The sequence below is a fragment of the Mesorhizobium ventifaucium genome, assembly GCF_935822925.1.
Classification (GTDB): domain Bacteria; phylum Pseudomonadota; class Alphaproteobacteria; order Rhizobiales; family Rhizobiaceae; genus Mesorhizobium; species Mesorhizobium ventifaucium.
Genome location: NZ_CAKXZS010000078.1, coordinates 1 through 178,055 on the forward strand (window position 1 = coordinate 1; position 178,055 = coordinate 178,055).

General features: G+C 63.5%; 152 protein-coding genes, 1 other RNA gene and 2 pseudogenes. 111 read left to right on the forward strand and 44 right to left on the reverse strand.

All coding sequences use genetic code 11. The features are described 5' to 3' along the window. Nucleotides 1-125 precede the first annotated feature (125 nt). A complete protein-coding gene (locus tag NMG70_RS30915; RefSeq protein ID WP_254027985.1) occupies nucleotides 126-419 on the forward strand; it encodes a hypothetical protein in 294 nt (97 codons plus the stop codon). A 159-nt stretch (nucleotides 420-578) separates the two neighbouring features. Here NMG70_RS30915 and NMG70_RS33115 read toward each other — a convergent pair. Next, nucleotides 579-671, reverse strand: a pseudogene (locus NMG70_RS33115) (hypothetical protein); the annotation flags it as partial. A 907-nt stretch (nucleotides 672-1,578) separates the two neighbouring features. Between NMG70_RS33115 and NMG70_RS30920 the strand changes: the two are divergent. The 4 genes from NMG70_RS30920 (at nucleotide 1,579) to NMG70_RS30935 (ending at nucleotide 3,130) form a co-directional block, all read left to right on the forward strand. Continuing rightward, nucleotides 1,579-1,875: a hypothetical protein gene (locus tag NMG70_RS30920; protein ID WP_254027986.1), complete on the forward strand. Its 297-nt coding sequence runs from the start codon at nucleotides 1,579-1,581 to the stop codon at nucleotides 1,873-1,875. 316 nt (nucleotides 1,876-2,191) lie between these two features. After that, nucleotides 2,192-2,497 (forward strand): DUF1236 domain-containing protein, encoded by a 306-nt coding sequence (locus NMG70_RS30925; RefSeq protein WP_254027987.1) that lies wholly within the window; start codon nucleotides 2,192-2,194, stop codon nucleotides 2,495-2,497. A 105-nt stretch (nucleotides 2,498-2,602) separates the two neighbouring features. Then, nucleotides 2,603-2,872, forward strand: a complete 270-nt coding sequence (locus NMG70_RS30930; RefSeq protein WP_254027988.1) for a hypothetical protein — start codon at nucleotides 2,603-2,605, stop codon at nucleotides 2,870-2,872. A gap of 39 nt (nucleotides 2,873-2,911) precedes the next feature. Further along, complete coding sequence (locus tag NMG70_RS30935; protein WP_254027989.1) at nucleotides 2,912-3,130, forward strand: DUF2934 domain-containing protein; 219 nt, start codon at nucleotides 2,912-2,914, stop codon at nucleotides 3,128-3,130. Nucleotides 3,131-3,535: 405 nt separating this feature from the next. On the opposite strand, the gene NMG70_RS30940 is transcribed toward NMG70_RS30935, so the two are convergent. Beyond that, nucleotides 3,536-3,889: a hypothetical protein gene (locus tag NMG70_RS30940; protein WP_436798498.1), complete on the reverse strand. Its 354-nt coding sequence runs from the start codon at nucleotides 3,887-3,889 to the stop codon at nucleotides 3,536-3,538. Between the two features lie 228 nt (nucleotides 3,890-4,117). Here NMG70_RS30940 and NMG70_RS30945 point away from each other — a divergent pair, with 228 nt between their 5' ends. From NMG70_RS30945 to NMG70_RS30985, 9 genes are all read left to right on the forward strand, one after another. Continuing rightward, complete coding sequence (locus NMG70_RS30945) at nucleotides 4,118-4,843, forward strand: GntR family transcriptional regulator (RefSeq protein WP_254027991.1); 726 nt, start codon at nucleotides 4,118-4,120, stop codon at nucleotides 4,841-4,843. A 2-nt stretch (nucleotides 4,844-4,845) separates the two neighbouring features. Next, complete coding sequence (locus NMG70_RS30950) at nucleotides 4,846-5,910, forward strand: ADP-ribosylglycohydrolase family protein (RefSeq protein ID WP_254027992.1); 1,065 nt, start codon at nucleotides 4,846-4,848, stop codon at nucleotides 5,908-5,910. Then, a complete protein-coding gene (locus NMG70_RS30955; protein ID WP_254027993.1) occupies nucleotides 5,907-6,884 on the forward strand; it encodes a PfkB family carbohydrate kinase in 978 nt (325 codons plus the stop codon). Before NMG70_RS30950 ends, NMG70_RS30955 begins: the two co-directional genes overlap by 4 nt. A 47-nt stretch (nucleotides 6,885-6,931) precedes the next feature. Further along, nucleotides 6,932-7,993 carry an ABC transporter substrate-binding protein gene (locus tag NMG70_RS30960; RefSeq protein WP_254027994.1) on the forward strand — a complete coding sequence of 354 codons (1,062 nt, stop codon included), beginning with the start codon at nucleotides 6,932-6,934 and terminating at the stop codon, nucleotides 7,991-7,993. 73 nt (nucleotides 7,994-8,066) lie between these two features. Further along, entirely contained in the window at nucleotides 8,067-8,936 is an 870-nt protein-coding gene (locus tag NMG70_RS30965; RefSeq protein WP_254027995.1) for an ABC transporter permease, read from the forward strand. Beyond that, on the forward strand, nucleotides 8,936-9,724 hold the full coding sequence (locus NMG70_RS30970; protein WP_254027996.1) for an ABC transporter permease: 789 nt from the start codon (nucleotides 8,936-8,938) through the stop codon (nucleotides 9,722-9,724). The genes NMG70_RS30965 and NMG70_RS30970 overlap by 1 nt, the downstream gene beginning before the upstream one ends. Next, nucleotides 9,724-10,788: an ABC transporter ATP-binding protein gene (locus tag NMG70_RS30975; RefSeq protein ID WP_254027997.1), complete on the forward strand. Its 1,065-nt coding sequence runs from the start codon at nucleotides 9,724-9,726 to the stop codon at nucleotides 10,786-10,788. The genes NMG70_RS30970 and NMG70_RS30975 overlap by 1 nt, the downstream gene beginning before the upstream one ends. Nucleotides 10,789-10,888: 100 nt before the next feature. Beyond that, the gene (locus tag NMG70_RS30980; RefSeq protein WP_254027998.1) at nucleotides 10,889-12,136 is read left to right on the forward strand and encodes an aconitase X; all 1,248 of its coding nucleotides are present in this window, start codon (nucleotides 10,889-10,891) and stop codon (nucleotides 12,134-12,136) included. Then, nucleotides 12,133-12,585 carry an aconitase X swivel domain-containing protein gene (locus NMG70_RS30985; protein WP_254027999.1) on the forward strand — a complete coding sequence of 151 codons (453 nt, stop codon included), beginning with the start codon at nucleotides 12,133-12,135 and terminating at the stop codon, nucleotides 12,583-12,585. Before NMG70_RS30980 ends, NMG70_RS30985 begins: the two co-directional genes overlap by 4 nt. Nucleotides 12,586-12,648: 63 nt before the next feature. Here NMG70_RS30985 and NMG70_RS30990 read toward each other — a convergent pair whose 3' ends face one another. Next, nucleotides 12,649-13,680, reverse strand: coding sequence for a LacI family DNA-binding transcriptional regulator (locus tag NMG70_RS30990; RefSeq protein WP_254028000.1), 1,032 nt, complete (start codon nucleotides 13,678-13,680; stop codon nucleotides 12,649-12,651). Between the two features lie 369 nt (nucleotides 13,681-14,049). Here NMG70_RS30990 and NMG70_RS30995 point away from each other — a divergent pair, with 369 nt between their 5' ends. The 14 genes from NMG70_RS30995 to NMG70_RS31060 all read left to right on the forward strand — a co-directional run bounded on the left by NMG70_RS30995 (nucleotide 14,050) and on the right by NMG70_RS31060 (nucleotide 28,430). Further along, nucleotides 14,050-15,663: an extracellular solute-binding protein gene (locus NMG70_RS30995; protein WP_254028001.1), complete on the forward strand. Its 1,614-nt coding sequence runs from the start codon at nucleotides 14,050-14,052 to the stop codon at nucleotides 15,661-15,663. A 73-nt stretch (nucleotides 15,664-15,736) separates the two neighbouring features. Beyond that, nucleotides 15,737-16,600, forward strand: a complete 864-nt coding sequence (locus NMG70_RS31000) for a carbohydrate ABC transporter permease (RefSeq protein ID WP_254028002.1) — start codon at nucleotides 15,737-15,739, stop codon at nucleotides 16,598-16,600. Then, on the forward strand, nucleotides 16,597-17,574 hold the full coding sequence (locus tag NMG70_RS31005) for a carbohydrate ABC transporter permease (protein ID WP_254028003.1): 978 nt from the start codon (nucleotides 16,597-16,599) through the stop codon (nucleotides 17,572-17,574). The genes NMG70_RS31000 and NMG70_RS31005 overlap by 4 nt, the downstream gene beginning before the upstream one ends. Next, entirely contained in the window at nucleotides 17,571-18,665 is a 1,095-nt protein-coding gene (locus NMG70_RS31010; RefSeq protein ID WP_254028004.1) for an ABC transporter ATP-binding protein, read from the forward strand. The genes NMG70_RS31005 and NMG70_RS31010 overlap by 4 nt, the downstream gene beginning before the upstream one ends. A 200-nt stretch (nucleotides 18,666-18,865) precedes the next feature. Then, nucleotides 18,866-19,945, forward strand: a complete 1,080-nt coding sequence (locus NMG70_RS31015; protein WP_254028005.1) for an ABC transporter ATP-binding protein — start codon at nucleotides 18,866-18,868, stop codon at nucleotides 19,943-19,945. A 35-nt stretch (nucleotides 19,946-19,980) separates the two neighbouring features. Further along, complete coding sequence (locus NMG70_RS31020; RefSeq protein WP_254028006.1) at nucleotides 19,981-21,093, forward strand: Gfo/Idh/MocA family protein; 1,113 nt, start codon at nucleotides 19,981-19,983, stop codon at nucleotides 21,091-21,093. A gap of 26 nt (nucleotides 21,094-21,119) precedes the next feature. Continuing rightward, nucleotides 21,120-22,034: a sugar phosphate isomerase/epimerase family protein gene (locus NMG70_RS31025; RefSeq protein ID WP_254028007.1), complete on the forward strand. Its 915-nt coding sequence runs from the start codon at nucleotides 21,120-21,122 to the stop codon at nucleotides 22,032-22,034. Nucleotides 22,035-22,070: 36 nt separating this feature from the next. Beyond that, complete coding sequence (locus NMG70_RS31030; RefSeq protein ID WP_254028008.1) at nucleotides 22,071-23,012, forward strand: sugar ABC transporter substrate-binding protein; 942 nt, start codon at nucleotides 22,071-22,073, stop codon at nucleotides 23,010-23,012. 61 nt (nucleotides 23,013-23,073) lie between these two features. Next, the gene (locus NMG70_RS31035; RefSeq protein WP_254028009.1) at nucleotides 23,074-24,078 is read left to right on the forward strand and encodes an ABC transporter permease; all 1,005 of its coding nucleotides are present in this window, start codon (nucleotides 23,074-23,076) and stop codon (nucleotides 24,076-24,078) included. Next, nucleotides 24,075-24,857 carry an ATP-binding cassette domain-containing protein gene (locus NMG70_RS31040; protein ID WP_436798501.1) on the forward strand — a complete coding sequence of 261 codons (783 nt, stop codon included), beginning with the start codon at nucleotides 24,075-24,077 and terminating at the stop codon, nucleotides 24,855-24,857. Before NMG70_RS31035 ends, NMG70_RS31040 begins: the two co-directional genes overlap by 4 nt. A gap of 16 nt (nucleotides 24,858-24,873) precedes the next feature. Next, nucleotides 24,874-26,055, forward strand: coding sequence for an aldose 1-epimerase family protein (locus NMG70_RS31045; protein WP_254028011.1), 1,182 nt, complete (start codon nucleotides 24,874-24,876; stop codon nucleotides 26,053-26,055). A gap of 91 nt (nucleotides 26,056-26,146) precedes the next feature. Next, nucleotides 26,147-27,235: a fatty acid desaturase family protein gene (locus tag NMG70_RS31050; RefSeq protein ID WP_254028012.1), complete on the forward strand. Its 1,089-nt coding sequence runs from the start codon at nucleotides 26,147-26,149 to the stop codon at nucleotides 27,233-27,235. A 42-nt stretch (nucleotides 27,236-27,277) separates the two neighbouring features. Next, nucleotides 27,278-27,592, forward strand: coding sequence for a MocE family 2Fe-2S type ferredoxin (locus tag NMG70_RS31055; RefSeq protein WP_254028013.1), 315 nt, complete (start codon nucleotides 27,278-27,280; stop codon nucleotides 27,590-27,592). Nucleotides 27,593-27,629: 37 nt separating this feature from the next. After that, nucleotides 27,630-28,430, forward strand: a complete 801-nt coding sequence (locus NMG70_RS31060; RefSeq protein WP_254028014.1) for a 3-methyl-2-oxobutanoate hydroxymethyltransferase — start codon at nucleotides 27,630-27,632, stop codon at nucleotides 28,428-28,430. 258 nt (nucleotides 28,431-28,688) lie between these two features. On the opposite strand, the gene NMG70_RS31065 is transcribed toward NMG70_RS31060, so the two are convergent. From NMG70_RS31065 to NMG70_RS31115, 11 genes are all read right to left on the reverse strand, one after another. Next, on the reverse strand, nucleotides 28,689-29,576 hold the full coding sequence (locus NMG70_RS31065) for an amidohydrolase family protein (RefSeq protein WP_254028125.1): 888 nt from the start codon (nucleotides 29,574-29,576) through the stop codon (nucleotides 28,689-28,691). Continuing rightward, nucleotides 29,576-30,844: a vWA domain-containing protein gene (locus tag NMG70_RS31070; RefSeq protein ID WP_254028015.1), complete on the reverse strand. Its 1,269-nt coding sequence runs from the start codon at nucleotides 30,842-30,844 to the stop codon at nucleotides 29,576-29,578. The genes NMG70_RS31065 and NMG70_RS31070 overlap by 1 nt, the downstream gene beginning before the upstream one ends. After that, nucleotides 30,841-31,737, reverse strand: coding sequence for an AAA family ATPase (locus NMG70_RS31075; protein ID WP_254028016.1), 897 nt, complete (start codon nucleotides 31,735-31,737; stop codon nucleotides 30,841-30,843). Before NMG70_RS31075 ends, NMG70_RS31070 begins: the two co-directional genes overlap by 4 nt. Before the next feature lie 9 nt (nucleotides 31,738-31,746). Beyond that, nucleotides 31,747-32,751 (reverse strand): xanthine dehydrogenase family protein molybdopterin-binding subunit, encoded by a 1,005-nt coding sequence (locus tag NMG70_RS31080; RefSeq protein WP_254028017.1) that lies wholly within the window; start codon nucleotides 32,749-32,751, stop codon nucleotides 31,747-31,749. Nucleotide 32,752: 1 nt separating this feature from the next. Beyond that, entirely contained in the window at nucleotides 32,753-34,120 is a 1,368-nt protein-coding gene (locus NMG70_RS31085) for a xanthine dehydrogenase family protein molybdopterin-binding subunit (RefSeq protein WP_254028018.1), read from the reverse strand. A 14-nt stretch (nucleotides 34,121-34,134) separates the two neighbouring features. Further along, nucleotides 34,135-34,617 carry a (2Fe-2S)-binding protein gene (locus NMG70_RS31090; RefSeq protein ID WP_254028019.1) on the reverse strand — a complete coding sequence of 161 codons (483 nt, stop codon included), beginning with the start codon at nucleotides 34,615-34,617 and terminating at the stop codon, nucleotides 34,135-34,137. Between the two features lie 48 nt (nucleotides 34,618-34,665). Continuing rightward, nucleotides 34,666-35,457 (reverse strand): FAD binding domain-containing protein, encoded by a 792-nt coding sequence (locus NMG70_RS31095; RefSeq protein ID WP_254028020.1) that lies wholly within the window; start codon nucleotides 35,455-35,457, stop codon nucleotides 34,666-34,668. Between the two features lie 31 nt (nucleotides 35,458-35,488). Further along, nucleotides 35,489-35,932: an SRPBCC family protein gene (locus tag NMG70_RS31100; RefSeq protein WP_254028021.1), complete on the reverse strand. Its 444-nt coding sequence runs from the start codon at nucleotides 35,930-35,932 to the stop codon at nucleotides 35,489-35,491. Between the two features lie 102 nt (nucleotides 35,933-36,034). Next, entirely contained in the window at nucleotides 36,035-36,862 is an 828-nt protein-coding gene (locus NMG70_RS31105) for an AraC family transcriptional regulator (protein WP_254028022.1), read from the reverse strand. 174 nt (nucleotides 36,863-37,036) lie between these two features. Further along, nucleotides 37,037-38,035: an ABC transporter permease gene (locus tag NMG70_RS31110; protein ID WP_254028023.1), complete on the reverse strand. Its 999-nt coding sequence runs from the start codon at nucleotides 38,033-38,035 to the stop codon at nucleotides 37,037-37,039. Nucleotides 38,036-38,075: 40 nt separating this feature from the next. Beyond that, nucleotides 38,076-38,816, reverse strand: a complete 741-nt coding sequence (locus tag NMG70_RS31115) for an ATP-binding cassette domain-containing protein (protein ID WP_029351636.1) — start codon at nucleotides 38,814-38,816, stop codon at nucleotides 38,076-38,078. 429 nt (nucleotides 38,817-39,245) lie between these two features. Between NMG70_RS31115 and NMG70_RS31120 the strand changes: the two genes are divergently transcribed. The 4 genes from NMG70_RS31120 (at nucleotide 39,246) to NMG70_RS31135 (ending at nucleotide 45,198) form a co-directional block, all read left to right on the forward strand. Continuing rightward, nucleotides 39,246-40,235, forward strand: coding sequence for a sugar-binding protein (locus NMG70_RS31120; RefSeq protein ID WP_254028024.1), 990 nt, complete (start codon nucleotides 39,246-39,248; stop codon nucleotides 40,233-40,235). A gap of 135 nt (nucleotides 40,236-40,370) precedes the next feature. Continuing rightward, nucleotides 40,371-41,186: a FadR/GntR family transcriptional regulator gene (locus NMG70_RS31125; protein ID WP_254028025.1), complete on the forward strand. Its 816-nt coding sequence runs from the start codon at nucleotides 40,371-40,373 to the stop codon at nucleotides 41,184-41,186. Between the two features lie 367 nt (nucleotides 41,187-41,553). Then, nucleotides 41,554-42,651 carry a branched-chain amino acid ABC transporter substrate-binding protein gene (locus NMG70_RS31130; RefSeq protein ID WP_254028026.1) on the forward strand — a complete coding sequence of 366 codons (1,098 nt, stop codon included), beginning with the start codon at nucleotides 41,554-41,556 and terminating at the stop codon, nucleotides 42,649-42,651. 81 nt (nucleotides 42,652-42,732) lie between these two features. Further along, nucleotides 42,733-45,198, forward strand: a complete 2,466-nt coding sequence (locus NMG70_RS31135; RefSeq protein ID WP_254028027.1) for a PAS-domain containing protein — start codon at nucleotides 42,733-42,735, stop codon at nucleotides 45,196-45,198. A 354-nt stretch (nucleotides 45,199-45,552) separates the two neighbouring features. Here NMG70_RS31135 and NMG70_RS31140 read toward each other — a convergent pair whose 3' ends face one another. After that, the gene (locus tag NMG70_RS31140; RefSeq protein ID WP_254028028.1) at nucleotides 45,553-46,485 is read right to left on the reverse strand and encodes an NAD(P)-dependent oxidoreductase; all 933 of its coding nucleotides are present in this window, start codon (nucleotides 46,483-46,485) and stop codon (nucleotides 45,553-45,555) included. A 154-nt stretch (nucleotides 46,486-46,639) separates the two neighbouring features. Between NMG70_RS31140 and NMG70_RS31145 the strand changes: the two genes are divergently transcribed. Beyond that, complete coding sequence (locus NMG70_RS31145) at nucleotides 46,640-47,536, forward strand: NAD-dependent epimerase/dehydratase family protein (RefSeq protein WP_254028029.1); 897 nt, start codon at nucleotides 46,640-46,642, stop codon at nucleotides 47,534-47,536. Nucleotides 47,537-47,638: 102 nt separating this feature from the next. Further along, entirely contained in the window at nucleotides 47,639-48,415 is a 777-nt protein-coding gene (locus tag NMG70_RS31150; protein ID WP_254028030.1) for a FadR/GntR family transcriptional regulator, read from the forward strand. A gap of 9 nt (nucleotides 48,416-48,424) precedes the next feature. On the opposite strand, the gene NMG70_RS31155 is transcribed toward NMG70_RS31150, so the two are convergent. After that, nucleotides 48,425-48,712 (reverse strand): DUF3175 domain-containing protein, encoded by a 288-nt coding sequence (locus NMG70_RS31155; protein ID WP_254028031.1) that lies wholly within the window; start codon nucleotides 48,710-48,712, stop codon nucleotides 48,425-48,427. A 236-nt stretch (nucleotides 48,713-48,948) separates the two neighbouring features. Between NMG70_RS31155 and NMG70_RS31160 the strand changes: the two genes are divergently transcribed. The 10 genes from NMG70_RS31160 to NMG70_RS31205 all read left to right on the forward strand — a co-directional run bounded on the left by NMG70_RS31160 (nucleotide 48,949) and on the right by NMG70_RS31205 (nucleotide 58,236). After that, nucleotides 48,949-50,121, forward strand: coding sequence for an MFS transporter (locus tag NMG70_RS31160; RefSeq protein WP_436798502.1), 1,173 nt, complete (start codon nucleotides 48,949-48,951; stop codon nucleotides 50,119-50,121). Nucleotides 50,122-50,284: 163 nt separating this feature from the next. Then, on the forward strand, nucleotides 50,285-50,608 hold the full coding sequence (locus NMG70_RS31165; protein WP_254028033.1) for an ArsR/SmtB family transcription factor: 324 nt from the start codon (nucleotides 50,285-50,287) through the stop codon (nucleotides 50,606-50,608). Then, nucleotides 50,605-51,015 carry an SRPBCC family protein gene (locus NMG70_RS31170; RefSeq protein WP_254028034.1) on the forward strand — a complete coding sequence of 137 codons (411 nt, stop codon included), beginning with the start codon at nucleotides 50,605-50,607 and terminating at the stop codon, nucleotides 51,013-51,015. The genes NMG70_RS31165 and NMG70_RS31170 overlap by 4 nt, the downstream gene beginning before the upstream one ends. Nucleotides 51,016-51,142: 127 nt before the next feature. Further along, nucleotides 51,143-51,364 (forward strand): hypothetical protein, encoded by a 222-nt coding sequence (locus NMG70_RS31175; RefSeq protein ID WP_254028035.1) that lies wholly within the window; start codon nucleotides 51,143-51,145, stop codon nucleotides 51,362-51,364. A 253-nt stretch (nucleotides 51,365-51,617) separates the two neighbouring features. Continuing rightward, complete coding sequence (gene gntR, locus NMG70_RS31180; protein ID WP_254028036.1) at nucleotides 51,618-52,646, forward strand: HTH-type transcriptional regulator GntR; 1,029 nt, start codon at nucleotides 51,618-51,620, stop codon at nucleotides 52,644-52,646. A 298-nt stretch (nucleotides 52,647-52,944) separates the two neighbouring features. After that, complete coding sequence (locus NMG70_RS31185) at nucleotides 52,945-54,069, forward strand: sugar ABC transporter substrate-binding protein (RefSeq protein WP_254028037.1); 1,125 nt, start codon at nucleotides 52,945-52,947, stop codon at nucleotides 54,067-54,069. 69 nt (nucleotides 54,070-54,138) lie between these two features. Further along, entirely contained in the window at nucleotides 54,139-55,719 is a 1,581-nt protein-coding gene (locus NMG70_RS31190) for a sugar ABC transporter ATP-binding protein (protein ID WP_254028038.1), read from the forward strand. Beyond that, complete coding sequence (locus NMG70_RS31195; RefSeq protein ID WP_254028039.1) at nucleotides 55,716-56,696, forward strand: ABC transporter permease; 981 nt, start codon at nucleotides 55,716-55,718, stop codon at nucleotides 56,694-56,696. The genes NMG70_RS31190 and NMG70_RS31195 overlap by 4 nt, the downstream gene beginning before the upstream one ends. Next, on the forward strand, nucleotides 56,693-57,679 hold the full coding sequence (locus tag NMG70_RS31200; protein ID WP_254028040.1) for an ABC transporter permease: 987 nt from the start codon (nucleotides 56,693-56,695) through the stop codon (nucleotides 57,677-57,679). The genes NMG70_RS31195 and NMG70_RS31200 overlap by 4 nt, the downstream gene beginning before the upstream one ends. Nucleotides 57,680-57,687: 8 nt before the next feature. Continuing rightward, complete coding sequence (locus tag NMG70_RS31205; RefSeq protein ID WP_436798499.1) at nucleotides 57,688-58,236, forward strand: gluconokinase; 549 nt, start codon at nucleotides 57,688-57,690, stop codon at nucleotides 58,234-58,236. Nucleotides 58,237-58,271: 35 nt separating this feature from the next. Here NMG70_RS31205 and NMG70_RS31210 read toward each other — a convergent pair whose 3' ends face one another. Both NMG70_RS31210 and NMG70_RS31215 read right to left on the reverse strand, forming a co-directional pair. Beyond that, a complete protein-coding gene (locus NMG70_RS31210) occupies nucleotides 58,272-58,721 on the reverse strand; it encodes an RrF2 family transcriptional regulator (RefSeq protein WP_029351604.1) in 450 nt (149 codons plus the stop codon). A 252-nt stretch (nucleotides 58,722-58,973) separates the two neighbouring features. Continuing rightward, nucleotides 58,974-59,960, reverse strand: coding sequence for a sulfate ABC transporter substrate-binding protein (locus NMG70_RS31215; protein WP_254028041.1), 987 nt, complete (start codon nucleotides 59,958-59,960; stop codon nucleotides 58,974-58,976). Between the two features lie 254 nt (nucleotides 59,961-60,214). Here NMG70_RS31215 and NMG70_RS31220 point away from each other — a divergent pair, with 254 nt between their 5' ends. Together NMG70_RS31220 and NMG70_RS31225 are read left to right on the forward strand one after the other, a co-directional pair. After that, nucleotides 60,215-60,508 carry an antitoxin gene (locus NMG70_RS31220; RefSeq protein ID WP_254028042.1) on the forward strand — a complete coding sequence of 98 codons (294 nt, stop codon included), beginning with the start codon at nucleotides 60,215-60,217 and terminating at the stop codon, nucleotides 60,506-60,508. Continuing rightward, a complete protein-coding gene (locus NMG70_RS31225) occupies nucleotides 60,508-60,906 on the forward strand; it encodes a type II toxin-antitoxin system VapC family toxin (RefSeq protein ID WP_254028043.1) in 399 nt (132 codons plus the stop codon). The genes NMG70_RS31220 and NMG70_RS31225 overlap by 1 nt, the downstream gene beginning before the upstream one ends. 14 nt (nucleotides 60,907-60,920) lie before the next feature. On the opposite strand, the gene NMG70_RS31230 is transcribed toward NMG70_RS31225, so the two are convergent. From NMG70_RS31230 to NMG70_RS31255, 6 genes are all read right to left on the reverse strand, one after another. Further along, nucleotides 60,921-61,961 carry a sulfate/molybdate ABC transporter ATP-binding protein gene (locus NMG70_RS31230; protein ID WP_254028044.1) on the reverse strand — a complete coding sequence of 347 codons (1,041 nt, stop codon included), beginning with the start codon at nucleotides 61,959-61,961 and terminating at the stop codon, nucleotides 60,921-60,923. 69 nt (nucleotides 61,962-62,030) lie between these two features. Beyond that, on the reverse strand, nucleotides 62,031-62,915 hold the full coding sequence (cysW, locus tag NMG70_RS31235; RefSeq protein WP_254028045.1) for a sulfate ABC transporter permease subunit CysW: 885 nt from the start codon (nucleotides 62,913-62,915) through the stop codon (nucleotides 62,031-62,033). Further along, nucleotides 62,908-63,759 carry a sulfate ABC transporter permease subunit CysT gene (gene cysT, locus NMG70_RS31240; protein ID WP_254028046.1) on the reverse strand — a complete coding sequence of 284 codons (852 nt, stop codon included), beginning with the start codon at nucleotides 63,757-63,759 and terminating at the stop codon, nucleotides 62,908-62,910. The genes cysW and cysT overlap by 8 nt, the downstream gene beginning before the upstream one ends. A gap of 31 nt (nucleotides 63,760-63,790) precedes the next feature. Next, nucleotides 63,791-64,819 carry a sulfate ABC transporter substrate-binding protein gene (locus tag NMG70_RS31245; protein WP_254028047.1) on the reverse strand — a complete coding sequence of 343 codons (1,029 nt, stop codon included), beginning with the start codon at nucleotides 64,817-64,819 and terminating at the stop codon, nucleotides 63,791-63,793. A 351-nt stretch (nucleotides 64,820-65,170) separates the two neighbouring features. Continuing rightward, on the reverse strand, nucleotides 65,171-67,252 hold the full coding sequence (gene pbpC, locus NMG70_RS31250; protein WP_254028048.1) for a penicillin-binding protein 1C: 2,082 nt from the start codon (nucleotides 67,250-67,252) through the stop codon (nucleotides 65,171-65,173). A 180-nt stretch (nucleotides 67,253-67,432) separates the two neighbouring features. After that, the gene (locus NMG70_RS31255; protein ID WP_254028049.1) at nucleotides 67,433-72,913 is read right to left on the reverse strand and encodes an alpha-2-macroglobulin family protein; all 5,481 of its coding nucleotides are present in this window, start codon (nucleotides 72,911-72,913) and stop codon (nucleotides 67,433-67,435) included. A gap of 303 nt (nucleotides 72,914-73,216) precedes the next feature. On the opposite strand from NMG70_RS31255, the gene NMG70_RS31260 reads away from it, so the two are divergent. The 6 genes from NMG70_RS31260 (at nucleotide 73,217) to NMG70_RS31285 (ending at nucleotide 89,844) form a co-directional block, all read left to right on the forward strand. After that, nucleotides 73,217-75,145 carry an autotransporter assembly complex protein TamA gene (locus NMG70_RS31260; protein WP_254028050.1) on the forward strand — a complete coding sequence of 643 codons (1,929 nt, stop codon included), beginning with the start codon at nucleotides 73,217-73,219 and terminating at the stop codon, nucleotides 75,143-75,145. After that, complete coding sequence (locus tag NMG70_RS31265; protein ID WP_254028051.1) at nucleotides 75,145-83,061, forward strand: translocation/assembly module TamB domain-containing protein; 7,917 nt, start codon at nucleotides 75,145-75,147, stop codon at nucleotides 83,059-83,061. The genes NMG70_RS31260 and NMG70_RS31265 overlap by 1 nt, the downstream gene beginning before the upstream one ends. Nucleotides 83,062-83,487: 426 nt before the next feature. Then, the gene (locus NMG70_RS31270; protein WP_254028052.1) at nucleotides 83,488-85,143 is read left to right on the forward strand and encodes an ABC transporter substrate-binding protein; all 1,656 of its coding nucleotides are present in this window, start codon (nucleotides 83,488-83,490) and stop codon (nucleotides 85,141-85,143) included. A gap of 227 nt (nucleotides 85,144-85,370) precedes the next feature. Beyond that, nucleotides 85,371-86,405 carry an ABC transporter permease gene (locus tag NMG70_RS31275; protein WP_254028053.1) on the forward strand — a complete coding sequence of 345 codons (1,035 nt, stop codon included), beginning with the start codon at nucleotides 85,371-85,373 and terminating at the stop codon, nucleotides 86,403-86,405. A 12-nt stretch (nucleotides 86,406-86,417) separates the two neighbouring features. After that, nucleotides 86,418-87,575, forward strand: a complete 1,158-nt coding sequence (locus tag NMG70_RS31280) for an ABC transporter permease (protein WP_254028054.1) — start codon at nucleotides 86,418-86,420, stop codon at nucleotides 87,573-87,575. 52 nt (nucleotides 87,576-87,627) lie between these two features. Beyond that, nucleotides 87,628-89,844, forward strand: coding sequence for a dipeptide ABC transporter ATP-binding protein (locus tag NMG70_RS31285; protein ID WP_254028055.1), 2,217 nt, complete (start codon nucleotides 87,628-87,630; stop codon nucleotides 89,842-89,844). 13 nt (nucleotides 89,845-89,857) lie between these two features. On the opposite strand, the gene NMG70_RS31290 is transcribed toward NMG70_RS31285, so the two are convergent. Beyond that, complete coding sequence (locus tag NMG70_RS31290) at nucleotides 89,858-90,448, reverse strand: transglycosylase SLT domain-containing protein (protein WP_254028056.1); 591 nt, start codon at nucleotides 90,446-90,448, stop codon at nucleotides 89,858-89,860. 218 nt (nucleotides 90,449-90,666) lie between these two features. On the opposite strand from NMG70_RS31290, the gene NMG70_RS31295 reads away from it, so the two are divergent. Both NMG70_RS31295 and NMG70_RS31300 read left to right on the forward strand, forming a co-directional pair. Beyond that, on the forward strand, nucleotides 90,667-92,205 hold the full coding sequence (locus NMG70_RS31295; RefSeq protein ID WP_254028057.1) for a trimethylamine methyltransferase family protein: 1,539 nt from the start codon (nucleotides 90,667-90,669) through the stop codon (nucleotides 92,203-92,205). A gap of 90 nt (nucleotides 92,206-92,295) precedes the next feature. Then, nucleotides 92,296-94,737: a GcvT family protein gene (locus NMG70_RS31300; protein ID WP_254028058.1), complete on the forward strand. Its 2,442-nt coding sequence runs from the start codon at nucleotides 92,296-92,298 to the stop codon at nucleotides 94,735-94,737. Nucleotides 94,738-95,022: 285 nt separating this feature from the next. Here the strand turns inward: NMG70_RS31300 and NMG70_RS31305 are convergent, their stop codons facing one another. Beyond that, a complete protein-coding gene (locus NMG70_RS31305) occupies nucleotides 95,023-95,799 on the reverse strand; it encodes a VOC family protein (protein WP_254028059.1) in 777 nt (258 codons plus the stop codon). Between the two features lie 205 nt (nucleotides 95,800-96,004). On the opposite strand from NMG70_RS31305, the gene NMG70_RS31310 reads away from it, so the two are divergent. The 6 genes from NMG70_RS31310 (at nucleotide 96,005) to NMG70_RS31335 (ending at nucleotide 101,094) form a co-directional block, all read left to right on the forward strand. Next, the gene (locus NMG70_RS31310) at nucleotides 96,005-97,369 is read left to right on the forward strand and encodes an NAD(P)-dependent oxidoreductase (RefSeq protein ID WP_254028060.1); all 1,365 of its coding nucleotides are present in this window, start codon (nucleotides 96,005-96,007) and stop codon (nucleotides 97,367-97,369) included. 2 nt (nucleotides 97,370-97,371) lie between these two features. Continuing rightward, complete coding sequence (gene preA / locus NMG70_RS31315; RefSeq protein WP_254028061.1) at nucleotides 97,372-98,685, forward strand: NAD-dependent dihydropyrimidine dehydrogenase subunit PreA; 1,314 nt, start codon at nucleotides 97,372-97,374, stop codon at nucleotides 98,683-98,685. 382 nt (nucleotides 98,686-99,067) lie between these two features. Further along, entirely contained in the window at nucleotides 99,068-99,586 is a 519-nt protein-coding gene (locus NMG70_RS31320; protein ID WP_254028127.1) for an RrF2 family transcriptional regulator, read from the forward strand. Nucleotides 99,587-99,598: 12 nt separating this feature from the next. Then, nucleotides 99,599-100,057, forward strand: a complete 459-nt coding sequence (locus tag NMG70_RS31325; RefSeq protein ID WP_254028062.1) for a carboxymuconolactone decarboxylase family protein — start codon at nucleotides 99,599-99,601, stop codon at nucleotides 100,055-100,057. A 62-nt stretch (nucleotides 100,058-100,119) separates the two neighbouring features. Beyond that, on the forward strand, nucleotides 100,120-100,497 hold the full coding sequence (locus NMG70_RS31330; protein WP_254028063.1) for a DoxX family protein: 378 nt from the start codon (nucleotides 100,120-100,122) through the stop codon (nucleotides 100,495-100,497). Nucleotides 100,498-100,599: 102 nt separating this feature from the next. Beyond that, the gene (locus tag NMG70_RS31335; protein WP_254028064.1) at nucleotides 100,600-101,094 is read left to right on the forward strand and encodes a DUF3592 domain-containing protein; all 495 of its coding nucleotides are present in this window, start codon (nucleotides 100,600-100,602) and stop codon (nucleotides 101,092-101,094) included. Nucleotides 101,095-101,331: 237 nt separating this feature from the next. Here the strand turns inward: NMG70_RS31335 and NMG70_RS31340 are convergent, their stop codons facing one another. The 3 genes and pseudogenes from NMG70_RS31340 to NMG70_RS31350 form a co-directional block, all read right to left on the reverse strand. Then, the gene (locus NMG70_RS31340) at nucleotides 101,332-102,171 is read right to left on the reverse strand and encodes an SDR family NAD(P)-dependent oxidoreductase (RefSeq protein ID WP_254028065.1); all 840 of its coding nucleotides are present in this window, start codon (nucleotides 102,169-102,171) and stop codon (nucleotides 101,332-101,334) included. A 610-nt stretch (nucleotides 102,172-102,781) separates the two neighbouring features. Then, a complete protein-coding gene (locus tag NMG70_RS31345) occupies nucleotides 102,782-103,270 on the reverse strand; it encodes a cupin domain-containing protein (RefSeq protein ID WP_254028066.1) in 489 nt (162 codons plus the stop codon). Between the two features lie 1,168 nt (nucleotides 103,271-104,438). After that, a pseudogene (locus tag NMG70_RS31350) lies at nucleotides 104,439-104,713 on the reverse strand (transposase); the annotation flags it as partial. 112 nt (nucleotides 104,714-104,825) lie between these two features. Here NMG70_RS31350 and NMG70_RS31355 point away from each other — a divergent pair. Next, entirely contained in the window at nucleotides 104,826-105,821 is a 996-nt protein-coding gene (locus NMG70_RS31355; protein ID WP_254028067.1) for an NAD(P)H-dependent flavin oxidoreductase, read from the forward strand. A gap of 55 nt (nucleotides 105,822-105,876) precedes the next feature. Here the strand turns inward: NMG70_RS31355 and NMG70_RS31360 are convergent, their stop codons facing one another. Further along, nucleotides 105,877-106,506 (reverse strand): TetR family transcriptional regulator C-terminal domain-containing protein, encoded by a 630-nt coding sequence (locus NMG70_RS31360; protein WP_254028068.1) that lies wholly within the window; start codon nucleotides 106,504-106,506, stop codon nucleotides 105,877-105,879. Between the two features lie 255 nt (nucleotides 106,507-106,761). Here NMG70_RS31360 and aptA point away from each other — a divergent pair, with 255 nt between their 5' ends. The 3 genes from aptA to hydA all read left to right on the forward strand — a co-directional run bounded on the left by aptA (nucleotide 106,762) and on the right by hydA (nucleotide 110,919). Then, a complete protein-coding gene (gene aptA / locus NMG70_RS31365; RefSeq protein ID WP_254028069.1) occupies nucleotides 106,762-108,090 on the forward strand; it encodes an omega-aminotransferase AptA in 1,329 nt (442 codons plus the stop codon). Nucleotides 108,091-108,145: 55 nt separating this feature from the next. Beyond that, on the forward strand, nucleotides 108,146-109,396 hold the full coding sequence (locus tag NMG70_RS31370; protein WP_254028070.1) for a Zn-dependent hydrolase: 1,251 nt from the start codon (nucleotides 108,146-108,148) through the stop codon (nucleotides 109,394-109,396). A 71-nt stretch (nucleotides 109,397-109,467) separates the two neighbouring features. Continuing rightward, nucleotides 109,468-110,919 (forward strand): dihydropyrimidinase, encoded by a 1,452-nt coding sequence (gene hydA / locus NMG70_RS31375; protein WP_254028071.1) that lies wholly within the window; start codon nucleotides 109,468-109,470, stop codon nucleotides 110,917-110,919. Nucleotides 110,920-110,936: 17 nt separating this feature from the next. On the opposite strand, the gene NMG70_RS31380 is transcribed toward hydA, so the two are convergent. Further along, nucleotides 110,937-111,341 (reverse strand): cupin domain-containing protein, encoded by a 405-nt coding sequence (locus NMG70_RS31380; protein ID WP_077383060.1) that lies wholly within the window; start codon nucleotides 111,339-111,341, stop codon nucleotides 110,937-110,939. Between the two features lie 110 nt (nucleotides 111,342-111,451). On the opposite strand from NMG70_RS31380, the gene NMG70_RS31385 reads away from it, so the two are divergent. The 5 genes from NMG70_RS31385 to NMG70_RS31405 all read left to right on the forward strand — a co-directional run bounded on the left by NMG70_RS31385 (nucleotide 111,452) and on the right by NMG70_RS31405 (nucleotide 116,280). Continuing rightward, nucleotides 111,452-112,243 (forward strand): ABC transporter ATP-binding protein, encoded by a 792-nt coding sequence (locus NMG70_RS31385; protein ID WP_254028072.1) that lies wholly within the window; start codon nucleotides 111,452-111,454, stop codon nucleotides 112,241-112,243. Between the two features lie 330 nt (nucleotides 112,244-112,573). Next, on the forward strand, nucleotides 112,574-113,452 hold the full coding sequence (locus NMG70_RS31390) for an ABC transporter permease (RefSeq protein WP_254028073.1): 879 nt from the start codon (nucleotides 112,574-112,576) through the stop codon (nucleotides 113,450-113,452). Beyond that, nucleotides 113,449-114,585 carry an ABC transporter permease gene (locus tag NMG70_RS31395; RefSeq protein WP_254028074.1) on the forward strand — a complete coding sequence of 379 codons (1,137 nt, stop codon included), beginning with the start codon at nucleotides 113,449-113,451 and terminating at the stop codon, nucleotides 114,583-114,585. Before NMG70_RS31390 ends, NMG70_RS31395 begins: the two co-directional genes overlap by 4 nt. 82 nt (nucleotides 114,586-114,667) lie before the next feature. Continuing rightward, the gene (locus NMG70_RS31400; protein WP_254028075.1) at nucleotides 114,668-115,639 is read left to right on the forward strand and encodes an ABC transporter substrate-binding protein; all 972 of its coding nucleotides are present in this window, start codon (nucleotides 114,668-114,670) and stop codon (nucleotides 115,637-115,639) included. Between the two features lie 191 nt (nucleotides 115,640-115,830). Further along, complete coding sequence (locus NMG70_RS31405; protein ID WP_254028076.1) at nucleotides 115,831-116,280, forward strand: CHRD domain-containing protein; 450 nt, start codon at nucleotides 115,831-115,833, stop codon at nucleotides 116,278-116,280. Nucleotides 116,281-116,529: 249 nt separating this feature from the next. Here NMG70_RS31405 and NMG70_RS31410 read toward each other — a convergent pair whose 3' ends face one another. From NMG70_RS31410 to NMG70_RS31420, 3 genes are all read right to left on the reverse strand, one after another. Then, nucleotides 116,530-118,179: a thiamine pyrophosphate-binding protein gene (locus tag NMG70_RS31410; protein ID WP_254028077.1), complete on the reverse strand. Its 1,650-nt coding sequence runs from the start codon at nucleotides 118,177-118,179 to the stop codon at nucleotides 116,530-116,532. Next, the gene (locus NMG70_RS31415; protein WP_254028078.1) at nucleotides 118,176-119,351 is read right to left on the reverse strand and encodes a CaiB/BaiF CoA transferase family protein; all 1,176 of its coding nucleotides are present in this window, start codon (nucleotides 119,349-119,351) and stop codon (nucleotides 118,176-118,178) included. Before NMG70_RS31415 ends, NMG70_RS31410 begins: the two co-directional genes overlap by 4 nt. Before the next feature lie 97 nt (nucleotides 119,352-119,448). Then, entirely contained in the window at nucleotides 119,449-120,384 is a 936-nt protein-coding gene (locus tag NMG70_RS31420) for an alpha/beta fold hydrolase (protein WP_254028079.1), read from the reverse strand. A gap of 201 nt (nucleotides 120,385-120,585) precedes the next feature. Here NMG70_RS31420 and NMG70_RS31425 point away from each other — a divergent pair, with 201 nt between their 5' ends. The 7 genes from NMG70_RS31425 (at nucleotide 120,586) to NMG70_RS31455 (ending at nucleotide 127,174) form a co-directional block, all read left to right on the forward strand. Continuing rightward, nucleotides 120,586-121,608 (forward strand): ribonuclease T2 family protein, encoded by a 1,023-nt coding sequence (locus tag NMG70_RS31425; RefSeq protein WP_254028080.1) that lies wholly within the window; start codon nucleotides 120,586-120,588, stop codon nucleotides 121,606-121,608. Between the two features lie 368 nt (nucleotides 121,609-121,976). Then, nucleotides 121,977-123,626, forward strand: coding sequence for an energy-dependent translational throttle protein EttA (gene ettA, locus NMG70_RS31430; RefSeq protein ID WP_254028081.1), 1,650 nt, complete (start codon nucleotides 121,977-121,979; stop codon nucleotides 123,624-123,626). A 58-nt stretch (nucleotides 123,627-123,684) separates the two neighbouring features. Next, on the forward strand, nucleotides 123,685-123,933 hold the full coding sequence (locus tag NMG70_RS31435) for a DUF6290 family protein (protein ID WP_254028082.1): 249 nt from the start codon (nucleotides 123,685-123,687) through the stop codon (nucleotides 123,931-123,933). Beyond that, nucleotides 123,930-124,196 (forward strand): type II toxin-antitoxin system RelE family toxin, encoded by a 267-nt coding sequence (locus NMG70_RS31440; RefSeq protein WP_254028083.1) that lies wholly within the window; start codon nucleotides 123,930-123,932, stop codon nucleotides 124,194-124,196. The genes NMG70_RS31435 and NMG70_RS31440 overlap by 4 nt, the downstream gene beginning before the upstream one ends. Beyond that, the gene (tam, locus tag NMG70_RS31445; protein ID WP_254028084.1) at nucleotides 124,193-124,996 is read left to right on the forward strand and encodes a trans-aconitate 2-methyltransferase; all 804 of its coding nucleotides are present in this window, start codon (nucleotides 124,193-124,195) and stop codon (nucleotides 124,994-124,996) included. Before NMG70_RS31440 ends, tam begins: the two co-directional genes overlap by 4 nt. A 198-nt stretch (nucleotides 124,997-125,194) precedes the next feature. Beyond that, a complete protein-coding gene (locus tag NMG70_RS31450) occupies nucleotides 125,195-126,316 on the forward strand; it encodes a beta-ketoacyl-ACP synthase III (RefSeq protein ID WP_254028085.1) in 1,122 nt (373 codons plus the stop codon). A gap of 240 nt (nucleotides 126,317-126,556) precedes the next feature. Then, nucleotides 126,557-127,174, forward strand: a complete 618-nt coding sequence (locus NMG70_RS31455; protein WP_254028086.1) for an MOSC domain-containing protein — start codon at nucleotides 126,557-126,559, stop codon at nucleotides 127,172-127,174. A gap of 318 nt (nucleotides 127,175-127,492) precedes the next feature. On the opposite strand, the gene NMG70_RS31460 is transcribed toward NMG70_RS31455, so the two are convergent. Next, the gene (locus NMG70_RS31460) at nucleotides 127,493-127,804 is read right to left on the reverse strand and encodes a DUF2293 domain-containing protein (protein WP_254028087.1); all 312 of its coding nucleotides are present in this window, start codon (nucleotides 127,802-127,804) and stop codon (nucleotides 127,493-127,495) included. Beyond that, nucleotides 127,801-128,337 (reverse strand): tRNA (N6-threonylcarbamoyladenosine(37)-N6)-methyltransferase TrmO, encoded by a 537-nt coding sequence (gene tsaA, locus NMG70_RS31465; RefSeq protein ID WP_254028128.1) that lies wholly within the window; start codon nucleotides 128,335-128,337, stop codon nucleotides 127,801-127,803. Before tsaA ends, NMG70_RS31460 begins: the two co-directional genes overlap by 4 nt. A gap of 141 nt (nucleotides 128,338-128,478) precedes the next feature. On the opposite strand from tsaA, the gene NMG70_RS31470 reads away from it, so the two are divergent. Both NMG70_RS31470 and metF read left to right on the forward strand, forming a co-directional pair. Next, nucleotides 128,479-129,501: an ArsR/SmtB family transcription factor gene (locus NMG70_RS31470; RefSeq protein ID WP_254028088.1), complete on the forward strand. Its 1,023-nt coding sequence runs from the start codon at nucleotides 128,479-128,481 to the stop codon at nucleotides 129,499-129,501. Beyond that, entirely contained in the window at nucleotides 129,501-130,418 is a 918-nt protein-coding gene (gene metF / locus NMG70_RS31475; RefSeq protein WP_254028089.1) for a methylenetetrahydrofolate reductase [NAD(P)H], read from the forward strand. The genes NMG70_RS31470 and metF overlap by 1 nt, the downstream gene beginning before the upstream one ends. Nucleotides 130,419-131,019: 601 nt before the next feature. Here the strand turns inward: metF and NMG70_RS31480 are convergent. After that, the gene (locus NMG70_RS31480) at nucleotides 131,020-131,937 is read right to left on the reverse strand and encodes a DMT family transporter (protein ID WP_254028090.1); all 918 of its coding nucleotides are present in this window, start codon (nucleotides 131,935-131,937) and stop codon (nucleotides 131,020-131,022) included. A 217-nt stretch (nucleotides 131,938-132,154) separates the two neighbouring features. Between NMG70_RS31480 and NMG70_RS31485 the strand changes: the two genes are divergently transcribed. Next, nucleotides 132,155-133,375, forward strand: coding sequence for an alanine racemase (locus NMG70_RS31485; RefSeq protein ID WP_254028091.1), 1,221 nt, complete (start codon nucleotides 132,155-132,157; stop codon nucleotides 133,373-133,375). Nucleotides 133,376-133,509: 134 nt separating this feature from the next. Here NMG70_RS31485 and NMG70_RS31490 read toward each other — a convergent pair whose 3' ends face one another. Next, nucleotides 133,510-134,208 (reverse strand): SDR family oxidoreductase, encoded by a 699-nt coding sequence (locus NMG70_RS31490; RefSeq protein WP_254028092.1) that lies wholly within the window; start codon nucleotides 134,206-134,208, stop codon nucleotides 133,510-133,512. Nucleotides 134,209-134,368: 160 nt separating this feature from the next. Here NMG70_RS31490 and NMG70_RS31495 point away from each other — a divergent pair, with 160 nt between their 5' ends. Beyond that, the gene (locus NMG70_RS31495; RefSeq protein WP_254028093.1) at nucleotides 134,369-135,262 is read left to right on the forward strand and encodes a LysR family transcriptional regulator; all 894 of its coding nucleotides are present in this window, start codon (nucleotides 134,369-134,371) and stop codon (nucleotides 135,260-135,262) included. Nucleotides 135,263-135,389: 127 nt separating this feature from the next. Here NMG70_RS31495 and NMG70_RS31500 read toward each other — a convergent pair whose 3' ends face one another. Then, nucleotides 135,390-136,583, reverse strand: coding sequence for a lytic murein transglycosylase (locus NMG70_RS31500; protein ID WP_254028094.1), 1,194 nt, complete (start codon nucleotides 136,581-136,583; stop codon nucleotides 135,390-135,392). A gap of 80 nt (nucleotides 136,584-136,663) precedes the next feature. Continuing rightward, entirely contained in the window at nucleotides 136,664-137,455 is a 792-nt protein-coding gene (locus NMG70_RS31505) for a glycoside hydrolase family 25 protein (RefSeq protein ID WP_254028095.1), read from the reverse strand. 223 nt (nucleotides 137,456-137,678) lie between these two features. On the opposite strand from NMG70_RS31505, the gene NMG70_RS31510 reads away from it, so the two are divergent. After that, nucleotides 137,679-139,058, forward strand: a complete 1,380-nt coding sequence (locus tag NMG70_RS31510) for a serine hydrolase domain-containing protein (protein ID WP_254028096.1) — start codon at nucleotides 137,679-137,681, stop codon at nucleotides 139,056-139,058. A gap of 5 nt (nucleotides 139,059-139,063) precedes the next feature. On the opposite strand, the gene NMG70_RS31515 is transcribed toward NMG70_RS31510, so the two are convergent. The 3 genes from NMG70_RS31515 to NMG70_RS31525 all read right to left on the reverse strand — a co-directional run bounded on the left by NMG70_RS31515 (nucleotide 139,064) and on the right by NMG70_RS31525 (nucleotide 144,952). Continuing rightward, on the reverse strand, nucleotides 139,064-139,750 hold the full coding sequence (locus NMG70_RS31515) for a class I SAM-dependent methyltransferase (protein WP_254028097.1): 687 nt from the start codon (nucleotides 139,748-139,750) through the stop codon (nucleotides 139,064-139,066). After that, nucleotides 139,747-140,994, reverse strand: a complete 1,248-nt coding sequence (locus NMG70_RS31520; protein WP_254028098.1) for a BtaA family protein — start codon at nucleotides 140,992-140,994, stop codon at nucleotides 139,747-139,749. The genes NMG70_RS31515 and NMG70_RS31520 overlap by 4 nt, the downstream gene beginning before the upstream one ends. 82 nt (nucleotides 140,995-141,076) lie before the next feature. Further along, complete coding sequence (locus NMG70_RS31525) at nucleotides 141,077-144,952, reverse strand: hydantoinase B/oxoprolinase family protein (RefSeq protein WP_254028099.1); 3,876 nt, start codon at nucleotides 144,950-144,952, stop codon at nucleotides 141,077-141,079. Nucleotides 144,953-145,153: 201 nt separating this feature from the next. Between NMG70_RS31525 and NMG70_RS31530 the strand changes: the two genes are divergently transcribed. The 7 genes from NMG70_RS31530 (at nucleotide 145,154) to NMG70_RS31565 (ending at nucleotide 149,310) form a co-directional block, all read left to right on the forward strand. Beyond that, nucleotides 145,154-145,351, forward strand: coding sequence for a hypothetical protein (locus NMG70_RS31530; protein WP_202366999.1), 198 nt, complete (start codon nucleotides 145,154-145,156; stop codon nucleotides 145,349-145,351). A 292-nt stretch (nucleotides 145,352-145,643) separates the two neighbouring features. Then, on the forward strand, nucleotides 145,644-146,363 hold the full coding sequence (locus NMG70_RS31535) for a J domain-containing protein (protein WP_254028100.1): 720 nt from the start codon (nucleotides 145,644-145,646) through the stop codon (nucleotides 146,361-146,363). Continuing rightward, nucleotides 146,360-147,121 carry an N-acetylmuramoyl-L-alanine amidase gene (locus NMG70_RS31540; RefSeq protein WP_254028101.1) on the forward strand — a complete coding sequence of 254 codons (762 nt, stop codon included), beginning with the start codon at nucleotides 146,360-146,362 and terminating at the stop codon, nucleotides 147,119-147,121. The genes NMG70_RS31535 and NMG70_RS31540 overlap by 4 nt, the downstream gene beginning before the upstream one ends. A 182-nt stretch (nucleotides 147,122-147,303) precedes the next feature. Further along, nucleotides 147,304-148,095 (forward strand): lytic transglycosylase domain-containing protein, encoded by a 792-nt coding sequence (locus tag NMG70_RS33450; RefSeq protein ID WP_436798500.1) that lies wholly within the window; start codon nucleotides 147,304-147,306, stop codon nucleotides 148,093-148,095. Nucleotides 148,096-148,154: 59 nt separating this feature from the next. After that, nucleotides 148,155-148,551: RNase P RNA component class A (rnpB, locus tag NMG70_RS31555), an RNA gene on the forward strand. Nucleotides 148,552-148,735: 184 nt separating this feature from the next. Further along, on the forward strand, nucleotides 148,736-149,020 hold the full coding sequence (locus tag NMG70_RS31560; protein ID WP_095483322.1) for a type II toxin-antitoxin system ParD family antitoxin: 285 nt from the start codon (nucleotides 148,736-148,738) through the stop codon (nucleotides 149,018-149,020). Then, nucleotides 149,017-149,310, forward strand: coding sequence for a type II toxin-antitoxin system RelE/ParE family toxin (locus NMG70_RS31565; protein WP_254028102.1), 294 nt, complete (start codon nucleotides 149,017-149,019; stop codon nucleotides 149,308-149,310). The genes NMG70_RS31560 and NMG70_RS31565 overlap by 4 nt, the downstream gene beginning before the upstream one ends. A gap of 8 nt (nucleotides 149,311-149,318) precedes the next feature. On the opposite strand, the gene NMG70_RS31570 is transcribed toward NMG70_RS31565, so the two are convergent. Beyond that, nucleotides 149,319-150,434, reverse strand: coding sequence for a cystathionine gamma-lyase (locus NMG70_RS31570; RefSeq protein ID WP_254028103.1), 1,116 nt, complete (start codon nucleotides 150,432-150,434; stop codon nucleotides 149,319-149,321). 404 nt (nucleotides 150,435-150,838) lie between these two features. Here NMG70_RS31570 and mraZ point away from each other — a divergent pair, with 404 nt between their 5' ends. The 23 genes from mraZ (at nucleotide 150,839) to NMG70_RS31685 (ending at nucleotide 177,958) form a co-directional block, all read left to right on the forward strand. After that, nucleotides 150,839-151,297 (forward strand): division/cell wall cluster transcriptional repressor MraZ, encoded by a 459-nt coding sequence (gene mraZ / locus NMG70_RS31575; RefSeq protein WP_254028104.1) that lies wholly within the window; start codon nucleotides 150,839-150,841, stop codon nucleotides 151,295-151,297. After that, the gene (rsmH, locus tag NMG70_RS31580; protein ID WP_254028105.1) at nucleotides 151,294-152,325 is read left to right on the forward strand and encodes a 16S rRNA (cytosine(1402)-N(4))-methyltransferase RsmH; all 1,032 of its coding nucleotides are present in this window, start codon (nucleotides 151,294-151,296) and stop codon (nucleotides 152,323-152,325) included. The genes mraZ and rsmH overlap by 4 nt, the downstream gene beginning before the upstream one ends. A gap of 4 nt (nucleotides 152,326-152,329) precedes the next feature. Continuing rightward, the gene (gene ftsL, locus NMG70_RS31585; RefSeq protein ID WP_254028106.1) at nucleotides 152,330-152,722 is read left to right on the forward strand and encodes a cell division protein FtsL; all 393 of its coding nucleotides are present in this window, start codon (nucleotides 152,330-152,332) and stop codon (nucleotides 152,720-152,722) included. Beyond that, entirely contained in the window at nucleotides 152,719-154,446 is a 1,728-nt protein-coding gene (locus NMG70_RS31590) for a peptidoglycan D,D-transpeptidase FtsI family protein (protein WP_254028107.1), read from the forward strand. The genes ftsL and NMG70_RS31590 overlap by 4 nt, the downstream gene beginning before the upstream one ends. A gap of 54 nt (nucleotides 154,447-154,500) precedes the next feature. Beyond that, the gene (locus NMG70_RS31595) at nucleotides 154,501-155,955 is read left to right on the forward strand and encodes a UDP-N-acetylmuramoyl-L-alanyl-D-glutamate--2,6-diaminopimelate ligase (RefSeq protein ID WP_254028108.1); all 1,455 of its coding nucleotides are present in this window, start codon (nucleotides 154,501-154,503) and stop codon (nucleotides 155,953-155,955) included. After that, nucleotides 155,952-157,385 carry a UDP-N-acetylmuramoylalanyl-D-glutamyl-2,6-diaminopimelate--D-alanyl-D-alanine ligase gene (locus NMG70_RS31600; protein WP_254028109.1) on the forward strand — a complete coding sequence of 478 codons (1,434 nt, stop codon included), beginning with the start codon at nucleotides 155,952-155,954 and terminating at the stop codon, nucleotides 157,383-157,385. Before NMG70_RS31595 ends, NMG70_RS31600 begins: the two co-directional genes overlap by 4 nt. A gap of 24 nt (nucleotides 157,386-157,409) precedes the next feature. Next, nucleotides 157,410-158,492, forward strand: coding sequence for a phospho-N-acetylmuramoyl-pentapeptide-transferase (gene mraY / locus NMG70_RS31605; protein WP_023798736.1), 1,083 nt, complete (start codon nucleotides 157,410-157,412; stop codon nucleotides 158,490-158,492). An 8-nt stretch (nucleotides 158,493-158,500) separates the two neighbouring features. After that, nucleotides 158,501-159,904 (forward strand): UDP-N-acetylmuramoyl-L-alanine--D-glutamate ligase, encoded by a 1,404-nt coding sequence (gene murD, locus NMG70_RS31610; RefSeq protein WP_254028110.1) that lies wholly within the window; start codon nucleotides 158,501-158,503, stop codon nucleotides 159,902-159,904. Further along, nucleotides 159,904-161,055, forward strand: a complete 1,152-nt coding sequence (gene ftsW, locus NMG70_RS31615; protein ID WP_254028111.1) for a putative lipid II flippase FtsW — start codon at nucleotides 159,904-159,906, stop codon at nucleotides 161,053-161,055. The genes murD and ftsW overlap by 1 nt, the downstream gene beginning before the upstream one ends. 1 nt (nucleotide 161,056) lies before the next feature. Then, nucleotides 161,057-162,184, forward strand: coding sequence for an undecaprenyldiphospho-muramoylpentapeptide beta-N-acetylglucosaminyltransferase (gene murG / locus NMG70_RS31620; RefSeq protein ID WP_254028112.1), 1,128 nt, complete (start codon nucleotides 161,057-161,059; stop codon nucleotides 162,182-162,184). Further along, nucleotides 162,181-163,587: a UDP-N-acetylmuramate--L-alanine ligase gene (murC, locus tag NMG70_RS31625; RefSeq protein ID WP_254028113.1), complete on the forward strand. Its 1,407-nt coding sequence runs from the start codon at nucleotides 162,181-162,183 to the stop codon at nucleotides 163,585-163,587. The genes murG and murC overlap by 4 nt, the downstream gene beginning before the upstream one ends. Then, nucleotides 163,584-164,549, forward strand: a complete 966-nt coding sequence (gene murB, locus NMG70_RS31630; protein ID WP_254028114.1) for a UDP-N-acetylmuramate dehydrogenase — start codon at nucleotides 163,584-163,586, stop codon at nucleotides 164,547-164,549. The genes murC and murB overlap by 4 nt, the downstream gene beginning before the upstream one ends. 301 nt (nucleotides 164,550-164,850) lie before the next feature. Further along, nucleotides 164,851-165,777 (forward strand): D-alanine--D-alanine ligase, encoded by a 927-nt coding sequence (locus tag NMG70_RS31635; protein ID WP_254028115.1) that lies wholly within the window; start codon nucleotides 164,851-164,853, stop codon nucleotides 165,775-165,777. Continuing rightward, nucleotides 165,765-166,706, forward strand: coding sequence for a cell division protein FtsQ/DivIB (locus NMG70_RS31640; RefSeq protein WP_254028116.1), 942 nt, complete (start codon nucleotides 165,765-165,767; stop codon nucleotides 166,704-166,706). The genes NMG70_RS31635 and NMG70_RS31640 overlap by 13 nt, the downstream gene beginning before the upstream one ends. Further along, on the forward strand, nucleotides 166,703-168,010 hold the full coding sequence (gene ftsA / locus NMG70_RS31645) for a cell division protein FtsA (protein ID WP_254028117.1): 1,308 nt from the start codon (nucleotides 166,703-166,705) through the stop codon (nucleotides 168,008-168,010). The genes NMG70_RS31640 and ftsA overlap by 4 nt, the downstream gene beginning before the upstream one ends. 67 nt (nucleotides 168,011-168,077) lie before the next feature. Beyond that, nucleotides 168,078-169,736: a cell division protein FtsZ gene (gene ftsZ / locus NMG70_RS31650; protein ID WP_254028118.1), complete on the forward strand. Its 1,659-nt coding sequence runs from the start codon at nucleotides 168,078-168,080 to the stop codon at nucleotides 169,734-169,736. 273 nt (nucleotides 169,737-170,009) lie between these two features. Next, entirely contained in the window at nucleotides 170,010-170,957 is a 948-nt protein-coding gene (gene lpxC / locus NMG70_RS31655; RefSeq protein ID WP_254028119.1) for a UDP-3-O-acyl-N-acetylglucosamine deacetylase, read from the forward strand. Nucleotides 170,958-171,172: 215 nt separating this feature from the next. After that, a complete protein-coding gene (locus tag NMG70_RS31660) occupies nucleotides 171,173-172,042 on the forward strand; it encodes an outer membrane protein assembly factor BamD (RefSeq protein WP_023798747.1) in 870 nt (289 codons plus the stop codon). Nucleotides 172,043-172,055: 13 nt separating this feature from the next. Then, nucleotides 172,056-173,726, forward strand: coding sequence for a DNA repair protein RecN (gene recN / locus NMG70_RS31665; protein ID WP_254028120.1), 1,671 nt, complete (start codon nucleotides 172,056-172,058; stop codon nucleotides 173,724-173,726). A 181-nt stretch (nucleotides 173,727-173,907) separates the two neighbouring features. Further along, a complete protein-coding gene (ligA, locus tag NMG70_RS31670; protein ID WP_254028121.1) occupies nucleotides 173,908-176,016 on the forward strand; it encodes an NAD-dependent DNA ligase LigA in 2,109 nt (702 codons plus the stop codon). After that, the gene (locus NMG70_RS31675) at nucleotides 176,013-176,705 is read left to right on the forward strand and encodes a DUF2461 domain-containing protein (RefSeq protein WP_254028122.1); all 693 of its coding nucleotides are present in this window, start codon (nucleotides 176,013-176,015) and stop codon (nucleotides 176,703-176,705) included. Before ligA ends, NMG70_RS31675 begins: the two co-directional genes overlap by 4 nt. Before the next feature lie 231 nt (nucleotides 176,706-176,936). Beyond that, nucleotides 176,937-177,665, forward strand: a complete 729-nt coding sequence (locus tag NMG70_RS31680; RefSeq protein WP_254028123.1) for an AzlC family ABC transporter permease — start codon at nucleotides 176,937-176,939, stop codon at nucleotides 177,663-177,665. Then, nucleotides 177,662-177,958, forward strand: a complete 297-nt coding sequence (locus NMG70_RS31685) for an AzlD family protein (protein ID WP_254028124.1) — start codon at nucleotides 177,662-177,664, stop codon at nucleotides 177,956-177,958. Before NMG70_RS31680 ends, NMG70_RS31685 begins: the two co-directional genes overlap by 4 nt. Nucleotides 177,959-178,055: the final 97 nt, after the last annotated feature.

The window sequence follows — 178,055 nt, forward strand, 5'->3', positions numbered from 1 at the left end:
GGAGAAGGAGGAGTGAGATCGCGGCTGTTTTGTCGCGCCGCAACACAGCCTGAACCGCTTCGGGGAAGGCTGCGGAACCACGGGCAGAGATGCGCGTTTGGCACGACCCCTGGTGAGGATGCACCATGCCAGCTCGCCCAATCGTTTTGACAGCCGCAGCGATCCTCCTCGCCGCCACAGGCATGACTCACGCCCGCCCGGATGCGCGCACCATGACATGCGAACAGACGCAGTTTCTGATCCAGAGCCGGCGCGCGGTCGTCCTGACCACCGGCCGCAACACCTATGACCGCTATGTCCGCCAGTTCGGCAATGAATGCGACTGGCCCGAAGTGCCGGTCGCCTCCTATGTCAGGACGCTTGACGGTCAATGCCGGGTCCACCGATGCGAGGAGCCGGTTTTTGATTTCCCGGACTAGTGGGTCTGACGCCTTCGTTGTCCGAGGGCGGAGCAAGGAGCGAAGCGACGCGGCGTAGGCCAGGGGTCCACGCCGTTGCCGTGCGGCAGTGCCCGGCCGACCAGAACCGTAGCGGCTGGTAAAGCGCGAGCCGTTGCCGGATTTGTGCTCCGGCATGCGGCGGTCAAGATCGTTGGTGACGCCGATGTAGATCGTGCCGCGCTTCTGGTGGCATAGCCGGCGGAAGACTAACGAGCACCGTTGCGCATGCAAGCGTCGTTCTGAGCCGTTTCATTCTTCGGCTGGCGTAACGGCATGATGGGGTGGACGGCGCCCGACGGCATCGGATGTGCCAGAGTGGCGAGTCATACCGTTGCGGCCTGGCGGGCAGCGTGGCGCCTTCGTCGCCGCCGTCAAGGCCGCTTCGCGCCGCCTGCGGCGGTGACCTGCGGCCAGCCTTGACCGCCGGCTCAGCGCGGCGCCGACATGCCCGCATAGGCCGCAACGGAGAAACACCCAACACAAGCTCTTGCAACGGAAGGAAGATGGGCGTGATCGATCGATCTGTGGCGCGCGAAACTCCGAAGGATCCATTGGCCAACGGAAACCGCTGGCATGACTGGAACGGGCGTCGCGAACCCCACCTTGGCCAGCGGTCGCAAGGACCGCATTCAAAGGCCGGACATATGGACGCAAGCGATCGAAAATACCCCAGAACGACCGTTGCAGGCAGGGCGCCGTCCACATATGGATCCTAGGGTCTGCGCCGCGTCGCTTCGCTCCTTGCTTCGCCCTAGGATGACGAAGGTGTAGTAGTATGTGGCTACTCGCCAGCGCTGGAGATTGGCGGTTGCAGGCCAGGGATTCGCTCTAGAAGCCGAAGAACTGCCAGCCGACGAGATATCCAAGCGCGACGACCACCAGGGGAAACAAGGCTGGCGCCAGCCGGCTTAGAGCTGAGCTCCTTGCCGGCTCCTTTGGAGCGCTCCTTTCGGCGTTTCCGAGGTTCTTGGTCATTCCGCTATAGTAGCAATCGCTGATTAACGATTCCCCAACATACCGCGCCCACCCGCATGGAGCCGGGTGGCTTGCGGCAGGCGGGAACCAATCGCCGCCAACCTGCTTTGGCAAAGAGGCGATCGTTCGCGCGGAGGAGTTCGACATAAAACCTTTCGCATTCTTGCCAATCACGCTGCTCGGCGCACTGGCGTTGGCGGCGCCCGCTGCCGCCCAGACGGGTAACGAGACACAAGACCAGGCGCCTGCCCGCCACTGCCAGGCCCAGCCGCAAAACGGTCAGCAGCAGACGCCGCCCGTCAACAACGGTGACAGCCTGACCGACACGCTTGACCCCTGCAACGGCGTGCTGCTGCCGCCGCCGACCGGCGATCGGGGCATGGCCGCAACGCCGCCGGACCAAGGCAGGACACCGGTGCTCAAGCCCGGCGAGCTGCCGGCGCAGCCGCCAAAGCAATAATAGGGCATTTTTCGTCTCGGCACCTGACGGAAGCCTCGACGCCGGCAGGCTTTTTTGCTGGGGGGCGGAACATTAGTTCTCGCTAAATGTTCTTCCCGAAGCAGTCGATATCACCCCCCTCCGGTATCGCTGCTGATCGGGCAAACCGATCGGCCCGCGCCCCTTGCGACAGGAACGCGGGCCACTGCAACGTCAGCCGCGTAGCGATTGATTAGCCGCCGCTCACGGAACAAGAAGATTGTGTTAAGCGTTTGCAATTTGGGCGAGTCGTCCCGAATGTGGAAGGCGCAGCCCGCAAACCAGACAGGAGCAGACGATGAAAATCCACCTTGTTCCTGCCGCCGCCGGGCTGGCTTTGCTGGCCGGTGTCGGCGTCGCCACCGCAGACCAGGTGATTATCACGCCCGAGCAGCAGACGGTCGTCCGCGAATATGTGCAGAGGCACCCGCTGGCCTCGATCAGCATCCTGGGCGTGGAGCTCAACGTCGGTTCCACTGTGCCCGACACGGTTGAACTTCACCCGATCGAGGTTCCCGACGTCGAATACAGATACGTGGTCGTCGACGATCGCACCGTGCTGATCGATCCCGGCACCCGCAGGATCGTGCAGGTCATCGACTGACCTTCACCCGCCGCTCTCTCGGCAAGACGCGGGAAGAGCGGCGGCTCGCCGGCAGGCAGCCGGCTGTTGATCGTCTTTGTGGCGGGACGGAAAGGAGCCATTTCCATGTTGCCGCATGTCGAGTCACGCAATGTGGCCGCATCTGTCGACAAGCTGCTTGCCGAACGGGGCACTGCCCTGTTGTCGATGAAGGCGTTGATTGCAGCCGTGCGTGAGCAAACCGGAACGGAGCGCTCGGACGCCGATCTGGCGGGGCTGATCACCAAAAAGGCGGCACTCCTCGGGGTCGCGGTTCTGTCCGATTTGGGCCCACCTGACTCGGGCCGACCCGATTTGGGCCGAAGCCCTCAAGACGCCGGTCGAAAGTTCAGCTAAAAGTTGTCGCTCACCGATTTGAGCCGATGGAGGCAAACAGTGACGGACGACAGGCAGGAACGCATTCGCCGGCGGGCTCACGCGATCTGGGAACAGGCCGGCCGGCCCGAGGGCGCGCATCAGCAGCACTGGGACCAGGCCACGGCCGAGATCGACGGTGAGGAGAGCAGGCCCAAGGCGAAGATCGCTCGGCCGAAGGCGCCGGCGGCCGTCAAGGACAGTAAGCCAAAGGCTGCTGCCCGACCGCGGAAGGGCTAGCCTCTGACGCCGGCGATTGGCTCCACGACTTCGTCATCCCAAGCAAGGGGCGAAGCGACGCGGCGCAGGCCCGAAGAATGCAGCGGCTCAGGATAAATGCAGTGATCCTTGGCGCCCCCCTCTGTCCTGCCGGACATCTCCCCCACTTGGGGGAGATTGGTAGCTTTGGCGCACCGCTCGCTCCTGCGACAGCGGCGGTTCGCGAAGGCTCCGATAACGGCCGATCGAGGGGGCGCCTCGCTCCGCCATCAAAGGTTCTGCACCGTCGTGACGCTCTGATATCATGGCATGGTCTGCGCGGCGTCGCTTCGCTCCTTGCTCCGCTGAGCCTCGAGCGTACAACGCTTCGGCCGCGGCACCGTTGGTGCCGCGGCCGAAAGCGTGAACTCCCGAAATCGATCTCGGCTACTTGCCGCAGTGATTGTCGTTGACCGTCGGTGAAGCCGTGCCGGGAGACTTGTGCGTTGCATCAGGCATCGCTCCCTGCGGGCCTGCCGGGCAGTTCCGGTCGGCATTCGAGTTCAAGCCGTCAGGGCCCGCAATAATGCTACCGGTAATCCCGGTATCCACAGTACCCGGGTCAGCCAGGTTCGGATCGGTCGGGGCCGGGTCGATGACGACGCTTCTGTCGCTGCCGGTACCCGTGTCAGCGTTTGGGTCAGCGCCTGGGTCGCTGGCATTCTGGGCCATCGCAGAGGTGGCCAGACCGGCGGCGAGCACAGACGCTGCGAGAATTTTCGTAAGCATGGTCTTCTCCATTTGTCTCCATTATCTCGGTTGTCGCCGCATTTGCGACTATCAAAAAAACCGCTCGGGGCGGGCGAAGGTTCCCATAAAAATCCAGCCTGCGACGAACCGTCATGATTAGGACGGCAATCTTGCGCGGGATGCCGGGAACCCAAAAAACGTGCTGGCCGCGAGCCGTTGACATGACTGCCATGTCACGATATTGAACAGGACTATACAGGTTTACTGAACAGGTATTCCATGGCGCGTCGCACGACCCTGTCGTCTCCCGGAACCGGCAAGCCCGAACGGATCGCCACCGTCCTCGAGCAGGAGATCCGCTCCGGCGTGCTCGGCTTCGGCGACCGCCTGCAGAGCGAGAACGAGCTTGTCCAGCGCTTCTCCGTCAGCCGCAACACCATCCGCAAGGGGCTCGAGGAACTGTCGAGCCGCGGGCTGATCACCACCAAGGTCGGCATCGGCTCGTTCGTCACCTTCGACGGCATGCCGGTCGACGACGCCGTCGGCTGGTCGCGGGCGCTGGCCAATGCCGGCGCCAATGCTGATACGCGCACGCTCAGGCTCGAAGTCATGCAGGATGCCGAGCTTGCTGCCAGGCTTGGCGTCGAAAGTCCGTTCTTCATCGCCGTCGACCGGGTGCGCTCCAACGCCGATGACGGCCACGCCATCTCGATCGAGCGGAGCCGCCTGCCGCTGTCGCCCGAACTGGAGGACGTGCCGCTGCGCGGCCTGCGCGAAGGCTCGCTGCACCAGACGCTGCGCGGGGCGGGGCTTGTCCCCGATCACGGCGAGGAGTGGGTCGATATCGAGATGCTGAGCGCCGAGGACGCGGCCATTCTCGATTGCGCGCCCGGCGCGCCGTTCCTGCGCACGCGGCGCCTGACGCGGGACGCCGACGGCCGCGCCATCGAATTTGTCACCAGCCTGCTCAATCCGGCGCATTTCGCGCTTCACCTGGAGTTCTGAGGATGGAGACGCTGAGCATGGACACCGGCGAGGCGATTGACCGGGCGATGGGTGCGCTTGTCGGCGGTGCGCTGGGCGATGCGCTCGGCATGCCGACGCAGCTTTTGTCGCCGGCCCGCATCGCCGAGCTCTACGGTCCTGTCGAGGAGTTCGTCGCGCCCGCCGCCGACCATCCGGTGTCGAAGGGCCTGGCCGCGGGCACTGTCACCGACGACACCGAACAGGCGCTGCTGCTCGGCCGCATCCTGGTTGATTCAGGCGACGGCTTCGACCACACGCGCTGGGTCAAGGCGCTGCTCGACTGGGAGCGCGAGGTCAAGGCGCGCGGCAGCTACGATCTGCTCGGACCTTCGACCAAGCGCGCCATCGACGCCATCAATGACGGCGTGCCCGCCGAGGAGGCGGGGCGCAGCGGCGACACCAATGGCGCGGCGATGCGCATCGCGCCGGTCGGCATCATGATGCCGCCGGAGCCGCTCGGCGCGCTGGTCGCCAAGGTTGCGGAAACCTGCCGGGCGACGCACAACACCTCGATAGCGATTGCCTCGGCGGCTGCCGTTGCCGCCGCCATCAGCTGTGGTGTTGCCGGCGGCGATGTTGCTGGCGGCGATTGGCGCGCCGCCTCGGATCGCGCGGTCGTGGCGGCCAAGCAGGGCGCAGAACGCGGTCACTGGACCACCGGCGGCGACATCGCCGCGCGCATCGACTGGGCGAGGGGCCTGGTTCGCGGCAAGGCTGTCACTGACGGCATCCGGCTGATCGTCGACCTGGTCGGCACCGGCGTCGCCAGCCAGGAATCGGTTCCGGCGGCCTTTGCGGTGCTGGAAATAGCCGGTGGCGATCCCTGGCAGGCGGCCGTCATCAGCGCCAATCTCGGCGGCGACACCGACACGATCGGCGCCATTGCCGCCGGCATGGCAGGCGCTTGCGCCGGCTTTTCCCGATTGCCAAGGGAACACGTCGCCCGGCTCAAAGGGCTCGACATGGCGCAGGTGCGCGCGCTCGCCGCCGATCTGGTCGCGGTGCGGATGGCGAAACGCGGTTCAGGCAAGGATGCGGCGGCATGAGCGGGCGTCTTGTCCATATCGGCAGCGCGGTGGTCGACTATGTCTACCACATCGACGCCTTGCCTGAGCCCGGCACCGAAAAGACCGCATCGAGCCATGCCCAGGTCGCCGGCGGCGGCTTCAACATGATGGTCGCGGCCAGCCGCACCGGCATGAACGTCGTCTTCGGCGGCCAGCTCGGGAGTGGGCGCAACGGTGACTTCCTGCGCGCCGCCTTCGCCGCCGAAGGGATCGCAACGCTGACCCCGCCATCCCCGGTGATGGACAGCGGCAATTGCGTCGCCATGATCAGCGGTGACGCCGAGCGCACCTTCGTGTCATGGCCTGGCGCCGAGAGCGTGCTCAGCCTCGACATGATGGCGCCTGTCCGGGTTGCGCCGGGGGATTGGGTGTTCGCCTCCGGCTACACGCTGAGCTATGTCGGCAGCCGCGACGCGCTGGCCGACTGGATCGAGGCGCTGCCGGCGGAAATTCCCCTGGTCTTCGATCCGACGCCTGTCATCTCGGAGATTCCGCGCGCCATTCTCGACCGCGTGCTGGCGCACACGAGCTGGCTGAGCTGCAACACAACGGAAGCGGGCGAGATTGCCGGCCCCGGCGATGTCGAGGCCATTGCTGCCCGGCTTCTTTCCAATCACTGCCCGAGCGCCGAGGGGGTCATCATCCGCGCCGGGGCGAAGGGCTGCTTCGTACGGCTGGCTGAGGGCACCGCGCAGGCCGTGCCCGGTTTCAAGGTCGCCGCCGTCGATACCAACGGCGCCGGCGACACGCATATCGGCGCTTTCGTCAGCGCGCTGTCGCGCGGCGTGCCGCCCTTCGAAGCGGCAAGTTACGCCAATGCGGCGGCGGCGCTCTCGGTCACCCGCCATGGCGGATCGTCGGCGCCGACCGAGCAGGAGATCCAGACATTCCTCAGCCATGACGATCGATCCGTGCACCGGCCGGAAGCAGAAGGCCCATTTATGACAGCCTAAATGACGCAACAAGCCCGCCAACCGGGCAAACAATGAGAGGAACGAACATGCGCATGCCCAAAATGACTGCTTTTCTGACGGCAACGGCCGTCTTCGCTTCGGCACTTACGCTGGCCGCCAGGGCCGACGAGGTGCATGTGCTCAACTGGAAGGGCTACGGCGCCGACGAGCCCTGGGCCATTGCCGCCTTCGAGAAGGCGACCGGCAACAAGGTCGTCAACGACTTCTTCAATTCCGAACAGGAAATGCTGACCAAGCTGAGGACCAATCCCGGCCTCTACGACGTCGTCATGATCAACGCCGCCTTTAACGACCAGGCGATGGCGGAAAAACTGATCCAGCCGATCGATGTCTCGAAAATCCCCAACTATGCCGACATCAGCCCGGACAAGGCGGGTTCGCCGATGCTCAATCATGACGGCAAGGTCTATGGCGTGCCATGGGTATGGGGGCTGACCGCGCTCGCCATCAACGAGAAGGCCTTCGAGACGCCGCCGACCAGCATCGCCGAGATGTGGAACGAGGCGCACAAGGGCCGCGTCACCATTCGCGACGATGCTGTTGAAGCGGTCCAGTTCGGCGCCATCGCCACCGGCCAGAACATCAACGATATCAAGGATATGGAGGCGGTCAAGGCGAAGCTGACCTCGCTGATGCCGCAGATCAAGACGTTCTGGAGCTCGGAAAACGACTGGAACCAGATGGTCGCCTCCAACCAGATCGACATCGGCACCTATTGGAGCGGCTCGGCCGACCGCGCCAAGACGCATTTCAAGCTGCCGGTGTCGCTGGTCATCCCAAGCGAAGGCGCCGTCGCCTGGCTCGACGCCTTCTCCATCCCGGTCGGCGCCAAGAACGTCGCCGGCGCCGAGGCCTTCATCAACTACATGATCGATCCCGGCTTCTACGTCGAGTGGGTCACCAAGGTCGGCGCGCCGGTCTCGGCCAACACCAAGGCGGTTGCTGCGCTTCCCGAAGACGCCTTCAACCGCAGGGTGATGGGCGACCCTGATGTCGGCAAGCGCATCCAGTTCCAGGCGCCGATCACCGACGCGCAGCGCGAGGCCTATCTGTCGCTATGGCAGGAGCTGAAGGTCAACGTGAAATAGTGGCCGGGTGAAATACCGGCCGGGTGAAGTAACGGCCGGGTGAAATAGCGGGCCGATTTTCGGGGAGGAGCATATGGCAGGACAGGTCGCGACCGGTTCGAGGAGCGGATTGCGATCGGCTTTGCCCTTGCTTGTGCCGGCCTATCTCTGGCTGACGGTGGCGATCTTCCTGCCGCTGTCGGCCATGGTGTTCTTCTCCTTCATGACCGAGCTGCCGTTGCCGGGAAAGGCGTGGTCGTTCACGCTGGACAACTACGCCACCTTCTTCTCGCAGCCGCTGTATTTGACGCTGCTGGCGGCCTCGCTCAGGCTTGGGCTCGAGGTGACGCTGTGGTGCATCGTCATCGGCTATCCCGCGGCCTATGTGCTGGCCAAGGTGTTTAGGGGACGCAGCCGCGAGGCGATCTTCCTGCTCGTCATCCTGCCGTTCTGGTCGAACGGCCTGGTGCGCATCTTCTCCTGGGCGATGGTGCTGCGCGAAGGCGGCATTCTCGATTCGGCGCTCAACGCCGTGCTGCCGTTCAACATCAACATCGATCTGATGTATTCCTATCCAGCCGTCATCATCGGCCTGGTGCACTCCTATGTGCCCTACATGGTGCTGACCTGTTACCTCACGCTGCAGGCCATCGACGATTCGCTGATCGAGGCAGGACGCTCGCTTGGCGCCTCGCGGCTGCAGATGCTGAAAAGGGTGATCATTCCGCTGTCGATGCCGGGGCTGGTCGCGGGAGCGGCGCTGATCTTCGTTCCCGTCGTCGGTTCCTTCATGGAACCGCGCATCCTCGGTGGCCGCACCGGCACCTTCTACGGCACAGTCATCGAGGACCAGTTCGTCGCCGTGTTCAACTGGCCGCTTGGTGCAGCGCTGTCCTTCATCCTGCTGGCCGTCGTGCTGGTCATCCTGGCACTGGCGTCGCCGGTGCTGAAGAGGGCTGCGTGATGGCGACGACCCGTATCCTGGAATGGTGCGGGCGCCTTTATATCTGGCTGCTGCTCGCCTTTCTCTACCTGCCTGTTATCATCATGGCGCTGATGTCGTTCAACGTCTCGCCCTTCTACCAATTGCCGTTCGAATGGACGACTGAGTGGTACGCTTCGTTGTGGCAGAACGATCAACTGATATCGGCCACCTGGAACAGCATAGAGATCGCCATCATCAGTACCATCATCTCTACGGTGCTCGGCTCGGCGGCGTCGCTGGCGCTCTACCGCTATGAATTTCGCGGCAAGAAATTCCTGCAGGCGCTGCTGTTTCCACCGATCGCCATACCGTGGCTGATCACCGGCACGGCGATGCTGATCTTCTTCTTCGGCGTCGGCATCGGGCGTGGGCTGTTCGCGATCCTACTCGGCCATGTGGCGCTGGCGCTGCCCTATGTCATCGTCGTCGTCTCGGCCCGGCTGCAGACCTTTGCGCCGGAGCTGGAGGAAGCGGCGCGATCGCTCGGCGCCAACCAGTGGCAGGTGACGTCGCGCGTGACGCTGCCCTGGATCATGCCGGGCGTCATCGCCGGCGGGCTGTTCGCCTTTGCCGTGTCGTTCGACCAGTTCGTGGTCTCCTACTTCCTGTCGACGCCCGGGCAGACGACGCTGCCGGTCGAGATCTACGCCGCGATCCGCAAGGGTTTTACGCCGGAGATCAATGCCGTCTCGACGATCATCATCGTCGTCTCGATGGCGCTGATGCTGCTTACGGCACGGTTCTTCAAATTCGGCGGAGAGAAATAATGGCCGGTGTACAGGTAGCGAATTTGTCGCGCAGTTTTGGCGCGCACACGGCACTGGACGACGTCTCGATCGATTTCGCCGACGGTGGTTTTTATGCGCTGCTCGGGCCGTCGGGCAGCGGCAAGACCACGCTCTTGCGCCAGATCGCCGGCTTCGATTTCCCCGACTCCGGCCGCATAGCGATCGGCGGCGAGAGCGTCGAGCGGGTGCCGGTCGAGAAGCGGCGCATCGGCATGGTGTTCCAGAACTATGCGCTGTTTCCCAATATGAGCGTCGCCGACAATGTCGCCTTCGGCCTGTCGGTGCGTGGCGAAGCCAAGGCAACGATACAAAGCGAGGTGCAGCGGGCGCTCGACCTGGTGCAGCTCGGCAAGCTCGGCGCCCGCCGCCCGCACCAGCTGTCCGGCGGCCAGCGCCAGCGCGTCGCGCTGGCCCGCGCCATCGTCACCAAGCCGCGCGTGCTTTTGCTCGACGAGCCGTTGGGCGCGCTCGACAAGGCGCTGCGCGTCGACATGCAGATCGAGCTGAAACGCATCCAGCGCGAGATCGGCATCACCACCATCTTCGTCACCCACGACCAGGAAGAAGCGCTGACGATGAGCGACCGCATCGGCATCCTGCGCGACGGTCGGCTGGTGCAGGAGGGGCCGCCGGAAGAGATCTACGACAGGCCGAAGAGCGAGTTCGCCGCCACGTTCCTCGGCGACGCCAACATCTTGCGCGGCGAGACCACCGGCACCGGCATCCGCTTGCCCGACGGCACGGCGATCGCCGCCGGGGCAGGCGCGACGCTTGCCGGCGGCGCCACGGCCAGCTGCGCGGTGCGGCCCGAACGCATCCGCATTGGCACCGATTCAGGGACGTCTGATCCGAACGCCAATATGCTCCGGGGCCAGGTTTCCAAGCGCATCTTCGCCGGCAACAACAGCACCTATTTTGTCGATCGCAACGGGCAAACCATCAAAGTCACCGTGCAGAACACAGGTGTTGAAAAATTGGCGGAGGGGCAAAAAGTGGTGCTGCGCTGGTCGCCGGAGAGCACGGTGCTGATCGCGGCCAGTTAGGATATGGACAAGTCGAAAGCTGGCGATTCTTCCCACCCCCTCTGCCCGGTAGGTGCTGTTCCGCTATCTGTCGAGCAAAATGGGGCGCCGGAGCATGCCGATGACGCTTGAACTCAGTGCGGGCGACCAGTCCATGCTCGATGGCGAGCACGGCCCGGCCGTGGCCGCCGCGATGAAGATACTGGTCGCCTTTTCCAACGCGGTCGGCGCGCGCAGGCTGCTGGATATTGCCGGTGCCCATATCGACGGCTGCCTGTATCACGGCCAAGCCGGTCTCGATTTCGTCGAGAGGCTGGTCGAGGGCGGCGGTCGCGTGCATGTGCCGACGACGCTGAATGTCGGCTCGTTCGACCTCATCCATCCCGGACTGGTGAGGATGCCGCCGTCGCAAGAGGCACCGGCACGCCGTCTTATGAAGGCGCATCTTGAACTCGGCTGCCAGGCGACCTTCACCTGCGCGCCCTATCAGACGCGGTTCCGCCCGGCTTTCGGCGAGCAGATCGCCTGGGGCGAATCCAACGCCATAGTCTTCGCCAATTCAGTGATCGGCGCGCGGACCAACCGCTATGGCGATTTCATTGATTTGTGCTGCGCGATGACCGGGCGCGCGCCGGCCTGGGGGCTGCATTTAAGCGATAATCGACGCGGCCAGATCCTGTTTGAGCTGACCGGTTCTTTCGAGCCTACCGACGCCCTGTTCGTCGGCGTCGGGCTGATCATCGGGCAGGCGAGTGGCGACCGCATTCCGGTCATATCGGGCCTGCCGCAGCCGCGCGACGAGGACCAGCTGAAGGCGCTGGGTGCGGCGGCGGCAACGACGGGCGCGGTGGCGCTGTTTCATGTGGTCGGCATCACGCCGGAAGCAAAGACGCTCGACGAGGCATTTCGCGGCATGGCGCCGGAGGCGACGATCCGGATCTGTCGCGCCGACATCGACCAGGCACTGGCAGAACTGTCGAGCGTCCCCGACGGCGCGCCGCTTACAGCGGTGTCGCTCGGCACGCCGCATTTTTCCCATGACGAGTGGATGCGCCTGCTGCCGATGCTGCGCGAGATCGCGCCGGGCAGGGGCGTTCCGATCTATGTCAACACCGGACGCGCCACTTTGAAGAGATTGCAGGACGAGGGCGCACTGGCCGGCATGGGGGCGTTAGGCCTAATTCCGGTTGCGGATACCTGCACCTATGTCACCTCGATTATCGAGCGTCTCGACGGCGTGGTGATGACCAATTCCGGCAAATGGGCACATTACGCGCCCGGCAATATCGGCGTGTCGGTGGCGTTCGGCGATATGGAAGATTGCGTCCGCTCGGCAGCGGCCGGGCATGTCGTGCGGAGCGCGCCATGAGCGAACAGGAAAGTCGAGCCCTGAAACGTCGAGCCCTGAACAGAGTTGGCAGTTTCCAGCTTGCCGGCGAGGCGCAAGGCTCGGCGCTGGTGTTTTCGCACGCGCTCAGCTTCTGGGGCGGGATCGACGTCGAAACAGGCGAAATCATCGACCACTCGCATCCCGGTCTTGGCCAAAATGTCGCCGGCAAGATCCTGGTGATGGCATCCGCGCGGGGATCGTCGTCATCCTCGTCGGTTCTTGCCGAGGCGATCCGCAAGGGCACGGCGCCGGCCGGGATCATTCTGGAGCGGCCGGACCCGATCCTTGCCGTCGGCGCCATCGTCGCCGAGTTTCTCTACGAAATCAGCATGCCGCTGGTCGTCTGCGACATATCGGGCATTGTCTCCGGCGACCGGATCGCGATCAGCCTGGGCGAGGATGCGCAAGCGATGGTGAGGAAGATCTAGCCGTGTGGACAGTGCCACAGGCCGCACTTGCTGGCGCGGCCATTCCTGTTTCGAGCCGTAAGTTCAGATCTCCGGGATGCTTTCCCTGAAAATCACCTGCAGCCTCGGCTGGTGCAACTCGTAGGGCAAGCCCCTGATCGCGTGGGTCAAGGTGTTGAGCGCTTCGCGGGCCTCGACGCGCGGGTTCTGGTCGATGACCGCGTCGAGCGTGCCGTCGAGTAAAAGGTCCTTGGTGCCTTCCGTCACCTCATGGCCGAGAAACACAGTCGACAGCGCCCGGCCTCGCTCCTTGAGCGCCCGGGCGATGCCGGTGTTGCCGGCGCCGACATTGTAGATCGCGGCCAGGTCCGGGTGCCGGTCCAGCAGAGCGGAGGCCTCCAAATAGGCCTTTTCCCGGTCGTCGAGCATCTCGCGCATCTCAACGATCTGCAGATTGGGCGAGTCTTCCGTCAGGATGTGGCGGAAGCCCATCTCGCGCTCCTCATGGCCGCGATAGGAGAGCGAGCCGGCGAACAGCGCGACCTTGCCCGGACGATCGGCGGCCATGAAGCGGTTGAGCAGGTAGCCGGCGAGCCGGCCGGCGGCGCGGTTGTCGATGCCGATATAGGCGACCCTCGGCACGTGCAGGATATCGGATGCGATGGTGACGACCTTGACGCCGCTGGCCGATAGCGAGCGGATCGCCTCGCGGACCGTCGGATGGTCGAGCGCGATGACGCCGACGCCTTGCGTCTGGCCGCGCAATTCCTGCAGCAGGCGGGCAAGCCGGTCGGGATTGAAGCCTTCGATCGTGGCGACGCGCACATCGAGGTCCGGTCTTGACTGCGCCTGCGCCTCGATGTGCCGGTGCAGCATCTTGATGAAAGAATTGGTGCCGGCGGGCAGGGCGAAGTCGAGCCGTATGACATCGCCGCGCGGTGCATTGCGCGGGATCGGGCCGTTCGAATTTTCAGCGATGTAGCCTAGCCGCTGCGCCGTTTCCAGCACGACCTCGCGGGTGCGCGCCCTGACCCCGGCGCGGTTGTTGAGCACACGGTCGACCGTCGCGGCTGAAACGCCGGCTTCCCGGGCTATGTCTGTCAGGGTGGACCGCACAGTCGATCACCTCATTGCTGGTGCGCTACAGGCGCATCAAAATCGCGGATTAACGGATCGGATGGCGGACGACGATTTCATTGTCATCCGCGATTCTGATGGGAAATGATGTATACAGCCTTAGCCGATGCGCAAGCCGGCGCGCTACACCAAATCGTCGAGCCGACCCGAAAAGGATCGGCGCGGCTCGGTTCCCTCAAATTCAAGCACTAGGTGCCGTGGGCTGACCTCGCTGAACTGCATCCTCTGCCTCATTTGCGATGTTATGACGTGTTTTGATTATTTATGATGTTGACAGCCTTCCCATAGTGCCGTCAATATCCATCATGAGGGCCGTGGAGGAACAAGGCCCTCAAGGGAGGACTTCCAATGTCTGATATGATCCGCATGTCGCGGCGCCGTTTGCTGGCGTCCGGTGGAAAGGCGGCATTGCTTGTTGCCGCCGCAGGTATCGCACCGAAATTCATCCGTCCCAGCCGCGCCTATGCGGCCGACGCCCTGGCGCCGGGGATGATCGGCGGCCCCACGGGCTTTGATGGCTCTGAGCGCTATCAATATGGTCCCGACACGCCGGAAGGCCGCGCCATCGAGGCGGCCAAGGCGATGAAGGGTGCTGGCAAGGCGCCGGCCAAGATCGTGCTCGGCCTGTCCGACGGCTCGATCGGCCAGTTGACCCAGCCGTTTCCCGCCGGCGCGCCTTCGATAAAGGATCTGTGGGAAAAGGAAACCGGCATTCCGCTCGAGATCGTCGGTGTGCCGAACGGCCAGGAATTCACCAAGACGATGCAGGACATCTCCACCAAGGGTGGGGCCTATGACATCTACGCGGTCGAATGGAATCGTCTCGGCGACCTCGCTGAAACCGGCGGCATCCTGAAGCTCGACGACTTCGTCGCCCAGTACAAGCCGGAATGGGACGATCCCGATCGCGGCTATGTCAACGGCGCCAAGGGCGTCTCGCTGCTCAACCAGTATCGCGGCTCGACCTATGGCGTGTCGCTGGACGGCGATTTTCAGACTTGGGTCTACCGCACCGATCTGTTCGGCGATGCGGCCGAGAAGAAAGCCTTCTCCGACAAATATGGCTACGAACTGGTGCCGCCGAGGACATGGAAACAGCATGACGAGATCGCGGCCTTCTTCCAGCGCCCCGACAAGGGCCTGTTCGGCTCGACCGATCTGCGCAACCAGGGCTGGGGCTACACCAACTGGGATCAGCGTTATGTTTCAATGGCTTCGCCAAATCAGTTCCTGTTCGACGACACCGGCAAGCCGCTGATCAATTCCGAGCAAGGCATTGCTGCTACCAACGAGTATATCGCCTCGCTGGCCCATCATTCGCCGGATGCGATCTCGTGGGGCTGGCCCGAGCAGTACGGCAATTTCGCCAAGGGCGGCGCCGCCATGACTTGCGCCTTCTCCAATCTGCCGAAATTCCTCGACAATGCCGGCAACAAGGATTCAGCTGTCACCGGCAAGATCGGCTCGATGCTGCCGCCTGGCCGCGAGATCGACGGCAAGCTGATCAGCCGCTCTGTACTGTGGCTCAATCTGTCGGCTTCGGTCTCGTCGCAGGCCAAGAATCCGGAGGCCTGTTACCTGTTCCTGCAGTGGCTGGGATCGAGCCGCATCTATGCCTGGATGACCGCCAATCCCGGCGGCTATTTCGATCCGTTCCGGCTGTCGGATTTCTCCGATCCGCTGGTCCGCCAGACCTATCATGCCTACCACATGGATGTGGTGCGCGAGACGGTCGCTCGCACTGTGCCGACCATCAACTATCCCGGCGCCACCGCCTTCCACAATGCGCTGGACGAGAACCTCGTCGCCGCGTTGACCAAAGCCAAGACCGCCGAGCAGGCGATGGCCGACACCGAGGCCGAATGGAAGAAGATCGCCCGCCGCACCGGCGAGGAGAAGCTTCTCGAAGCCATCAAGACCAACAAGGAGGCCTGGCCCACCGTTCTCGATCCGATCAGCTGATCCTCCTCCCAGGATCCGAATGGAGGCGAGGAGTTTGCGCTTCGCCTCCGCAAACGATGGACCAGCAAGCTGCATGATGAAGCGTTCCGTTCCCTTCGAAATATCCCGCTATGCAGCGATCCTTGCCGCCATTGCGGTGACGCTGGTGCCGATCCTGTGGATGGTGTCGATGGCCTTCAAGCCGATCGCTGAATGGTCGGCGACGGGCGCCGAACTGACCTGGTGGCCGAAGGATCCGACGCTCAGCAATTTCCGCTTCGTCTTCGGTGAATCGACCAACAACCTGATCGTCGCGCTCGATCGCACCGCCCTGAAGCCGATCCTGTCGTCGCTGCTGTCAGCCACGTTCGGAACGGCGATCGCCATGTCGGCGGGCACCGCGGCGGCCTACGGGCTGTCGCGCTTCGGCTCGGGCCAGAACCTGCCGCTGGCGCTGATCCAGCTCCGCCTGTTTCCGCCAATGGCGGTGATGACGCCGGTGATGATCATGTGGGCCTTCCTCAACTTCACCGACAGCTGGTGGGGGCTGTCGCTGATCTACGGCATCGTCACGCTGCCCTTTGCGTTCTGGCTGATGAAGACCTTCTTCGACGACATGCCGCGCGAGATCGAAGAAGCGGCGCTGGTCGAGGGCTGCTCGCGGCTACGCGTCTTCACTCGCATCACGCTGCCGATGATGCGCGCGCCGCTCGCCAGTGCAGCGCTGTTCGTCTTCATCCTCAACTGGTCGGACTATCTGATCGCGCTGCTCCTGACGACGCGCGAATGGGTGACGGTCCCCGTCTACATGGCCTCGCTGTCCTCCTCGATGACCGGACAGCTCTATGGCGCCAAGGCAGCTCTCGGCCTGATCGCCGCGGTGCCGCCGGTCATCATGGGTATCGCCATCCAGCGTCATCTGGTGCGCGGGCTGACCTTCGGGGCGCTCAAGCAATGAGCCCGGTCAGCGCCACGATTTCGGGGGACGCCTCCATTTTGGAAGACAACAGCGACGCGGCCAGGGCAAGGCCGGTATTGCCGGACGAAGGCTCACGGCTCGGATTCAGGCTGACATTGCCGGCGCAGATCCTGGTGCTGTTCATCGCGGTCTTCCCGCTGCTGATGCAGCTCTATATCAGCCTGACCGACTGGTCGCCGCTGTCCGGCCACGGCTGGTGGAGCGCCTGGTCGCTGTGGAACAATTTTGCCAACTACACCGACCTTGCCGCCGACGCGCGCTTCTGGAGCGCGTTGAAGCGCACGGCCATCGTCATGATCGTCTGCGTGCCGGCGGAATTCCTGCTCGGCCTGGCGCTCGCCACGCTGTTTGCCGACGAGTTCCCGGGCAAGCGGATATTCTACTCGATCCTGCTGATGCCGATGATGGTGGTGCCGGCGGTGGCCGGCTACATGTTCTTCATGCTGTTCCAGTCGGGCGGACCGGTCAACGACATCCTGTCGGCGCTATCAGGCTTTCCCGTCACCATCGCCTGGCTGTCGGACCCGACGCTGGCGCTCATCGCCGTCATGGTCGCCGATATCTGGCAGTGGACGCCGCTGATGTTCCTCATCCTGCTTGCCGGCCTGGTCGGCGTGCCCGAAGACCAGATCAAGGCGGCGACGCTGCTCGGCGCCAATCCCTGGCAGCGCTTCGTCACCATCGTGCTGCCGAAGATGAAGACGATCATCATCATCGCCCTGGCGATCCGGGTGATCGAGAATTTCAAGATCTTCGACACGTTCTACATCATGACCGGCGGCGGTCCCGGCGTCGCCACCGAAACCATCTCCGTCTATATCTACAAGCTCACCACCCAGGACCTGATCTGGGGCTATGTCGCGGCGATCGCGCTGGCCATCCTGATCGTGCTGTCCATCGCCGCGGTGTTTGCCATGAAGCGCATGGCGCGGGCGCGCGAGGTGCCGGCATGAGCGCCATCCATCTGCAGAACCTGGTCAAGAAATTTGGCGATTTTACCGCCTTGAAGACGATGGATCTTGCCATCGCCGACGGCGAGTTCATGGCGCTGCTCGGGCCGTCGGGCTGCGGCAAGTCGACGACGATGAACATGATCGCCGGCATGGAAGAGCCGACCAGCGGCAAGATCCTGTTCGGCGAGCGCGACATGGCCGGCGTGCCGATGGGACGCCGCGGCGTCGGCTTCGTCTTCCAGAACTACGCGATCTTCACTCATATGAGCGTGCGGCAGAACCTCGCCTATGGCCCAAAAATGCGCGGCGCGCCAAAAGCCGAGATCGACCGCCGCGTCGGCGCCATTGCCGAGATGCTGCAGCTGACGCCGCTGCTCGACCGCAAAGCCGACAGGCTGTCGGTCAACATATTGCAGCGGGTGGCGATCGGCCGCTCGGCGATCATGGAGCCGGCGATCTTCCTGCTCGACGAGCCGCTGTCCAATGTCGATGCGGCCTTCCGGGCGGTGATGCGGACCGAATTGAAGCAGCTGCAGCGGCAGTTCCGGCAGACCATGGTCTACGTCACCCACGACCAGCTCGAAGCGATGACCATGGCCGACCGCATCGCGGTGATGGACCACGGCGTGCTGCAGCAAGTCGGCACGCCGCTCGAGGTCTACAACAATCCGGCCAATATCTTCGTCGCCCGCTTCATCGGTGCACCGGGGATGAACCTGCTGAGGGGCAGGCCGGCAGAAAGCGACCGGGGCCTGGTCATCGACCTGGGGGCGCTCGGTGTCACGCCGCCGCTGCCGGCCGAAATCGCTGACGCGGTGCGCGGCGCCCCGGGCGACGTGCTTTACGGCTTCCGACCGGAGCAGGTCACGCTGGCCGAAGGCGGCCGCGGGCTTTCGCTGCCGGTAACCTTCGTCGAGCGCATCGGCGCGCGCACCATCGTCCATCTCGGCCAGGGCGAGAGCGCGGTGAAGGCGGTGTTCGACAATGATGTCGGGCTGGCGATCGGGCAGACAGCGGTTGTCGCGCCGGCCCAGGCGTCCGTGCGTGTGTTCGACGCCGCCACCGGCCTTGCCATGAAGGCGGGAGGCTGAGATGCTCGTGCAAATATCTCTACGTCGGCGCCGCCCCTCACGCTTACCCTCTCCCCGTATAGTGACGGGGAGAGGGGGGCGCCGGCGTTGGAGTTTCACCCTTCTCCCCGTCTCTATACGGGGAGAAGGTCCCGGCGGGGGGATGAGGGGCAGCGCCAACGCCGACAATCTGTCCGCAACCAGTGGAGCGGGCTGAGACCATGGCCGATATCGTCTTCCGCAATGTGACGAAACGCTATGGCGACACGCTCGCCGTCGACGACGCCTCGTTCACTGTCAACGACAATGAGTTCTTCTGCTTCTTCGGGCCGCCGCTATCCGGCAAATCGACGATACTGCGCCTGGTGCTCGGACTGGAAACCCCCGACATCGGCGAGATCCTGATCGGCGGCAGGCCGGTGAATACGGTGTCGCCAGCCGAGCGCAATGTCGCCATGGTGTTCCAGAACCTGGCGCTGTTTCCGCATATGAGCGCGCGCGACAATGTCCGCTTTCCCCTGGTCGAACGCCGGATCGCCGAGGCCGAAATCGAAAAGCGTGTCGCCGACGTCGCGGCCAAGCTGCATATCGGCCACATCCTGCACAAGCCGCCGGCGCAGCTTTCGGGCGGCGAGCGGCAGCGCGTGGCGATTGCGCGTGCGCTGGTGCGCGACCCCAACGCCTATCTGATGGACGATCCGATCTCGGCGCTCGACGCCCGGCTGCGCGAGGAGACGCGCGTCGAGCTGAAGCGCATCCAGCGCGAGCTCGGCAAGACGCTGATCTATGTCACGCACGATCAGGAAGAGGCGATGTCGGTCGCCGACCGCATCGCTATTCTTGAGAACGGCAGCATCAGGCAGATCGGCGCGCCGGCCGAGATCTATGACCGGCCGGCCAGCACCTATGTGGCGCGGCTGCTCGGCTCGCCGATGATGAACATCTTGAAGTCGGTGCGCGGCGCGGAAGGCATGGAGGCGGCGGAAGGCACGATCCGCATCGCCGACAAGGCCGCGCCGGCCGATGCCGTCGAGATCGGGCTCAGGCCTGAAGACATCAAGGTCCGGCCCTGGCTGGATCGGGATGGAACATCGGATGGGCGCGCGGGCCGCCCGGCGCGAGTGTTCGAGGTCGAGCCGCTCGGCGGCTATACCGTCGTGACACTCGCCGCCGGGCAGGCGCGTCTGCGGGCACTGCTGCGCGGCCAGCCCGATATCAGGCCGGACGCGATGGTGGCGATATCCTGCGAGCCGGGCAGGGTGCATTATTTCGGGCAAAGCGGGGGAGCGCTGGCACGATGACAGCGGCCGCAAGCAAAGTGGTTCGGGAGGATCAGATGACAAGCGGAGTGATAGCGGGCAACGGCTTCGATCCGGATGTGAAGGTCCGTACCAGGGAATACAGGATCGGCTGCGTCGGCGCCGGCATGATCATGGCCGAATGTCACCTCGCCGCCTATAAGGAAGCAGGTTTTCCGGTGGTGGCGATTGCCTCGCGGACCAAGGCCAGCGCCGAGAAGGTCGCCAAGCGCTGGGAGATCCCGACTATCCACGACACGCCGGAACAATTGATCGAGGACCAAAACGTCGAGATCATCGACCTTGCCTTTCCGCCCGACCAGCAGCCGGCGCTCATCCGCCATGCGCTGAAGCAGAAGCACATCAAGGCGATACTGGCGCAGAAGCCGCTGGCGCTGTCGCTCAAGGATGCGATCGAATTGCGCGACGAGGCGGCCAGGGCCGGCAAGATCCTCTCTGTCAACCAGAACATGCGCTACGACCAGTCGATGCGCGTCTTAAAGCAGATCGTCGGCAGCGGCGCGCTCGGCGACATCGTCTTCGCCCAGATCGACATGCATGCGATCCCGCACTGGCAGACATTCCTCGAGGACTATGACCGGCTGACGCTTGCCAATATGAGCGTCCACCATCTCGACGTGCTGCGTTTCCTGTTCGGCGATCCCGACGAGATCACCACGCTGACCCGCAAGGATCCGCGCACGCGCTTCGACCATTCGGACGGCATCACCGTTTCGACGCTGCGGTTTCCGTCCGGCGTGCTCGCAGTGTCGCTGGAGGATGTCTGGTCCGGTCCGCGCCAAGACGGCTACAAGGACGACCAGCACATCAACTGGCGCGTCGACGGCACCAAGGGCGTCGCCAAGGGCACGATCGGCTGGCCGACGGGTTCTGCCTCGACGCTGACCTATGCCTCGACCGAGACCACCGGCGGCGAATGGCTCACTCCCAGCTGGAGCACGATGTGGTTCCCGCATGCCTTCATCGGCGTGATGGAGCAGCTCCAGCACGCAGTGAAGACGGGTGAGCCGCCGGCACTTTCCGTCGCCGACAACGTCAAGACCATGGCGTTGATCGAAGCCGGCTATCGCTCGATCGATGAGCGCCGCACGGTCAAGCTGTCCGAAATCTCGATAAACCCAATCAACTGAATCGCTTACAGGGAGGATTTCATATCATGATGCAGGCAGGTATCTTCACGGGCTATTTCCCGTACGGCCTCAAGGAAACCGCGCAGAAGATCCGCGCGCTCGATTTCAACACGGTGCAACTCGACCTGCATTTCAGGGATATCGACCTGTCGGCCGGGCAGATCACCAAGGAAAAGGCCAGGACGGTTCGCGACACCTTCCGCGACCACAACCTGCCGGTGTGCTGCGTGTCCGGCTACACCAACATCATCCATCCGGACATGGGCGAGCGCGAGAGGCGCGTCGGCTATCTCAAGGAGATCATCCGCAATGCGCGCGAATTCGGCACGCCTTACGTGATCTCGGAAACCGGCACCTACAACACCGAATCCGACTGGGTGCATCATCCCAGGAACAAGACCGAGGAAGGTTTTGAGGAATGCCGCAAGGTCATCGCCGACCTTGCCCAGACCGCCTATGACCACGGCGCGGTCTTCCTGCTCGAAACCTATGTCAACAATGTCGTCGGCTCGGTCGAGGAGACGGTGAAGATGTTCGCGCAGGTCGACCATCCCGGCCTCGGCCTGCTGATGGATCCGACCAACTATTTCGAGACCCATAACATCGACAGGATGGACCAGATCCTGAACCAGGTATTCGACACGCTGACCGACAAGATCAAAATAGCCCACGCCAAGGACGTCAAGCGCTCGGGCGGCGACAAGTCGGAGAAGCACGCCGATATCGGCGACGAGGACGCGCTGGAAAGCCACACCTTCCGCGGCGTCGGCGAGATCGAGCTGCCGGCGCCCGGCCTCGGCTCGCTCAACTACGACCTCTATCTCAAGCGGCTGTCCGAAAAGCACCCGAACATCCCGGTCATCATCGAGCACCTTTCGGAGGACGACGTGCCGCGCGCCAAGAAATTCCTCGACGAGAAATTCCGCGCCAACGGACTGTGACGGCACGGTTCGGCCACGAAAAAGGGAAGAAGAGAAATGTGGAGATTCGTATCGAAAGTCGCGGCTGCGGCGACCGTGTTCGCCGGTGTTGCACTGGCTGCACCGGCGCTGGCGCAGGATGCTCAGAAGATTTTCTACTTGCTGTCGCATGGCGGTCCGTCGGACGCCTTCTGGATCGACTGGAATGCCGGCGCGACCAAGGCCTGCGACCAGCTCAAGGTGACCTGCAAGATCTCGTTCAGCGGCGGCGACATGGCGGCGCAGAAGGAGGCCTTCAACTCCGCACTTGCCGCCAAGCCGGACGGCATCGCCACCACCTCGGCGCAGCCCGGCCTATGGACCGAGGAGGTCAAGGCAGCCAAATCGGCTGGCATCCCGATCGTGTTCTTCAACACCGACGATCCAGCGACCGGCCGGCAGGCCTATGTCGGCGCCGACCTCAGGCAAGCCGGCGTGATCTGGGCGAAATATCTCGTCGACCACAAGATGGTGAAGCAGGGCGACAAGGTGTTCCTGCCGGTCGAAGTGCCGGGCGCCAGCTATCAGCAGCTCGAGACCGAAGGCATCGCCAGCGTCTTCGATCCGCTCGGCATCAAATATGACGTGGTCGATTGCGGCACCGATCCGGCCGGCATCATCGCCAAGATGAGCGACTACATGGTCGCCAACAATCCGCCGGCAATCATCGCGCTCGGCGATTCCGTGGCGGCCAGCGTCAAGCGGGTGTTCGACGGCGCCGGCGTGCCGGCCGGCAAGATCCCGGTCGTCGGCTGGGGCAATTCCAGGGAAACCGCCGAAGCCGTCAAGGCCGGCTTCGTCAACGCGGCTGCCTGGCAGTTCCCGTCGGCGCAGGGCTTCATGCCGGTGGCGCTGCTCGGGCTTGCCGCCGCGGGCGAACCGATCGGCTACGATATCCACACTTTCAGCCTCTATGACGCATCGAGCGTCGAACCGATCCTGAAACTCTATGACAAGTGATTGAAACTGACGCCCGCTGCGTAGGCGGCGGGCGTCACCCTGAGATATGGTCCGAGCAGTCATGACTATCGCCGCAGAACAGGAAATGCCGCGCTCCAGACGCAGGTCGAGCCTGATCCGCTCGCCGCAATTCTCTTCGCTCGTCATCCTGATTGTCCTGCTGGCGGTGTTCGCGATCGCCGATGCGAACTTCCTGTCGCCGCTCAACATCTCCAACATGATGGCGTTCCTGCCCGAACTCGGCATCATAGCGCTCGGCATGACGCTGCTTCTGACGGCGGGCGAGTTCGACCTTTCGGTCGGCGCCGTGTTCGGCCTTGCGCCGGTCGTCGTCATGCTTTTGGTGCAGAACGGCGGGTTTGATATCGGCATCGCGCTGCTTGCCGGCCTGCTGCTCTGCATAGCGATCGGTGCGGTCAACGGGCTGATCGTCACCAAGATCGGCATCTCCTCCTTCCTGGTGACGCTGTCGATGCTGCTCGTGGTGCGAGGTGCTGCGCTCTACATCACACAAGGCTTTCCGCTGAAATCCTGGGACCAGCCTGGCTTTTTCGTGACACTGCTGGCCGGCAGCTTCAATATCGGAACGTTCCGTTTCTATACCTCGCTGTGGTGGTTCATCGGCCTGTCGCTGCTGGCGATCTACGTGCTGCACTATGCCAAGCTCGGCAACTGGATCAGCGCCATCGGTTCGAACCGCAACGCTGCGGTTGCGCGCGGCGTGCCGGCCGATGCGGTCAAGGTCTGGCTGTTCATCCTGACCTCGGTGCTGGCGGGCCTGGCCGGCATGATCAGCGCCTTCCGCATCTCGGCCGCCTCGCCGGTGGCCGGCACCGGATACGAGCTCGAAGTCATCGCCATGGTGGTGGTCGGCGGCACTGCGCTGACCGGCGGGCGCGGCACCATCCTGGGCACCATCGTCGGCGCGCTGATGCTGCGCAGCATCCGCAACGGCATCGTGCTGATCGGCGTGCCCGGCCTCGCCTACAACATCTTCGTCGGCGTCATCATCCTTGCCATGCTCATCCTGCACGCTTTGCTGCAGAAGAACGCCGCCAGGAGCTGACCATGGAAGTGCTCCGGCTGCACAATCTGCAAAAATCCTTCGGCAGCGTCCGCGCGCTGAAGAGCGCCTCCTTCACGCTCGACGAGGGCGAGGTGGTGGCCTTGCTCGGCGACAACGGCGCCGGAAAATCGACGCTGATCAAGGCGATCTCCGGCGTCTTTCCCGTCGACCGCGGCGACATCTATGTGCGCGGCCAGAAGGTCTCGATCCGCTCGACCCGCGACGCCATGGATCTCGGCATCGAGACGATCCACCAGGATACCTCGCTAGCCCCGGACCTGAGCATTGCGCGCAATCTCTTTCTCGGCCGCGAGCCGGTCAATCTGAGATGGCTGGGCGTGTTCGCGCCGCTCGACCTCGCCAAGCTACGCGATGCCGCCGCGGCGCTTTTGAAGCGCGTCGGCATCTCGAAAAAGCTCGACGCCGATGCGCTGGTCAGCACGCTGTCGGGCGGTGAGCGCCAGTCGATCGCCATTTCGCGGGCCATGCAGTTCGCCGCCAAGGTCATCATCCTCGACGAGCCGACCAACAATCTCGGCGTCGAGGAAACGCACGGCGTGCTGCGCTTCGTCAAGGAGGTGCGCGCCGCCGGCCATTCGGTGCTGCTGATCACCCACAACATCCATCACGTCTTCCAGGTCGCCGACCGCGTCATCGTCATGCGCCGCGGCGAGATCGTCGCCGAGCAGACGGTCGCCGATACCGATCTGCTGACGGTGGAGAGCATCATCACCGGCGCCGACATGTCGGCCCTGCTCAAGGAGACGAGAGCGAAGTGAAGGAACTGGCCGTCACATGGTAGAGCTTTACGGCAAGACGCTTTCGCGCCGGCAGATCTCGGAACGCTCCGGCATGCTGTCGCAATTCGCCGGCGTGCGGCTGATGACGCTCGGCGACGGCGTGGAGCGCGGCATCCGCATGCTCGAATTCCGCACCGGCTCCGGCCTGCGCTTCACCGCGCTGGTCGACCGGGCGCTCGACATCGCCGATTGCGATTTCAAGGGCCAGGCGATCGGCTGGCATTCGCCGAGCGGCTTTCGCCATCCCGGCCTGCACGAATATGAAGGCGAGGAGGGGCTGGCCTGGGCGCGGTCGTTTTCCGGCCTGCTGCTGACCTGCGGCCTCGACCATATATTGTTCATGAACGAGGTCCCCGCCGACAGCTACAACTATCCGCCGAAGAAGACGGTGCGCCATTCGCTGCATGGCCGCGTCAGCACCATCCCGGCGCGATTGACCGGCTATGGCGAGACTTGGGACGGCGACCGCTGCGTGCTGTGGGCCGAAGGCATCGTCCAGCAGTCGACGGTGTTCGGCGAGGATCTGCATCTGCTGCGGCGGATCGAGGCCGATGTCGGCGGCACCGAGATCCGGCTGTCGGACCGCGTCGTCAATCACGGCTTCAGCCGCACGCCGCATATGTACTTTTATCACATCAATGTCAGCCATCCTGTGCTCGACGAGGGCTCGCGCTACCTGGCGCCGATCCGCGACGTCGTCTGGGCGGGCCATGCCGGCGAGCGCTATGAGGCGCAGAAGGTCGGCTACCGCACGGCGCCGGCACCGCAACTGGGCTTCACGGAACAGGTCTGGCAGCACGAACTCGGCGCCGACGCCAACGGCGACGTGCCGGTGGCGGTGGTCAACGACCGTCTCGGCCTCGGTCTCGAAGTCGTCACGCGCAAGCACCAGTTGCCTTGCGCCTATGAGTGGCAGAATTTCCAGGCCGGGCATTATGCGCTCGGCATCGAGCCGTCGACGCATCATGTGCTGGGCAATCTGGCAGCGCGCGGACGCGGCGAGATGATCTGGCTGCAGCACGGCGAAAGCCGTTCGTACGAAGCGGAGTTTCGGGTTCTCGACGGCGCCGGCGAGATCGCCGGCGCCGAGAGCCGGATCGCAGCGATTGCCAGGCAGCCGCGGGAGGATTATCCGCGGCCATCGGGTCATTTTCCTGTTCTCGGAGGCAGGTCGTGACAATGGCGAAGGCGATGCGAAACACCAGTTGGAAGGCTGGCCTCGGCCGGAGTGGAGAGGGCTCGCGGCCGTTCGGAAATTGGAGGTCACAATGGCTGGCAAGGTAAAGCGCGATTACAGCCTGGTCGGTGAAAGCACGCGGATTGCGATCGAGACCGGTCTAGCCTCGGCGGAGTGGTACCACACCGATGTGCCGCGCAAGACGATGAAGGAACTGATGCAACGTTCCGACAGTCCGGCAATCCGCGACACGGCCATCTGGCTCGCCGCCATCCTAGGTTCCGCCGCCGGCGGCGTTTACTTCTGGGGCACCTGGTGGTGCGTGCCGTTCTTCTTAGCCTATGGCGTGCTCTATGCCTCGGCCAGCGACTCGCGCTGGCACGAATGCGGCCACGGCACCGCTTTCCGCACGCGCTGGATTAATGATGTCGTCTACCAGATCGCCAGCTTCATGCTGATGCGCAATCCGGTGACCTGGCGCTGGAGCCATGCCCGCCACCACACCGACACGATCATTGTCGGACGCGATGCCGAGATCGCCGTGATGCGCCCGCCGGACCTGCTGCGCACCGCACTCGCCTTCACCGGTATCCTCGACTTTCGCTATTCGCTTCCGGCGCTGGTGCGCCAGGCATTCGGCAAGCTGACGCCGGACGAGAAAAGCTACGTTCCCGAGATGGAACAGCACAAGGCCGTCATCGCCGCCCGCTGGCATATCGCCATCTACATCGCCACAATCGCGCTCGCGGTTTTCGTGCACTCGTGGATTCCGCTGGTGCTCGTCGGCGGGCCGCGCCTCTACGGCACCTGGCACATGGTGCTGACCGGCCTGCTGCAGCACATCGGTCTCGCCGACAACGTGGTCGATCATCGGCTCAACAGCCGGACCGTCTACATGAACCCGATCAGCCGGTTCATCTACTGGAACATGAACTACCACGTCGAGCATCACATGTTTCCGATGGTGCCCTATCACGCGCTGCCCAGGCTGCACGAATTGATCAAGCACGATCTGCCGGAGCCGAACCCATCGATGTGGCATGCCTATCGCGAGGTCTGGCCGGTCCTGCTCAGGCAGCTCAAATACGAGGACTATTTCCTCAAGCGCGAGCTGCCGCCGACGGCACGGCCCTATCGTGGCGAGTTCCACGAAGTGAACATGTCGGCAGCAGCGGAATAGGCGCTGCGCAGCAGCAAGGCGAAATTTCGGGAGAAAATAGAGATGGCCGATTGGGTCGAGGCGTGCGCGGTGGACGATGTCGACGAAGAGGATGTCATCCGCTTCGATCATGGCGGCCGCAGCTTCGCAATCTACCGTTCGCCGGATGACGAATTCTTCGCCACCGACGGCTTTTGCACACATGAAAAGGCGCATCTGGCCGATGGGCTTGTCATGGACGACATCATCGAATGCCCCAAGCACAATGGCCGCTTCAATTACAAGACCGGCCAGGCCAAGGGCGCGCCGGTCTGCGTCAATCTGCAGATCTATCCGGTGAAGGTCGAAGCTGGCAAGGTGATGATCCAGATCGCCTGACCGGCCTTCCATTCACGCAACCAAGGGGACCAAATCGATGAGCCGGAAAAGACCGACGGTGGCAGACCTGCGCGCCATGAAGGGCAAGCGGCAATTGACCATGCTGCGGGTGCTGACGATGGAGGAGGCCGAGGCCGCTGAACGAGCGGGGGTCGACATTGTCTCGGTGCCGCCGGAACTGGTGCTCAATCCGCAATACCGCGATGCCGCACCCAGCCTGTTCACCATGCCGGGCGACAATTTCTACGAGATCGGCACAGCCGACGATTTCGTCCGCTGGGCGTTCCGGCTCTACAAGGCGAGCGCCGACGCGGTTTATTGCAGCGCCGGCTTTGCCACTGTCAAACGGCTGGCCGATGACAATATCCCGGTGATCGGCCATGTCGGCCTGATCCCGTCGCGCGCCACCTGGACCGGCGGCTTCAAGGCTGTCGGCAAGACCGCCGACGGCGCCATGCAGATTTTCGAGGCAGTCAAGCAATACGAAGCGGCCGGCGCGATCGGCGCCGAGATCGAAGTGGTGCCGGTCGAGGTGGCCAAGGCGATTTCGGAGCGAACCTCGCTGATCATGCTGTCGATGGGGGCCGGCACCGGCTGCGACGCGCAATATCTGTTCGCCGACGACATCCTTGGCCAGAACCGTGGCCACATGCCGCGCCATTCCAAGGTCTATCGCAATTTCGCCGCCGAATATGACCGCCTGCAGGCGGAACGCATTGCTGCTTTTTCCGAATATGTCGCCGACGTGAACAGCCTGGCCTATCCCGAAGACAAGCATGTGGTGCATATGGACCCGGACCAGCTCGGCCAGTTCATGGAGAAGATCAACGCCGGATAAGACGCGCCGGCCAGGACGTGCTCGACAATATCAAGGGATTTAAAGCACTTACGGCCTGACCTTCTCCCCTTGTGGGAGAAGGTGGATCGGCGCGTAGCGCCGAGACGGATGAGGGATGCTGGAAGAAACGCGGCGTTAAAAGATCGAGGAATTTTGAGTGCTTAGTCCTTCGAGGGAGCGATCCTTCCAGCACCCCTCATCCGACCTCGCTTCGCGAGGGCACCTTCTCCCACAAGGGGAGAAGGAAAGGGCGCCACGCTACACCGGCCGATATACCTTCTCCGCCGTGCTCCAAAAGATGTCCGCCTCTGCCACCGCACCATGCTTCGCAACCGCCTCCCGGTGCGCCTTGATCAGTTCGGCATGGCTGGTCCATAGTTTCTCGATCGGGAAGTTCGAGCCGAACATCAGCCGGTCGCTGCCGAGAATGTCGATCGCGTTGTCGACGATGTAGGCGATCAGCGTCGGGTCGTTGCGGTGGACGAAGGTGCCGAGGCCGGAGAGCTTGGCATAAAGGTTGGGCGCGGCTGAAAGCGTGCCCAGCCCGGTCTTCCAGGCCTCGGTGGTTTCCGGCGAAACATCGGTGAGCATGCCGGCATGGGTGAGGATGAAATTGGTCTCAGGATTTTCGCCGACAAGCGTCAGCCCGTCCTTCATCTGGGCCGGGAAAAGCTGCAGGTCGAAGGACAGATCATAGTCCTTCAGCCGCGCCACATTGGCCCGCACCTTCGGGTCGACGACCTGATCGGGTGAGGTGGCGAAGCGGAAGGCCGGCGTTTCGTGCCAGTGCAGTTGCATGCGCACGCCGCGCAGCAGGGGGTATTTTTTCAGCCGGTCGATCTGGGGCCTGATATCATCCACCGTCATGTCGGCATAGCCGACGATCGCATGCGGCCAATCGGTTTCGCTAGCCGTCTTCTGCAGGAAGGCGACTTCGGTCTCGAAATCCTCCTTGGCCCAGTTGGTCTGGACATAGACCGCCTTCTCGACGCCGGAGCCTTGCTGGTCGGCGAGGAATTCCTCGATCGGATAGTCGCGGCGGATCGGCTCGTAAGGGCCGAAGATGCGCGGCACCATTGGCCCGCGCAGCCAGGGCTGGTGCTGCTGTCGCCAGATGTGGAAATGCGCGTCGATCGCCTTTTTCATCATGAAACCCTTTTCCAGATTGCTGCGGCCGCCGCAGCGGGGCGGGCGAGCGACAGGATGAAATCGGTGAGACCGGCGATCGACGAGCCGTCGACCAGATCGTCGAGCACCGGCAGGATGGCGCGAAGCGCTGCCGTCGCCGGCTGGAAACGCGGGTCGCCGGCCAGCGGCGTCGCCAGCGACAGCCGGAAGGCGCGGGCGCTCAGCCGGCCCATCGCCATTTCAAGATCGGCATGATCGCCGCGCTCCAGCGCGTCGGACAGGATGACGACCGCCGCGCCGCGCGCAAAGGCAGAGAAGCGCGGCACCGACAGGAAGGCGAGCAGCGTCGGTCCCATGCGGGTGCCGCCATCCCAGTCGTCGACCAATGCTGCCGCGCGGGCCAGCGCCTGGTCGCGGTCGCGAATGCGCAGCGCCGTGGTGATGCGGGTCAGCCGCGTGCCGAAGGTGAAAATTTCAGCCCGGTCCGCGCCTTGCACCGCTGCATGCGCCAGTTTGAGATAGTCCGATGTGTAGAGCTTCATCGAGCCGGACACGTCGATCAGCAACGAAACCTTGCGAGGCACGATCTGCCGGCGGCGCAGCAGCGGCGACGGTATATCGCCGTCGGCACTGACGATTTCGCGGAGCGAACGGCGCAGGTCGAGCTTGCCGCGCGCGTGCGTGCGCACGGTGCGGAAGGAGCGGCGGGCGGGCAAGGCGGTAGCGAGCTTGCGGCGGAAGGCGGCAAGCCCGTCGCCGTCGCGTTGAAAGTCGCGGGCGCTCAACCGTTCGGCGCCGGACGATAGCTCGCCGCCTTCCTCCCGGCGCGTCACCTCGATCTCTTCTTCGCTGGTGCCGCCATCGTCCTTGATGCGGGTTTCCTCGTCGACCTCGCCTTCGACCACGGCCGCGGTGCTGCCGCAAAAATAGCTTTGGAAATGCGCCTCGAATTCGGCGCGGCGGTCGGGCGCCGGCGCCAGCGTGGCAAGCGCCGCTTCGTGGATATCGGCCATCGACCGGGGCCCGAGCAGCGTCACCGCCTGCATGAACCCGGACACCTGCTCCGGCGCCACCGGAAAGCCATAGCGGCGCAGCAGCCGGCCAAAACCGAGCAAGGGCGCAGCCGCGCGGGGCAAGCTCTCCTCTACCCGTTCACGGGGAGAGGATGCCGGCAGGCAGGTGAGGGGCGGCGCCGTCTTCCGCCGTTCGCGCTGCCCCTCATCCGCCCCTTCGGGGCACCTTCTCCCCATGAACGGGGAGAAGGGGTCATTGACGTCGCGTGTCACGCCAATGCCTCCTCGACGATCCGGCCAAGCTCGGGGGCGATGTAGGACAGGTCCTCCTCGTCCTTGATCAGCACGCCGATGGCGCGGCGGAAGGCTTCCGGCCACGGGCTGCCGCCCTTTTCGAGGATCGTCGCGGCATTGGCCCATTCGACCGCCTCGGCAATGCCGGGCGGCTTGGCCAGCGGGCGGGCACGGATGTCGCGCACGGCGGTAGCCACGGCGCGGGCGGTGGCCTTAGCGACGTCACCGGCGCGAAGCATGATGATGGCGGCCTCGCGCTCGGCGTCGGGATAGGTGATCCAGTGGTAGACGCATCGCCGCCGCAACGCCTCCGCCAGTTCGCGGGTGCGGTTCGAGGTCAGGATGACGATCGGCTGCGCCGTCGCGCGGATGGTGCCACGCTCGGGAATGCTGATCTGGAAATCGGAAAGGAATTCCAGGAGCAGCGCTTCGAACTCATGGTCGGAACGGTCGATCTCGTCGACCAGCAGCACGCGCTTTTCCGGCGCCTTCAGCACCTGCAGCAGCGGCCGTGCGATCAAAAAACGGTCGTCATAGATGTCGACCTCATGCTCGCCGGCATGACGAATGGCGAGCAACTGGCGCTGATAGTTCCATTCGTAGAGCGCGTGTGCGGCGTCGATGCCTTCGTAGCATTGCAGCCGCACCAGATCGCGCCCGAGCAGTTCGGCTATCGCCTTGGCCGCCTCGGTCTTGCCGACGCCCGGCGCGCCTTCGAGCAGCAGCGGCTTGCCCAGCCGGATCGCCAGGAAAATGGCGGTGGCAAGGCTTTCATCGGCCAGATATCGCGAGGCGGCGAGGCGCGATGCCACCGCCTCCGGCGAGATCGCGACAGTCTCGGCGCTTGTAGTCCGGGCGCTTCTCTTGGGCATTCCCAGCACTCAGTTCGAGGCTTGCGCCTTCAGCGCCCGCAGGATGCGTTCCGGCGTGATCGGCAGCGTGTCAATGCGAACGCCGACGGCGTCGAAGACCGCGTTGGCGACCGCCGGGATTTGCGGGTTGGCACACATTTCGCCCGGCCCCTTGGCGCCAAAGGGTCCGTCGGCCGAGGGCCTCTCCAGCACGATGATCTCGGTTTGCGCAAGATCGCCTGGTCCCGGCATCAGATATTGGTTGAAGTCGGTGCCGCCATGATCGCGGTCGGGGTAATAGGGTTCTGTCGTCTCGTAGAGCGCGTGGCTGATGCCCATCCACGAGCCGCCGACGAGCTGCTGCTCGACCATTTTCGGGTTCAGCGCGCGGCCGATCTCAAAGACATTCTTGACAGTCAGCACGGTGACCTCGCCGGTCTCGTCGTCGACCTCGACCTCGGCGACGGTGCAGGCATGCGCGTAGCAGGTCGACGGTTTCATCGCGCCGGTTTCTTTATCGGGATATGAGCGCGGGATCAAAAACATGCCGCGGCCGGAAATCGAGCGGCCGCGCTTGAAATGCGCCGACAGCGCGACATCGAAGATCGAGATCGATCTTTGCGGCGCACCCTTGACCAGGATGTTGCCCTGGCCGTCGGTATCGAGGTCCGAGGCGTTCACTTCCAGTTCCTCGGCCGCCACTTCCAGCATCACCTGGCGGGCTTCCCTGGCCGCCTGGATGACGGCGTTGCCGGCGCGGTGGGTGCCGCGCGAGGCGAAGGTGCCCATGCAGTGCGGGCCGGTGTCGGTGTCGGCGGTGTCGACAACAACGCGGTCGGTTGGCACGCCGATCGTCTCGGCGCAGATCTGCGCCATGATTTGCTTCATGCCCTGGCCGAGATCGACACTCGACAGCGTCACCATGAAATTGCCGGTCGGCGTCGAATGGACCAGCGCCTGGGTCGGGTCGCCGCCGAGATTCATGCCGGTCGGATAATTGATTGCGGCGACGCCGCGTCCGCGCCTGATCGCCATTTCAAGCTCCCTTCGCGTGGGACGACATCGCCATGAACTTCTCCGCCACCGGCCAGTTGGCGGCGCGCGAGGCTTCCTGCATGCACTCGATCAGAGCCGCGCCCTCGGTCGGCTGGCGGTGCGCCTTCATGTCGCCGTCGCGGTAGGCGTTGATGAAGCGGAATTCGAGCGGGTCCATGCCGATGAGCCGGGCGAGCTTGTCCATCTGCACCTCCAGCGCGAAATCGCCGATGGTGACGCCGAAGCCGCGCATGGCGGAGGAGGGGGTCCGGTTGGTGTAGACGCAGTAGGTGTCGATCCAGACATTCGGGATGGTGTAAGGGCCGGGATAGTGGCCGGCGCCCTTCTGCGCGCCATAGGGCGAATGGCGCGAATAGGCGCCGGCATCGGTGTAGCCGGTGACTTTTCGGGCGACGATGCGGCCATCCTTCATGACGCCGTCCTTGATGACGACCTTTTCGGCGGCGCGCGGCGAGGAAATCTGCATCTCCTCCTCGCGGCTGTATATGAAGGAGACCGGCCGCCCGGTCAGCTTGGCGCCGAGGATGGCGATCGGCTCGACGATGACGTCGACCTTGCCGCCAAAGCCGCCGCCGACGGTGCCGCCGACGAAATGCAGTCTGTTGCCGGGCATCTGCAGGATGATCGAGGCGTTGTCGAGGGTGAAGAACATCGCTTGCGTGTTGGTGTAGCAGGTGAAGCGATCGTTGCCCTCCGGCGCGACGATGCAGCCGGTCGTCTCGGTCGGCGCGTGCTCGATCGGCGACGATTGATAGGTCTGTTCGAGCACGTGATCGGCGCCGGCGAAACCGGCCTCGACATCGCCGAAGCGCACCTTGCGGCATTCGCCGCTGTCATAGAGGTAATAATTCCGGCCGTGATATTCGTTGACAACAGGCGCGCCAGGCTTCAGCGCTTCTTCCATGTCGAAGACGGCTGGCAGCACCTCGTAGTCGATCTTGACCTTGGCCGCCGCTTCCTGGGCGGCACGCTCGGTCTCGGCCAGCACCGCCACCACGGCTTCGCCCTTCCAGCGCACCTTGCCGTCGGCCAGCACCGTCTCGTCCTCCGGGCCGATCTGGATCAGGATCAGGATGGTGTAGACATTGTGCGGCACATCCTTGGCGGTCAGGATTTTCACCACGCCCGGGTGCACCTGCGCCTCTGAGGTGTCGATGCTGCGGATGCGGGCGTGATGATGCGGGCTGCGCACCATCTTCAGATGCAGCATGCCTGGAAGATTGCGGTCGGCGAAATAGGCGGTCTTGCCGGTGACATGACCGGGCGAATCGGAGCGCGGCCGGGGCTGGCCGATCTCGTGCAGATCGTCCTTCCGCTGGTCGGCGAAGTAGCTCTTGCGGAGTTCCATCTTTTCGACTCCCCTCAAGCTGCGTTCTGCGAATTGGATCGCGCGGCGGTCAGCACCGCCTGAATGATCGGCTCGTAGCCGGTGCAGCGGCAGATATTGCCCGACAGCGCCTCGACCACATCGTCGCGGCTGGGGTCCGGCGTGTGATCGAGCAGCACCTTGGCGGCCATGATCATGCCCGGCGTGCAGAAGCCGCATTGCGTGGCGAAGGCGTCGAGGAAGGCGCGCTGCAAAGGATGCAGCACGCCGCCTTGCGACAGCCCCGATGTCGTGGTGATCGCCGCACCGTTGCAGGTTTCGGCCAGCGTCAGGCAGGACAGCCGCAACTCGCCGTCGATAATGACCGAGCAGGCGCCGCATGTGCCCTGATGGCAGCCCCCTTTCGGCGAGGTGTCGCCGATCTTGTCGCGCAGCGCATTGAGCAGCGTCGTGCCGCTGTCGAAGAATTCGGCCTTCTCCGCGCCGTTGAGCGTGAACTGAACCGGGATCTTTGCCATCTTTTACTCCTTGCGCCGCAGCCAGGCGGATATGGGCGCCATTGGCTTTCAGGCGAGCAAAAGCCGGCCGAGATGAACCGGCAGGACTTCATTGCGATACCAGGCACTTGCGATCGGATCGGTGACGGGCGAGGTGCCGTCGCTCGCGACGGCCAGCGCCGGCGCGATGCCGTCGCTGGTGAGTTTTTTGCCGAGCAGCGCCTTCTCCGCCGCCTTGGCGCGCATCGGTCGGTCGGCCATGCAGCCAAGCGCGATGTGCGCCGATGACACGGTTCCGTCCGGTGCTTGTTCCAGCACGGCGGCGATGCACAGCACCGAGACGCCCTTCGGCTTGACCCTCGACACTTTCAGGAAGCGAAGGCCTTCCGCCGGAAGCGTAAATCCAACTTCGGTGACAATGGCGTGGTTGCTTTCGCGTTTTGCCAGGAAGGTTTCGATCGGCTTCTCGCCGCCCTCGGTGCTAACAATTGCATCCAACGCCAGCAGCGCCACGGTGAAATCGCCATAGGGCGCCGGGGCGAAGAGATTGCCGCCGACCGTCGCCACGTTGCGGATCGCCGGGCCGCCGACGGCGCGCGCGGCGCGGGCAAGTGCCACGAGATCCGGATGACGGGCGATCGCCGCCATGGTCACCGAGGCGCCGATGCGAACCTTGTCGCCGGAAACGATGATGGCCGACAGCGCCGGTTCGGTCGACCCGATGAGGCTGGAGACCGAAACGTCGCCTTCATTGGCGGCGCGCACGACCAGCGTGCCGCCGCCGAGATAGCGGGTGCCGGCGGCTTTCAGCGCCGCATTGGCGTCCTTGACCGTCGAGAAAGTCTGCAATGCAAGCGCCATGGAACGCTCCTGTTTGTTAGCCCCATTCAGTTCAACCTTGGCCGGCGAAATGGGTCTTCAGGGCGTTAAAACCGCCCTGAAAGACGTTGGCGCCCATGCCTTCCGCCAATTTGTCAGCTTCCTCGGGGGCCGCGTCGAAGCTTGCGGTCCATTCGGCATAGGTGCGGTCGCCATCGGTCACCCGGCGCAACTGCAGCGTAGCCTTGTGATTGGTGAGCGGTTGCGGCGTCTCCAGGATGGAGTAGCTGACGAGGAAACTGTCGTCGGAGAAGTCGAGCAGCTTCTCGCGGATGCGGGCGCCGCTGGCGAGTTGGAAATTGCGCACGCAGCCGATCGCTCCGGCGTCTTTGCCGTCCTCGATATGGCTCTCGACCATGCGCGGGTGCCAACTCGGCAGCCCGTTGAAGTCGCGTATGCGCGCCCAGACCTTTTCGACCGGTGCGTCGATGACGCTGGAGACAGTGACTTTCGCCATATGATCGTTCCCTTGCAATAGCTGTGTCGCGAGGGTAGGGCGGCGGGCCCGGCAGCACTTATCAATGCGTCTTGAACGCCTATCAATAAGTCTGAAAATGGCTCAGGAAATGGCCCGCGCCGCCTCGCGATAGAGTGTCGGCGGAACGCCGACATGATCGCGGAAGAACCGCGAGAAATTACCCTGCGTGGTGAAGCCGAGATTGCAGGCGACCGAGATCAACGGCTCCTGCGACCATTGCAGCTGCCGCACCGCTTCCGCCATGCGCAGCGTGTTCCAGTAGACATTGGGCGTCAGATTGGTCTGCTCCTTGAACAGCGCGAAGAAATGCGGCCGCGACAGGCCGACGCTGCGCGCCACCTCGTCGAAGCAGATGCGTTCGCAGACATTGGCCTTCATCAGCTGGATCGCCTTGCGGACACGGAAATCCTGCACCGTGTGGACGCGGGCCCGCGCCACTTGTGGCGCCGAGGCGTCGGCGGCGTCGAGCACGCTGTCGATGAAGCGCTCGATCTCGTAATTGGCAATGTCGTCCATGCTCTCATTGTCGCTGAGATGGTCGAGAAGATTGGCTGCCGCCTTGTGCAGCCACGGCTCCAGCGTGATGGCCGGTGCCGAAAATAGCGGCGCGGTCGACGGCAGGTCGCGGCGCCGGCGCGCCCAGTCCGGATCGATGTAGAAGGCGAGGAACAGGCCGGGCCGGCCGTCGCGGGACAAAGCGTGGCTGTGCGGCTGGAAGGAATTGATGCCGGCGGCGGTACCGGGTCCAAGCCGCACCGTCTCGCGGCCGATGGTCATCTCGCCGGCCGTGCCTTCCAGCCAGATGATGATATGCGCCTCGACATGGGCATGGGTGACGAAGTCGCTGGCGACGTTCAGGACAGAAACATGTCCGAACCGGCCCCAGTAGAGCCTGATCGCTTCTGTCATGGGTACATCCTCCCGCAGGCGACTGGCCTCCCTTCGCCTGCAATCGGGATAGTGCGGCGCAGTCCGGGCCTGCGTCAAGGCGCATGCATAAGCTTGGCGCCCGTCATGAACCGTGCCGGCCGATTTTCAGACTGAGCGATAGGAAGCGAACGAACAGCGCGCGTGACCTGCGGTCTATTCGTTGCGCCTGAAATTGCGGAGCCGGTCGAACAGGACCGCCATCAGAATGGCGCCGCCGATGAACACCCCCTGCCAGAAGGCGTTGATGCCGAGCAGGCCAAGGCTGTTGCGGATCACTTCGATCAGCGCCGCGCCGACGACGGCGCCAAAGGCCGTGCCCATGCCGCCGGCCAGGTTGGCGCCGCCGATGACGGTGGCGGCGATGACCTGAAGCTCCATGCCGTTGCCGAGATTGGTGGTGACGGCGCCCAGCCAGCCGGTCTGGACAATCCCGGCAAGACCCGCCGCCAGCGCCGAGATCATGTAGACAGCGACCTTGATCTGGCGCACCGGAACGCCGGTCAGCGTCGCCGCATGCTCGTTGCCGCCGATGGCGAAGATGTGCCGGCCGAATTTCGTCCAGCGCAGGACGAAGCCGGTGATCAGCGCCAGCACGATCATGTAGAGCACCGGATTGGCGATGCCGAACACAAAGGCTCCGCCGCCCAGCGCCAGAAGCTTGTCGTGGTCGGGCCCGAACTGGAAGACGACGGTGTTGTTGGATGCGACCATGGCCAGGCTGCGCGCGATCGACAGCATGCCAAGCGTCACCACGAAGGGCGGAAAGCCAAGATAGGCGATCAGGATGCCGTTGAAGGCGCCGATGATCAGCGCCGTCGCGATCGCAGCGGCAATGCCGATCTCGATGCCGTAGCCGGCATGCATGGTCACCGCCAGCACCATCGAACACAGGCAAAGCACCGAGCCGACCGACAGGTCGATGCCGCCGGTGATGATGACGAAGGTCATGCCGAGCGCGACGATGGCGACGAAGGTGATGTTGCGGGTGATGTTGTAGAGGTTCTTCGTCGTGGCGAAGGAATCCGTGGCGACGGACAGGAACAGGCAGGCGAGGATGACCGCGATCACCACCCAGAAGGTCTGGCTGGCAAACACCCTGGTCAGCAAAGTGTGCTGTTTCTGCGCGATCGTCTGGTCAAGAGTTACTGCCATCGTCGACCTTTATTTGCTTGCGTGGTGAAACCGGCTGGCATCAAACCTGTTCGATGGCGCCGGTGATGAGCCCGGTGACTTCCTCGGGCGAACTCGACGCGATCGTCTTGTCGGCAACCTTGCGGCCGCGCCGCATGACGATGACGCGGTCGGCAACGTCAAAGACGTCGGGCATGCGGTGGCTGATCAGCACGACCGCTATGCCCTGGTCGCGCAGATGGCGGATCAGGTTCAGCACCTCGGCGACCTGCCGGACCGAGATCGCCGCCGTCGGCTCGTCCATCAGCACGATCTTGGCCTGCGAAAGCATGGTGCGGGCGATCGCCACCGCCTGGCGCTGGCCGCCCGACATCTGCTTGACCAGATCGCGCGGGCGGGTTTCGGATTTCAGCACGGCAAAAATCTGGCCGGCGCGCTTGTACATCGCGGCGTAGTCGAGGATGCGAAACGGCCCGACGCCGCGGCGCAGCTCGCGGCCGAGATAGACATTGGCGGCGGCCGTCAGATTGTTGCACAGCGCCAGATCCTGATGGACGATCTCGATGCCGTGCTGGCGCGCCTCCACCGGCTTGTGCAGGATAAGCTCCTTGCCGTCCATCTGCATCGTGCCGTGGCTCGGGCGGAAATTGCCGGCGATCATCTTGACCAGCGTCGACTTTCCGGCGCCGTTATCGCCCATCAGGCCGACCACCTGTCCGGCCTCGATCGACAGCGAAACGTCGTTGACGGCCTGGATCGCGCCGAAATGTTTCGAGATGTTGGCGAGTTCGAGAACCGACACCAGACTGCTTCCTCCCCGTGCTTTCCGGCTGCGGTTCTGCCGCGGCCTCGCTCGTCCCAGCTCCTCCCGGGAACAGCGCTTTCGCCCATTTACGCACATGCCCCCTTGCCGTCAACAGCGGCTTCTTTCGAAAAATCCGTTTTGTAGGACAAATAGCAATTGACGTTGGTCGCAAGCCGATATTAGCTAGGCGCCGGAGGAGATTATGCCGATCTCCTGTTCCGGTGCGCCGGGCGGAATTCGGCGGAGGTTTATCGGTCGAGGGATCTGGCAGCGTCCGTGTCGCGCTGGTCTGCGGCCGCATCTGGAAATACTTATCGGCCCGGCTTGGCGACACGAGCGCTCGCGAAACGAACCTCTGTCATCGCGCATCCGGGCCGGTCTGTGTGGCGGGCACGCCGTGTCCGTCTGTTTCAAGGGAGGACTGAAATGAGGAAATCACTATTGCTCGCTGCCGTCGCCATGCTGGCGTTGGGCGCCGGGCCGGCCATGGCCAAGAAACAGCTCGTCATCGTGGTGAAGGGGCTCGACAATCCGTTCTTCGAGGCCATCAACCAGGGTTGCCAGAAATGGAACTCGGAAAACGCCAACTCGGAATATGAATGCTTCTACACCGGTCCGGCGTCGACCTCGGACGAGGCCGGCGAAGCCCAGATCGTCCAGGACATGCTGAGCAAGCCGGACACGGTGGCGATGGCCATTTCGCCTTCCAACGCGCCGCTGATCGCGCAGACGATCAAAAGCGCCAATCCGTCGATCCCGATCATGACGCTCGACGCCGACCTCAGCAAGGAAGATGCGGCGCTGCGCAAGACCTATCTCGGCACCGACAACTACCTGATGGGCTACAAGATCGGCGAGTACATCAAGAAGGCCAAGCCGGAGGGTGGCAAGATCTGCACCATCCAAGGCAATCCGGCGGCCGACAACATCCTGCGCCGCGCTCAGGGCATGCGCGACGCGCTTACAGGCCAGAAGGATCTCCCGGCGCTCGCCGGCGAGGGCGGCTGGACCGAGGTCGCCGGCTGCCCGGTGTTCACCAATGACGACGGCGCCAAGGGCGTGCAGGCGATGACCGATATCCTCGCCGCCAATCCCGATCTCGACGCCTTCGGCATCATGGGTGGCTGGCCGCTGTTCGGCGCGCCGCAGCCCTATCGCGACCTGTTCAAGCCGATGGCCGACAAGATCGCCAAGAACGAGTTCGTCATCGGCGCCGCCGATACGATCGGTGAGGAAGTGGCCATTGCCAAGGAGGGTCTGGTGACCGCGCTGGTCGGCCAGCGTCCGTTCGAGATGGGCTACAAGGCGCCTTCGGTGATGATCGACCTGATCGAAGGCAAGGCGGTCGCCGATCCGGTCTTCACCGGTCTCGACGAGTGCACCAAGGATACGGCCGACACCTGCATCCAGAAGTAGGATCGCAGTTTTCGGGGCGTCCGCTCGACGGGCGCCCCGTCACACCGGTTCACGAAAACCTGCGAGGCGACAGTGCTGGGGCGATGCGCTCCTGCTTTGCCGTGCCTTGAGTTCAGCCTGTGCCGGGGAACATGGATGTCGGACGCAAGATCGAAAAAGCGACTTACCACGGTCAAGGCACGGGCCACGGTCAAGGCACGGGGCAAGGTCACGGCGCAGGCTGCCCGTCCGTCCGGCGCCCGCCGTGCCGACGCGGCGCTGATCCCCGGATCGAGCGTGCATGCGTCGCTGGCTAACGAGATCGGGCTCAGGATTGTGCGCGGCGACTATCCGCCGGGAACCATCCTGCCCAACGAGGCCAAATGGTCCGAGACTTTCGACGTCAGCCGCTCGGCGGTTCGCGAAGCGATCAAGATGCTGATGGCCAAGAGCCTGCTGGCCTCACGCCCCAAGATCGGCAGCTGGGTCGAGCCGAAAGAGCGCTGGAACCTGCTCGATCGCGACGTGCTGGCCTGGTACGCGACGGCGCCCGATCGCGAAATGTTCCTGCGCACCGTCCAGGAATTCCGTCACATCATCGAGCCGGAAGCCAGCGCCTTTGCGGCGATCCGGCGCAGCGACGAGCAGATGGCCGAGATCAGCCAGGCCTGCCGGGAGATGGGCGAGGCCGCGACGCTGCCGGAGCGCACCCGCGCCGATACACGTTTTCACCTGGCCATCCTGCGAGCGTCGGGCAACGACCTGCTGGTGCCGCTCGGCGTGCTGATCGAATCCGCGCTCGACCACCTCTTCGTCTTCGTCACGCGTGAAACCAGCGACCAGCCTCGGGCGCAGGCGCTGCATGAGGCGATCGAAAAGAACATCCGTCTCAGGCGTCCGGCGGCTGCAAGGAATGCCGTGCACAGGCTGCTCGCCAACACCGACGAGGTTATTGGGCGGTCGCGGCGGTAAGGTCAAACGCAATCGCTCTGGCCGGCCAAGTTCGGCTCTAAGCGGAAACTCGTTCGCGCTCGGCCGAACTCCCGCCCAAGACCCGAAAGCGACCTTCGTAGGTCGGGCCGGAACGTCTGCAAAGGAGGCAATCAACTTCGTAGCACGCGATGGCAACAACCGCTTAGGCCCGATTTTGTTGAGAACCTCGGCAAGCGCGAGCGCTTCAGCCGTCAACTAACCCGCGCAGGGATATGGCAAATCCAGGTAGAAGCCTAATCAACGACGAGACGAGTGCGCTGTAGGAACAGCCAAGATATTCACGCTCGCGGAAAGGACTGTCGGCGTTGACGGGATTGGCGTAAACTACATGCTTGGGGTGTCATCCATGCACCGTATCATCACAGTGGCTTTTGTGGCGCTCGCGGCGTTGTTCATCTGCCCCGCGCGGGCGGAGGTATTGGTCGGGGTTTCGGCCGCGATGACGGGACGGCTCGCCTGGATTGGCGAGCAGGGGCAGCGTGGGGCAGAGATGGCTGTTGCCGACTTCAATGCGGCGGGCGGCGTTCTCGGCCAGCAGGTGGGGTTAATCGCGGTCGACGATTTCTGCGATCCCGAGCAGGCGGTGGTGGCAGCCCGGAAGCTGGTCGCTGATGGCGTGGTGCTCGTCATCGGTCACTACTGCTCCGGAGCCTCGATCCCGGCATCGAAGGTGTACGAGGCGGCGGGAGTTTTGCAGATTTCGCCGGGATCGACCAATCCCCAACTGACCGAACAGGGTCGGGCCAACGTCTTCCGCGTCATTGGTCGCGACGATACGCAAGGAATCGTGGCCGGCAACCACCTAGCCGATCGCTGGGGCGACAAGAAGGTCGCGATCCTTCACGACACCACGATATATGGGAAAGGTCTCGCCGATGAGACCAGAAAGCGGCTGAACAAGCGGGGCGTGATCGAAGCTGTCTACGACGCGTACACGCCAGGCAAGGACGACTATTCGGCCGAGGTCGCTGCACTACAGGCCGCTGGCATCGCCGTGCTGTATGTCGGTGGGTATCATGCCGAAGTTGCGCTGATTGTTCGCGCCGCACGCGACCGCGGCTACGCGGTTCAGATCATCTCCGGCGATGCCCTGGCGACCGAGGAATTTGCCCTGATCGCCGGCCCCGCGGCCGAGGGGACCCTCTTCACGTTCTCCGCGGACCCACGGCGAAACCCCGAAGCGGCCCCGGTAGTGGAGCGATTCCGTGCCGAAAACTTCGAGCCCGCAGGCTACACGCTGCTGAGCTACGCTGCCGTCCAGGTCTGGGCGCAGGCGGTCGAGAAGGCAGGTTCGCTGGAGCTGGCGACGGTCATCGCGACCCTGCGCGGGCAGGAGTTCGACACTGTCCTGGGCTCGATCGATTTCGACGACAAGGGCGATCTCTCGACCCAGAACTGGGTATGGTACGTCTGGCGAAGTGGAGAGTACGTGCCGGTCGAGTAAGGGCCAATTCGACGGCGCGCCGCTTGAGATATCTGATGCAGACCACGTTAGCAGGTTCATTCGGATCAAAGCGTTGCAGCGATGCTTGAACGCCTCGGGATACGCGGCCGCCTGCTGCTGGCTTTTTTCGGGATCAGCGCTTTCGCAGTGCTGGCAACAGCGGCTGCCCTGTATGCCTTTCTCCAGGTCGGCGACGTCGTCGACCGCATCACCAGGGATCGGGTGCCGTCGGCGCTTGCCTCCCTCCAGCTGTCGCGCCAGGCCGAGCGGGTCGCGGCCATTGCGCCGGCCGTGCTGACGTCGACTAGCAAAGCCCGGCACAACGAAGTCTCGGCTGCGATCGGGGTCGAGATGACGCGCCTCGAGGAGCTGCTGGCCGCGCTCAAGGGTGCCGCGCTTGGAACGCCAGCGGTGGCTGAGATCGAGGCTGCGGTGCTCGGTCTCAGGCGCAACCTCGACGCTCTCGACGACCTTGTTGCCACGCGCCTCGCCGTGGTCGCGCGCAAGGAAGGGCTGTTGCGCCGCTTGTCGGCGACGACAATTGCAGGCCAGCGTCTCGTGGCCTCCGGCATCCTGGTGATGAATTCCAGGCTCGCGCAGTGGCGGGCGGCCGCGGCCGACGCATCGCTCGCGCCGGATCGAAGCGCGGCGGTCATGGCCGATCTCGTCCAGGCGATTGCAGCCTATATCCCCCAACAGAGGGCGCACCAGGAGATGTCGGCGGTTAACGACGCTCTGGTCAGGACGGCGGACGCGTCGACGCCGGGCGATCTGGCGTTGACCCTGTTTCCGCTGCGTCGGTCCCTTGCCGCTCTGGAAGCGATCTCCGCCGAGATCGACGTGAAGCTGCAGGTCCGCTTCCGACAACGGGTGGACGAGTTCAAGGCGCTGATCGATGGCGAAAAGAGCATCCCCAAGGCCCGCCAGGACGAGCTCGCCGTCCTGGCGCAGGGCGAAAAGCTTCTCGGCGAAAACAATCGGCTGTCGCGCAGCCTTACCGCTGCCGTAGATCGGCTAGTCGCCGCGGCGGACCGCGAGATCACCGCGTCCGGTCTGGAAGCCGCGGTCGTTCAGCGCTACGGCACCGGAGTTGTCCTTGGCTCCGCCTTCCTCAGCCTTCTGAGTTCGGTTCTGGTGGTCTGGCTCTATGTTGACCGAAGCCTTCTCGCCCGGCTGGGGGCGGTGAGCCAAGGCATGTTCGCGATCGCTGGCGGCAATTTTCGAGCGCCCCTACCTGCCGCCGGCCGAGACGAAATCGGCCGCATGGCCGAGGCGCTCAGGCTGTTCCGGGACACCGCGGTCGAGGTGGAGGAAAAGAACCTGCGCGAGGTCGCCGAGGCGCGCCAGCGGCTCGTCGATGCTATCGAGAGCATCTCCGAAGGATTCGCTCTCTACGACGGGCAGGACCGGCTCGTCCTCAGCAACAGCCGCTATCGCGAACTTCTCTACGCCGGCCTGGAGGAAATGACGCCCGGCACTATATTCGAGCACATCGTCCGCCGGTCCGCTGAGCGCGGCTACATCAAGGATGCCGAGGGGCGGGTCGAGGAATGGGTCGCCGAGCGGCTCTCCCGGCACCGCAACCCTGGCGACCCCTGGGTGCAGCGGCGCGGCGATGGACGATGGATCATGATAGGCGAGCGGCGGATCACCGGCGGCGGAACGGTCGCCGTCTACTCGGACATCACGGAGCTGAAGCAACGGGAGGAGAACCTCGCCGAGAAATCCGCGGCTCTCGAGGCGCTTTCCAACAAGCTGGCCAAGTATCTCGCGCCGCAGGTGTACAAATCGATATTTTCTGGCCGTCAGGACGTCAGGATCGCCAGCCAGCGCAAGAAGCTGACCATATGCTTCTCAGACATCGCTGGCTTTACCGAGACCACTGACAAGATGGAGTCCGAGGATCTCACCCAGCTCCTCAACCACTATCTGACGGAAATGTCGAAAATTGCTTCGGATCACGGCGCGACGATCGATAAGTATGTCGGTGACGCGATCTTGATGTTTTTCGGCGATCCGGAGACTCGCGGTGTCAAGGAGGACGCGCTCGCCTGCGTCGAGATGGCCCTCGCCATGCAGAAGCGGATGACCGACCTTGCCGAAATCTGGCGTGACATCGGCATCGAAACGCCGCTGCGCTGCCGCATCGGCATCCATACCGACTACTGCACCGTCGGCAACTTCGGCAGCGAAGACCGGATGGACTACACGATCATCGGCGGCGCCGTGAATCTCGCCTCACGCCTCGAGCAGGAGGCGCCGCCGGGCGCCGTGCTCATTTCCTATGAGACGTTTGCGCAAGTGAAGGACACTATCGCCTGCGTGGAACTGGGACACATCCAGGTCAGGGGCATCGCCTATCCCGTCGCCACCTATCGCGTCCTCGATCTGAAGGCCAATATGGTCGCCGCCCGCAGCGCCGTTCGAACCGTGCTGCCGCATCTCAGGGTGGAGGCTGAACCCGAGCTGATGTCTGCTGACGAGCGTGACCAAGCCGCTAATGCGCTTCGAGACGTGCTCGATCGACTTTGTCACAAGCTTGGGTAGTGGGGCTCGCGCCCGCACCCGGTTCGTCGCCTTCTACAGCGCTCACGTCGACCAACGCAGGGATGGTTCCTTCGCCAGCGCCTCCTTTGGGGGCGAGACCTTACCTTCCCGGCGTCGCTGGCAAGGTCGGCAATTGGCGCCACTTGCTCGTTCCCATCGACGAGACGAATGGCAACATTCCTCCCATCTTGGCCATTTGCGCTGGCTGATTGGGTTTGCCCCTAGATGATAGTCCTAAACGTTCGGTTCGGAAGATGATGATCAAACAGGGGCATAGCGCCTGGTTCTATTGCAATGAATCAGGCTGTGGCTCATGAAAATTCCATGTCGGCTCTGCAGCCTTCATTGCGCGTCCTATGGGACGCGTGGCGCTGTAGGCGGCGTCAGGTCGACGCCGTTGACCTTGCCGATATGCGTCGCCAGCATCGGCACATATTGATCGGCGGGCCCGGCGGCGAATGCGCCGGCGAAGGCGTTCTTGGTGGCGTTGCCGAGCGGGTTGGCGATGCCGGCGGCACCGGCCATCGATTCGAGGTAGGTGAGGTCCTTGAAGGCGTTGGCGATGGTGAATTTGTGCGCGTCGCGGTCGCCTTCCAGCGTCCAGCGCATGAAGGTCTGGTAGAAGCCGCAATCCATGCGGCCGTTGCGGATGACGCTGTCGAAGCGCGGCGGCGAGATGCCGACCTTCTGCGCCAGCGCGAGCGCCTCGGAATAGATCGCGGCATAGCCCAGCGAGATGAAATTATTGAGCAGCTTCATGCGGTGGCCGTCGCCGGTGTTGCCGATATGGACGATACGTCCGGCCCAGGTGTCAAGCACTGGCTTCAGCCGGGCAAAGACCGCGTCGGGTGCACCGACCATGGCATCGAGCGTGCCTTCCCAAGCCTCCTTCGGGGTGCGGCTGAGCGGGGCATCGACATAGTCGACGCCGAGCGCCTTGAGTTCGGCGGCAAGCGCCACCGTCGAGGTCGGATCGGAGGTCGAGCAATCGACGACCACCGCGCCCTGCTTCAGGCCCTCCTTGAGGCCGCCGGGCCCGCGGATGATGGCTTCTACCTCGCGCGAGCCGGTGACGCAGATGAAGACGATATCGGATGCCACTGCCACCTCGCGCGAAGTCGCGGCTTCCTTCGCACCCCGGCCGAGCAGGTCTTGCGCCGGAGCGCGGTTCTTGCGGCCGAGAAACGTCAGGGTATAGCCCTTGTCGACGATGTTCTTCGCGATCCCGTGACCCATCAGGCCAAGGCCGATGAAGCCGATCTTTTCGCTCGCGGCGGTGGTGTTCATGTCGTGTAATCCTGTGTTGCGGTCTCGATGACGGCGTCGCACTTTGGCAGACGACTTGTTGAAGCGGGTTTTTGCCGCAGGCCCGTGGCAGACGATTGCAGAGTTCGATATTGTCTGACAATACACATGAATTCCAGGAAATGTGGAGAGCAAAATGACGAAGCGGATCATGTTCACCGGCGGCAGCGGCAAGGCCGGGCGTCATGTCGTGCAGTACCTGGTCGAGCAGGGCTGCCAGGTGCTCAACATCGACACCAAGCCGCTCGACAACCCCAAGGTGCGCACCTTGATCACCGATATCACCGACAGCGGGCAGGTGTTCAATGCGCTGTCGAGCTATATGGGCCTGCATGAATTCGACCCGTCGCTGCGCGCGCAGCCAGTCGATGCCGTGGTGCATTTCGCGGCGATCCCGCGCATCATGATCACGCCCGACAACGAGGTGTTCCGCATCAACGCGCTCGGCACCTACAATGTGATCGAGGCGGCGGTGAAACTCGGCATCCGCAAGGTGGTGATCGCCTCCAGCGAGACAACCTATGGGCTGGTCTTCGCCAACGAGCCGCGCGACCCGACGCATTTCCCGCTCGACGAGGAGTACGATGTCGATCCGATGGATAGCTACGCGCTGTCGAAGATCGTCAACGAGAAGACGGCGCGCGCCTTCGCGCTGCGCAGCGGCTTCGACATCTACGCTTTGCGCATCGGCAACGTCATCGAGCCGCATGAATATTCGCTGTTTCCGAAATGGTTCGCTGATCCGGGTTTCCGCAAGCGGATCGCCTGGAGTTATGTCGACGCGCGCGACCTCGGCCAAATCACGTTGCGCGCCATCGAAAAGGACGGGCTCGGCTATCAGGTGTTCAACGCCGCCAATGACGACACCTCGTCCGACCTGCCGACGGCCGAATTGCTGAAGCGGTTTTATCCCGGCGTGCCGGTCAAGGGCGAACTTGGTGAATACGAAACGCTGCTCTCCAACCGCAAGGCGCGGGATATGCTCGGATTCCGCCCGGAACACAGCTGGCGGAAATACGTCAAGACGACTTGACGAGGTCGATGCATCCGGGCTGATCTGTGCACAGAAGCAGGCTTTGCAGCCCGAGGCTTTCCCCGCGCTTGACAGCTTTCGGAATCCGGACTTTGTGAGCAGATGCGGGACGGCAAGCCGAATAAGAGAAAAACACCGGCCAAGGCGGCCTCCGCCGAGCGCCCGGCTGTCGTTCGCCGTGCCGATGCGGCGCGTATGCCGGGGTCGAGTGTGCATGCATCGCTGGCCAACGAAATCGGTCTCAGGATCGTGCGCGGCGACTATCCGCCCGGCACCATCCTGCCCAATGAAGCCAAATGGTCGGAGACCTTCGACGTCAGCCGCTCGGCGGTGCGCGAAGCGATCAAGATGCTGATGGCCAAGAGCCTGCTGGCGTCGCGCCCGAAGATCGGCAGTTGGGTCGAGCCGAAAGAGCGCTGGAACCTGCTCGATCGCGACGTGCTCGGCTGGTACGCGACATCGCCCGACCGCGAGGTATTCCTGAAAACGGTGCAGGAATTCCGCCACATCATCGAGCCGGAAGCGACCGCCTTTGCCGCGATGCGGCGCACAGACGAGCAGATGGCCGAAATCAGCCAGGCCTGCCGGGAGATGGGCGAGGCGACGACGCTGCAGGAGCGCACCCGCGCCGATACGCGCTTTCACCTCGCCATCCTGCGGGCGTCGGGCAACGACCTCCTGGTGCCGCTCGGTGTGCTGATCGAATCGGCGTTCGATCATCTGTTCGCCTATACGACGCGGGAACTGGACGATTTGCAGCACGCACAGAAGCTGCACGAGGCGATCGAAAAGAACATCCGCCTGCAGCGGCCGTATGCGGCGCGCAACGCGGTGCGCAAGCTGTTGGCCAATACAGATAGCGTCATCAAGTCGAGGTAGGCCGACCCTCTAATCTTCTCTCGGGCGCCCAAACGCGGCGCGCAGTTCGTCCTTGGCATCCTCCAGCACTTTCTTCTGCTTGGCCGGCAGGTTCGTGCCGGCACGGTTGATGTAGAAATTCAGCGTCGACATGGCGGACTGGAACGGCTCGGCCTTGCGCCGCTCGCTGTGCTCGGCCGATCGCTTCAGCGAGGCTGCGATCTTCCTGGGATCGTGGGATTCGAAGATATGTTCCTCGAGGTCCAGCGCATAGCTGTGCTCGGTCACCTCGGCCGACCATTTCCTTTTCGCGGTCACGGCAAACTCCTTCCATTGGTGCGTTGATGAAAACTCCGGGACGGCGGCCACCGTTCCACTGCAGCTCAAGTTTCTGGAGCCACGGATTTGCGGGATGTGGCGCTGCACGGCGTCGCCAATTTGCCGATAGTGGTGTCGAACCGGTCGATTTCGCAGAACCGCGGACAGGAAACGCCTTGACCACAACCCTCTCCAGCCAGGCACGCAGCACCGGCATTGACAGCGCCTATGCCTGGATGCGGCTCGGCGTTTCTGTCCTTCTGGCGACGATCGGCGGTGTCGGCATGTGGGCGGTGGTCGTGGTGCTCCCCGCCGTGCAGGCCGAATTCGGCGTCGATCGGGCCGCCGCGTCGATGCCTTATACCGCGACCATGGTCGGTTTCGCAGCCGGCAATGTGCTGGTCGGCCGCGCCATCGACCGCATGGGCTACTGGATCCCGGCGCTCATTGCCTCGGTGGCGCTCGGCGCCGGTTTCCTGATGGCGTCGCTGACCAGTTCGATCCTGCAATTCACTCTTGTCCAGGGGCTTTTGATCGGCGTCGGCACGTCGGCGATTTTCGGGCCGCTGATCGCCGACATCTCGCACTGGTTCAACCGCCGCCGCGGCGTCGCGGTGACGGCTGCCGCCGCCGGCAGTTATCTCGCCGGGGCGATCTGGCCGTTGGCAATGCCCTACGTCATGCAGAGCGAGGGCTGGCGCTTCACCTATGCCGCGATCGGCGTCGTCTGCCTCGCCACCATGGTGCCGCTGATCCTGCTGCTCAGGCGCGGCGCACCACATGCCGCCGCTCCCGGTTCACCCGGCAGCCGGCCCGTCCAGCCGATCTCGCTGTCACCGGCAGCGCTGCAGGTGCTGCTCGTCGTCGCCGGCCTTGGCTGCTGCGTGGCGATGTCGATGCCGCAGGTCCATATCGTCGCCTATTGCATGGATCTCGGCTATGGCGTGGCGCGAGGCGCCGACATGCTGTCGATCATGCTGGCGGCGGGCGTCGTCAGCCGACTGGCGTCCGGCTTCCTTGCCGATCGCATCGGCGGCGTGAAGACCCTGCTGATCGGCTCGGTGCTGCAAGCCCTGTCGCTGTTGTTCTACATCCCCTTCGACGGGCTCGCGTCGCTTTACGTCGTCTCGCTGGTCTTCGGCCTGTCGCAGGGCGGCATCGTGCCTTGCTATGCCATCATCGTGCGCGAATACATGCCCGCCAAAGAGGCCGGCCAGCGCGTCGGCATCGTAATTATGGCAACGATCTTCGGCATGGCAATCGGCGGCTGGATGTCGGGCTGGATCTATGATCTGACCGGCTCCTACGCCGCCGCGTTCCTCAACGGCATTGCCTGGAACCTGCTGAACATAGCGGCCATGGTGCTGCTGCTGTGGAAGGCACGGCGCAGCGCCGCGGCGATGGCCTGAGCACTGACCCCGCTGGCCTGTCGCTGGCCAGAGCGACGGAAGAGACAGGGGGTAGCCCGGGGGGAAGCCCCCCGTGACGCGGAGTCCGGTCCACGCTCTTGCTTGACTTACACATATCTCGGTGGTTATTGATTTATAAATAGCCAGCGAGTTATCGATTACGATGCCACAGCCCCACGAGAGAATCTTTAAAGCGCTTGCCGATCCGACGCGACGGGCCATCTTCGAGCGGTTGTGTCGCGACGGCGACCAGACCGTCGCGGCCCTGACCGCTCGGGCCGGGGTCTCGCAACCGGCCGTGTCAAAGCACCTTGGGGTGCTGAAACAGGCCGGGTTGGTGCGCGACCGCCACGAAGGCCGAAACACGCACTACAGCGCGGAGCTCGGCGCCTTGGCGCCGCTGATCGACTGGACAAACCAAATGGCTGGGTTCTGGCAAAGCCGGTTCGACAACCTCGAAGATCTGCTCAAAAGGATGGATCGATGACCAATACTGAGACCGAAACGCGCGCCGTCGTTGTCGAACGGGAGGTCGCTTTTCCGCCGGAAAAGATCTGGCGCGCGCTTACGCAATCACACCTGATCGAGGAGTGGCTGATGAAGAACGATTTCAAGCCAGACGAGGGGCACCGTTTCAATCTTAGCGCGGACTGGGGGGCGGTCGACTGTCGGGTCCAGGCAGTCGAGCCCAACAAGACGCTGTCTTACACGTGGGACACCAAGGATCTCAAAAGTGTCGTCACGTGGACGCTCACCCCTACGAGCACGGGGACCCATCTGCGCATGGAGCAGTTGGGCTTCCGGCCGGATCAGCAGCAGTACTACCAGGGAGCCAAATACGGGTGGCAGCGGTTCTTTGCGAACCTGGAGCAGGTCCTGGCGCGGATAGAATAGCCGTGCCGGTGCCATAGGCAGCTGCGGGCGAAACGCAGTGCCCACAAGTCGCCCGTCAACGAAACAAGGTAGCAAAAAGGCTGCCGCCAAGCGGGTCGCGCGGCTCGTCTTCAGAGGAGGTCCCCAAATGAACTGGAGTACATGGATACGGCAATTCCACCGCTGGCTGTCGATCATTTTTACCGCGGTCGTCGCTGCCATCTTCATCACCTTGGGCGTAGGTGTCGAGCCTGCCTACTGGGTATACCTCATGCCGCTGATCCCGCTCGGCTTGCTCATGCTCAGCGGTCTTTACTTGTTCGCGTTGCCCTATGCCATGAGGTGGCGCAGCGGACGACGCACGGCGTAGAGGCGTGAACACGATGGACGACAAGACGCCCGCGAACCCGCCCAGAGCCGAAATTCAAACTGTGTCGCTACCCGAGTGCGGGTAGCTGTCCTGGCCGGTTCGCTTGACAATGGGGTAAGGCTGCGCGACGCCAGACGGGGTGCGGCAGCCATAATCTCTGGTAAGTATGGGTTGGCATGGCGACAGTGGCAACGACGCTGAATAGCATTTCGCGGCCGCGCTTCGGCGAGGGCGCCGCGTTCGGCACAAGGCTATGACCAAACCGCGCTCGCGCCGCGGCGGCGGCCGTCCGACGATCGCCGACGTCGCGCGCAAGGCCGGCGTCGGCGCCATCACCGTCTCCCGCGCCTTGCGCGAGCCGGAGCGTGTTTCGGAAGTTCTGCGCCGCCAGATCCAGGCGGCCGTCGATGAGCTCGGCTATCTGCCCGACCCAAATGCGCGGGCGCTGGCTTCGGCGCGCGCCGAGGTCTTTGGCGTGCTGGTGCCGTCGCTCACCAACAGCGTCTTTGCCGAAGTTCTGCGCGGCATTTATGACAGCCTCTTCGACAGCTCCTACCGCATCCAGCTCGGCAACACCCACTACTCCGGCCTCGAGGAGGAACGGCTGCTGCAGGTGTTCGGCCCGCAGCGCCCGGCGGCGCTGATCGTGGCGGGCGTCGACCAGACGCCAACGTCGCGAAGACTGCTCGAGACGGCCGGCTGCCCGGTGGTGCAAGTCATGGAAACCGGGCCCGATCCGGTCGACATGATGGTCGGCTTCTCGCATTTCGACGGCGGCAAGGTGGCCACGGAGCACATGATCGAAATGGGCTATCGCCGCATCGGCTTCATCGGCGCGCGCATGGACCCGCGCTCGCAGCGTCGCCTGGCCGGCTATCGAGCGGCGATGGAGGCGGCCGGTCTGTTCGACGCGCGACTGATCACCACCACGCCGGTGCCGTCCAGCGTGACGCTCGGGCGCGAATTGTTTCGCGACGCGCTGGCCAAGGTGCCGACGCTGGATGGAGTTTTCTGCAACAATGACGACATCGCGCTCGGCGCGTTGTTCGAATGCCACCGCGCCTCGATCGCCGTGCCGAAGACGATCGGCATCACAGGCTTCAACGATCTCGACATGATGGAAGTGGCTTTTCCATCGGTCACCAGCATCCGGACGCCTCGCTACGAGATCGGCCGGCGGTCGGTCGCCATGGCGCTCGCGGCGATTGCAGGCAAGCGGCCGCAAGAGCCGGTCGTCGATCTCGGCTTCGAACTCAAGCGCCGCGAGAGCACGGCCCGCTGACTTGCCTTCGACACGCAGTGAAATGACGCTTTACACAATGTGATGGTAGCGCTACCATCGCTCCTCTGGCAAAAAACTCACGGCAAAGGAGCTAGTTTGTTTATTATATATAATCGACAGCTAATGCTTGTTTATTATGTATAATATGATAGTTTTTACTGTGGTTGCCGAGCGGCAAGGGAGGAGATCGGGTCGGCATTCGGCCACCTGGTACAACGCGACGGGCAAGGCGGGAGGTGCCGGGCCGGACGCGCGAGACGCGTAAGACAATCAAAAACTGCAACTGGGAGGAATATCGATGTTCAAGTCACTCGTTGGTGGCATCGTTGCCGCCACTGCATTTGTCATGCTGAGTTCGTCGGCGCTTGCCGAACCCGAAATCGTCAACGGCCCGTCGGCCGAGCCGGAATGCTTCGCGCCATGGGCCGCCGACACGCAGTTCTTCAAGTTCCCCAAGAAGGAAGGCCCGTACCGCGTCGCGCTCGCCAACGGCTATATCGCCAACACCTGGCGCATCCAGATGGTGCAGACGGCGAAGGCCTATGCGGCGCAGCCGGCTGTCGCGGCGAAACTGAAGGAATTCAAGGTCGTGTCGACCGGCGAAGACGTGCCGGCGCAGATTTCGGCTATCAACAACTTCATCGATTCCGGTTATGACGCGATCGTCGTCAACGCGCAGAATCCAACGGCTTTCGGGCCGGTCATCAAACGCGCCAAGGAAGCGGGCGTCGTGCTGGTCGCCTTCGACAACATTCTCGACACCAAGGACGCCATCAACGTCAATGTCGACCAGAAAGGCCTTGGCGAGTTGTGGGCCAACTGGCTGATCAAGCATATTCCCAATGGCGGCAAGATCCTCGAAGTGCGTGGCGTCGCCGGTACGTCGGTCGACACCGACCGCCACAACGGCATTCATGAGACCCTCGATGCTTCCGGCAAGAAGTGGGAGGTCACCGAAGTCGTTGGCAAATGGGACGATGGCGTGGCGCAAAAGGCTACGGCCGACGCGATCGCCACCAACGGTCCCTTCGATGGCGTCACCGGGCAGGGCGGCGACACCGGCATCGTCCAGGCGATGATCGACGCCAAGCATCCGTTCGTGCCCTTCGGCGGCGAAACGGAAAATGGCTTCCGCAAATTCTGCGCCAAGTTTGCCGCAGAGGGGCTGAAGTGCTCGTCGGCCGGAACCGGTCCCGCCCAGGTGGCGGTCGCCATCAAGACGGCGATTGCCGCGCTCGAGGGCCAAGTCGTCCCGCAAGCGGTGAAGCTGCCGCTGGCAATCGTCGAGGATCCGAACTTTAAGGAAGGCGAGGACTATTTCCCCGACCAGTCCGATAATTTCTTCGTCGGCAACTCTTTCCCGACCTGCGGCATCAATTTCACCGCGCAGGAAATCATGGGCCAGAGCAAGGAAAACCAATAGACTGATTGACCGGCGCCGCGGGATATCCCGCGGCGCCGGTCCGAAGAACAAGCGCCTTGGGAGGGGCCGATGGACGGCGCGATTCCGCTCTTCCGCATGGAGGGCATATCCAAGCGCTATGGCGGTGTGCGGGCGCTGGAAAAGGCCGAGCTTTCGGTTACACCAGGCAGCATTCACGCCATCCTCGGCGAGAACGGCGCCGGTAAATCGACGCTGATCAAGGTCATGGCCGGCGTCGTCGCGCCTGACGAAGGCCGCATGATGCTGGACGGAAGCGAGGTGACTTTCTCGTCGCCGGCAGCGGCCAACCAGGCCGGCATCGTCTGCATTTTCCAGGAACTGTCGCTCGTCCCCGAACTCAGCGTTTCCGACAACATCGTCATTTCCGATCCGCCCAAACGCTTCGGCATGATCGACCGTAAGGCGCAGCGACGCATCGCGGAAGAAGCCCTGGCTCGCGCGGGCGCTGCCGATATCCACCCGCTGGCGCTGGTCAAAGACCTTCCTCTTTCAAGAAGGCAGATGGTCGAGATCGCCAAGGCACTTGCCAGGAAGCCGCGCATCCTGATCCTCGACGAGGCGACCTCGGCGCTGACCGCGGCCGACGTCGCCAAGATTTTCGGCGTCTTGAAGCGGCTGCGCTCGGAAGGGTTGGCGCTGCTCTACATCTCGCATCGGATGAACGAGATCGCCGAGCTTGCCGACCAGTGCACGGTGTTCCGCAACGGCCGCAATGTCGCCAGTTATGCTGCTGGATCGAAGAGCGACAATGAAGTCGTCGAGCTGATGATCGGCCGCGAATACAGCCATATTTTCCCGCCGAAGCCGGTGCGCGCGCCGGCCACCGCCGCTCCCGTGCTGGAGGCGCGCAAGCTTTCCTGGACCGACCGGCTGGACAATATCTCGCTTACGGTCGGGGCAGGCGAGGTCGTCGGCCTCGGCGGTCTTGACGGCCAGGGCCAGCGCGAATTGCTGCTCGCCTTCTTCGGCGTGCTGCGCGGCCTCAGCGGCCAGATATTGATCGACGGCAAACCGGTGGCGATCGCCAGCCCGGCCAAGGCGCGCCGTGACCGGATCGGCATGGCGCTGATCCCGGAAGACCGCAAGACGGAAGGCCTGATGCTGCCGATGACGGTGCGCGAAAACCTCTCCTTCGCAACACTCGACCGGCTGTCCAGGGCCGGCATCATCGACCGTGCCGCCGAGCAGCGGCTGATCGACGACATGGTAGCTCTGCTGGCGATCAAGACGGCCGGCCTCGACATTCCGGTCGGCGCACTGTCCGGCGGCAATCAGCAGAAGGTCGTCATCGCCAAATGGCTGATGCGGCAGCCGCGCATCATCCTGCTCAACGACCCCACGCGGGGTATCGATGTCGGCACCAAACAGGAACTGTATCAGCTAATGCGCAAGCTTGCCGACCAAGGCGCGGCGATACTGTTTTACTCCACCGACTATGACGAGCTGATCGGCTGCTGCGATCGGGTGCTGGTGCTCTATGACGGAGCGGTCAAGCGCGAGCTGGTCGGCGCCGAGATCACCGAGCGGGCGCTGATCGCCAGCGCGCTCAACATCCATGGCGAAGAGATGCCTGCCAGAGGCATGGCGAAGGGCATGGCGAAGACGCCAGCCCGAGGAGCGGACGCGTGAAGGATTGGCGCTACTGGCTTGCCGAACAACGCGGAACGCTGCTGGCGTTCGGCATCTTCATCGTGATGTTCACGATTTATACCTCGAACCATCCGGCCGGCTTTACCGCCAATGTCGTGCAGACGGCTTCCAACAAGGGCGTGCTGCTTGCCTTCGTCGCCATGGCGCAGACGCTGGTGGTGATCACCGCCGGCATCGACCTTTCCGTCGGCATGATCTTTCTGCTGACCAATTGCCTGGCCTCATGGCTGGTCATCGGCACCGGCATCGAAACCGCGTTCGGCGTCGTCGCGGTGCTCGGCACCGGGCTGCTGTGCGGGGCGATCAACGGCGCCATCGTCATCTACGGAAGGCTGCAGCCGATTGTCACCACCATCGCCACCGGCGCGGTCTATTTCGGCATCGCGCTGCTGCTTCGGCCGTTCCCGGGCGGCTCGGTCAACGAGGATCTGGCCGACGCCCTGACCGGGCGGCTGTTCGGCGTGGTGCCGGCGAGCCTGGTGGCGCTGCTAGCCGTCGTGCTCGTGGTCTGGATGCCGTTCAGCCGGTCGGTGCTCGGCCGCGCCGCTTACGCAGCCGGATCGTCGGAAATGGCGGCCTACATGTCCGGCGTGCCGATCCGCCGCGGCAAGTTCGCCGCCTATGCGCTGGCCGGCCTGTTGGCCGCGATCGGCGGGCTGTTCCTGACCTTCTTCACCTATACGGGCGAGGCGGCCTATGCCAGCGGCAATGCCTATACGCTGTTCTCGATCGCCGCCGTGGTGCTTGGCGGCGTCTCATTGTTCGGCGGCAAGGGCAGCGCTATCGGCGCGATCTTCGGCGCGCTCGCATTCCGCACCATCGGCGACCTGCTCTTCGTCTTCGATTTCGATCCGCTCTGGCAGCCGCTGTTCCAGGGCGTCATCCTGCTGATCGCCGTCAGCCTCGGCGCCTTCGCCCTGTTCAGGGTCCGCAACCGGCTGGAGTGGTTCCTGTGAGCGAAACGACCATCGGCGGCATCGCCGGCCGCATGCCGAAATTCGTCCGCCGCGCCGACCCGGCGGTGCTGACCGCCTTTGCCTGCATCGTGCTGCTGCTGTTTGTCGGCAGTCTCTATTCGCGCAGCTTCCTGTCGCCGGAATATCTGCTGCAGCAGCTTAAGGTGGCCTCGTTTCTCGGCGTCATCGCCACCGGCATGATGCTGGTCATCCTGCTCGGCCAGATCGACCTGTCGGTGCCGTGGTCGGTGGCGGCAGGCGCGATGATGGCCTGTGCGGCCGCCGCTTATGGCCCGGTCGGCGTGGCGCTGGCGATCCCGTTCGGCATCTTCTGCGGTGTCGCGATCGGCGTCGTAAACGGCATCGGCGTCGCTTATCTGCGCATTCCCTCGATGATCATCACGCTCGCCACCAATGCCGTCGCGCAAGGGCTGATGGTGGTCTATACCGGCGGGTTCTCGCCACAGGATTCGGCGACCCGGGCGATGCGCTATCTGGCGACCGGCTTCGCCATTCCGGGCGTGCCCAACGCGGTCGTCATCTGGGCGCTGATCGGTGCCGCGATGGTTTTCGTGCTGACCCGCACCGGCTTCGGCCGTACGGTCTACGGCATCGGCAACCGCGAGCGCGCCGCCTACCTCTCCGGCATCGACACGCGGCGCGTGGTGCTCATCGCCTTCGCGGTCTCCGGCGGGCTCTCCGCCTTCGGCGGCGTGCTTCTGGCCGGCTATGCCTCCAAGGCGGCGCAGTCGATGGGCGACGCCTATCTCCTGCCGTCGATCGCAGCGGTCGTGCTTGGCGGCACCTCGATCCTCGGCGGCCGCGGCTCCTATCTCGGCACGGTCGCTGGCGTCATCCTGATCACGCTTTTGCAATCCATTCTTTCGGTCATGCAGATGCCTGAGGCGGGGCGGCAGATCATCTACGGCGTCGTCATCGTCGCCATGCTCCTGCTTTACGGCCGCGCGCCGGCCAGCCGCTGACCCGAATCGTGGACGAAAAGGCAGCACAAACGCAGAGGCATCGCGTTCGGCCCGCACTGGCCGTCGTGGTGATGGGCGTCGCCGGTTGTGGCAAGTCGGCCGTCGGCGAAGCGCTGGCCGCTACGTTAGGCGCCATGTTCGTCGAGGGCGACAGGCTGCACCCGCCGGAAAACGTCGCGCGCATGGCAAGAGGCGAGCCGCTGACCGACGCATTGCGGGAAGGCTGGCTCGACGCGATGGGCCGGCGCATTGCGGGATCGGTCGGCGACGGGCAGGGCGTGGTGGCTGCCTGTTCGGCGCTGACGCGCAGCTACCGCGAGCGTCTGCGCGGCTTTTGCCAGGACATCGTTTTCCTCTATCTGGAAATCGATCCCGCGACCGCAAAGCAGCGCGTCGGCTCCCGCCGGGGCCATTTCATGCCGGCAAGCTTGGTTGACAGCCAGTTCGCCACGCTCGAAGCGCCAGCAGCGGACGAGAACGCATTGACGCTCGATGCGAAGCGCCCAATCGCCGACATTGTCGGCGATGTCGTGAGCCTGTTCGAGGCGAATTCATGAGGGGTACGCCGGCGCGGATCTGCTTCAGTGCCTGATCAGATCTGCGATGTCAGCTCGACAGGAAAATCGTCATTGTCGGCATCGCGCATGGCGGCGAGGCTGCGATTGTCCAGCACCTCGGCGATCGCCTGGCGCACCTCCAGCATCATGTTCCGGACTTGGCATGTCGCCTCGTCGCAATCCTCGCAGCGCTGATATTGGGTGCGGCTGGCGCAAGGGATCGGCGCCAACGGCCCATCGAGTACACGCACGACATGGCCGATCTTGATCTCGGAGGCCGGCCGGGCGAGACGGTAGCCGCCTTCCTTGCCCTTGCGGCTCTGGACGAAGCCGGCATTGCGCAATTCGCCCAGAATGGCATCCAGGAATTTCTTCGGGATGTTGTTGGCGACGGCAATGTCGTTGACGAATGCGAGCTGACCGACCGGCAAGCCTGACAGATGCACAAGGGCCTTGAGGCCGTATTTGCCTTTTTTGGTAAGCATGCCCGATTCAGTTCATGAAACCCCAACCGCCCGCATTTGGCGGTTGTTTGTGTGTAAATCATGACGTTTTGGTCACGCGATGCAGTTTCGCGAAACAAGCCGTCCGAGGCACAGTAGGCACAAACACGTTGATTCTTCGTGACGTTTTGGATGGTGCGCCCGGAAAGTGCAGGAAATCACCTTGCGGAGCGCGAAAACGACGAAAGCGGGTAAGCCGGCTTTCTTACTTATCAAGTTGGAAGATTGCTCGCGTCAGCGGCTGCCATAGGTCTGGTCGAGCAACCCGCCGGCGGCGAAATGCTCGGCCTGGACCTTGGCCCAGCCGCCGAAGACGTCCTCCACCGTCAGCAGGCGGATATCGGGGAATTCAGCCTTGTATTTGGCGGCGACCGACGCGTCGCGAGCCCGCAGGCCGTTGCGGGCGGCGATGTCCTGGCCCTGCGGCGTGTATAGGAAGTCGAGATAGGTCTTGGCGAGGTCACGCGTGCCATGCTCGTCGGCGACCGTGTCGACGATCGCCACCGGAAACTCCGCCAGCAGGCTGACCGAGGGCGTCACCTGCTCGAACTTGTCATCGCCATACTCCCTGCGGACGCCGCGCGTTTCCGACTCGAAGGTGATCAGCACGTCGCCGATCTCGCGCTGGACGAAGGTGGTGGTGGCGGCGCGCCCACCGCTGTCGAAAATCGGGACGTTGTTGAACAGCTTGGTCACGAATTCCTTCACCTTGGTGTCGTCGCCCTTGAAGGCCTCTTTGGCGTAGGCGGTGGCTGCGAGATAGGTGTAGCGCGCATTGCCCGACGTTTTCGGATTGGGGAAGATCACCTCGACGTCGTCGCGCACGAGATCGTTCCAATCCTTGATGTTCTTTGGATTCCCGGCGCGCACCAGGAAAGACGGCAGCGAATAGAAAGGCGAGGCGTTGTCGGGGAAATCCTTCTGCCAGTCGGCGGAGATGAGACCTTTCGAGACCAGGAAGTCGATGTCGATGACCTGATTGAAGGTGACGACATCCGCGCCAAGGCCCTCGGCGATGGCGCGCGCCTGTGCCGACGTTCCGGCATGCGACTGATCTATGGTCACGCCGGGGTGCTCGGCGACGAAGGCCTTGTTGACCTGCGCAAACAGTTCGCGGCCGACATCGTAAGACGCGTTCAGCAATTTGTCGGCCGACCAGGCTTGGGAGGATGCGAGGAACAGGCCGGCCAATATGGCGACGCCAAGCAAAAATCGCTTCATGAAATCAGAACTCCAATGCAGTGCGCTTATGGCCGAAACATAGCGGCAAGGCATGGGGGGCGACGAGACACGTAGAACGGTTTCGCCACGTCATCGCTAGAAAAATGTTCCCATTCCGGGCCGTCGTTAGGATTTTCTTTCAATCAGACACGATGCTTCCCGGCCGGCCAAGTGTTGCAGACGTGCGTTGGCAAGACGATTGCGTCACGGCGCGATCTGGCATATACAAACGGTATATACAAGGAGCCTTCGCTATGCCCCAGCGCCGCCATTCAACAATGCGACCGAAAGAGGCAACAACGCCACCGAAAGAGGCGAAGCTGTTTCGCAATAATCGCAGCCAGGCGGTGCGCATTCCTGTCGAGTTTGAGCTCCCCGGCGAAAAGGTCTTGATCAGCCGTGAAGGCGACCGCTTGGTCATCGAGCCGGTCCGCAAACCTGGCCTCTCGGCACTGCTCGCGCAATGGGCGAAAGAGCCGCCGCTCGGCCCCGAGGAAGACTTCCCCGAAATCGACGATGTGCCTGTCACATCCGAGGAATTTTTTTAATGCGGTTCATGCTGGACACGAACATTATCAGCGACATGATCCGGAACCCGGCAGGCAGAGCCGCCAGCGCCCTCCTGCGCATGGGGGACGCCGCCGTGTGTACCAGCATCGTGGTCGCCTCGGAACTTCGATATGGCTGCGTCAGGAAGGGATCGGCCAAGCTGCTCAAGAAGGTCGAGGAATTGCTGGCTGAGATTCCTGTCCTGCCGCTCGATGTGCCGGTAGATGCCGAGTACGGCGCCATTCGCGCGGAGCTGGAACGCATCGGCCGGACCATTCGCCAGAACGACCTTTTTATTGCTGCCCACGCCTACGCACTGGGCACTACCCTGGTGACGGCCAACACGGCAGAGTTCAACCGCATCAAAGGCCTGAAGGTCGAGAACTGGCTGGTGTAGGGCCGGATAGAGGATCAAGGAGCCGGAAAAAGCTTCCAGCGCCGCGGCCTGAACGCCACCCGGCTTTTCTGCGCCGCCGGATGGTCGACAGGCAGCTCGATCTCGACCCGCTGGCGCTCGCCGCCGATTTCGAGTTCCACCCGTCTGGTGCCGGCGACGCGGCGGCTGGCGGCGACCGTGCCGGCGATGCAGCCGTTGCATTCGTCCACCAAGTCGACATCGTGCGGGCGGAAGAACAGCGTTGCTTCGCCTTGCGGTGCGTGCGGCGCGGACAGCCCGATCGGGCGGTCGGCGATCCAGACCTGACCGTCCTCGACCTTGACGGGAAGCGCGCTGGATTCACCGATGAAGCCGTAGACGAAGGGCGAGTTCGGCGTGTCGTAGATTTCGTCGGCGGTGCCGACCTGCTCGATGCTGCCCTGGCTCATCACAACGACGCGGTCGGCAAGCTCGAGCGCTTCTTCCTGGTCATGGGTGACAAAGACCGTGGTGTGGCCGGTAGCGTCGTGGATGTCGCGCAGCCAGCGGCGTAACTCGCGGCGGACCTGGGCGTCAAGCGCGCCGAACGGCTCGTCGAGCAAAAGCACGGCCGGTTCGATCGCCATCGCGCGGGCAAGCGCTACGCGCTGGCGCTGGCCGCCCGAGAGCTGCGCCGGATAGCGCTTTTCCAAGCCGGAAAGCTGGACGAGGTCGAGAAGCTCGGAGGCACGGCGGCGGATTTCCTGCGCCGACGGACGTGACGGCCCGTGCCGGACCTTTAAGCCGAAGCCGATATTGTCGGCCACCGTCATATGGCGAAACAGGGCATAATGCTGGAAAACAAAGCCGACATTGCGCTCCTGGATCGACTTTTGCGACGCATCCTCCTCGCCGAAGAAGATCTTTCCTTTCGTCGGCCGCTCCAGCCCGGCTATCAGCCTGAGCAGCGTCGTCTTGCCGGAGCCCGAGGGCCCGAGCAGCGCGATCAGCTCGCCGGACTTGATGTCGAGCGAAACGTCGTGCAGCGCCGGAAACCGCTCAAACTCCTTGCGCACGTTGGCAACGCGAACTTCCATCAACCGTCCCTTTTTTGTCGATGCATGTCGTTGTCCCAAAACCGCTACACACTTTTGGGCGACATGCATTTAGTGTCCGCGCGTCGCGGCGAGCTCGGCGCCGTAGCGCATCTCGAGAAGTGTTTTCAAGACCAGCGTGACGAGCGCCAGGCCCGCAAGCAGTGAAGCGACGGTGAAGGCGGCTGCGGCATTATACTCGTTATAGAGGATTTCGACATGCAGCGGCATGGTGTTGGTCAGTCCGCGTATGTGGCCCGACACGACGGAGACCGCGCCGAACTCGCCCATGGCGCGGGCATTGCACAAAAGCACGCCGTAGAGCAGCCCCCATTTGACGTTGGGCAGCGTTACGTACCAGAAAGCCTGCCAGCCATTGGCGCCGAGCGACAGCGCTGCCTCCTCGTCACCATTGCCCTGTTCCTGCATCAAGGGGATCAATTCGCGGGCGACGAAGGGGAAGGTGACGAAGATGGTAGCGAGCACGATGCCCGGCACGGCAAACAGGATGACGATGCCATGCGCCTTCAGCCAGCCGCCGAGCAGGCCCTGCGCGCCGAACAAAAGCACATAGACCAGGCCGGAAATGACCGGTGAGACCGAAAACGGCAGGTCGATGAGCGTGGTCAGGAAGGCCTTGCCCTTGAACTCGAACTTGGCGATGGCCCAAGCGGCGGAGATGCCGAAGACGATGTTGAGTGGCACCGAGATCGCCGCCACCAGCAGTGTCAGGTGGATCGCCGAGCGCGTGTCTGGGTTGGTCAGCGCCTCGGTGTAAGCGCTGAGGCCCTTTGCGAAGGCTTCGTTGAAGACGACGATCAGCGGCAAGAGCAGGAAAATGCCGAGGAAGGCAAAGGTCACGATCATCAGCACGGCTTTCGCCGGGCGGCTTTCGGTCACTGCCGCCGACTGGCTTTCGTGGTGTGGTGCGTAGGATTTGATCTCCGGATCAGCCATAGCGCTTGCGGCTCCACGTCTGCACCAGATTGATGACCAGCAGCATCACGAACGACAAAGCGAGCATGATTGCCGCGATCGCGGTCGCCGCCGCGTAATTATATTCCTCCAGCCGGATGACGATCAGAAGCGGCGCGATCTCGGATTTGTAGGGCAGATTGCCGGCGATGAAAATGACGGAGCCGTACTCGCCGACACCGCGTGCGAAAGCCAACGCGAAACCGGTGACGATCGCGGGCGCCAGGCCCGGAAGCAGAACCCGGGCGATGGTCTGGAAGCGATTGGCGCCGAGCGTGGCGGCCACTTCCTCCACCTCCTTGTCGATCTCCTCCATGATCGGCTGGACAGTGCGCACGACGAAGGGCAGGCCGATGAAGATCAGCGCGATGACGATGCCGAGCGGCGTGTAGGCGACCTTGATGCCGAGCGGCGCCAGCAGGCTGCCGAGCCAGCCATTCGGCGCGTAGAGCGTGGTCAGCGCGATGCCGGCCACCGCCGTCGGCAGTGCGAAGGGCAGGTCGACCATGGCATCGACGATGCGGCGGCCCGGAAAGTTGTAGCGCACCAGCACCCAGGCGACGATCGTGCCGAAGACGACATTGACGGAAGCGGCAATAAAGGCCGTGCCGAAGCTGATTTCAAGCGCATTGATGGTGCGGCGGTCGGTGGCGATCGCCCAGAAATCGGTCCAGCCGAGCGCGGCCGATCGCCAGATCAGCCCCGACAGGGGAATAAGGATGATGAGCGTGAGGTAGGCAAGAGAGAAGCCGAGCGTCAATCCGAAACCCGGAATGACGCTCGGCTGTCTGAACCGCCACCCCGCTTTTGCGGGTGCTGTGGTCATATCGTCCTGATCTAGAGTCTGGCTTACTGCGCTATTGGGCCGGCTTATAGATCTGGTCGAATATACCACCGTCGCCGAAATGGTAAGGCTGCGCCTTCTTCCAACCGCCAAAAAGTGGATCGTCGATGGTGATCAGCTTGATCTCAGGCAGTTTGGCGAGGTCCTCCGCCGGTACCAAATCGGGCTTCGACGGGCGATAGTGGTTCTTGGCGATCAGCGTCTGGCCTTCTTTGGAATAGAGATAGCTCAGATAGGCTTCGGCGACTTTTCGCGTGCCCTTGGCATCGACATTGGCGTCGACCACGGCGACCGGCGGCTCGGCCAGGATCGAGGTCGGCGGGTAGACGATGTCGAAATTGTCGGCACCGAATTCGTCGAGCGCCAGATAGGCCTCGTTCTCCCAGGCCAGCAGCACGTCACCCAGGCCTTTTTGCGCGAAGGTCACGGTCGCACCGCGCGCACCGGTGTCGAGCACCGGAACATGAGCGTACAGATTGCCGACGAATTCCTTGGTCTTAGCGTCGTCGCCGCCATCCTTGGCGTTGGCATAGGCCCAGGCGGCGAGATAGTTCCAGCGTGCACCACCCGAGGTCTTGGGGTTCGGCGTGATCACCTGGACGTCGTCTTTGACCAGATCGCCCCAGTCCTTGATGCCTTTCGGATTGCCCTTGCGGACGAGGAAGACGATGGTCGAGGTGTAGGGCGCCGAATTGTTCTCGAATTTGGTCCGCCAGTCGGGATTGATCTTCTTCGATTTCTCGACGATGGCGTTGATGTCGCCTTCGAGCGCCAGCGTCACCACGTCGGCGTCGAGGCCGTCGATCACGGCGCGGGCCTGCGCGCCCGACCCGCCATGTGACTGCTGGACGGTTATCGTCTCACCGGTCTCGGCCTTCCAGTGGGCGGCAAAAGCCTCGTCGAATTGCTTGTAAAGCTCACGCGTCGGGTCATACGACACGTTGAGGATGGTGGTATCGGCAAACGCGAAACCGAGCGTGCCGAACTGGACAGATGTGGCGACCAGTGCGCCGAGCAGTTTCCTGAAATGAGGATTGGTCATTTCTGCCTCCGTTGAGATCACCTCAATCTACCGAATTAGTAGAAATTAGATGCATTCAAAGTTGCTTTTTTCGGCCTTTTGAAGCAATTTTGCGCCAGCTTTCGGCCTCACGAAGAAATTCTTTCCTCGCAACGCCGCTATGCGGAATCCGAGCACATGAAGCGATCTATCTAGAGGCAGGTCGCGCCTCGGCAATGGCTGGATGTGGTGCGAGCGGTGGCTGCCGAAAGAGTTGCAAGGAGACGGCGACCTTGCGGAAGACGCGCTTCGGTGCCTCGGAACAGGCATGGGCAAGTATCCTGCTAACCGCCGACCGCGTGGAAGCCAATTACCTGAATCGCTTGGCGCATTCTATTCAACGAACACTTTCACGCTAGCCGCACGCCCGGCCGCGTCAATGACGGTCAGGGTCGAATAGCCGGCGCCGTCCGGCTGCCAGGTCGCGGTGCGCCGCCGGTCGAGGCCGACCAGCGGCTTGCCGTTGGCCAGCCAGCGGAACGGGGCGCGGCCATCTTGCAGCTTCAGCACCAGTGGCGTGGCGTCGGCGGCGGTGGCGCCGAGATCGACGTGGGCGCCGTCGGGCGGAAAGACGATCGTCGGCGCGGGCTCGGTCGGCGTTGCCTGGACCAGGCCGTCGGCGCCAGAGCCGAAGCGCGCCAATGTCACCGGCAGATCGTCGCGCCTGGATCTGATGACGCCGGCCGGCTGGCTTGGCAGCGGCACGGCAGCCAGGCCGGAGCGGACAAAGCCCTCGAACAGGATCGGTGCGGCCGAGACATAGCCGGACAGGCCGGGCACCGCGCCGGCGTCGGGACGGCCGACCCAGACACCCAGTACGTAGCGCCCGTCGAAGCCGACCGACCAGGCATCGCGGTAGCCGTAGGAAGTGCCGGTCTTGTAGGCGATGCCGCGCTGGGCGGCGCCCTCGGGCGGCTTGACGCCAGACAATATGTCGGTGATCTGCCAGTTCGCCTGATCGTCGAGGATGGTAGCGGTGGAGCGCTCGGTATTTGCTGGCTCGGTGCCGTCATGCAGCGTGTGTGCCTTGCCGCCATTGGCGAGCCCGGCATAGAGCTGGACGAGGTCGCGCAGCGTCACGCCGACGCCGCCGAGGCCGATGGCGAGACCCGGCGCCTTGTTGGCGGGCAGGATCGGCGTGACGCCGGCCTGCCGGAAGCGCGCGAGCAGCCGCGCCGGCCCGACCGCGTCGAGCACACTAATCGCCGGCACGTTGAGCGACAGCTGCAGCGCCTGCCTAATGCTGACGTCGCCCTGATGGCCCATGTCGAAATTCGTCGGCCGATAGCCGGAGAAATCCGTCGGCCTGTCATCGATCAGCGTTTCCTGCGCCACCAATCCCTGCTCGAAGGCGAGCCCGTAGATGAACGGCTTCAGCGTCGAACCGGGCGAGCGGACGATCCTGGTCATATCGATCCAGCCGGAGCGGCTGGCGTCGAAATAGTCGGCAGAGCCCACTTCGCCGAGGATGTCGCCGGTGCGGGCGTCGGCCAGCACCATGGCGACGGACAAGCGGGGGCCGAGCTTGGTTGCGGCATCCCTGGCCACCTGTTCCAGCCCTTCCTGGACGCTTTTGCGGATCGTAAGCCGCAGCTTCTGGCCTGCGACGGCCCTGGGCAGCACTGCATAAGCGGCGTGGGCGGCAAGTGCCGGCAGCGGGCGGCGGATGGCGGGAACGTCGTCGAGCGCGGCACGTGCAGCCTCGCGCTCGCCGAGCAGGCCTGATGAGACCATGCGCGTCAGCACCCGGTCGCGGGCGGCGAGGGCGATTGCCAGGTTGCGGTCGGGCCGGCGCTTTTCCGGCAGTTGCGGCAGCGCGACGAGCAGAGCCGCCTCCGAGACGGTCAGCCGCTTCGGCTCCTTGCCGAAATAGGCCAGCGAGGCGGCGCGCACGCCTTCGAGATTGCCGCCATAGGGCGCCAGCGTCAAATAGCGTTCGAGGATCTCGCGCTTGCTGAGCCGCCGCTCGATCTGCAGGGAACGCAGCAGCTGCTTGAGCTTGGAGCCGAATCTGCGGCTGTCGCGCGGTTCGGTCAGCCGGGCGAACTGCATCGACAGCGTCGAGCCGCCGGAGACGATATGGCCATTGGTCACGAACTGGCCGGCGGCGCGGGCCAGCGCCAACACGTCGACGCCTTGATGGTCCCAGAAGCGCTTGTCCTCGTAAGTCACCAGCATCTCGACGAACTGTCTGTCGACCTGGTCGAGGCGGGTGGCGAGCCGCCAATAGCCGTCCGGCGTGGCGAAGGCCCGCAACAGCTGGCCGTCGCGGTCCTGCACTTCTGTCGATACCGTCAGCGCCGCCGGCAGCGGCGGCGGAAAGGCGCGGTCGAGCTGCCAGAGGATGGCAGCGGCGAGCGCGACGAAGCCGGCGCACCCTGCAACCCCAGTAGCGAATTTGCGAAGAATCCTCATCGAAAAAAAGATTCCCCCTCATCCGGCCGCTTCGCGGCCACCTTCTCCTCGTCCGGGAGAAGAGGCTGGCGCCGGCGCTTTCGATCTCCTCTCCCCTCGGGGAGAGGTCGACCGAGCGAAGCGGAGGTCGGGTGAGGGGGCAGCGCCATCGCCATGTTCCTGTTCGCCCCCATTGGCGCCTTACGGCGCCTTGACCTCCATCATGCCGGTGGCCGTGCGGGCCGAATATTGCGGCCGGTACATGTCCTCGACGGTTGCCGCCGGGTGGGCATAGGTGCCCGGCGTCACCGCACGCACGACATAGGCGAGCGTGATGTTGCGGTCGCCGTCGCCGTCGTTCGGATTGAAGGCGGCGACGAAACGGTCGTCGCGGAATTCGAGATGGGCGGCGTCGGTCTGGGCCAGCCAGGAGAAATTCGACAACTGGGCGCTGGAAACCAGGCCCGGATTGTCGATCTCGAAGCCGGCCGGCAGCAGATCGGTGATCACCAGCCGCGACGGCCATTTGTTCTGCTCGTAGATATTGAGCACCACGACATAGCGTTCGTTCTGGGTCGCCTGCGTGACATTGGCTTCGGTGCCGTCGAGCTTGTAGTAGGTGCGGTCGATGGTGAAGCCGTCGCCGCTGGCCGGCAGCGGCTGGATCGGTGAGGCCACCGTGGTGACGACCGCCTGCAACGGGTTGCTGCCGGTGTTGGCGACGGTCAGCGGACTGTCGGCAATGTCGCTGCCGGCGATCTGGTCCGAATAGGCGCCGGCATGCGGCGCGCCGTTGATGGTCAGCGCGATCGCATCATTGCCGGCCTTCAGGGCACGGGCCGCCAGCAGAATCCAGGACTCGTCCTGCGTGCTGGTCCATCTGACGGCGGCACGTTCCTGCGTCACCCCCTTGATCAGCGCCGGCACGATCGCCGGCACTGGCTTGGATTCGGCGGCAAGCGCCAGCATCGCCGCGCCGTCACGCAGCGGCGAGCCATAATCGGACCTGTAGTAGTCGTATGCGGAGGTCGAATTGGCCAGTTGCAGGGCGGCCTGGAAGGTGGCTTCCGAGCGCTGTGTGTCGCCATAGAGCGCTAGGCCCGCCGCCAATTGGGCGACGGCCATCGGGCTGGTAAAGGCTTCGAGCTGGGTGTCGGCGTAGTAGCGCAGATCGCCGATCGAGGCCTTCTTGTTGCGGGCCAGAACATAGAGCGCATAGGCGATCTCGCTGCCGCGATCCTTGACGTCCTGGTCATAGCCGATCGCGTTTTGCAGATTGCTCAGCGCCTGGTTCATCGCCAGGGCCGGCACGTCGTATTTCTGCTCGCGCGCCCGGGTCAGGAAGTCGGTGACATAGGCGTCGAGCCACAGGTCGCCTGAGCCCGGGCCCCACAGGCCGAAGCTGCCGGCCGAGGCCTGATAGCTCAGCACCTTGTAGATGGCGTCCTGGATGCGGCCGTGCAGGTCGGCGTCGCTGGCCATGCCGATGCCCGACGCCATCTCGTTGACATAGAGAAGCGGCATGGCGCGGCTGGTGGTCTGCTCGGCGCAGCCATAGGGGTAGCGGTCGAGCGTCATCAGCAGCGACGGCACGTCGAAGGCCGCCGCCTGTGAAACGCCGACGCTGACCGAAGCGCCGTCGAGCAGGCTTGCCGCCAGCAGCTCCTTGTCGACGCGCAGCGAGCCGCCATTGCCCTTGAGGTCGACCACCATGCGGGTGGTCACCGGCAATTGCGCCGGGCGCACCGGAACATAGAGCGTCTGCTCGACGGCGGTGCCGCCGGCATGGGCGAGCTTGATGGTGATCGAGGCGTTGCCCGGCGTCTCAGCGATCAGCGGCACGCTCAACGTTTGCCGCTTGCCCTTGGCCAGCGTCAGCTTTTCGGGCAGGGCGGCATTGCCGGTCGAAAGGTCGCCGGTGGTATCTATCGACAGCGCATAGTCGCCCTCCGGACCGTCGGCGTCGGTGACGTCAAGCCGCATGACGGCCGAATCGCCGGGCGCCAGGAAACGCGGCAGGCCGGCGGTGATCACCACCGGATCGCGCACGATCACGTCGGACTGGGCATGGCCGACCCCGTCCTTGGTCCAGGCGACGGCCATGACGCGCACGGTGCCGTTGAACTGCGGGATGTCGAAGTCGATCCGCGCCTTGGCGTCGGCGTCGAGCTGGACCGGACCGGAGAAGAAGGCGACCAGCTTTTCGGTCGGCGGGCTGCCTTGCGACTGGATGTTGGCACCGTCGCCGCCGCTGCGCAGCTTGCCGGTCGTGCCCAGCGAGCCGTCGATCAGGCGGCCGTAGAGGTCGCGTACTTCAAGGCCGAGCATGCGCTGGCCGAAGAACCAGGTCTCCGGATCCGGCACCTTGTAATTGGTCAGGTTGAGGATGCCGACATCGACGGCCGCGACCATGACATAGGCGTTGGCGCCCGGCTGCACGCCGGCCACCGAAACCGGGATCGACAGCGGCTGGCGCGGCATGGTCTTGTCCGGCGGCGTCAAGCTGACGGCGAGCTTCTTGGAGCCCGGATCGACCTTCAGCCATTTGACGCCGATGGCGCGCGCTGGCATGCGGGTTTCCTGCGCATCGCCCGGCCTGAACAGCGTTGCTGTGACATAGGCGCCGGCGCCCCAGTCGTCGCCGACCGGGATGTCGATGGTGCTGCCGCCGGCCGGCACGCTGGCGGTGACGGTCTTCAAGAGCTTGTCGGCGCCGATGGTGACGAGCAGCTCGCCGGCAAAATGCGGCGATACTTTGAGCTTGGCCACTTCGCTCGCCGCGTAATTGTCCTTGTCGAGGGCGATCTCGAGGCCATCGGGCGTTTCGGTGGTGGTGGAGCTGACATACCAGCCGGCGTCGAATTCGTAGCTGGTCGCCGGGCCTTCCGGGTCCGAGGTCTCGATCTCGAGCCGATAGCGGCCCCAGTCGACCGGCAGCGATACGGTGGCCTCGCCGTTAGCGGTCAGGTCGACCTGGCCGTTGGCCACCGACTTGGTGAAAGTGACCGGCTCATAATTCCAGGAATTGCTCGAGCGGTACCATTGGTAATTGCGTTCGACCTTGACCAGCGACCATTGCGCGCCCTGCAGCGCCTCGCGCTTGCCGTCGGGGTCGACGGCAATCAGGCCGAACTTCGCCGTGCCGCCTTGCGGCACCTCGTCGCCGTCGAAATCCGGGCGGATGCCGATCATGTGGCCCTGCGGCCGGATGGCGATGTTGAGCGAGCGTTCGACGGCGCGGCCGCCGGTCTCCCGCATCCTGACGGCAACCTTGGCGTCGACCAGCTTGGTGGTCGAGGGCAACTGGTCGACAGAAATCGGGAAGGCCGCCTTGCCGTCCTCGCCGACCACCGGCAGGCCGGTGAACGGCGTCACCGACGGTTCCGCCGACTGCTCGTCGGCGAGGCCGAAGGAATAGCCCTTGAAGCGATCCCAGTCGCGGGTGGTCGACAGCGTCAGCTCGCCCTCGAGCGCCAGCCCGGCGGCCGGCGCGCCATAAAGGAAACGGCCGTCGACGGTAACGTTGGCGGTTTCGCCCTGCGCGATCTCCTGCTTGTCGGAGGACAGGTCGAACTCGATGCGATCCGGCACGAAATCTTCGACCAGGAACATCTGGCTGGCGACCGCCGCCTGCTTGGGGTCGGTGTGGATCGCCACCGTCCAGGTGCCGCGCATGGCGTTGGGTTCGAGCGGCAGGTCGACGGCATGGCCGCCGGCCGATGCGCCGTCGCTGACGATGCGGCGGTTCTCGACGCCGTCGGGACGGGTGAAGATGAAGGTCAGCGGCAGGTTCTCGACCGCCTTGGCGGCGCCGTCGCGGGCAAGTGCTGCGACATGGACGTCCTCGCCGGCGCGGTAGATGCCGCGTTCGCTCCAGGCATAGACGTCGAGCGCGCCTGGCGCCGGACGCCCGGTGACGCCGCGATCGGAAAGATCGAAGCCGGCGCGGCCCATGTCGAGGAAGACGAAGTCGCTGTCACCCTGCTTGGCTGTCAGCACGGCCGGGACCATGCCGCCGTCGCCGCGCGTCAATCCGGGGTTGAAGACGGCGCGGCCTTCCGCGTCCGTGGTTGCGGTGCCGAGGATCTCGTTGTTCCTGGCCAGCAGCGTCAGTTCAGCGCCTGATATCGGCTTGGCGGTTCCGAGCGAACGGGCAAAGACGTGCAGCCCATCCTGCCCGGTATAGGTCGACAGGCCGATGTCGGAGACGACGAACCATTGTGTGGCGCGCGAATCATAGTCGTCGTCATTCTCGTCGACCGGTTGCGCGGTCAGCACATAGATGCCGGGCTTGCGCTGCGGCAGCGCTTCGTCGACCGGGAAGGAGGTTGTGACTTCCTTGTTCAGGTCGTTAACGATGTCGAGCTGGCCCTGCCAGACCGGTTCGCCCATCTGATTGGAAATGTTGGAGATGTCGTAGCCGTCAAGCTGGCGCAGGAACTGGTAGCCGGACAGAAGCTGGGTCAGCGAACGGTCGCCGATGCGGTAAAGCTTCATTTCAGCGGCGCTCATGTTGACGGTGACGACCGGGATGCCGCGGCGCGCGCCGGCCGGCAGCACGAAGCTGTCGCCGGTGAAACGGGCGGACGGGGCGCGGTCCTGCACATAGATCGACAGCACCACCGGGGTGGTGATCACCTCGCCGATGGCGGCTGGCAGGCCGGGGCGGAAGGTCACGTCGTAATGCTGGCCGTGCTCGAGCCCTTCGACGCAGATCTGCTTGTCTTTGGCCTCGACGCCCTTGGGGGCGGCGTTGTCGACGGTGACGAATTGCGCGTAGTCGACGCCGGTCTTGACCAGGTCTTCTGAAAACTGCGCGCAGATGCGTGGCGCGCTGGTGTCTGCGTCGACCGTGTGATCGACGACGCGGAAGCCCTTGCGCGCCTTGAGGTCCTGATAGGCGGCCGCGACCCAAGGCGAACTGACCAGCGCGAGGCTCGCTTCGTAGGCCTGCAGGGCCGGCCGAGCGAGGTCGCGGCGATCAAGCCCGTCGCCAAGCAGTGCCAGCGCTTCGGCGCGGGTTTTTGTGGTGCGCAGCAATTTGTAGGCGTTGAAGCCGGTGGAGGTGGCGTTCGCCGGCAGGGTCGACGCCTCCGGGCTGTTGGCGGTCGGCTGCACGGCAAGCGTTTCCCGCGCCAGTTCAAGCCAAAGTTGGCCATCGTCGGGCAATACCGAAACCAAAGCCTCGTATTTTTGAACGGCCAAGCGGTGGTCGCCGGCCTGCGACGCTTGCTTTGCCGCCTCCCGCAGCGTCGTCAGCCCTTCGGTGGGCTTGGTGTAGGCCGGGCCGGTGAGCCTGTTGCGGTATTGCTGGGCCTGGTCGGCGATCCAGGCGGGGAAGAAGGCGAGCTCCGGCGGCGCGCCGATATCTGGGTCGCCTTCGACGTTGACGACCTTGCCGGCGACGGCGCCCTTGAAGGGCTTCAGCGTGTTGTAGTCGGATTTGAGAAAACACCATTTGGCCTTGGGGTTGTAGGTGAAGGCGCGGCAGGCGGTATCGCCGAGACATGTCGTCGTGCACTGATTGAGGCTGACATTCTGGTCAGATCTGAGATCGAAGCCGAAATAATCGGAATTGTCCGATGTCACCACCCGGCGCGCTTCGGCCGCTTGCGCGACACTGCCCCAGGCGAAAAAGAGAAGGAAAAGAATCGACAGACCACGAGCCGCGCGCATTGCCATGACACCCCTCCGGACACTGCTTACGTTACGTCCAATTTACGTCCAGACATGTTCAAGCTTCAGTCCAGCTTGTCAACACGAGGACGCTGCAGGCTCCGCCTGCCAACGGTTTCCTTTCCGGCCGATGACCGGTAGTACCTGCATAGGACAGGGATCACGCTTTCTTGCGGCGACGCAGAAGGTGTGAATTCCAAGCCCTGTCCATTTCAGACAATTGGATTGTGGCAATTGGATTGTGGCCCGTTTACGAGCAATTCAGAACTTCATTCCAATTTTAGCTTTGGCCGCTAGTGTAGAGTTGTAATGTCGGCGTATGAAAGTCAGAAGTCGGGAGGAACCGCGCCACGGCGCGTGTTTTCGCTCGCCTTGCTTTCCGCCTTGCTATGCTCGACTGCACTGATTGGCGCGAGCGGAAATGCGGCCGCTTTCGAGATCTTCGGCATCAAGCTGTGGGGATCGTCCGAGGATGAAGATGCCGACATCGTCGATCCGCTGCGCTACGCAGTGACAATCCAGGCGCCCGACGCCGACGAGGATCTTGCCGAGAAACTCGAAAACGCCTCGGCGCTGAAGGACGACGAAGAACGTCCGGTCTCCGGTTCGCTGGGCCTGCTGGCCAAGGCGCGTGCCGACCGCGATCAGCTTGTCGCCGCCCTTTATGCGGACGCCCGCTACGAGGGCGTCGTCACCATTACTATCGAAGGCAAGCCGCTCGACGATTTGCCGCCCGACGCCGAATTCTCGGGTCCGCAGCCGATTCCAGTGGTGATCAACATTGCGACCGGGCCGAAGTTCACGCTTGGCGACATCAGTCTGGAGGGCGACGCGGCGGGGCTGGCTGGCGCCGATTTCGGCCTGCTCGCCGGCGGCGATGCCAGTTCCGGTGCCGTGCTCAAGGCCGAGGCGTCGATCGTGCGGGCGCTCAAGGAGGACGGCAGGCCGCTGGCCAAGGTGACGGCCCGCGAGATCGTTGCCGATCACGCCACCTCGACACTCGACGTGAAGCTGACCGTGGCCGCCGGGCCGGTTGCCGGCTACGGCGACACCACCGTCGAAGGCACCGAGAAGGTCGACCGCGATTTCACCGAATATATGACCGGCCTGAAGCGCGGCCGCCAATATTCGCCGGAAGAGGTCGACGAGGCGCGCGACCGGCTGCTCGGGCTGGAAGTCTTCAACAGCGTGACGCTGAAGGAGGCCGACAGTCTCGACGCTGACGGCAATATCCCGATCGGCGTCGAGGTGAGCGAGCGCAAGCCGCGCTATTTCGGCCTTGGCGGCACCTTCTCCAACACCGAGGGGCTCGGCCTCGAGGGCTATTGGGGTCACCGCAATCTGTTCGGCCGTGCCGAAAAGCTGCGCATCGAGGGCGCAATCAGCGGCATCGGCAGCAATGAGTTTACCGAGCTGAACTACAATGCCGGCATCATGTTCGAAAAGCCGGGCGTGGTCGGGCCGGCGTCTAAATTCTTCGTCGGCGTCAGCACCGTATTAGAGCATCCCGACGCCTACGACAATTTCTCTGTCAAGGGCAACACCGGCCTGTCTTATGAACTCGACAGGCAGCAGACGGTTTCCGCGGAAGTCGCGCTCGACTATTCGAAGATCCACGATTCTTTCGGCAAGCACACCTATCTGATCGCCAGCGTTCCGCTGCGATATGTCTACGACAACCGCGACAGCCGGCTCAACCCGACGACGGGATTCAGGGCGCTGGCCTATGCCGAGCCGAGCTACGACATTTTGAACGGTGCGGCCTTCGTCAAGCTGAGGGGCGAAGGATCGGCCTATCAGTCGCTCGACGCGGCTTCGAAATTCGTGCTTGCCGAACGAGTCGTCATCGGCTCGATCGTCGGCGCCGGCCTTCAGGATGTTCCGGCCAACCGGCGCTTCTATGCCGGCGGCGGCGGCTCGGTGCGCGGTTATGCCTATCAGGGCATCGGTCCGAAGGACGCCGACGGAGAGCCGATCGGCGGGCTTTCGCTCTTCGAGACCTCGGTCGAGATGCGCATCGCCATCACCGACACGATCGGCGTCGTGCCGTTCGTCGATGCCGGCACCGTCTCGACCAATCAATTCCCGGATTTTTCGGGCATGAACGTCGGCGCCGGCGTCGGCTTGCGCTATATTACGCCGTTCGGACCGCTGCGCATCGATGCGGCGGTGCCGCTCAACCGGGATCCCGATGACCCGCATTTCGGCATCTATGCCGGCATCGGCCAGGCGTTTTGATGACAATGTTCAAGCGCATCCTTCGCATTGCCCTTTATACGCTGCTCGCCGTGGTGGCGGCGGTGGTCGGTGCGCTCGTCGTGCTGACCAAGACCGAGCGCGGCCGCGCCAATCTCGCCGGCATCGTCTCCAACGTGGCGTCGACCGATGACCGGAAGGTCACGGTCAGCGGCATCGACGGCATCTGGTCCGGAGCCCTGACGGTCGACCATGTCGTGCTGGAGGATCGCCAGGGCGCCTGGCTGGTGGCGCGCAAGGTGGCCGTCGACTGGTCGCCGCTGGCGCTTCTGTCGAAAAACTTCAGCGCCGGCCGCGTCGCCGCCGATCGCATCGAGCTGGCGCGGCTGCCGGTGGCCGGCACGCAGCCGAGCCAAGGTGGCGCCACCACGCTGCCGGTGTCGCTCGACATCAAGCAGATCGACCTGCCGGAAATCGCGCTCGGGCAGGCGCTGGCCGGCAGCGATATCGCCGAGCTCGCGGCCAAGGGATCGTTCAAGGCCGACGCAGCGCCATTGGCGCTCGAAACCAGCCTCAACATCACCCGCCACGACGGCAGGCAAGGCAAGGTCGACGCCAACATCCATTTCGCGCCCGCCGACAACAAGCTGGATCTCGATCTGAAGGCATCGGAGCCGGCCGGCGGCATCATCGCCAATCTCCTCAAATTGCCCGATGCGCCGCCGGTCAACATCGTCGTCACCGGCACCGGGCCGGTCGCCAACTGGAGCGGCATCGGTACCTTCGTCGTCGACGGCCAGATCGTCACCCAGCTCACCGGTCGCCACCAGCTCACCGACAAGGGCAACTATGTCGAGGCCAAGGGCGACGGCGACTTCCAGCGCTTCTTGCCCGACAATCTGAAATCCTTGTTTACCGGCAAGACCAGCTTCGACTTCGCCGGAACCGCGATCGTGACGGGCGGCGTCGAGGTCGAGCGCGCCAGCATCGACAGCGATGCCGTGCATGGCACCGCTGCGGGCATCATCGACCCCAACGGCGCCAGCGACCTTTCGGTGGAGCTCGCCGCCAAGGGGCCGCCAATCGTGCTCAGCCTCGGCGCCGCGGCGCAGCCGGTGACGGTCGCGATCAACGGTGCCACGGCCCGCGCGTTCGGCGGCGGCAAGGCGCCGATAATCGACATCGGCGCGTCCCTGGTCTCGGTGGTGGCAGGCGGCACGCGGGTGGACGATCTCGTGGCCGAAATCCATTCCGACGGCTTCGACATCCAGGACCGCAGCGGACCGGTCACCATCAAGCTTATCGCCGGCGGCCTGAACACCGACGTGGCGACGCTGGCGCCGCTGGTGACCGGCAGGGTCACCGCGGACCTCGCCGGGTCGGTCAGCAAGGAGGAGATCGTCGTCGATCAAGGCACGCTGCGCAGCGATGCGCTCAATGCCTCGGTGACATCCAGGGTGACGCTGGCCGATCTGGCGATGACGCTCAAGATGAATGCCGATGCGGTCTCGACTGCGCTACCGCCGCAGATCCGCCCGGTTCTCGGCGAGCGTGTGACATTCTCGGCGACCGCGACCCGCGACCCGCAAGGCTTGTTTGCCGCCAATGCGCTGCAACTCACATCGGGCTCGCTCAGCGCCAGCGGCACCGCCAGCGCGACGGGCACCGACATCCAGGCCGACATCAGGGGCACGCTCGGCGACGTTTCGGTGCTGTCGCCGATGGTCGGCGTACCGGTCGGCGGGGCCGTCAATTTCGCGCTGACGGCGAGCGGCGCGCGCTCGGCGCCGGATTTCTCGGTCTCGGCCGACAGCGACAGCCTGACGGCGTCGGGCCGGACGGTCAAGACGATCAAGCTGACTGCGACGGGCAAGGCCGACATCGTCAATCCGGCTGCCGATGTCGCACTGACCGGGTCCGTCGACGACCAGCCGCTCGAACTCAGGGCATCGTTGGTGACGCGCGACGGAACGCGTTCCGTCAACGGGCTTAGCCTGGCGCTGGCCGACAACAAGATCTCGGGCGCTCTCGTGCTCGACGACAGCTTGCTGCCGCTCGGCACGCTGACACTCGAAGCGCCTGATATCGGCCCGATGGCGGCGCTTGCCGGGCAGACGGCGGCCGGCGACGTGCAGGGCAGCATCCGCCTCTCGAATGATGGTGGCGCGCCGACGGTAGCCATCGATATGACGAGCGGGTCTATTTCGCGCGGCGATCTGGCGGCGAAGACCATCGCCGTCAACGCGCTGGTCGCCAACTACCTCAAGTCACCGGCGATCTCCGGCACGATCAAGGCCGATACGGTCACATCGGGAACCACCGTGATCAGCGGCATCGGTGTCGATTTGAAGCGTGACGGCGACTGGACCGGCTTTTCCGGCGGCGCCACCGTCGCCGACATTCCGGCCAGGGCCGAAGGCAGGGTGAAGATCGCCGACGGCACGACAAGTGTCGAGATCGCCTCCGGCGAAGCGACCATTCGCGGCATCAAGGCGGCGATCGCGCAGCCGTCGAGCTTAAGCATCGCCAATGGCGTCGCCAGCATCGAAAAGCTGATGCTCGATGTCGGCGGCGGATCGGTGACTGTGTCCGGCACCGCCGGCCAGACGCTTGATCTTGCGGCAGAGTTTTCCGGGCTGCCGGCCGCCCTGGCCAATGATTTTTCACCCGGCCTCGACGCCGCGGGCAGGCTCGGTGGAACGGCGCAGGTGACCGGACCGTCGGCAGCCCCAGACATTCGTTTCGATGCGCAGCTCGGCGGCGCCGAGACCAGCCAGACCCGCCAGGCGGGGCTCGGGCCGCTCAACCTCGATGCGGCAGGCAGCTTCTCCTCCGCCGGTGGCGTCGCCATCAACCGCGCGATGCTTTCAGGAGACAAAATTTCCGGCAAGGCCGCCGGCACCATCAATCCGAACGGCGCCAGCGATTTTTCGCTCGACCTGGCTTCGACCGGCCCGAGCCTGCCGCTGGCGCTTGGCAGCACCGAGAGCCCGATCAAGCTCGAGTTGCAGGCGCTGTCGGTGGAGGTCGCGGGGCAGGGCATGCAATCGACGCTGAATATCTCCGCGACACTGCCGTCGGTCGCCACCAACCTCGCCAAGGCCGAAGGCATTGCGCTTGCGCTCCATTCCGACGCCTTCGATCTGAAGGGCCGGACAGGGCCGATCTCCGGCACGGTGACGGCGGACAAGATCGGCCTGGACAATCCGACCATCGCGCCGCTGCTCGCCGGAAAGATCACCGCCAAGGTCGCCGGCGATCTCGCTACCGATACCATCGTCATCGACAGCGGCTCGGTGACGAGCGAGGTGCTGGACAGCGGCTTTAATGGAAGGGTCTCGCTGGCCGATGGCGCCATCGATCTCAACCTCAGGGCGGTTGCGGCTTCCGCAGCACTGCCGGCGGCAGTGCGCGGCGTGCTCGCCGAGCGGACGCAGCTCAGCGCGGCACTGAAGCGCGACGCCAACGGCAATGTTACCGCCAACGCCATCAGGCTGGTATCAGGTGCATTCAGCGCCGACGGGCAGGCCAGCCTCGCCGACAACAAGGTCACCGCCGACGTCAGGGGCGCGCTGGCCGACATCTCGCTTCTGTCCGGGGATGCCAAAGGCGCCATAACGTTCGCACTGAACGCGCAGGGCGCTGGTACAGCGCCGGACCTGTCGCTGACGGTCCACAGCGACCGGCTTTCGGTGGCGGCGCGAGAGATCACCGGGCTAAAGCTCACCGCGACGGGGAAGGGCGACATCGCCAGCCCGGCGGCCGATATCTCGCTCACCGGATCCGTCAATGACGAGCCACTCGATTTCAAAGCGTCGCTGGTAACGCGCCAGGGAAAGCGGTCCATAAACGGACTGAGCCTGTCACTGGGCGACAACAAAGTTTCGGGCGACCTTGCTCTCGACGATCGATTCCTGCCGCTCGGCACGGTGGCGCTGGATCTACCCGATATCAGTCCGCTCGCAGCCCTGGCGCTGGAAAAAGCTAACGGCGACGTGCGTGGCACGATCGCTTTCTCGAAGACCGGCAATGCGCCTGATGTCGCCATCAAGGCGACCACAGATTCAATTTCGCGCGGCGATCTTTCGGCAAAGACGGTCACCATCGATGCGCTGATTGCCAACTATCTCGCCGCACCGGTGATCTCCGGAAAAATCCGTGCCGACAGCGTCACCTCCGGCGGCACCGTCATTCGCGGCATCGATGTCGATCTGACCCGCGACGGCGACTGGACCGGCTTTTCCGGCGGCGCCACCGTCAAGGACATTCCGGCCAGGGCCGAAGGCAGGGTGAGGATCGCGGACGGCACGACAAGCATCGAGATCGCCTCCGGCGACGCGACCATTCGCGGCATCAAGGCGGCGGTCGCGCAGCCGTCGAGCTTAAGCATCGCCAATGGCACCGCAAGCATCGAAAAGCTGATGCTCGATGTCGGCGGCGGATCGGTGACCGTGGCCGGCACCGCCGGCCCGACGCTCGACCTCGCGGCGGAGTTTTCCGCACTGCCGGCCGCCCTGGCCAATGATTTTTCACCCGGCCTCGACGCCGCGGGCAGGCTCGGTGGAACGGCGCAAGTGACGGGACCGTCGGCAGCCCCCAACATTCGTTTCAAGGCGCAGCTCAGCGGCGCCGAGACCAGCCAGACCCGCCAGGCGGGGCTCGGGCCGCTCACCTTCGATGCGGCAGGCAGTTTCTCCTCCGCCGGCGGCATTGCTATCGACCACGCGATGCTTGCCGGGGACAAAATTTCCGGCAAGGCCGCCGGCACCATCAATCCGAACGGCGCCAGCGATTTTTCGCTCGACCTGGCCTCGACCGGGCCGAGCCTGCCGCTGGCGCTTGGCAGCACCGAAAGCCCGATCAAGCTCGAGTTGCAGGCGCTGTCGGTGAAGGCTGCGGGGCAGGGCACGCAGCCGCAGCTCGACATTTCCGCTGTTCTGCCTTCGGTCGCGACGAATTTTAGTGATGTCGAGGGGCTCACGCTGGCATTGCACTCGGACGCTTTCGACGTGAAGAGCCGGACGGGGCCGATCTCCGGCACGGTGACGGCAAACAAGATCGACCTGGACAATCCTACCATAGCGCCGCTGATCGCCGGCAGGATCACGGCACAAGTCGCCGGCAGCCTGGCGACCGACACCATCGTGATCGACAGCGGGTCGGTAACGGGCGACGCGCTGAACACCGGCTTCAACGGAAGGGTCTCGCTGGCCGACGGCGCCATCGATCTGAACCTCAGGGCGGATGCGGCTTCCGCAGCGCTGCCGGCGGCAGCGCGCGGTGTGCTCGCGGAGCGGACAGAACTCAGTGCCGCGCTGAAGCGCGACGCCAATGGCAATGTCACCGCCAACGCGATCAGGCTGGTGTCCGGCGCGCTGACCGCCGACGGGCAGGCCAGCCTTGCCGACAACAAGCTCACCGTCGACATCAAAGGCGCGCTGGCCGACATCTCGCTTCTGTCCGGGGATGCCAACGGCGCCATCGCCTTCGCGCTGAATGCACAAGGCGCCAGCACCGCGCCCGACCTGTCGCTGACGGTCAACAGCGACCGGCTTTCGGTGGCCGAACGCGAGATCACCGGGCTGAGGCTCACCGCCACCGGCAAGGCCGATGCCGCCAACCCGGCGGCCAATGTCCAATTGACCGGAAATGTCGCCGGCCAGCCCCTGCAAGGCAGTGCCGTGCTGGCTACATCCGACGGCAAGCGCGCCATCGACGGGCTTCTGCTGTCGCTCGGCAAGAACCGGATATCAGGCGACCTGGCGCTTGATGAGGCGTTCGTGCCTGAAGGCACCGTGGCGCTCGACCTGCCCGACATCGGACCGCTCGCAGCCCTTGCGCTGGAAAAGGCGGAAGGCGACGTGCGCGGCATGATCGTCTTCGCGAAGGCCGGCAATGCGCCTGAGGTCACCATCAAGGCTTCGACGGCGTCGATTTCACGCGGCGATGTTTCGGCGAAGACGGTGACTATCGACGCATCGATCGCCAACTATCTCGCGGCACCGGTGATCTCCGGAAAAATCCGGGCCGATAGCGTCACCTCCGGCGGCACCGTCATTCGCGGCATCGATGTCGATCTGACCCGCGACGGCGACTGGACCGGCTTTTCCGGCGGCGCCACCGTCAAGGACATTCCGGCCAGGGCAGCCGGTCGCGTCAGGGTCGCCAACGGCACGACGACGGTCGAGCTCACCTCCGGCGAGGCGACCATGCGCGGCATCAAGGCAGCGATCGCCCAGGCCTCGACCATCACCATCGCCAACGGCACCACCAGCCTGGACAGGCTCGCACTCAACCTCGGCGGCGGCACGGCGACGGTTTCGGGCAAGGTCGGGGAGGCGCTCAATCTCAACACGACGCTGGCGCAGGTGCCGATGTCGCTCGCCAACAGTTTCTCGCCGGGCCTCGATGCCGCCGGCTCGATCTCTGGCACGGTGACGGTGACGGGCGCGCCGGCCAATCCGGCCGTCGCCTTCAAGATCGACGCCGCAGGCGTCCAGACGTCGCAGACCCGCGGCGCCGGTTTCGGCGGCATGGGCGTTTCGTCCTCCGGCACGTTTTCCGGCAACCGACTGGCCTTCGAGGCCAACATGAGCGATGCCGCCGGTCTCGGCCTCAAGGGCGGCGGCACGATGACGACGTCGGGCACGCCGACGCTTGACCTCGACTTTTCCGGCAAGGTGCCGTTCGCCTTCCTCACCCGGACACTGGCCGCGCAAGGCCTGTCGTTGAGCGGCACGGCCGACGTCAATTTGAGGGTGCGCGGCCCGGCGACGGCGCCGGTGATCACAGGCACGGTCCGCACGTCAGGCGCCCGCCTGATCGATGCACGCTCGGGACTTGCGATCAACGATATCACCGCCGATGTGGCGATCGGCGGTGGCGTCGCCAGGATCAACCGCCTGACCGGCAATTTGTCGACGCGCGGCAGCCTGTCGGCCAGCGGCACGGTCGGCATCAATCCGGCGCAAGGCTTTCCGGCCGACCTGTCGGTCAAGCTCGTCGACGGCCGCTACACCGACGGCAGGGTGGTCACCGCCAATCTCAGTGGCGACCTGACCATCAAGGGGCCACTCACATCGGCGCCGGTGATCTCGGGCACGATCAACCTGGCCAAGACCGTCATCACCGTTCCCGAAAAGCTGCCGGGCTCGCTTGCGGCGCTCAACGTCAGGCACAAGAACGCACCGGCCGCAGTGCGCGCGCAAGACAAGGCGTTGCGCCCGGCAACGGCGAGCGGCAGCAGCGCTGGTGGCGGCCTCAACCTCGATGTCACGGTCAACGCGCCCAGCCAGATCTTCATCCAGGGCAGGGGTGTCGATGCCGAGCTTGGCGGTTCGCTGCGGCTGACGGGCCCGGCATCGTCGCCGCAAGCGGTCGGCACCTTCACCTTGCAGCGCGGGCGGCTGTCGATCCTGGCCAAGCGGCTGACCTTCACCGAAGGCACCGTCGGCTTTTCGGGGTCGCTGGTGCCTTATCTCAATCTGACAGCGACATCGACGACGAGCAGCACCACCGTCACCATCGTGGTTTCGGGCGAGGCCACCAATCCGAAATTCAACTTCTCGTCGGTGCCGGCGCTGCCGGAAGACGAGGTTCTGGCGCAACTGATCTTCGGCCGCTCGATGTCGAACCTGTCGCCGCTGCAGATCGCCCAGCTTGCCGAAGCCGCCGCGCAACTGGCCGGTATCGGCGGCTCGACTTCGCTGCTCCAGAACCTGCGCAGCGCCATCGGCGTCGACGATCTCGACGTCATCACCGACGAGGAGGGCGGCACCGCGGTCTCGGCCGGCAAATATCTCAACGACCGCACCTATGTGACGATCCAGAAGGGCGACAAGCCGGGTTCGGGCAAGGCGGCGATCGATCTCGATGTCGGCCGCGGCGTCAAATTGCGCGGCGAAGCCACCGACGCCGGCGAAGCCAAGGGCGGCGTTTTCTACGAACGCGAGTATTGAGCCGGCGGGCGCGAAAGGCTCTGGCAGTCCGACAGTCGTCGCCGTTCTGGCACCCTGTCCGGGATCGGCTGGCACTGTGCAAAGTTTCGCTAGATGCGAAATTATGCATGTCGTTGTCGCAAAACCGCTGCGCACTTTTGCGCGACATGCATGAGGATTATGCGCAAATCAAAGTGCTACAGCGTCCGTTGCGCGTCCAATCGGACGTGCGGCGCTGTGGTGAATGTCTCAGTTTGATCGATGCCGGAGATTCGAACGAAATCTGCCGGGCAATAGCAATTTTGCGCCAAGACTGTCGTTATCACGCGAACTGCTTCCCTTCCAAAGTTGCACATTCCTTGGCATGTTCCCAACCCGTGCCGTTTTTGACATCATGGCCCGGATGCGGAATGGTAAAAGGCAGAAAGCCAACAATGGGAGTTCTCGATGACAATCTACAAGAGTAACGGCGATCGCGTTCCGGATCACATCCACGCAATGGCCGAAGAAGCCAGGGCCGGACGTGTCGATCGCCGCGAGTTTCTCGCTTTGGCCAGCGTCTTCGGCGCGTCCACGGCTATGGCCTATGGAATGCTCGGCCTCGCCGACCCGACGCCGGCGAGAGCGCAGGACGCGCAGGGCAAGAAGGGCGGCATATTGAAGGTCGCAATGTGGATCAAGGATCCGAAGGATCCGCGCAAGGCAGACTGGTCGGAAATCGCCAATGCCGAGCGCCAGGCGCTCGAGCCGCTGGTCAAGTACACAAACGAATACACGTTTCGCCCCTACCTGCTCGAGAATTGGGACGTCAATGACGACGCCACCGAATACACGCTGCATGTGCGCAAGGGCGTCACCTGGAACAACGGCGATCCGTTCACCGCCGACGACGTCATCTTCAACTTCAAGCGTTGGGCCGACAAGAAGGCCGAAGGCAATTCCATGCCCGGTCGTCTCGGCTCGCTGGTCAAGGACGACAAGCTGGATGAGAGCGCCGTCACCAAGGTCGACGAACACACGGTCAAGCTGACGCTCAGCTCGCCGGATATCGCGCTCATCCCCAACGTGTGCGACTATCCCGGCCTCGTCGTCCACAAGACCTTCGACGAAAAGGGCGGCGATTTCAAAGCCTGCCCGATCGGCACCGGCCCATTTGAACTGGTCTCCTACGATGTCGGCCAGAAGGTCGTCTACAAACGCCGCGAAGACAACAAGTGGTGGGACGGCGAGGTCTTTCTCGACGGCATTGAGTTCATCGACTATGGCACCGATCCGGCGGCGATGGTCAGCGCTTTCGAAGCCGGCGAAGTCCATACCAATTTCGAGACGTCGGCCGACTATGTGTCGATCCTCGACGGTGTCGATCTGGTCAAGTCCGAGGTGGTCACCGCTTCGACGATCGTCTGCCGCACTAATGTGACCAACAAGCCTTATGACGATCAGAAGGTTCGCAACGCGCTGCAGCTTGCGGTCGACAACGCTGTCGTTCTGCAGCTCGGCTACGGCAATGCCGGCACAGTTGCCGAAAACCACCATGTCTCGCCGATCCATCCGGAATACTACGAACTGGCGAAGATTGCCCGCGATCCGGCCAAGGCAAAGGCGCTGATGGAGGAAGCCGGCCAGGCCGACTTCGAGCACGAGCTGATCACGGTCGACGAAGACTGGCACAAGAACACCGGCGATGCGATCGCCGCGCAGATTCGCGACGCCGGCATCAAGGTCAAGCGCACGGTGCTGCCGGGCTCGACGTTCTGGAACGACTGGACCAAATACCCGCTGTCGATGACCAACTGGAACATGCGGCCGCTCGGCGTCCAGGTTCTGGCGATCGGCTATCGCACCGGTGAAGCCTGGAACGAGACGGGCTGGGCGAATGCCGAGTGGGATGCCAAGCTCAACGCTGCGCTCGCCGTTGCCGACCCCGCCAAGCGCAAGGAGATGATGAAGGACGTCGAGCAGATCCTGCAGGATTCCGGCATCATCATCCAGCCCTATTGGCGCAAGCTCTACAGTCATTCGGTGGCTGCCGTTAAGAACTACGGCATGCACCCGACCTTCGAGCGCGACTACGGCAAGGTCTGGCTCGACGAGGTGGCCTGATCGGATCGATCGTGGAAGGGGCGGTTCGCCCCTTCCAGCCACGCCATGCATGATTCCAGAAACCGAAAACAGGCGCAGCAAGAAAAGCGCGGACTCTTCGGGCAGGGGCGTGCAATAAGACAGGGTTGATCGCATTCTGAGGGTCCGTTTGACAGCCAGCTCTGCCGATCGCGGCTGAACTGGCTCCAAGCCGGCCTCAACCCCAACCAGACCGGCAGGGGACCGCCATGCTTTCTTTCATCCTTCGACGCCTCGGCACCATGGCATTGACGATGCTGTGCCTGACGATGGTCGTGTTCTTCCTGATCAATCTCGATCCCAATCTGAAAAAGCTGGCAATCAGCCAGACCGAAATGCACACCTCGGCCGAGCAGCTCGAAAGCTGGCTGGTCAACCATGGCTACCGCCAGAATTTCTTCTCCCGCTATGCTCAATGGCTGGGTATCGTACCCAAACAGCCGGTCACAGACCCGGCAACCGGCAAACCCGCGCGACGTTTTGCCTTCTGCAACGATCCTGTCGAGCCGACATTCTCAGGTGTGCTGCAGGGTGACTTCGGCTGCTCGACCAAGTTCAAGACGACGGTCGCGTCGAAGCTTTTCCCGGCGCTTGGCGCCACCGGCATCCTGATGTTCTGGGTGCTTGTGGTGATGGTGCCGATCTCGCTGCTGATCGGCATCCTCGCCGGCATGCGCGAAGGCTCGCGAACCGACCGGACATTGTCTGTCGCCTCGATCGCCTCGACGGCGACGCCTGAATATGTCTCGGGCGTCATTTTCACCGTCATCTTTGCCTCATGGCTCGGCCTGCTGAACGGTTCGGCGGCTTCGGCCAGCCGGGGCATCACCTTCTACAACTTCACCTTGCCGGTGATGACGCTGGCGATCTACGGCATCGGCTATATCGCCCGCATGACCCGCGCCTCGATGGTCGAGGTGATGACGCAGCAATATATCCGCACCGCCCGGTTGAAGGGCCTCGCCTTCGGCAGCGTCGTGGTCAAACACGCGCTGCGCAACGCGCTGATCGCGCCGTTCACTGTCATCATGCTGCAATTTCCCTGGCTGCTGACCGGCGTCGTCATCGTCGAGGTGATGTTCCGCTACCAGGGGTTTGGCTACACGCTGGTCGAGGCGGCCGGCAACAACGATATCGATCTTTTGCTCGGCTGCTCCCTGGTCTCGGTGTTCATCGTCCTGATCACGCAGCTCATTTCCGATGTCGGTTACGCGTTTCTCAATCCGCGTATCAGAGTTCAATAGGGGATCGGGCGGATGCAGCTTGAATATATCGGCGCCTTCGATGTGGTGCTTGGCGTGCTTGCGCGTTTCTGGCCGGTCTGGATCTCTCTCGTCCTGGTGATGGGGGCGAGCTTCGCCTACAAGAAGAGACTTGGCCTCTACGGTCAACTCTTTGACAGCAGCGTCGGCATCGTCGGCGTCGGCATCTGCCTGTTCTGGCTATTCACGGCGATCTTCGCGTCGACCGTCTCGCCGTTCAATCCGCTTGTCCAGATCCCGATCATGAAGGACGCGCTGCCGGGCGCGGTCGAGCCGCAATCGGGACTTGTCTACCTGTTCGGCGGCGACAAGCTTGCCCGCGACGTGTTCAGCCGCATGGTCTACGGCAGCCAGATCGTGCTGATCATCGCGCCGGCGGCGACTGGTTTTGCGCTGATGGTCGGCATCACGCTCGGCCTGCCGGCCGGCTATTATGGCGGCAGGATCGACACGGTGCTGTCATTCCTCGCCAATCTGGTGCTCGCCTTCCCTGTGATCCTGCTGTTCTACCTCTTGGTGACGCCGGGCATCATGGAGACACCGATTCCCTATGCGATGGCCGGCCTGTTCTTCCTGTTCCCGATTATCTTCTTCAGCGTGCTGTTCTGGACGCGCTACAAGAAACGGCCCGACCGCCTTTACATCCTGCTGGGGCTGACGCTGATCGTTGGCGGCTGGGTCTATGCCGGCCTGGTCTTCGATGCCGATCCGTTCAGGATCATCCATATCGATCCCAACCAGCTCAACATCTTCGTGGCGGTGGTGTTCGCCTCCAGCCCCGGCGTGTTCCGCATCGTGCGCGGCCTGGTCATGGACATCAAAACGCGCGACTATGTGGCGGCGGCGCAGACACGCGGTGAATCGCCCTGGTACATCATGCTGTGGGAGATACTTCCCAACGCACGCGGCCCGCTGATCGTCGACGCCTGCCTGCGTATCGGCTACACCACGATCCTGCTCGGCACGCTCGGCTATTTCGGCCTCGGGCTGGCGCCCGAGAGCCCGGACTGGGGCACCGCGATCAAGGACGCCAGTCGGCTGCTGCGCTCCTTCATCCATCCGGCGCTGCCGCCGACGATCGCGCTGATGTCGTTCGTGCTGGGCCTTAATCTGCTGGCCGACTCGCTGCGTGAGCAATCGATGAAAGATTGATGGACGGGTTCTCGACCCGATATGCTTGAAAGAACAAGGATTGGAGCGACCCATGAATGAGGCAGTTCGAAATCCCGCCAAGCCGACCAATGGTCCGATCATCGAGATCGAGAACCTGTCGATCTCCTTCTTCACCCGCAAGGGTGAGATACCGGCTGTCATGGACTTCTCCTGCACGGTCATGCCTGGCGAAGCGATGGGCATCGTCGGCGAATCTGGCTGCGGCAAGTCGACCGTGTCGCTCGGCATCATGCGCGACCTCTCCAACATCGGAAAGATCGTCGGCGGCCGGATAAAGTTCCAGGGCAAGGACATGGGCGAGTTGTCCGACGAGGAACTGCGCGCCATCCGCGGCAACAAGATCGCGATGATCTACCAGGAGCCGATGGCCAGCCTGAACCCGGCGATGAAGGTCGGCCAGCAACTGATGGAAGTGCCGCTGATCCACGACAAGGTGTCGAGGGAAGAAGCTTATAAACGCGCGCTGGAAATGGTGCGCTCGGTCAGGCTGCCCGATCCGGAGCGCATGATGCGCTCCTTTCCCCACCAGCTTTCTGGTGGCCAGCAACAGCGCATCGTCATCGCCATGGCGCTGCTGTCGAAGCCGGCGCTGCTGCTGCTTGACGAGCCGACGACGGCGCTCGACGTGACAGTCGAAGCCGGCATCGTCGACCTGGTCAAAGGGCTTGGCGAGAAGTTCGGCACCTCGATGATCTTCGTGTCGCACAATCTCGGCCTGATCCTGGAAACCTGCGACCGCATCACGGTGATGTACTCGGGCGAAGCGGTGGAGACCGGCAAGATCAAGGACGTCTTCGACCGGATGCGCCATCCCTACACGCAAGGCCTGTTCCGCTCGATCCCGCTGCCCGGCGCCGACAAGAATTCGCGGCCTCTGATCTCTATCCCGGGGCAATTGCCGCTGCCGCACGAGCGGCCGAAGGGCTGCAATTTCGGCCCGCGCTGCCACCATTTCGTCGAGGGCGTCTGCAACGCCGCCGAAATCCCGATGATCGCGGTCGACGGCCATGAAGGCCATTTTTCGCGCTGCGTGCGCTTCAACGAGATCGACTGGGAAGCGCTGCCGCCCGGCGCCAAGAAGGTCAACGAGCGCGTCGAGCCCGGCGCGCCGGTGCTCAAGATCGAGGACCTCAAAAAGTACTACAAGGTCGGCGGCAGCGAGGTGTTCGGCTCGAGCGAGGGCCGCGTCGTCAAGGCCAATGAGACGATCTCCTTCATGGCGCGCGAATCCGAGACCGTCGCCATTGTCGGCGAGTCCGGCTGCGGAAAGTCGACGCTGGCCAAGGTGCTGCTCGGACTGGAGACGGCAAGCTCCGGCAGCGTGACGCTCGGCAACCAGCAAATCCAGTCGATCGGGGTCGAAAACCGCAGCGTCGAGACGGTGTCGTCGATCCAGATGGTGTTCCAGAATCCGTTCGACACGCTCAACCCCAGCCATACCGTCGGGTCGCAGATCATCCGCACGCTGGAAAAGTTCAATGTCGGCAACACCGTTGCCGATCGCCGCAAGCGCATGCTGGAACTACTCGACCTGGTGAAGCTGCCGCGGGCGTTCGAGACCCGCAAGCCGCGCCAGCTTTCAGGCGGCCAGAAGCAACGCATCGGCGTGGCGCGGGCTTTTGCCGGCGATGCCAAGGTGGTGGTGGCCGACGAGCCGGTTTCGGCGCTCGACGTGTCGGTGCAGGCGGCAGTGACCGAGCTGTTGATGGACATCCAGCGCAAGAACAAGACGACGATGCTGTTCATCAGCCACGACCTGTCGGTGGTGCGCTACATCGCCGACCGCGTCGTCGTCATGTATCTCGGCTATATCGTCGAGCAGGGCACGACCGACCAGATCTTTTCGCCGCCCTATCATCCCTACACCGAGGCGCTGCTGTCGGCGATCCCGATCGCCGACACCAGCGTGATCAAGAAGCACATCGTGCTGGAGGGCGACATCCCGTCGGCGATGAACCCGCCAACCGGCTGCCCGTTCCAGACCCGCTGCGGCTACAAGAAGCTGGTGCCGGACAACCTTTGCGAGACGCAGGTGCCGCCGGTCAAGCATCTCGGAGACGGTCATATGAGCCTGTGCTGGCTTGCCGACGACGTGCTGGCGAAAATGGAGCCGGTGATCAAGTTCGACAAGGAGCATGCCGCCAATGAAGGCGTGCCCGACGACGCACCGCAGGGCATCGGTCCGGGCTTCGCCGGCGCTCCGCCCCAGCGTCCGCACGGCAAGAGGCCGAAGCTGACGGACGATTAGATCCGTGGCGCCATCAACGCGCGCATTGGCGTAGCTGCGCGGCGTAGTCCCGAGCCATCTGCTCGGTGGCCCTCGCATAGCGCTGCACGCTGGCATCGCCGCGGTTGCCGCGGCCATAGGCCGTCCAGCCGAGATAATAGGCCAGATAGAGATTGTAGGTGTCGTTGCGGGCGATGCCGAGCGTGTCTGATGTCTTGGAATGATACCAGCCGACGAAATCAACGGCATCGGCGAAGCTGGTGCGACGCGCCGCCCAACTTCCGGTCTCGCTCTGATATTGCGCCCAGGTGCCGTCAAGCGCCTGCGAGAAGCCGGTGGCGCTGGAGACACGTTTCCAGGGAATGAAGCCGAGCAGCTTTTTGCGCGGGGGCCTGGCGTTGCTCTTGAAGCCGGATTCCTTGCGCACCGTCGCCATCAGCACGGGAACCGGCACGCCATGCTTTTGTTCGGCGCGTTCGGCCGCCGCCTGCCAGTTGTCGAACCAGCCGTCATTCTGGTCGAAGACGGCGCAGACATCGTTGATATGGCTCGGCGGCGTCGCGCAGGCCGACAGCGCCAGCAGCACGGCGATCGCTACACTTTTACTAAAACTCGACCTACACATCGGAGCAGGATTAGGCCGAAAACTTAAAAGGAATCTTGCTGCGTTCCTTAACGGTCCATCGGCCACTTTGGTCGGGGCAGAGCGAGGATAGAAATTCCGACGTATTCTGTCGCTTTTGTCGGCATGAAGCTACCAATATGCCGCCTTGGCTAAAATCACGCCCGCGGGTGGCGGATTTCTGACAGCCCGATCGTCGTGCCGGCGCTTTGATACGCCGCATGAACGAACCGAGACGCAAGCGCGGCGCTGAGCGAACCAGCAACAGGGGACCGGCCGCCATCCCGCAACTGCCGTTGCGCCGCGTGACAAATCCTTATCCGCCGATGGCGATGCTCTCGGCCGACCAGATCGAGGCGATCCATCAGGCGTCGATGCATATTCTGGAGAATTTCGGCATCGAGGTGATGAGCCCGCGGGCGCTTTCGCTGTTCGAAAAGGCCGGGGCCAAGGTCGATCATGCGTCGATGATTGTCCGCATCGACCGCGGCATGGTCGACCAGGCACTGGGGACGACGCGGTCGAGCTATACGCTGACGCCGCGCAACCCGGTCCGTGCCGTTCATCTCGGCGGCAACACCATCAATTTTACGCTCGTCGCCGGACCTCCCAACGTGCACGACATGGAACGCGGCCGCCGCGCCGGAAACCTGCGCGACTATTGTGATCTCACCCGGCTGGCGCAGCATTTCAACTGCATCCATATGCTGGGCAACCAGGTCTGCGCACCGGTGGAACTGCCGGCCAATTCACGCCACCTCGACACCTATTTCGCCAATCTGACGCTGACCGACAAAAGTTTTCACGTCTCGGCGATCGGCCGCGGCAGGGCGCTCGACGGCATCGAAATGATGGCGATTTCGCGGGGCTTGAGCCTCGATCAGATGTGCGACAATCCAGGCGTCACCACCATCATCTCGGTCAACTCGCCGCGCCGCTTCGACGAAATGATGGCCGAAGGGCTGATGACCATGGCCGAGTTCGGCCAATCGGTCGCGGTGACGCCGTTCACGCTGATGGGGGCGATGAGCCCGGTGACGCTTGCCGGCGCGCTCGCGCAACAGAATGCCGAGGCACTGTTCGGCGTGGTCTTAACGCAGCTTGTCCGCCCTGGCGCCCCGGTCATGTATGGCGCCTTCACCTCCAATGTCGACATGAAGTCCGGTGCGCCGGCCTTCGGCACGCCGGAGAACACCAAGGCCAACATCGCCTCCGGGCAGTTGGCACGGCGCTATCGACTGCCCTACCGGACGACGCCGGGCTCGGCCTCCAACGCCGCCGACGCGCAAGGCGCCTATGAGACGCTGATGGCGCTGTGGGGCGCGGTGCTCGGCCACGGCAATCTCGTCTACCACGCAGCCGGCTGGCAGGAGGGCGGGCTGACCGCATCGTTCGAAAAGTTCATCATCGACGTCGAGATGATCCAGCACCTGATGGAGTTCTTGCGCCCGATCGAAGTCAACGAGGCGGAACTCGCCGTCGAGGCGCTGGGTGCGGTGCCGACCGGCGGCCATTTCTTCGGCGAGCCGCACACGCTGGAGCGCTATGCAACTGCCTTCTACCAGCCGATGCTCTCCAATTGGCAGAACTACGAGGCCTGGCAGGAGGCCGGCGGGCTAGACACCACGGCGCGGGCGACGCGGCTGTGGAAGAAAGCGCTGGAAGATCATGTCGAGCCGGCGATGGATATTTCCGTGCGCGAGGCGCTGGAGGCGTATGTGGCCAGGCGCAAAGAAGCGATCGGGCAGGGCGAGCCGTGACGCTATGTTGTGCGCCTGCGAGGCGTGCCTTGGCTCCTCCCGCACCGATTCATCTCACCCCTCCAACTCCCTGAAATAACGAGAAAACCCATGAAATCGCATGCTAAGGTCGTGGTCATTGGCGGAGGCGTCGTCGGCTGTTCCGTGCTGTTCCATCTCGCCCGTCACGGCTGGACCGACATTGTGCTTCTGGAGCGCGACGAGCTGACTTCCGGCTCGACCTGGCACGCGGCCGGCGGCATGCATACGATCAACGGCGATCCCAACGTCGCCAAGCTGCAGAAATACACGATCTCGCTCTACAAGGAGATCGAGGAGCTGTCCGGCCAGGCGACCGGCGTGCATCTGACCGGCGGCGTGCTTCTGGCGGCGACCGAGGCGCGGCTCGACTGGCTGCGCGGCGTCGTCGCCAAGGGCCGCTATCTCGGCATCGACCTCGAGGAGATTTCGCCTGATGAGGCGGCCGAGTTGATGCCGCTGCTCGACCCGAAGCAGTTCGTCGGCGCGGTGCGCAACAAGGAGGACGGTCATCTCGACCCGTCCGGCGTCACCCACGCCTATGCCAAGGCGGCCAGAAAACTTGGCGTCGAGGTTGAGCGCTTCACCAAGGTCGAGGATATCGTGCGCCGCGCCGACGGCCTGTGGCGCGTCATCACCAACAAGGGCGAGGTGGTGGCCGAGCATGTCGTCAACGCCGGCGGCCTGTGGGCGCGCGAGGTCGGCCGCATGGTTGGTCTCGAACTGCCGGTGCTGGCCATGGAGCACATGTACCTGATCACCGAGGACATGCCGGAGGTCGCCGCCTGGAACCAGAAGACCGGGACGGAGATCATCCACGCGGTCGATTTCGACGGCGAGCTCTATCTGCGCCAGGAGCGCGGCGGCATGCTGATGGGCACCTATGAGAAGGCCAACAAGCCATGGTCCGAATTTCAGACACCGTGGAATTTCGGCCACGAGCTGCTGGAGCCCGACATCGACCGCATCGCGCCGTCATTGGAAGTCGGCTTCCGGCATTTCCCGGCCTTCCAGAACATCGGCATCAAGCAGATCATCAACGGCCCCTTCACCTTCGCGCCGGACGGCAACCCGCTGGTCGGGCCGGTGCGCGGCCTGCCTGGCTTCTGGGTCGCCTGCGGCGTCATGGCCGGCTTTTCGCAGGGCGGCGGTGTTGGCCTGGCGCTGTCGAACTGGATGATCGAGGGCGATCCCGGCGCCGACATCTGGGCGATGGATGTCTCGCGCTACGGCGACTGGGCAACGATGGCCTACACCAACGCCAAGGTGCGCGAGAATTATTCGCGGCGTTTTTCGATCCGCTTCCCCAATGAGGAGCTGCCTGCGGGGCGGCCGCTCAAGACAACGCCGGTTTACGACCTTTTGTCGGCCAAGGGCGCGCAGTGGGGCGTCGCCTATGGGCTGGAAGTGCCGCTGTGGTATGCGCCCGAAGGCGTCAGGGACGAGTTCTCGTGGCGGCGCTCGAGCGATTTCGAGCATGTCGCAAAAGAGGTGAAGACGGTGCGGACAAGTGTCGGCCTGTCGGAAATCTCGTCATTCGCCAAATACAGGGTGACGGGCGAGGGCGCGGCGGCCTGGCTCGACCGCCTGCTTGCCTGCAAGCTGCCAAAGCCCGGCCGCATGACGCTGGCGCCGATGCTGAAGGAAGACGGCAGGCTGATCGGCGATTTTTCGCTGGCCAATCTCGGCAGCCCCAATTCCAGCGGGGAGGGCTGGTTCCTCGCCGGTTCCGGCATTGCCGAGCAGTATCACATGCGCTGGTTCGAGGCGCATCTGCCGCAAGACGGTTCGGTCATGATCGAGGCGCTGGGGGCGAAGCTGACGGGCCTGTCAATCGCCGGACCGAAGGCGCGGGACGTGCTTGCCAGGGCTACGCGGGCGGATGTGTCGAATGCGGCGTTCCCGTTCATGGCTACGGCCAGGATGGATATCGGCATGGCGCCGTGCCTGGTCGGCCGCGTCAGCTACACCGGCGATCTCGGCTACGAGATCTGGGTGACGCCGGAATATCAGCGTGCCGCGTACCAGACCCTGATGGCGGCCGGCGAAGACTTCGGCATCGGCCTGTTCGGCGCGCGCGCGCTCAACGCGCTGCGACTGGAGAAGAACTACGGCTCGTGGGCGCGCGAATACCGGCCGATCTACGGGCCGCTTGAAGCTGGCCTCGACCGTTTCGTCGCCTACGGGAAAGAAACCGATTTCATCGGCAAGCAGGCGGCACTGGCCGAGCGCCAGCAAGGCGGCAAGCTGCGGCTGCGCGCCTTTGTCGTCGATGCGGCAGACGCCGACGTCATCGGCGACGAGCCGATCTGGTTCGACGGCGCCGTGCGCGGCTGGGTCACGTCAGGCGGCTACGCGCACCATTCAAAGACGTCCGTCGCCTTGGGCTATGTGCCGAAGGAGATCGCCGACGAGGCCGACGGTTTCGAGATCGAGCTGTTGGGCAAGCGCCACGCCGCGCGCATGCAGCCGACGCCGCTGTTCGACGCGAATCTCGAGCGGATGCGCGGGTGAAGGCGGCGCCGTTGGCGCCGCAAGCGATGCGGCGCTATTTGGCGGGTGCTTGTTGAAGTGGGCGATCCTTCGCGCCCCCCTCTGTCCTGCCGGACATCTCCCCCACGAGGGGGGAGATTGGCCGTCATCTCTGATTTCGCCAATCGCCAACGTCGCAAAATAGAACGCCGTCAACGAAACAGCCAATCTCCCCCCAAGTGGGGGAGATGTCCGGCAGGACAGAGGGGGGCGCCGAAGAGCGCCACCGCGACAAACAAAACGCCCTTCGGGTTACGCCTGGCCCAGCTACCGTACCGGCGCCGTTAGCGCGAAATGAGCACCCTGCGGATCCGTGCACATCACGATCCAGCCGCCTCCGGGGACCTCCATCGGGCCCATCAGGATCTTGCCGCCATTGTCGGTGACGCGCTTGGCCGCCGCGTCGATTGCGGGAACATTGAAATAGAACTGCCAGACCGGCACCGGAACCTGCTCGGGCTTGTTCATCATGCCGCCGACAGGTTCGCCGCCGGCGACAAACAGCTGGTAAGTGCCCATCGGCCCCATATCCATGGCGTCGCCCTTGGTCCAGCCGAATTGCCCGGCATAGAAATCGAACGCGGCGCGCCAGTCGGTCGTGTAAAGTTCATGCCAGCCGATATGGCCGGGAGTAGTAGCCGGCACCGGCGGCTGGTCAGGGCCGATCGGCTGCAGGAAGTTGAAGACCGCGCCTTGCGGGTCGGCGACGACGGCAAAGCGGCCGACACCCGGAATGTCATCGGGTTCGCGGTGAACCGTACCGCCGGCCTCCTTCAGCGATTTCGTAGAAGCATCGACATCCCTGGTATGGATGTAACCGGCCCAGGCCGGCGGCATGGCCATCTTGCGCACTTCGTCCGGCTGCGTCATCAGCCCTGCAACGCCGCGCTCGCCGACATTCATCACGATATAGCGCGGCATGCCGGGCGCGCCGTCGAAGGGCTGCGCCTTCCAGCCGACCACGTCGGTGTAGAATGCCTCGGCGGCGTCGAGGTCGGTGGTCATCAATTCGTACCAGAAGAAGGACATCGGAGAGTTTGGCATTGTCGTGCTCCTTGGGTTTCCAGTCATCGATCATGCGTGGTCCATCTAGGACGATTTTCGCGACGGAATAGGCCAATATGAAACATGAGTATGGATATCATGTTTTTGTCGTGGCTTTTCAGCGGCTTGCGTCGAAAATTGACCAATTGATAAAAAAACAAAACGTGCTAGCCTTCCCCAAAACAACAAGGAATGGGGAAGCGGAATGGCGACTGGTCATTTCAAGCAGGGCATTGCCGGCGGCCGGCTTTCGCCTGAGCAATATGCCGATAATTTTTCCGACCTGCATCCGCCGCTCGATCATCATGAGGCGCTGGTCGAGTCCGATCGCTGCTACTTCTGCTATGACGCGCCGTGCATGAATGCATGCCCGACCTCGATCGATATCCCGCTGTTCATCCGCCAGATCTCGACAGGCAATCCGATCGGCTCGGCCAAGACGATTTTCGACCAGAACATTTTGGGCGGTATGTGCGCCCGCGTCTGCCCGACCGAGACGCTGTGCGAAGAGGTCTGCGTGCGCGAAGTGGCCGAAGGCAAGCCGGTGCAGATCGGCCGCCTGCAGCGTTATGCCACCGATGTCGCCATGGCTGAGAATAAGCAGTTTTACCGGCGCGCGGCGCCGACCGGCAAGACGATCGCCGTGGTCGGCGCCGGACCGGCCGGGCTTGCAGCCGCCCATAGGCTTGCCCGCCACGGACATGAGGTGACCATCCTGGAAGCCCGCCCGAAAGCCGGCGGTCTCAATGAATATGGCATCGCCGCCTACAAGAGCATCGACAATTTCGCCCAGGCCGAGGTCGATTATGTCACGTCGATCGGCGGCATCGACATCCAGAACGGCAAGGCGCTCGGCCGCGACTACCAGCTGTCGGACCTGACCAGGAATTACGATGCGGTGTTTCTCGGCATGGGGCTTGGCGGCGTCAACGCGCTGCGCGCCGACGGCGAGGATGCGCAAGGCGTCACCAATGCGGTGGAGTTCATCGCCGAGCTTCGCCAGGCCAGTGACCTTGCTAGCCTGCCGGTCGGCCGGCGCGTCGTCGTCATCGGCGGCGGCATGACAGCGATCGACGCGGCGGTGCAATCAAAACTGCTCGGCGCCGAAGAAGTGACAATCTGCTATCGGCGCGGGCAGGAGCACATGAACGCTTCCGAATTCGAGCAGGACCTGGCCGCCGCCAACGGCGTCATCATCCGTCACTGGCTGCAGCCGAAGCGGGTCATTGCCGAAGGCGGCAAGGTCTCGGGCATCGAACTCGAATATACGGCGATGCAGGGCGACAAGCTCGTCGGCACCGGCGAGCGGCTGACGCTCACCGCCGACCAAGTGTTCAAGGCGATCGGCCAGAGCTTTGTCCCGGCTGCGCTCAACGGCAGCGGCGCCTTGCTGGCGCTGGAAGCCGGCCGCATCAAGGTCGATGCCGAAGGCCGCACCTCGCTGCCAAACGTCTGGGCCGGCGGCGACTGCATCTATGGCGGCGACGACCTCACAGTTTCGGCCGTCGCGCAGGGGCGCGACGCGGCCGAATCGATCCAGCGGGCACTGACCTCGAACGGGAGGGCATGAGCATGGCAGACATACGCAACAATTTCGTCGGCATCAAATCGCCGAATCCGTTCTGGCTGGCCTCGGCGCCGCCGACCGACAAGGCCTACAACGTCATCCGCGCCTTTAGGGCGGGCTGGGGCGGCGTTGTCTGGAAGACGCTCGGCGAAGAGGGGCCGCCGGTGGTCAATGTCAACGGTCCGCGCTATGGCGCGATCTGGGGCGCCGACCGCCGCCTGCTCGGCCTCAACAACATCGAGCTGATCACCGACCGCGACTTGCAGATCAATCTGCGCGAGATCAAGCAGGTCAAGAAGGACTGGCCCGACCGCGCCATCGTCGTCTCGCTGATGGTGCCTTGCGAGGAACATGCGTGGAAGGCGATCCTGCCGGTGGTCGAGGAGACCGGGGCCGACGGCATCGAGCTCAATTTCGGCTGCCCGCACGGCATGTCGGAACGCGGCATGGGTGCTGCCGTCGGCCAGGTGCCGGAATACATCGAAATGGTGGTGCGCTGGTGCAAGGCCAACACCCGCATGCCTGTCATCACCAAGCTGACGCCCAACATCACCGACATACGCAAGCCGGCGCGTGCCGCCCTTGCCGGCGGCACCGACGCGGTGTCGCTGATCAACACCATCAATTCGATCACCGGCGTCAATCTCGATAGTTTCGCACCGGAGCCGACGATCGACGGCAAGGGTTCGCATGGCGGCTATTGCGGCCCGGCGGTGAAGCCGATCGCCATGAACATGGTGGCCGAGATCGCCCGCGATCCGGAAACGCATGGCCTGCCGATCTCCGGTATCGGCGGCATCACCACGTGGCGAGACGCTGCCGAATTCATGGCGCTCGGCGCCGGCAATGTGCAGGTGTGCACGGCGGCGATGACCTATGGCTTCAAGATCGTGCAGGAGATGATCGCCGGCCTGGAAAACTGGATGGACGAGAAGGGCCATGCCTCGCTCGACGACATCGTCGGCCGCGCCACGCCCAACGTCACCGACTGGCAATACCTCAACCTCAATTACGTCGCCAAGGCGCATATCGACCAGGAGGCCTGCATCAAATGCGGCCGCTGCCACATCGCCTGCGAGGACACCTCGCACCAGGCGATCACCGCAATCGTCGACGGCAAGCGGCATTTCGAGGTGATCGAGGCCGAATGCGTCGGCTGCAACCTCTGCGTCAATGTCTGCCCGGTCGAGAACTGCATCACCATGGAACCGCTGGCGGCTGGCGTTATCGACCAGCGCACCGGCAGACCGGTGTCGCCGGTCTACGCCAACTGGACGACGCATCCGAATAACCCGATGGCCAAGGTGGCCGCGGAATAGTTTTCCCGGTCGAAGCGCCAGATCGGTTTCGTCCGGTTTAATTGTCGAGGTCGGCGCTGCCCCTCATCCGCCTGCCGGCACCTTCTCCCCGTAAACGGGGAGAAGCCCGCTGGCCGCGGCCTTGGCTCTCTATTCTGCAACGCTGGAGATTGGCGAAAACTTCGATGCCGGCGTCTTTCTCCCCGTTCTACGGGGAGAAATGCCCGGCAGGGCAATGAGGGGCGGCGCCATCGATCGGATAAAATCGCCGGCAGCGCAGCCATCCCTTAGCTGCATTCTAAAACGAGCAATCGCAATCATCCAGAGTCGAGCACTCTCGATTCCACATTGCGGATAAAAATTATCCATGATAAAAGATATCCATGAATTGGAGATCAGCACGATGAAGCTGGGCGAGGGCGTCGAAGCGGCCATCCACTGCGCCGCCATGCTTGCCGGCGTGGAAGGCGCGGCGACCATGCCGGGTGCGGCCATGGCGGAAGCGTTCGGCCTGTCGCCGAGCTATCTCCTCAAGCATCTCAATGCGCTGACGGCGTCGAGCATCCTGGAATCGGTGCCCGGGCCATCGGGCGGTTATCGGCTGGCGCGGCCGGCGGAGCACATAACGTTGCTCGACATCGTGCTCGCCGTGGAAGGGCGCGAACCGGCCTTCCGTTGCGGCGAAATCCGTCAACGCGGGCCGGCTCGGCTCGATGCCTCGGTCTATGTAAAACCCTGCGGCATCAACGTCGCAATGCTGAAGGCCGAGCGCGCCTTTCGCGCCGCTCTTGCCGAGGCGCGGCTGTCCGACATCGTTGCGGACTATATGAGCGATGCCGATCCCCGTTCAGTCGCGGCGAACTGCGCCTTTGTCGAGCGCCATCAGCGACCGCAGAAATCGGGTTCAACCAGCCAAGCGTGAAAGGTAATGACCATGAAGCAGAGGCTGCAATTCTTCGGCGCGGCGCCGGAAATCATGAAAGCGGTATCGGCGCTCAACAAGGCGGTCGACGAATGCGGGATCGAGGTGAGCCTGCTGCATCTGATCAAGCTCAGGGCCTCGCAGATCAATGGCTGTTCGTATTGCGTCGAGATGCACAGCCGCGAGGCGCGCCACGATGGCGAGACCGAACAGCGGCTCTATCTCGTCTCCGCCTGGAAGGAATCGCCGCTGTTTTCCGAGCGCGAACGCGCTGCCTTCGCCTGGACCGACGTGGTGACGAAGATCGCGGACAGCGGCGTGCCGGATGATCTCTACGCAAAAACGCTCGAACAGTTTTCGGAAGAGGAACTGGTCAAGCTGTCCGTTGCGATCGGCATGATCAACACCTGGAACCGGCTCTGCGTTCCCTTCCACGCCATTCATCCAATACCGGCGGCCAAGGCCGCCTGAGCAGACGGGACTGGACGCGCGGCCATCCGCCGCGCGTCTCTTTTTGCTTTGGGATCAAGAACATGTTGTCGAATTTTGAGAATGAGATTCTTTTTGCCGCCTGCCTGCTGCTCGGCGGCGCGTTCGTCTTTGCCGGCCTGCGCAATATCCAGAATGCAAGTTTCCTGACCCAGCTGATGACGACACGCGGCGTGCCGCAGGCGCGGCTGATGCTGTGGCTGGGCATCGTCCTTCAGATCGTCGCCGGAGGGCTGGTGATTGCGGGCATCTGGACCGCTCTTGCCGCGGCATGTCTGATCCTCTTCCTGCTGGTCGCGACACCGATGTTCAACAATTTCTGGGATCACCAGGGTTCGGAGCGCGCCGCCCGCATCAATGGCTTTGTCTGCAATGTCGCGCTGACCGGAGGATTCCTAGCGCTGATGGGCCAGGCGCTTTAAAGGAATGGCGCAGCCGATATGGTATGAATTGTCATCTGCGCATTAATCGCTCCGTTGCGATTGCCTCGTATGATTGGCTCAGTTTCGCTTGTCGGAGTCTTTATGGAGCAAAGCTGGAATAGCTTCTGGGGAAGCGTTTCGCAGGCCTTTCACCTCGCGCTCTCGCCGCTTCGGGCGCTTGCCGAAACATTCGGCTATTTTCCGAGCGATATCCAACTCTGGTGCTTCGTCTGCGGTCTCTTTTTCCTGGGGCTTGTCGTCCCCCACACCTATGGCGATCTCGTGCTTCGGCACCGTCGCGTCTATGTGACAGGCAAGGTGGTGGAGATAAAGATGTCCGGCGACTCGCCCAGGACGCCGACCATCGAATTCGCCGATCGCCTCGGCAAGATCTGGCGCTTTGAATCGCATTTGCCGGTCAATAACATGACCGGTTCGGTCGGAGCGGCGGTAAAGGTCATGTATGACCCCCTGCATCCGAACCGGGCACGGGAAGTGGGGCGGCCGATCATGAAGGCAACCCATACGACGGTCTGGTATGCCATTATCGCCGGGCTAATGGCGCTGGCCTTCTGGCCCGGCCTGACGTCCGATTGAGCCTTTTCGAACAGCGTGCCATACCGCTTGTTTTTGCATGTCGTTATCCCTCGGGTCAAAGCCCGACGGCAGGTTTGTGGGCGACATGCACTATGCGGCAAATCGCAGGCCGGCCCCGCCAGGGCTGCGCCATGCACCTTTGAGCCGGGTCACCTTCATACCCGGGCCAAGCAGCTTCCGCGCCGAGGCTGATGCTGGACGAGCCGCCGACGATCACGGCTTGTTGGATTTTCTCAGTCATGAATGCCGTTCCTTCGATATCGGGGAGGGGCGCCCGACGAGGTCAAGGCTCAATGTCCGCAATTGCTGCCTTGCCTTTGCATCATAGGCTTGCGCGTTGGCGCGAGATTCATTCTGGCCGTCGAAATAAAGGCCGCTCCGCCCTTCGAGCGCCGGCGACGTGGCAAGGTTGAGGATGGCATCGGCGCCGGTCTCGACCGCGTTCCAAGGCGTGATGCCTGCCTGCCGGACCATGGTCGTGTTCATGTAGCTTGCCGGATGCAGGCTGTTGACGGTGACGCCCGTGTTCTTCAGTTCCTGTGCCAGATCGATGGTGAACATGATCTGCGCCAGCTTGCTCTGGCAGTAGGCACGCACGCCGTCATAGTTGCGGGTCAGCATGACATCGTCGAAATCGATTGCCTGCTGGCCGGCCGAGGCGACATTGACGATGCGCGCTGGGGCGCTCGCCTTGAGCAGCGGCAGAAGCTCCGATGTGAGCAGGAAGCCGGCGAGATAATTTACGGCAAAGCGCAGTTCGTAGCCGTCGGCGCTGACCTGTCGTTTGGTGCCTGCGGTGCCGATGCCGGCGTTGTTGATGAGAATATCGAGCCGGCCCGTGTGGGCGCGAACAGCCTCGGCGAGACGGCGGACTTCGGCGAGCGACGAGAGATCGGCGACGAGAAGCTCGGCCTTCCCACCAGCGGCTTCGATCTCGGCGACCGTCGCCTTGCCCCGCGTCCCATCGCGGCCATGCACCAGGATCCGCGCGCCGCCGGCGCCGAGCCTTTGCGCGACCAAACGGCCGACGCCATCTGTCGATCCGGTGATGAGGATTGCCTTGTCGTTCAGTTCCATGCTTGGAGCCTCCATGTCATTGCTCTAAGTGGAAGATGGGACGTCCGGCACCGGTCAAACAGGCCAAACTTTATCCTGGTATCGATACTGCCTATACGCCGATGGGTCCCCCGACGCATTCAGCCGATGCTGGCCGCAGCCCGTCAGCTTCGTCATCCTGGGGCGCAGCAAGGAGCGGAGCGACGCAGCGCAGACCCCAGGATGACGAAACGAGAGTTAGTGGTGAAAGTCTGACACTTGGTACCGGTGGACGGCAAGAATCGACCCATGCCCTTCCTTCTGGTCAGCGCTACGACAATCCGTGACCCAATCACGACAGCCGAAATCATAGCGGGCAGAGCATCGAAACACCGCTCTTGGAACGAACTTCCCGTTCGGAATGACCCGAGGCGGTCATGCCCCAGTGGCAAATTCCAACGTCTCCGGGACCAGCTTTCTTAATATCGCCAATGGGCCACGATTTTTGGCAGAAGGAGAGAGAGAGGGAGCCTGAGCTGCCGAGCTCGCTTCCATTGATGCGGTTTGCATTTATCCGCGTGAGGTAAAGCTCGCGCTTCTATTCCGGGCAACAAGGGTGTGCGAGGTGCGAAGTAGCCGGCTGAGCCGCATTTCACTTCTTGCGCGGATCGTCAGCCGGGTTGATGTAGTTAATCCCTCCCGGACCGACAAAATGAACTTCGATGATACCCTCTTCCCCTGCTGTCCAGACGTAATGCGCGTGATTTGCTGGTTGCGCGTAGAAGGTGCCCGGTTTGAGCAAGTCACCATTCTTTTCGACCCTTTCCCCAACACCAAAGCCGACGCTACCGCTGATCACAGTAATGGTCTCGGCATACGGGTGAGTATGGGGCGGAACCTGATAGTTGGCCGGAAACTTGGCGCGCAGGACGACCACGTCGCCAGCTTTCGCCGGATCGCCCACCAAGATGGCGGTTTGAGCCCCTTTCGGCAGGTTCGGATTATCCTTCCATACCAGCTTGTCAGGCGTAAGCAGGGTCACATCCATATCGTCCGCGAATGCCGAACCTCCACATACGGTCAAAACTGCTGCAACTGTAATACCGAAGGCAAGTGTGGATCTGCGATTCATCGATTTCATCGCTTCCTCCTTTTAGCATGTGCGTGGTGCGCACGAACAAATCATCCCAGAGCCCGACCCGACCAATTGTCAAATCAACTAATCGGTGGTCGCCACAGCCAACCCCCACCGTCGGGAATCGCGGCGTGAGGCGACCTTCCCTGTTCCCGCTGTGTAGGTCAGGATATGGCGCTAGCTTCACATTCCGGTAGTCAACTCAGACGGCAAGATTCCACCCAACCTTGCCGTTTCAAGGGGTGCCAAGCGTCAGGCTTTCACCACTAGGAAGCGCCAACAGAGTGAGCGCCCGGCGCTTGCGTGCCACGCGCAAACCTTCAAGGCCCCTTGATAAGGGTTAGCTTCCGCAAGAGGTTCCGCCGTTCGGTCTTTTCGGTCGCATAGTGGAAGGGTCTCAACCACGACGATTTCCGCGTCGTACACCTTGCCAACTACAACCAATCACCAAGTCGGGGTGGAAACTGCCCTTGTAGGAATCTCCGTCCGGCACCACAAAATGGAATGACCGCCCCGGCAGATCGGTCCCGACCAGCATCCCGCGCGCTGTAACCACAGCAGTCTTGTCGTCCGCAGTGGCTCCAATCACATCGACGATGCGTTCCATGTGGCGAATTTCGACAACTTGACCAAGCTGTCTGCCGTCAGACCTGTTCCAGCGAACGTCCGCCGAGAATTTTGCTTCGACGTTGACCGCCGACCAATCGAAGACCCTTTTGACGACCGCATTCCCGAGAGAACTGGCGATGTCTCGGACGCTATGATTGTCCTCGATATCAATGACTTGGAATAGAGCCTCAATCGGCGCATCCATCCGACCGTTGAAAAAGTCTCTCTCACTCTGGGCGAGCAGCACAACACCAAGGGACCCGCTGTAGGAATAGCCGTATTCGAGCATACTCTCGAACTCTGCTTCTTTCCCAATTACGGCGCGCTCCTTCAGGACCCCATTTCGTATTGAATCGTAAATCTGACTGAAAAGATGTTGATAATTTAGGAATGACTTGGCGACAAACGGCAACGAATACCCAACATCGGCTGCCGGGATTAGACGATAATCACAGACGTCAATGCGGTTGATTTCCGCAAGACGCAGCAGTTCATTCTGCGCCTGCTCTGCCATTCTTCTCATGGCAGACAGATTCAGCAACAGATTACGGTCGGCCGGCGACCTCACCTCCGCCGGTGTTCCGCCAGCCGAGACCAGGGCATGGAAGATGTCGACCCGGATGCCCTTGGCTGCCCATCGGACGAAGCGGTTGTAGAGCGTCTTGCGCGGGCCGTAGGCATCCGGTGCGTCGACCCAACGACCGCCTGATTTCAGGACATGCACGATGCCGCTGATTACCCGGCGATCATCAACCCGCCGCTTGCCGCGTGTGTCAGTTGGCAACAGCGCCGCGAGTCGCCGAACTGCTCCTCGGTCAGCCAGAAATAATCGAGGTTCATCCTTGTAGTCTCCCTTTGCGGCGAAATCCCCGTTGATTCCGTGCCTCCTTTGGACCACTGTCCCTAAATCGGCAAAGGGCCGCGCCCGGATGAAGGACTCAGGGGGAGGGCAATGCCCAACGCCTTCACCACTCTCGTCGGCATAGAAATTCCGATTGTCCAGGCGGCCATGGGTGGAGCTACTTCTCCGCAATTCGCCGCCGCGGTGAGCAATGCAGGCGGTCTCGGGATGCTCGCCCTCGGCTGGAGTCCGCCTGAAGCGGTACGCGCAGAAATTCGGGCCACCAAGGCCCTGACCAAACGGCCGTTCGGCGTCAATCTCGTGTTGACTTATCCGCAGGAGGAGCGCCTCGCGATCTGCTTGGAAGAAGGCGTGCCGGTAGTCTCATTTTTCTGGGGCCAGGCAGGTTCGCTGACGGCTGCGGCGCATCGTGGCGGGGCAAAGGTCCTGCATACGGCAGGAGGCGCCGAACAGGCTCGGATATCAGCCGAAGATGGTGCCGACGCAATCGTCGCGCAGGGCTGGGAGGCGGGTGGCCACGTTTACGGTACAGTTGCCACGATGGCGTTGGTTCCGGCGGTTGTTGACCGGGTCGCGCCAGTCCCCGTTCTTGCTGCCGGTGGCATTGCGGATGGACGCGGTCTAGCCGCGGCGATGGCACTTGGTGCCGCGGGCGCTTGGATCGGTACCCGCTTTCTCGCGAGCATCGAAGCTCCAATCCACCCGCGCTATCGCGACCGCATTCTCACAGCAAAGGAGACGGACACAGAATACGGGACTGTTTTCGATGTCGGCTGGCCCGACGCTCCGCACCGTACCCTCCGCAACAAAACGATTGAAGCTTGGGAGGCAGCCGGACGCCCGCCGGCGGGTAGGCGTCCCCACGAAGGCGCGGTCGTTGCAAAGTCGCCGTATGGCGACGTGGTTGCATACCAATCTCATACGCCGGGATCGGGTGACCAGGGCGATATCGACGCCCTTGCCCTATGGTCGGGCCAAGGCGTTAGCCTCGTCCGCCGCGTCCAGCCGGCCGCCGAGATTGTCCGCGAAATCAGCGACGAGGCGCGGGCAATCCTCGCACGGCTTGGGAACGATCCATCTTTCTAAGGCCTGTGTGGGAAGTACCGCCGATCTCAATCGCGAACTTATGGGTCCGGACTTCCTAGCTCTTCGGCTTTAGCCCATCAATGAACAACTGCTCGAGAAACCTTGCCGCGTCCTCGAAGCGGCCGTCGCCGCCGCGGTCGGGGCCGAGCACGGCGCGGACCTGAACGTCGAAATCGGCATAGTGCTGCGTCGTCGCCCAGATCGAGAAGATCAGGTGCCAGGGGTCGGTGGGCGCAATCTTGCCGGCGCGCATCCAGCCCTTGATGACGGCGGCCTTCTCGTCGACGAGCGTCCTCAGTTCGCCTTCCAGCATCGGCATGATGCGCGGCGCGCCCTGCAGGATCTCGTTGGCGAACAGGCGGCTTTCCCGAGGGAAATCGCGCGCCATTTCGAGCTTGCGCCTGATATAGCTGCGCAATTCGGTCAAGGGGTCGCCGATGTCGTCGAGTTCGCGCAGCGGCGCCAGCCAGGTGTCCAGAAGTCGCTGCATCAGTGTCTCGTGGATATCCTCCTTGCGGCGGAAATAGTAGAGCAGGTTCGGCTTCGACATGCCGGCGGCTTCGGCGATCTGGTCGATGGTCGAGCCGCGAAAGCCGTTGGTCGAGAACACCTCGAGCGCCGCCTCCAGGATGAGCTCGCGTTTTTCCTGCTGGATGCGGGTGCGGCGAGGAGCGGGAATTTCCATGTCGGCCGTCACCGCGGCATACCCTGGGTTGGAGGGCCATCTGGACCAATTCTCTGGACCAGTTTTTCTCCGGCCTGTGGAGCGCGCCTCAGCTGCCGCATTTCCGCTAGTAATCCCTTGACCGCCGACAGGGCGGTGCTAACGTTTGTCCAACCGGTCAAAAATTTGCGTAGCACGAAAACGCAGCAGAGACCAAGTGTCGGGAAGACCAAGCGTTAGCCGCACCGAAACAGGTTACAAGGGGAAGTCTTGGTCATGTCCAACCGGCTGAAAGTCACGCCGAACGATCTCAGCGCATTCTGGATGCCGTTCACGGCAAACCGGCAGTTCAAGCAGGCGCCGCGCATGATGGTGTCCGCCAAGGACATGCATTACACGACGAGCGACGGGCGCAAGGTTTTAGACGGCACTGCCGGCCTGTGGTGCGTCAATGCCGGCCACTGCCGGCCGAAGATCACCGAGGCGATCCAGAGCCAAGCCGCCGAACTCGACTATGCGCCGGCGTTCCAGATGGGTCACCCGATCGTCTTCGAACTGGCGAACCGTTTGGTCGACCTGGCGCCGGAGGGCATGGACCACGTGTTCTTCACCAATTCCGGATCGGAATCGGTCGAGACCGCGCTGAAGATGGCGATCGCCTATCACCGCGCCAAAGGCGAGGGCTCGCGCACCCGCCTGATCGGCCGCGAGCGCGGCTATCACGGCGTCAATTTCGGCGGCATCTCGGTCGGCGGCATCGTCACCAACCGCAAGATGTTCGGCACGCTGCTCGGCGGCGTCGACCACATGCCGCACACCCACCTGCCCGAGAAGAATTCGTTCACCAAGGGCGTGCCCGAGCATGGCGCGGAATTGGCCAACGAGTTGGAGCGCATCGTCGCGCTGCACGACGCCTCGACCATCGCGGCCGTCATCGTCGAGCCGGTGGCCGGTTCCACCGGCGTCATCCTGCCGCCGAAGGGCTATCTCGAGAGGCTGCGCGAGATCTGCACCAAGCACGGCATACTTTTAATTTTCGACGAGGTCATCACCGGTTTCGGCCGTCTCGGCACGCCGTTTGCCGCCGACTATTTCGGCGTCACCCCCGATATCATGACCACCGCCAAGGGCGTCTCCAACGGCGTCATCCCGATGGGCGCGGTGTTCGTCAAGAAGGAAATCCACGACGCCTTCATGACCGGCCCCGAGCATATGATCGAGTTCTTCCACGGCTACACCTATTCGGGCAATCCGATCGCCTGTGCGGCAGCACTCGGCACGCTCGACACCTATAAGGAAGAGGGCCTGCTGACCCGCGGCGAGGAACTGGCGCCGTATTGGGAAGACGCGCTGCATTCGCTGAAGGGCGAGCCGAACGTCATCGACATCAGAAATATCGGCCTGATCGGCGCGATCGAGCTGGCGCCCATTCCCGGCAGTCCGACCAAGCGTGCCTTCTCGGCGTTCGTCAAGGCGTTCGAGCGCGGCGCGCTGATCCGCACCACCGGCGACATCATCGCGCTGTCGCCGCCGCTGATCATCACCAAGGGCCAGATCAACGAATTGATCGACCATGTGCGTGAAGTGCTGAGGGCGGTGGATTGAGAAACGCGGCGCAGCTTTCCCTAGGGACGCCGCGCAATCGATGAGGTTTTAGAATATGGCCGCTCCCGGCGAGAATCTGCGAATCAATTCAGACCGTTTGTGGGATTCGATAATGGAGATGGCGAAGATCGGCCCCGGCATTGCCGGCGGCAACAATCGCCAGACGTTGACCGACGCGGACGGCGAGGGGCGGCAGCTGTTCAAGCGCTGGTGCGAGGCGGCGGGACTTGAAATGGGCCTCGACGAGATGGGCACGATGTTTGCCCGCCGCGAGGGCATCGAGCCCGATCTGCCGCCGGTCTATGTCGGCAGCCATCTCGACACCCAGCCGACCGGCGGCAAATATGACGGCGTGCTTGGCGTGCTCGGCGGCTTGGAGATCGTGCGCTCGCTCAACGAGCTCGGCATAAAGACAAAACATCCGATCGTCGTCACCAACTGGACGAATGAAGAAGGCGCGCGCTTTGCGCCGGCGATGATGGCGTCGGGCGTGTTCGCCGGCGTCCTCGACCAGGCCGACGTCTACGAGCATGTCGACAAGGACGGCAAGAAATTCGGCGAGGAGCTCGAACGCATCGGCTGGAAAGGCAGCGAGAAAGTCGGTGAGCGCAAGATCCACGCCTTCTTCGAGCTGCATATCGAGCAGGGCCCGATCCTCGAGGACGAGGGCATCGACATCGGCGTCGTCACCCATGGCCAGGGGCTGAAATGGCTGCAGGTGACCCTGACCGGCAGGGAGGCGCATACCGGCTCGACGCCGATGCCGAAGCGCCGCAATGCCGGGCTCGGCATGGCGCGGGTAATCGAGTTGGTGCACGAGATCGCCATGGACTACCAGCCCGACGCCGTCGGCGCGGTCGGCCATATGGAGGTCTATCCGAATTCGCGCAACATCATCGCCGGCCGCACCATGTTCACCATCGACATCCGCTCGCCGGAAAAAGAGGTGCTCGACGCCATGGACGGGCGCATCCGCGAAGGCATCGACACGATTTGCGAAGCGCTCGACATCCAATATCAAATCGAGCAGGTCGGCCATTTCGATCCGGTGACTTTCGATCCGGGCTGCGTCAAGGCTGTGCGGGATGCGGCCGAGCGCCTGGGTTATACGCACCGCAACATCGTCTCCGGCGCCGGCCACGACGCCTGCTGGATCAACCGCGTCGCGCCGACGGCGATGGTGATGTGCCCTTGCGTCGACGGGCTCAGCCACAACGAGGCCGAGGAAATCACCAAGGAATGGGCGGCGGCCGGCGCCGACGTGCTGTTCCACGCCGTGGTGGAGACGGCGGAGATCGTGGGGTGAGACGTCGGCGCCGTACCCCTGATCAAGCAGCCGCTCCCCAAGAAGCGCGAAGAGAACAAGGGAACAAAAAAATGTCCAAAGTCATCAAGAACGGCACCATCGTCACCGCCGACCGAACCTGGAGGGCCGACGTGCTGTTCAAGCACGGCAAAATCATCGCCATCGGGCCGGACCTGCATGGTGATCACGAGTTCGACGCCACCGGCTGCTACGTGATGCCGGGGGGCATCGATCCGCACACCCATCTCGAAATGCCGTTCATGGGCACCTATTCGGCCGACGATTTTGAAAGCGGCACCCGCGCCGCGCTTGCCGGCGGCACCACCATGGTCGTCGATTTCTGCCTGCCGGCGCCGCAGCAGTCGCTGCTCGAGGCCCTGCAGATGTGGGACAACAAGACCTCAAAAGCCTCCTGCGACTATTCCTTCCACATGGCGATCACCTGGTGGGGCAAGCAGGTGTTCGACGAGATGGCCACCGTCGTCGACAAGGGCATCACCTCGTTCAAGCACTTCATGGCCTACAAGGGCGCGCTTATGGTCGACGACGACGAGATGTATTCGTCGTTCCAGCGCTGCGCCGACCTTGGCGCGCTGCCGCTCGTCCATGCCGAGAATGGCGACGTGGTGGCGGCGCTGTCGCAGAAGCTGCTGGCCGCCGGCAATAACGGCCCCGAAGGGCACGCCTATTCGCGGCCGCCTGAAGTGGAAGGCGAGGCGACCAACCGCGCCATCATGATCGCCGACATGGCCGGCGTGCCGCTCTATGTCGTGCATGTCTCCTGCGAGCAGGCCCATGAAGCCATTCGCCGGGCGCGCCAAAAAGGCATGCGGGTGTTCGGCGAGCCGCTGATTCAGCATCTGACGCTCGACGAGAGCGAATATTTCAACAAGGACTGGAACCATGCGGCGCGCCGGGTGATGAGCCCGCCGTTCCGTAACAAATTGCACCAGGATTCGCTGTGGGCAGGCCTGCAGGCCGGATCGCTGCAAGTGGTGGCGACCGACCATTGCGCCTTCACCACCAGCCAGAAGCGCAACGGTGTCGGCGATTTCACCAAGATCCCGAACGGCACCGGCGGCCTCGAGGACCGCTTGCCGGTGCTGTGGACCACCGGGGTCAACACCGGACGGCTGACGATGAACGAGTTCGTCGCGGTGACCTCGACCAACATCGCAAAAATCCTCAACATGTATCCGAAGAAGGGCGCCATCGTCGAAGGCGCCGACGCCGATATCGTCGTCTGGGACCCGACGCGCAAAAAGACGATCACCTCCAAGAAGCAGCAGTCGGTGATCGACTACAACGTCTTCGAGGGTTTTGAGGTGACCGGCCTGCCGCGTTTCGTCTTTTCGCGCGGCGAATTGTCGATTCAGGAGGCTGAGGTCAAGGCGAAGCCCGGCCATGGCGAGTTCGTCGCTCGCGAGCCGAATGCAGCAGTCAACCGGGCGCTGTCGACCTGGAAGGAAATTTCCGCGCCGCGCAAGGTGGAACGGTCAGGTATTCCGGCGACTGGGGTGTGAGCTGCTTGGTTTTCGCCTCAGGCGACCAGCCCATCCAGTTCCGGCAGCAGCACGACGCTTTCCTGTTCGTTGGGATCGGTGCGGGCGATGACCGCCGAGGCCGGGCTGTCGCTCAGATTGGCCGGCAGATGCGGCACGCCGGCCGGAATGTAGAAGAGGTCGCCGGCCTTGGCCACGATCTGCTGCTCGAGCCGGTCGCCATACCAGGTATGGACCTCGCCGGAGAGCACATAGATCGCCGTCTCATGGCTTTCGTGCATATGCGCCTTGGCGCGGGCACCGGGCGGCATGGTGAGCAGGTGCATACAGATGCCGGTAGAGCCGACCGTCTCAGTGGCGATGCCGGTGAAATAACTCAGTCCCTGCTTGCCTTCATAAGAGCTTTCGGGGCGGATAAGATGGCAGGTGGGTTTGGACGACATCGGGCAAACTCTCGATCGAGTGGGACAAGATAATTGGAAAGCAGCATTTTGGCAAAAGCAACGGGAGTCCGGCCGGCGCGGCGGCGGCGCGAAAAGCCAGGCTGCGGCCTATGACGGGAACATCGCCAGCCGTCGTTTCGGCAAGCAAGCTCGGCCTGACCTTCCAGACCAATGACGGCCCGGTGCAGGCGCTGTCGAACGTCGACCTGACCATCGGCAAGGGTGAATTCGTCTCCTTCATCGGGCCGTCCGGCTGCGGCAAGACGACCTTGCTGCGGGTCATCGCCGATCTGGAGAAGCCGACATCGGGAAGCATCGCCGTCAACGGCATGACACCCGAGCAGGCGCGCCAGAGCCGCGCCTATGGCTATGTCTTCCAGGCGGCCGCGCTTTATCCCTGGCGCACGATCGAGCGCAATGTGGCGCTGCCGCTGGAGATTATGGGCCTCTCGAAGACAGAGCAGGCGGCGCGTATCAAGCGCACCCTCGACCTCGTCAACCTGTCCGGCTTCGAGCAGAAATACCCGTGGCAGCTTTCCGGCGGCATGCAGCAGCGCGCCTCGATCGCGCGCGCGCTGGCCTTCGACGCCGATCTTCTGTTGATGGACGAGCCATTCGGAGCGCTGGACGAGATCGTGCGCGACCATCTCAACGAACAGCTTCTGGAATTGTGGGAGCGGACCAACAAGACGATCTGCTTCGTCACCCATTCCATTCCCGAGGCGGTCTACCTCTCGACGCGGATCATCGTCATGTCGCCGCGCCCGGGCCGCGTCAGCGACGTCATCGAATCGACGCTGCCGAAAAAGCGGCCGCTCGACATTCGCGAGACGTCGGAGTTTTTGGCGATCGCGGCGCGGGTGCGCGACGGCCTCAGGGCAGGGCACAGCTATGAGGATTGAGGTGAAGTGGAAGTGGCTTGCGCCTTCAACGCAGGAGGTGCATCGCCCTAGCGAGGCAGGCGCTAACCGTCCTTTCGTCATCCTAGGGCGGAGCCGCCGCGAAGCGGCGTGCGCAGACCCTAGGATGACGAGGGCGTGGTTGGCCGCTCGCTCTACGCCCGCCGCTTCGCGACGGCTTCGCCTTAGGATGACGAAGAACAGGCATGGCCACATACGCGGTAGCGTTGCCAGCGGAGCGTGGTTGACGTCGCTGTCACCCGGCCTCCGCGTCGCTCCGGCCGCCCTCTTCCCGTCGGGGAGAGGAGGGGGCCAACCTGGCGAGGGCGGCTGATGGACTCCTTTCGCGACAAGATCGTTCCGGTGACCTCGATCCTCGCAGGCGTGGTGGTCGTCTGGTATGTTTTCGCCGTCATCCTCAACGCGCCGTTCCAGCGCGATCTCGACCGCCGTGCCGGCGAGACGCCTGATATTGTGGAGTTCATCGGCAAGACGATGGCGCAGCCGAAGCCGACGTTGCCGGCGCCGCATCAGGTGGCGGTGAATTTCTTCGAGAACACGTTTCTGCGCAGCGTCACTTCGAACCGCAGCCTTGTCTACAATGCCTGGGTGACGCTGTCCTCGACGCTGCTCGGCTTCGCTTTCGGCACGGCGCTTGGCATCCTGATTGCCGTCGGCATCGTCCATGTGGCGACGCTCGACCGCAGCCTGATGCCGTGGATCATCGCCTCGCAGACCATTCCGATCCTGGCGGTGGCGCCGATGATCATCGTCGTGCTGGCGGCGATCGGCGTCACCGGCCTGATCCCGAAGGCGCTGATCTCGACCTATCTGTCGTTCTTCCCGGTGGCGGTCGGCATGGTCAAGGGCCTGCGCTCGCCCGAACTCACCCATCTCGACCTGATGCACACCTACAATGCCAGCCCCTCGCAGACCTTCTGGAAATTGCGCGTGCCGGCATCGGTGCCGTTCCTGTTCACCTCGATGAAGGTGGCGGTCGCCGCCAGCCTGGTCGGCGCCATCGTCGGCGAGTTGCCGACCGGTGCCGTCGCCGGCATCGGCGCCAAGCTGCTTGCCGGCGCCTATTACAGCCAGACCATCGATATCTGGTCGGCGCTGGTGGCCGGCTCGGTGGTGGCGGCCTTGCTGGTGATGGTGGTCGGCATTGCCGGGCGCCTCGTCGACCGCGCCATGGGCGGGAGGCCGGCATGAGCGATCTCCTGAGCCTTTCGTCGATCACGCCGCGCTCGTGGCAAGGGTATGCCGCGCTTGTCCTTCTTGCCGGCGCGCTGCTTCTTTGGCCGCTTGTCAATGCCACGCCTGGTTACGGCATAGGTACCGCGGCTTTGATTTTTTTCTTGCTGCTCCTGGCAATCGAGGCCGATAATTTCCCGCCGGCAATTGGGCTGGTGTTGCTCTTCCTTGGCGCGCATGGCGCGGCGTGGCTGCTGCTCGCCGGCATAACCGGCAATGAGGGCACCGCTCGCGCGTCGTTCTATCTGCTGCTTGCCGCGGCATGGTTTCTGGCCTGGCGCTGCGTGACGGTCCTGTCTGCGCTTCGCCCGGCCTCGCGCTGGGCGGCGACCGCTTTAAGGCTGATCATCCCGGCGATCTTCGGCGCCTGGATCCTGATCATTTGGGAGGCGGTGACGCGCGGCGCGGGCATCCCTTTCATCCTGCTGCCGCCGCCAAGCGCCATCGGCGTGCGCATCGCCAATTCGCTGCCGGTGCTGGCCGCCGACGTGCGGCAGACCATCTTCAAGGCGGTTATCTTCGGCTACATCGTCGGTAGCGGCGCCGGCTTCATCGCCGCCATCGCGGCCGACCGCGTGCCGTTCCTGCGCCGGGGCTTGCTGCCGATCGGCAACATGGTGTCAGCGCTGCCGATCATCGGCGTGGCGCCGATCATGGTCATGTGGTTCGGCTTCGACTGGCAGTCTAAGGCCGCCGTCGTCATCATCATGACCTTTTTCCCGATGCTGGTGAATACCGTCGCCGGGCTTGCCGCCTCCGGCCATATGGAACGCGACCTGATGCGCACCTATGCGTCGAGCTACTGGCAGACGCTGTTCAAGCTGCGGCTGCCGGCGGCAGCGCCCTTCATCTTCAACGCGCTGAAGATCAATTCGACGCTGGCGCTGATCGGCGCCATCGTCGCGGAGTTCTTCGGCACGCCGGTGGTCGGCATGGGATTCCGGATTTCAACCGAAGTCGGACGGATGAACATCGATATGGTCTGGGCCGAAATCGCAGTTGCAGCACTTGCGGGTTCGGTCTTTTATGGCGTGGTCGCTCTTGTCGAGAGAGCAGTCACGTTTTGGCATCCCTCTGTCCGTGGTGGATAGGGCGGTGGCGGGTTTGGCATCAGGGGCTGGATTGAAGGCCCTGATCCTAAAAGGGTGAACACTTAACTTCAGAGGGTAAAACATGAAAAGACTTGTTGTTTCGATGCTGGCCGGCGCGATGTCGCTTGCCGCGCTTCAGGCGATGGCCGCAGACAAGGTGACGCTGCAGCTGAAATGGGTCACGCAGGCCCAGTTTGCCGGCTACTACGTCGCCAAGGACAAGGGGTTCTATGAGGCCGAAGGTCTCGACGTCGAGATCAAGCCGGGCGGTCCCGACATCGCGCCCGAGCAGGTGATCGCCGGTGGCGGCGCCGACGTCATCGTCGACTGGATGGGCGGCGCGCTGGCCGCACGCGAAAAGGGGGTGCCGCTGGTCAATATCGCCCAGCCGTTCAAGAAGGCCGGCATGCAGCTGGTCTGCCCGAAGGACGGCCCGGTCAAGACCGAAGCCGACTTCAAGGGCCATACGCTCGGCGTCTGGTTCTTCGGCAACGAGTATCCGTTCTACGCCTGGATGAACAAGCTCGGCCTGAAGACCGACGGCGGCCCGGACGGCGTCACCGTGCTGAAGCAGAGTTTCGACGTGCAGCCGCTGATCCAGAAGCAGGCGGATTGCATTTCGGTCATGACCTACAACGAATACTGGCAGCTCATCGATGCCGGCTACAAGCCGGAAGAGCTGATCGTGTTCAACTACTCGGCCATGGGCAACGACCTGCTTGAGGACGGGCTCTATGCCTTGGAGGACAAGCTCAACGATCCGGCCTTTGAGGACAAGATGGTGCGTTTCGTGCGCGCCTCGATGAAGGGCTGGAAATACGCCGTCGACAATTCCGACGAGGCGGCCGGCATCGTCATGGACAATGGCGGCCAGGACGAGAACCACCAGAAGCGCATGATGGGCGAAGTCGCCAAGCTGATCGACAATGCCGACGGCAAGCTCGACCCGGCGACCTACGCGCGCACCGCCAAGGCGCTGCTCGACCAGAAGATTATCACCAAGGAGCCGACCGGCGCCTACACGACCGCCATCACCGACAAAGCCATCAAGTAACGGCCATCAAGTAGGCGATCAAGTAGGCGATCGACGGGGGCTCGGGGCTGCAATTCGAAAAGGTGGCGGGCGACTGCCCCTTTTTGCGTGGGATGTAAAATAGCCGTTATTGGTGGAAACATCCGCTCGCCACAACCGTTGTTGCGGTGCATCCAGCTTCAGCGGATGTCATCGCCACAACGGAGATTTCCATGCGCATGCAATCCTTCTCGCCGATGCTTTCGGCGCTGGCCGTTTCGGCTTCCTTCCTGTGCGCTTCACCGGCCTTGGCCGATATGATGAAGATGAAGGCGACGCTCGATGGCGCTCAGCAGAATCCGCCCATCACCACGGAAGGCAAAGGTACCGCAGCTCTCGTCTTCGACACCGCCACGAAACAGCTCACCTGGAACGTGACGTATTCAGGTCTCAGCGGCCCGGCTACGGCCGGACATATTCACGGTCCGGCGGCAAAGGGTGAAAATGCCGGCGTCGCCGTCCCGTTCAAGGGCGCTCCGAAAAGCCCGTTCAAAGGGGCGGCGATTCTGACCGACGCGCAGGCTGCCGACCTGATGGCCGGCAAATATTACATCAACATCCATACGGCGGCCCACAAGGACGGCGAGATCCGCGGACAGATCGAGAAGGCGGCTACGATGTAGCGCAACGTCGCCGGAGGGAGCGCTGCATTAGCCTGTCGAAGTTTGCGGGACAGCGCCCCCCTCTGTCCTACCGGACATCTCCCCCACTTGGGGGGAGATCGGCAGCTTCATAGCCCTGCCTTTCCTCCAACGTTGAAAATTGGCGAAAGCAATTGTGACATCCGATCTCCCCCCTTGAGGGACCCTTGAGGGGGAGATGCCCGGCAGGGGAGAGGGGGCGCGAAGGAACTCGGCCTATGCCTCTGGCGCTCAGGCCCTTTCCCGTATCTGGGTCATCGTCCGAGTCGGCGTGATCGCCTCGGGGTCGAGCCTGATCTCGACGATCGACGGCTTGCCGCTGGCGCGCGCACGTTCGAAGGCCGGCGCGAAATCGGCCGTCTTCTCGACGGTTTCGCCATGGCCGCCATAGGCGCGGGCGAGCGCCGCGAAGTCGGGATTCTTCAGGTCGGTGGCGACGACGCGGCCCGGATACTCACGCTCCTGATGCATGCGGATGGTGCCGTAGATGCCATTGTTGACGACAACGACGATGATCGGCAGATCGTACTGCACGGCGGTGGCGAATTCTTGGCCGTTCATCAGGAAGCAGCCGTCGCCGGCAAAGGCGATCACGTCGCGCTCGGGAAATAATTCCTTGGCGGCGACCGCTGCCGGCGTGCCGTAGCCCATTGAGCCGGAGGTCGGTGCTGCCTGCGTGGCAAAGCGGCGGGAACGGTGGAAGCGGTGCACCCAGGTGGCGTAGTTGCCGGCGCCGTTGGTGAGGATCGCATCGTCGGGCAGCATTTTTTCGAGATAGTCCATGATCGGCCCCATCTGGACGGCGCCGGGACCGCTGTCGGGCGGTGTCGACCAGTCGAGATAGGCGGCGTGCAGCTTCGGTGTTTCATCCGCCCAGAACGGCGTGGCGGCCGGCGTGCGCCCGGCAAAGGCTTCGACGAAGGCGGACGGCGAGGCGTTGATCGCCAGCGTCGGCCGGTAGACGCGGCCGAGCTCGCCGGCGTCGGCATGGACATGGACCAGCGACTGGTCGGGGTAGGGGCTCTTCAGCAGCGTGTAGTCGGAGGACGGCATCTCGCCCATGCGGCCGCCGATCAGCAGCACGAGGTCGGCCTGCTTGATGGCGGTCGCCAGCTTCGGGTTGATGCCGATGCCGACATCGCCCGCGTAGTTCGGGTGGAGATGATCGAACAGCATCTGGCGGCGAAAGGAGCAGCCGACCGGCAGCGACCAGGCTTCGGCGATCGTCCGCATCCGCGCCACGGCCTCCGCATCCCAGCGCGTGCCGCCGAGGATGACGAAGGGGCGCTTTGCCTTGTTGAGAAACTTTTCCAGCGCATCAAGCTCGGCCGCGCCCGGCCGCGTTTCGACCGGCGTGTGGGGCAGGGCTTCCGGCGCTTCAGCTAGGCTGGTCAGCATGTCTTCAGGCAGCGAGATGACGACCGGGCCGGGACGGCCGGACGTCGCCACCGCGAAGGCGCGGGTGACGAATTCGGGAATGCGCGCGGCGTCGTCGATCTCGACGACCCATTTGGCGATGTCGCCGAAGAACCTGGCGTAGTCGACCTCTTGAAAAGCCTCGCGCTGCTTGGCGTGGCTGGCGACCTGGCCGATGAACAGGATGACGGGCACCGAATCCTGCATGGCGATGTGGATTCCGGCCGAGGCGTTGGTGGCGCCGGGGCCGCGGGTGACGAAGCAGATGCCAGGCTTTCCGGTCAGGCGGCCATGGCAGTCGGCCATCATCGCGGCACCGCCTTCCTGGCGGCAGACGATGGTGCGGATCGTCGAATCGTGCAGAGCGTCGAGCACCGCAAGATAGGATTCCCCGGGCACGCAATAGATGCGGTCGGTGCCGTTGGCTTCGAGCGCATCGACGATCAGTTGTCCGCCGGTCTTCATTTTCCTGACCTCTCCAGTTCGGCAAGGATTTCTTCGGTGTGTTCGCCGAGACGCGGCGAGGGCCGCTCATAGACCAGCGGCGTGCCCGACATGACCATCGGCGCGCGCACCGAGGGCAACAGATTGCCATGGCCGTCGTCGAGGTCGAGCCGCATGCCGCGCGCGATGGTCTGCGGGTCTGCGAACATCTCGCCGATCGTGTTGATCGGGCTGGCGGGCACGCCTGCCGCCTCCAGTTTGGCCAGCAGCGGATCGCGATCGAGGGTTTTTAGCGCCTCGATTATATGCTCGCGCAGCTTCGCCCGGTTGGCGACCCGGGCGGGGTTGGTGGCGAAATCGGGGTCGGATGGCAGGTCGCCCAAGCCGACGGCCGCGCAGAATTTGGCGAACTGGCCGTCATTGCCGATGGCCAGGATGATATGGCCATCCTTGACCGGCACCACGTCGTAGGGCGCGATGTTCATATGCGCGTTGCCCATCTGCACCGGCGATTTTCCCGAGACCAGATAGTTGAGGTTCTGGTTGCCGAGCGCCGAGATCTGGCTGTCGTAGAGCGCCATGTCGATATGCTGGCCTTCGCCGGTCTTCTCGGCATGGCGAAGTGCGGCCTGGATGGCGATCACCGAATACAGGCCGGTGAAAATGTCCGAAATGGCGACACCGGCCTTTTGCGGCTCGCGGCCAGCCTCACCGGTGATCGACATCATGCCGGCCATGCCCTGGATGATGAAGTCATAGCCGGCGCGCGGCGCATAGGGCCCGTCCTGGCCGAAGCCGGTGATCGAGCAATAGACCAGCCGCGGGTTGATTTCCCCGAGGCTCTCATAGTCGAGGCCGTATTTCTTCAGCCCGCTGAGCTTGAAGTTCTCGATCAGCACGTCCGATGTCGCGGCCAGCCGGCGCACGGTCTCGGCGCCGTTGGGCGTCGAGAAATCGATGGCGATGGAGCGCTTGCCGCGATTGCAGGAATGGTAATAGGCGGCCGAAAGGTTTTCGCCGTCATGGCTCATGACGAAGGGCGGACCCCATTTGCGGGTGTCGTCGCCGCCATCCGGGCTCTCGACCTTGATCACGTCGGCGCCGAGATCGGCGAGCAGTTGCCCGGCCCACGGTCCGGCCAGGATGCGGGCGAGCTCGATTACGCGGACGCCTTTCAGCGGAGGCTCAGTCATGGATCACCGTGATTGATCGAAAGCGCAGCGTGTATCAATCCCGCGTGATGCTGTCACGGTTCTTGCAATGGGCCAAACCCGATCTTGTCGATGTCGATCATGGTTGTTTCAGCACGCTGTCGGCCCATGCGGCGAAATCGTCCATGATTTTATCTCGATTCACCTCGTTCAGACTTTCGTGGCGGGTCTCGGCGTAAACCTTTGAAACGAGATTCGAAAAACCCATCCTGTGCAGGCGGCGAGCGAGATGGCTGACCGCCTTGCCGCCGTCGGTGGCGGGGTCCTTTTCGCCGCCGACCAGGCAGATCGGAAGCGTCTTGCGGATACCGGAAAAATTAATGTCGTCGGCACCATCGAAGACGAACCCGAACAGGTCGCGCCACAGCGACACCGAGGCATCCCAGCCGCAGAGCGGGTCGGCGATGTATTTATCGACTTCGGCTGCGTCGCGCGACAGCCAGTCGAACGGCGTACGATGATCGGGGACGGCCTTGCCCCAGGCCTGGAAGGTCAGTCTCGGCAGCATGCGCGACGGCATGTCGGAGCCGAGCCGGAATTTTTCCCAGGCCAGGATGATTTGCGCGGCACGGCCGGCCAGCCCGGCGGAAAAATTAGCGTTCCAGATGGAGGCGGCGTGCAGCCGGCTCGAATGATGAAGCATGAAATTCAGCGCGACGAGGCCGCCCATGGAATGGCCGAAGACGATGACGGGCAGGCTGGGATGGTCGTCGGCGATCAGGTCATGCACCGCCGCGACATCGGCGATGACCTTGGCGCCGCCATCCACTTTGGCGAATGTGCCGAGCGGAGCGTCTGGCGCCTTGGTTGCGCCATGGCCGCGATGGTCATGGGCATAGACATGGAAGCCGCACTCGCCCAGAAAGGTAGCGAAGCGGACATAGCGCGCCGCGTGTTCGGCCAGTCCGTGATTGATCTGGACGACTGCGCGCGGGCGGCCCTCGGCGCGTTTCACGTAAAGGTTGAGCGCCGCACCGGTCGGCGATCGGAGCACGCGCTGCTGGCTGAATGACATTGTCGCTTCGTCTCCAACGCGTCTTTTGCGCCTGCCAACATTTGTGTGCGCCGACGCCGGTTTTGCGTCAATCCGTTGGCGGTGTTACGCACCGCTGTTCTTGCGTCGCAACGAGGAGCATCGCAATTCTGACATCGAGAATTTGCTACCAAGAGAGGGCGGCAGTCTGTTGCCGCAGCACTTTGCAACCGGGGAGTACCCATGCGTACGCTGACAGGCCTTGTTTTCGGATTGGCGCTTGCCGCCGCGCTAACGGGTGGTGCGCGGGCCGAGGTCAAGATGAGCGGCTCTTTCGTCGCCGACGCCACCTGCCTTGCGACCCAGGCCATCAGGAGCGGCAAGAATCCCGGTGATGTCTCGACCGATGCGGGACAGAGCTACGAGCTTCTGGCTGGCAACAAGGATGCTCCCACGCACTATCTGATCCGCGTGCCGGGGGCCGATCCGGAGCGCCGCTGGGTGAAGGTCGATTGCGGCCATGTTTCGGGTGGCAGCGCGTCCACGGAACCGGCAGCACCCGTGCCGGCCGACCGGGAGAAGCCTGCTGCGCCGGCTTCGGGAAAGCCCGAACATGTCCTCGCTCTGAGCTGGCAGCCGGCCTTTTGCGAAACCAAGCCCGGCAAGACCGAATGCAAGGCGCAGACCGCGGCCGGTTTTGAGGCGACGCATTTCACCTTGCATGGGCTGTGGCCGCAGCCGAACGGAAATTTCTATTGCCAGGTGGCAGCGGCCGACAAGGCGAACGACAATCCGGCGCGCTGGCAGGACCTGCCGCCGGTCGACCTTGAGCCGAGCACGCGGTTGGAGCTCGATCGGGTGATGCCAGGCACCGCATCCGCTCTCGACAGGCATGAGTGGATCAAGCATGGCACCTGTTACGGCAAGAGCCAGCAGGCGTATTTTTCCGATGCGCTGAACCTGACGCGGGCGGCGAATGCGTCATCGGTGCGTGATCTTTTCACGCAAAAAATTGGCCGGAATCTGACCTCCGACCAGATCCGCGCCGCCTTCGACAGTGCCTTTGGTCCCGGCGCCGGCGAGCGGGTTCGCGTCTCCTGCGTGAAGGATCCTTCGAGCGGTCGGCGGCTGATCGGCGAGCTGACGCTCGGCCTGAGCGGCCCGATTGGTCCGAACTCTTCGCTCAGTGAACTGTTGCTGGCATCAGTGCCGACGAATAATGCCGGCTGTCCGAAAGGCATCGTCGATCCGATCGATTTCCAGTGACACGCCGAGCCGGCGGGAGCCTATGCGCCGATGCCGCGCGCCGACCCAAGGTATGTTGATATTCAGGTGATGCCGGCGCGGTCCCTGCGCTTCCGCTGCTCAGCGTACCCGAAAGTACGCTCCGCTCCGGTTCTCGCAATCAACCATTCTCGGCGCGGCCGGGCCTGAATCTCACCACAGCTTAGTTCGCGCGGTGAGGCTGTCGGCCACATGGCCGCCGGGTTCGCCGACGACGCGGTCGCGCCCGTCTCGGCCCGAAGACAAATCCGAAATGCCAAAACAGTTTGCCGTTCGGCGCGGCATCGCCTACATAGCGCGCAACTTCCATTCAATCCGACATTCCAGTCGACTTTTCGGGGAAAGCGCGCGTGGCACGCCAGTTCATCTATCACATGGCCGGCCTCAACAAGGCCTATGGCACCAAGAAGGTGCTCGAGAACATCCATCTCTCTTTCTACCCGGACGCCAAGATCGGCATCCTCGGGCCGAACGGCGCCGGCAAGTCGACCATCCTCAAGATCATGGCCGGCATCGACAAGGAGTGGAGCGGCGAGGCGTGGCTGGCCGAAGGCGCCACCGTCGGTTACCTGGCGCAGGAGCCGGCGCTCGATGCGAGCAAGAATGTGTTCGAGAACGTCATGGAAGGCGTCGCCGCCAAGACCGCGATCATCGAACGCTACAACGAATTGATGATGAACTATTCCGACGAGACGGCCGACGAGTCGGCCAAGCTCCAGGACGAGATGGACCGGCTCAACCTGTGGGATCTCGAACAGCAGGTCGAGATGGCGATGGAAGCGCTGGGCTGCCCGCCCAAGGATGCCGACGTCACCAAGCTGTCGGGCGGCGAGCGCCGCCGCGTGGCACTGTGCCAGCTGCTGCTGCGCCAGCCCGACCTCCTGCTGCTCGACGAGCCGACCAACCATCTCGACGCCGAGACGACGGCGTGGCTGGAAAGGCATCTGCGCGCCTATCCCGGCGCGGTGATGATCATCACCCACGATCGCTACTTCCTCGACAATGTCACCGGCTGGATCCTCGAGCTCGACCGCGGCCGCGGCATTCCCTATGAGGGCAACTACACCAAGTATCTCGAAGCCAAGGCCAAGCGGCTCAAGCAGGAGGGCCGCGAGGACGATGCGCGCCAGCGGGCGATCGGCCGCGAGCGCGAGTGGATCCAGTCCAGCCCCAAGGCACGGCAGACCAAGTCGAAAGCGCGCATCCAGGCGTTCCAGGATCTGCTGGATGCGGCCGACAAGCGGCGTCCGAGCGACACCCAGATCGTCATTCCGCATGGCGAGCGGCTGGGCAATGTGGTGATCGAGGTCGACGGCCTGTCGAAGGGCTTTGGCGACACGCTGCTGATCGACGATCTCGAATTCAAGTTGCCGCCCGGCGGCATCGTCGGCGTCATCGGCCCGAACGGCGCCGGCAAGACGACGCTGTTCCGCATGATCACCGGCCAGGAAAAGCCGGATGCCGGCACGATCCGCGTCGGCGAGACCGTCAAGCTCGGTTACGTCGACCAGAGCCGCGATGCACTCGACCCGACCAAGACCGTCTGGGAAGAAATCTCGGGCGGCGCCGAAGTGGTCAAGCTCGGCAAGTTCGAGGCCAACACCCGCGCCTATTGCGCCTCGTTCAATTTCCGCGGCGGCGATCAGCAGCAGAAGGTCGGCAATCTGTCCGGCGGCCAGCGCAACCGCGTCCATCTGGCCAAGATGCTGAAGACCGGCGGCAATGTGTTGCTGCTCGACGAACCGACCAACGATCTCGATACCGAAACGCTGGCGGCGCTCGAAGACGCGCTGGAAAACTTCGCCGGTTGCGCCGTCATCATCTCGCACGACCGCATGTTCCTCGACCGGCTGGCGACGCACATCCTTGCCTTCGAGGGCGACAGCCATGTCGAATGGTTCGAGGGCAATTTCGAGGATTACGAGCAGGACAAGATCCGCCGTCTCGGCCCCGATGCCGTCAATCCGCACCGCATGACGTACAAGCGGCTGACGCGGTAAGGTTTCGATCCGTTGCAGGCGATCGTCGTTTGACCTAAATTGATCGAATGGAGTTGCCATGATCACGGTCAAATTGCCGCAAAAAGCCGAGAAGCTGCTGGCCGATATGGCGAGGGCCAGCGGTCGTACGATCGATCAGGTTGCAGTTGAAGCGATCCTCGAGACAATCGAGGATTGGCAGGATGCCAGAATTGCGGAGGAACGCTTTAGGGATGACGACGGCGCGCGCATTCCGTTGGAGGAGGTGATCCGGAAGCTTGAGATTCGCGAAGCAGCGGAACGGCGCAAGAAACCTGCCGCTGAATGAATTGGCGTGTCGAGTTCACGCGGCAAGCCGAAAAAGACATCGAACGGCTTTCAACGAAAGACCAGCGGCGCATCCTCGAATTCCTGCATCAAAGAGTTTCGGAGCATCCCAATCCAAGAACGCTTGCCAAGCGCCTAACCGCGACCAAGCAAGAGGCTTGGCGTTTTCGCGTCGGCGACTACAGAATCATTGCCCAATTCGAGGATAGCCGGCTTGTCGTGCTGGTTGTGGAGGTCGGCAACCGTCGCGAGGTCTATCGATGATCAGCACTGCCGCAAAAGCAAAACTCGACTGGTCCGCCGCCCAATATCTCAAATTCGAGGACGAGCGCACGCGGCCGGCGCGCGATCTCGTCGCGCAGGTACCGGTGGCGGCGCCGCACCGGGTGGTCGATATCGGCTGCGGGCCGGGCAATTCGACCGAATTGCTGGTTGAGCGCTGGCCGAGCGCGCAGGTCAGCGGTTTAGACACCTCGCCTGACATGATCGAGAAGGCCAGGGCGCGTCTGCCGGAAGTGGCCTTCGAACTGGCGGATGCGGCGGCGTGGCAGCCCGAAAAACCGGTCGACGTGATTTTCGCCAATGCGGTATTCCAGTGGCTGCCGGGGCATCCGGCGATCTTCCAGCGGCTGATGGGATTTTTGGCGCCGGGCGGCGCGCTTGCCGTGCAGATGCCCGACAATATGGGCGAGCCGTCGCACCGGCTGATGCGCGAGACGGCGGCCGAAATGCCGTTTGCCGAAAAGCTTGAGGGTGCTGCGCGAGGGCCGCTGCCGCCGGTGTCGTTCTATTACGATCTTTTGTCGCCGTTCTCCGACCGGCTCGACATCTGGCACACCGCCTACAATCATCCGCTGGCCGATGCCGGGGCAATCGTCGAGTGGCTGAAGTCGACGGGGCTGAAGCCGTTTCTCGATCCGCTCGACGAGGACGAGCGACGGCTTTTTCTCACGCGCTACACCGCCAGAATAACCGAAGCCTATCCGAACACGGCGAACGGCAAGGTTCTGCTGCGTTTCCCGCGCCTTTTCATCGTCGCACGGCGCGCTGCCAAAAACGATTGACCACACCGAGACGCACTGCTTGGCTGCGCCTAATTCGGTTTCGCCACAATGCGCAGTGCTGCCACGCAAGGTCGAGGTCTTTTGCCTCAGGCACTTGATTTAAGCCGGCATAAACTAGCTTGATGCGAATAATATTGCGCCGAACTCTCGCGGCGCCCACATCAAGCCGTAGCGCCTGCGCATGGGGACGAACTGAAAATGCATCGCGTCATCATCAGCGGCATCGGCGTTGAAATCCCCGAGCCTTCGATCACCAATGAGGAATTGGTCGACAGCTTCAATGCCTGGGTCGAGATGGAGAATGTCCGCCGCCAGGCTTCGGGCGAGACGCTGCTGCACAAATCGGACAGCGCCTTCATCGTCCATGCTTCGGGCGTGCAGACGCGCCATGTGATCGAGCGGGAAGGCATTCTCGACCCGACCCGCATGGCGCCGCGCATTCCGGCGCGGCCGGACGATGCGCTGTCGCTGGAAGCCGAGTTCGGCATCGCATCGGCCAGGAAAGCGCTCGACCATGCCGGCCTGGAGCCATCAGATATCGACCTGGTGATCTGCTCGGCCTCGCATCACCAGCGGCCCTATCCGGCGATCGCCATCGAGATGCAGCAGGCGATGGGCACGAAGGGCGCCGGTTTCGACATGGGCCTTGGCTGCTCGTCGGCGGCGGCGGCGTTGCATATCGCGGTCAATCTGGTGCGGGCGGGCGCACACAGGCGCGTGCTGGTGACGACGCCCGAGATCATCACCGGCCATCTCAATTTCCGCGACCGGCAGACGCATTTCATCTTCGGCGATGCTTCGGTCTCGATGGTCGTCGAGGGGCTTGCCCAAGGCGACAAACGGCCGGGACGTTTCGAGGTGCTCGACACCCGGACCTGGACGCAGATGTCCAACAACATCCGCACCAATCTTGGCTACTACACGCGCACCGCCCAGCACGATCCGTATATGATCTACCTGGAAGGCAACCTGATCAAGCAGGTCGGCAACAAGGTGTTCAAGGAAGTCACCGTCGCCGGGCACAAGTTCATCGTCGAGTTCCTGGCCGAGCATGGGCTGACGCCGCAAGCGATCCGGCGCTTCTGGCTGCATCAGGCCAATGCCCGGATGAACGCCATGATCCTGAAGCTGTCGTTCGGCCACGAGGTCGGCCATGACCGCGCGCCGATGGTGCTGGAGCGCCTCGGCAACACCGCCGGCGCCGGTGCAGTCGTCGCCTTGTCGGAAAACCACGCTGACATGAACGCCGGCGACTATGGCCTGCTCTGCGCCTTCGGCGCCGGCTACTCCATCGGCGGGGCGCTGTTGCGCATGCTCTGATTGGCGCGAACGGCCCTGCATTGGAGGGCGCCGGTGCAATCGCATCAGTCTGCTTGATTGGAGCATCAGTGCTTTCGACTGGACCTGATGAGTTCGCTGCGGCTAAAGCGCGTCGCGTTTGACCGGCCTCATGCGACGCGCTTTAGGTTGTAGTTTTATGCATGTCGTTATCGCAAAACCGCTGCACACTTTTGCGCGACATGCATTAATTGCTTGGCATCACCCACGGAAGCGAAGCCTATGCTGGACCTCTTCCCCGAGACCGTAAACCCGGTCGAAATCATCCCGGCGCGGAAACTTGCCGCGCGGGTGGCCGCGCTTTACGTCGCGCCATCGGATCATTTCGAGACACGCGCGGTTGATGAATTGCGGCTCGGCTTCGACGGCATCGACGGCGATTTTCACGCTGGCGCGACGCGGCGCTCCGGCGGGCGCGAGCCCTGGTATCCACGCGGCACCGAGATGCGCAACGAGCGGCAGCTGTCGATCGTGGCGGCGGACGAGCTGGCGATCGTCGCCCGGCGGATGGGGATCGCCGAGATCAAGCCCCAGTGGATCGGCGCCAATCTGTTGATCGAGGGCCTGCCGCATCTCTCGATGCTGCCGTCCGGCACGCTGCTGTTCTTCAAAGGAGGCGTCACCGTCAAGGTCGACGCGCAGAACGGACCATGCCGCATCGCTGGGCGATCGGTCGCCGAAAATGCCGGAATGGCCGACCACGAAGCCGGCGCGCTGTTGTTCCCGAAGGCGGCAAAGCGGTTGCGCGGCCTCGTCGCCTGGGTGGAAAAACCAGGCCGCATCGCGGCCGGCGAAGAGATTTCGGTGCGTGTGCCCGAGCAGTGGATTTATCGGGCATAGTTGCCTGGCCAGGCGTCGCCAGCCGGGGGGAGGTGGTCGCCCACGGGTCTCTTGCCTTGGCAAGCCCGAGGACAGGCTCCGCGGCCGGAGAGGAGGCCTCGTAGAGCGTGGTTCCCCTCTCCGTCTCGGCTTCGCCGAGCCACCTCTCCCCACTTTCGTGGGGCGAGGAACCCAAGCTGGAATGGAGCCGCGATTCGACGCTGAAGGCTGGCACTTTGTTCTTGCTTTGTGCTGATCCGCGCCGACGCCCCCCCACCGAAGCGGGTTTTTGTAGGCGGGACGGAGGGGCGCCGTAGAGCTCATCCGGGTGCCATCGCACTATTCCTCACCGTCATCCTCGAGCTGACGTGTGGCGCGCCAGCGGGTCAGCACGATGTTTGTCTGTTCCATGACGAAGAAGCGCGCGGAGTCGCGGTCGTAGCCTTCGGCCAGCAGTTTTTCGTAGTCGGTGTGCATATGACGGATGTGGGCTATTGTCGCCAGCCATACGGCAATGCTCGGCGGCAAGCTCTTCATATGCACCGCGCCGGCGTCGGCGCGGATCTTCTCCATGTCGGCATAGGGCGCCAGCGGCAAAAGCGCTGTCAGCGCCTTCGCGATGGCGCGGCGGCGGCCGGTCGGCGCGCTCATTGCCCCTCCCGTCCTGGTATGACCTGTCCGGGCAAGTCCCGTCCGGCAATGGTCGCGTCGGCAAAGGCATCGGTCGAAGCGAAATAAGGTTTGATGTCGATGACCGGCGTGCCGTCGAGCAGGTCGATGGCATCGATATCGATACGGCCCGTTTCGATATCGAGGGCGACGAGCCTGGCGATATGCAGCCCGACCGGGTTCGGTCGGGCCGGGGAGCGCAGCGAAAAAACGCCCTTCGGTTCAGCCGCATGGCGGGGTTTCTGAACAATCAGGGTCCGCGGTGCGTGGTGCAGCCAGGACAGGATGATGACGTGGCGGGCGCGTTCAAGCCCGAGCAGGCCCTCGCGATAGGGCAGGTCGATCGTGAGAACCGCCGGCTGTCCGGTTTCCCGCGCGGCTTTCATGTTCTTGGGGCAAGTTTCCCGCGTGGTCCAGGGCGAGGCGATGCGGCCGATGAAGACGACATGGCCGTCCGGCGGCATATCGGCGGGATCAGTTTCCAGAAGCTTTTCGCCGCTGCGCGTTTCGAACATGGTTTTTCGCCCCGATCCTGCTTCCGGCTGTGCGCGATCTGCCACGTGCGTCATTTTCTTGTCCGGAAGCGACATAGCGCTTGCAAGCCTATCAAAATCGACATAAACATATGTTTATATCTTTTCAAAGAGAATGCTCGCATGCATGTCGCGCTAGACACCATGGTAGATACATTGAAGGCGGCGGCCGAATCCAGCCGGTTGCGCATCCTGGCCTTGCTGTCGCGCGGCGACCTCACCGTTTCCGATCTCACCGAAATCCTCGGCCAGTCGCAGCCGCGCGTCTCGCGCCACCTGAAGCTTTTGCTGGAGGCGGGACTGATCGGCCGCTATCAGGAGGGCTCATGGGCTTTCTTCCGGCTGTCGGATTCGGATGCGGCGCGGGATTTTGTGCTCAGGCTGGTATCCGGCATCCGGGACGCCGATCCGCAGGTCGAGCGTGACCTCGAGCGGCTGGCGGCGGTCAAGCGCAAGCGGCAGGATCGCGCCGCCGAATATTTCTCCGTAAATGCCGCAAGCTGGGACCACATCCGCTCGCTGCATGTGCCGGACCGCGCCGTGGAGGCAGCGCTGCTCAAGCTCGTCGGCAAGCGGCCGTTCCAGTCGATGCTCGACCTTGGCACCGGCACCGGGCGGTTGCTCGAGATCTTTTCGCCGCTCTACCGGCGCGGCATCGGCATCGACATGTCGCGCGAGATGCTGACGGTGGCGCGCGCCAATCTCGACAAGGCCGGCATTTCGAATGCGCAGGTGCGCCAGGGCGACATTTTTGCGCCGCCGGTCGAGCGCGACGCCTTCGATCTCGTCACCATCCACCAGGTGCTGCACTATCTCGACGATCCTGCCCGCGCCATCCGCGAGGCAGCAAGGCTGTTGCGTCCGGCAGGCCGGCTGGTGATCGTGGATTTCGCTCCGCATTCGTTGGAATTCCTGCGCGACGTCCACGCGCATGTGCGGCTCGGCTTTTCCGACCGGCAGATCACCGAATGGTTTTCGGAGGCCGGGCTCGACCTCGAGGAGAGCCAGGAATTCGAGCCGCGCGCCGGCAACGAGCCCAGGCTCACCGTAAAACTGTGGCTCGGCCGTGACCAGCGCATGCTGATCGCCGATCCTTTCAATCACACACAACCGGCCAACGCCTATCCGATAGGGGAAACCGCCTGATGAACCAGTTCCGCTTTTCCCGCCGCCCCGACATTGGCGACAAGATCAGGGTTTCGTTCGAGTTCTTCCCGCCGAAGAGCGACGAGATGGAAGCAAGGCTGTGGGACACAGTTACCCGGCTGCAGCCGCTCAAGCCGAAATTCGTCTCCGTCACCTATGGCGCCGGCGGCTCGACCCGCGAGCGCACGGCGCGCACGGTCAAGCGCATCCTCAAAGAAACGGCGCTGACGCCGGCGGCGCACATGACGTGCGTCAATGCGGCGCGTCACGAGGTCGATGAAGTCATTCAGGAATTCGCCGACATGGGTGTCACCCGCTTCGTCGCCCTGCGCGGCGATCCGGCCGAGGGCGTGGGCGCCGCCTACCGTCCGCATCCGGACGGCTATGCCAATGGCGCCGAACTGGTGGGGGCGCTGAAAGGTGTCGGCGATTTCGACATCTCGGTCTCCGCCTATCCGGAAAAGCATCCGGAGAGCCCGGATTTCGCCACCGATATCGACATGCTGAAGCGCAAGGTCGACAATGGCGCGACGCGGGCGATCACCCAGTTCTTCTTCGACAATGACCTCTACGAGCGCTATGTCGAGCGGGCGCGGCGGGCGGGCATCTATATACCGATCGTGCCAGGCATATTGCCGGTCCACAATTTTACCCAGGTTGCCAATTTCTCGTCGCGTTGCGGCGCGCTGGTGCCGGCGTGGCTGGCCGAACGCTTCGATGGGCTGCAGACGGACCCGCAGACGCATGCGCTGGTGGCGTCCGCGGTGGCGGCCGAGCAGGTGCTGGACCTTGTCGAGCGCGGCGTCGGCGATTTTCATTTCTACACCATGAACCGGGCCGATCTGGTCTTCGCCGTCTGTCACATGATCGGCATCCGCTCGCATGAGGCTGAAGCCGCGGGTTCCGCCGCGGCGTAAGTCCCCGTCAAATCTGGGATGCAAAAAGGCCGGGTAAAAACCCGGCCTTTTCAATGACTTGGACTATTTTGTGCTGCTTCCGTTGCTTGGCGGGTCTACGGAAGAACGCCCATAATCAGCGCCCCGATGAATGCAAACGCAGCACAAATCATCAATGCGTTGATTGGCCTCGTGAGTCCCATGTCATAGCCTCCTCTTAAAGAGCTATGGCCAGAGTCTAGGGGCATTTCTGCCACAGGCAAGCGGAAACTATGCTGCAATGCGTCGACATTATGGAATTTACGACAGGCCATTTGCCGTTAGGCATTGAAAATCTTCGGCAAAATCCCGCTTCGGGCCTGTGCACAAAATGTGACGGAGCTGGGGCAAGGATGGATATGGCAGCGCTACCGCCGCCGAAAGTCGGAATTGATTTTCGCGTCGGTGCGAAGATTCGAACGCGTTGGAGCGTCGTTTGCGCGTTGGATTGGATGCGAAGCTCTCAAGCCTGTCGCACCTGGGAGGCGACGCGCCTGGGGTTGTTGTTCTGATGCATGTCGTTGTCCAAAACCGCTACGCACCCTCGGTTCAAGCCCGAGGGCGTGCTTTTGGCCGACATGCATCAGCGACGGCCGAACAGGCGGCCGTCGATGGTGACGAGGCCGAGCGCGATCAGCGCCATGCCGCCGAGTTCGAACGATTCGAGCCGTTCACCCAGGAACAGAAAGCCGAGCAGGATCGCACTGGCCGGCACGATGAGCGTGACCAGCGAGGCGTTGGTGGCGCCGGCCGAGGCGACAAGGTTGAAATAGAGGATGTAGGCGAAGGCGGTGGACAGCAGGGCCAGCGCAAACACCGCTGCCCAGACCGGCGGTGAGGCCGAAAACAGGTTGGCAGTGCCGTGGCTAAGCAGCACGACCGGGATCATGATGATGGTCGAGGCAGTCAATTGTCCAGTGGCGATGACCGGGGACGGCACGCCCTTGAAGCGTCGGGCGATCATCAGGGCCACCGCATAGGACAGCGAGGCGCCGACCAGCGCGAATTTCGCCCAGACCGGACCGCCCAGCCCGGCAAGCAGGCCCGGACCGATCATCACCGCCGTGCCGACGATGCCGAGCGCGATCCCGGCAAGCTTGTTCCAGGAGAGCTTTTCGTCTGATGTCAGCGCGTTGGCGAGGATCAACGTCCAGAACGGCGTCGTCGAATTGAGCACCGAGGCGACACCGGCGCCAAGCTCGGTCTGGCCGGCGAAGATCAGCGAGAACGGAATGACGTTGTTGACGAGCGCCAGCAGAAAGAACAGGGCGGCATGCGGCAAGGCGAGGCGGAAGGAGAGCCCGCGCAGGCCGAGATAGAGATGCAGCGCCAGCGCCGCGATGGCGACGCGAAACAGCACCAGCACCAGCGGCGGAATCTCGGCAACCGCGATGCGGGCAAAGAAGAACGAGCCACCCCAGATCGCACCGAGCAGCAGAAGCTGTGCCCAGTCTTTCAGGGCCATGGGTCCGCGCATTGCCGTCGTCGTTGTGATCGCCATGGATTGTCCTCCCATATGGCTCTGAATGCCAAGTCAATCAGGCGTCTGTTCAGGCCATATCCTGTTTGATGGCAAGGGCCACCCGAAACCAGATCAGTGGGCTAGCATTCCATCATCTGCCGTAGCGCCGCAGCGTCAGGGGTGCGAGACACAGAATTGTTTTCATTCCCGCATAGGTTGGATTAATTGTGCGCAGTCTAAGCCAAGGGATTCGTCCATGCAGCAATTCGAAAATGCGCGCGAAGCGGCGCTGGCGCTTCGCCCGGACGATCCGATCTATTGCTTCCGCCCGCAGGTGCTGAAGGCGGACGCCAGGCAGTTCATGGGCATGTTTCCCGGCAGGACCGCCTATGCGGTCAAGACCAACGGCGAGCAAATCGTGCTGAAGGCGCTCGTCGAGGCCGGCGTCGGCGCTTTCGACGTGGCCTCGCCCGGCGAATTCGCCGCCGTGCGCGCGGTCTCGCCGGACGCCGAGATGCTCTACATGCATCCGGTCAAGGCCCAGTCGGACATCAAGCTGGCGCTGGAGAAATATGGCATCCGCGTCATCTCGCTCGACCATGAGGACGAGATCACCAAGCTGACCCGCGTGGTGCGGGCGCTGGACATCGATCCGGGTGCGATCACCGTGTTCGTGCGCATCCAGACCAAAGGATCGGCCGCCTACGAACTGTCGAAGAAATTCGGCGCCGGGCCGGCCAATGCGGTCGAGCTGGCCGAACGGCTGAACCGGACCGGCTACAAGGTCGGCCTATGCTTCCATGTCGGCAGCCAGATCGAGGATCCCGACACCTATGAACGGGCGCTGGCCTCGGCCGACTGGGTGCGCAACCGCGTCAGCTTCGACATTGCCGGGCTCGACGTCGGCGGCGGTTTTCCCGCCGAATACGGCCATGATCCCAACCGCAAGCAGATCGAGATGCCGTCGCTCGGCCAGATCATGTCGCGGCTGTCGGGCGATCTGAAGGAATACCAGTTCGACCAGATGCCGCTGGTGGCGGAGCCGGGCAGGGTGATCGTGGCGCGCTGCCTGTCGCTGATCGTTCGCGTGCTGCTGCGCAAGGGCAAGCGTCTCTACATCAATGACGGCATCTGGGCGTCGCTGTCGGATTCATGGACCGGCAAGATCACGCTGCCGGCGCGCTTCATTCCAGACCCGGCGATCCGCTCGCGCAACGGCGAGGAGAAGAACATCATGCCGTTCAAGGTGTGCGGCGCAACCTGCGATTCCGTCGACATCCTGTCGCGGCCGTTCTGGCTGCCGGAAACGGTCGATACCGGCGACTGGATCGAGATCGGCCATATCGGCGCCTATTCGCTGTCGCTGAGGACACGGTTCAACGGCTTCTACCCCGACACGTTCGTCGAGGTGACGACGCCGTTCGATGAGGGCGATGCGCCGCAGGGGTTCGCCAGCCTGGAGACGATGGCGGATTAGAGGATGGTGAATAGTGAATAGTGAATAGTGAATAGTGAATAGTGAATAGTGAATAGTGAATAGTGAATAGTCAGAACTAGTTTCCACTACTCACTACCCACTATTAACCATTCACTATTCACGACTCACGCTCGTTAAGCGACGCCGCCGCTGGCCTGAATGTTTTCGCCGGTCAGCCAGCGGGCCCCGTCGGAGGCGAGGAAAACCACGACATCGGCGACGTCGCGCGGCGCTCCGATCCTGCCGAAGGGCGACATGCCGGCAGCCACAGCCCGGTCCCGCTCCGGAAGCAAGTCGGTGTCGGTAAAGCCTGGCGAAAGCGCATTCACGGTGACGCCGCGCGGCCCGAGTTCGCGCGAGAGGACGCGGACGAACTGCTCGACAGCTCCTTTGCTGCCGAGATAAAGGGCGGTCTGGGTGAAGAACATCTTGGTTCCACCGGTGGAAACCGCGATGATACGGCCACCGTCGCGCACGCAGCGCGCCGCTTCCTGAAGCGTGAAGAAGGTGCCTTTGGCATTGGCGCCGAAGACGTGGTCGAAGTCGGCTTCGGTGGCCTCAACGAACGGCTTTATGACGGCGACCCCGACATTGGCGACAACGATGTCAATCGCCCCCATCTGCTTCTCGGTTTCGTCGAACAGCCGGCGAATGTCGGAAACGCTGGAGATATCGGCGAGAATGGCGACGGCCTTGCCGCCATTCTCGCGGATGGCAGCAACAGCTTCCTGGGCGGCTTTCTCGTTGCCGACATAGTTGACGACCACGGCCGCCCCGTGTGTCGCGAGCCCCTCGGCGATGGCGCGTCCGATGCCGCGCGAACTGCCCGTCACGAGCGCGATTTTGCCTTCAAGCGAACGATATATAGCTGTCCCTTTCTTGTCTGGCTACGCCGTTTCAAATCAACCGGCGGTTCCATGTCGAAGTTAGGGCCATGCTATTGCTCAGATAATAGCCTATGATCGAACAGGCTTGTTAAGTCTGGGGTACATAATGCGCGGGGCCGAGTTTTCCGAGCTGAAGGCGTTCCCGACGATCGTCGAGGAAGGCAACTTTGTCCGTGCCGCGGCCAGGCTCAGGGTTTCGCCGCCGGCGCTTAGCCAGACGATACGCGTGCTGGAAGAACGTGTCGGTGTCCGGCTGCTCAACCGCACGACCCGCAGCGTGTCGCCGACCGCAGCAGGCGAAACGCTGTTTGCCCGCCTCGCACCGGCATTCAATGAACTCGAAGAGGCTGTCGCCGACGCGCATGCATCACGCGATCGACCGGCAGGCTCGCTGCGCATCAATGTTCCACGCATCGCCGCCATGCGGTTCATCGTGCCCATGCTCGGCGATTTCCGCCGCGCCTATCCCGACCTTGCCCTCACCATAATCGTCGACGACACGCTGACCGATATTGTCGAGGGACGATTCGATGCCGGAATCAGGCTTGGTGAGCGGCTGCATAAGGACATGGTGGCGGTGAAACTCAGTGACGAGCTGGAGATGGCTGCGGTAGCGGCGCCCAGCTATCTCGAGCATCACCCCATACCCCGCCACCCTGCCGACCTGCATCATCACCAATGCATCAATTTCCAATGGCCCGGTGGCGGCAACATCTATCGATGGGAGTTCGCGCGAGGCCAGCGCGCTTTCGAGATAGCCGTGAACGGCGGTCTGACGGTCAACGACACGGAACTGATGATCAGGGCGGCCCTCGATGGGATCGGCGTGGCTTACATGCTGGATTACCAGGTTCGGCCGTGGATCGAAACCGGCAAGCTCATCCGTTTTCTCGAAGCCTGGTCGCCCAGATTTCCGGGCTTTTACCTATATCATACGAGCTCCCGGCAGGTTCCGCCGGCCTTGCGTGTGTTTATCGACTTCCTGCTTGCCAGGCGGTGAAGTGGTGAATAGTGAATGGTGAATAGTGAATAGTCAGTAGTCAGTAGTCAGTAGTCAGTAGTCAGTAGTCAGTAGTCAGTAGTCAGTAGTCAGTAGTCAGTAGTCAGTAGTGAATATCTGATTCCATTCACCATTCACTATCCTGCAGCTTCCCCAAAAGCTCCGGTGTCGGCCAGCCGTCGACCGGCAGGCCTAGCCGCATCTGCTCCTTGCGGATCGCCTCGCGGGTGTTGGTGCCCAGGATGCCGTCGACTGTTCCCACGTCATAGCCTCTGGCCTCGAGCTTTGTCTGCAATGCCCTCATCTGGTCGCCGTTGAGGCCGGGTTCGGGATTGCGTGGGTCGAATTGCGGCGCACCCGCCAGCCGCGCGGCGAGATTTGCCGCGGTCAGCGCATAGGTGAAGGACTGGTTCCATTCGAGGTAGACGTCGAAATTGTCGTAGACCAGGAAGGCCGGCCCCTTGCGGCCCATAGGCAGTGCGAGGCCTGCCTTCAGGCCGTTGTCGACAAACGGCGTGCCGTTCGGGTTGGTGACACCCCACTGAGCCCATTGCGTCAGCGGCAGCTTGTTGGTGCGGCCTGTCTGGTCCCATGGCAAGTCGTCGGGCACGCGGACTTCCTCGATCCAGGGCTGGTCGCGTTTCCAGCGGCGCGACATGATCTTGTTGGCCGTGGTCATGATCACATCAGGCGCGCTGCCGCGCAGGTCGATCACTTCGTCGCCGTCGCCGTCAACGCCTTGGCCGAGATAGTCGGAAGGCAGCATCTGCGTCTGGCCGATTTCGCCCGCCCAGGCGCCGGTGACGTCGGCCGGGACTACGCCGCGATCGATCAACGTCAACAATGGCACGATCTGGGGCCGGAAGAGCTGCGGGCGACGACAGTCGTGAGAGAGCGTGACCAATGCGTTCAGCGTTTGGAAATCGCCCTGCACGGCGCCGAAATCGGTTTCCAGCGCCCAGAAGGCGGCAATGACCGGGGCCTGAATGCCGAATTCGCGATCGGCGCGGGCAAACACGTCGGCATATTTCTTTAAGATGACCGCGCCCTGCTTCAGCCGATAGGCCGATATCATGCGGTTCGAAAACTCGATGAAGGTCTGGGTAAAGACGCCTTGGGCGCGATCGCGCGCCAGCACCTTTCCATCGAGAGCGGCGGTTTCCAGCGCCTCAAGTCCGGCAGTGCCGACGCCGGCGTTCTTCGCCTCGGCCGCAACGCCCTGCTTCCATGCCTCGAAATCGCCGCCGCATTGCTGTGCCACCGCCGGCGCCGCCGTGGCGGCCAGAAACAGCGCCGCGAGAATTTCCAAGCGCAATCGCATCGCCATCCTCCCGAGAAGATTACCGGCGGTTGCAGGTGTCCTTCATTGGCTGTGTCGAAAAGCAGGCTGCAGGCGCGCTGTCAACGGGTGTTCTGCCGCAGCCACTTGTTCCAGGCGGCTTCCGTGCCGTTGAACACGTTGATATCGGCCTTCCCTGAGATGCCCGGCACAATACCGGTTCCGGTGTACTGCCAGAAGGTGAACGGGTGGCTGCCGTATCTCTTGCGCGGGTGGCCGGCCACCGAACGCAGCCAGTAGGGATAGCCGCGGAAGGCCGATAGGCCGTTTTCGTCGAAGAAATCGATCGAGGTGTAGATGATCGGTTTCTTGCCATAGTGCTTTTCGACGATTTCGAGGAAAGTGCTCATCTCGCTGCGCACCGTGGCCGCATTGGGGCGCAGCTTGCAGGTCGGCGATTGCGGGTTCCATTCCATGTCGAGAACCGGCGGCATTGCCGACCGGTCTCTGGGCACGTTCTGGATGAACCAGCGCGCCTGCGTCGCGGCCGGCGTGCAAAAATAGTAGAAATGATAGGCGGCGCGCGGGATTCCGGCCGCTTTCGTGCGGCTCCAATGCTCGTTGAAATATGGGTCGAAGCGATCGCCACCTTCCGTCGCCTTGATGAAAACGAAGGAAATGCCGCTGGCCCTGGCCGCCGGCCAATCGACCGAGGTCTGGTATTTGGAGACGTCGGTGCCATGAACGGCATAGCTCCACGGCGCGCCGCTGTCCCACTCATGCGGGTCGGAGTCGTCAAAACGGGGTGCACGCACCGCAACGCTCGGGGCGCCCGGCAGCGACGGCGCAAGATCGTCGACGGTCGAGCAGGCGCCCAGCAGCGTCAGCATGATGAAAGCCGCGAAACGGCGCATCGCTACTCCTGAACCGGTTTCAGCCGGCCGCTGATGGGTTGTTGCTGCAGGTGGTCCCTCGACCGTGCCCCCAAGCGATCGCCCCACAGGACCGCTCTCCTATCCCTGGTGATCGCTGATCATGGTTGATATTCCGTTGACAGCGCTCGACCAGAATCGCGATTTTGCCGAAGCAATGACGGCAAATCGATGACATAGATGAGCGTCCCGAGGGAGTCGGAAAATGCAGATTGCTCTGAGGCTGGTGAAGTGGCTGCTCGGGCTGGCCGTATTGGCGGTCGCAGCACTCGCCGCCTGGCTTTACATCGCGCCACCGGAACTGATCCGCGTCGGCTCGGGCTATACGGCCAAGATCGTCTGCTCGAACGTCTTTATCGCGGGACGCGACGCCGACGAGGTGCTCGCCGTCGACGTGCAGGCGCCGGGCCATCCGCTGCTCAGGCTGATGCGGGTGTCCGTCAACAAGGAGCAGGGCACGGTTTCGGGCGGGCTGTTCGGCGTGTTCGGCAAGAGCGTCGCGGTCGTTCGGGACGGGCTTGGCTGTGCTTCGGTTCCGGATGGCGGCATCGCCAGGGCCAAAGCAGTCGCCGGGCCGGCGCTGACACCGGCGCCGCCGCTCGCCGCGCTCTGGCCGGAGGGCGACGAGGTCGATGCCTCGCAAAACCGCGAAATTGCGAAAATCCTCGACGATCCTGCAATGACGGGCGCCGGTATGCGGGCGGTGGTGGTGGTCAGGAACGGCCGCATCATCGCCGAGCGCTATGGAAACGGCTTTTCCGAAAAGACGCCGCTGCTTGGCTGGTCGATGACCAAGACGGTAAATGCCGCGATCGTCGGCACGGTGGTGAAGGACGGCAAGATGGTAATGACGAACCAGGGCCTGTTCGGACCCTGGAAAACGGACGGCCGCGCCGCCATCAGCCTCGCCGACATGATGGCGATGTCGAGCGGGCTCGAGTTCAACGAGGATTACGGCGACGTCACCGACGTGACGCGGATGCTCTATCTCGAGCCTGATATGGCGGGCTTTGCCGGATCCAAGTCGCTGACCGGCGAGGTGGGCAAAATGTTTTCCTATTCGAGCGGCACGGCAGTGATGTTGTCGCGGCTGTGGCAGGATGCGATCGGCGACAAGGACAGGGCGCTGGCGTGGCCGAGAGTTGGGCTGTTCGCTCCGCTCGGCATGCAGAGCGCGGTGCTGGAGGCCGACGAGCATGGCACCTTCGTCGGCTCGTCCTATCTCTACGCCACCGCCCGCGACTGGGCGCGCTTCGGCCAGTTCCTGCTGGAGGACGGCGTCTGGAACGGCCAGCAGATCCTGCCCGCCGGCTTCGTCGCCTGGATGCGGGAAGCCGCACCCGCCTCGAAAGTCTACGGCAGGGGCCAGGTCTGGATCGAGGGGCCGGGCGACGAGGAGAACCCCGGCGCCGGCATCGCTGCGGGCCTGCCAAGGGATACCTATTGGATGGAAGGCCATGACGGGCAGACGGTCGCCGTCATCCCCTCGGAGCAGTTGGTGGTTGTGCGGCTCGGCCTGACGCCGGCCAAGCTCGGCTACCGGCCGCAAACCGTGGTGGCAGCGCTGGTGAAGGCGCTGCATTAGAAAAGCTATCTGCGCGGTCCTACTACCGCGAGCCAGGCATAGCCGCGATACAGTGTCCTGAACCGAAGGTTTGCGCCGATCCGCTCGGATTCCGATGTCATAACCGCGCGCAGGGCCTCACGCGGCTCGACATGGAATTTTCTTAGCCAGCCGCGCAGCAGCGTGCGGAACCAGTGGGGCAGGGCTTCCTGCTGGCCAAAATCGACGACGTGCAGCGAGCCGCCGGGTGACAAGGCTGCAAGTGCCGCGGAAACCGTCTTCTCCCAACCAGGAATCATCGACAGCGAATAGGAGACAAAAATACGATCGAAACTTTCGACGGAGAATAACGCTTTCGCGTCGAAATCGGTGGCGTCGCCGCGCGCCAGCGTGACGCGGCCGGACAGGCCTTCGCGGGCAATGGCAGCAGTGGCCGTTTCCAGCATTTCGGCTGAAATATCGAGACCGAAGAAGCGGGCGTCGGGATAATGGCGGGCGGCGAGGACGATGTTGCGGCCGGTGCCGCAGCCGAGTTCGAGCACGGTGCCGCCGGCCGGCACTTCCAGCCCTGATATAAGCCGGTCGCGGCCGAGCAGGTAATATTTGCGGGTCAGGTCGTAGATGTGGCGCTGCCAGCGGTAGACGCCGTCCATCAGCTCGGCGTGCCCGGCCGGCGGTTCGCCGTGCCTGGCCGGCAGTTCGGTCGTGCTCATGCGGTCTGCTTCACATAGAGATGAAAGCCGCCATAGATGGCCGACCGGTCGCGGGCGGAGAATTCGCGCGAGGCCCCGTCCGCATAATTCCACTGGTCGAGCAGCGACTTCGAGACCCGGCCGGGCAACAGGCTGGGTTCGGCCGCAGTGCGGAATATGACGCGGGCATCGGTCGACGCGGTGCGGGTGATCTCGGCCCACAGCGCATTGAGCTGGTCGTCGGTCATCCAGTCCTGCGCGTCGAGCAGGACGAAGCGGTCGACGGAACCGGCATCCTTGCCGGCAAGGAGTTCGATCAGATTGGCATGATGGATGGCGACGCGGTCGACATTGTTGCGGATCGTATTGTAGTTGCGCTTTTCGAGATAGGCAGGCAGCGCCGCCTCGCCGGGATTGGGGTAGCGGCGGGCAAAAGCCTGCCAGGCGAAATAGTTGTTCTCTAGCGGAAAATCGCAGGCGAGCTTTTCCAGCCGGGCCTTCAGCACGGCGGCCATGGTGCCGTCGCCCGAGGTGATCAGCGAATCGTACTGCGCCGGCGGAATGCCGAGGCCGAACAGCGAGGCTTTTCGCGATGTTGCCCATTTCAGCAGCGGTTTTTCGAAGACCGGCGCCAGCTCCTCGTCGAAGAAGCGGCGCTGGTCGGCCAGGCTTTTGGCTTCCATGATGCCCGCCGGATCGACGCCGAAGAATTTGGCGGTTCGGTGGCCCATGGCAATGAACAGGCCGAGCAGGCCGGTCTGGTAGAAGTTGCGATCGAAGACGGCGATGCGCCGGCGCCGGCGCCAGTTGCGATGTTCCCAGTAATGGCGGCTGACCGGGTCGAGATGCGGCGCGATGAAACGGTCGTAGGCCTGCGAATTGTGACGGGTCTCGGCAGCGCCGAAGAAGCGGAACAGGTCGCCCTGCGACGGCAGATGGCGCACCGCTTCGAGCTTCATGCGGTTCAGCGCGATATGAGCGGCGTTGAGATCGACGGCGTCGATCCGTTCTGGCGACCGGGTGAGATAGGCAAGGATGTTACAGCCGCCGGAGGCGATGGTGACGAGGCGGTGGCCCTGGCCAAGCTGCATCGCCTCCATGTCGACGTCGGGGTCTTCCCAGATTTGCGGATAGACGAGGCCGGAAAACAGCAAGGCGAAGAGCCGCTCTGAGAGGCCGGCCTTAGACAGCGGGCGGTTCTGGTAGACGGCCTTGCCAACTTGCTTGCCGCGGCGAAAAACCAGTTCTCCGGAAACATCCGTCATGACAAGGCGATTCCCCGTTTGCTCTGGCGCAAGCGGGTAGCGCAGGTGGATGACAGGCCGGTGACAGTCTGTTGAGGCGAGCTCAGGCCTTGCCAAATCCGCCCGGCGTCGGCGTCGTTACGATGACGGCTTCACCGGCCTCGAGCACCGTCTGGTCGCAAGCCTTCAGGACTTCGATGCGGCCATCCTTGCGGCGGACCTTGGTCGAGCCGACCTCGCCATCGCCGCCGCCGTCCAGGCCTTTCGGCGGGCGGTTGCGATGTGAGGACAGGATGGCGCATTCCATCTTTTCGAGGAAACGGATGGTGCGCTCGGTGCCGTCGCCGGCACTCCATTTGCCTTTGCCGCCGGAGCCCTCGCGGATGTGGAAATCCTCGAGCAGCACGGGGAATCGCAATTCCAGCACTTCCGGGTCGGTCAGGCGCGAATTGGTCATGTGGGTGTGGACGCCGGAGGTGCCGGCAAAGCCGCGACCGCTGTTCATGCGGCCTGCCGGCGAGCCGGAGCAGATCGTCTCGTAATACTGGTACTGCTTGTTGCCGAAGGTAAGGTTGTTCATCGTGCCTTGCGCATTGGCCATCGCGCCCATGGCGCCGAACAGCGCATTGGTGACATGCTGCGAGGTCTCGACATTGCCGGCGACGACCGCGGCCGGGTAGGTCGGCTTCAGCATGCAACCCTCGGGAATGATGATGTTGATTGGTCTCAGACACCCGGCATTCATCGGGATCATGTCCTCGACCATGATGCGGAAGGCATAGAGCACGGCTGCGCGGGCGACCGGCTCGGGGGCGTTGAAATTGTTCTTCATGACCGGCGACGTGCCGGTGAAGTCGACGGTCGCCTCACGCTTTTGCCGGTCGACCGATATCTTCACCTTGATGACCTGGCCGGTGTCGGTCGGATACTCGTATACGGAGCTGTCGGGCAACCGCTCCAGCACGCGGCGCACGCTTTCGGCGGCATTGTCCTGGACATGACCCATATAGGCTTCGACCACGCCAAGGCCGAAATGCGGGACCATCTCGCGCAGCTCGGCAACGCCCTTTTCATTGGCGGCAATCTGCGCCTTGAGGTCGGCGATGTTCTGGTGCGGATTGCGTGCCGGGTAGGGGTGGTCGGTGAGCAGCGTCTCCAGCTCCCTCTCGCGGAACCGGCCGCGATCGACGATGCGGAAATTGTCGAACAGCACGCCTTCCTCGTCGACGGTGGTGGCGAGCGGCGTCATCGAGCCGGGCGCCGTGCCGCCGATATCGGCATGATGACCGCGCGAGGCGACGTAGAAGAGGATCTCCTCCCCCCTTGAGGGGGAGGTGCCGCCGAAGGCGGCGGTGGGGGTCTCCTCAGAAGGCACCGCCGGGACGTCGAACCCAGTCGAGCCGACCCCACCCGGCGGCTTCGCCGCCACCCTCCCCTCAAGGGGGAGGGAAAAAACAGGCGTCACCACGGTGATGTCAGGCAGATGCGTGCCGCCATTATAAGGCGCATTCAGTGCGAAGACATCGCCAGGGTGGATGTCGCCGGAGTTCAGCCGGATGATGGTTTCCACCGAACGGTCCATGGAGCCGAGATGCACCGGCATGTGCGGCGCATTGGCGACCAGCGCGCCATTGCGGTCGAAGACGGCGCAGGAGAAATCCAGCCGTTCCTTGATGTTGACCGAATAGGCGGTGTTTTGCAGCGTCACGCCCATCTGTTCGGCGATCGACATGAACAGGTTGTTGAACACCTCCAGCATGACCGGATCGGCCTCGGTGCCGAGCGCCGCCAGCCGGCGCTTTTTCTCGATGCGACGCAGGAGCACGTGGTTCTTGGCGGTGATTTCGGCCTGCCAGCCCGGCTCGACGACGATGGTCTGGTTCGGCTCGATGACCAGGGCAGGGCCGGCAAGCTTGTGCCCCGGTTTGAGCACCTCGCGGCGGAAAATGCCGGCGTCTCGCCAAGTGCCGTCGATGAAGATTTGCCGATTTTCCGAAGGGCTTGCGGCGATGTCCTCAAGGAATGAATCACTTTCCTCGCGGCCGGCGCCGCCGGTGTCGATACCTTCGACGCCGACCGATTCCACGATCATCGGCTTGTCGTCATAGACGAAGCCGAACTGCGCCTTGTGGGCGGCTTCGAAATCCGCCTTGGCCCATGCGATCGAGCCGCGCTCGAAATTCACCGGCAGCGCGGTGTCGGTGCCGTCGTAGCGGATCTGCAGCACCGGTTTCGAGGCGACGGCGTCCTCGGCAATGCCTTGCGCGGCAAGCTCGTCGATGACGGCTTTGCGCAACGTTGCGATGAGCTCGTCGATTGCCGGCCTGGACACTTCCGCCAGCGGTCTCAGCAGCGCCTGCTGGCGCGAGGAAAAAATCGAGGACAATCCAATGCCATAGGCCGACAGCAGCCCGGAGAAGGGATGGATCAGCACCGCCTCCATACCGAGTGCGTCGGCAACGAGGCAGGCGTGCTGGCCGCCGGCGCCACCAAAACAATTCAGGAGATATTCGGTGACGTCGTAGCCACGCTGCACGGAAATCTTTTTGATGGCGTTGGCCATATTTTCGACGGCGATGGTGACGAACCCTTCGGCCACCGCCTCCGGCGTGCGGCCGTCGCCGATTTCGGCGGCGAGCGCTGCGAATTCCTCGCGCACGGTTTGCACGTCGAGCGGCTCATTCTGGCCGGGTCCAAAAATGGCCGGGAAGAAGTCGGGCTGCAGCTTGCCCAGCATGACATTGGCGTCGGTGACGGCCAGCGGGCCGCCGCGCCGGTACGCGGCTGGGCCGGGATTGGCGCCGGCCGAATCCGGCCCGGCGCGAAAACGGCCGGCCTCGTAGTGCAGGATGGAGCCGCCGCCGGCGGCGACGGTGTGAATGCGCATCATCGGCGCGCGGATGCGCACGCCGGCAACCTCGGTGTCGAAGGCGCGCTCATAGTCGCCGTCATAATGGGCGACGTCGGTCGAGGTGCCGCCCATGTCGAAGCCGATGACCTTGTCGAAACCGGCGAGCTTTGCTGTCTCGACCATTCCGACGACGCCGCCGGCCGGACCGGACAGCAACGCGTCCTTGCCCTGGAACATATCGGCGGCGGTAAGGCCGCCGGACGACATCATGAACATGAGGCGGGGAGATTCCCTCCCCCTTGAGGGGAGGGTGGCGGCGAAGCCGCCGGGTGAGGTCGTTGCGGCAGTGCTCGACGTTCCTTGACGCCTCGCGCTGCCTTGGGCGACCCCCTCTGGCTGCTGCGCAGCCATCTCCCCCTCGAGGGGGGAGAGGACGCCCAGCTCTTCCGCCACCTTCTGCACATACCTTGCCAGAATCGGCGACAAATAAGCGTCGACCACGGTCGTGTCGCCGCGGCCGACCAGCTTGATGAGCGGCGAGACCTCATGGCTGACCGAGATCTGCGAAAACCCCAGTTTCCTGCAGACTTTTGCAACCGCTTTTTCGTGGTCGGGATATTTCCAGGCATGCATGAACACGATCGCCACCGCGTCGATGCCGTCGGCCCTGGCTTGTTCGATGGCCGGGCGCATGGCGGCGATGTCGAGCAGCCTTTCGACGCTGCCGTCGGCGCGCACGCGCTCGTCGACCTCGATGACGCGCTCATTGAGCTGTTCGGGAAGGATGATCTGCTTGGCGAAGATATCGGGCCGCGCCTGATAGGCGATCCTCAGCGCGTCGCGAAATCCCCTGGTGATGAGCAGCAGCACACGGTCGCCCTTGCGCTCCAGAAGCGCGTTGGTGGCAACGGTGGTGCCCATCTTGATGTCGCCGATCAAGCCGGATGGGATCGGCGCGCCGGATTTTAGTCCGAGCAGATCGCGAATGCCCTGTATGGCGGCGTCGGCATAGGCTTCGGGATTTTCGGATAGCAGCTTGCGCGGGTGCAGCCAGCCTTGTGGGTCCCGGCCGATGACATCGGTGAAGGTGCCGCCGCGGTCGATCCAGAAATCCCATTTGGCGGTCACGGCAGCTTCTCCCAGGCATTTTATTGATTCAAATGTGCTAATTCGCCATGGTTTGGTGTTAATTCGCCATGGCTTCGCCGGCAACGCAAAAGCAGATGATGTTACATACGGAAACGCAACGTTATGAAACCCATGGAGCACTTGGTGCATTCTGTCATCGATCGTCACCGGTAGCGGGGGCGTGATTAGAGGAGAGATGTCATGAAGAAACTCATTCTTGCGTCGGTTTCGGCGCTTGCCCTGCTTGGCGTTGCGGCTTGCAGCGACAGCGGCACGGGCGGGGACGCCACCACCACGCAGAGCACCAATCCGCCGGCGAACGAACAGCCGATGCAGCCGGCTCCTGACGCGACCAAGCCGGCCGAGCCGGCTCCGGCACAGCCTGCGCCGGCGCAGTAGTTCTTATGTGATGGACAGAAGGCCGGCATTGTGTCGGCCTTCTGACGTCAGGACAGTCTTCTTGCGGCCGCCGCCGCAAGCGTGGTCGCCTGTCACTTTTTGGCCCAGCAGAAGGGGTGAAATGGCGAGGTGACGAAGGCTTGCAGTTTTCGCGCGCCATGGCCGCTGCCATGATCGACGGTTGCGCCAGCTGCTCAGCGGCCGCGAAATCGGCTGGGTAGCCCTGCGGCATTGTCTTCGCCCGATAGCGGTGGGCTTGATAGCGGTGGCCAGTTAGCCCTAATAGGTGCCCATGTCGATTTGGGATCGCCTCGGCGACTTCATCACCCGCGTTTCGTCCTCAACCTCGTCCGGCGTCGCCGACGTGGTCGAGGCTGTGCGCACGGTTTTCTCCGGCGACCCCGACCTGCGCCGGCGCGTCGCCTTCTCGGTGGCGATGATCGCGCTGTCGGCCAAGATGGCCAAGGCCGACGGCATCGTCACCCAGGACGAGGTGCGCGCCTTCCAGCAGATATTCGAAGTGCCGAAGGAACAGACGCGCAATGTGGCGCGGCTCTACGATCTGGCCAAGCGCGACATCGCCGGCTTCGAGACCTATGCCGCGCGCATGGCGCAGCTTTGCGGCTCCGGCCATTCGAACTGCGCGATGCTCGAGGACATTCTCGACGGGCTGTTCCATATCGCCAAGGCCGACGGGCTGGTCCACGAGCGCGAAGGCCATTTCCTGCATCGCATCGCCGAGATCTTCCGGATCGAGGAGGCGCACTACCAAACCATTCTGGCGCGGCACGTCGATCTGGGTGCGGCCGATCCCTATGTCGTGCTCGGCATCGAGCGGGGAAAAACCTTCGAGGAGGTCAGGAAGCGTTACCGCAAGCTGGTTTCGGACAACCATCCGGACCGGCTGATCGCACGCGGCCTGCCGCAGGAATTCATCAAGATCGCAACCAGCAGGATAGCGGCGATCAACGCGGCCTATGAGATGATCGAACGAGGCCTGCGGCACGCATGAGCGGCTTCCTGCCGGACGAGCCGAGCGCCGAGGTAAGGCTATCGCCGAATTTCGGTCCACGACGCGAGACGGTCGACATGATCGTGCTGCACTACACCGGCATGGAGACCGGCGCCGGCGCCGAAGCATGGCTGTGCGATCCAGCCAGCGAGGTTTCGTCGCACTACCTCGTCCATGAGGACGGCCGCATCGTCCAGATGGTCAGGGAAAGCGACCGTGCTTGGCATGCCGGCAAGAGTTCCTGGTTCGGACGCAGCGACATCAACTCCTGTTCGGTCGGCATCGAGATCGTCAATCCGGGGCATTCGCTGGGCTATCGGAATTTTCCGAAACCGCAGATCGATGCCCTGATCGGCCTGTGCAAGGGGATTGTTCAGCGCCATTTCATTCCAGCTCAACGGGTGCTCGCCCATTCCGACGTGGCGCCGGGACGCAAGATCGACCCGGGCGAGAGATTCCCCTGGAAGGCCCTGTTCGAGGCCGGTGTCGGCCATCTCGTCGACGCGGCACCCCTCAGGCGCGGCGCGGTGCTGAAAGCCGGCGACGCGTCTGCCGAGGTCGAGGCGTTGCAGTCGATGCTGGCGCTCTACGGTTATGGCGTGGAGATATCAGGCGCTTTCGACCGGCAAACCGAAACCGTGGTCGAGGCTTTCCAGAGGCATTTCCGGCGACGCAAAGTCGATGGCGTGGCCGACGGATCGACAATCCGCACGCTGGAACGGCTGCTGGGCTCCGTGAGGGCAGTTCCGTCCAAGTAGTCTTTTCCTGGCTGTAAGTTACAGCCTGTCACTTAAAGTGACTTGCCTCGCCTTTTTTGCCGCCAATTCGGCCGTCAAAGGCGATCCGTGCAAGTTGTCGGACCTACAGCCTCCCAAATGTTCCGACGTTGATTGGCGTAGCTGCGTGAAGTCTTCGCGCGGTTCAAACAGAACAGGATCCCATGCAGAAATTGACCGTTTTAACGGCAGCTGTTGCTGCCGGCGTAATGACTTTTGCCATCGGTGCGGCCAATGGCGCGCCTTTGAGCCAGCGAGCCGACCAGGGTTTCATTACCGCGTCCGATAAGACTGCCACGCCGAAAGCCGGCCAAGACGCCAGCGAAAAAAGGACAGCCCCCGCAAAGGCGAAAAAAGCTGCCGCGGTGAAGGCGAAAAAGCCAGCATCCGCAAAGGCGGAAAAGGTGGATGTGAAAAAGCCAATCTCTGCAAAGAAGCCAGTCCTTGCAAAGAAGGCAGTCTCCAAGCGGCATGTGAAGCGCAACAGGACCCGCATCGACCAGGCGACGACGGCGTCGATCGGCCGGAGAAGCCGGGCGGCGGCGCCGAAGCCGGCGGCCGCTGGCGATAGCGGCCAGTATTCGACGGTCATCGAGCGTCATGCGGCCAGCAATGGTGTGCCGGTCTCGCTCGCCAAGGCCGTCATCATGATCGAGAGCAGGTTTCAGCCGAACCAGGTCGGCCGCGCCGGTGAGATCGGCCTGATGCAGATCAAGCCGTCGACGGCGCGGATGATGGGTTACAGCGGCTCGATCAAGGGTCTCCACGATCCCGAGACCAACATCAAGTACGGCATGAAATACCTCGCCATGGCGCAGAACCTCGGCGACGGCACGACCTGCGGCACGATCTTGAAATACAATGCCGGCCATGGCGCCAAGCGGATGAATCCGATTTCCGCGGCCTATTGCGGCAAGGTCAAAGTGCAGTTGGCCGCGCTTGGAGCGCCGGCGTAATAGACCGGGACCTGCTTTTTTGTTTGCGTTTTCGAATGTGAATCCCTTTATACGCCTTGCCAGCTGGCCGGGCGGCCGCACCCGCGAAGCCGAAAGGCTGCGGGTGAGGAAAGTCCGGGCTCCATGGAGACACGGTGCCGGTTAATGGCCGGCGGGGGCGACCCTAGGGAAAGTGCCACAGAAAGCAAACCGCCACGATCCGTCGTGGTAAGGGTGAAAGGGTGGGGTAAGAGCCCACCGCGCGACTGGCAACAGGAGCGGCACGGTAAACCCCACCGGGAGCAAGACCGAATAGGGGCGGTGCGAGGGGAAACCCTCGAGGGCTGTTTCCGGCTCACCGCCCGGGTAGGTTGCGTGAGGCGCTTGGCAACATGCGTCCAAGATGAATGGCCGCCACGTTCTCGCGCCGCAAGGGCGAGGGCCATACAGAACCCGGCTTACAGGCCAGCTGGCAATTTTCGTCCAGATTCTACAAGGAAATTCCCTGATATCAGCAGGTTACGTCTTCGGGCGCGCCTGCTGGTTCAGGCGCTTCATTGACTGAATCAGCTTTCATTGGGCTGTGCGTGAAGCAAGCGTTCCTTGAAACTGGTGCGATTAAATCGTACCTTCCTGGTGCGGGTGGTATCAGGAGCGCACCGTGGGTCAGGTCGACAAACGCAGCATCACGCTTTCGCCGGAATTGGCGGCGGCGGTCGACGATGTGGTCGCCGCCGGCGAATATGCTTCGGCGAGTGAGGTGATCCGCGACGCACTCAGGCAATGGAAGGACCGCCGTGACTTGCACGGCTACACGGTCGAGGAGTTGCGCAAGCTGGTGCAGGAGGGGATCGACAGCGGACCGGCACTGGACGGGCCGCCAATCATGGAACGACTGCGCGCCAAATATCTGAAAATTGCCGAGGCCAAAGGCCTTGAGGAGTGAAATACCGCCTGCTTCCTCAGGCATTAATCGACCTCGAACTTATCGGCGACTACATTGCCGAACACAATCCCAATGCGACCATCCGCCTCGTGAATATCTTGGAGAGGCGTTGGGATTTGTTGACCCTGCATCCTTTTTCCGGCGCGCCGCGCGAAGACATTGCGCCCGGCATCCGCCATCTGGTCGTCGGCGAATACCTCACCTTGGACCGGGTCGGCGAGGATGCAGTCGAGATCCTGCGTGTGCTGCATGGCCGGCGCAATATCGAAGCCGACGATCTGGCTTCGTGATCGGTTCGTCAACCCCTGATACCGTCAAGCGACGCCTCGATCGCCTGCCAAAGCGCTTCCACCGGCTCGCAGCCGACCGACAGGCGAACAAAGCCGGGCGGCACCGCATCACCCCAGCGGGCGCGCCGCTCGGCCGAAGAGTGGACGCCGCCGAAGGAGGTCGCCGGCTGGACCAGGGCGCAAGCGCCGATGAACGCTTCGGCCTTGGCTTCACTCCCCAGGTCGAGGCCGATAAGGAAGCCGAAACGTTCCATCTGGGTGGTCGCCAGATTGTGCGAAGGGTCATCCTCCAGTCCAGGAAAGCGGACGGATTTCACGGCCCGATGATTTGTCAGGCGTCGGGCGATCAGTTCGGCCGATTTGCACATGCGCTCGAAGCGGACTTCCAGCGTCTCGAGGCCTCGATGGACCAGCCAGGCTTCGAATGGTCCGGGGATGGAGCCCGACAGTTTGCGCCAGTCGCGGATGGCGGTGATGATCCCGGCGTCACGGCAGGCGACATGGCCGAACAGCGCATCGGAATGGCCATTGGGCGCCTTTGTGTCAGCAGCAACGACGATATCGGCGCCGAGATCGAGAGGGCGCTGACCGTAAGGCGTCATCGTGGTGTTGTCTGCGACGACCAGCGCGCCGGCCTCGTGCGCAAGGCGCGCCACGCCGGCCATGTCGCAAATGTCCAGCCCGGGATTGGATGGGGTCTCGACGAACACCAGCCGGTAGCCGGAAAAACCGCCGTCCAGAAAGGACTTGGTCGGTCGTGCGTCGAACGGGACGTCGAAAGGTTTGAGGAAGCGCTCGGCAAGCAGGCGCGGCGTGTAGTAACCATCGGACGGCAACAGGATGCGATCGCCTGCCTTGAGCAGCGCGAAGAAGACCGCCGCGATCGCGGCCATGCCCGACGGGAACGCTACGGACGGCGCGTCCTCGAGGTGGCCGAGCATGTCTTCCACCGCCTCCCATGTCGGGTTGTCGTAGCGCCCGTACTGGCTGACGCCGGCCGGGTTGCCGGGCAGATGGAAAGTTGTCGTCATGGTCAGCGGCAGTGAAACCGGATCGCCCTTGGCGAGCTTGACGCCACGCAAATGGGCGAGGGTGGCGGCGCGCGACTTCGCTGTGTCGGACATCGTTTTTAGAACCCTGACTTTGAGGAGAAGGATGCGTAGACGCTATGCCGGGTGACACCGGCAGGCAAGCGCCGAACCGCGCCGGAAGACCGCTCTAAACGCTTCGTTAGGCTTAATGGAGGATAAAGACGGGAGTGCCGTCAAAGCTGCCCTCATCGGTTGTGGCGCGCGTTTGTGAAGCCTATTCCCGTTGACGCCCATAGTGCCCCATGATATCCCATTTAAACATTCAGGCCTTCGTTCCGCGTCAGGGTGAAGCGTACGCCAATCGGGCAGCCGCGGCGGCTGCGGTTCGCCTGTTTTCGCCTTTCGGAACGAAGTGGGTTTTGGGCAGGGACCGCGCCGCGGCGGCGCGGGCGGGAAGATGCAGAGGGGTGCGGCGGCGCAAGCGGCCGTAACGCGTAATGGACCGGTTTCTGTCGAGCGCGGTGAACAGGATCGATGCGAAGGGGCGGGTGTCCGTTCCAGCGCATTTCCGTGCGGTTGTGCAGAAGCGCGGTTATTCGGAACTCTATGCGCTGCGTTGCCTGGACCGTCCGGCGATGGATGTCGGCGGGCTCGACCTGCTCGACCGCTACGAGCAACGCATCGCGCAGGAAGACCCCTTCCTGCAGACCGCGGACGACATGTCGTTCTTCTGCCATGGCGATGGAACCTTTCTCAAGCTCGATCAGGACGGCCGCATCTCGATGACCGATTTCATCCGCGAGCACACCGGCATTTCCTCGGAAGCGGCTTTTGTCGGCCGCGGCAATTTCTTTCAGATCTGGGAACCTGGACGGCTCACCGCCTATGGGGCGGAAGCACGCGCCCGGCTTTTGCAGCTTCGGCAGGGGACGAAGCCCGGGGAGCGACCGGAATGATGGCGGGCTACGGCGATGACCCTCACGCCGTTGGCGGACCGGCCCGTCACATTCCGGTCCTCCTTGCCGAAGTGCTGGAGGCGCTTTCGCCCAAAACGGGCGAGGTGGTCGTCGACGGCACATTCGGCGCCGGCGGCTACACCAAAGCCATTCTGGCGAGCGGCGCCTCGGTTGTCGCGATCGACCGCGATCCAGATGCGATTGCTGCCGGTCGTGTTCTCGAGCAACAATCGGGCGGCAGGCTCCGGCTCGTTCAGGCGCCGTTCTCGACATTGGACGAGCATGTCGAAAGCGCTGACGGCGTCGTGCTCGACATCGGCATCTCCTCCATGCAGATCGATCAGGCGGAGCGCGGTTTTTCGTTCCGTGCCGACGGACCGCTCGATATGCGCATGGCCCAAGCTGGCCTCAGCGCCGCCGATGTCCTCAACACTTTCAAGGTGGGCGATCTTGCCCGCATCTTCGGGTTTCTTGGCGAAGAGCGCCATGCCGGCCGCATCGCCCGCATGATTGAAAGCCGTCGCGAAAAACATCCGTTCGAGCGCACGCTCGACCTTGCAGACGCTATTGAGACGCATATCGGCCGCGCGCCGAAGGACAAGATCCATCCAGCGACCCGCGTCTTCCAGGCGCTGCGCATTTTCGTCAATGACGAACTCGGCGAACTGGCCAAAGCGCTGTTTGCGGCTGAACGCGTGCTGAAACCGGGCGGACGGCTGGCCGTGGTGACGTTCCACTCCCTCGAAGACCGTATCGTCAAGCGCTTCATCGCCGATCGCGCCGATGCGGCGACAGGATCGCGGCACTTGCCCGAGGCGCAGGCGCGCAGCGCCACCTTCAAAAAGGTGGGCAGCGGCGTGACGCCCGGTGAGGCCGAGATATCGGCCAATCCGCGGGCGCGCTCGGCAAGGCTGCGCGCTGCGATCCGCACCGACGCGCCGGCGCGCCCCGGCGATTTTTCGATTTTCGGGCTTCCAAAACTTCCTGACCCAAAACTTCCCGGTGCCGAGCGGCTGGGAGAGAGGTGAGCACGTGTTTCGTACCAGCGACATAGTCCTTATCGCCGTCATGGTCTCGGCTGCGGCCTTGACTTTCAAGACCAAACGCGAGGCCGAGGAACAATTGGCGGCGGTGCACAAGATCCAGGCGCAGATCCGCTACGAGGAGGATACGATCGATCTCCTGAAGGCGGACTGGAGCCTGCTTACCCAACCGTCGCGCCTGCAAAAGCTGGCCGAGATCTATAAATCGCAACTCGAGCTCGAGCCGGTCAGCGCCCGCCAGATCATCGGGCTGGACGATCTGCCGGCAAAACCCCTCACCATCGAGGACCTTTCGTCCGAGCGGCTGGGCGGCATGGCCGACAGTTCCGGCAAGGAACCGATGGGCAACGACCCCGTGGTCACCGGAGGCATCGTCCAATGATCGCAAGAGTTCCCTTGCTCGCCAGTCTGCTGACGCGCCGCGCCAAGTCCGGCGACGACGGATCGATTGTGGTCGAAGGCGCCCGCAAGGCGACCGGCGGCAAGGGCAGGACCCGCGTCGTGATGACGATGGCGGTGTTTTTCGGCATCTATCTGACCATCACCGGGCGGCTGGTCTATCTCGGTTTCCAGAACCCCGACCTGTCCGGCGGTCCGCAGAGCCGGGTGACGGCGTCGCGGCCCGACATCGTCGACCGCAACGGCGAAGTTCTGGCGACCGACATCAAGACGGCGTCGCTGTTTGCCGAACCGCGCCGCATTGTCGACGCCGACGAGGCGATCGAAAAACTGGCAACGGTGCTTCCCGAAATCGACTACGAGCAGACCTATCATAAGCTGAAGAGCGGTGCCGGCTTCGTCTGGCTGCAGCGGCAACTGACGCCCAAGCAACAATCTGAGATTCTGCAGCTCGGCATTCCCGGCGTCGGCTTCCGCACCGAAAAGCGCCGCTTCTATCCGGCCGGCGAAACCTCGTCCTACATTGTCGGCCTCACTAACATCGACAATCAGGGCATCTCCGGCATGGAGAAATACATCGACGAACAGGGGCTGAGCGATCTTCAGGCGTCCGGCTTGGCGGTGGCCAAGGATCTGAAGCCGGTGCAGCTCTCGATCGACCTGCGCGTCCAGCATATCGTGCGTGACGAGGTCGCCACCGGCATGGAAAAATACCGCGCAATCGCGGCGGGCGCCGTCGTTCTCAATGTCAAGACCGGCGAAGTGGTCGCGATGGCCTCGGTTCCGGACTTCGATCCGAACAACCCCTATAATGCGCACGACAAGGACCGCTTGAACCGCATGTCGGCCGGGCTCTACGAGATGGGCTCGACCTTGAAGAGCTTTACCACCGCCATGGCGCTCGATTCCGGCAAAGTGACGCTGGAAAGCCGTTTCGACGCTACGCGCCCGATCAGGATCGGCCGCCAGACCATCCATGATTTTCATGGCAAGGCCCGGGTGCTGTCGGTGCCCGAAGTGTTCATCTATTCATCCAACATCGGTTCGGCCAAGGAAGCCGAAGCGGTTGGCATCGAGGGGCACCGCGAATTCCTGCATCGCCTGGGCATCCTCGAGAGAATACAGACGGAACTGCCTGAGGTCGCCCGCCCCACCGAGCCCAAAGTCTGGAAACAGGTCCATTCGATCACCATCGCCTTTGGTCACGGTGTGTCGACGACGCCGCTGCAGACGGCGGTCGGCTGTGCCGCGCTGATGAACGGCGGCTATCTAATCCAGCCGACATTCCTGAGACGCGCGCAGGAACAGGCGATGTCGGTGGCCAAGAAAGTGGTCAGCGACAAGACCTCCGAGAGCATGCGCTATCTCTACGCACTCAATGCCGAGAAAGGCTCGGGCAGGAACGCCAGGGTTCCAGGTTATCGCGTCGGCGGCAAGACGGGAACGGCCGAGAAGGTCGTCAACGGCCGCTACTCAAAGGACAAGAATTTCAATGCCTTCGTAGCGGCTTTCCCGATGGACGATCCGCAATACATCGTGCTTACGATCGCCGACGAACCGAAGCCGGAAAAACCCGGCATGGGTGCGACGGCCGCTTCGAATGCTGGCGTCATGGCTGCAAACATTATCCGACGTTCGGCTTCCATGCTTGGCGTGAAGCCAGATTTCAGCCATGAAAATGGCGCAACGCTGGTTTCCTATCAGTGATTCTTAGGGCGCGCCGGCAACTGCGCGCTATTTTGTTGCTATGAACGGGGTTCGATGAAGCTGAAAGACCTAGCCGGTATCCTGCCTGTCGAGGGGACAGCTTCCTTCGATACGGAGGTTACCGGGATTTCTTCGGATTCCCGCCAGGTAGGACCAGGCGTGGTCTTCTTCGCGCTCGCTGGCACCAAGACCGATGGCGCGGCCTATGCCGCCGATGCCGCCAAGCGCGGCGCCGCAGCGATCGTGGCCGGCAAGGGCAGCGCCGTCGCCGGACTGCCGGTGCCGGTTTTCTCCGTCGACGATCCGCGCTTAGCGCTGGCGCTGAGTGCGGCCCGCTACTTCGGCAGGCAGCCGCAAACCATGGTCGCGGTGACCGGCACCAGCGGCAAGACATCGGTTGCGGCTTTCACCAGGCAGATCTGGGAGCAGTCAGGCTTTGCCGCTGCTTCGATCGGCACAACCGGCGTGGTGGCGCCGCGCCGCAACGAGTATGGCTCGCTGACCACCCCCGACCCGGTCGACCTGCACAGGCTGCTGCGCGAACTGGCGGATGCCGGCGTCACCCACGCATCGATGGAGGCCTCCAGCCATGGTCTCGATCAGCACCGGCTTGACGGCGTGAAGCTCGCAGCCGGCGGGTTCACCAATCTCGGCCGCGATCACATGGACTATCATCCGACAGTCGAGCACTATCACCGCGCCAAGCTGCGCCTGTTCGACGCGCTGCTGCCGAAGGGCGCGCCGGCCGTCGTCTTTGCCGACGATCCCTGGTCGGAGCCGACGATCCAGGCGGCGAGGGCCGCGGGACTGGATGTGCTGACGGTCGGCCGCCACGGCGAGTTCCTGACACTGAAGCGGGTCGAGCACGAGCGCCACCGCCAGCGTGCCGAGGTGGAAGTCGATGGCGTTCTCCACGAGGTCGACCTGCCGCTGGCCGGCGATTTTCAGATCGCCAATGCCCTGGTTTCGGCGGGCCTTGCCATCTCCACTGGAACGCCTGCCGCCATAGCCCTGATGGCGTTGGAGAAATTGAAGGGCGCCCCGGGCCGGCTGGACCTTGTTGGCACCACTGCCAACGGTGCGCCGGTCTATGTCGATTACGCGCACAAGCCGGACGCGCTGGAAAACGTGTTGGCCTCGGTGCGGCCGTTCACCACCGGTCGCGTCATCGTCGTGTTCGGCTGTGGCGGCGACCGCGACCGCGGCAAGCGTCCGATCATGGGCGAGATCGCCACGCGGCTCGCCGATGTCGTCATCGTCACCGACGACAATCCGCGCTCGGAAGTGCCCGAAACGATCCGTGCCGCGATTCTTGCCGCTGCGCCCGGCGCTATCGAGATCGGCGACCGGCGCAAGGCGATCCACCAGGCAGTCGCCATGCTCCATGCCGGCGACACGCTGATCGTGGCCGGCAAGGGGCATGAGGAAGGCCAGACCATCGGCACCGAGACGCTGCATTTTTCCGACCATGAGGAAGTCCGCGCCGCGCTCCAGGAGCACGCCGCATGAGCTTCCTGTGGACCTCCGAGGATCTCGTCGCCGCCATGGGCGGACGACCGCTCGGTCCGATGCCCGAAGGTATCAGCGGCATCTCGATCGACAGCCGCAGCCTTGCGCCGGGCGATGCTTTCTTCGCCATCAAGGGCGAGGCGATGGACGGCCATGATTTCGCGACCGCGGCCATCAAGGCCGGCGCCGGCGTGCTGATCGTCGCCGAGGGCAAGCTGCCGTCGCTCGGGCGGCTGACGGCGCCGATGATCGTCGTGCAGGACGTGCTGGCCGCACTGGAAAAGCTGGGGCTGGCCGCCCGCGCGCGCTCGAATGCCAAGATCATCGCGGTGACCGGTTCGGCGGGCAAGACCACCACCAAGGAAGCGCTGCGCCATGTGCTGTCCGCGGTCGGCAAGGTGCACGCATCGGCGCAGTCTTTCAACAACCACTGGGGCGTGCCGCTGACGCTGGCGCGGATGCCTGTGGATTGCGACTATGCCGTGTTCGAGATCGGCATGAACCATCCCGACGAGGTCCGGCCACTGGCCAAGATGGTCCGGCCGCATGTCGCCATCGTCACGCTGATCGCCGCGGCACATCTTGGCTTCTTCCGCAATGTGGACGAGATCGCCAAGGCCAAGGCCGAGATTTTCGAAGGGCTGGAACCGGACGGCGCCGTCCTTCTCAACCGCGACGACCCGCGCTGGAAGCTTCTGGACAAGATGGCGAGAGCCGCCGGCGTCGAGCACATCTACGGCTTTGGCGAGAATGCCCGTGCGACCTTCAAGCTGCTGAAATGCGCGCTGCATGCCGATCATTCTGTCATCACTGCCAAGATCGGCGGTCAGGAGATCACCGCCAGGGTTGGCGCGCCGGGCCGCCACATGGTGCAGAATGTGCTGGCCGTGCTCGGCGCCGCGCACCTGGTCGGCGCCGACGTCGCCAGGGTGGCGCTGGCGCTGGCCGATCTTTCGGCCGAACGCGGACGCGGCAAGCGCCATGTGCTGCGCCACCCGAAAGGTCCGATCACGCTGATCGACGAGAGCTACAACGCCAATCCGGCGTCGATGAGCGCAGCAATGGCGCTGCTCAACGCGACGCCGGTGTCGGGCGAAGGCAGGCGCATCGCGGTGCTCGGCGACATGCTCGAGCTCGGCGACCACTCGGCGAAGCTGCACGCAGCCCTTGCCGATCTCATCGTCGGCACCGACACGCGCACGGTCTTTCTCGCGGGCCCGCAAATGCGGGCGCTGGCCGATATCCTGCCTGATGAGATCGAGACAGAATATCGCGCCGGCGCAGAGGATCTGAAACTGGTGCTTCTGTCGGCGCTGAAGCCGGGCGACGTGGTGATGATCAAATCGTCGAAAGGCATCGGGTTTTCCAAGTTGGTCGACGCACTGCTCAGCAAATTTCCGGCGGCAGCCGCAACCGCCAAACAGACCTAGAGCCAGGTCCGGGGACCGAATCGCATGTTCACACTGCTCGTCGAATTCGCGGACAAGATCTCGGTCTTCAACGTCTTCCGCTACATAACCTTCCGCACCGGCGGCGCGCTGATCACCGCGGCGCTGATCGTCTTCATCTTCGGCCCGGCTATCATCAATTCGCTGAGGCTGCGGCAGGGCAAGGGCCAGCCGATCCGCGCCGACGGGCCGCAGACGCATTTCAAGAAAGCCGGCACGCCGACCATGGGCGGGCTGATGATCCTATGCGGCATCATCGGCTCGTCGCTGCTGTGGGCGAACCTGTCCAGCATCTATGTCTGGGTGGTGCTGCTGGTGACCCTGGGTTTCGGTTCGATCGGGTTCTACGACGATTATCTCAAGGTGACGAAGCAATCGCATCTTGGCTTTTCCGGCAAGGCGCGGCTGGGGCTTGAATTCGTCATCGCCGGCATCGCCGCCTGGGTGATCATGCACAATGGCCAGGCGCCGTTCTCGTCGTCGCTGACCTTCCCCTTCGCCAAGGAGTTCCTCATCAATCTCGGCTGGTTCTTCATCCCGTTCTCGTGCTTCGTCATCGTCGGCGCCGGCAACGCGGTGAACCTGACCGATGGCCTCGACGGGCTGGCGATCGTGCCGATCATGATCGCGGCGGCGTCCTTCGGCGTCATCGCCTACCTGTCCGGCAACGCGGTGTTCGCCGAGTATCTGCAGATCCATTTCGTGCCCGGCACCGGTGAATTGGCGGTGGTCCTCGGCGCAGTGATCGGCGCCGGCCTCGGCTTCCTGTGGTTCAACGCACCGCCGGCGGCGATCTTCATGGGCGATACCGGCTCGCTGGCGCTGGGCGGCCTGATCGGCACGGTTGCGGTTGCCACCAAGCACGAGATCGTGCTGGTCATCGTCGGCGGCCTGTTCGTCGTCGAGATCCTGTCGGTCATCATCCAGGTCGGCTACTTCAAGATGACCGGCAAGCGGGTGTTCCTGATGGCGCCGATCCATCATCATTTCGAAAAGCTCGGCTGGACCGAAAGCCAGGTGGTGATCCGCTTCTGGATCATCGCCGTCATCCTGGCGCTGGTCGGCCTGTCGACCCTCAAGCTCCGATAGGAGGCCGCTTGATCCCCGCCGCATCGTTCGCAGGCAAGCGCGTTTCGCTCTTCGGGCTCGGCGGCTCGGGGATCGCCACGGCGCGCGCGTTGATCGAGGGCGGGGCGGAGGTGCTCGGCTGGGACGACAATCCCGGCAGTGTCGCCAATGCCGCGGCCGTTGGTATCGCGACCGGCGACCTGCGTGGCGCCGACTGGGCGAAGTTCTCGGCCTTCGTACTGTCGCCCGGCGTGCCGCTGACGCATCCGAAGCCGCACTGGACAGTGGAACTGGCGCGCGCTTCAGGCGTCGAGATCATTGGCGACATCGAGCTGTTCTGCCGGCAGCGGACCTTGCTGGCGCCGGCAGCGCCGTTCATCGCCATAACCGGCACCAACGGCAAATCGACGACCACAGCGCTGACGGCGCATATCCTGAAATCGGCCGGACGCGACACGCAGATGGGCGGCAATATCGGCCGCGCGGTGATGACGCTCGATCCGCCGGAACCGGGGCGGCACTATGTCGTGGAATGCTCGTCGTACCAGATAGACCTGGCGCCCTCGATCAATCCGACCGCCGGCGTCCTGCTCAACCTGACGCCCGATCATCTCGACCGTCATGGCACGATGCAGCACTACGCCGCGATCAAGGAGCGGCTGGCGGCCGGCAGCGAGACGGCCATCGTCGGTGTCGACGATTCCTGGTGCGCGCAGCTCGCCGACCGGCTGGAGCGGGCAGGCCGGCACGTCATCCGCATTTCGAAGCGCCTGCCGCTGACCGACGGCTATTTCGCCGACGGCAGCAATCTGATGGAGGCGGTGCACGGCCGTTACAGCCGGGTCGCCTTTCTCGAGGGCATCGGCTCGCTGCGCGGCCAGCACAATGCGCAGAATGCGCTGGCCGCTCTCGCCGCCTGCCTCAAGGTCGGGCTCGAGCTGGGCGAGATCCAGTCGGGGCTGGAGAGCTTTCCCGGGCTGGCGCACCGTATGGAGCAGGTCGGCCGCAAGGGCCATGTGCTGTTCATCAATGATTCCAAGGCGACCAATGCCGATGCGGCTGCGCCCGCCTTGTCCTCCTTTTCGCGCATCTACTGGATCGCCGGCGGGTTGCCGAAAGAGGGTGGCATCGAGCCGTTGCGCGGCCTCTTTCCGCGCATCGCCAAGGCCTATCTGATCGGCGAGGCAGCACCAGCCTTCTCGGCGACGCTCGGCAAGGCGGTGCCCTACGAGATTTCCGGCACGCTGGCCGCAGCAGTCGAGCATGCCGCAAGCGACGCGGCCAGGGACGTTGGCAACGGCGAGGTGGTGGTGCTGCTTTCGCCGGCCTGCGCCAGTTTCGACCAGTTCAAGAATTTCGAAGTGCGCGGCGAAGCCTTCAGGCAAGCTGCGAGCACTATTGATGGCGTGAAGCTCATCGGAGGGGCACGATAATGCAAAGCCGTCTTGACAAAAGCCCGGTTGCCACCTGGTGGTGGACGATCGATCGCTGGTTCCTGGCTGCGTTCCTGTCGCTGATGGGGCTCGGCATCGTGCTGTCCTTCGCGGCAAGCCCGGCGGTGGCCCAGCGCATCGGACTGGACAGTTTCCACTTCGCCACAAGGCAGATCATCTTCACCATTCCCGCACTTGGCGTGATGCTGGCCGTCTCCTTCCTGGAATCGCGGCAGATCAGGCGCATGGCCCTGGCGATGCTGTGCATCACGCTGGTGCTGATGGTGGCGGTGCTCTACATCGGCGTCGAGGTGAAGGGCGCGCGTCGCTGGGTGTCGCTCGCCGGCGTGTCGCTCCAGCCGTCGGAATTCCTGAAGCCTGCCTTCGTCGTCATCTGCGCCTGGCTGTTTGCCGAACACAAGCGCCAGCCCGACATTCCAGGCAATCTGTTCGCCATGCTGCTGCTGGCCCTTGTCATCTCGCTGCTGGTGGCGCAGCCCGATTTCGGCCAGACCATGCTGGTGCTCGGCACCTGGGGGGTGATGTTCTTCATGGCCGGACTGCCATGGCTGTGGATCATCGCGCTGGGCGCTGCCGGCGTCGGCGGCGTGTTTGCCGCCTATACTGTGTTCCCGCATGTCGCCGGCCGCATCGATCGCTTCATGACCGGCGAGGGCGACACGTTCCAGGTCGACATGGGCCGTGATGCGCTGATCAATGGCGGCTGGTTCGGCGTCGGGCCGGGCGAGGGCACCGTCAAGCGGGTGATACCCGACAGCCATGCCGATTTCGTCTACTCGGTGGCCGGCGAGGAGTTCGGACTGATCATGTGCTTCTTCATCATGACCATCTTCGCCTTCATCGTGCTGCGCGGCCTCGGCACCGCGCTCAAGGAACAGGACGATTTCACGCGCTATGCGGTTGGCGGCCTGGTCACGGTCTTCGGTCTGCAGTCGGTCATCAACATGGCCGTCAATCTGCAGCTGATGCCGGCCAAGGGCATGACCTTGCCGTTCATCTCCTATGGTGGCTCCTCGCAGATCGCCATCGCAATCTCGATGGGCATGGTGCTGGCGCTGACGCGCAAACGGCCGGAAAAGCGCAAGCAATTGGGCTTCGCGCCGTCGCAGCGCGCCATGCCGGCGGAGTGAAATGTCGAGGGGCTCGATCCTTCTGGCGGCCGGCGGCACGGGCGGGCATCTCTTCCCGGCCGAGGCGCTGGCGCACGAGTTGATCAGGCGCGGCTGGACAGTGCATCTCGCCACCGATGATCGTGCCGAGCGTTTTGCCGGCCAGTTCCCGGCCGCGGGCATCCATCCGATCCAGTCGGCGACCATCGGCTCGAAAAACCCCTTCGCCGTGCTCGCCGCCTTCTGGAAGATCTGGAGCGGGGTGCGGCAGGCATCGGCTGTGATCGGCCGGGTCAAGCCAGCCGTCGCGGTCGGTTTCGGCGGCTATCCGACGCTGCCGCCGCTCTATGCGGCGACGCGGCGCAAGGTGCCGACGCTGATCCACGAGCAGAACGCGGTGATGGGGCGCGCCAACCGGGCGCTCGCCGGCCGTGTCGACGCCATCGCCGGCGGGTTCTTGCCGGAAGATTCAAGCGCTGCAGGCGCCAAGACGGTGACGACCGGCAATCCGGTCAGGCCGCAAGTGCTGGAGGCGGCAAAGACGCCCTATGCGGCGTCGACCGGGGAGCAGCCGTTTCGGCTTCTGGTGTTCGGCGGCAGCCAGGGCGCACAGTTCTTTTCCGATGCGGTGCCGGCGGCGGTTCGACAGCTCTCCGATGCACAACGCGAGCGGCTTGATATCACCCAGCAGGCGCGTGCCGACGACGTCGAGCGGGTGAAGGCGGCCTATGCCGCCCTTGGCGTCGAGGCTGAGGTGTCGCCCTTCTTCACAGACATGGCGGCGCGCATGGCTGCGGCGCATCTGGTGATGTCGCGGTCCGGCGCATCGACCGTATCGGAAATCGCGGTGATCGGCCGGCCGGCGCTGCTGGTGCCCTATCCGCATGCGCTCGACCACGACCAGGCGGCCAATGCAGCGGCATTGGCCGCGGCAGGCGGCGCCGAAGTGCATCCGCAATCGACGCTTTCGTCCGAGCGCATCGCCGCGCTCGTCGGAGCGCTGATGGACGATCCGGAGCGGCTGACCACAATGGCAGCGGCGGCGAAATCGGCCGGAAAACCGGACGCGGCACGGTTGCTCGCCGATCTGACAGAGGCTATTGCGTCGAAGAAAAGCGTATCGGAATTCAGGAAGGAGACGCACGTATGAAGATGCCGCAGACGATCGGCCTCGTGCATTTCATCGGCATCGGCGGTATCGGCATGAGCGGCATCGCCGAGGTGCTGCATAATCTCGGCTACGAGGTGCAAGGGTCCGACCAGGCCGACAGCGCCAATGTGCAGCGGCTGCGCGATAAGGGCATTGAGTGCTTTGTCGGTCATCATGCCGACAATATCGGCGATGCCGAAGTGGTCGTCGTCTCGACGGCGATCAAGAAATCCAATCCCGAGCTGAAGGCCGCACGCGAGAAACTGCTTCCCATCGTCCGTCGCGCCGAGATGCTGGCCGAACTGATGCGCTTCCGGCAGGCGGTGGCAATCGGCGGCACGCATGGCAAGACGACGACGACCTCGATGGTGGCGACGCTGCTCGAAGCCGGCGGGCTCGATCCGACCGTGATCAATGGCGGCATCATCAATGCCTACGGCACTAACGCCCGCATGGGCGATGGCGAATGGATGGTGGTGGAGGCCGATGAGAGCGACGGCACGTTCCTGAAGCTGCCGGCCGAGATTGCCGTCGTCACCAACATCGATCCCGAACATCTCGACCATTACGGCTCCTTCGACAGGGTGCGCGAGGCCTTTCGCCAGTTCGTCGAAAACGTGCCGTTCTACGGCTTCGGCGTCATGTGCACCGACCATCCGGAGGTGCAGGCGCTGGTCAGCCGCATCGAGGACCGGCGCGTCATCACCTATGGCCAGAACGCACAGGCCGACGTGCGTTTCATCAATCACCGCATGGATGGCCCGACCTCGGAATTCGACGTGGTAATCCGCGACCGCAAGACCCGCGGCCAGTCGACGATAACAGGCCTGCGCCTGCCGATGCCCGGCCGTCACAACGTCTCCAATGCGACCGCGGCGATCGCCGTCGCGCATGAGCTCGGCCTTTCGGCCGAGGCGATCAGGAAGGGCCTGTCGTCCTTCGCCGGCGTCAAGCGGCGCTTTACGCGTACCGGTTCGTGGAACGGCATCGATGTGTTCGACGACTACGGCCACCATCCCGTCGAGATCACAGCGGTTCTGAAGGCGGCGCGCGATGCCACCCAGGGCCGCGTCATCGCCATTGCCCAGCCGCACCGCTTCACCCGGCTGCATGATCTGTTCGACGAGTTCTCGGTCTGCTTCAACGATGCCGACACGGTGATGGTGGCGCCGGTCTATGCGGCAGGCGAAGAGCCGATCGACGGAGTGACGTCCGAGGCATTGGTGTCGCGAATCCGCTCCGGCGGCCATCGCGACGCGCGCTACATCGAAGGCCCAGCGGCGATTGCGCCTGTTATCCGCGACCTGGCCAAACCAGGCGATTTCATCGTCTTCCTCGGTGCCGGCAACATCACGCAATGGGCCTACGCGCTGCCCAGGGAACTCGGCGGGACGGCCTCATGACGCGCGGTCAGGCGTTGATCGACAAGCTTGGCGGCCGGCTTGCCGGCCTGCGCGGTCGCATCACGCCGAATGCCGAGATGGATAAGATCACCTGGTTCCGCGCCGGCGGGCTGGCCGACGCACTGTTCCAGCCGGCCGACGAAGACGATCTCGCTGCGTTCCTGAGAGCAGTGCCCGAGGAGATATCGCTGACCACCGTCGGTATCGGCTCGAACCTGCTTGTCCGTGACGGCGGTATTGCGGGCTTCGTCATCCGGCTTTCGGCCAAGGGCTTTGGCGAAGCCGAAGTGATTGCGCCGACCACAATCAAGGCGGGCGCGGCCACGCCCGACAAACGCCTTGCCGCCGTCGCCCATCAGGCTGGCATAGGCGGCTTTGAGTTTTACCACGGCATTCCGGGCGCCATCGGCGGTGCGCTGAGGATGAATGCCGGCGCGAATGGCGTCGAGACGCGCGATCGCGTTGTCGAGGTGCGGGCGCTCGACCGCAAGGGCAATGTGCATACGCTGAGCAACGCCGATATGGGCTACGCCTATCGCCATTCGGCAGCACCTGCCGGACTGATCTTCACATCGGCCGTGTTCGAAGGCGTTTTGGCAGACAAGGCCTCGATCAAGGCGGCAATGGACGCCGTCCAGCACCATCGCGAGACCGTGCAGCCGATCCGCGAAAAGACTGGCGGCTCGACCTTCAAGAATCCGGAGGGCACCTCGGCCTGGAAGGAGATCGACAGAGCGGGCTGTCGGGGGCTGATGATCGGCGGCGCGCAGATGTCGCCGATGCATTGCAACTTCATGATCAACACGGGAACCGCGACCGGCTACGACCTTGAATATCTTGGCGAGACGGTGCGCACGCGCGTGCTCGAAAGGTCGGGCATCCGGCTGCATTGGGAAATCAAGCGCATCGGCAAATTCCGGCCGGGGCACGAGGTCCAGGAATTCCTCGGACAGTTGCTATAAGGACTCACAACACAGTTTTCGCGGCCGTTTTTGCGGAAAGTGAATCTCCGGAATCGTAAAGACTTGCCAGCGATTCAACTCTCTGATTCTCTGCCCTGAAGCGTTTCCTGATTTGAGTCGTTTCGACGCGTCACCAGCGTATTTCCGTCAGGGGCAGCCTGCCGGGAGACTCGGGGACTCGATGTTGCAGAAATCATCAGAGCAGGGGCTGCTCCGAGCGTTTGAGTGTATGGCCCTTTCCGGGGCGTGTGAGATGCAGACCCGCAGCGAAAGGGCCCGCCGTGAGAGGGAATGACGGGAAATGAAAAGCAAGCACGTGGCCGTCCTTCTGGGTGGATTCTCGTCCGAGCGGCCCGTGTCCTTGTCTTCGGGGAAAGCCTGTGCTGATGCGCTCGAGACGGAAGGCTACAAGGTCACTCGCGTCGACGTCTCGCGCGATGTTGGATCGGTGTTGGCTGAGCTCAAGCCTGAGGTTGTCTTCAATGCGCTGCATGGTCCTTTCGGCGAGGACGGCACCATCCAGGGCATCCTCGAATATCTTGCCATCCCCTACACCCATTCCGGCGTGCTCGCCTCGGCGCTTGCCATGAACAAGCAACAAGCCAAGAAGATCGCCAGGTCTGTCGGCATTCCGGTCGCCGAATCGAAGGTGGTCAATCGCTTCGGCATCCAGAGCAAGCACCCGATGAAGCCGCCCTACGTCGTCAAGCCGGTCAATGAGGGGTCGAGCTTCGGCGTCGTCATCGTGCACGAAGGGCAGTCGCATCCGCCGCAGGTCATCGGTTCGTCCGACTGGAAGTATGGCGATACCGTCATGGTGGAGCGCTATGTGCACGGGCGGGAGTTGACCTGCGCGGTGATGGGCGATGTGGCGCTCGGCGTCTGCGAGATCATCCCGACCGGCCATTCCTTCTACGACTATGATTCAAAATACGTCGCGGGCGGATCAAAACACGAATGCCCTGCAAAAATTTCACCGAATATTTACCAAAAAATACAGACACTGACGCTCAAGGCTCACCAAGCTATCGGCTGCCGGGGCGTTTCCCGGTCGGACTTCCGTTATGATGATCGACACTCCGAGAACGGCGAAATTGTCTGGCTCGAGATCAACACTCAGCCGGGCATGACGCCGACATCCTTGGTGCCTGAAATCGCCGCGCAGTCGGGACACTCGTTCGGCGATTTGTTGAGTTGGATGGTGGAGGACGCTTCGTGTCTGCGTTGAGGTGGGGACAGGGCAAGGGGAAGGGCGCGGCCGGGCCGACGCTGTTCGGTGTGTCGTTGTCGTTCGACCACTTCGTGCTGCCGCGTCTGCTTCGCCGGCCGGCGCGAATGCTCGCGCGTCTGGGCGAGGACGACTTCGAGGTGCCGCCGTTTTCCGCAGCCGTGCTGTCGGCGGCGCTGCTTGTATCGGGCAGTGCCTATGGCGCCTATCTCGGCGGACATGTCGACGGCATCGTCCAGGGCGTCACCGCCCGCACTGGCTTTGCCGTCGACCAGATCAAGGTCGTCGGCAACCGCGCAACCTCCGAGATCGATATTCTCGACAGGATGCAGCTCGATGGCTGGACGTCGCTGATCGGCTTCGATGCCGAAGCGGCGCGGGAGCGCATCGCCACGCTGCCCTGGGTCGAGGTTGCGGCGGTGCGCAAGGTCTATCCGCACACGCTTGAGGTGCGCATCGAGGAGCGTGAGCCCTTCGCGCTCTGGCAGCAGGGCAGCGAGCTTTCCGTCATCGAGCGGTCCGGCGCCGTGATCGCGCCATTCTCCGGCGGCAAGCAGTCGCTGCTCCCACTGATCGTCGGCACCGGGGCCCCGGCCAAGGCACCGGATTTCCTGGCCAGGATCAAGAAATACCCAGAGCTTGCCGCACGGGTCAAAGGCTATATCCGCATCGGCGAACGGCGTTGGGACCTGAAGCTGGAAAACGGCATCACGGTCAAGCTTCCCGAGGATGGCGAGGACCAGGCGATCGCCGATCTGGTCAGGATGGACCGAGAGAACGGGCTGCTGACGCGCGATATCGCCGGCGTCGACATGCGCCTTTCCGATCGCCTCGTCGTCCAGTTGACGCCGGAGGCGGCGACGCAGCGTCAGGCCGTGCTCAATGAAAAGCCGAAAATGCCGAAGCGCAAGCCGGAGACGAAGATATGAGCTGGCTTGGCGGCAACAGCGATGCCTCGTCGCGCCGGTCCGGCATCATGACGGTGCTGGATGTCGGCTCGAGCAAGGTCTGCTGCGTGGTGGCCAAGCTCAAGCCGCGCGAGGACGGGATGCTGCTGCGCGGGCGCTCGCATCGCATACAGGTGATCGGCATCGGCCACCAGAAATCGCAAGGCGTGAAATCGGGTGTCGTCATCGATCTCGATAGGGCCGAGCACGCCATCCGCCTTGCCGTCGATGCCGCGGAGCGCATGGCCGGGCTGACCGTCGATTCGCTGATCGTCAACATGACGGCCGGCCGGCTAAAGAGCGAAAGCTTCTCGGCAACCATTAACCTTGGCGGCCACGAAGCCGACGAGGCCGACATCAAGCGCGTGCTTGCCGCCGGCGCCAAGCAGGCGCTGCGGGCCGAGCGCGAAGTGATCCATTCGCTTCCCGTCGGCTTTTCGCTCGACGCCGAGCGCGGCGTGCGTGATCCGCGCGGCATGGTCGGCGACCAGCTCGGCGTCGACATGCACGTGCTGACGGGTGACGCGGCACCGTTGCGCAATCTGGAGCTTTGCATCAACCGTTCGCACCTGTCGGTCGAGCGCATGGTGGCGACGCCCTATGCCAGCGGGCTTGCCGCACTGGTCGACGACGAGCTCGAGATGGGCGCAGCCTGCATCGACATGGGCGGCGGCACCACGACGATCTCGATGTTTTCGGAAGGCAAGTTCGTTCATGGCGACGCCATCGCCATCGGCGGCAACCACGTCACGCTGGACATGGCCAAGGGCCTGTCAACCTCGCTCGACGCCGCCGAGAGGCTAAAAGTGATGCATGGCTCGGCGCTGCCCGGCAGTGCCGACGACCGCGACCTGGTCTCGATACAGCCGATCGGCGAGGATGGCGAGGTGCCGCTTCAGATCCCGCGTTCGGTGATGACGCGTATCATCCGGGCGCGCATCGACGAGACGCTCGAACTGTTGCGCGACCGGCTGAACAGGTCCGGCTACGGCAACGCCGTCGGCAAGCGCGTCGTGCTAACCGGCGGCGCCAGCCAGCTTTCCGGCCTGCCCGAGGCAGCGCGCCGCGTTCTCGGACGCAATGTGCGCATCGGCCGTCCGCTCGGTGTAGCGGGCCTGCCGGAGGCGGCCAAGGGGCCGGCTTTCTCGACGCCGGTCGGGCTTCTGATCTACCCGCAGATGGCGAATTTCGAGAGCCATCCGGCGAAAGGAATTTCTGGTCTCAGGATGACCGGAACAGGCGGAAAACTGCATCGAATGAGTCAGTGGTTGAGAGACAGTTTTTAAATTGACGGGGACAGCCCCATAGGCGGCCGCAGCGGCGAAGCGGCGGGAAAGGCAAAGGACGGAGACAATGACCATCAATCTGCAGAAGCCGGACATCACCGAGCTGAAGCCGCGTATCACCGTGTTCGGTGTCGGCGGCGGCGGCGGCAATGCCGTCAACAACATGATTACCGCTGGCTTGCGCGGCGTCGAATTCGTGGTGGCCAATACCGATGCGCAGGCGCTTACAATGTCCAAGGCGGATCGCCTGATCCAACTCGGCGCGCATGTCACCGAGGGCCTGGGTGCGGGGTCGCAGCCGGAAGTCGGACGCGCCGCGGCGGAGGAATGCATCGACGAGATCGTCGATCATCTCTCCAACACCCATATGTGCTTCGTCACTGCCGGCATGGGCGGCGGCACCGGCACGGGGGCCGCGCCGGTCGTTGCACGTGCCGCGCGCGAGAAGGGAATTCTCACCGTCGGCGTCGTCACCAAGCCGTTCCATTTCGAAGGCCAGCGCCGCATGAAGACGGCGGATCTGGGCATCGAGGAATTGCAGAAATGCGTCGATACCCTCATCGTCATCCCCAACCAGAACCTGTTCCGGCTGGCCAATGACAAGACGACGTTTGCCGACGCTTTCGCCATGGCCGACCAGGTGCTCTATTCCGGCGTCGCCTGCATCACCGACCTGATGGTCAAGGAAGGGCTGATCAACCTCGACTTCGCCGACGTCCGCTCAGTCATGCGCGAGATGGGCAAGGCGATGATGGGGACGGGCGAAGCTTCCGGCGAGGGTCGCGCCATGGCCGCCGCCGAAGCCGCGATCGCCAACCCGCTGCTCGACGAGACTTCGATGAAGGGCGCCAAGGGGCTGTTGATCTCGATCACCGGCGGCCGCGACCTGACCCTGTTCGAAGTCGACGAGGCGGCGACCCGAATTCGCGAGGAGGTCGACCAGGAAGCCAACATCATCCTGGGTGCGACGTTCGACGAGGATCTCGAAGGCGTCATCCGCGTCTCAGTGGTCGCCACCGGCATCGACAAATCGGCAGCAGAAATCGCTGCCGCGCCGATCGCCATCCGCACGGCTCCGCCAAAGCCGGTCAGCCGCCCCGCCGCTCCGATCACGGAAAGCCGTCCGGCGCCTGTCCAGCAGGGAGGCTACGAGCCGCGCGCCGCCGATCCTGTAGCCGAGGCAATCCAGCTCGCCGAGGCGAATGCGGCGGCGATGGCGCGTCCCGCGCCGGCGCCACAGGCGGAAGATTTCCGCCCGCAGAGCAAGATCTTCCAGGCCCCTCCGGCCCAGCCGCAGCCGATGCTGCAGCCAATGGTTCAGCAAGCGACGCAGCCCGCGCCGCAGCGTGAAGTGCTTCAGCCGGCAGCGCCCCAGCGCATGCCGCGCGTCGAGGACTTTCCGCCGGTGGTGAAAGCCGAGGTGGAAGCCAAAAGCCGTCCGGCCGACCACGAGAACAGCGGACCGATGGGACTGCTCAAGCGCCTGACCAATGGCCTTACCCGTCGCGAAGAAGAGCCTGCACGGCTGCAGCCGGCGCAGCCGCGCGAGCCGAAACTGCGCCAGGCGGCACCCGAAGTGCGCCGCCTTGCCAGCCAGGATCCGCAGCTTTACGCGCCACGCCGCGGCCAGTTGGACGATCAGGGCCGGCTGACGCCGCAGAGCAGGGCTGTCCAGGAAGACGATCAGCTGGAGATTCCGGCATTCCTGCGCCGCCAGGCCAACTGACCTGTTAACGGACCGTAACAGTTGTTAACAGGCAGACAAGAAATTGTTTGCCTGTTAACGTTAAAAGTGCTTGTAAAACAAGGAGTTATGAGACCGTATCCGCTTCGGATCGCGGTTACAGAGAGTAAGAAACCGTGATTTGGAGACTTCCTGCCGGACCACTATCTTCGCCCCGATCAATTTCGGTTTGCTGGGATTCGGGGAAGTGGCCCTGCCTGCCGATCAAAGAGCCGCGCCCTTGGGCTAATGAAGCGGACGAAGGCAGTATGGGCTATGGGGTTTGTTTTGCACGACCATCAGACGACACTTAGATCGCGTGCGACGCTGACCGGCACCGGTGTTCACAGCGGCAATTCTGTTACCGTTCATTTCCTGCCGGCAGACGCTGATACGGGTGTCGTGTTCCAGCTTTCGAATGGAAGCGAAGTCCGGGAATTCCGTGCGCTCGTTTCCGAGGTCGGCGCCACCGATCTGTGCACCATGCTCGGCGATCCGGCAGGCGAGCACATCGCCACAGTCGAACATCTGATGGCCACGGTCTTCGGACTCGGCATCGACAATGTCGTCATCGAGATCGACGGCCGTGAGGTTCCGATCCTTGACGGCAGCGCCATGGCGTTCGTCGAGGCCATCGACCAGGCGGGCATCGATACGCTGCCGATCAAGCGCCGCTACATCAGGGTGGTCAAGCCGGTTCGCATCGAGAACGGTGCCTCCTGGGCGGAGTTCAGGCCCTATGACGGCACGCGCTTCGAAATCGAGATCGATTTCGAAAGCCCGGCGATCGGCCGTCAGCTCTTTGCATCCGACATGAACGCCGACATTTTTCGCCGCGACATCGCGCGGGCCCGTACCTTTGGTTTCATGAAGGACGTCGAGCGGCTGTGGGCAGCCGGCTATGCGCTCGGCTCCTCGCTGGAAAACTCCCTGGTGATCGGCGACGACAACCGCGTGATCAACATCGGAGGCTTGCGCTATCCCAACGAATTCGTGCGCCACAAGACGATGGACGCCATGGGCGATCTGGCGCTGGCCGGCGCCCGGTTCATTGGTTGCTTCCGTTCCTATCGCGGCGGCCACAGGCTGAATGCGGCAGCGCTGCGCCGCCTGTTGTCGGACCGTTCGGCGTTCGAGATTGTCGAGACGACACGCCGCGAGCGCGGTCGCACCGCAGAAATGAGCGCCGTCTATGCACCTGTCTACGCGCCCTGGATGATCTGATTCTTAACATTTTTCGGGCTTTATCGCCGTCGGCCTGTGTTGCATGAATGCACCATTGGCTGGCGAAATCATCCAAGTATGCGGGCTGCGCCAGGCTGCCACAAAAATGTGCGATTGGCCGGAGATAGCGTTGCCGGGCACGGCGATTATGGTTATGCCTGCTGCCCCAGAGCGAAATGACGACTGAAATGACGCCGAAAGGGCGGAATCCAATCATGTTCTTCAAGCGAATTGGTCAATCGAAAGCGCCGCATCGGGCTGTTTTCCTGGCGCTTTCGGTGGTTGTTCCATCGCTGTTCCTGTCGGCCTGCATGTCGTCCGAAAAGGATGTCGACCTGTCGACCTATGTCGAGCAGACCGAGCCGGCCGACGTTCTCTATAATCAAGGCCTCGCCAATCTGAATGCCGGGCGTCTGCAGGAGGCGAGCCGCAAATTCAGTGCGGTCGACCGCCAGCATCCCTATTCCGAATACGCCCGCAAATCGATGGTGATGGGTGCCTTTGCCGACTATCGCCAGGGCAACTATACCGAGGCGATCGGTTCGGCCAAGCGCTATCTCACGCTCTATCCGTCGACCGACGACGCTGCCTATGCCCAGTACATCATCGGGCTCAGCTACTACCGGCAAATCAGGGATGTCACCCAGGACCAGAAGGAAGCGCGTCAGACCGTGCAGACGATGCAGGATCTGGTGACGCGCTGGCCCGATTCCGAATATGTCGACGACGCCAAGGAAAAGATCCGCTTCGCCAACGACCAGCTCGCCGGCAAGGAGATGCAGATCGGCCGCTATTATCTCGAGCGCCGTGAATACATCGCCGCCGTCAAGCGGTTCCGCGTCGTGGTGGAGACCTATTCCAACACGCGCCATGTCGAGGAAGCGCTCGCGCGCCTTACCGAAACCTATTACGCGATGGGGCTGACATCGGAAGCGCAGACTGCCGCTGCGGTGCTCGGCACAAACTATCCCGACAGCGTGTGGTACAAGGATTCCTACAAGCTTCTGCAGACTGGTGGGCTCGAGCCGCGCGAGAATGCCGGGTCGTGGATCGCCAAGGCCGGGAAGCTGATCACCGGCGCCTGAGCGGCGCGCCACCATGCTTTCCAGACTGTCGATCCGCGATATCGTTCTGATCGAGAAGCTGGACATCGATTTCGCGTCCGGTCTTTCGGTGCTGACCGGCGAAACCGGCGCTGGAAAATCCATCCTGCTCGACGCGCTGTCGCTGGCGCTTGGTGCCCGCGGTGACGCCTCGCTGGTGCGGCATGGTGCGGCACAGGGCCAGGTCATCGCCGTGTTCGACGTGCCGCGCAACCATCCTGCCCGCATGCTGCTTGCCGACAACGCCATCGAGGACGATGGCGACATCATCCTGCGCCGCGTGCAGACGGCGGATGGCCGTACCCGCGTCTTCGTCAACGACCAGCCTTCCAGCGTGACACTGATGCGCGACGTCGGTCGCGCGCTGGTCGAGATCCACGGCCAGCATGACGAGCGTGCCCTGGTCGATCCCGGTGCCCACCGCGAATTGCTCGACAGTTTTGGCGGTCATCTCGGCGCTGTGCGGGCGACCGGCGAGGCATGGCGGTACTGGCGGGCATGCGAGCAGGAGCTTTCGCGCCACCGCGCCAAGGTGGAAGCGGCGGCCCGTGAGGCCGACTATCTGCGCGCCGCGGTCGCCGAATTGACGAAGCTCGACCCCGAGCCCGGCGAGGAAGCCGACCTTGCCGAGTTGCGCGCCTCGATGATGCGGGCGGAAAAGATCGCCTCGGATATCCATGACGCACAAGATGTGCTCTCGGGCCCGTCTTCGCCCTTGCCGCAACTCGCCAGCCTGTTGCGGCGGCTGCAGCGCAAGGTGAGCGAGGCGCCCGGCCTGCTCGACGACGTGGTCAAATCGCTCGATGAGGCGATGCTGTCGCTCGACGCAGCGCAATCGGGCGTGGAAGCGGCACTTCGCGCCACCGAATACGATCCGCGGCGGCTGGAACAGGCCGAGGAGCGGCTGTTTTCGCTGCGCGCCGCCTCACGCAAGCACAGTGTGGCGGTCGACGATCTGGCGCAATTGCGTGATACGATGGCCGCCGATCTCGCCGATCTCGACGCCGGCGAGGAGCGCCTGCACGGGCTGCAGAAGCAAGCCGCCGCGGCGCGCGAGACCTATGACATTGCCGCAGCACAGCTTTCGTCGCTTCGCCATGCGGCGGCGGTCGGATTGACCAAAGCGGTGATGGCCGAACTGCCGGCGCTGAAGCTCGAACGGGCAGCCTTCATCGTCGAGTTGGCAAGCGAGGCCGAGAGCCGCATGGAAGACGGCATCGATCAGGTCGAGTTCTGGGTGCGGACCAATCCGGGCACAAGGCCAGGCCCGATGATGAAAGTCGCCTCCGGTGGCGAACTTTCGCGGTTCCTGCTGGCGCTGAAGGTGGCGCTGGCCGACCGCGGCTCGGCGCCGACCTTGGTCTTCGATGAAATCGACACCGGCGTTGGCGGCGCGGTGGCGGATGCCATCGGCCAAAGGCTGGCGAGGCTGTCGAAGCGCGTGCAGGTGCTTTCGGTCACGCACGCGCCGCAAGTGGCGGCACGCGCGGCAACGCATTTCCTGATCTCCAAATCCGGCAGCGCCGATCGCGTCGCCACCGGCATCGCCGAGATGGACCGGGCGGCGCGCCAGGAAGAGATCGCGCGGATGCTTGCCGGGGCGACCATCACCGACGAGGCGCGCGCGGCGGCCGAGCGGCTGCTTCGCGAAAACACCGCAGCCTAAAGCGCATCGCATTTGAACGGATTCATGCGACGCGCTTTAGGTTCTTGTTTCATGCTCGGCATTGTGGATCGAGTCAGGATGTGGCTCCATCCTGCTGTTCAGGAATGATTTTCTAACGACTCGGCTCCCTCGCGGTGAAATCCTGATCTATTGTGTCGCGCCACCGTGAAGGAAGCCGTGCATGTCCGAAAAGTCAGTCGATTCACTCAGCGAAAGTGAAGCAGCCAGCGAGCTGAAGCGATTGGCTGAGGAAATCGCCGCTCACGACCAGCGTTACCACGCCGAGGACGCGCCGACGATTTCGGACGCAGCCTACGACGCGCTGCGGCGGCGCAATCTTGCCATCGAGCAGCGGTTTCCCGCCCTTGTGCGTGAGGATTCGCCGTCTCGCAAAGTCGGCGCGGCGGTGTCGGAAAAATTTCGCAAGATCGTCCATGCCATTCCGATGCTGTCACTCGACAACGCTTTTGCCGAAGCGGACGTGATCGATTTCGTCGGCCGCATCCGCCGCTTTCTCAGGCTCGGCGCCGACGCGCCGCTGGCCATGACGGCCGAGCCGAAGATCGACGGCCTGTCGCTGTCACTGCGCTACGAGGCCGGACGGCTGGTGACGGCAGCAACGCGTGGCAACGGCCAGGTTGGCGAGGATGTGACGGCCAACGCCCGCACCATCGCCGAGATTCCCAACGTGCTCTCAGGCGATTTTCCCGAAATTTTGGAAGTGCGTGGCGAGGTCTATATGCGCCTCACCGACTTTGCCGAGCTCAATCGCCGCAATGCCGAGGCCGGGAAGCAGATTTTTGCCAATCCGCGCAATTCGGCGGCAGGCTCGTTGCGCCAGCTCGACACCTCGATCACCGCCAGCCGGCCGCTGCGGTTTTTTGCCTATACCTGGGGCGAGGTGAGCGCCATGCCCGCCGACACGCAGATGGGCATGGTGGCGGCGTTCGAGCGCTTTGGCTTCAGGGCCAATCCGCTGATGAAGCTGTTCGACAGTGTCGAAGGACTGCTTGAACACTACCGGCTGATCGAATCCAACCGGGCGACGCTCGGCTACGACATCGACGGTGTGGTCTACAAGGTGAACAGCCTCGAGCTGCAGCAGCGGCTGGGCTTCGTCTCGCGTTCGCCGCGCTGGGCGATCGCGCACAAATTCCCGGCCGAGAAGGCGACGACGATCCTGACCGGCATCGACATCCAGGTCGGCCGCACCGGCGCGCTGACACCGGTGGCGCGACTGGTGCCGGTGACGGTCGGCGGCGTCGTGGTGACCAACGCGACGCTGCACAACGCCGAGGAGATCGAGCGGCTTGGTGTGATGATCGGCGACACGGTTCACATCCAGCGCGCTGGCGACGTCATTCCTCAGATCCTTGGCGTCGATCTCGAAAAGCGCCCGGCCGACGCAAAGCCGTTCGAGTTTCCGACCGTCTGTCCTTGCGACCTGCATACGGCGGTGGTGCGCGAGGAGACGGCGGGCGGTGTCGAAGGCGTCGTCCGGCGTTGCAGTGGCGAATTCGCCTGTCCCTATCAGCGCATCGAGCATTTGCGCCACTTTGTTTCGCGGCGCGCCTTCGACATAGAGGGGCTTGGCGAAAAGCAGATCGAACTGTTCTTCAACGACCCGGACCTGCCGGTGAAGAGCCCGGCCGACATCTTTTCGATCGCCCGGCGGGATGCGGCGAACCTGAAGAAGCTAAGGGACAAGGACGGCTTCGGTGAAACGTCAGCGGCAAAACTGTTCGCGGCGATCGAGGACCGGAGAAAGATCCCGCTCGATCGCATGATCTATGGCCTTGGCATCCGCCACGTCGGCGAGCGAACCGCCATCACCTTCGCCCGCGCCTACGGATCCTGGAAAGCGTTCCACGATGCCGCCCTGGCCATCGCCAATGGCGATCTGCAGACGCGCGAGGAGATGGATGCGCTGGACGACATCGGCGATGCCGTGATCGATTCCGTCGCGCGTTACTTCGGCGAGGAGCACAATCGAGCGCTGGTCGAGAAACTGGCGGCCGAAGTCGAAGTTATCGACGCCGAGCGGCCGGTGTCGGACTCGCCGGTCTCCGGCAAGACGGTGGTCTTCACCGGCGCGTTGGAAAGGATGTCGCGCGACGAGGCCAAGGCGATGGCCGAAAAGCTCGGCGCCAAGGTCGCCGGGTCGGTGTCGAAGAAGACCGATCTCGTCGTTGCCGGACCAGGTGCCGGCTCCAAGCTCAAGCTCGCCACCGAGATCGGCATCGAAGTGATCGACGAGGATGCGTGGTTGGCGCGGATCGGCAAGGCGTGACGGTGGCATTTAGCGGTTTCGGCCAAAAGGCCATTCCCTTCCTCAAGGCACTCGATTTTCACCAGAGCCGGGAGTGGTTCCTGGAAAACCGCGATCTCTTTGAAGGCGAACTACGCGACCCCTTCGGCGATCTGGTCGAAACGCTGTCCGAGCGTTTCGCGGCGGCAGGGCTGGGTTTGCGCGGCGATCGCAAGAAGTCGCTGTTCCGGATCAATCGCGACGTGCGTTTCGCCAGGGACAAGCGGCCCTACAACCGGCATCTGTCGGCAATCCTCTCGCCTGACGGCACCAAGATGGAACAGGGCGTGTTCTTCGTCCATGTCGGGCTTGAGCGCTGCTTTGCCGGCGTTGCCTGGTGGCAGCCCGGGCCGCCGCTCTTGCTGGCGATGCGCAACGCCATCGCGACGCGGCCGGGTGAATTCCGCGCGCTGATTGCAGCGTTGAAGCAAAACGGTCTCGACCTTGATGCGGAAGGCTGCATGAAGCGAGCGCCACGCGGCTTCGAGCATGTCACGGAGGCCGATCTCGCGGCGGCCATCCGCAACCGGCATTTCGCCGTCCGGCACGAAATCGACGCGGCGGGTATCCATGGGCCGGCATTGGTCGACGAGCTTGTCGATTTCGCCTTGCGGGCAAAACCGCTGCTCGACTGGGGCAGGGCGATCGAAGCCAAGGTCCCGGTGGGCTGAGCACCTGGCCGAATGCACACGCCTGAGCCTGCGACGACGGATCATTTCCGCTGATCGTTGGCTCAAGCGAATTGGTGTGACAAGGCTGACGGCCCTCCCTACATACGCTCTTTCCTCCCGCATCGGCCCGAAAATCGGGATCGATTTTCGGATGGCCCGACGCGTGGATTCAAAGTGTTAGAGCGTCCTTTGTTCGTCCAAAAGGACGAGCGGCGCTCTAAGGAGTGGCTGATGTCGGCGGAAGCAATCTCCGAAAACTGCGCAAAAAGCGATTTCTGGCAAGGCGTGCGGCTCAGCTTGCCCGTCGTGGTGGCGGCGGCGCCGTTTGGACTGCTGTTCGGGGCGCTCGCCGTCGACAACGGTTTTTCGGTGCTTGAAGCCTTGCTGATGAGCGCTATGGTTTTCGGCGGCGCCAGCCAGATGGTCGGCATCGAATTGTTCGGGCAGCATGTCGCGCCATGGCTGATCGTGCTGTCGATCTTCGCCGTAAATTTCCGCCATGTGCTTTATTCCGCCGGTATCGGCCGGCGCATCGCGCACTGGCCGCCGGTGCAACAGGCCGTCGGCTATTTCCTGCTCACCGATCCACAGTTCGCAGTGGCTGAGCGCAAGGGGGAGGCTGGCGAGACGGTCGGCTTCGCCTGGTATATGGGGCTTGGCCTGCCGGTCTATGTGTTCTGGGTGACCGAAAGCGCCCTTGGCGCGGTGTTCGGCAGGCTCATTCCTGACACACATGCGCTGGGCATCGATTTCCTGCTGCCGATCTATTTCCTCGGACTGGTCATGGGCTTTCGCAAACGGCCGCTGTGGCTGCCGGTGGTCGTCGCCAGCGCTGCTGCCTCGATCATCGCCTACAAGACGGTGGGCTCGCCCTGGCACGTCTCGATTGGCGCCGTGGCCGGCGTGCTGCTCGCGGTGATCCTGCCGCCGCACCACAGCGGCGTGGAGGCGCGGCCATGAGCACGACCCTGTGGATCATCGTCGCCGGCGCGATCGCGACCTATCTGACCCGCATCGGCGGCCATCTGGTGATCTCGCGCTTCGAAAACATCCATCCGCGCGTCGAGGCCGGGCTGAACGCCGTGCCGGCCGCAGTCCTGACGACGCTGGTGGCGCCGGCAGCACTTGGCGGCGGGCCGGCGGAATGGGCGGCATTGATCGTCGCCGGGCTGGTCTCGCTGCGCGGCGGGCTAATGGCGATGTTCTTGGCCGGCGCCGCCGTGCTGGTGCTGGCCCGGCAGTTCGTCGGGTAACCGGACCGACTGAGTACGGCGCGCGGAAGTTTTTCACCTGAGACGGAACTCGGTCTGGGTTGGGGAATTCGCCAGTCTAGAGCGTCGGACGCTCAGG

What these genes read in the sequence shown, in the direction of transcription:
- NMG70_RS30915 (WP_254027985.1), top strand. Translation starts at nt 126, where the DNA reads ATGCCAGCTCGCCCAATCGTTTTGACAGCCGCAGCGATCCTCCTCGCC.
- NMG70_RS30925 (WP_254027987.1), top strand. Translation starts at nt 2,192, where the DNA reads ATGAAAATCCACCTTGTTCCTGCCGCCGCCGGGCTGGCTTTGCTGGCC.
- NMG70_RS30930 (WP_254027988.1), top strand. Translation starts at nt 2,603, where the DNA reads ATGTTGCCGCATGTCGAGTCACGCAATGTGGCCGCATCTGTCGACAAG.
- NMG70_RS30940 (WP_436798498.1), bottom strand. Translation starts at nt 3,889, where the DNA reads ATGGAGAAGACCATGCTTACGAAAATTCTCGCAGCGTCTGTGCTCGCC.
- NMG70_RS30945 (WP_254027991.1), top strand. Translation starts at nt 4,118, where the DNA reads ATGGCGCGTCGCACGACCCTGTCGTCTCCCGGAACCGGCAAGCCCGAA.
- NMG70_RS30950 (WP_254027992.1), top strand. Translation starts at nt 4,846, where the DNA reads ATGGAGACGCTGAGCATGGACACCGGCGAGGCGATTGACCGGGCGATG.
- NMG70_RS30955 (WP_254027993.1), top strand. Translation starts at nt 5,907, where the DNA reads ATGAGCGGGCGTCTTGTCCATATCGGCAGCGCGGTGGTCGACTATGTC.
- NMG70_RS30960 (WP_254027994.1), top strand. Translation starts at nt 6,932, where the DNA reads ATGCGCATGCCCAAAATGACTGCTTTTCTGACGGCAACGGCCGTCTTC.
- NMG70_RS30965 (WP_254027995.1), top strand. Translation starts at nt 8,067, where the DNA reads ATGGCAGGACAGGTCGCGACCGGTTCGAGGAGCGGATTGCGATCGGCT.
- NMG70_RS30970 (WP_254027996.1), top strand. Translation starts at nt 8,936, where the DNA reads ATGGCGACGACCCGTATCCTGGAATGGTGCGGGCGCCTTTATATCTGG.
- NMG70_RS30975 (WP_254027997.1), top strand. Translation starts at nt 9,724, where the DNA reads ATGGCCGGTGTACAGGTAGCGAATTTGTCGCGCAGTTTTGGCGCGCAC.
- NMG70_RS30980 (WP_254027998.1), top strand. Translation starts at nt 10,889, where the DNA reads ATGACGCTTGAACTCAGTGCGGGCGACCAGTCCATGCTCGATGGCGAG.
- NMG70_RS30985 (WP_254027999.1), top strand. Translation starts at nt 12,133, where the DNA reads ATGAGCGAACAGGAAAGTCGAGCCCTGAAACGTCGAGCCCTGAACAGA.
- NMG70_RS30995 (WP_254028001.1), top strand. Translation starts at nt 14,050, where the DNA reads ATGTCTGATATGATCCGCATGTCGCGGCGCCGTTTGCTGGCGTCCGGT.
- NMG70_RS31000 (WP_254028002.1), top strand. Translation starts at nt 15,737, where the DNA reads ATGATGAAGCGTTCCGTTCCCTTCGAAATATCCCGCTATGCAGCGATC.
- NMG70_RS31005 (WP_254028003.1), top strand. Translation starts at nt 16,597, where the DNA reads ATGAGCCCGGTCAGCGCCACGATTTCGGGGGACGCCTCCATTTTGGAA.
- NMG70_RS31010 (WP_254028004.1), top strand. Translation starts at nt 17,571, where the DNA reads ATGAGCGCCATCCATCTGCAGAACCTGGTCAAGAAATTTGGCGATTTT.
- NMG70_RS31015 (WP_254028005.1), top strand. Translation starts at nt 18,866, where the DNA reads ATGGCCGATATCGTCTTCCGCAATGTGACGAAACGCTATGGCGACACG.
- NMG70_RS31020 (WP_254028006.1), top strand. Translation starts at nt 19,981, where the DNA reads ATGACAAGCGGAGTGATAGCGGGCAACGGCTTCGATCCGGATGTGAAG.
- NMG70_RS31025 (WP_254028007.1), top strand. Translation starts at nt 21,120, where the DNA reads ATGATGCAGGCAGGTATCTTCACGGGCTATTTCCCGTACGGCCTCAAG.
- NMG70_RS31030 (WP_254028008.1), top strand. Translation starts at nt 22,071, where the DNA reads ATGTGGAGATTCGTATCGAAAGTCGCGGCTGCGGCGACCGTGTTCGCC.
- NMG70_RS31035 (WP_254028009.1), top strand. Translation starts at nt 23,074, where the DNA reads ATGACTATCGCCGCAGAACAGGAAATGCCGCGCTCCAGACGCAGGTCG.
- NMG70_RS31045 (WP_254028011.1), top strand. Translation starts at nt 24,874, where the DNA reads ATGGTAGAGCTTTACGGCAAGACGCTTTCGCGCCGGCAGATCTCGGAA.
- NMG70_RS31050 (WP_254028012.1), top strand. Translation starts at nt 26,147, where the DNA reads ATGGCTGGCAAGGTAAAGCGCGATTACAGCCTGGTCGGTGAAAGCACG.
- NMG70_RS31055 (WP_254028013.1), top strand. Translation starts at nt 27,278, where the DNA reads ATGGCCGATTGGGTCGAGGCGTGCGCGGTGGACGATGTCGACGAAGAG.
- NMG70_RS31060 (WP_254028014.1), top strand. Translation starts at nt 27,630, where the DNA reads ATGAGCCGGAAAAGACCGACGGTGGCAGACCTGCGCGCCATGAAGGGC.
- NMG70_RS31065 (WP_254028125.1), bottom strand. Translation starts at nt 29,576, where the DNA reads ATGAAAAAGGCGATCGACGCGCATTTCCACATCTGGCGACAGCAGCAC.
- NMG70_RS31075 (WP_254028016.1), bottom strand. Translation starts at nt 31,737, where the DNA reads ATGCCCAAGAGAAGCGCCCGGACTACAAGCGCCGAGACTGTCGCGATC.
- NMG70_RS31080 (WP_254028017.1), bottom strand. Translation starts at nt 32,751, where the DNA reads ATGGCGATCAGGCGCGGACGCGGCGTCGCCGCAATCAATTATCCGACC.
- NMG70_RS31085 (WP_254028018.1), bottom strand. Translation starts at nt 34,120, where the DNA reads ATGGAACTCCGCAAGAGCTACTTCGCCGACCAGCGGAAGGACGATCTG.
- NMG70_RS31090 (WP_254028019.1), bottom strand. Translation starts at nt 34,617, where the DNA reads ATGGCAAAGATCCCGGTTCAGTTCACGCTCAACGGCGCGGAGAAGGCC.
- NMG70_RS31095 (WP_254028020.1), bottom strand. Translation starts at nt 35,457, where the DNA reads ATGGCGCTTGCATTGCAGACTTTCTCGACGGTCAAGGACGCCAATGCG.
- NMG70_RS31100 (WP_254028021.1), bottom strand. Translation starts at nt 35,932, where the DNA reads ATGGCGAAAGTCACTGTCTCCAGCGTCATCGACGCACCGGTCGAAAAG.
- NMG70_RS31105 (WP_254028022.1), bottom strand. Translation starts at nt 36,862, where the DNA reads ATGACAGAAGCGATCAGGCTCTACTGGGGCCGGTTCGGACATGTTTCT.
- NMG70_RS31110 (WP_254028023.1), bottom strand. Translation starts at nt 38,035, where the DNA reads ATGGCAGTAACTCTTGACCAGACGATCGCGCAGAAACAGCACACTTTG.
- NMG70_RS31120 (WP_254028024.1), top strand. Translation starts at nt 39,246, where the DNA reads ATGAGGAAATCACTATTGCTCGCTGCCGTCGCCATGCTGGCGTTGGGC.
- NMG70_RS31125 (WP_254028025.1), top strand. Translation starts at nt 40,371, where the DNA reads ATGTCGGACGCAAGATCGAAAAAGCGACTTACCACGGTCAAGGCACGG.
- NMG70_RS31130 (WP_254028026.1), top strand. Translation starts at nt 41,554, where the DNA reads ATGCACCGTATCATCACAGTGGCTTTTGTGGCGCTCGCGGCGTTGTTC.
- NMG70_RS31135 (WP_254028027.1), top strand. Translation starts at nt 42,733, where the DNA reads ATGCTTGAACGCCTCGGGATACGCGGCCGCCTGCTGCTGGCTTTTTTC.
- NMG70_RS31140 (WP_254028028.1), bottom strand. Translation starts at nt 46,485, where the DNA reads ATGAACACCACCGCCGCGAGCGAAAAGATCGGCTTCATCGGCCTTGGC.
- NMG70_RS31145 (WP_254028029.1), top strand. Translation starts at nt 46,640, where the DNA reads ATGACGAAGCGGATCATGTTCACCGGCGGCAGCGGCAAGGCCGGGCGT.
- NMG70_RS31150 (WP_254028030.1), top strand. Translation starts at nt 47,639, where the DNA reads ATGCGGGACGGCAAGCCGAATAAGAGAAAAACACCGGCCAAGGCGGCC.
- NMG70_RS31160 (WP_436798502.1), top strand. Translation starts at nt 48,949, where the DNA reads ATGCGGCTCGGCGTTTCTGTCCTTCTGGCGACGATCGGCGGTGTCGGC.
- NMG70_RS31165 (WP_254028033.1), top strand. Translation starts at nt 50,285, where the DNA reads ATGCCACAGCCCCACGAGAGAATCTTTAAAGCGCTTGCCGATCCGACG.
- NMG70_RS31170 (WP_254028034.1), top strand. Translation starts at nt 50,605, where the DNA reads ATGACCAATACTGAGACCGAAACGCGCGCCGTCGTTGTCGAACGGGAG.
- NMG70_RS31175 (WP_254028035.1), top strand. Translation starts at nt 51,143, where the DNA reads ATGAACTGGAGTACATGGATACGGCAATTCCACCGCTGGCTGTCGATC.
- gntR (WP_254028036.1), top strand. Translation starts at nt 51,618, where the DNA reads ATGACCAAACCGCGCTCGCGCCGCGGCGGCGGCCGTCCGACGATCGCC.
- NMG70_RS31185 (WP_254028037.1), top strand. Translation starts at nt 52,945, where the DNA reads ATGTTCAAGTCACTCGTTGGTGGCATCGTTGCCGCCACTGCATTTGTC.
- NMG70_RS31190 (WP_254028038.1), top strand. Translation starts at nt 54,139, where the DNA reads ATGGACGGCGCGATTCCGCTCTTCCGCATGGAGGGCATATCCAAGCGC.
- NMG70_RS31210 (WP_029351604.1), bottom strand. Translation starts at nt 58,721, where the DNA reads ATGCTTACCAAAAAAGGCAAATACGGCCTCAAGGCCCTTGTGCATCTG.
- NMG70_RS31215 (WP_254028041.1), bottom strand. Translation starts at nt 59,960, where the DNA reads ATGAAGCGATTTTTGCTTGGCGTCGCCATATTGGCCGGCCTGTTCCTC.
- NMG70_RS31220 (WP_254028042.1), top strand. Translation starts at nt 60,215, where the DNA reads ATGCCCCAGCGCCGCCATTCAACAATGCGACCGAAAGAGGCAACAACG.
- NMG70_RS31225 (WP_254028043.1), top strand. Translation starts at nt 60,508, where the DNA reads ATGCGGTTCATGCTGGACACGAACATTATCAGCGACATGATCCGGAAC.
- NMG70_RS31230 (WP_254028044.1), bottom strand. Translation starts at nt 61,961, where the DNA reads ATGGAAGTTCGCGTTGCCAACGTGCGCAAGGAGTTTGAGCGGTTTCCG.
- cysW (WP_254028045.1), bottom strand. Translation starts at nt 62,915, where the DNA reads ATGGCTGATCCGGAGATCAAATCCTACGCACCACACCACGAAAGCCAG.
- cysT (WP_254028046.1), bottom strand. Translation starts at nt 63,759, where the DNA reads ATGACCACAGCACCCGCAAAAGCGGGGTGGCGGTTCAGACAGCCGAGC.
- NMG70_RS31245 (WP_254028047.1), bottom strand. Translation starts at nt 64,819, where the DNA reads ATGACCAATCCTCATTTCAGGAAACTGCTCGGCGCACTGGTCGCCACA.
- pbpC (WP_254028048.1), bottom strand. Translation starts at nt 67,252, where the DNA reads ATGAGGATTCTTCGCAAATTCGCTACTGGGGTTGCAGGGTGCGCCGGC.
- NMG70_RS31255 (WP_254028049.1), bottom strand. Translation starts at nt 72,913, where the DNA reads ATGGCAATGCGCGCGGCTCGTGGTCTGTCGATTCTTTTCCTTCTCTTT.
- NMG70_RS31260 (WP_254028050.1), top strand. Translation starts at nt 73,217, where the DNA reads ATGTCGGCGTATGAAAGTCAGAAGTCGGGAGGAACCGCGCCACGGCGC.
- NMG70_RS31265 (WP_254028051.1), top strand. Translation starts at nt 75,145, where the DNA reads ATGACAATGTTCAAGCGCATCCTTCGCATTGCCCTTTATACGCTGCTC.
- NMG70_RS31270 (WP_254028052.1), top strand. Translation starts at nt 83,488, where the DNA reads ATGACAATCTACAAGAGTAACGGCGATCGCGTTCCGGATCACATCCAC.
- NMG70_RS31275 (WP_254028053.1), top strand. Translation starts at nt 85,371, where the DNA reads ATGCTTTCTTTCATCCTTCGACGCCTCGGCACCATGGCATTGACGATG.
- NMG70_RS31280 (WP_254028054.1), top strand. Translation starts at nt 86,418, where the DNA reads ATGCAGCTTGAATATATCGGCGCCTTCGATGTGGTGCTTGGCGTGCTT.
- NMG70_RS31285 (WP_254028055.1), top strand. Translation starts at nt 87,628, where the DNA reads ATGAATGAGGCAGTTCGAAATCCCGCCAAGCCGACCAATGGTCCGATC.
- NMG70_RS31290 (WP_254028056.1), bottom strand. Translation starts at nt 90,448, where the DNA reads ATGTGTAGGTCGAGTTTTAGTAAAAGTGTAGCGATCGCCGTGCTGCTG.
- NMG70_RS31295 (WP_254028057.1), top strand. Translation starts at nt 90,667, where the DNA reads ATGAACGAACCGAGACGCAAGCGCGGCGCTGAGCGAACCAGCAACAGG.
- NMG70_RS31300 (WP_254028058.1), top strand. Translation starts at nt 92,296, where the DNA reads ATGAAATCGCATGCTAAGGTCGTGGTCATTGGCGGAGGCGTCGTCGGC.
- NMG70_RS31305 (WP_254028059.1), bottom strand. Translation starts at nt 95,799, where the DNA reads ATGCCAAACTCTCCGATGTCCTTCTTCTGGTACGAATTGATGACCACC.
- NMG70_RS31310 (WP_254028060.1), top strand. Translation starts at nt 96,005, where the DNA reads ATGGCGACTGGTCATTTCAAGCAGGGCATTGCCGGCGGCCGGCTTTCG.
- preA (WP_254028061.1), top strand. Translation starts at nt 97,372, where the DNA reads ATGGCAGACATACGCAACAATTTCGTCGGCATCAAATCGCCGAATCCG.
- NMG70_RS31320 (WP_254028127.1), top strand. Translation starts at nt 99,068, where the DNA reads ATGAAGCTGGGCGAGGGCGTCGAAGCGGCCATCCACTGCGCCGCCATG.
- NMG70_RS31325 (WP_254028062.1), top strand. Translation starts at nt 99,599, where the DNA reads ATGAAGCAGAGGCTGCAATTCTTCGGCGCGGCGCCGGAAATCATGAAA.
- NMG70_RS31330 (WP_254028063.1), top strand. Translation starts at nt 100,120, where the DNA reads ATGTTGTCGAATTTTGAGAATGAGATTCTTTTTGCCGCCTGCCTGCTG.
- NMG70_RS31335 (WP_254028064.1), top strand. Translation starts at nt 100,600, where the DNA reads ATGGAGCAAAGCTGGAATAGCTTCTGGGGAAGCGTTTCGCAGGCCTTT.
- NMG70_RS31340 (WP_254028065.1), bottom strand. Translation starts at nt 102,171, where the DNA reads ATGGAACTGAACGACAAGGCAATCCTCATCACCGGATCGACAGATGGC.
- NMG70_RS31345 (WP_254028066.1), bottom strand. Translation starts at nt 103,270, where the DNA reads ATGAAATCGATGAATCGCAGATCCACACTTGCCTTCGGTATTACAGTT.
- NMG70_RS31355 (WP_254028067.1), top strand. Translation starts at nt 104,826, where the DNA reads ATGCCCAACGCCTTCACCACTCTCGTCGGCATAGAAATTCCGATTGTC.
- NMG70_RS31360 (WP_254028068.1), bottom strand. Translation starts at nt 106,506, where the DNA reads ATGGAAATTCCCGCTCCTCGCCGCACCCGCATCCAGCAGGAAAAACGC.
- aptA (WP_254028069.1), top strand. Translation starts at nt 106,762, where the DNA reads ATGTCCAACCGGCTGAAAGTCACGCCGAACGATCTCAGCGCATTCTGG.
- NMG70_RS31370 (WP_254028070.1), top strand. Translation starts at nt 108,146, where the DNA reads ATGGCCGCTCCCGGCGAGAATCTGCGAATCAATTCAGACCGTTTGTGG.
- hydA (WP_254028071.1), top strand. Translation starts at nt 109,468, where the DNA reads ATGTCCAAAGTCATCAAGAACGGCACCATCGTCACCGCCGACCGAACC.
- NMG70_RS31380 (WP_077383060.1), bottom strand. Translation starts at nt 111,341, where the DNA reads ATGTCGTCCAAACCCACCTGCCATCTTATCCGCCCCGAAAGCTCTTAT.
- NMG70_RS31385 (WP_254028072.1), top strand. Translation starts at nt 111,452, where the DNA reads ATGACGGGAACATCGCCAGCCGTCGTTTCGGCAAGCAAGCTCGGCCTG.
- NMG70_RS31390 (WP_254028073.1), top strand. Translation starts at nt 112,574, where the DNA reads ATGGACTCCTTTCGCGACAAGATCGTTCCGGTGACCTCGATCCTCGCA.
- NMG70_RS31395 (WP_254028074.1), top strand. Translation starts at nt 113,449, where the DNA reads ATGAGCGATCTCCTGAGCCTTTCGTCGATCACGCCGCGCTCGTGGCAA.
- NMG70_RS31400 (WP_254028075.1), top strand. Translation starts at nt 114,668, where the DNA reads ATGAAAAGACTTGTTGTTTCGATGCTGGCCGGCGCGATGTCGCTTGCC.
- NMG70_RS31405 (WP_254028076.1), top strand. Translation starts at nt 115,831, where the DNA reads ATGCGCATGCAATCCTTCTCGCCGATGCTTTCGGCGCTGGCCGTTTCG.
- NMG70_RS31410 (WP_254028077.1), bottom strand. Translation starts at nt 118,179, where the DNA reads ATGAAGACCGGCGGACAACTGATCGTCGATGCGCTCGAAGCCAACGGC.
- NMG70_RS31415 (WP_254028078.1), bottom strand. Translation starts at nt 119,351, where the DNA reads ATGACTGAGCCTCCGCTGAAAGGCGTCCGCGTAATCGAGCTCGCCCGC.
- NMG70_RS31420 (WP_254028079.1), bottom strand. Translation starts at nt 120,384, where the DNA reads ATGTCATTCAGCCAGCAGCGCGTGCTCCGATCGCCGACCGGTGCGGCG.
- NMG70_RS31425 (WP_254028080.1), top strand. Translation starts at nt 120,586, where the DNA reads ATGCGTACGCTGACAGGCCTTGTTTTCGGATTGGCGCTTGCCGCCGCG.
- NMG70_RS31435 (WP_254028082.1), top strand. Translation starts at nt 123,685, where the DNA reads ATGATCACGGTCAAATTGCCGCAAAAAGCCGAGAAGCTGCTGGCCGAT.
- NMG70_RS31440 (WP_254028083.1), top strand. Translation starts at nt 123,930, where the DNA reads ATGAATTGGCGTGTCGAGTTCACGCGGCAAGCCGAAAAAGACATCGAA.
- tam (WP_254028084.1), top strand. Translation starts at nt 124,193, where the DNA reads ATGATCAGCACTGCCGCAAAAGCAAAACTCGACTGGTCCGCCGCCCAA.
- NMG70_RS31450 (WP_254028085.1), top strand. Translation starts at nt 125,195, where the DNA reads ATGCATCGCGTCATCATCAGCGGCATCGGCGTTGAAATCCCCGAGCCT.
- NMG70_RS31455 (WP_254028086.1), top strand. Translation starts at nt 126,557, where the DNA reads ATGCTGGACCTCTTCCCCGAGACCGTAAACCCGGTCGAAATCATCCCG.
- NMG70_RS31460 (WP_254028087.1), bottom strand. Translation starts at nt 127,804, where the DNA reads ATGAGCGCGCCGACCGGCCGCCGCCGCGCCATCGCGAAGGCGCTGACA.
- tsaA (WP_254028128.1), bottom strand. Translation starts at nt 128,337, where the DNA reads ATGTTCGAAACGCGCAGCGGCGAAAAGCTTCTGGAAACTGATCCCGCC.
- NMG70_RS31470 (WP_254028088.1), top strand. Translation starts at nt 128,479, where the DNA reads ATGCATGTCGCGCTAGACACCATGGTAGATACATTGAAGGCGGCGGCC.
- metF (WP_254028089.1), top strand. Translation starts at nt 129,501, where the DNA reads ATGAACCAGTTCCGCTTTTCCCGCCGCCCCGACATTGGCGACAAGATC.
- NMG70_RS31480 (WP_254028090.1), bottom strand. Translation starts at nt 131,937, where the DNA reads ATGGCGATCACAACGACGACGGCAATGCGCGGACCCATGGCCCTGAAA.
- NMG70_RS31485 (WP_254028091.1), top strand. Translation starts at nt 132,155, where the DNA reads ATGCAGCAATTCGAAAATGCGCGCGAAGCGGCGCTGGCGCTTCGCCCG.
- NMG70_RS31495 (WP_254028093.1), top strand. Translation starts at nt 134,369, where the DNA reads ATGCGCGGGGCCGAGTTTTCCGAGCTGAAGGCGTTCCCGACGATCGTC.
- NMG70_RS31500 (WP_254028094.1), bottom strand. Translation starts at nt 136,583, where the DNA reads ATGCGATTGCGCTTGGAAATTCTCGCGGCGCTGTTTCTGGCCGCCACG.
- NMG70_RS31505 (WP_254028095.1), bottom strand. Translation starts at nt 137,455, where the DNA reads ATGCGCCGTTTCGCGGCTTTCATCATGCTGACGCTGCTGGGCGCCTGC.
- NMG70_RS31510 (WP_254028096.1), top strand. Translation starts at nt 137,679, where the DNA reads ATGCAGATTGCTCTGAGGCTGGTGAAGTGGCTGCTCGGGCTGGCCGTA.
- NMG70_RS31515 (WP_254028097.1), bottom strand. Translation starts at nt 139,750, where the DNA reads ATGAGCACGACCGAACTGCCGGCCAGGCACGGCGAACCGCCGGCCGGG.
- NMG70_RS31520 (WP_254028098.1), bottom strand. Translation starts at nt 140,994, where the DNA reads ATGACGGATGTTTCCGGAGAACTGGTTTTTCGCCGCGGCAAGCAAGTT.
- NMG70_RS31530 (WP_202366999.1), top strand. Translation starts at nt 145,154, where the DNA reads ATGAAGAAACTCATTCTTGCGTCGGTTTCGGCGCTTGCCCTGCTTGGC.
- NMG70_RS31535 (WP_254028100.1), top strand. Translation starts at nt 145,644, where the DNA reads ATGTCGATTTGGGATCGCCTCGGCGACTTCATCACCCGCGTTTCGTCC.
- NMG70_RS31540 (WP_254028101.1), top strand. Translation starts at nt 146,360, where the DNA reads ATGAGCGGCTTCCTGCCGGACGAGCCGAGCGCCGAGGTAAGGCTATCG.
- NMG70_RS33450 (WP_436798500.1), top strand. Translation starts at nt 147,304, where the DNA reads ATGCAGAAATTGACCGTTTTAACGGCAGCTGTTGCTGCCGGCGTAATG.
- NMG70_RS31570 (WP_254028103.1), bottom strand. Translation starts at nt 150,434, where the DNA reads ATGTCCGACACAGCGAAGTCGCGCGCCGCCACCCTCGCCCATTTGCGT.
- mraZ (WP_254028104.1), top strand. Translation starts at nt 150,839, where the DNA reads ATGGACCGGTTTCTGTCGAGCGCGGTGAACAGGATCGATGCGAAGGGG.
- rsmH (WP_254028105.1), top strand. Translation starts at nt 151,294, where the DNA reads ATGATGGCGGGCTACGGCGATGACCCTCACGCCGTTGGCGGACCGGCC.
- NMG70_RS31590 (WP_254028107.1), top strand. Translation starts at nt 152,719, where the DNA reads ATGATCGCAAGAGTTCCCTTGCTCGCCAGTCTGCTGACGCGCCGCGCC.
- NMG70_RS31595 (WP_254028108.1), top strand. Translation starts at nt 154,501, where the DNA reads ATGAAGCTGAAAGACCTAGCCGGTATCCTGCCTGTCGAGGGGACAGCT.
- NMG70_RS31600 (WP_254028109.1), top strand. Translation starts at nt 155,952, where the DNA reads ATGAGCTTCCTGTGGACCTCCGAGGATCTCGTCGCCGCCATGGGCGGA.
- mraY (WP_023798736.1), top strand. Translation starts at nt 157,410, where the DNA reads ATGTTCACACTGCTCGTCGAATTCGCGGACAAGATCTCGGTCTTCAAC.
- ftsW (WP_254028111.1), top strand. Translation starts at nt 159,904, where the DNA reads ATGCAAAGCCGTCTTGACAAAAGCCCGGTTGCCACCTGGTGGTGGACG.
- murG (WP_254028112.1), top strand. Translation starts at nt 161,057, where the DNA reads ATGTCGAGGGGCTCGATCCTTCTGGCGGCCGGCGGCACGGGCGGGCAT.
- murC (WP_254028113.1), top strand. Translation starts at nt 162,181, where the DNA reads ATGAAGATGCCGCAGACGATCGGCCTCGTGCATTTCATCGGCATCGGC.
- murB (WP_254028114.1), top strand. Translation starts at nt 163,584, where the DNA reads ATGACGCGCGGTCAGGCGTTGATCGACAAGCTTGGCGGCCGGCTTGCC.
- NMG70_RS31635 (WP_254028115.1), top strand. Translation starts at nt 164,851, where the DNA reads ATGAAAAGCAAGCACGTGGCCGTCCTTCTGGGTGGATTCTCGTCCGAG.
- ftsA (WP_254028117.1), top strand. Translation starts at nt 166,703, where the DNA reads ATGAGCTGGCTTGGCGGCAACAGCGATGCCTCGTCGCGCCGGTCCGGC.
- ftsZ (WP_254028118.1), top strand. Translation starts at nt 168,078, where the DNA reads ATGACCATCAATCTGCAGAAGCCGGACATCACCGAGCTGAAGCCGCGT.
- lpxC (WP_254028119.1), top strand. Translation starts at nt 170,010, where the DNA reads ATGGGGTTTGTTTTGCACGACCATCAGACGACACTTAGATCGCGTGCG.
- NMG70_RS31660 (WP_023798747.1), top strand. Translation starts at nt 171,173, where the DNA reads ATGTTCTTCAAGCGAATTGGTCAATCGAAAGCGCCGCATCGGGCTGTT.
- recN (WP_254028120.1), top strand. Translation starts at nt 172,056, where the DNA reads ATGCTTTCCAGACTGTCGATCCGCGATATCGTTCTGATCGAGAAGCTG.
- ligA (WP_254028121.1), top strand. Translation starts at nt 173,908, where the DNA reads ATGTCCGAAAAGTCAGTCGATTCACTCAGCGAAAGTGAAGCAGCCAGC.
- NMG70_RS31680 (WP_254028123.1), top strand. Translation starts at nt 176,937, where the DNA reads ATGTCGGCGGAAGCAATCTCCGAAAACTGCGCAAAAAGCGATTTCTGG.
- NMG70_RS31685 (WP_254028124.1), top strand. Translation starts at nt 177,662, where the DNA reads ATGAGCACGACCCTGTGGATCATCGTCGCCGGCGCGATCGCGACCTAT.